This is a genomic window from Parviterribacter multiflagellatus, from assembly GCF_056863265.1.
In genome coordinates this window covers 108,512-325,417 of the sequence record NZ_JBXPIZ010000009.1, presented here as the reverse complement: position 1 = coordinate 325,417, position 216,906 = coordinate 108,512, and the positions used below count along the sequence as shown (strand labels likewise).

The following is a 216,906-nucleotide window of genomic DNA, read 5'->3' as shown; positions in this document are numbered from 1 at the left end:
CGCTCAAGCGCAGAACGCACCGCAGCCCTTGACGGATGGCTCTGGCACTACAACCATCGCCGCCAACACAGCGCCCTCAGCCGCCAAACCCCGGCCCAGCGACTGAACAACCTGCTCGGGACTTACATCTAGACCGCGCGGCTCAGACCTGCGACGGCAAGGACGCCGTCCGCAGCCAGAAGTCGCGGATCGCGCTTGCGGCCTCGATCAGCCGATCCATCCCGAGCGGCTTGCGCACGTACGCGTTCGCGCCGCGGTCGTAGGCCAGCTCGATGTCGGCGGGCGCGCTCGACGTCGTGAGGATGATGACCGGGATGGTGCGCAGGCCCGGGTCGCCCTTGACCTCCGCGAGCACCTCGCGCCCGTCCTTGCGCGGCAGGTTGAGGTCGAGCAGCATCAGGCCGGGCGGCGTGCCGCCGCCCCGCAGGTGCGCGATCGCCGCCTCGCCGTCGGTCTCGACGTGCACGGGCTGGTCGATCCCGGCCTCGCGCATCGCCTCCTGGATCAGGTAGGCGTCGGCGTCGTTGTCCTCGACGAGCAGGATGCGGCTCACGCCGGGATCTTCTCAGGCCGGGCGGCGTCCGGGACCGGCGCGCGGTCGGGGAGCGTGAACACGAAGGCGCTGCCGGTGCCCTCCGGCGGGTCCTCGACCCACACGTGCCCGCCGTGCCGCTCGACGATCCGCCGCACGAGCGCCAGCCCGATCCCCGTGCCCTTGTAGTCGCCGTCGCGGTGCAGCCGGCCGAACATCTTGAAGATCGCCTCACGCTGCTCCGGCGGGACGCCGATGCCGTTGTCGCGCACCTCGATCCGCCACGCGCCGCGCTCGCGCGCCGCCGCGATGCGCACCTCGGGCGTGACGCCCGGCGCCGTGAACTTCACCGCGTTGGCGATCAGGTTCTGCAGCACCTGCCGCAGCTGGCCCGGCTCGGCCTGCACGGTCGGCAGCTCCTCGCTCGTCACCCGCGCGCCGCGCTCGCGCAGGCGCACGTCGATGCTCTGCAGCACCTCGCCGAGCACGTCGTCGAGGTCGACCGTCTCCAGCCGCAGCGGCGCCCGCCCGAGCCGCGAGTACGTGAGCAGGTCGTCGATCAGCGCCTGCATCCGCTCGACGCCGGTCGCCATGTGCTGGATGTAGAGGTCGGCGTTGGCGTCCAGCCGGCCCTGGTAGCGCTTCTGCAGGAGCGTGCTGAACCCGGCGACCGTGCGCAGCGGCTCGGAGAGGTCGTGCGACGCGACGTAGGCGAACTGCTCCAGGTCGGCGTTGGAGCGGGCCAGCTCGGCGTTCGCCGTGCGCAGCGCGCTCGTCGCGTGCAGCACGCGCCGCAGCAGGAGCGCGATCCCCACCATCGCGAGGACGAGCAGGGCCAGGATGCCCCACGGCGCCCATCGCGACCAGCCGCCGACCGGCTCGTACAGCGCCTCCTCGCTCACCGTGAGCACGAGCCGCCACCGGCTGCCCGCGACCGGCTGCGAGGCGAAGAACCGGTCCTCACCGGCGGTCGTCGTCAGGTTCCCGCTCGTCGACGCACGCAGCGCGTTGATGAGCGTGGGCGTCTGGGGCGGCAGCGTGCTGTCGGGCGCGTAGGCGACGATCCGCTGCCCCTCGCCGTCGAGGATGTACGAGCGCGACGTCCGCACGCCCGGCAGCGCCGTGATGATGCCGGAGAGGATGACCTCGATCGACTCGGCCGGCGCCGACGTGACGAGCACCCGCCGCTCCCCGCCGGTGCGCACCGGGAAGCCGACCGCGGTCTCGATCAGGCCGTCGTGCACGTCGCCGAGGCCGAACCCGAGCGAGCTGGCCGCCGACCGCGCGTACGGGGCGGCGGCGAGGCGCCCCGCGTCCGCCGGCGCACCCCCCGAGCGCGCGACGACCCCGCCGTTCGCGTCGAGCACCACGGCCCATCGCGCGCCCGCCTGCCGGACGTGCGCGTCGATCGCCGCGCGGCTGACGCGCGCCCCGCCCAGCTCGTCCGTCAGCCCGCCGGTCTGGCCGCGCGTGGCGACGAGGAAGAGCGAGTCCAGGAGGTTCCGCGCGATCACGGTCCGGTCGGCGTACCGCTTCCGCAGCGCGTCGCGTTGCTCCTCCTGGGTGTCGGCGAGGAAGAACGCCGCGACGCCGAGCCCGAAGGCGACGAGCACGAAGAACCCCACTGCCAGCGACGTCGCGGTGCCGGACCGACGCACCGCCAGATCGTATCTTCCCGGCCTCGTGCCGAGCCCCGGATACCCCGACCACCTGCGCCACCTTGTCGAGGACTACCTCGACGGCGTCCGCTTCTCCGACGACGGCGTCACCGCCGGCCTGGAGGAGGCCATGCGCTACTCCCTCCTCGCGGGCGGCAAGCGCATCCGCCCCGTTCTCGCGCTCGCGACCGCGCGCGCGGCCGGCCGCGACGCGGAGGACGTGCTCCCGCTCGCCGCGGCGATCGAGCTGATCCACACGTACTCGCTCATCCACGACGACCTGCCGGCGATGGACGACGACGACCTGCGCCGCGGACGGCCCACGTCGCACAAGGTGTATGGAGAACCTGTGGCGATCCTGGCGGGGGATGCGCTGTACGCGGAGGCGTTCCGCCACGTCCTGCGGCACCAGCAGGCCGACCCGCGGCATCTCCTCGCGGCGGTCACCGAGCTGGCCGCCGCGACCGGCGTCAACGGCATGGTCGGGGGCCAATGGCTGGACGTCCTGGGGCGCACGGACGACCTGCGCACGCTGCACGGACTCAAGACGGGGCGCCTGATCGCGGCGTCCGTGGAGTGCGTCCTGCTCACGTTCGGGCTGCCGTCACAGGCCTTCCGCGCGTTCGCCGACGAGCTCGGCGTGCTGTTCCAGATCGTCGACGACATCCTCGACGTGACGGGCACCGACGACGCGCTCGGCAAGCCGCAGGGGAGCGACGAGCGGCAGGGCAAGCGGACGTACGTGTCGGAGTTCGGTCTGGAGCAGGCGCGTACACTCGCTGGTCTGTCCCACGCTCGTGCCCGCGAGGCCCTCAGCGTGGCCGCCCCTGCCGGGGCCGCCGAGCTCGAGCAGATCACGGACTTCATCCACACCAGGACCTCATGAGCCGACTCCTCGACCGCATCGACCGCCCCCAGGACCTGCACTCGCTCTCGGAGGAGGAGCTGGCCCAGGTCGCGCAGGAGGTCCGGGAGCACATCATCGACACCGTCGGGGAGATCGGCGGCCACTTCGGCGCCAACCTCGGCACCTGCGAGCTGGCCGTCGCGCTGCACTCCGTGCTCGACTCCCCGAAGGACAAGATCCTGTGGGACGTCGGCCACCAGGCCTACCCGCACAAGGTCCTCACGGGCCGGCGCGACCAGCTCCCGACGATCCGCCAGTACGAGGGCCTCGCGCCCTTCTGCGCGATCCACGAGTCCGAGCACGACATCATGGGCGCGGGCCACGCGTCGACGTCGATCGGCTACGGCGTCGGGCTCAAGGAGGGCATGCGGCTGAAGGGCGTGCCGGAGGCCGAGCAGGGCCGCGTGGTCGCCGTCATCGGCGACGGCGCGATGACCGGCGGCGTGGCGTTCGAGGCGATCCACCAGGCGGGCGGGCTCGGGACGCCGCTGGTCGTGGTGCTGAACGACAACGGCATGTCGATCTCGCCGAACGTCGGCGCGCTCTCGCGGTACTTCAACCGCGTCCGGCTCAACCCGAAGCTGTGGCACGCGCGCGAGGGCGTCGAGGCGAAGCTCACCGACCTGCCGGCCGGCATCGGCGCGGCGTTCGAGAAGCTCGGCCCGCAGCTCAAGGAGTCGATCAAGTCGTTCTGGGCGCCCGGCCTCATGTGGGAGGAGCTCGACTGGGCGTACATGGGCGTCATCGACGGCCACGACACGCGCTCGCTGCGCGCCGCGCTGAGCAAGGCGCTGGACGCCCAGCGGCCGGTCGTCGTGCACGTCGCGACGGTGAAGGGCAAGGGCTTCGCGCCCGCCGAGGACGGCGGCCTGGAGGGCATGGAGAAGTGGCATGCCGCCAAGCCGAAGTCGATCGCCAACCGCGTGCCCGCCCCGAAGGTCGTCCCCGCGGGCAAGGACGCCAACCCCGCGCCGGCGCAGTGGACGAAGGTGTTCGGCGAGGGCCTGGTCGCCGAGGCGCGGCGCGACCCGCGCGTCGTCGGCATCACCGCCGCGATGAACACCGGCACCGGCCTGGATCACCTGCAGAAGGCGCTGCCGGAGCGGTACTTCGACGTCGGCATCGCCGAGCAGCAGGCGATCCTCTTTGCCTCCGGCCTGGCGCTGGAGGGCATCAAGCCGGTCGCCGCGATCTACTCGACGTTCCTCCAGCGGGCGTACGACCAGATCATCCACGACGTCTGCCTGCAGAAGCTCGACGTCACGTTCGTGATGGACCGCGCGGGCCTGGTCGGCGACGACGGCCCGACGCACCACGGCGTGTTCGACATCGCCTACCTGCGGCCGCTGCCGAACATCGTGCTGATGGCCCCGCGCGACGAGGCGATGCTGCTGCACATGCTGCGCACGTCGCTGACGTTCGACGACGGGCCGACGGCGATCCGCTACCCGCGCGGCGCCGCGCTCGGCGTCGAGCTGCCGGCGCCTGACGCGATCCGCGCGATCCCGGTCGGCGTCGGCGAGGTCCTGCGCGAGGGCGGCTCGAAGGTCGCGCTCCTCGGCTACGGCAGCGGCGTCGAGAAGTCGCTGGAGGCCGCGGACGTGCTGGCCGAGGCGGGCATCGACGCGACGGTCGCCGACGCGCGGTTCGCCAAGCCGCTCGACGAGGCGCTGATCGCGCAGCTCGCCGCCGAGCACGAGCTGCTGGTGACGGTCGAGGAGGGCGTGGTGACGGGCGGCTTCGGCACCGGCGTCCTGGAGTACCTGAGCGACAGCGGCCGGCTGGGCTCCTGCCGCGTGCTGCGCATCGGGCTGCCGGACCGGTTCGTCACGCACGGCAAGCCGGCGCTGCTGCACCGCGAGGTCGGCTTCACCGGCAAGCAGATCGCCGAGCGGATCACCGCGGCGGTCGGCGCCGGCTCGGGCTCGGCGTCGCTGTCGCGCGCGTGAGCGACGCGGCGGCGGAGCTCGATCCGCAGGTCGCCCGGCTCCTGGAGGGCGAGCAGGACGCGCCCGTCCCGCAGTCGGTGGAGGAGGTGCGGACGGGCTACGACCGCACCTCGCTGCTGTGGGTGGGGGAGGCCGAGGACGTCGCGTCGATCCGCGAGGAGTCCGTGGGCGAGTGCTGCGTCCGGGTCTACGAGCCGGCGGGGGAGGTCCGCGGCGCGGTCCTGTGGAGCCACGGCGGCGGCTGGATCATGGGCAACCTCACGTCGTACGACGCGCTCTGCCGCGCGCTGGCCAACCGGGTCGGCGCCGTGGTGGCGTCGGTCGACTACCGGCTCGCGCCCGAGTCGCAGTTCCCCGGCCCGGTCGAGGACTGCGAGGCGGCGCTGCGCTGGCTGGCCGCGACCTACCCCGGGGAGCCGCTGGCCGTCGCGGGGGACAGCGCGGGCGCCAACCTCGCGACGGTGGTCGCGCGGCGCGCGCGGGACGCCGACGGCCCGTCGCTCGCGTTCCAGCTGCTCTTCTACCCGCCGACCGACGCGGCCTGCGCGACGACGTCGTACCAGACCTACGGCCGCTCCGACTCGGGGTTCGGCCTGTCGCGGGAGCAGATGCTCGTCTGCTGGGCGGCCTACGCGAGCGGCAACAGCGCGCGGTCGCCCGACGTCTCGCCGCTGCGCGCCGCCGACCTGTCGCGGATGCCGGCGGCGTACATCGGGCTCGCGTCCCACGACCCGCTCGTCGACGAGGCCGAGGACTACGCCGACCGCCTGCGGGCGGCGGGCGTGGAGGTCGAGGTGAAGGTGTGGCCGGGGACCGTCCACGGCTTCATCCGCTGGCGCGGGGCGGTCGACGCGGCGCGGGATGCGCTGGACGAGGGGGCCGCGCGCCTCCGCGCCGCCCTCGCCGCCTAGCGCAACGTCCCAGTCGTCGCTCCCGCCGCGAGGCGCCCGCGAGAACGCAGAAAGAGAAACGGCCCGCTCTAGGAGCGGGCCGCTTCGGGGAGGAGAGATACTGCTGTGGGTCTTGGTTATGGATCACTGAGGTAAGTCTTGTGAGGACCGTGTCCGCTGGGGTGTCGGTCGCTGCGAGAACAAGAATGCACCCCTTGGGCCCGATCCACTGTGCTTTGGGACACAGTGCCCCGGTTTGGCGGTTCCCGTAGCCTTTCCGCCCTCTGATGGCCCGGGTCCGGCTTGACACGCTGCTCGCTGAGCGCGGGCTGTTCCCATCGCGGTCGCGCGCCGCCGCGTCGGTGATGGCGGGCGAGGTGCTCGTCGGCGAGGCCCGCAAGCGGATCGACAAGCCGGGGGAGATGGTCGACGCCGACGTTCTCATCGACGTCGCGGAGGCCGATCGGTTCGTCTCGCGGGGCGGGACCAAGCTCTCCAACGCCCTCGACGCGTTCGGCCTGGACGTGGCGGGGCGCCGTGCGATCGACGTCGGCGCCTCCACCGGTGGGTTCACGGACGTGCTGCTGCAGCGCGGCGCCTCGCACGTCGTTGCGGTGGACGTCGCGTACGGCGAGCTGGCGTGGAAGATCCGCGAGGACGAGCGCGTGACGGTGATGGAGCGGACGAACGCGCGTCGGCTGGAGCCCGCGCAGCTGCCCTACGCGCCCGACCTGCTCGTCGCGGACGTGTCGTTCATCTCGCTCACGAAGATCCTCCCGGCGGTGCTGGCCTGCCTGGCCGAGCGCTGGGACGGCCTCGTGATGGTCAAGCCGCAGTTCGAGGTGGGGCGGGAGCGCGTGGGCAAGGGCGTCGTGCGCGACCCGGCCGATCGCCGCGACGCGCTCGTGACCGTCGCCGCGTGCGCCGTCGAGCTGGGCGCGTCCGTCCTGGGCTTCGCGTCGTCCGGGCTGCCGGGCCCGAAGGGCAACCGCGAGACGTTCCTGCGGCTGGCCGAAGGCGGCCGCGAGGGTGCGGTCGAGGATCTGGTCGCGGCGGCCGCGGAGGTCGAGCCGCTGTGAGCCGTCCGCGGCGCGCGCTGGTGCAGACGCACCGGCGCCCGGAGGAGACGCGCTCGGCGTTCGAGCCGCTGTTCGCCGCCGCCGCGAAGGCCGGGTGGGAGCTGTGGTTCGACGAGGCCGAGACGTCCCGCCACGGCATCGAGGCGCGCCCCGGCGTCATCGTGGACGCCGATCCGTGCACCGACGTCGACGTGTGCATCGTGCTCGGCGGCGACGGGACGATCCTCAGCGCGCTGCGCCGGTTCGCCCGCACCCGCGTGCCGGTCTTCGCGGTCAACTTCGGCGCGGTCGGGTTCCTGGCGACGATCGAGCGGTCGGAGATGGAGCAGGACTTCATCCGCGCGTTCCAGGGCGAGTTCGAGGTGCTGCCGCTCCCGTCGGTCGCCGTCGCGGGGCCGCAGGGGCGGCTCGAGGCGATCAACGACGTCTCGATCCACCGCAAGGTCGGCGAGCGCGTCGCCGTCCTCGCGTACCTGATCGAGGGCCAGGAGGTCGGGAGCGTGCGCTGTGACGGCGTCGTCGTCGCGACCCCCGCCGGCTCGACGGGCTACAACCTCGCCAACGGCGGCCCGGTCCTGGCCTGGGGCGTGGAGGGCTTCGTCGTCTCCTTCATCGCGCCGCACTCGCTCACGGCCCGCGCGCTGGTCGTGGCGCCCCAGGACACGCTGACGATCGAGAACCGCTCGACCGACCCGGTCGACGTCATCATCGACGGCCGCCCGGTGTGGGAGCTCGCGGCCGGCGACTCGATCGCGGCGACCTTCCACCCGGACGTCGCGGCGCTCGCGCAGGTCCCCGGCTCGACGTTCTACCGCCGCCTCCAGGAGAAGTTCGGGCGGCTCTCCAGCTGACGAAAGGCGCACGAACACCCGTTCGATTGCGCCAACTTCGTGACAGAAGTGCTGCAGGGCCCCGAATCCGTCTTGGCGCCCTGGCATGGTGCGGCGCGTGCTGAGCGAGCTGCGTGTCGAGAACCTGCTGCTGATCGAGCGGGCCGAGCTGCGCCTGACCGAGGGCCTCAACGTCCTCACGGGCGAGACCGGCGCGGGCAAGACCATGCTCGCGCACGCCCTCGACCTGCTGCTGGGCGGCAAGGCGCGGCAGGGCATCGTCCGTCCGGGCGCGAGCGAGGCGTACGTGGAGGGCGTGTTCGAGCTGCCCGACGCGTTGCGCGGCGAGCTGGGGGAGCGGCTGCCCGAGGACGCCGAGGAGGTCGTGCTGGCGCGGCGCGTGAGCGCGTCAGGTCGCACACGCGCGCTGCTCTGCGGGCGCACCGTGACGGTCGACGACCTGCGCGAGGTCGCCGCCACGCTGATCGGCTTCTACGGCCAGCACGAGTCCCGTAAGCTCGTCGTGGCCTCCGCGCAGCTCGACCTGCTCGACGGCTTCTGCGGGCCGGCGCATCTCGCGGCGCGGGCGGAGGTCGCGCGCGTCCATGGCGAGGCACGGCGCCTGGAAGGGCGGCTGGTGGAGCTGCGGGAGCGGGCCGGCGCGCGGGATCGCGAGCTGGACCTGCTCGAGTTCGAGATCGCGGAGATCGAGGCGGCCGACCCGTCCGAGGTCGAGGAGGCCGAGCTGCTCGCCGAACGCGGGCGGCTGCGCCACGTCGAGGCGCTGCGCGGGGCGGCCCTGGCGGGCGCGGAGGCGATCGACGGCGAGTCGGGCGGCGCGGACGGCGACGGGCTGGCGGTCGGCGGGCTGCTGGCGCTGGCCGAGCGCGAGCTGGACGGCGTCGAGGGCGTCGATCCGGTGCTCGATCCGCTGAGCGGCCGCTTCCGTGCGCTCGTCGTCGAAGCGACCGACCTGGCCGCCGAGCTGCGCCGCTACGCCGAAGGGCTCGACGCCGAGCCCGGGCGGCTGGAGACCGTCGAGGAGCGGCTGGGCGTGTTCGACCGGCTCACCCGCAAGCACGGCGGGTCGATCACGGCGGTCCTCGAGCACGCGCGGGTCTGCCGCGAGCGGCGCGACGAGCTCGCCGGCGCCGAGGTGGCGCTGGAGGAGACGACGGCGCAGCTCGAGCGCGTCCGGGGCGACCTGGCCAAGCGCTGCGTGGCACTGCACAAGGCGCGCGCCAAGGCGGCACCGAAGCTCGCGGCCGGCGTGCGGGAGCGGCTCGCGGAGCTGGCGATGGACGGAGCGTCGTTCGAGATCGCGCTGACCGAGCGCGAGCCGGGGCCGACCGGCGCCGACACCGCCGAGTTCCTCATCGCGCCGAACCCGGGCGTGCCGGCCGCGCCGCTGCGCGACATCGCCTCGGGCGGCGAGCTCTCGCGGGTCATGCTCGCGCTGCTCGGCACCGCGAACGACGGCAGCGACGCGACGCTCGTGTTCGACGAGGTCGACGCCGGCATCGGCGGCGTCACCGCCCGAGCGGTCGGCGAGCAGCTGCGGACGCTGGCGGCCGGGCGCCAGGTCATCTGCATCACCCACCTGCCGCAGATCGCGTCGCTCGGGGCGCGCCACTTCTCGATCGCGAAGGACACGTCGGTCGAGCCGGCGCGGACGACGGTCAGCGAGCTGACGGAGAAGCAGGTGGTCGCGGAGCTGGTCCGGATGCTCGGCGCGGACGACAACGACCTGGCCGCGCGACGGCACGCGCAGGAGCTGCGCAAGGCCGCATGAACCTGCCGTTTCCTCGCTCCTTGCGGCGTGCGTCACGGTCCGCGTCCGGATCCGGCGCTACCGTGGCCTCGTACCGGGAAGTCCTAGACCTGAGAGCCGCCCATGCCTGAACGCCAGACCAGATTCATCTTCGTCACGGGCGGCGTCGTCTCCTCGCTCGGGAAGGGCATCGCCGCCGCATCGATCGGCCGGCTGCTGGTCTCGCGTGGTCTGTCGGTCCAGATCCAGAAGTTCGACCCGTACATCAACGTCGATCCCGGCACGATGTCGCCGTACCAGCACGGCGAGGTCTTCGTGACCGAGGACGGGGCGGAGACCGACCTCGATCTCGGCCACTACGAGCGGTACACCGACGCCAACACCGGTCGCGCGTCGAACGTCACCGCCGGCGGCATCTACAACTCGGTGATCCGGCGCGAGCGCCGCGGCGACTACCTGGGCGCGACCGTCCAGGTGATCCCGCACATCACCGACGAGATCAAGAACCGCATCAAGCTCGTCGCGGACTCGACGGACGTCGACGTGGTCATCACCGAGATCGGCGGCACCGTGGGCGACATCGAGTCGCTGCCGTTCCTCGAGGCGATCCGCCAGTTCCCGGTCGAGGTCGGGCGCCGCAACTGCATGTACCTGCACCTCACGCTGGTGCCGTACATCGGCCACGCGGGCGAGCTGAAGACCAAGCCGACGCAGCACTCGGTCAACGAGCTGCGCCGCATCGGCATCCAGCCCGACATGGTCATCTGCCGCTCCGAGAGCCCGCTGGCCGCGGACGTGCGCAAGAAGATCGCGCTGTTCACGTCGGTGCCGCAGGAGTCGGTCGTCTCCGGCTACGACGTCGACAACATCTACAAGGTCCCGGTCGCGTACCAGGACCAGGGCGTGGACGACATCATCCTCGACCACCTCGGGCTCGAGGCGCCGCAGGCCGACCTGGGCAGCTGGCGCGACCTCGTCCGGCGCGTGGACGAGGCCGAGGGCAGCGTGCGGATCGCGCTCGTCGGCAAGTACGTCCAGCTCGAGGACGCGTACCTGTCGGTCTCCGAGTCGCTGCGCCACGCCGGCTTCAACCACGGCGTCAACATCGACATCGACTGGATCGACTCCGAGCAGGTCGAGCGCGGCGACGCGCTGGAGCAGCTGCGAAAGGCCGACGGCATCCTCGTGCCCGGCGGCTTCGGCGGCCGCGGCATCGAGGGCAAGATCGAGGCCGCGCGGGTCGCCCGCGAGGAGAAGATCCCGTACCTCGGCATCTGCCTCGGCATGCAGATCGCGGTCGCGGAGTTCGCGCGCAACGTCGCGGGGATGGACGGCGCGAACTCCACGGAGTTCGACCCCGAGACGCCGTACCCGGTGATCGACCTCCTGCCCGAGCAGAAGGAGGTCGCGGACCTCGGCGGGACGATGCGCCTCGGCGCCGACCCGATCAAGCTGCACGCCGGCACGAAGGCGCGCGAGCTGTACGGCGAGGCCGTCGTCTACGAGCGCCACCGCCACCGCTACGAGGTCAACAACCTCCTGCGCAAGCGGCTGGAGGCCGCGGGCCTGGTCGTGTCGGGCACGTCGCCGGACGAGCGCCTGGTCGAGGTCGTCGAGCTGCACGACCACCCGTTCTTCGTGGCCTCGCAGTTCCACCCCGAGTTCAAGTCCCGCCCCGAGCGCCCGTCGCCGCTGTTCGACGACTTCATCGTCGCGGCGCTGAAGCAGCGCGAGGAGCAGGGCCACCCGCACGAGCGCGAGGCGGATCTGGACGGCGAGGTGTCGGCCAGCGTCGGCTCGCACGCGGCGCGGACGTCGTAGCCGCCCCGCAGCCCGTGCAGCGCGCGACGCCCGACGAGCGGGAGCGCCTCAACGCGCTCTTCGCCGAGCTGTGCGCCATCCCGAGCCCCTCCGGCCATGAGGCCGCGGTCGCCGCGCGCGTCCGCGCCGAGCTGGAGGGCCTCGGGCTCGCGGTCGAGGAGGACGCCGCCGGCAACCTCCTCGCCCGCATCCCGCCGCGCCCCGCCGCCAACGGGGCGTCGCGCACCATCCTCCTCTGCGCGCACATGGACACCGTCCCGCACGGCGACACGCCGATCGAGCCGGTGCTGGTCGACGACGGCTGGGAGAACGCCCACCACGGCATCCTCGGCGCGGACAACAAGGCGGCGGTCGCGGTGATGCTCGCGGCCGCGCGCCGGGCGGTGGGGGCCGGCGGCGCCGCGGTCGGCGTCGAGCTGCTGTTCACCGTCGCCGAGGAGACCGCGCTGCTCGGCGCGAAGGCGTTCGACACCGCGAAGCTCACGGCGGAGTTCGGCTACGTGTACGACCACGCGACGCCGATCGGCGAGATCGTCATGGCCTCGCCGACGTACTACAAGCTCGAGGCCGAGTTCCACGGCCAGGCGGCGCACGCGGGCATCCGGCCGGAGGACGGGCGCAACGCGATCGTCGCCGCCGCGAAGGCCATCGCGACGATCACCAGCGGGCGCATCGACGCCGAGACGACCACGAACGTCGCCGGCATCGAGGGCGGCCGTCCCCACACGAACATCGTCCCCGACCGCGCGCGGTTCTGGGCCGAGGCGCGCTCGCTCGACCCCGCGAAGGCGGAGGCGCAGGTGGCCGCGATGGTCGACCGCATCCAGGACGCCGCGCACGACATGGCCAACGACGTGGACGTGGACGTGGACGTCGAGAAGCTGTTCACCGGCTACCGCCTCGCCGAGGACGCGCCCGAGGTGCTCGCCGCCGAGCGGGCGCTGGCGAAGGCCGGCTACACCCCGCGCCACATCCCCACCGGCGGCGCCTCCGACGTCAACGCGCTGCGGGTCAACGAGTTCCCCTCGGTGTGCCTGGCGAACGGGACCGAACGCAACCACGAACCGACCGAGCGCGTGTCGGTCGCCGCGCTGGAGGGCATGCTCGACGTCACGTTCGCCCTGCTGGAGGAGTGCGCCCGACCGTGAGCAACGACCGCAGCCTGGAGCCCGAGAACGAGCACGTCATCCACGACGGGCCGCGCTTCACCGTGCGGCGCGCCGAGTTCGACGGCGGCGAGCGCACGCGCGAGTGGGTCGAGGCGCCCGACGCCTGCGCGATCGTCGCGTACGACGGCGAGCACGTGCACCTCATCCGCCAGGCGCGCGAGGCGATCGGCCGCGCCGACACGCTCGAGCTGCCCGCCGGGCTGATGGACCAGGACGGCGAGGCGCCGCTCGACACGGCCAAGCGCGAGCTGCGCGAGGAGCTCGGGGTCGAGGCCGCCGAGTGGGTCCACGCCACCTCGTACTTCTCCAGCTCCGGCTTCACCAACGAGCAGGTCCATGTCTTCCTCGCCACCGGCCTCACCCAGGTCGCCGAGCCCGACGCCGAGGGGGAGGAGGGCCTCGAGGTCGTCACGTGGCCGCTCGCGGACCTCGACGGCCTGATCGACGCGGTCGTGGACGCGAAGACGCTCGTCGGGCTGCTGTGGCTGCGGCGCGCGCAGGTGAACGGTGGGGCCGCCGGCCAGGGGACGTAGCGCCGGCCCGCGCCCCGCGCGGTGACAGGCACGTTGCACGACGAGGGGTTCCTTCCGCGCGGCCGAAGCATGGCGCATGGCCACCCTCGCGGCGCAGCTCTCCCATCGTCCCTTCGAGCACCACGTCCTCGACTTTCTCGCGTACCTCGAGTTCGAGCGTGGCCTGTCCCGCAACACGCTGGAGGCGTACCGGTCGGACCTGCTGCAGGTCGGCGCGTACTTCGAGCGTGAGGGCGTCACCGCGCCGGAGGCCCAGCACGAGCACCTCGCGGGCTTCCTCGCGGAGCTGGCCGAGGGCAGCGAGGAACGCGCGCCGGCGAGCCCCGCGACGCTCCAGCGCAAGGCCGCCTGCCTGCGCTCGTTCTACCGCCACCTGCGCCGCGAAGGCCTCCTGGAGCACGACCCGACCGCCGACCTGCGCGCGCCGCGCAAGAGCCAGAAGCTGCCGCAGGTGCTCAACCGCGAGGAGGTCATGAAGCTCCTCGCCGCCCCGAAGGGCATGGACCCGGGGGCGATGCGCGATCGTGCGCTGCTCGAGGTGATGTACGCGTGCGGCCTACGCGCGTCCGAGGCGATCGACCTGACGCTCGCCGACATCGACCTGGAGGCCGGCATCCTCCGCGCGCGCGGCAAGGGCTCCAAGGAGCGGCTCGTGCCGGTCGGCAGCGAGGCGGTCGACGCCGTCGAGATCTGGCTGCGCCGCGGGCGTCCGCAGTTCGTCGGGCTCAAGGACGAGCCGCACCTGTTCGTCAACCACCGCGGCAGCGGCCTCACGCGCCAGGGCCTCTACAAGATCGTCCAGCGCCACGCGAAGGCCGTCGGGCTCGACGGGAAGATGAGCCCGCACACGCTCCGCCACACGTTCGCGACGCACCTGCTCGCCGGCGGCTGCGACCTTCGCAGCGTCCAGGAGATGCTCGGGCACGCGGACGTCGCGACGACGCAGATCTACACGCACGTCAACTCCGGTCGCCTCAAGGACGTGTACTTCGCCGCGCACCCGCGGGCCGCGGCCGGCGGCGACTGAGCCGCACGCTAGCTTCGTCCGGATGGACAGACGGGCGTTCGTCGTCGTCCTCGACGCCGTGGGCGTCGGGGCGCTCCCCGACGCGGCCGAGTACGGCGACGCGGGCACCGACACGGTGGGCCACCTCAGCGAGGCCATCGGCGGCCTCGACCTGCCGACCCTGCAGCGGCTCGGGCTCGGCTCGATCATCCCGGTCGTCGGCGTCCCGCCGGCCGAGCACCCGGTCCTCCACGGCCGGCTCCACCCGCTCGGCCCCGGCAAGGACTCGACCACCGGCCACTGGGAGCTGATGGGCGTCGTCGCGCAGGCCGATCCGCCCACCTATCCGGAGGGCTTCCCTCCAGATCTCGTCACGGAACTGCGCAGCATCGCCGGCCGCGACTTCCTTCTCAACCGCCCGTACAACGGCGTCGCCGCGATCGAGGACTACGGGGAGGAGCACCTGGCGACCGGGAAGCTCATCCTCTACACGAGCGCCGACAGCGTCCTGCAGATCGCCGCGCACCACGACGTGCTGAGCGAGGCCGAGCTCGTCGACCTGTGCGAGCGCATCCGCGCGCACCTGATGGAGCCGCCGCACAACGTCGGGCGCGTGATCGCGCGGCCGTTCGAGGGCGCGCCCGGCCACTTCGAGCGCACGACCGGCCGGCGCGACATCTCGCTCCCGCCGCCCGGCCGCAGCTACCTCAGCGCGCTGCAGGACGCCGGCGTGCCCGTCCACGCGGTCGGCAAGGTGATGGACCTCTTCGCCGGCGTCGGCATCGACGAGGCGCACAAGGGCAAGACGAACGCGCAGTCGCTGGCGGAGACCGAGCGGCTGATCGACACGCTCGACCACGGGCTCGTCTTCACGAACTGCGTCGAGACCGACCAGGTCTACGGCCACCGCCACGACCTGGAGGGCTTCCACGGCGCGCTGCAGCACATCGACGCGGCGGTCGCGCGCTGGCTGCCCAAGCTCCGCGACACCGACCTGCTGATCCTCACCGCCGACCACGGCGTCGACATGACGACGCCCGGCAGCGACCACACCCGCGAGCACGCGCCGCTCCTGGCCCGCGCCACCGGCCCCGGCCTCACCGGCCGCCACGACGGCCCGCTCGCCGACGTCGGCGCGTCGGTCCTCAAGTGGCTCGCGGGGGAGGAGGACGACACGCTCCCCGGGACGCCGTTCGTCTGAGCTTGGTCACCGCGATGTGAAACGCCGCGGCACCACCTATCGTGCCGCGGCGTGAACATGCGACTCCTCCTGCCCGCGCTGGTGCTCCTCGCCGGTCTCGCAGGAGCCTCTCCCGCCGCTGCGCAGCAGCAGATGCCCGACGTCCCGATGGACGACCGGGCCGTCACCGCCACCGCCTCCTCCGGCGCCGTGACCTTCCACTTCTCCAAGAGCAGCGCGTCGGCGCGCACCGCGTACAAGCGGATCGCCGCGAAGAAGGTCTACGTCTACTGCTTCGCGGTCGCCCGCAAGTCGCCGAACCTCCCACCCGTGTTCGGCAAGCAGGACACCTCCGCGGGCGTGCGCGCGTCGGGGCGGCAGGCCGCCGTGCGCGTGCCGCTCGCCGGCGTCGACGAGTACGACATCTGCCACCTGATGCGGTGGAGCGACGAGACGTCGATCGCGGTCGCCTCGGTGACCGCCAACGGCCGCGTCCACCTCGAGGAGTCCGCGCTCGCGGGCGCGATGCTCTACGGGACCTCGAGCGACGACGGGCGCGTGCTGTCGACGACGGAGGTCGTGGTCGCCGGCGACGGGCGCTTCGTCGGGCTGGCCGCGCCCGACGCCACGCCGCCGAAGGGGAAGATCGGCTACTGGACCGACGGCACGAAGTACGCCGTCGTCGCAGTGACGTCCGGCGGGCGCCGCCTCTTCTGGGAGGGCGAGGGCGACGTCGTGCGCACCAACGCGTTCTGGTTCACGGGCTGAGCACGACCGCGCCGGCGTAGCGCTCGCGGAGCACGCGTGCGACCTCCTCGCGGGAGGGGAGGTCGGGCGCGGTGACCACGAGCGCGTTGGCGCGGACGTCGACCTCCGCGGCGCGCACGACGAGGCCGAGCGCGCGCAGCTCCTCGTCCTTGCGCAGCGTGCGCGGGAGCCGTTCGAGCTCCGCGAAGGACCAGCGCGCGGCGAACACGGTCAGCACGTCCGGCGCAGGCAGCAACGCGCGCACAGCCGCCGCGTGCGTCTCCACGTCCGCCGTGAACCCGGCGTGGACGCCGTCGCCGGCCGCCATCGAGTACGCGACGCCGGCGAACACGTCCTGATGCTCGAGGCCGTAGTCCTCGACCGCCTCGACCGCGGCGACCAGCACCGCGCGGCGGACCTCGCGCGCCTCGTGCTCCTCGCGCGTGATCCACCCGTACGGCGAGCGGGCGGCGAGCACCGCGTCGATCGTCGCCGGGTCGGCCGGGTAGCCCTCGCGCTCGCGCAGCTCGATGACGTGCGCGCGGGCGCGGGCCTCGGCGGCGGCGTCGTAGGGCGAGGTCACCGGGCGAGGATAGGTTGAGGTCCATGCCCGAGCTGCCCGAGGTCGAGACCGTCCGCGCCCAGCTCGCGCCGCTCGTGGAGGGGCGCGCGATCACGAAGCTGGTCGTCGACGACCCGCGCTGGTGCGTGCCGCTGAGGCCGGAGGAGCTCGCGGCGGCCGTCGAGGGGCGCCGCACCACGAAGCTCGGCCGCCGCGGCAAGTACCTGATCTGGACGCTGGAGGACGAGGTCCACCTCCTCATCCACCTGCGGATGACCGGCGCGCTGCTCTACGAGCCGGAGGCGGAGCCGCGGTTCCACCGCGTCTGGCTGCACCTCGACGACGGCCACAAGGTGTCGTTCTCAGACCAGCGCCGCTTCGGCACCGGCGAGCTGGCGCTGGGCGACGACGGCCTGGAGGCGTTCCTCGCGCCGCGCGTCGGCGTCGAGCCGCTGAGCGACGCGTTCACCCCCGACGTCCTGCGCGACCTCGCCAAGGGCCGCCGCGCGCCCGCCAAGGCGTTCCTGCTCGACCAGACGAAGATCGCCGGCGTCGGCAACATCTACGCCGACGAGGCGCTCTACCGGGCGAAGATCCACCCGCTCCGCCCGATCGGGACGCTGAACCGCCCGCAGCTCGAGGCGCTCCACGAGGGCGTCGTCGCGGCGCTCGCGCTCGGCCTGCGGAACGGCGGCAGCACGATCGAGAACTTCCAGCACACGGACGGCCAGAAGGGCTCGATGCAGGACGAGTTCCTGGTCCACCTGCGCGCCGGCGAGCCGTGTGGTCGCTGTGGCCGCGAGATCGTCAAGTTCGTCGCCGCGGGCCGCGGCACCTACGTGTGCGAGGGCTGTCAGAAGCGCCCGCGCGGGCTCCGGCGGGCGTAGGCCCTAGCATCGCGTCGGTGCTCGAACTCGACGGCCTGACCCGGCGGTACGGGGACCGCCTGGCGCTCGACCGCCTGAGCTTCTCCGTCCGCCCCGGCCAGCTCTTCGGCTTCGTCGGCCCCAACGGCGCCGGCAAGACCACCGCGATGAGGATCGTCCTCGGCGTGCTCGCCGCGGACGGCGGCACCGTCCGCTTCGACGGCCGCCCGCTCGACGCCGCCACCCGCGCCCGCTTCGGCTACATGCCCGAGGAGCGCGGCCTGTACCCGACGATGCGCGTCGGCGACCAGCTCGCGTACTTCGCGGAGCTGCACGGCACGCCGCGCGCCGAGGCCCGCGCGGCCGCGCGGCGGTGGATGGAGACGGTCAACGTCGCCGACCGCGCGAACGACCGCGTGGAGGAGCTCTCCCTCGGCAACCAGCAGCGCGTCCAGCTCGCCGCGGCGCTCGTCCACGACCCGATCGCGCTCGTGCTCGACGAGCCGTTCAGCGGCCTGGACCCCGTCGGCGTCGACGTGATGGCCGGCGTCCTCCAGGAGCGCGCCGCCGCCGGCGTGCCGGTCGTCTTCTCCAGCCACCAGCTGGAGCTGGTCGAGCGTCTGTGCGACGCCGTGGCGATCATCAAGGACGGCCGCATCGTCGCCACCGGCGCGGTCGGCGAGCTGCGCGCGCGGGGCGGCCGCGGGCTGTGGCGCGTGGAGGTCGACGGCGCGGGCGACGGCTGGCTCGACGGCGTGCCCGGGGCAGAGCGCGAGGGCGGCCTGATCCGGCTCGCCGACGGCACCGACGACCAGGCGCTGCTCGACGCCGCCCGTGCCGCCGGCCGCGTGCGCCGCTTCGAGCCCGCCGAGCCTTCGCTGGCCGACCTCTTCCGCGAGGCGGTGGCGGCGTGACGACCGGCAAGGCCACCTGGCTCGTCGCCCGCCGCGAGATCGTCGAGCGCACCCGCCAGCGCTCGTTCCAGGTCTCGACCGGCGTGACGCTCCTCATCCTCGCCGCGGTGATCCTGCTGCCGAGCGTGCTCGGCATCGGCGGCGACCGGACGGTCCAGGTCGTCACCACCGGCGGCGATCCGGTCGCGATCGCCGAGGCCGCGGCGAAGGCCGCGCCCCAGCTGGACGTGGACCTCGAGATCACGCGCGTGAACACCGAGGCGCAGGTCCTCAGCCGCGTCGAGAGCGGCGACGCGGACGTCGGCCTCGCCGGCGACCCGCCGCGCCTCATCGCCGAGGACGAGGTCGACTCCGACGCGGGCGCGCTGCTCCAGCAGGCCGCCGCGCAGCTCTCGCGCGAGCGCGCCGCGGACGGCCTGGGCGTCGACGAGGCGCTCAGGCAGGAGCTGCTCCAACCGCCGCCGCTGCAGACGCAGGCGCTGGAGCCCGAGGACGGCGACGGCGAGGCCGAGGGCCTGGCGTCGATCGCGGTGATCCTCCTCTACGGCCAGCTGCTCGTCTACGGCTACTGGATCTCGGCCGGCGTGCTGGAGGAGAAGGCGTCGCGGATCGTCGAGGTGCTGCTGAGCACGATCCCCGCGAGCGCGCTCCTGCGCGGCAAGCTGCTCGGCCTCGGTCTGCTCGGCTTCGCGCAGCTGCTCCTGATCGGCGCGGCCGGCGCGGGGCTCGCGATCGCCGCCGACGTGCTCGACGTGCCGTCCGGCGCGTGGAAGGCGTTCGCGTACGTGCTGGCGTTCTTCGTGCTCGGCTACGCGTTCTACGCCGCGTTGTACGCCGTCGCCGGCGCGACCGTCCAGCGGCAGGAGGACCTGCAGAGCTCCACGATGCCGCTGACGGTCGTGATCCTCGTCGCGTTCTTCGTCGGCATCCAGGCGGTCGGCGAGCCGGACGGCGGCCTTGCGCAGGTCGCGACGTTCGTCCCGGCGACGATGCCGATGGTGCTCCCGGTGCGGCTCCTGGCGGGCGACGTCCCGGCGTGGGAGGTGGCGGCCGCGATCGCGATCTGCGTGGCCGGCAGCGCGCTGCTGCTCGCTGCGGCGGTCCGCATCTACCGCAACGCGATCATGAAGACCGGCGGGAAGGTGCGCATCCTCGACGCCTGGCGGGCAGGATGAGCCACATGCACCGACTGCTCCTGCCCGCGCTGGCGGCCGCGCTGCTCGCCGTCGCTCCTTCCAGCGCGCCCGCCGCCGCCCCGCCGGTCACGCCCGCCGACGTCGAGCCGCACCTCCAGGCGCTCGCCGAGATCGCGACCGCCAGCGGCAACACGCGCGCCGCAGGGACGCCGGGCTACACCGCGAGCGCGGAGTACGTGGCCGGGCAGCTGCGCGCGGCCGGATGGCAGGTGCGGCTGCAGCCGGTGCGCTTCCCGTTCTGGCGCACCGCGTCCCCGCCGGTGCTGGGCGAGCTGCGCGAGGGCGACGACTTCGTCATCACGCGGCTGAGCGGCAGGGCGGACGGGACCGGGCGGCTGCGGACGCTGAGCCGCCGCTCGTGCCGGGCGAGCAACGTCCGGCGCGGCGAGATCGCGGTCGTGCGCACGTACGACTGCCACCCCAACGCGCTGGCCAAGCGGGTCCGCGCGCGCGGCGGCCTCGCGCTCGTCTACGCGGTCGGGCGGGACCGCGACCTGATCCCCGGCACGCTGGAGCGCACCGCGGCCGTCCCGATCTTCGAGGCCAAGCCGAGCATCATCCGTCGGCTGACGGCCTCCGGCGCGCGGGTGCGGGTGAAGGTCGACGCGGCGACGGTGCAGGCGACCGCGAACAACGTCATCGCGGACCTGCCCGGTAGCGGCAAGGTCGTCATGGCGGGCGGCCACCTGGACTCGGTGCTCGAGGGGCCGGGCCTCAACGACAACGGCAGCGGCGTGGCGGCGCTCCTGGAGGTCGCCGAGCGGCTGCCGTCCGAGCCGCGCAAGCGCCCGCTCCGGCTCGCGTTCTGGACGGCCGAGGAGTACGGGCTGATCGGGTCGATCGAGTACGGCAGCCGGCTCGGCAAGACGCGGATGCGGCGCGAGATCGGCCACTACGTCAACCTCGACATGGTCGGCTCTCCCAACGGCGTGACCGAGGTCTACGACACCGACGACGCGCTGGAGCGGCGGCTGCGCGCGCTGCTGCCGGGCGACGAGGGGGAGACGTCGATCGACGGGTCGTCGGACCACGCCGTGTTCCAGTTCAACGGCATCCCGTTCACCGGCATCTACACCGGGTCGAGCGAGGAGGGGCCGGGTGGCAAGGCGCGCGACGCGTGCTACCACGCCGCGTGCGACGGCATCGGCAACGTCGACCGCGAGACGACGGCGGCCGCCGCGACGGCGACCGAGGCGCTGATGGCGGAGCTCGCGGCCGGCTAGGCCGCGGCGCTACGCGGCTTCGAGCAGCTGGCGCAGCTTGCCGGACTGGTCGGCGGCGAGGGTCTCCTGGAACCCGCCGACCAGCTCGCCGTTGATGATGACCTGCGGGAAGCTCATCATGCCCGTCTTCGCGACGAGCTCGGCCCGGCCGTCCGCGTCACGTGCCAGATTGATCTCCGTGTACTCGATCCCCCGGGCGTCCAGGAGCTGCTTCGCGCGCGTGCAGAACGAGCACGGGTCGGTGGTGTACACGACGACGTCCTTCGCGGCCATGAGCCGAGGGTAGCGTGGCTGGTTCGATCAAGACCGAAGCAATCGTCCTCAGGACGATGCGCTACGGCGAGGCCGATCGGATCCTCCACCTGTACACGCCCGGGCGCGGGCGCGTCGGGGCGATCGCGAAGGGCGTCCGGCGCGCCAAGAGCCGGTTCGGCGGGCGGATGGAGCCGTTCTTCCGGCTCGACCTCGTGCTCTACCAAGGGCGCAGCGACCTGCTGACGGTGACGAGCGCCGAGACGGTCGCCGCGCACCCGCGGCTGCGGACGGACGCGAAGGGCCTCGACGGCGCGTCGCGCGCGTGCGACGCGGTGAGCCGGCTGTTCGAGACGAGCGACCCCAACCCGGCCGTCTACCACCTGCTCGCCAACGAGCTGGCGCTGGTGGACGGCGATCCGGCGCGGCACGCGACGCGGGCCAACCAGCTCGCGTTCCGCCTCAAGCTCCTGCTCGCCGCCGGCCTCGCGCCGCAGCTCGGCGGGTGCGCCGTGTGCGGCGACCGCGAGCACCTCGCCGGCTTCAGCGGCGCGGCGGGGGGAACGGTCTGCGGCGCGTGCGAGGGCGCGGCGTTCCCGCTCGCCGAGGAGGCCCACGCGTTCATGGTCGACGCGCTCGGCAAGCCCCTCGCCGAGGCGCCGTCCGCGAGCGACCTCGCGCTCCGCCAGGCCGAGCGGGCGATCCTCGACACCGTCGAGCACCACGCCCACCTGCGCCTGCGACCCGCCCTCACCCGGTAGAACTCGCCGCGATGGCGGACGAGACGAAGTGGGTCCTCGACTTCTCCGAGGGCTCGAAGGACCTGCGCGAGCTGCTCGGCGGCAAGGGCGCGAACGTCGCGGAGATGACGCGCATCCTCGGCGCCGACCGCGTCCCGGCGGGGTTCACGATCACCACCGAGGCGTGCGTCGCCTACATGCGCTCAGGCCGCGAGCTCCCCGACGGCCTGGAGGAGCAGGTCGCCGCCGCGCTGAAGCGGCTGGAGGAGCACACGGGCAAGACGCTCGGCGACCCCGACGACCCGCTGCTCGTCTCCGTCCGCTCCGGCGCCCGCGAGTCGATGCCCGGCATGCTCGACACCGTCCTCAACCTCGGGCTCAACGACGAGGCGGTCGAGGGGCTCGCGCGCCGCACCGAGAACGAGCGCTTCGCGTGGGACTCGTACCGCCGGTTCGTGCAGATGTTCGGCAACGTCGTCATGGGCATCGCGGGCGAGCGGTTCGAGGACGAGATCCAGCGGGTGAAGGCCGACCGCGGCGTGAAGCTCGACACCGAGCTGGACGTCGGCGCGCTGCGCGAGTTGACCGCCGCGTTCCAGGCGATGTACGACTTCCCGGCCGACCCGCAGGCCCAGCTCGACGCCGCCATCCGCGCGGTCTTCGACTCCTGGCAGGGCGAGCGCGCCCGCACGTACCGCCGCATCAACCGCATCCCCGACGACTGGGGCACCGCGGTCAACGTCCAGCAGATGGTCTTCGGCAACAAGGGCGACACGTCGGGGAGCGGCGTGGCGTTCAGCCGCGACGAGGTGACCGGCGCGCCCGAGCCGTCCGGGGACTTCCTCGTCAACGCGCAGGGCGAGGACGTCGTCAGCGGCGTCCGCAACACGCTCGAGATCGCGGAGATGCGCGACAAGCTGCCCGAGGCCTACGAGCAGCTGATGGAGATCCTGCGCACGCTCGAGCAGCACTACGGCGACATGCAGGACACGGAGTTCACGGTGGAGGAGGGTCGCCTCTACATGCTCCAGACCCGGGACGCCAAGCGGCCGGCGCAGGCGGCGGTGCGGTTCGCGTGCGACGCGGTCGACGAGGGGCTGCTGGAGCCCGGCGAGGCGCTGGCGACGATCGACGCCGAGAAGCTCGACGCGCTGCTGCACCCGACGTTCGACCCGGACGCGGAGTTCGAGGTCGTCGCGCGGGGCGTGGCGGCGTCGCCGGGCGCGGCCTCCGGCGCGGTCGTGTTCACCGCCGACGACGCGGTCGAACGCGCGGCGGCCGGCGACGACGTCATCCTCGTGCGCCCGTTCACCGAGGCCGACGACGTCGCGGGCTTCCACGCGGCCAAGGGCATCCTCACGTCCGAGGGCGGCAAGGCGTCGCACGCGGCGCTCGTCGCGCGCGGCATGGGCGTTCCGGCGGTGACCGGCGCGTCCGACGTCCACATCGACCTCGCCGCGGGCGAGATCCACGTCGCCGGCAAGGTGCTCCGGGAGGGCGATCGGATCGCGATCGACGGCACCACCGGCGCGATCACCACCGACGAGGTGCCGCTGGTCGACCCCGAGGTCTCCGAGCACTTCGAGCGCGTCCTGGCGTGGGCCGACGAGCTGCGCACGCTCGGCGTCCGCGCCAACGCCGACACACCCGAGGACGCCGCGAAGGCGCGCGAGTTCGGCGCCGAGGGCATCGGCCTGTGCCGCACCGAGCACATGTTCTTCGGGGAGGAGCGGCAGGAGCTGATGGTCGCCGCGATCCTCGCGGAGACCGCCGACGACCGGAAGGCTGCGCTGGACCGGCTGCGGCCGCTCCAGCAGCAGGACTTCACGGGGCTGCTGGAGGCGATGGACGGCCGCCCGGTGACGATCCGGCTGCTCGACCCGCCGCTGCACGAGTTCCTCCCGCACCGCCACGACGTCGAGCAGCGCGTCGAGCGGGCGCGCATCGAACGCACCGAGGATCTGGACGAGCTGGAGCGCACGCTCGACCGCGTCCGCGCGCTGGAGGAGACGAACCCGATGCTGGGCACGCGCGGCATCCGGCTCGGGCTGCTCGCGCCGGACCTGTACGAGATGCAGGTCGAGGCGATCTTCGCGGCCGCCGCGGGCCTCGACCCGCGCCCGTGCGTGGAGATCATGATCCCGCTCGTCGCGTACGAGCGCGAGCTGGAGCTGATGCGCGGGCTCGTCGTCCGCATTGCCGACCGGCACGGCCTGGAGCACGGCGCGGACTACCTCGTCGGCACGATGCTCGAGCTGCCGCGCGCGTGCCTGCAGGCCGACCACATCGCCGCCCAGGCCGACTTCTTCAGCTTCGGGACGAACGACCTGACGCAGACCGCGCTCGGCTTCTCGCGCGACGACATCGAGGGTCGCATCCTCGCCCGCTACATCGAGCTGAAGGTGTTCGACCGCTCGCCGTTCGAGACGATCGATGAGCCTGGCGTCGGGCAGCTCGTGCGGATGGGCGCGTGGCTCGGGCGGTCGGCCAAGGCGGACCTGAAGCTGGGCATCTGCGGGGAGCACGGCGGCGATCCGGACTCGATCGCGTTCTTCCACCACAGCGGGCTGGACTACGTCTCCTGCTCGCCGTTCCGCGTGCCCGTCGCGCGGGTCGCGGCGGCCCAGGCGGCGGTCGCTTCCGAACCCTCCTCGACGAACGGCTGAGGCGGCGCGCCGGCGTCTGGACCGACGGACTGGTTGAACGCCGTTCACATCGCGCGCGCGGCGCCGCGCGCCGACGTAGGCGGTATGTCAACACGTCCGAAGATCCTGGTCGCCGACGACGACCGGGACATCGTCTCGCTCGTCGCGTGGGCGCTCCAGGACGCCGGCTACGCGACGGTCCAGGCCGAGAACGGCCTCGAGGCGCTCCGGATGACCGTCCAGCAGGAACCCGACCTCCTCGTCCTGGACCTCGGCATGCCGGGGCTCGAGGGGGATGCCGTCCTCCGGATCCTCAAGGCGCGCGGCGAGGACACCGCGCCGCCGGTCATCTTCCTCACCGCGCGGGGGTCCGCGAGCGATCGCGCGAACGGCCTCACGATGGGGGCCGCCGACTACATGATCAAGCCGTTCGACGTGGCCGAGCTGGTCGCGCGCGTGGGGAACGCGCTGCGCAGGCAGGGATGAACTGGCCCCGGCTCAGGTCCGAGCCGGCGCTGCCGCCCGACCCGCCGGCGCCGCCGGCGCTCGTCCCGCTCGCGCGGGACTACGAGGTCGACGCGGCCCTCGCCGAGGCCGTCGAGCGTGCGCGCCGCCGCGTGCGCACGCAGCGCGACGAGCTGGCGGCGATCCTCGACTCCTCGTTCGACGCGTTCGTCGCGCTCGACGCGGACCTGCGCGTGGTCCACTGGAACGCGCGCGCCGAGCAGCTGTTCGGGTGGACCGAGACCGAGGCGCTCGGCACGCGCGTGCTCGACCACGTGCTCGGCCCGCTCGGGCCCGCGGACCTGTGGACGCTCGCCCGCGGTACGCAGTCCGACGAGCCGCTCGGGCTGCAGGCCTTCCACCGCACCGGCCGCCGGCTCGCCGTCGAGGTCGCGCTCTCGACGATCGAGGCGACGGAGGAGACCGGCGGGCAGCGGCTGCAGGCGTTCATCCGCGACGTCTCCCGCCGCGAGCGGCAGGAGATGCGCGCCCGCGTCGAGCACGCGGTGACCCGCGCGGTCGCCGAGACACGCTCCACCGAGGAGGCCGCGCGCCGCGTCCTGCGCTCGCTCGGCGAGCTGTTCGGCTGCTGCGCCGGCGCGGTGTGGCTGGTCGACGACGAGGGGCGCGCGCTGCGGCTGCTGGAGACGTGGACGGGCGAGGCGCCCGAGCTGAAGGCGTGGGCCGACGCGTGCGTCGACTGCCGCCTGCCGATGTACGGGACGCTGCCGGGCCGGGCGTGGGAGACCGCGACGCCGGTCGTCCGCACGCGCACCTCGTCCCTGGACGGCGACCCGCGCGTGGGGGTCGTCGAGGCCGCCGGGCTGCGCGCCGCGCTGTGCATGCCGCTCGTGGTCGAGGGCGACCAGGTCGTCGGCGTGATGGAGCTCCTGGACGCGGTCCCGCAGGACATCGAGCCCGACCTGATCGAGCACCTGCGCGGCGCCGAGCAGATCTTCGCCAACTTCCTCGCGCGGCGCCGGGCGGAGGCCGCGGCCGAGATCGCGCAGTCCGAGTTCCTCGCGCTGGTCTCGCACGAGCTGCGCACGCCGCTGACGTCGATCCGCGGCTACGTGCAGATGCTGCGCGGGACGCTGCCGGCCGGGGAGGAGGCCGAGCGCGCGCGGCACTGCGCGGACGTGCTGGAGCGCAACAGCGAGCGGCTGCAGCGGCTCGTCGGCGACCTGCTGTTCGCGGCGGAGGTCGGCCGCGGCGAGATGGGGCTGGAGATCGCGCCGGTGTCGGTGCGGGAGCTGGCGGCGCAGGCGACCGAGGACGCGGGGCCGGCGGCCGAGGCGCGCGGGGTCTCGGTGGCGCTCGGCGAGGACGGCGGCACCGACGTCCCGCTCGTCTCCGGCGACGCGCAGCGGCTCGGGCAGGTGCTCGACAACCTGCTCACCAACGCGATCAAGTTCAGCCACGAGGGCGGGCGCGTGACCGTCTCGGTGGGCGTCGAGGACGGCGAGGTCGTCGTCGCGGTGGCCGACGAGGGCATCGGCGTGCCGGCCGTCGAGCTGGAGCGCCTGACCGACCGCTTCTACCGCGCGTCGTCCGCGCGCGACGCGCAGGTGCAGGGCCTCGGGCTCGGCCTCTCGCTGTCGCTGGCGATCGTCAAGGCGCACGGCGGCACGCTCGGGGTCGAGAGCGTCGAGGGGCAGGGGACGACCGTTCGGATCCGGCTCCCAGCGGGCGATTGAGGGCCCGTCGCGGGGGGATGGTGTAATCGGTGGCGTGGAGACCTCCGTCGCGTCCTCGTTCGCCACGCGCATCCAGGCCTGGGAGGCCGAGCGGCTCTCGCCGCTGGCCGCCCGCTCGTACCCGGCCGTCCGTGCGGTGCCGGAGGACGACTGCGGCCTGCGGACGCCGTTCCAGCGCGACCGCGACCGGATCGTGCACTGCAAGTCGTTCCGGCGGCTGAAGCACAAGACGCAGGTGTTCGTGGCGCCGGAGGGCGACCACTACCGCACGCGGCTCACCCACACGCTCGAGGTCACGGCGATCTCGCGGACGGTGGCGCGCGCGCTGTCGCTGAACGAGGACCTGGTCGAGGCGATCGGGCTGGGCCACGACCTCGGCCACCCGCCGTTCGGGCACATCGGCGAGGCGGCGCTGGACGCCTGCCTGCGCGAGCGGTTCGGGCGCAGGTTCCGCCACTTCGACCACTCGCTGCGGGTCGTCGAGGTGCTGGAGCGGGGCGGGCGCGGGCTCAACCTGACCGCGGACGTGCGCGACGGCATCGCGCACCATTCGGGGCGGGCGTCGCTGCCGCGGACGCTGGAGGGGCGGATCGTGCGGCTCGTCGACCGGATCGCCTACCTCAACCACGACATCGACGATGCGCTGCGCGCCGGCGTGCTGGCCGAGGACTCGCTCCCGGTCGGCGCGATCGAGGTGCTGGGCGCGACCGACAGCGAGCGGATCGACCGGCTCGTGCACGACCTGGTGGACCACTCGCAGGTCGCCGGGGACATCGTGCAGGGCGAGGAGGCCGGCGGGGCGATGCTCGCGCTGCGCGAGTTCATGTTCGACCAGGTCTACCTCGGGCCGGCGGCGCGGCGCGAGGCGGAGAAGGTCGAGCGGCTCGTGCGGCTGCTGTTCGAGCACTACGTCGAGCACCCCGAGCTGCTGCCCGACGGCGGCGGGGTCGCGGGGGCCGACCTGGCCACGCGCGTGACCGACTACATCGCCGGGATGACCGACCGCTTCGCGACGCGCGTGTTCAGCGAGCTGTCGGTGCCGTCGGAGTTCGCCTCGTAATGCCGCGCTACACCGACGAGTCGGTCGAGCGGGTCAAGGACGCCATCGACATGGTGGACCTCGTGTCCGCCAAGACCGAGCTGCGGCGGGCGGGCGCGAACCGGCTCGAAGGGCTGTGCCCGTTCCACGACGAGCGGACGCCGTCGTTCGGCATCGACCCGGTGCAGAAGGTCTACCACTGCTTCGGCTGCGGGGTCGGCGGCGACGCGATCACGTTCGTCAAGGAGACCGAGGGCGTCGACTTCCTGGGTGCGATCGAGCTGCTGGCCGACCGGTACGGCATCCAGCTCGAGGTGGCCGACGAGGACCCGGCCGAGCGGGAGCGGCGGCGGGCGCGGGAGCGGCTGTTCGAGCTGCTCGAGCGGACGGCGACGTACTACACGCGCGTGCTGTGGGAGTCGCGCGAGGCCGCCGCGGCGCGGTCCTACCTGCTGGAGCGAGGGCTGACCGAGGAGTCGCTGCGCAAGTTCCGGCTGGGCTACGCGCCGAACCGGTGGGACACGGTGCTGATGGCGTCGCGGAAGGCCGGGTTCTCGAACCGGGAGCTGTTCGACGCCGGCCTGGCCAAGCGCGGGCGCGACGGCGGGCAGCTGTTCGACATGTTCCGCGCGCGGATCACGTTCCCGCTGACCGACATGCGCGGGCGCGTGATCGGGTTCGGGGCGCGGCAGACGTCGTCCGACCGCGGGCCGAAGTACCTCAACACGCCCGAGGGCGTGCTCTTCCACAAGCGCTTCCAGGTCTACGGGGCCGATCAGGCGCGAGCGGCCGCCGCGAAGGCGGGGTCGGTGATCCTGGCGGAGGGCTACACCGACGTGATCATGCTGCACCAGGCGGGGTTCCAGAACGTCGTCGGGATCATGGGGACGTCGCTGACCGAGGAGCAGGTGACGCTGATCCGGCGGCTCGCGCCCGTGGCCCAGCTCGCGCTCGACGCCGACAATGCGGGGCAGAAGGCGATGCTGCGCGCAGCGGACGTCGCGGGGGCGGCGGACCTCGAGCTGCGCGTCGTGCCGCTGCCCAAGGGGCTGGACCCGGCGGACCTCGTGCTCGAGCGCGGCGCCGAGGCGGTGGCGGAGCTCCTCGACCGCAAGAAGTCGATCCCGTTCCGGAAGTTCCGGGTCGAGCGCGCGATCGAGCGGGGGGACCTCTCGTCGGCCGAGGGCAAGGAGGCGGTGATCGACGAGGTGCGCGTCGACCTCGCGCGTGTGTCCGGGCTCGTGCGCATCGAGCTCGTGCAGCTGCTGTCGGACAAGCTCAACGTGTCGGTCGAGGTGCTCGAGCAGGTGCTCCGCTCGGGCCCCGCGACGCCGCCGCCCGCGCCGGCGCAGCGGCGGGCGCCTGCGCGTCCCGCTCCTGCGCGCCCCGCGCCGTCGGAGTCCTCGTGGTACGAGGACATCGCGCCGCCGCCGGACCCGTACGGCGAGGGCGACGACGACCCGGGCCGGTGGGGTCCGGCGCCAGGCTCGCCCGCCGCGGCCGCCGCGCCGTCGCGCGGGCTGTCCGTGTTCGGGCAGGTCGAGGAGGTCGAGCGGCGCTTCCTCGCGTTCTGCATCGCGCTCCCTGACGAGGGCGCGAAGGCGCTCGCGCAGATCGACCCCGAGCAGCACTTCACGTCCGGCGTCGCCCGCCGCGCCGCCGACCACCTGCGCGCCTACGGCCTCCACGCGCCGGCGGACTCGGCGCCGGCCGACGACCACGAGCTCACCGCGCTGCTGCGCGAGCTCGCCGTCCGCGCCGGCCGCGAGCCCGCTACCGCGGCGACCCTCGAGGCCCAGCGCCTCCAGCTCGACCTCCGCCGCCTCGACCGCCAGCTCCGCGCCGCCGCCGCCGCGGGCGAGGGCGGCGTCGCCGAGCTCGCCCGCCAGAAGATCGCCCTCCAGGCCGAGTTCCACGCGGCCATCGAACGTGCCTCCGCGAACTGACGTTTCCGTCCTGGACACGAACTAGTGTTCGTTTCGTGGACAGGGACGTTCTGGCAGCGATGATCGAGGAAGGGCTCTCGCAGTCCGAGATCGGCCGACGGGTGGGGCTCCACGCGTCGACCGTCGGCTACTGGTGCGGGAAGCACGGCCTCGTTCCCGTCGGGCGCGCGCGGCACCGCGCGCGGGGCTCGATCGACCGCGCGAGGCTGGAGGCGCTCGTCGGTCGCGATCTCACGATCCGTGCGATCGCCTCCGAGGTGGATCGCAGCCCGACGACGGTGCGGTACTGGCTCCGGGAGTACGGGCTCACGACGACCGAGCGCGCGCGCAGCTCGCGCGGCCGCTCCGCTCGGCGCATCGCGGACTGCGCGAAGCACGGTCACGTGCAGTTCGTCGTGCACGCGGACGGCACATCGACCTGCTCGCGCTGCCGGCTCGATGCCGTGACGCACTGGCGGCGGCGCGCGAAGCGGATCCTCGTGGACGAGGCCGGCGGGTCGTGCCGGCTTTGTGGGTACGCGCGGTGCCTCGCCGCGTTGCAGTTCCATCACACCGATCCGAGCACCAAGAGGTTCGCGCTCAGCGGGCGCGGTCTGGCCCGCTCGATCGACGTGCTGCGAGAGGAAGCGAGCAGGTGCGTCCTGCTGTGTTCGAACTGCCACGCGGAGGTCGAAGCAGGAGCCGCTACTCTCCCCTAAGCTTTTCCCCGCGCGGGCCGATGAGAAGGTCAGCGCAGGAATCGGTCGGGGGTAATTCAATCGGCAGAATGCTCGGCTGTTAACCGAGTCGTTGTGGGTTCGAGTCCCACCCCCCGAGCTTCACGACAGGCCGCCCGAGAGGGCGGCCTTCGTCGTTCTTGCGGGACGCCGCCGTCCCGCCGGGGACGCGCCAAGACCGGTGTGACCGGCCGTCAGGGCGGGGACGCCGCTGGCAGGGAAGACGCTCGCGCCGCCCGGGACGTGGTGGCGCGGAGCACCTTCGAATCGACGCGCGTCGTGGGGGCACGGCGCGCACGGACGCCGGCGTGGGCCGGCGACGTCGGCGTGCCCGGACACGAGCCGGGGCGCGAAGGAGGGACCATCGATGGCAGCACGCAGCAGGGCAGGTCGGCACGGAGGGCTCGACGCCCGCGACGACGGGAGGCACACCGGGCGCACGCCCGCGCAGTGGTACTGCCTCCTCGCGGGCGCGGCGCTCCTGCTGGCCGGCATCACCGGCTTCATCGCCGACTCGGCGTTCGACACCGGCGAGAACCTCGACGGGGGCAGCCTGCTCGGGTTCGAGGTGAACGGCTGGCACAACCTCGTGCACGTCGCCTCCGGTGCACTGCTGCTCGCGTCGTTCCGGCGGCGCGGCAGCGCGAAGACCGTCGCGCTGGCCTTCGGGCTGGTCTACGGCCTCGTGACGATCATCGGCATGATCGACGGCAGCGACGTGCTCGGGATCATCCCGATCAACGGGCCCGACAACGTCCTGCACCTCGCGCTCTCGGCCGCCGGCATCTTCGCGGCCCTCACCTCGCCGACCGACGAGCACCGTCACCACGACCGCGGCTCGCACGACCGCGCGGGCCGGTTCGGCCGTGGCGACGTCGACACGCTCAGCGGCCGCCCGCGCGACGACCGCACCATCACCCGCAACCACTAGGGGGACAACCCAATGACGCAGAACGACAGCGCCACGGGCCAGGCCCAGGCGAAGGCCCAGGAGGCCGCGGGCCAGGCCAAGGAGCAGGCTCAGCACATGGCCGGGCAGGCGCGCGAGCAGCTGCGCACGCAGGTCGACCAGCGCTCGACGCAGGCCGGCCAGCAGCTCGGCCAGCAGGCCAGCGACATCCGCACCGTCGGCGAGCAGCTGCGCGAGCAGGGCAAGGACGGGCCGGCGAAGCTCGCCGACCAGGCGGCGGACCGGGCCGAGCGGCTCGGCTCGTACCTCGAGCAGTCCGACGCCGACACGATCCTCGGCGACGTCGAGGACTTCGCGCGCCAGAAGCCGTGGGCGGTCATCGCCGGCGGGGTGGCGCTCGGCTTCGCGGCGTCCCGGTTCCTCAAGGCGAGCCAGGGCGACCGCTACCGGACGCTCGACGAGCGCCGCGCACAGACTCGCACGCCGATGGTCCCGGCGACCGGCGGCGTCGGCACCGGCCTGCCGCCGCAGACGCCCGACCGCGCGCGCACCGGCGACCCGATCCCGCCCAGCACGCCCACGCCGGCCGGCACGACGACGCCGACCGCGCACCCGACGCCAGGGCTGACCGCCCGATGAGCACGCCCGCGCGCACCGACCCGCGCGAGCAGTCCGTGCCGGAGCTGCTCAAGCGGCTCTCGCAGGAGACCTCGACGCTGGTCAAGCAGGAGCTCGACCTCGCGAAGGCCGAGCTCTCGCAGAAGGGCAAGGAGGCGGGCGCCGGCGCCGGGATGCTCGGCGGCGGGGCGCTGTTCGGTCTCGGGGCGTTCGGGGCGCTCACCGCGTGCCTGATCGCGCTGCTGGCGACCGCCCTGAACCACACGTGGCTCGCCGCGCTGATCGTCGCGCTCGTGTACGGCGCGATCGCCGGCGTCCTCGCCCTCCGTGGCAAGGACAAGCTCCAGGAGGCGACGCCTCCGATCCCGCAGACGCAAGAGACCGTGAAGGAGGACGTGGCATGGGCCAAGACCCTGAGGTGATCCGCCGCGAGATCGAGCAGACCCGCGAGCGCATGGGCGAGACCGTCGAGGCGCTCGGCTACAAGGCCGACGTGCCGTCGCGGGCCAAGGACGCCGTGAGCGATCGCGTGACGTCCGTCAAGGAGAAGATCACGGGAGCGACCGACACGATGAACGAGCGCACGCCGTCCACCGGCGACGTCAAGCAGGCTGCGCGCAAGGGCGCCGGCATCGCCCAGGAGAACCCGCTCGGCCTCGCGATCGGCTCGATCGCGATCGGCTTCCTCGCCGGCATGCTCGCCCCGAGCACGCGCGTGGAGGACGAGAAGCTCGGCCCGATGGCCGACCAGGTCAAGGAGCAGGCCATGCAGACCGGGCAGGAGGCGCTCGAGCACGGCAAGCAGGTCGCGCAGGACGTGGCCGGCACCGCGCAGGAGTCGCTCCAGCAGGTCAAGGAGGACGTCAAGTCCAGCGCCCAGGAGTCGGCGCAGGAGCACGGCGAGCGGTTCCAGCGCAGCGCCCAGGAGAGCGCGCAGCAGGTCCGCGACGACGTGCGTTCCTCCTGACGTCGCGTCGCGGCGCTGTCGGTTCGCAACGCGATCGCGTGTGAACGTCAGTCGCTCAGGGAACGATTGCGGACAGGTGAGCTTGCGCTGGCTGACCAGCGTCTGACAAACAGCGCGGTCCGGGCGACTCCTCCTCCCGCCCGGACCGCGTGACGCTCCCGCTCGCCGGGTAGCCGAACCGGCATGGCAGATCTCTCCAAGCGCGCGAAGAAGGCGCGCAAGCAGGCCGGCAAGCGCGCGAAGTCGGCGCGCAAGGCCGCCGGGAAGACCAGCACGCGCACCCGGGCGCAGGCCGCCGCGGGCTTCGCGATGTTCCTCGCCGCCGCGGCTGCGGTGAAGAGGCTCCTCGGCTCGGGGAAGAGCGAGCAGCGCTACACCCCCGAGCCCGACAACCTCCCGAACACGCCGGACCGCCCGGCGGCGACGACCCCGGTGCCCGGCGCCGCCTAGGCCTTCGGGGCGGGGCGGCGCTGGATCCTCAGCAGGCCGGCGACCGCGCCGTTCTCGGCCGCCGCGTACACGTAGCGCTTCGTGTGCGCCACCCGGCGCCACGCACCGAGCGACAGCTGCGAGGGGAGCGGGTACTCGAAGTGGCGTGCGTCGCGCAGGCGCGTGATCCGCGCCTTGCCGCCGGAGAGGACGCTCGCGAAGCCGCCGCCGAGCTGCGGCGCCGGGCAGCGCTCGCGGCACGACGGCGCGACGACGAGGGGCGCCGGCTTGCCGCACTGCCACGCGAGCGAGCGGGAGCCGTCGACGATGCCGAGCCACGTCCCGGCGCGCACCGTTTGGACGGTGTGCGGCTCGCTGCCGAACGTGACCTCGTCGCCGGTCGCGACGGGTCGCTGGAGCGGGGCGCAGAGCGGCTGGAGGACCTGGTCGGTCGTGCTGCTGAGGTCGGCGGCGACCGTCTGGTCGCCGTCGGTCTGCTGGCGGCCGTCGGCGAGCCGCACGAACTCGCGCCACCCGCTGTGGTAGCCGGTCACGAGGAACTCCGCCCAGCGCGAGCCGACGGCGACCAGCTGCGGGCTCGGGTTCGAGTTGCCGATGGACAGCAGGACGGGCGGGACGTCGCGGGTCACGCCGGTCGTCAGGTGGACGAGCCGATAGCGCGGCTGGGAGAGCACGCGCGGCTCGAGGCCCGGGCCCGTGAATGGCGCCTCGGGATGCGCCCCGCACTCGGCCGCGGCGGTGCCACCCCCGACGATGCCCGTGAACCGGCAGCCTGCCGGCAGCGCCAGCCGCCACGCCTTGCCCGTCTGGTCGTCGCGCACGAGCAGCCGGTCCGCCTCCGGCGACGTCACGACCAGTCGCTCGCCGTCCGTGGCGAGCGGCGCGGTCGTCGTGCCCAGCGCCTTCCAGGGGCTGGTGGCGTGAGCGGTGGTGGGTGCGGCGGCGGCGAGCGTGGCCAGCGCCGCGGCGATCACGATCCGTGTCATCGGGCATACGGAACGCCCGTGTTCCGAGAAAGTCGCGCAGTATCCGTCGTGCGGTCGCGCGCCCCGAACGTCTCCACGAGATCCCCCGCCCGCACCGCGCCCGGGTGCTCGCGCGTCCACGCCGCGACCTCCGCGACCCGCGCGCGCACGCGCCGCGAGTCGAGCGCGCGCCGCACCGCGAGGCGCACCCCACGCGGGGTCACGAGCCGCCGCGGCAGCCGCGTCCCGAGCCCCGCCCAGTCCACGCGCGCGGCGTTCTCGTTCATGTCGCCCGCGGCGGGGCAGCAGACGACCGCGCAGCCCGAGGCGAGGGCGCGTACGACCGTGCCGTGCCCCGCGTGGCAGACGACCGCGTCGCAGGCCTCCATCGTCCGCGCGTACGACAGCCAGTCGACCACCACCGCGTTCGGCGGGACGTCCAGCGCCGGGGAGGGCTCGCGCCGGTTCCAGGTCGCGATCACCCGCACCTCCTCGTCGGCCAGTCCGGCGAGCGCCGCGCGCAGCATCCGGTGATCCGGGTCCTGCGACGTCGACGGCGCCACCAGCACGACCGGCCAGTCCTCCGGCAGCCCGGCCGGCGGCGCGACGCCCCGCTCACCGGGCAGCTCCCACAGCAGCGGCCCGACGACGTGCGTGTTGGGCTCCGGCACCGCGCGCGGGTACTCGAGCTGCGGCAGCGTCGCGACCATCGTCAGCGCATGGGAGAGGCCGCCGTGCACGTGGTCGAGCGGCGGCAGCCCGAGCCGCCGGCGGGTCTCGTTGAGCTCGACGCGCCCCTGCTCCAGCCCCTTCGCCACCACGCGGTCCGCGCGCCGCCACAGCGCGCGGCCCACCGGAGAACGCGGCGGCCGCGCGCCCATCGAGAACGGCGGCATCCCCGCGGCCGGCCGCGGGTCGACGTGCGGGACCACGGTCCCGACCGGCACGCCCGCCATCTCGCCCGCCATCGCCGGTGCGAGCGTGAGGATGTCCGCGACGACGCAGTCGGGCGCGGTCGACTCGACCAGCGGCAGCGTCTCACGGGCCGCCTTCACGACCGCCTCGTACGGCTTGAGCGGCCGCTCCCGCGTGGGGAAGACGTGGTACTCCGGGGCGGCGGCGAAGGTCATGCCCGCCGCCTCGACCGCGTCGCGCCACTTCACCCACGTCTGCAGCGTCACGTCGTGCCCGCGCGCGGCGAGCTCCGACCCCAGCGCGATGATGGGGAACGCGTGGCCCGGGTCCCCGAAGGCGCCCAGCAGGATCCGCCGGCGGGCGGCCGCCGCGCTCAAGACGCGTTCACTTCGGCCAGCAGGCGGAGCTGCTCGAGCCGGCCCTCCTTGTCCCACGCGAGCGGCGTCATCCCCAGCGTGTCCACGCCCGCCTCGCGGAAGACCTGCAGCCGCTCGCGCACGTGCTCCTTCGGACCGACGATCGAGACGGTGTCGATCAGCTCGTTCGAGATGCGCGCCATCGCCTCCTCGCGCTTGCCGGCGAGGTAGAGGTCCTGGATGTCGCGCGCCTCCTCCTCGAACCCGTACCGCTGCACGATCTGGTTGTAGAAGTTCTTCTCGCGCGAGCCCATCCCGCCGACGTACAGCGCGATGAACGGCCGCGTCAGGTCCCGCGCGCGCTCGTGGTCCTCGCCGATGAAGACGTTGACGTGCGGCGTGATCTTGAAGTCGTCGAGCGAGCGGCCCACGCGCGCCGCGCCCTCCTCGAGCAGCGGCCGGAAGTCCGCCACGTGCTCGGGGGAGAAGAGCGTGGGGAGCCAGCCGTCCGCGATCTCCCCGGCGAGCTTCGTGTTGTTCGGACCGATCGCGGCGAGGTAGATCGGGATCTGCTCCTGCACGGGCGCGATCGTCAGCTTGAGCGCCTTGCCGGGGCCGTCGGGGAGCGGCAGCTGGAGCGTCTCGCCCTCGAAGACGAGGCGCTCGCGCGCCAGCGCCTTGCGCATCACCGCGACGTACTCGCGGGTGCGCTGGATCTGCTTGGCGAACCGCTGCCCGTGCCACCCCTCAGCGACCTGCGGCCCGCTCGACCCGATGCCCAGCAGCATGCGCCCGTCGGACAGCTGGTCGATCGTCGCGGCGGTCATCGCCGTCATGGCGGGCGACCGCGCCGGCATCTGGAAGACGGCGGCGCCGAGCTTGATCGTCGACGTGAACCCGGCGAGCCAGCCGAGGATCGTCGCCGCGTCGGAGCCGTACGCCTCGGCGGTCCAGATCGAGTCGTAGCCGAGCCGCTCGGCCTCGAGCGCGATCTCCTTCTGATCCTCGCGGGTGAGGCCGAGGCCCCAGTAGCCGATGTGCACGCCGAGCTTCATTCGCTGCAAGACCCCTTTCAGCGGGGAGGAAGTCTGGGTATAGGGTCGGGGAGGCTAATGCGATCGAAGCGTCTGCGCCGTATCGAGGACCTGCGTCGAGCGATCGACTGCCTCCCCGAGCGCACGAAGGTCGCGATGCTGGAGGGCATCGCCGCCAACACGATCATCGTCGGCGCCTACACGGACAGGCGCGGAGGCGTCTGCCCGATGCTCGCGGCGCACCGGCACGGCGGACGGACGGACCTGCTCGCCTTCGCCCACGCGTGGGACCGCTTCTGCGGCGCCAAGCGGCCGCGGGTCGCGACGGAGCGGGAGCTCGGGGTGCTCAGAGCGCACCTGGAGGGCTCGCTCTACGACGCCTCCCGCGCGGATCTCGCCGGGGCGATCACGTCGCACCAGGCGAGCGCGCGCGACCGTCGCGCCCGCGAGGCCGCGGCGGTCGGCACGGCGTGGATGACGGAGCCTGCGCGCGAGGCCGAGGCCCCGCGCGAGCTCAAGCCGGTCTAGAGGGAGACGCCTTCGAGCGGCCCGCCGCCGGGCTGCTCGAACATGATCTCCGGCACGACGCACCCGGGCGACGTGCGCAGCAGGAAGCGCACCGACTCCGCGATGTCCTGCGTCGTGATCATCGTCTCCGCCGGGACGTGGCCCTTGACGAAGTCGGTCATCGGCGTGTCGACGAAGCCCGGCGCGAGCGCGGTCGACTTGATGCCGGCCTGCCCGAGCTCCTTGTTCATCGCCTGCGTGAACCCGATCACCGCGTGCTTCGTGGCGGAGTAGACGCTCAGCCACGCCTCGCCGCGCTTGCCGGAGATCGACGACGTGTTGACCACGAGCGCGTTGCGGTGCTCCTCGCCGGCGGCCTTCAGCATGTCGATCGCCTCGCGGTAGAACAGCGGGATCGAGCGGAAGTTCGTGTTGATCTGGATGTCGAGCTTCTTGGTCGTCAGGTCGCCGATCAGCTCCCCGATCCCGACACCGGCGTTGTTGACGAGCACGTCGCAGCGCCCGTAGGCGTCGCGGTGCGCGTCGACGACCCGCTTGATGTCGTCCTCGGCGCCGAGGTTCCCGGCGACCTGCTGGACGGTGTAGCCCTTCGCGCTGAGCTGCGCGTGGGCGTTCTCGAGCTTCTCGGGACGGCGGGCGGCGACGGTGAGGGCGTACCCCTCGGAGCCCAGCAGGTCCGCGATCGCGAACCCGATGCCGCTGGAGGCTCCCGTGACGATGGCAGCGCGATCTGGCATGGGTGACCGGCGCGGACACTACAGTGGGCGCCGTGTCCAGGGTGCTGCTCGTTCTGTGCGCGGGTCTCGCGCTGCTCGTCGTCGGCTGCGGTGGAGACGACGGTGACTCCGCCGACGCGGGGACCGGCGCGACGCAGGCGACGGAGACCCAGCCGATCCAGGTCGAGTGGCCGCGCGGCGACAACAAGACCATCCGCGCGCTGCGCTCGGACAAGCCGGAGGAGATCGTCTTCGCCCCGTCCGTGCAGACGCTGAGGGTGGGCGAGAACCGGATCGGGTTCGCGCTCTTCGACGTCTCGCGCAAGCAGGTCACGCCCGACGCGGTGGCCGTCTACGTCGCGCGCCCCGACGGCCGCGGGCTGACCGGCCCGTACGTCGCGCGCAAGGAGTCGCTGGCGGTCAAGCCGCAGTTCCAGTCGCGCCAGACGCAGGCCGACCTGGAGGACGTCGACACGTTCTGGGTCGCCGACGCGCGGTTCCCCAAGAAGGGCCGCTACGTCGTCATGGCGCTCGCGTCCGTCGAAGGGAAGATCGTCTCGACGTCGCAGCTGGAGCTGACGGCCGGCGGCGAGGGCGGCCCGCCCGACATCGGCGACCCGGCGATCAAGGTGAGCACCGACGTGCCCGCGGACGTCGGCGGCGACCTGGAGAAGATCGACACGCGCCAGCCGCCGATCCCCGAGCTGCACTCGACCGACTTCGCGACGGTGCTCGGGCGCAAGCCGGTCGTGCTCGCGTTCGCGACCCCGCAGCTGTGCCAGACGCGCGTCTGCGGCCCGATCGTCGACGTGATCGCCGAGGTGCGCAACGAGACGCCGGGCGTCGAGTTCATCGCGCAGGAGATCTACGTCGACAACGACGTCAACAAGGGCTTCCGGCCGCAGGTCGGCGCGTGGCGGCTGCCGACCGAGCCGTGGACGTTCGTGATCGACGCCGACGGCAAGATCGTCGAGCGGTTCGAGGGCGCGGTCAGCGTCCGCGAGGTCACCGAGGCCGTCGAGAAGATCGCGCGTTAGCGCTCCGGGGTAGGGTCGCGCTGGGATGGAGCGCGGGCGCGACGAGACGGCCACGGAGCGGGCGGATCGCAACCTCGCCGAGCTGCTGCAGGAGCTGCGCGTCGCGCTCCCAGGCGTGCAGGTGCTCTTCGCGTTCCTGCTCGCGGTGCCGTTCCAGCCGCGGTTCGAGGAGACCACGGCGTTCCAGCGCAACCTCTACCTGGCGACGCTGCTGCTGAGCGCCGCGGCGAGCGCGCTGCTCATCATGCCGACCGCCTACCACCGGCTGAACTTCCGCCGCCGCGACAAGCACCACATCGTCGACGTGGCGCAGCGGGCGACGATCCTCGGGCTGGCCGCGCTGGCGCTGTCGATGACCGGCGCCGTGGTGCTCGTGACCGACTGGCTGTTCGGCTCGGCGGCGGTCGTGGTCGCGGGTGGCGGGGTGTTCGCGGCGTTCGCGGTCCTGTGGTTCGGGATCCCGCTGCTGCGCCGCCGCCACACTGAGCCTTCGTGACGCTCCGCCTCCCGCTCTCCTTCCGCGGCCCCGTCGCCGCGGGCCTCCGCGCGCTGCGCGACGAGCCGCACCCGTTCGCGCTCGTCGGCGCCTGGGCGGGAGGGGGAGCGGTGCTCGGCGCGGCGCCGGCGCGGGTGGTGACCGGCGCCGGCGCGCTCGCCGTCCTCGACGACCCGCCGGCGCCCGCGCGGGGCGCCGCCGCGCGGTTCGTCGGCGGCGGGTGGTTCGGGTTCCTCGGGTACGGGCTCGCGGAGGCGATCGAGGTGCTTCCGCCGTCGCCGCCGCGCCCGGCCGCGCTCCCGCGCGCGCAGCTCGGGTGGTACGCGTGGGTGCTGCGCCGCGATGCGGAGGGCGCGTGGTGGTTCGAGGCGCTTCAGGACACGCCTGCGGCGCGCGCCCGGGCGGCGGACCTCGAGGTGCGCCTCGCGGGTGTCGCGCCGCCGCGCGCGTGGTCGTTGTCGGCGATGGCGCTCGCCGGCGCCGGCGCGGACGGGCACCGGGCCGCGGTCGCCGAGTGCGTGGAGCGGATCGCCGCGGGCGAGCTGTTCCAGGCCAACGTCTGCCTGCGCCTGGAGGGCCGCTTCACCGGATCGGCCGCGGACGCGTTCGCGGAGGCGGCCGACGCGCTGCAGCCCACGTATGGCGCGTACGTCGGGCTCGACGGTGGGGCGCTGCTCTCGTTCTCGCCCGAGCTGTTCCTCGTCCGCCGCGGCCGGGCGGTGCGGACCGCGCCGATCAAGGGGACCGCGCCGCGCTCGGCCACCGATCCCTCCGCGTCCGATGCGGCGCGCGCGGCGCTCGTCGCGTCGGAGAAGGACGCCGCCGAGCACGTGATGATCGTCGACCTCATGCGCAACGACCTCGGGCGCGTGGCGGTGTTCGGCTCGGTCGAGGCCGCGCCGGAGCCGGAGGTGCAGCCGCACCCGGGGCTCTGGCACCTCGTGACGCGGGTCGGCGCGACGCTCCGGCCTGGCGTCACCGACGGCGAGCTGCTGCGCGCGACGTTCCCGCCGGGCTCGGTCACCGGTGCGCCGAAGGTGCAGGCGCTGAAGGTGATCTCGGAGCTGGAAGGGACCGGCCGCGAGGCGTACACCGGCGCGATCGGCATGGTCTCGCCGCACGCGGGCCTGGAGCTGAACGTCGCGATCCGGACGCTCGAGGTGCGCGGGGAGGACGCCTGGTTCGGCGCGGGCGGCGGCATCGTCGCGGACTCCGACCCCGAGGCGGAGCTGGCCGAGGCGCTCGGAAAGGCGCGGCCGGTGCTCGCGGCGCTCGGCGCCGCCGTGCCCGACCCGCCACGGCCCGCGGCCGCCGGCGCGTGGCTTGCTCATCCCCGACTCCGCCGCCCGGATCCGGCGGCGGGGCTGCTGGAGACGATCGCCGTCCGCGACGGCCACGCCATCGACGCGCCCGCGCACCTCACGCGCCTGGCCGCCTCCGCGCGCAGCCTCTACGACCGCGCGGTCCCGCCCGACCTCGCCGCGCGCGTCACCACGGCCGCCGCCGTCGCCGGGCCGGGCGCGCACCGCCTCCGGATCGTGCTCCCGCCGAGCGGCGCCGCCGACGTCACCGTGCACGCCGCGTCGCTCGACCCGCCGGCGCCGCTGACGCTCACGCCCGTCCTGCTGACGGGTGGCGCGGGAGAGCACAAGTGGGCCGACCGCGCGGCCTTCCCGGATCCCGCCGCCCTGGTCTGCGACGCCGACGGCGCGGTGCTCGAGGTCGCGTCCGCGAACGTGTGGGCGCTCCTCGACGGGGCGCTCGTCACCCCGCCCGCCGACGGCCGCCTCCTGCCCGGCGTCACCCGGGCACGCGCGCTCGCGCTCGGCGCCGTCGCCGGCGTGCCGCTCGGCGAGGCGCCGCTCACGCTCGCCGACCTCGCCCGTGCCGACGCGCTGCTCGTCACGTCGGCGATCCGCCGCGCCGCGCCGGCGGCCTTCGCCGGCTCGTCCGCATCCCGGCGCGCCCGCGACCTCGCCGCCGCGCTGCGGGGCGCGCTCACGCCGCCGCCACCACCTCCAGCTCCACCAGCCACCCCGGCTCCAGCGTCCCCACCACGATCGCGGTCGTAGGCACGGCGCGGCCCTCCAGCGCCGCGACCCGCGCCCGCGCGTTGGGCTCGGCGTACGCGGCGTCGCGCAGGTAGCTCGTGACGCGAACGACGTTCGCGACCGTCATGTCCGCGGCGGCGAGGAGGCGGCGGACGTTCGCCCACACGAGCCGCAGCTGCTCGTCGAGCGTCGCCCCGGGCACGCCGTCGGGATCGAGGCCCATCGTGCCCGAGAGGAGCAGCCAGCGGTCGACGCCGCGCAGCTCGACGGCGTGGGCGTAGTCGGGGCCGGCGGCGTAGACGTCGTCGGTCATCACCGGCGTCCACGCCGCGGTCGACACCGGCGCCGCCGGCCTCGCGCTCGACGCGTTCGTGCTCGCGACCCTGCACGAGCACTCTGCGGGCGCCGACGCCGCGTTCGCCCGCGCGGTCACGAAGAACCCCAACGTCCTGCGCGCGGACACGATCGCCGGCGCCGACGACGTGCTCCTCCACGTCGTCGCGGCCGACGCCGCCGACCTGCCCCGCACGCTCCTCGCCCTCAAGCGCGCCGGCGCGGCCCGCTGCCGCACGATGCTCCGGCTCCAGGCCCTCAAGCCCCCGAGCCCCGTTCCTGTCCGCGCCGCCAATACCCTGCGGCGCGGGCCGGTAGCTCAGTCGGTCAGAGCAGCGGACTCATAATCCGTCAGACCTGGGTTCGAGTCCCAGTCGGCCCACTCGACGACGACGCGGGCGGGTCTCCGAGCGGGATGCGCGCCACGACCAGCGTCCCGCCACCCGGCGGGCTCTCGACGTCCAGCGTGCCGTCGATCGCCGCCACCCGATCCGCGAGACCGACGAGGCCCGAGCCCGCGGCCCGCGCGCCGCCGACGCCGTCGTCCTGGACGCGCACCTCCACGACGTCGCCGTTCACCCCGGCCGAGACCGTCACGCGGGTCGCCCCGGCGTGCTTGGCGACGTTGGTGAGCGCCTCGGCGACCACGAAGTACGCCGTCGCCTCGACCACCGGCTCCAGGCGCCCGACCGCGATGTCCGCCTCGACCGGCACCGGCGCGCGGGTGGCCAGCGCACGGACGCCGGCCGACAGGCCGCCGCGGGTCAGGACCGCCGGGAGGATGCCGCGGGCCAGCTCGCGCAGCTCGACCATCGCGCGCTCGGCGTGCATGAGCGCCTCGCCGACGTGCTCGGACGGGTCGCCGTCCCGCGCGAGCGCCTCGTTCGCGAGCTCAGCGTGATCACCGCGTGCACGAGCCGCTGCTGCGCGCCGTCGTGGAGGTCGCGCACCACGCGGCGGCGCTCCTCGTGCGCGGCGGCGACGACCCGGGCACGCGACGCCGCCAGGTCCGCCGCCAGTCGCCGGGCCTCGTCGCGGCTGGCCTCGGCCGCCTGATGCGCCTCGCGGATGCGGGTCTCCGCACGCCGCCGCTCGGTGATGTCGCGCGCGGCCCCGAACGCGTACCCGCGCTCGGGCATCGTCCGGGTCGTCCACGACACCCAGATGATCGCGCCGTCCGCGCAGACCATCCGGTGCTCGTAGCCGAGCAGGTTCTCCCCGGACGCCAGCCCGGCGAGCGCGTCGACCGAGCCCGGCAGGTCCTCCGGATGGACGAGCTCGAGGAACGGGCGGGTCAGCAGCTCCTCGCGCGGGTAGCCGAGCTTGCGCTCGAACGCCCCGTTGACGCGCTTGAGGAAGCCGTCGAACCCCGCGATGCACAGCAGGTCGGGGGAGAGCTCGAACAGCTCCTCGACCTCGCCGGGCATCCGCTCGCTCCGCTCGTCTGGCGCCATGCGGCGGAAGTCTGGGGCGCGGCCGCCCCAGTCGCATCCGGGTGCACCCTAGTCACGATCACCGGTCGACTGGGGACCCGCGCCCAGGTGCGGGGTGCTCGCGCAGGAGCTTGGGCGGCGCGCGGTTGAGCCACGCCTCGGTGACGACCTCCTCCAACCCGGGGAGGTCGAGCGGGTCGAGCCGCACGAGGACGATCGGGTAGCCGTCGAAGTGCGGGGTGGTGAAGAAGAGCCCCGACGGATCCTCGACGAGCGCCCGCTTGGCGCCCTCGTGCTCGACCCGCGCACCGAGGATCTCGCCGTTCGGCGCGGCGTCGCCAAGGTGCTCGAGGTCGCCCTTGCGCAGCGGCCGCTCCCACACGAACAGCTTCCCGCCGACCCGCCACTGCCGCAGCCCGCGGCTCTCGCGCTCGTCCGTCCCGGGGAGGGCGAGCGCGAGGCGGGCGACGTCGTCCCACGTGGCCACGGGCGCGAGCCTACGCCGCTAGCGGACGCGGCGCACGGCCACGGCGCGGGTGGTGCCGGCCGGGTCGATCGCCGTCACACGCAGCCGGCCGCGGACGGCGGCGACCTTCACGGTCCGGGTCGCCCGGGCGCCCACGGTGACGGTCGTCGCCCGCCGCCGCGCGACCCGCACGCGCACGCGCACCGCGAACGCGTTGCGGTTGGTGAGCCGGACGCGCCGCCCGCTGCGCTGCGCGGTCACGCGGGTCGCGGCGCCGAACGCGCCGGTCGCAGCGGGTTCGCGCCGCCGGCTGCCACCCACAGCGCCGGCGCCGCCCGGCTTCCGGCCCGCAGACGGCGCCGTGCTGCCGCCGCCGGGCGCTCCCGGCCCACCCGGCTGCGGCTCGGCGGGCCCCGGCACGGGCGGCTCGCCGGTCAGCCGCAGGAGCAGGCCGCGCTCGGACCGCCCGACGTCCCGCTGCCCTCCGAGCACCACCGCGCCGTCCGGCTGCACGCCCAGCGCGTAGGCGCTCGCGTCGGCGCCGTAGCGCACCACGGTCGTCCCGCCCTCGCCGAACCGGGCGTCCGGCGTCCCTTCGGGCAGCAGCGCGAACGCGAAGACCTCGTCGTCGTCCTGGACCGATCGGCCGGCGGTCACGATGCGGTTGTCGGGCAGGACGCCGATGGACCAGACCGTCTCGCTGCCGCCCGCGTCCCCGAAGGCGCGGCCGCCGGTGCCGAACGACGGGTCGAGCGCGCCGTTCAGCTCACCCGGGCCGCCGTCCTTCCGCAGCCGCCAGACCACGGCGTCGGTCCCGACCGGGCCGCTGCGCGTCTCGCCGGCGACGAGGATGCGCCCGTCCGGCTGCAGCGCGATGGCCTCGGCGTACGTGTCAGCGCCCACGCTCAACCCCGCCATGCCGTCCTCGTCGAACCCCGGGTCGAGCGCGCCGTTGACGCCGCCAGGTCCGCCTTCGGGCTTGAGCTGGAACACGATGGCGTGCCACCCGGCAGCCCGGGAGCCCGTGGTGCCGGCGACGACGATCGTGCCGTCCGGCCGCAGCGCGATCGCGTTCGCGGTCTCCGCGCCCTGGGTGTCGACGACGGCCCTGCCGTCGTCGTCGAAGGACGGGTCGAGGCCCTCGTTCAGCCCTCCCGGGCCGCCGTCGGCGCGGAAGCGGTAGACCGTGGCGTCCTGGGTGCTCCCGGTGCCGCCGACCGCCGTCACGGCGACGAGGATGCGCCCGTCGGGCAGGAGGGCGGCCGCGTTGGCGTAGTCGCTGCCGCTCGTGCCGGCGCCGGCGGCCCCGTCGCCGTCGAACGACGGGTCGAGCGCGCCGTTGACCTCGCCGCTGCCGCCGTCGGCGTTGAGCCGGAAGACGACGACGTCCGCGTCGCCGATGCCGTTCGACGTCGTTCCCGCGATGACGATCTTGCCGTCGGGCCGCACGGCGACCGCGGTGGCCGTGTCGTCGCGGAGGGTGTCGATGACCGCGACGCCGTCGCCGTCGAAGCTCGGGTCCAGCGAGCCGTCGGGCAGGAGGCGGCGGACGACGATGTCCGCGCTCGTGCCACCGGGCACGGTGCCGTTGGAGACGGCGATGATCCGGCCGTCGGAGCGGACGGCGATCGCGCGGACCTCGGCCTGGCCGGGAAGGGTGCCGAGCGCGAGGGTCGCGCGCTCGGTGAACGGGACGTCGACCTGCCCGGAGGCCGCGTCGGCGGCGGGCGCGGCGGCGACGGCGAGGGTCGCGGACGCGGCGGCGGCGAGCGCGTAGGTGACGGTTCTGGAGGTGCGGTGGGGGAGCATGGCGCGACGCTACGGACGCGTTCCCGCCCGGTCGTGAGGCAGGTGCCTCAACTCGCAGCGGCCGGTCAGTCGACGAGCCCGTGCCGCATCGCGTAGAGCGACGCCTCGGCCCGCGACGAGACGCCGAGCTTCGCGTAGATGCGCTGGATGTGGTTGCGCGCGGTCTTGCCGGTGATGACGAGCTGGTGGGCGACGTCGCGGCTCGTCGCGCCGCGGGCCACGAGCAGCAGCACCTCGAGCTCACGGGCGGTGAGGCCGGCGGGCCGGGCGGTGTCGCGCGTGCGCTCCCGGGCGTGGCCGGCCGCCGCGAGCACGTCGCGGACGGCGCCCGCGTCGAGCCGGCCGGCGCGGACCTCGTCCCGGAGCACTCCCGCGGCCTGCTCGGGCTCCCGCGCGGGCCGGTGCGGGCGCGGCTCGGTCAGCGCGTGGTAGACGTCGGCGGCCGCGAGCAGCCGGGCGGCGGGGGAGAGCGCTGCGCCGGGCAACGCGCGGTGGTAGCCCGACCCGTCGAGCCGCTCGTGATGGCACGCGGCGATCGCGGCCAGCTCGGCGAGGGCCGCGGGCCGGGCGAGCATGCGCTCCGCGTAGTAGGGGTGGAGGCGGATCCGCTCCTGCTCGGCGTGCGTCAGCGGGCCGGGCTTGTCCCACACGGTGTTGGGGACGCCCGCGCGGCCGAGGTCGTGGACGAGCGCCGCGCGGCGCACCGCGGTCGCGGTCTCGTCCGGCAGGCCCGACTCGCGGGCCGCGCCCTCCGCCAGCCGGGCGACGCCGCGCGAGTGGCCGGTGAACCACGGCGACTTGAGGTCGCCGAAGTCCGCCACCGCCTCCAGCGCGGCGTCGAGCCGCTGCCCCGCCAGCGCCTTGACCAGGCCCGGCTCGGCGGCGATCACCTCGTCCCAGGACGACGCGCCGTCGAGGTCGGCGAGCAGCTCGCCCGCGCACTCCGCGAACGCCGTGGCGACGCGGGGGTCGAACTGGCCGCCCGCGCGGTGCCGCGCGACGTCGATCGCCGCCTGCACGCCGCCGCCGCGGTGGTAGACCTCGCACACGTCGGCGACCTGCACGATCCGCGTCGGGAGCGGGACCGCCTCGCCGCGCGGCGTCCCCGGCACGCCGATCCCGTCCCAGCGGCTGAACATGTGCAGCAGCGGCTCCTCGACCTGCGGCCCCAGCTCCAGCCGCGCTGCCATGCTCGACGCGACCTGGCAGTGCGCGGACATCGCGTCCACCGCGACCCGTGCCCGGACCGGCGTGGGCCACCCGCCCGGCGACCGCCGCAGCAGGTAGCCGACCATCGGCAGCCCGGTCCGGTCGACGCCGTAGCTGCCGGCGCGCAGCGCGAGATCGTCGCCGAACGCGGCGGACAGCTCGTGCCCGTCCGCCGTGCACCCGACCCACGCCAGCAGCGCCACGTGGTAGACCGCCGCGCGCTCGTCCGGCCCGAGCCCCAGCCGCTCGGCCAGCCCGAGGGCGATGCGCGTCTGCCGCAGGACGTGCTCCTGCGGCAGGCCGAGCCCGAGGTCGGTCGCCAGCGACAGCGCGGCGATCAACTCGGCGAGGCGCACGCGCATGGCGTGACGCTATCCGGCGCGTTGCCGCGCGATCAACGCCAGGCACTCGCCCGCGGCGCGCCCGCCAGTCTCGCCGTCGCTCAGGCGATCAGCCCAAGGCGCACCGCGCGGGCCGCCGCCTCCGCTCGGTTGGCGCTGTCGAGCTTCGCGTAGAGGTTACGCAGGTGCGTCTTCACCGTCGTCGGGCTCATGTGCAGGGTGCTCGCGATCGTCTCCGTCGAGGCGCCGGCGGTCATCAGCTCGAGCACGTCGATCTCCCGCGCCGTCAACGGTCTGCTGAGCGCCGCCGGCCGCTCAGGCGCGATCGCCGCCTCCGTAAGCCGCTCGCGCATCGCGGCGCAGAGCACGCGCTCACCGCGGCGGACGTCCTCGGCTGCCTGGAGGAGGTCAGCGACCGGAAGACCCTTGTCCACGACGCCGCCCGCGCCGGCGCGCATCAGCGCCTGCACCTCCTCGCCCGCGAGGGCACCACCGAGCACGAGCGTCGGAACCCGTGGTAATGGGGACGTGTCCGGGGCGCCCGCGGCGAGCGCGGGCACCGCGATCGATCCGTCGAGAACTAGCAGGTCGGCGCGCGCCTCCCGGACGATGCGCAGCGCGGAGATCATCGACGTGGCGCACGCCAGGAGCGTGTAGTGGTGCTTCTCGAGGAGCGAACCGAGTCCCGCGGCGACGGCCGGGAGCGGATCGGCGACAACGGCGTTCGGCATCTGACGGCTGGGCAGCCTAAGTGGGACACGTGTGCTTTTGCAAACGGTCTGGCCCAATCGCGAAACACCAATGTCCGTTCCTCCTTTCGGTCGGTCGGGTCTCCTCCGTTCGGTGTCCGAGGACGGTCCACTCGAACGATTGCCCGGCGCACGAGCCGACGTCAAGCTGCCCCGCCAGCGACTGGCAGGGAACGGGACAGGGAGCGCTACGCATGGCACGGGTCGAGAAGGCAGGGGCGCCGCAGCTGCGGGGTGGACGACGGACACGTCGCCTCCGCGTGCTCGCGGTGGTGCTCGTGGCGCTCAGCACGGTCGGTGGCGGCGCCGTCGCCGCCTCGGGCGCAGACAAGAAGCCCGAGGCGAACGTGAACGTGCCGACGGCCAAGGAGCAGGCCGCCGTCGAGCGGCAGATGCGTGAGATGGCCGCGGCAGCGAAGGTCCAGGAGGACCGCCGTGTGCAGGAGCGCCGCACGCCCGAGGCCCGCGCCGCGCGCGAGCGTTCGCGGACGGCGTTTCGCGGACTCGGCGGTGCGGACGCCCGGGCGCTGGCGAAGCAGACCTTCCCGATGGTCTACGCCACGGCGGCGTGGAAGGCACCCGGCCCGGCCGAAGGCGAGCGGATCGAGCGGTACCTCGGTGACCACGGCGCGATCCTCGAGAACGATCGCAAGGGCAAGCACGTGCTGCAGAGCATGTTCCCGCTCCGCGCGCCCGGGGACGACGGGAAGCTTGCGCCCACGGACGCCACGCTCGTGAACACGGCGCAGGGGTTCGAGCCGGAAACCGGCCTCGTCGACCTGACCGTCGCCGACGACGTCACAGCGGGCGTGGCGTTCCCGGCCGCCGGGGTGACCCTGCGCCCGGTCGGCGTCGACGCTGCGACAGCCGCCGCAGGGGAGAAGCTCGGCAAGAGCGTCACCTGGACCGACATCGCCACGGACACCGACTACTCCGTAACGACCACGCCGGACGGCGTCGAGACGTTCCACGTCTTGCGTTCGGCAAGCAGCCCGGAGCGGCTGGCGTTTTCGGTCGACCGGCCCGAAGGGACCGACATCGTGCCCTCGCAGGAGGGCAACGGCGCGACCCTGAAGCGGGGCGATCAGGTGATCGCGACCATCACGCCGCCCGTCGCACGCGGTGCCGACGGCGAGGCCTTCCCGGTCGGGCTGGAGATCACGCCCGAGGGTGTCGCCCTCACCGTCGATCACCAGGACGCGGACATCGCGTACCCGCTGCTGGTCGATCCGGCGGTGATCATCGACCAGCGCTACTGGACGCACAACGCGGGCCTCAACTTCAAAGGCTGGGGCTACACGCAGGTCGGCGCGGCGTTCCACTACGGCGTCGTGAGCGGCTACGGCCGCGGCCTGCAGACGTGGAACATCGCGAACAACTTCTACCCCCAGTTCAGCTGGGGGCAGTGGTACTTCCAGGCGCCGGGGCAGACGCGCATCGATCGCGGCGAGTTCGGAAACATCTACTGGCGCAACGGTGGCGGCGGGCCGCGCATGTGCTTTCAGCAGGGCTTCCAGGACGCGAACTGGAACTGGCTGGGCAGCGTCTTCGACGCCGGCGTCCAGGACCCCACCGACTACCCCGGGCCGTGGACCCACTGCGGCTTCGACTTCGACGACCAGTACCGCGTCCACCAGGTCTCGCCGGCCCCAGCGCCGGCGGGCAACCTGTTCGTGGCGCGGTTCTTCGCCGGAGCGGCGAGCCAGAGCGACGCAACCGCGCTGCTGCGCATCAACGGCGCGGCGGTCGTGATCACCGACTCCGACAACCCAGTCGCGCACGCGCCCGGCGGGATGCCGGGGCCGGCGTGGGGGTCGCATCCGCAGACGCAGTCGGTGTCCATCGTCGCGACCGACGCCGGCCTCGGGATGTCGGACGTGCGCCTGGACGGCCCAGGCGGGGTGCACGGCACCGCGTCAACCGGCTGCAACGCGAACGTGATCGCCGACGCCGTCAACCAGACGGCGATCTCCTGCCCGTACCAGGCGAGCACGACGTTCAACCTCCAGCACCGTGAGGGCGAGCAGATCTACGCGGTGCGCGGCACCGATGCGGTGGGCCTGACCACGGTTCCGCACTACACCACCGTCCGCACGGACTGGTCCGGTCCGGCGACGCCGACGATCAGCGGCGCCATCACGCAGAACCCGAACCTCGCGAAGGGCGATCCGATCCCGCTCACGTTCTCGGCGCACGACGCGTACTCCGGCGTGGCCCGGATCCGCGTCGCCGTCGACGGCGGCCAGCAGCACGATCTCCCCGGCAACGCGTGCGGCAACGCGTACGGCGGCTGCAACCAGTCGCTCTCGAACGCAGCCCACACGTTCAGCACCACCTCCCTGAGTCCGGGCGTCCACGAGATCACGGCGCAGGCGTTCGACGCGGTCGGCCACGCCAGCACCGTTGCCCGGGTCTCGTTCACGATCATCGATCCGACCGCGCCGACGCTGACGGTGTCCGGGGGGGTCAGGAGCAGCCCGCTGGTACCCAACACCAGGCTGGCTGTTACAGCCTCGGATGCGGAGACATCGGTCGCATCGGTGAAGTGGTGGGTCGCCCCGGCGGCGAGCACGGCAGAGACCCCAGATGGGGTCGTCCCGACCGGAGCGCCGCGGTCCCAGCAGTTCTGCTCGTCAGGATGCCCGACGCTTTCGCTGAACTCCGGGTTGCCGACGGCCGCGCCGGGTCGCTACCAGGTCACCGTCGAGGCGCGCAACCAGCAGGGCTCGGCGACGAGGGAGCAGTGGATCATCCACGTCGCGGCGGTCCGCCCGGGGAATCGGGCCAAGCTCGGACTGGAGGAGTGGTTCGACCTCGACGAGACCGACGTCGGCGGAGAGCAGACCGTCTTCGTCAACGGCGAGACCGGGAACGCGGTCTGGCAGAGCGTTCCGACGGTCAACCGCGGCCGGGGACTGAGCGCTCCGGTCACGCTCACGTACAACAGCCAGGAGCGCGGTGGGGTGATCGGTGGCACGCTTGGACGGGTTCCCGTGCTCGGTTCCTCGACGGAGGACAACGCGGCGTTCACCGACGACATGACGGGCCTTGCGCACGACGACGCCGGGCAGGGCTTCTCGCTCTCGGTCGGCGGCGCGACGCGCGTGAACGAGCCGCTCGGCGGCGTCGCCACCGCTGCGGCGATCGAACTGATGATCGGCCCGAACGCCCCTTGGCCCCACTACGCCTACGCCAACACCTTCCTCGGCTACCTCCGGCCTGGATCGACGCTCCCGGGCGACTCTCTGGTGCGCGTCACGCTCACGGATGCAGACGGAACGCGACACACGTTCACCCGAGTGACGGGCCAGACGGCGTGGCAGTCCCCGGCGGGGGTCAACATGCGCCTGCGGTACATCGGCCCGCGCGGAACGAACGCCACCTTCCTTCCGAACGTCGGGACCGCAGCGCAGCTGGCCGATCCTGCCAACTTCAACTGGGAGCTCCTCCGTCCGGATGGCGTACGTCACCAGTTCGACGCTCGCGGCTACCTCCGGCGCACGATCGACCGCAACGGCAACACGACGACCTACGTGTACGCCGCCATCGACGCCGCCACCGGCGATGCTTGTGACCCCACCACGAGCATCGGACGGGTCACCTCTCCGGCCCTCCGCGCGTGCTATCTGCGCCTCGTGGAGGTCCGGCAGCCGACCTGGGCGCCACAGGACGACCCGGCGACGGCTGGCGACGAGCGCGCTCGCCGCGTCACGCTCGACTACGTCATCGACGGCGAGCCGATCTCCAACCTGGTCAGCGGGCGCTTCGGCCTCCGGGCGACGACGCTGGTCGAGTCGACGTCCACGCTCGCACCTCCCGCGCGGGTCCGGCAGATCACCGACGCCGCCGGGCGGGCGTACCGCCTTGCCTACAACGCGGCCGGCCAGCTCACCGAGTTCCGCGAAGCGCACGAGAGCGACTCGGTCGCCGGGCGTGTCACGCGGTTCTCGTACGGTGAGCCGGCAGGCGCGACGGCGGACCCGTGCGGAAGCGGTGTCGCGCCGGCGTCACCGGGCCCTGGCGACGTCAATCAGCTCACGCGCATCGTCCCGGTCGTCGACGGCCAGGAGCAAGCGTCCACCTGCCTGGCCTACGAACCACGAGCCGGCGGCGCGACGCCCGCGCCACGCCGTGTCGCCAGGATCGTCAAGCGTGGCGGTGCGCAGAAGGTGATGCGGTACTCCGCCGCCGGTGCGGTGCCCACGCGCTTCACCGTTCACGAGCAGACGACGGGAACCCGTCACCTCACGCGCGAGAGCGACCTCGACACGAGCGGTCGGCCGACGGTCGTCCGCGAGCGCACGAGCGAGATCGACGGCACGGGCAACGCGACGCCGGTCCCGGGGCAAGGCGCGAGCGAGACCCGGCTCACCTGGAGCGCGGACCACAAGGTCGCGAGCGTCACCGAGGAGAACGGCGCCCTCGACCGCGTGACGACGATGACGTACGCACCCGTCACGGGGGTCCTGGAGGATCGCACCGTCACCGTGGGAACCGCGGGTCAGCCCGGCTTCCAGCGTCGCGCATGGGACTTCGGCTACGACGCGCCCGGCGGGACGATCCCGGACGACGCGCTCGTCGCCGACCTGGACAAGATCGAGCTGCCGGGCGGCCGCCGGTGGGACTTCACCATCGACGAGCAGACCGGCAACGTCACGAAGACGAAGACGCCGGCCGGGGCCACGATGGACACGACCTACGGGACCGGCGGCGTCGTCACCGGCGAGCAGGACGAGATGGGCCGCTGGACGACGTACACGGACTTCGACTCGGGGGGCCTGCCCGGTGTCGTGACCGAGCCGGGCAACCGCGTCTCGGCCTACCGGTACGACGCCCAGGGCAACACCACCCACATCGTCGACCCGCGGGGGCAGATCGCCGACGTCGCCGGCAACGGCGACGCGCCGTACAAGACGCGGCTGACGTACGACGCGTTCGATCGGCTGGTGAGCGAGCGCATCCCGCAGCTCTCCGCGCCGGAGTCGCCAGACGACAACCCGGTGTACATCACGCGGACGCGCAGGTTCGACCGCAATGGCAACCCCACGCAGATCGTTGACGGCGAGGACGAGACGACGACGATCACGTACGACGCCGACGGCGCGCGCACGGCGATCGATCGGCCTGGCTCGAGCGGACGGGAGGTCACGCGGTTCGTGCACGACGGTGCGCAGCGCGTGATCGTGAAGGCCGAGCCGAAGGCCACGTGGAGCGCAAGCGCGGCGGCCAACCTCGCGATGAGCGTCCCGCTCATGTGCGAAAGCCCAGACGTGGTGGGCGCGCGAAGCCACGTGACCGCGTACTGCCTCGACCACCGCGGGCTCCCTCAGGCGGAGGTCCAGTTCTCGAACCGCGCCGGCGACGTCGTGAACCGCGTCAGGTCCTACGCACACGACGCGTTCGGCAACGTGACGGGCGTCGCGGATCCGAATCGCAACTCGCGGACGCACAACGCCGGCATGCCGACCGAGTACCAGGAGCCGGTCGCGGTCCCGGAGGCGCTGGCCAACGCCGCCGACCCGGTCGACCGCCGCTACGGGTTCGAGTACGACCTGCTCGACCGTCGCGTTCGTGCGGTCGAGCACGCGAAGGGCGCTTCCACCGCGAACGACCGCGAGCAGCGGTGGACCTACAACGACACCGACGACCTCGCCTCCGTGACGGTCGAGAACGGGGCAGAGGACCGGCTCACGGCGTTCACCTACGACGACCTCGGACGCCGGCTCACCGAGACGGACCCGCTCGGCCGCATCACGTGCTGGCGGCGCCAGGCCGACGGGCTCGTCACCTCGATCACCACCCCGCGTGGCATGGCGGGCAAGTCGGCGGCCTCCTGCAAGGACGAGCCGCTCGCGGACGGCGCGCTCTTCACGACGACGATGACGTACGACGCGGCCGGGTTCCTCGAGACACGCACGGTTCCGTGGGACGGCGAGGAGTACGGCGGCCGGCCGGACAAGCCGTGGCAGGTGACCTACACCCGCGACGAGGTCGGCGATCCGCTCCAGATCCAGGACGCACGCGGCTTCACGTTCGACAACGAGTTCTTCGACACGGGCGAGCTGCGCGAGACCGAGCGGCCGTCGTGGTGGGCGCTCGACTGGGGCGCCGGCCAGCGCAACCCGCAGCCCGGAGGGCGCTACGGTGGCGGCGAGGTCGCCGACACCGAGGTCGTCCCGGGCGGCCCCGCGCTCGTCGAACGCGGCGGACGCAGCGCGAACGCGCTCCAGTCGGGGCTGCTCCCGAGCAAGCCCGACAGCCTCGGCAAGGGCGACCTCGGCACCGTCGATCGCGCGCCCGCGCCGTACTGGCTCCCGCCCGCCGGCACGACCCGGTTCGAGTACGACGGTGAGCAGCGACTCACGCGGATCGTGGACCCGCTCCTCACGGCCGGCGATCAGCGCCCGGACCGCGCGATCGAGTACGACCCCGCGGGGCGCGTGGCGCTCAAGAAGTGGATGGTCGGCAGCGGCTCCGAGTACATCGAGCACGACTTCTCGTACGACGCCAACGGCAACCTCACGGAGGTCGGCGAGGACTGGAAGCCGGCGGCCGGGAGCGCCAGCGCGATCGACGTCGACACGCAGTTCACGTACGACGGCTACGACCGACGCATCACCCAGACGACGGAGGGCGCGGATCCCAGCGATCCCGACTCGCCCGGACTCAGCGAGGTCACCGAGTTCGCGTACGACGTCAACGACAACTTGCGCCGGTGGCAGACGCCGCGCGGCGAGGACCACGCGTTCACCTACACGCACGACTCGCTCGACCAGCTCGTGACGGAGACCAACCCGATCGCGCTGACGCGCACGTACGGCTACAACCGCGTCGGCGAGCGGACGACGGAGGTCCGCCCCCACGACGTCGCGAACGAGGTGGCCTCGCTCTACACGACGACCTCGACGTACGACTTGGCCGGGCAGCTGAAGACGGTCGCCCGCAAGGTCGACGTGCCGGACGAGGCCGCGCACGACCTGCTGTGGGAGTACGAGCACGACGCCGACGGCAACCTCCAGCGCACGGAGACACCCGGACCGAGCGTCGAGCAGGGCGGGAAGCGCCAGGTCACCGAGGTGATCCACGACGCGCGCGGCCTGCCGTGGAAGACGACGATCAAGGGCGCCGGCGACCAGGCCGGCGTCAAGCGGACGACGGTCACCGAGTACGACGCCAACGGCAACCTGCGGCGCTCCGTGCGACCGGCGGGGCTCGACGGCGACGGGATGCCGGAGTCGCAGGACGATGGCACGAACCTCAGCGCCAACATGACCGCGGCGTCCGAGGAAGCGCACGCGTACGCGTACGACGAGAACGACCTGCTCGTCTTCGAGCGCGTGCCGTGGCGCGGCGGCGAGGACCCCGCGGAGCGGCGTTGGGTCCGGGAGGACGAGCGGGGCTTCGTCACGGAGATCCTGCGTCCGCGGACGGTCGGCGAGAGCCCGGCCGGGCGCACCCTCTTCACGTACGACGCGGCGGGCTGGATCACGTCCAGCACTGACGACCTGCAGGGCCTGCGGCCAAACGAGGAGACGAAGGTCACCTACGCCTACGACGAGCAGGGTCAGCAGACGCGGTGGAGCGCCAAGCCTCGTAGCGACGAAACGGCGCACCGCAACATCCGCTGGACGTACTGGCCGAACGGCGAGGTGAAGCGCCGCACCGGCAGCGTGGATCAGAGCCCGGACGACGAGGGCGGCACGACCAGCCTTCGGTACGACTACTTCTACAACCGCAACCGCTCCCTCGTGCGGGTGGTCGACCAGGACGTCGACCGCGACACGAGCGGCAACCAGTCGCGCATCACGCTCTACGGGCGCGACGCGGCAGAGCGCCAGACGGAGGTCGACGAGACCGACGCCACCGGCGACTCGCAGCGCAACGACGTCGAGTTCCTGTACGACCAGTTCACCGGGGACCTCGAGCGTCGCCGGACCGACGGGCACTTCGAGCCGGTCGTGGACGAGAGCGGCGATCCCGTCACGAACCCGGACGGCTCCCCGCAGAAGCAGTACACGGGAGACGTCCGGCGCTCCACCTCCTTCGTCCACGACTCGCTCGGACGCGAGATCTCGATGCGTGTCGATCCGACGGCGGCGAACGGCGACGACACGGGCGACGACGAGCCGGACCGCACGACCAGCACGCGCTGGTTCGACGGCGGGCAGCTCCGCCTGCGGGTGCGGCCGACCGGGACCCGGGAGACGTGGGAGTGGAACGTCCGCGGCGAGAAGACCGAGCGGTCCCGCGACCCCGAGACGGGGGACACCGAGACGCAGGAGTACACCTACGACGCGAACGGCAACCGGACGCTCGACGAACGCGGCGCGCGGACGGCCCCCGACGACCCGGCCGACGCGTACCTGCGCTACAACGCGCGGGACCAGCTCGTGTACTGGCGGCGGCCGTCCGACCGCGGTCGCGAGAGCCGCCGTGGGTGGGTGACGCGGTACACGCTCGACGAGACGGGCGCTGTCACCCGCAAGCGCGAGATCAGCCCCGACGACGCGGACGCGCAGGACGATCCGGACACGCCGGACATCGACGAGAGCGTCACCGTCGACACGCGGATGAGCCTCCCGGGCGGCCGCATCGACACGATCCGCGTCAACGACCGCGACCAGGTCGCGGGGACCACCGTCCGCCTCCGTCAGAGCTACCGGTACGACGACACGGGTAACGTTCAGCGCGTCTACCACGATGCGTCCTCGACGGATCCCGGCCAGCCGGTGACGCTCGGGGAGCCTCCGCGCGAGAGCAAGACGCCGCAGCAATGTCGCGACGACGACGCCGCGAACCTGCCGGCCGGACGCAAGCGCGTCACCCGGTACTGCTTCGACGAGTTCAACCGGCAGATCTTCGCCTCGGGCTACGGCGAGGACGATCCCACGGCGGTCTACTACGACGGGCTCGACCGGCGGGACCGAACCAAGGTCATGACGACCGGTGGGGCCGACCGCGATCTGACCTACCTGGGCACGACTGAGCTCCTCGCCCGTGAGTCGCCGCGGGGCACGCCCGTCGGTGAGACCCGGTTCGCGTACGACTACACGAGCACCGGCGAGCGGATCGGGCAGCAGTCCTCGCGCGGCGGGAACCGGTTCTACGCATACGACAAGGACGCCAACGGCTCCGTCATCGGTCTCGAGCAGGACGGCGACGGCGCCGAGGCGGCGGGCACGATCCGGTCCTCCGACCGCTACCAGTACGACCCGTACGGCTCGCTGGACGGGGACGAGAACGAGAGCGGCCAGACTGACCAGACGCGGTTCGGCCTCTCCACGCAGGCGAGCGACAACCCGTTCCGCTTCCAGGGCTTCTACGCCGACAGCGGGACCGACTCCTACGACATGCACGCCCGCGGCTACCGCCCGGGTGGGGCGCAGTTCCTCTCGCGCGACCTCTACGCGTCGGCGGCGGGCGACTTCGCGCTCACGGCGGACCTGCTCACACAGAACCGCTACGCCTTCGCGGGCGGCAACCCCGTGACCAACGTCGAGTTCGACGGCCACAGCTACGGCATCGACGGCGGCGGAAGCGTCGGCGGGCCGCGCGACACTAAGAGCCGTCCGACCACGACCGACAGGGCGGTTCCCGCCTCGCAGCAGACGCATTCGGTACTGCCGCAGAACCACCCCAAGCTGACGGCAGCGCGGGAGGCCGTGGCGGTCGCGCTGGACGAGCAAGCCCGCGGTGTCCCGATGCCCAATGAAGTGGGATCGGCGAAGCCGGTGAAGATCGAGAACCCCAACCGGTCGTTGCTCGATCAGATCAAGGGCTCGCGAAAGTGGGTTTCACCCCAGCAGCTCGCCTGCGGCTGTGACGACCCCGACCATCGGCCGGGTGGCTTCGAGCTGGCCATGGAGATGTTCCAGCACTTCGGTCCGATCGCGGGGGTCAAGGCGCCGTCGACGCGGCTTGCTCCTGCGCGTAATGGGCGTGTCGGCCTCCCGGCGCATGAGGCGGGGATGAGCGACGCGAGCGGGCATCTGATGGCCAAGCACGTCGGCAAGAGCGACGGGTACCTTCGGAGTCGGCTGGTGAACGAGCCGAAGAAGAAGATGGTCTCGACCTTCACGAACCGCGGCACGGCTGAGTCGGCGACGAGCGCCTATCTGATGGCCAAGGACTCTGAGATCCAGCTCTGGCTCGCGAAGTCCAAGCCTGGCAGCACGAAGCCCTTCGGCCCACATGCGTTCGAGAACGAGATCGGTACGGTGCTTCGTCGAGATGCGGCAGTCGCCCAGCCCGCGAAGGAGCTTGAGCTGGTCCTGCGCCGTGACACGTCCGACCTCGGCTACCACATCTACACAGGGATGTTGAAGTGAGGACCGTGCTCGGTGACGGACTGCGGCACCTGCTGGGCGGCTACTTCCACGAGGACTTCGATCTCGTCGGCACGGACGTCGGCGAGCTCCTCGCCGCGTTCGTGGCGAACGAGAGCACGGACGTCGTCATCCGGGCGGCCAACGATGCGGCCGCGCTCCTGGCTCGCGGCTTGGGGGAGCAGCGTCTCGCTGCGCTGCTCGACATGTCCTACGACCTCGCCGTCGAAGGCATGACCCACGAAGGACTGCTTCGCGAGGTCGCTGCGTTGCGACCGCGATGAGGAAACGCGCCTCGCGCCGTCACACGTGCGACAACCCTCTCGAGGAGGCACGATGGTGGACATGGGCGAGGCGACGGTGGAGCGGGCGGAGTTCGAGGCGGCGGCCGGGAGGCACCGGCGGGAGCTGCACGTGCACTGCTACCGGATGCTCGGGTCGCTGGAGGACGCCGAGGACGCCGTGCAGGAGACGTTCCTGCGCGCGTGGCGGCGGCGCGAGACGTACGCCGGCCGCGCGTCGCTGCGCGCGTGGCTGTACAAGATCGCGACGAACGCGTGCCTCGACGCGCTCGAGAAGCGGCCGCGACAGCCGACGCCGGTCGAGGTGGTCGGCACGGGCGAGATGGCGACCGAGGTGCTGTGGATCGAGCCGTACCCGGATCGGCTGCTCGAGCCCGAGGCCGTGACCGTCGCGCGGGAGACGATCGAGCTCGCGTTCATGGTCGCGCTCCAGCACCTGACCCCGCAGGCACGCGCGGTCCTGATCCTCCGCGACGTGCTCGGCTGGTCGGCGAAGGAGAGCGCGGCGCTGCTCGAGACCACGCCGCAGGCGGTCAACAGCGCGCTCCAGCGGGCGCGCGCCGGGCTCCAGCAGCACCTGCCCGCGGAGCGCGCGGACTGGAGCGCCGCCGACGGCGCGGGCGCGGACGACCCGCTGCTGCGGCGGTACATGCAGGCCACCGAGGAGGCCGACGTCGAGGGCCTGAGGGCGCTCTTCCACGACGACCTGCGGTTCTCGATGCCACCGCAGACCGGCACCTACCACGGCCGCGACACGGTGGTCGACGGCTGGGTCGAGGGTGGGTTCGGCTCGCCGGAGATCGGCAAGTTCGTGTGCACGCTCACGTTCGCGAACCGCCAGCCCGCGGTCGTCAACTACGTGCTCAAGCCAGGCGCCGAGCGGCCGGAGCTGTTCGCCATCGACGTCCTGAGCATCGACCACGGCCTGATCCGGGAGGTCGTCGCGTTCAGCGGCAAGGCGATGGACGCGTTCGGGCTCCCGCGGACGCTGTGACCGCGTTCGAGCGCCGCACCGCGACGCTCGACCCGCACGCCACGCGCGCCTTCCACGACGCCGAGTGGCGCGACGCGCTCGTGTGGGTGGAGCGCGGCGCGGTGGAGCTGGAGGGCGTCAGCGGCGCGCGGGAGCGGTTCGGCACCGGCGCGCTGCTGTGGCTCGCCGGCGTGCCGCTCCGCGCGCTCCACAACCCGGGGGAGGAGCCGGCCGTGATCGTGGCGATCTCGCGCTACTCTCCGATGGAGTAGTTGTCTGTGCAACCTCCCCGGAGTTGAGTGTCGTCGTGAACGTCGAGATCTGGTCTGACATCGCGTGCCCGTGGTGCTACGTCGGCAAGCGCCGGTTCGAGGCCGCGCTCGCGCAGTACGAGCACGCCGACGAGGTCACCGTCACGTGGCGCTCGTTCGAGCTCGACCCGGGCGCGCCGGCCAGGTACGACGACGACGTCGCGACGCGGCTGGCCCGCAAGTACGGCACCTCGCGGGAGCAGATGGTCGCGTCGCAGGCCCAGCTCGCGGCGACCGCCGCCGGCGACGGGCTCGAGATGAACTTCGAGCAGTCGCAGGGCGGCAACACGTTCGACGGCCACCGCGTGGTGCACCTCGCCGAGCAGCACGGCAAGCAGGACGCGATGAAGGAGCGCCTCTTCCGCGCGTACTTCACCGAGGGCGAGCTCGTCTCCGACCACGAGACGCTCACCCGGCTCGCGCTCGAGGTCGGTCTCCCGGAGGACGAGGTCCGCGAGACGCTCCTCACCGAGCGCTACGCCGAGGAGGTCCGCGACGACGAGCGCACCGCGTCCCAGCTCGGCATCACCGGCGTCCCGTTCTTCGTCGTCGACCGCAAGATCGCCGCGTCCGGCGCTCAGGCCCCGGAGATCCTCCTCGAGCTCCTCCGCCAGGGCCGCCCGGAGCCGCAGATCCCCGTCGTCACCGGCGGAGAGGCCTGCGGCCCGGACGGGAACTGCTAGCGCCTACGCGGCGGCGGCCGGGGTCCGCGGACGCAGCAGCGCGAGCGCCGCGTCGAGGGCCTCGACCTCCGCAGGCTTGAGCGGGCCGCGCGGCGGGCGGGACGGTCCGCCGCGGCCCGTGCCCAGCGCGTCCATCCCGGCCTTGAAGTACTGCACGAGCTTCGGGGTCATGTCGAAGCGCGCGAGGGGGAGCTGGCGCAGGTAGGCCTCGCGCGCCGCGACGAGGTCGCCCGCGCGCACCAGCTCCACGAGGCGCACGCACTCCTCGGGCACGACGACCGCGACGCCGCTCACCCAGCCCGTCGCCCCCGCGGCGAGGCCTTCGAGCGCCCAGTCGTCGCCGCCGACGAGCACGTCCACGCGCTCCCCGACCGCGGCCACCAGCGCCGCGATGCGCCGCGCGTCGCCGGAGCACTCCTTGACCGCGCCGATCGCCGGCACCCGGGCGATGATCTCGACGAACTCGTCCGCCGAGAGGTCCGTGCCCGACGCCGGCGGGTTGTTGTAGGCCATGACGGGGAGCCCGGCGGCGGCGTCCGCGACCGCGCCGAGGAAGTCCGCGATCTCGTCGAGGTCGCCCGCGTAGAGCAGCGGCGGCAGCGACATCACCGCGTCGGCGCCCAGCTCCCGCGCGTCGGCGGCGTAGGCGGTGGCGAGCGCCGTGGAGCCCGCGGACACGCCGACGGTCACCGGGATGCGGCCGGCGCACCGCTCCACCACGGTCGCGACCGTCCGCCGGCGTTCGTCGCGGTCGAGCGAGCCGCCCTCGCCCATCGTGCCGTTGACGACGATGCCCTCGATGCCCGCGGCGAGCAGCACGTCGACGTTGGCGGCGAGCGCCGGCTCGTCGATCCGGAGGTCGTCGGTGAACGGGGTGGTGACGGCGGGGATGATGCCGGTGAAGCGCATGTCGGCTCCTGGTCCTGGTCAGTCGAGGGTCATGTAGCGGCGCACCCGCTTGAGGTGCTCCGCGGCGTACAGGCGGGCGGCGCCCTCGTCCCCGGCGGCGATCGCCTCGAGGATCATGCGGTGCTCGGCCATGTGGATGCGCGTCCTGCCGGGGACGGCGATGGAGTCGTCGCGCAGCTGCTGCCACAGCGGCTCGTCCATCATCTCGGCGACGTGGGCGGCCATGTGGAACAGGACGGAGTTGCCGGAGAGGTGGGCGATCGCGCGGTGGAAGGCACGGTCGGCCTCGTTCCAGCGGGCGCGCTGGTCGGGGTCGGTCGGGTCGCCGGCGGCCTCCATCGCGTCCACGTACGGCATGAGCGCCGCGGCGGCGTCCGCGCCGCCGACGCGCGCGGCGATCGCGGCCGTCTCGGGCTCGACGATGAGGCGCGCGTCGAGCAGCTCGGACGGGCTCGTCGTGTCCGACGGCTCCTCGGGCTGGTGGAGGAGCGCGTCGAGCGCGTCCGCCCGGACGAAGGAGCCGGCGCCCTGCCGCGTCTCGACGACCCCTTCGACCTGCAGCAGCGCGAGTGCCTCCCGCACCGCGTTGCGGCCGACCCCCATCCGCTGGGCCAGCTCGCGCTCGGAGGGCAGGCGCTCGCCCGCGGCGATGCGGCCCGTGGCGACGGCGTGCCGGAGGTGTTCGGCGACCTGCTCGTGGCGCTGGCTGACACGCACGGGGAGGACGTCGAGGCGGGGGACGGTGCGGGGTGGTTCTGTCATCGGACCGGACTGGTACCGTAGCGGAACCAATGCCTGCCGACCACCCCACCATCGCGTCCGTCGACCCGCGCACGGCCACGATCCTCGACCAGCTGCCCGCCGACGGAGCGGAGAAGCTCGACGCGCTCGTCGCCCGCGCGGCGGCCCTGCACGACGACGGCGTTCTGCGCCCGCTCCCGGCCCGCGCGGCGCTCCTGCGCGCGTGCGCCGACGCCCTCGAGGCCGACCGCGCGCGGATCGTCGCCACGTGCGACGCCGAGACCGGGCTGGGCGAGGTCCGGCTCAACGGCGAGCTCGCGCGGACGACCGGGCAGCTTCGCGCGTTCGCCGGCGTCGCGGAGAACGGCGAGGTCCTCGACGCGATGCTCGACGCGCCGGTGCCCGACGCGACACCGCCGCGGCCCGACGTGCGGCGGATGGAGGTCCCGGTCGGGCCGGTCGCGGTGTTCGGGGCGAGCAACTTCCCGCTGGCGTTCGGCGCGGCCGGCGGCGACACGGCGTCGGCGCTCGCGGCAGGCTGCCCGGTCGTGGTGAAGGCGCACCCGGCGCACCCCGCGACGGGCCTGCTGGTGGCGGAGGCGCTGCGGCGGGGCGCGGTGGCCGCGGGGCTCCCGGACGACGTGGTCAGCCACCTGCTGACCGACGACGTGGAGCTGGCCGGCCGGCTGGTCGACGCCGAGCCGATCGCGGCGATCGGGTTCACGGGCTCGCTCGCGGCGGGCGCGGCGATCACCCGGCGGGCGGCGGCGCGGCCGGTGCCGATCCCGGTCTACGCGGAGATGGGGAGCGTCAACCCGGTCGTCGTGACGCCCGGAGCGGCGCGCGTGCGCGCGGGGGAGATCGCCTCAGCGCTGGCGGTGAGCCTGGCCGGCAACGCGGGGCAGCTGTGCACGAAGCCGAACCTCGTGCTCGTCCCCGACGACGCGGACGGTCGTGCGCTGGTCGACGAGCTGGCGGCGCGGCTCGGCGAGGTCGGGCCGCAGCCGATGCTCAACCGCCGCCTGTGCGCGGCCGTGGGGGAGGACCTCGGGCGGCTCGACGCCGTCGAAGGGCTGGAGCGCGCGGCGCCGGCCGGCGACCCGGCGCCGGGCTACCAGCGGGTGTTCGCGCTCTACACCGGTCGCGCGTCGGAGCTGCTGGACGAGCAGGAGGTCTGGCACGAGCACTTCGGCCCGGTCGCGATCGCGCTGACGTACACCGGCGAGGGCGAGCTGCTGCGCGTGCTCGAGCGCGCGGGCGGGCAGCTCACGGCGACGCTCCACGCGGAGGAGGAGGACGGGGAGCTGGCCGCGCTGCTGTCACGGCGGCTGGCGTCGATCGCGGGCCGCGTGGTGTTCGACGGCGTGCCGACCGGCGTCGCGGTGACGCGCGCGATGGTCCACGGCGGCCCGTGGCCGGCGACGTCCGCGCCGGCGACCACGTCCGTCGGCCTGACGGCGCACCGCCGGTTCACGCGCCCGGTGGCGTGGCAGAACGCGCCGGCCTGGGCGCTGCCGGCCGAGCTGCAGGACGGCAACCCGCTCGGCATCGTCCGCCGCGAGGCCGAGTAGCGGCGATGCGCTCGCGGACGCTCCTCACCGTCGTCGACACCCACACGGAGGGGATGCCGACGCGCGTGCTCACCGCGGGCGTGCCGCCGCTGCAGGGCGCGACGATGCGCGAGCGCCAGGCGGACTTCGCGGCCCGCCACGACGCGGCGCGCATGCTGCTCATGCGCGAGCCGCGCGGGCACCGCTCGATGGCCGGCGCGGTGCTGACCTCGCCGTGCGACCCGGCCGCGCACTTCGGCCTGCTCTTCCTCGAGGTGTGGGGCTTCCTGCCGATGTGCGGCCACGCCACGATCGGGGCGGCGACCGCGGTGGTGGAGACCGGGCTCGTGCCGGCGACCGAGCCCGAGACGGAGGTCGTCTTCGACACCCCCGCCGGGCTCGTGCGCACGACGGTCACGGTGCGCGACGGGCGCGCGGTGAGCGTCCGGCTGCGCAACGTGCCGTCGTTCGTCCTGGAGGCCGGGACGACGCTCGCGGTCGACGGGCTCGGCGAGGTGACCTACGACCTCGCGTACGGCGGCAACTGGTACGTGATCCTCGACGCCGCCGACGTCGGCCTGGCCATCACGCCCGAGCACGCGCCGCGGCTGCTGCGCACGGGCATGGCGATCATGCGCGCGGTGCAGGCGCTCGGTCACCCGGCCCACCCGGTGCTGGGCGACGTGGGGCCGGTCGCGCACGTGGAGCTGGTGGAGCGGACGCCCGAGGGCGGCCGCAACGCCGTCGCCATCGACCCCGGCTGGCTGGACCGCTCGCCCTGCGGCACCGGCACGAGCGCGCGCGTCGCGCAGCTCGCCGCGCGCGGGGAGCTGGCCGTCGGCGACACGTTCGTCCAGCGCTCGCTCCTCGACCGCACCTTCACGGCCACGATCGTCGCCGCCGCCGACGAGGGCGGCGTTCCCGCGGTCATCCCCGAGGTCGAAGGCAGCGCGTGGATCAGCGCGTTCGGCCAGCACGTCCTCGACCCGACGGACCCCTTCCCCGACGGCTTCCTGCTGGACGAGGGGTAGCGCCGCGCCGGCCGTCGGCGGTACGCCGCGACGACACGGCCGTTCGTGCGGCTCGCCACACCTCTTCCCACCGGTCGAAGCGCCCCGCGGGAATCTCCGACGGGCGGTCGATTGGGAGAGCCCCGACGCCTCCGTACCTTGAATGACGCGGCCGGGCCTGACCCACCCGGACGAGACATGCGAGCGACGGACGGGGCCGGGGACGGGACAGCGCCGGCCCCGTCCGGAGCCGCACTTCGGAGGAGGAGCGGGCGTCGCGCCGTCGCGGGCTACGCGGCGGCGCGAAGCACCGCACGCTGCCGCAGGCGACGCCGCGCGGCGAAGACCGACTGGCGCGCGGCGAGCGGGGTGACGTCCATCCGGGCGGCGACGTCCGGGTAGTCGCGCCCAGCGATCTCCCGCTCCACCAGCGCACGCTGCTGCTTGGGCGGCAGCGCACGGACGTCAGCGACGACCGCCCGCCACGCCTCCCGCCGGAGCACCACGTCGGCGACCGACGGCGCGACGAGGCGCGGGTGGTCGGCCAGCTCCGAGAGCGGTGCGTGCTCGCGGCGGCGGCGCACGACGTCGATCGCGGTGTTGCGCACGATCCGGAACAGCCACGGCTCGACCGCGCCCGCGGGCCCCAGCCCGCCACCCGACCCGCCGCGCAGCGCCGACAGCGCGCGGAGCATCGCGGTCTGCACCACGTCCTGCGCCTCGTGCTCGTCGCGCACGACCGACCGCGCGTACGCCCGCAGCCGCGGCGCGAAGCGGCGGTAGAGGTCGGTGAACGCGCCGTCGTCGCCAGCGGTGAGCCGGCGCGCGAGGGTCTCGGAGGAGGGGAGCACGGAGCGAGCATCGGCCCGCACGCTGAGGCCGGCGTGTGGTGAACCTGGGAGGAACCTGAGAGCGCGCCGCCGCTCAGCGAGCTCCCAGCCGCGGCGCACGGCGCGCCCAGCCGGCCCGCCGATCCTCGAACCCATGAAGAACCGCAAGCGCAAGCTCCTCGCCGTGCTCGGTGCCACCGCCCTCGTGGCGACCGGATGCGGCGCGGCCTCCTCGTCCGACGACGCCGCGCAGACCGCGAGCGCCTCGTCGGCGCAGACGTCCACCACCCAGCAGCAGCCGAGCACGAGCGATCAAGCGCCGCAGGGCGGCGGCCCGGACGTCAGCGCGCTCGCAGAGACGCTCGGCGTCAGCGAGTCGGAGCTGCAGACCGCGATGCAGGAGCTCCGCCCCGACCAGTCCGGCAGCGGCACGACCGGCCAGCCGCCCGACCAGTCCGGCATGGCGGCGAAGCTCGCCGAGGCGCTCGATCTCGACGAGGACACGGTCGCCGACGCGCTGGCCGACAGCATGCCGGCGCCGCCGAACGGCGCGCAGGGCGGCCAGCCCCCGGCGCAGGACGGTGCCACCACGACACCGAGCGACGCCACCCAGTCTTAGGCGGCTCAGCGCTTGGGCGGGACCTTCACGCGCACGCGCACGGTCGTGCTCGAGCCTGACGGCGAGGTCGGGTGGACCACGAGCACGACCGTCCGCAGCCGCGCCCGCCGCGCCCGCGCGATCAGCTTCTTCGACACCCGCAGCCGCGCGGTGAACGTCGCGTGCGCGGCCGTCGTCCGGTAGGTCCGCGACCCGAGCGCCTTCGCGAGCACGCGCGACGTCCCGCGGTCCTGCGTCCGCAGTGACGCCCGCACCGTCCCGCGGCACCGCCGGTCCGCCGCGCGGCACCGCGCGCGCACGACCAGCGTCCGCGCGCCCTTCTTCGCGCTCCACACGGCCGTCCACCGCAGCGAGGCCGCCGTCTTCGCTGCCGCGACCGGCCCGCGCAGCTGCTCGACCAGCGCGGCGTAGCTCGGCCGCAGCGAGCCGTCGGGTCGCACGAGCCCTGCGTCGAACCGGTCCCGTGCGCCCGCGCGCCAATGGTAGACGTACAGCCGCCCGATCCGCGGGCGCCCGCGCGCGATGGTGAACGCCTGCCGCACCGCCGCAGCCGCCCGGGTCTCGTTCGTGGTCAGCGTGACGGCGCCCGAGAGCCCGCGCAGGGTCACGATCCCGCCCGTCTCCTCGAGCCACAGCTCGCCCGGCACCGTCCGCAGCACCGCGTCGGTCGAGGTCGTCCGCTGGTAGGTCGCGTCGCCGTAGTTGTGCAGGCCCCACAGCTGAGGGTCGGCGCTCGTGGCCGCGCGGAACCGTTCCAGCCACGCGACGTACGCGCCGGAGTCGAGCACGGCCCCCGCGACGACCGCGCAGCCCGCGCACGCCGCGCGCAGCTCCTCGTAGTACCCCGCGACGAGCTCCGGCCGCCCGCTCACCGGCTGCGACTGGTGGTTGGCCTCGTTCCAGGTCGTGTACGTCCGCACCGCGGGGAACCGGGCGATGAACGCGCGCACCGCCGCCGCGTACTGCGCCCGGCTCGGCGCGCTGCACGGCGCGGCGGGGCAGCGCGTCGCGCGCGGGTGCTCGAACGCGACGTGCGGCTCGGCTCCCGCCGCGCGCACGACTTCGAGCCAGTGCTGCACCCGCGCGGGCTCGGTCGTCGCCGCGTCGTAGGGCACCACGAGCCGCGCGTAGCGGAGCCCGAGCGCGGTCGCGCGGCCATCCTGCCAGGTCGCGGCGTTCTGGTCGGCGAGCCCGACGACGTACGCGCCGGCGGCGGCGGGGGAGCGGGCGAGCAGGAGGCCGGCGAGCGTCAGCGCGGCGAGGAGGAGCGGGGCGAGGCGGAGCATCGGACGGACGACGCGCGAGCGCCCGCGGACGTTAGGCGCCGCGGGACGTCCGGTCGAGCCGCGGGCGCGCCGGCGGTCTCAGGTGGCTCCCAGCCTCCTCTCACAGCGACCTCGCGGACCGCCCCGATGCTCGCTCCCATGAGCGACTACGTCTCCGCCCTGCGGCCCAGTGCGCCTGCGCCTCCGCGCGATCGCGCCGCGCGCCGCCCGGGCCAACCCGACGGCCTGCGCGGCCGCCTCGGCCGCGCTGCGACGCCGCCCGGCCAGCCCCGCTGGGTCAGGCCCGGCCTGGTCGCCGTGCTGCTGCTCGCCGCGGTCCTGTGCCTGTGGGACCTGACGATCAACGGCACGTCGAACACGTACTACGCCGCGGCGGTGCGGTCGGCGAGCGAGAGCTGGAAGGCGTGGTTCTTCGGCGCGCTCGACCCCGGCAGCTTCATCACGGTCGACAAGCCGCCGCTCTCGATCTGGCTCATGGGGCTGAGCGCCCGCATCTTCGGGTTCGGGAGCTTCTCGATGCTGCTGCCGCAGGCGCTGTGCGGGATCGGCGCGGTGGCGTTGCTGTTCGCGACGGTCCGGCGGGTCTTCGGCGACGCGGCCGGCCTCGCCGCGGCGGCGCTGCTGGCGGTGACGCCGATCTCGGTCGCGGTCGCGCGCGTCAACAACCCCGACGCGCTGCTGATCCTGCTCATGGTCGCCGCCGCGTACTTCGTCGTGCGCGCGCTCGAGTCGGAGCGGACGCTGCACCTCGTCTTCGCCGGCGCGCTCGTCGGCCTCGCGTTCATGACGAAGATGCTCCAGGGCTGGATGATCGTGCCGGCGCTCGGCGCGGTCTACCTGCTCGCGGGGCGCCCTGCGCTCCTCACGCGCGTCAAGCAGCTCGCGCTGGCGGGCGTGTCGATGGTCGCGGTGAGCGCCGCGTGGCCGCTCGTGGTGACGCTGTGGCCGGGCTCCAAGCCGTACATCGGCGGCAGCGAGGACGGCTCGGTGTGGAACCTGATCCTCGGCTACAACGGCTTCGGCCGCCTGACCGGCGGCGAGGGCATGGGCGGCGGTGGCGGGCAGGGCGCGTCGTTCGGCGGCGTGCCGAGCTGGCTGCGGCTCTTCAACGAGAACGTCGGCGCGCAGATCGCGTGGCTGCTGCCCCTGGCGGGCCTGTCGCTCGTCGCGGGCCTGTGGCTCACCCGCCGCGCCGCGCGGACCGACCTCGCACGCGCCGGCTGGATCCTGTTCGGCGTCTGGGCGCTGGTCCACGTCGTGATCTTCAGCAAGGCGCAGGGCACGTTCCACCCGTACTACGTGAGCGCGATGGCTCCGGCCGTCGCGGCGCTGGCCGGCGGCGGCGTCGTGGCGCTGGCGCGCGCGGCCCGGCGGTCGTGGCCGGCCTACGGCGCGCTCGCGGCCGGCGTCGGCGGGACCGCGTGGATGGCGGTCGAGCTGCTCAGCCGCACGCCGGACTTCGCGCCGTGGCTGCGGGTGGCGATCCCGGTCGCGGCGGGCGTCGCGATCCTCGCGGGCGTCGCGCTGCGGTTCCCGCACGGCCGCGCCCGCGCCGCCCTCGCGCTCGCGCTGGTCGCCGGCACGTTCGCGATCGCCGCCGGCCCGGCCTCGTACTCCGTGGCCTCCGTCGACCGCTCGCTCAACGGCAACAACGTCCTCGCCGGGCCGGCGTCCGTCGGCCAGGGCGGGATGCGCGGCGGCCCGGGCGGTGGCGGCGGCTTCGACGGTCGCGCGATGCGCGGCGCCCCGCCTCAGGGCGCTACCACGGGCGGCCCGCCGAGCGGCGGCGGCATGGGCGGCGGCTCGGTCTCCGACGAGCTCATCACCTACCTGCAGGAGCACCGCGACGGCGCGAAGTACCTGCTGGCCGCCAGCGGCTCCCAGACCACGGCGCCGATCATCATCGAGACCGGCGAGGCGGTCGTGACGATCGGCGGGTTCACGGGCAGCGACCCGGTGCCGACGGCCGACCAGCTCGCGCAGATGGTCGCCGACGGGGAGCTCAAGTACGTGCTGCTGTCAGGCGACGGCGGCGGGCGCGGCGGGCCGGGCTCGACGTCCACCGCGCTCCAGGAGTGGATCCAGGAGCACGGGACGGTCGTCGAGGACGTCGAGACCGGCTCGGGGACGCTCTACCTGGTCTCGGCCAGCTGAACGTCCTCGTCGGACCGCGGCGCGGGCGCCCCCTCGGGGGTGTCCGCGCCGTCGCCGTGCCCGGCCGCCCGCGGCCGCGCCAGCGACGCCCCGACCGCCACGGCGAGCGTCAGCACGATCACCACGAAGGACAGCCACGACGGCATGTGCCACACGTCGGTCAGGAGCATCTTCACGCCGACGAACCCGAGGATCACGGCCAGGCCGATGTTCAGGTAGTGGAACCGGTCCATCATGCCCTTGAGCAGGAAGTACAGGCTCGTCATGCCGAGCAGCGAGAACGCGTTCGCGGCGAAGACCACGTAGGTGTCGCGGGAGATCGCGAAGATCGCCGGGACCGAGTCGACGGCGAAGAGGACGTCGAACGCGGCGACCATCACGAGGCAGGCGAGCAGCGGGGTCGCGATGCGCTTGCCGGTGTCCTTCGCGGTGGAGAAGAACTTGGAGCCGTCGTAGTCGCCGACCGCGATCACGCGCCGGAGCGTCCGCATCGCGAACGTGTTGTCGACGTCCACGTCGTGGTCGTCGCCCTGCATCGCCAGGCGGATCGCGGTGATGACGAGGAACGCGCCGAAGATGTAGATCGTCGCGTGGAAGGCGTCCAGCGCGGCGGCGCCGAGGAGGATGAAGATCGTGCGCAGGACGATCGCGCCGGCGATGCCCCAGATCAGCACGCGGCGCTGCGACGCGACCGGCACGCTGAAGTAGGCCAGCAGGACCGCGAAGACGAAGAGGTTGTCGAGCGACAGCGACTTCTCGATCAGGAAGCCCTGCAGGTACTCGCCTGCAGCGGCGTCACGATCGGAGATCGCGGCGATGACGCCGGTGAACGCGAGGCCGAGCGCGGTCCAGCCCGCCGACCACCAGGCGGCGGCCTTCAGCGTCGGCTGCGCGCCCTCGTGGCGGTGGCCCTTCAGGTCGAAGAGCAGCAGCGCGACGATGCCGACGGCGAGCAGGATCCAGGCGAGTGCGGGCATGGGTGTGGACGAGCCTCCAGAACGAGCTGCCTGGGCAGGCAGGCGGGTTTGGAGGTTTCTCCCGTCCGGGGCCTCGCACGGAGGAGCTCGGACCGACGCGCCGGGCCCAGATCGCTGGACCGTGCTGACGAACGCGCCGTTCGCAGGGGTACTTCCCTTCGGCGGACAGGGTAGCGGGACGTCAGTGCGCGGGGAGGTCCACGACGAACCGGGCGCCGGCGGGCCTGCCGTCGTGGCCGGGCACGTTGGACGCGCGCACGGTCCCGCCGTGCGCGGTGACGATGCCGTGGACGATCGCGAGGCCGAGCCCCGCGCCCGCCGGGCCGCGCCCGCGCGCGACGTTGTCGGCGCGCCAGAAGCGCTCGAACAGCGCGTCGCCGTTCGCGGGCGGCAGGCCCGGCCCCTCGTCGCGCACCTCGAGCCGCACGCGCCCGCCGTGGCGCGCCACCGCGACCGTCACCGGCGTCCCCGGCGGCGTGTGCACCAGCGCGTTGCGGGTGAGGTTGAGCAGGACCTGGCGGAGCTGGTCGGCGTCGCCGAGCACGACCGTGTCCTCCTCGGCTGCCTGCAGCACGACCGGCCGGTCGGGCGCCGCCGCGCGCGCGTCGTCGGCCGCGTCGCGGGCCAGCTCGGCCACGTCGACCGGCTCGCGGACCGCGTCGCGCACCTCGTCCAGCCGGGCGAGCAGGAGCAGGTCCTCGACGAGCACGCCCATCCGCGCCGCCTCCTGCTCGATCCGGCTCATCGCCTTCTCCGCGCCGTCGGGGTCGCGCGCCGCGCCCATCCGGTACAGCTCCGCGTAGCCGCGGATCGACGACAGCGGCGTGCGCAGCTCGTGCGACGCGTCCGCGAGGAACGTCCGCAGGCGGTCCTCGCTCTCCTGCCGCTCCTCGAACGCCTCCTCGATCTGGTGGAGCATCGCGTTGAGCGAGACGCCGAGCCGGCCGACCTCCGTGCGGTCGTCGGCGGGGGAGACCCGCTGCGACAGGTCGCCCGCGGCGATGCGGCCGGCGGTCTCGCCGATCCGGTCGAGGGGCCGCAGCGAGATGCGCACGACGTAGAAGCCGACGCCGCCCATCAGCAGCAGCACGACCCCGATCACGACGCCCTCGGTCAGCAGCAGCCGGTCGAGCTGCGCGTCGACCTCCGACAGCGGGAACGCGACGACGGTCGTCCCGCCGCTCGGCGCCGGGAACGCGGTCACGCGGTAGTCGAGCGAGCCGTCCTCGGACGGGACCGTGACGAGGTCGCCGACCCGCACGTCCGCCGGCAGGTCCGGCGGGGAGGGCTCCGTCTCGTCGAACGTCAGCACGACGGGGCTCCCGACGGGGTCCCCGGCCGCGTTGCGCGACTCGCCGTAGACGCCCGGGGTGAGGGAGAACCCGGGCTCGCGTCCGCCGCCCGGCCCGCCGCCTCCGCCCTTGTCGAACGGCGGCAGCGCGGTTCCGTTCTGCTCGGCCAGCGCGCGCGACACGGCCCGCTCCGCGGTCTGGATCTGCTCGTCGACGCGGTCGTTGAGGAAGCTGCGCTGCTGGGTGTAGACGACCGCGCCCAGGACGAGGAACCCGACGGTCGCCAGCGCGATCACCCCGGCGAGCAGCCGGGCACGCAGCGACGCGAGCCGGATCATCGCGGCAGGCGCAGCGCGTAGCCGATGCCGCGCGCCGTGTGGATGAGCGGCGGCCCGTGCTTGTCGAGCTTCTTGCGCAGGTAGCTCACGTACGTCTCGAGCACGCGCCCGTCGCCGCCGAAGTCGTACTCCCACACGTTGTCGAGCAGCTGGGCACGGCTGAGAACCCGCCGCGGATTGAGGAGGAAGTAGCGCAGAAGGCGGTACTCCGTCGCGGTGAGCTCGATCGGCTCGCCCGCGCGGGTGACCTCGCGCGTCTCCTCGTCCATGACGAGGTCCTCGAAGACGAGCTCGTGCGACTCCTCCTCGACGGCGCCCGTGCGCCGCAGGATCGTGCGGATGCGGGCGACGAGCTCCTCGAGGCTGAACGGCTTGGTGACGTAGTCGTCGCCGCCGGTCGTCAGGCCGCGGATCTTGTCGGGCGTCGCGTCGCGCGCGGTGAGGAAGACGATCGGCACGTCGGCGCGGGAGGCGCGCAGCTTCTCGGCGACGTCGAAGCCCTCCATGTCGGGAAGCATCACGTCGAGGACCATCAGGTGCGGCTTGAACGCGGCGACCTGGTCGATCGCGCCCTGGCCGGTGCCTGCGGACTCCACCTCGAAGCCCTGGTAGCGGAGCGCCATCGAGACGACGTCGACGATGTTGGGCTCGTCGTCGACGACCAGGATGCGGTGGGGGTCGGGCGCGGTGGAGGTCATGCCTTGCGGACGTCGAGGGAGATCGCGCCGAGCACCTCGGTCTCGGTCTGCTCGGCGAGGGAGAGGATCATGCGCTGGTCGAAGATGCCGTCCGCGTCGTTGCGCATGTCGCGCGCGCCGCGGTCGGTGTAGGGCGCCTTCGCGTGGACGCGGTCGGTGACCTCGTCGTCGAAGTAGAGCTGCGTGGTGAGGACGGTCTGCCGGTCGAGGTGGACCTTCGCGTGGATGTGGACCGTCCGGCCCTGGTACCAGCCGGGGTAGATCGTCCGGAACTCGGCGATGCCGTCGGCGTTCGTCGCCTGGGCGCCGCGGAGGAACCGCTCGCCCTCGGTGGAGCCGCCCTGCTCGAACCCGGAGTACGCGCCGCCGGCGTCGCAGTGCCAGAGGTCGACGACGGCGGACTCGATCGGCTCGCACGATTCGGCGTCGCGGACGCGGATCGCGAGGCGCAGGAGCGTGCCGTCGCGGTCCTCGCGGATGTCGGAGCGGATCGCGTCGGCGTCGAAGTAGTACGGGCCCTCGGTCTGCTCGGCGGTCAGCGAGCAGGACGCCGCGCCCTCGCGGTCGAGCAGCTGCGCCGCATCGGTGGCGGTGGCGGTCTTCGGCTGGACGGTCGTGGTGCCGCCGGTAGTCGTCTCGACGGTGGCGGTGGTCGCGTCCGCGTTCGGCGCCGGCTCGTCCTTCCCGCACGCGGCGAGCAGCGAGCCGAGCGTCACGCTCCCGAGCCCGGCGAGCGCGCGGCGGCGGGTGATCCGGCTGGAGGTCATGGCGGTGATGTTCCCCCGCGCGGGTGTGGCGGAGCTGTGTGGAACCTGAGAGGAAGCTGAGAACGTGCGGTCTCAGCGAGCTCTCAGGGTCGTCTGGGGCGGCTCTCGCAGGGCGGGTCGATCGTGCTGCCATGACCTCAGCAGCGACCCTCTTCCGGCCACCAAGGGCCGAGCTCGCGCGGCGGCGGCCGGAGCCGGCCGCGCGGGTGGACATCGTCGTGCCGGTGTACAACGAGCAGGGCGCGCTGCCGCCCTCGATCCGGCGCCTGCACGAGTACCTCAGCGAGGAGCTCCCGTACCGCTGGCGGATCGTCATCGCCGACAACGCTTCGACCGATCAGACCGCCCGGGTGGCCCGCGCGCTGGCCGACGACCTCGACGGCGTCGCGGCGCTCCGGCTCGACCAGAAGGGCCGCGGGCGGGCGCTGCGCGCGGCGTGGGGCGGGAGCGACGCCGACGTCCTCGTGTACATGGACGTCGATCTGTCGACCGACCTGCGCGCCTTGCTGCCGCTGATCGCCCCGCTGGTGAGCGGGCACAGCGACGTCGCGATCGGGACGCGGTTGGCGGCGGGCTCGCGCGTGGTGCGGGGGCCGAAGCGCGAGTTGATCTCGCGCGCCTACAACTCGATCCTGCACGCGACGCTCGGCGCGCGGTTCAGCGACGCGCAGTGCGGCTTCAAGGCGATCCGCGCGGACGTCGCGCGCGAGCTGCTGCCGCAGGTGCGCGACGACGCCTGGTTCTTCGACACCGAGCTGCTCGTGCTCGCGCAACGCGACGGCCGGCGGATCCACGAGGTGCCGGTCGACTGGACCGACGACCCGGACTCGCGCGTGGACATCGTCCGCACCGCGATGGACGACCTGCGGGGGATCGTGCGGCTGCTCGCGGGCGCACGGCTGACGCGGTTCCTCGCGGTCGGCGTCGTGTCGACGCTCGCCTACGCGCTGCTCTACCTGCTGCTGCGCGGTGGGCTCGGCGCCGGGGGTGCGAACGCGGTGGCGCTCGCGGTCACCGCGGTGGGGAACACGCAGGCGAACCGGAGGCTGACCTTCCGCTTGCGTGGGCGCGAAGGGCTGCTGCGCCAGCACGCGATGGGCGCGGTCGTGTTCGTCCTGACGCTCGGGTTGACGAGCGGGGCGCTCGGCGTCCTGCACGCGATCGACGTCGCGCCGGCGCGCGCGGTGGAGCTCGCCGTGCTGATCGCGGCGAGCGTGTGCGCGACCGTGACGCGGTTCGTCGCGCTGCGCAGCTGGGTGTTCGCGCGGCGCGGGCGGCAGGTCCGCGCGGTGGCCGCCGCGTCGGCGGAGGCGGGCGCATGAGCACCCCGGCGATCTTCGGGCCGCGCGCGGGTGAGCCGCGCGACGAGGCCGTCGCGGCGGCGAGCGCCGCCGCGCCTGCGGGCACGGCTGCGGGTGTCTCCGCCGGCGCACGGGCCACCACCACCTCACGCCCCATCGCCGCGCGGCTGCGGGCGGCGGCGCGGGGCGCGTGGGCGCGGCCCGAGCTGCTCGCGCTCCTCGCCGTCGCGGCCGTCCTGAACCTGTGGGCGCTCGACCTCAACGGGTACGCGAACTCGTACTACGCCGCCGGCGTCAAGTCGATGACGGAGAGCTGGCACGCGTTCCTCTACGGCTCGTTCGACGCGGCCGGCGTGATGACGGTCGACAAGCCGCCGCTGTCCTCGTGGATCCAGGCGCTGTCGGCCCGCGCGTTCGGGTTCGGCTCGTGGTCGCTGCTCGTGCCGCAGGCGCTGATGGGCGTCGCGACGGCGGGGTTCGTCTGGGCGATCGTCGCGCGGCGGTTCGGGCGGGCGGCCGGCCTCGCCGCGGGCCTCGCGTTCGCGCTCACGCCGATCACCGTCGCGGTCTCCCGCCACAACAACCCCGACGCGCTGCTCGTCCTGTGCTCGGTCGCCGCGCTGTGGGCGCTGGTGCGCGGGCTCGAGGACGGTAGGACGAAGTGGCTCGTGTGGGCGGGCGTGTTCGTCGGGCTCGGCTTCGAGGCGAAGATGGCCGCGGCGCTGATGGTCGTGCCGGGCATCGTCGCGGCGTGGCTGTGGGTCGCGCCGCGCGCCGCCGCGCGTGACGGGTTCGTCCTCCGGGACCATCTCGACGCGGCCAAGCAGCTGCTGATCGGCGGCGCGGCGATGCTCGCCGTCGGGCTCGCGTGGCCGGTGCTGGTGTGGCTGACGCCCGCCGCAGACCGGCCGTGGGTGTCGGGCACGAGCGACAACTCGATCTGGTCGCTGATCCTCGGCTACAACGGGCTCGGGCGGCTGTTCGGGCAGGACGGCGGGCCGGGCGGGAACGCCGGCGGTGGCCCGGGCGGCGGCGCGGGCGGTGTGTTCGGTGGCGACACCGGGCCGCTGCGCCTGCTCAACGAGGCGCTCGGCGGGCAGGCCGGCTGGCTGCTCGGGTTCGCGCTCGTCGCGGGCGCCGGCGTGCTCGTCCTCACGCGCCTGCGCCGGACCGACGCGCGGACCGGCTGGCTGATCGCCGTCGGCGGCGCGTGGCTCGTGAGCGCTGTCGCGTTCAGCAAGGCGCAGGGGATCTTCCACCCGTACTACGTCTCGCTCCTCGCGCCCTTCACCGCGGCGCTGGTCGGCGCCGGGGTCGGCGTGATGGCGCGCGACGGCGCGGCGCTGCGCGGCAACGGCGCCGACGCGGTCTCGCGCTGGGCGGTCCGCCTGCTCGGCCCGCTCGCCATCGCGGGCGGCGTCATCACGACGCTCGTCGTGCTCGACGACCAGCCCGAGTCGCTGTCGTGGCTGCCGCCGGTGCTCGTCGTCGGCGCGGTGGCCGCGGGGGCGGCGCTCGCGCTCGACCGCTTCGGTGGCGTCCCGAAGCTGCGCGCGGCGGTCGTCGCGGCGGTGATGGGGCTGCTGCTCGTCGCGCCGGGCACGTGGGCGGTGCAGACCCTGGACCACGCCACCAGCGGCACCTTCCCGGCCGGCGGCCCGACCTCGGCGTCCACGATGGGCGGCCCGGGCGGCGGTGGCGGCCGCGGCGGCCGCGGCGGCTTCGGCGGCGGCGCCCCGCCGCAGGGCCTGCAGGGCGGCGGCGCGCCCCCGGCGATGCCCGGCAACGGAACTGGTGGGACCAGTGGCGGAACTGGTGGGACCAGCGGCGCGCCGAGCTTCGGCGGGGGCGGCGGGTTCGGCGGCGGCGGCGGGGGAGGCATGTTCGGCGGCGGCAGCCAGTCGCTCTCCACCGCGGTCGCGTACGTCCAGGCCAACGGCGGCGGCACGATCGCCGTGTCGAGCCAGTCCGGCGCCGCGCAGCAGGTGATCGCGGGCGGTGACGTGCAGGTCGCGGCGATCGGCGGGTTCTCCGGGCGGGAGAGCCAGGTCACGATCGACTGGCTGGCCGACCGCGTCGCGTCCGGCGAGCTGCGCTGGTTCGTCACCGACGGCCAGGGCGGCGGCGGGATGCAGGACGGTCGCGTCGGCGCCAGCGACGTCCTCACGACCGTCGCCGGCACCTGCACGCCGGTCGACACGAGCACGACTGGTTCGACCAGTGACGCGACTGGTTCGACCAGCTCCACGAGCAGCAGCCTGTACGACTGCTCCGGCAAGGCCGACGCGCTCCGCGCCGCAGGCTGACCCGGCAGACGACGCCGCCAGGGACAGGCGGTTCCCGGGCCCGGCCCCGCGCCCTGCGACGCGCGGCGCCGGGCTCGTCGTCGTTCCGGCATGCTCCACGCGACATGGCGACCGAGCTGCGCAGCGTCCGACTCCTCGACGGCACCGAGATCCACGTGCGCCCGATCGCGCCCGACGACCAGGACGCCCTGCGCGAGGGCATGGAGCGGCTCGGGCCCGAATCGCGCTACAAGCGGTTCCTCGCGCCGGTCGGGCGGCTCACGAGCGCGCAGCTGCGGTACCTGACCGAGGTCGACCACCACGACCACGAGGCGCTCGTCGGGATCGATGCGGCGACCGGCGACGGGATCGGCGTCGCGCGCTACGTCCGCTTCGCCGACGACCCGCAGGCCGCCGAGTTCGCCGTCACCGTCGCCGACGACTGGCAGGGGCGCGGCGTCGGGACGGTCCTCCTCAACCTCCTCTCGGACCGCGCGCGCGAGGAGGGCGTGGAGCGGTTCCGCGGCACGATGCTCGCGACGAACCGGCCGATCCAGGAGCTGGTCGGGCTGCTGGGGGAGCCGCACGTCGTCGACCGCCAGCCCGGCACGATCGACGTCGAGGTCACGCTCCCGCCCGCCGGCGCCGGCGAGCGCCTGCACACCATGCTCCGCGCCGCCGCCCGCGGCGACGCCGCGCTGGAGCCCCGCAAGACCGCCGCGTAGAGAGCCTCCGAAGGCTCCAAGAGAAAACCCCACCGGCGCGTCCGCCGCGCGTAGAGTCGCGCGTGCAATGGACTTCCGCGTGCTCGGCCCTCTGGAGGTGGCCTCCGACGCCGAGACCGCCAGCCGGATCTCGGGGCGCAAGGAGCGCGCGGTGCTGGCAGCGCTGCTGGTCCATCACGGGCAGCCGCGCAGCGCCGAGGAGCTGGTCGCCGCGGTCTGGGGCGACGACGCGCCGCCGACCGCCGAGAAGTCGCTCCAGGTCCGCCTCTCCCACCTGCGCAGCGCGCTCGCCGACGGCAAGCGCGTGCTCGTCCGCGACGGCACCGGCTACCGGCTCGACGTGCCCGCGGACGCCATCGACGCCCACCGCTTCGCGCGCACGATCGACGCCGCCGCGAGCCTTCCGGCTGCCGAGGCGCTCGTCCGCTATGAGCAGGCGCTGGGCCTCGTCCGCGGCCGCCCGTACGCGGACGTCGAGGAGTTCGACGGCCTCGCGTCCGAGATCCGCCGCCTCGACGCGCTGCGCCTCCGCGCGGTCGACGGCCGTCTCCGCGCGCTGCTCGACCTCGGACGCCACGCCGAGGCGCTCCCCGAACTGGAGCGCGTCGTCCGCGACGAGCCGCACCACGAGGGCCTCGCGGCGCTGCTGATGCTCGCGCTCTACCGCGCGGGCCGGCAGGTCGAGGCGCTCGAGGTCTACCGCGCGACCGCCGACCGCCTGCTCGACCTCGGCCTCGAACCCTCGGAGGACCTCCGCCGGCTGGAGGGCGACATCCTCAGCCACCAGGTCGCCGCCGTCGCGCAGCCGGCCGGAACCGCGGCGGGCGCCAACGCCCCGCCCGCCCGCCGCACGAACCTGCCCGCCCGCGTCACGAGCTTCGTCGGCCGCCGCGCCGAGGTCGTCGACGTCCAGGACCAGCTCCGCCTCCAGCGCCTCGTCACCGCAACCGGGCCCGGCGGCGTCGGCAAGTCGAGCATCGCGATCGAGGCCGCGCGCGAGCTCGTCGACGAGCTCACCGACGGTGCCTGGCTGGTCGACCTGGCGGCCCTCGAATCGCCCGACCAGATCCCGTCCGCGATGCTCGACGCGCTGCCGTTCGGCGCGACCGGCGCGAACCTCCAGGACGAGGGGCGCGAGGCGATCGACACGCTGTGCGAGCGGCTCGCCGGCCGCGAGACGCTCCTCGTCCTCAACGACTGCGAGCACCTCGCCGCGGGCGTCGCGCGGGTCGTCGAGCGCGTCCTGGCCGAGGCCGACGGCGTCCGCGTCCTCGCCACCAGCAGGCAGGCGCTCGGCGCGCTGGGCGAGGCCATCCTCGACATCCGCCCGTTCGACCCCGAGGGCACCGAGGCGCCCCGGCTCTTCGTCGAGCGCGCCCAGGCCGTCCAGCCCGCGTTCCGCCTCGACGACGCGACCCGCGACGCGGTCAGCGCGATCTGCGCGCGCCTCGACGGGCTCCCGCTCGCCCTCGAGCTGGCCGCCGCCCGCGTCCGCGCGCTGGGGGTCGACGAGGTCGCGTCGCGGCTCGACGACCGCTTCGGCCTCCTCGGCGAGGCCACGGACGACGGCAGCCAGGGCGCGCGGGGCCGCCGGACGCTCGGCGAGGTGGTCGCGTGGAGCTTCGGCCTGCTCCCCGCCGCCGAGCAGGAGCTGTTCTGCCGCCTGTGCGTCTTCCGCGCGCCGTTCACGATCGAGGCCGCCGAGCGCGTCGCGGGCGGCGGGGCGGTGGACCGCGACCGCATCCCGGAGCTGCTCGTCTCGCTCGTCGACCGCTCGATGGTCGCGGCCGAGGACGGCGGCTACCGCATGCTGGAGACGCTGCGGGAGTTCGGGCTCCGGCGGTTGGAGGAGCGGGGCGCGCTGGAGTCCACGTTCCACCGCCACGCGAGCTGGGCCGCGGCGGTCGCCGACACCCACGGCCGCCGCCTGTACGCCGAGGGGGTCGACGCCGTCCGGCGCGCGCTCGCGCCCCATCGGCCCGACCTCGACGCCGCGATCGACCTCGCGCTCGACGAGGGCGACGCCGACCTCGGCCTCCCGCTCGCCAGCGCGCTCGGCGTGCTCGACTTCGGCCTCGGCGACAGCACCCGCGCACGCACACGCCTGGCCCGCGTCCTGCGGCTTCCCGTCGGCCAGCCCCAGGCGCGCGTCCCCGCGCTCACGCTCCAGGCGGGGCTCCTCACGCTGCACGGCCTGGTCGAGCAGGGTGCGACCGCCGCGACCGACGCGCTCGACGCCGCCACCGACGACCGCTGGCGCGACCGCGCCCGCGCCTACCGGGCGACGGCGAGGCTGCTCGGCGGCGACGTCGCGGGCGCGCTGGAGGACTTCGAGGGGCTGGAGGACCGGTTCACCGTCCGCGGCGAGCTGTGGATCCGCGGGATGACGAGCGGCTGGCAGGCGTTCGTGCGGCTCGTGCTCGGGGAGCTGGTCGAGGCCGAGCGCCTCTCGCGCCGTGCCGTGCAGGCGTTCGAGCGCTGCAACGACGTGTGGGGCCTGATGATCGCGAGCGTCAACCTCGCGCGCGTGGGCGTCGCGCTCGGCGCCTACGACGACGCCGCAGGCGCGCTGGAGCGGGCGCGCGAGGTGGGGGAGGCGACCGTGCCGCAGCGGCTCGGCCCGATCCTCCACGACCTCGGCCTCGTCGAGCTGCGCCGCGAGCGGTTCGAGCACGCCGCCTGGCTGTGGCGGCGCTGCACCGAGCTGACCGCGCCCGCCAACGCCGGCGGCTGGGTGCTCCTCACCGGCCCCGCCGAGCGCTGGTACGCGGTCATGTCCGCCGGCCACCTGGCGCGGATGGACGGCGACGCGCGCGTGGCGGCGACCCGGTACCGCGAGGCGCGGATGGTGCTGGAGGCGGTCGAGCGCGAGGAGCGCGACACGATCGGCGTGAACGCAGCGATCGCCACCGCGCTGCTGTTCGAGGGCGGCGTGACCGACCCGCAGGACGCGGCCGAGCTCCTCAAGCTCGCGCTCGCGCGCGCGATCGACTCCGGCGACCGGCGCCTCGTCGCGCGGGTGCTCGACGCGCTCGCCGCGCAGATCGAGGACGCGCGGACCGGGGCCGAGCTGCAGGGCGCCGCCGACGCCGTCCGCGCCGCGGCGGGCGGGCCGCTGCCGCCGATCGAGCGGCGTGCGGTCGAGGGCGTCGCGCTCGCGCTGCGCACCGAGCTGGGCGACGACGCGTACGAGGAGGCCGTGGCGCGCGGGCGCGACGACCCGCTCGCGATCGCACAGGCGATGGGCGCCGTGAGCACGCCGTGACCGGGGACGAGGCGCCTGGGGATGGCGCAGATCTCCCGCCGCACGCCCCGCACATGCAGGAGCGGCGCCCGGGGTAGTCGCACGTCACGATCGGCACGAACGCCTAGGAGGTCGGGGGATGCTCAAGCTGCGCCAGCCGCACCGCACGCGCGGGAACTACGTGCTCGCCGGTCCGCTCCGCTGGGTCGAGCCGGACGGCCGGAGCGCGGTGCTCCGGGTCGACGCCGCGGCGGGGCCGACGGGGCCCGCGGAGCGCTTCTGCGGGCGGACCGTGACGCTCGACCTCGGGCACGCGCGCGTGAGCGGGTTCGAACCCGACGGCGCGCAGCTGCGGGCGGGCGACATGGTCACCGTCCAGGCGCGGCTCCCGCGGGAGCTCGACGACCTGCCGTCCGTGATGGTCCCGCGCGCCGTCCTGAAGCTCGGCCCGCGCCTGTAGGGCTTGGCGCGAAAGGCGGCATGATCCGCCGTTTGCCGCGCGATCGGCGGCGGGTACGGCCTGAAGTACACACAGACCTCGAGGGTCCGGACTCGGCGCACATATCCCCCCGGCCCCGGCCCTCGACGTGGTGAGCCCAAGGGCGGAATCCGACGGCTCACCCAGCGACGCCCCCGCCTGTCCGGAGACAGGCGGGGGCGTCGTGCGTTTGAGCGGGTCTCGCGGCGATGTCCCGCCGCGCCAGCCACCCGCGATGACTCACTCAAACGTGTGGTGCGTTGAAGGGATGGCCGTGACCCACGTCGAAGATCGGTCCGCCCATGAAGCGCACCGTCACGACGACCGCCACCATGCCCATCGACGCCGGCCCGCAGGCCCTGTCGGAGTACATCCAGGCCCGATTCGACGAGTTCTCCCGTTCGCAGAAGGACGTGGCCCAGTACATCGTCGACCACCTCGACGAGGTCGCGTTCCAGACGGCCGAGGAGCTGGCGCGGCGCGCCAACACGTCGAGCTCGACGGTGGTGCGCTTCTCGCAGGCCCTCGGGTTCGAGGGGTACCCCGAGCTGCAGGGCGCCGCGCGGGACGAGTACCGCCGCCGCGTCGGCACGCCCGGCGGCGCCGAGACCGCGCCGCTGTTCGCGCTCGACATGTCGCCGTTCGAGACCGCGCTCGCGGCCGACCACAGCAACGTCGAGGAGACCGCGCGCAAGGCGTCGCGCTCGCAGGTCGAGGCGGCCATCGAGGCGATCGCGACCGCCGATCGTGTGCTCCTCGTCGGCACCGACCAGATGGCGTTCTTCGCGTCGTACATGCGCCACCTGCTGATGCTGCTCGACCTCCGCGCCGAGGTCGCCGCGTCGCCGTCGCAGGAGGCGCTCGGCCGCCTCTCCCGCATCGACGAGCGCACGCTCGTCATCGGCCTGTCCGCCGGTCGTCCGCACCCGCTCGTCACCCGCGCGATGAAGCTCGCCCGCCACCGCAAGGCGCCCACGGTGGCGATCACCGACGCCACGCTCTCCGAGGTGGCCAAGCTTGCGCAGATCCGCCTGTACTACTCGTCCAACTCGCCGGCCTACGCGCGCTCGCACACCGCGCTGCTGAGCCTCATCCAGGCCCTTGCCTTCGGGGTCTACGCGCGCGACGAGGGGCAGTACGAGGAGCGGATCAAGGCGTTCCGCCTGAAGTAGCCGCGTTCTAGACTGGTCGCGGTATGCGCGACGAGTCCACGTTCCGAGTCAAGACCGGCCTGGCCGAGATGCTGAAGGGCGGCGTCATCATGGACGTCGTCACGCCGGCCGAGGCGGAGATCGCCGAGAAGGCGGGCGCCGCCGCCGTCATGGCGCTGGAGCGTGTCCCGTCGGACATCCGCCGCGACGGTGGCGTCGCGCGGATGTCGGATCCGCAGATGATCAAGGGCATCCAGGAGGCCGTGACCATCCCGGTCATGGCCAAGGCCCGCATCGGCCACTTCGTCGAGGCGCAGGTCCTCGAGGCGCTCGAGGTCGACTACATCGACGAGTCCGAGGTCCTCACGCCCGCGGACGAGGCGCACCACATCGACAAGTGGCAGTTCAAGGTGCCGTTCGTCTGCGGCGCCACGAACCTCGGCGAGGCCCTGCGCCGCATCGGCGAGGGCGCGGCGATGATCCGCTCCAAGGGCGAAGCCGGCACCGGCGACATCGTCGAGGCCGTGCGCCACATGCGCTCGATCAAGGGCGAGATCCGCCGCCTCACGATGCTCGACGAGGCCGAGCTCTTCGTCGCCGCGAAGGAGCTGCAGGCGCCGCTCGACATCGTCCGCGGCGTCGCCGAGGCCGGCAAGCTGCCGGTCCCGCTGTTCTCCGCCGGCGGCATCGCCACGCCGGCCGACGCCGCGCTGATGATGCAGCTCGGCGCCGAGTCCGTCTTCGTCGGCTCGGGCATCTTCAAGTCCGAGGACCCGGAGGCGCGCGCCCGCGCGATCGTCGAGGCCACGACGCACTTCGAGGATCCGGCCCGCATCGCCGCGGCGTCCGAGGGCCTCGGCAAGACGATGGAGTCGCTCGAGGCGCGCAAGCTCGAGAGCGACCAGGTCTTCGCCGGCCGCGGTTGGTAGCCGTCACGCCCGCGCCCCTCATCGGCGTTCTCGCGCTGCAGGGCGGTTTCGCCCTGCACGCACGGATGCTGCATGAGCTCGGTGCGGAGGTCCGTGAGGTGCGGACCGTCGCCGACCTCGACGGGCTCGACGGCCTGGTGATGCCGGGCGGCGAGTCGACGACGATGACGCTCGGGATCGAGCGCGAGGGGCTGGCCGAACCGCTGCGCGAGTTCGCGCGCTCGGGGGCGCCCGTGTTCGGGACGTGCGCCGGGCTCATCATGCTCGACCGCACGCACCTCGGCCTGCTCGACGTGGACGCGCGCCGCAACGCGTTCGGCCGGCAGATCCACTCCTTCGAGACCGACCTGGAGATCGAGGGCGAGCGCGTCCACGCGATCTTCATCCGCGCGCCGTGGATCGCGTCGTGGAGCGACGACGTCGAGGTGCTCGCGGAGGTCGACGGCCACCCGGTCGCGGTCCGCCAGCGCAACCTGCTCGCGATCTCGTTCCACCCGGAGCTGTGCGACGAGAACGCGCTCCACGCGAAGTTCCTCGCGTCGGTGCGCGAGCGGCTCGCGGCCGGCTGAGAGGCGCCGGACGGGCGAGACCGGCCGGGGGCTTGGCCGGCCTCGCTGGCGCCCAGCGGTTCGTACGATCAGGAGGACAGCTCCGATCTGCTGCGAGGATGCCCAATGCAGCGACTTCCGGTGCGTCAAGTGTCGGTTTGCATCGCTTCTGGCGCGTGAACCTCTCGCCAGGTTGCCGCACGACGCCGTGCGAGGCGCGTGAAGGACTAGCCGCCGGTGGTGGCGGCGCCGCCGGTCGTGGCGGTGCCCTCGTCGTCCGGCGTGGTGACCTCGGGCGTGCTGGTGCCAAGGTCTGGGCTCTCCGTGCCCTCGCCGGCGGGGACGATCCCGGCCGCGCGCTGGTCGGCGAGGCGCTTGCGGCGGGCCTCGGCGGACGCGGCGCGGAGGTCGTCGACGACCGACGCGGCCTCGCCCTCCGGCACGGCCTGCTGCGCGCGCTCGGGCACGATGCCGGTGTCGAGCGGCGGCGAGGGGTCGTTGCCGCCGAACACGCCAGAGGCGACCATCGCGCCGACCGCGGCGATGGCCACGACCGCGAGCGCGGGGAGGAGGGTCGCGCGGCCGGGGAGGGAGCGGCGGTGCTCGTGCGGCGGCGCGGGCGGGTGGGCGTGCGCGTGCGGCTGGGCGGCGGCGAGCGGCGGTGGCGGCTCGGGCGCGGGAGCGGAGTCGTCCTTGTCCTCGTCCTCCTCGCGCACGTCCTCGTCCGCGGCGTCGTCGTCGCCTTCCGGCGCGACGGCGACCGCCTCGGGCTCGGCGTCCGTCTCCGTATCGGCCTCCACGTCGAGGTCCGCCGGCTCGGCCTCCGGCTCGTCGTCCTCCGGCTCCACGTCCTCGACCGGGTCGGCGAGGTCGACCGGCTCCTCCTCCGCGGCCGCCTCCTCGTCCTCCGGGTCCGCGGCGAGCGCGTCCATCTCCACCGTCTGCTCGACGGCGCCGGAGGCCGACTGGACGTGCTCGGCCTCCTCCTCGGGCGGGTCGGTCGCGCGCGCGACCTCGGCCTCCGCGGCGAGCTGCTCGTCGGCGCTCTCGTCCGGGACCTGCCACTCCATCGTCGGGCCGGGCGCCTCGACCTCCGGCTCCGGCTCCTCGACGGCGGGCGGATCGAGCGGCGTGAACGACGGCCCGGCCTCCTCCGCAGTCTCCCCCTGCTCCTGCTTCTTCTTCCGCCGCAGGCGCCGCGGGAAGAAGCCCGAGCCCTCCTCGGGCTCCACCGCACGGGCGAACCGCGGCGTCTCGGCGGCGGGCGACGTGGGAGGGGGAGCCGGCGCGGGCTCGGCCGCGTCCGGCGCGACCGCGTCGATCTCCACCGTCGGGTCCTCGAACACCGGCGGCCGCGAGACCGGGATCGGCCCGTCGGCCTCGGCCATCGTGCGGACGATCTGCTCGGCCAGCGCGGGCGGGAGCGCGTCGCGCGGCGCGGTCCGGTACGCGTCCTCGGCGTCGGAGAAGCGCTCCTCCAGCGCCCGTGCGACCGGCGACGCGTCGAGCAGGTCCTCGAGCACGGCCTCCTCGGCGTCGGACAGCCGCCCGTCGGCGCGGCGAAGCAGCAGCTCGGGCACGATCTCCAGGCTCGCCGTCGAGGCGAGCAGACGGCCCAGCCCGGCGCTCGGATCGGGCACCGGCGGCGCGGGCGGGCGCGGCGAGCGCGCGGCGGCAGCGAGCCGGGTGGCGGAGAGGAGTGCGACCTCCGGATGCAGGTCGCCGGGGCGCTCGGCGGCGATCACCGCGGCGCGGAAGCGCGCGAACGCGTCCGACACGGCCTCCAGCACGAGCGACGGCGAGCAGGCGCGCTCGCAGTACGCGAGCACGGCGGCGCCGCGCCGGTCGACCAGCGCGCGCAAGACGGCAGGATCGCCGTCCTTGATGCCCGTCGCGGTGACCTGCGGCGTCACTCCGGGGAGCGTACCCGGACGTCCGGTCGGCTGGCGCCCGGGCCTCCGGCGTCGTCGCCGAGGTGACCGCTCCTCGCTCGTGTAACCCCAGGGTTGCACGACAGCGCGAGACGTGTCACCATGCGGTTACACTGAACTCCGTTGCCGCCAAGGAGGCACCCATGGTCCCCGACCAGATCACCCGCGAGATCACCATCGACGCCCCGGTCGAGCGCGTCTGGGCGCTCATCACCGAGCCCGACCACCTCGGCGCCTGGTTCGCCGACGCCGGCGCGGACATCGACCTGCGGCCCGGCGGCCGCCTCGCGCTCCGCTGGAGCGAGTACGGCGAGCACGAGGCCCGCGTCGAGGCGGTCGAGCCGCCGCACCGGTTCGCGTTCCGCTGGCGCGCGAACCACCTCTCGGACGCGCCCGAGCTGACGCCGGAGACGTCGACGCTCGTCGAGTTCACGCTCGCCGCCGCCGGCGCGGGCACGCGCGTGACCGTGCTCGAGTCCGGCTTCAGCTCGCTGGCCGGGCCGGACGCCGGCCGCACCGAGTCCTACGAGGGCAACCAGCGCGGCTGGGTCCAGGAGCTCGGCCACCTCGCCGCGCACGCGGAGCGCCAGCTCGCGTGAGCACCGCGGAGCCTGCCGGCCCGGTCTTCGCCGCGCTCGCGGACCCGACGCGGTTCCGCGTCCTCACCCTGCTCGCCGAGCGGGGTGAGGCGACGGCGACCGGCCTGGCCGGCGAGCTCCCGGTCAGCCGCCCCGCGGTCATCAAGCACCTCGGCGTGCTGGACCGCGCCGGCCTCGTCGAGGCGCGGCGGCAGGGCAAGGAGGTCCGCTACACGGTGCGGACCGAGCCGCTCCAGCGCACGGCGGCGTGGCTCGACGGGCTCGCGACCGACTGGGACGCGCGGCTCGAGCGCCTCAAGCGGCTCGCGGAGGGCGGCGCCACGTAGGATCAGATCCGCATGCGGATCGCCGTCTCCAGCGACGAGCGCACGGGCGTCGCCGACGCGGTCGTCGAGCAGCTCCGCGCGCGTGGCCACGAGGTCACGCCGCACGGCGCGCTCGCGGACGGCGAGCGACCCGACTGGGCGTGGGCGAGCGAGGCCGCCGCACGCGCGGTGGCCGACGGCGACGCCGACCAGGCGGTCGTCTGCTGCTGGACCGGCACCGGCGCGTCGATCGCCGCCAACAAGGTGCCGGGCGTCCGCGCGGCGCTGTGCGGCGACGCGGCGACGGCCGCCGGCGCGCGGCAGTGGAACGACGCGAACGTGCTCGCGCTGTCGCTGCGGACGACCTCCGCGGCGCTGCTGGAGGAGATCCTCGACGCCTGGCTGAGCGGCACCCCGTCCCCCGACGAGGACGACCGCGCGAACATCGGCCACCTGGCCGACATCGAGCGGCGTTGACCGACTGGTACCAGTCGATCGAGCTGCCGGACGGCGAGGTCACGCCCGGCTGGTTCGACACCCGCGCGGCCGCCGCGCGCGTGCCGCTGCCCGAGCGGCTCGACGGCTTGCGCTGCCTCGACGTCGGGACGCGCGACGGGTTCTGGGCCTTCGAGATGGAGCGTCGCGGCGCGGCCGAGGTCGTCGCGATCGACGGCGACGAGGGGCAGGGGAGCGCCGAGGGCTTCCGCTCAGCGGCGGCGGCGCTCGGCTCCTGCGTGGAGCGGCGCGAGGAGTCGGTCTACGCGCTCGACCCCGCGAGGACCGGCCACTTCGACGTCGTGTTCGTCGGCTCGTTGCTGCACCTGCGCCACCCGGTGCTCGCGCTGGAGCGCGTCCGCGGCGTGTGCGCCGGCAGCGTCGTCGTCGCCGAGGCGGTCGAGCTCCGCGCATCGCTGCGGTGGCCGCGCCGGCCGGTCGTGCGCCAGGAGGGCGCCGACGAACCGGCACGGTGGCAGCCCAACCGTGCCGGGCTGCTGGGGATGGTCACGTCCGCCGGCCTGGTCGTCGAGCGGGCGACCGGCATCTACGTCGTCCCGACCGGGACCGGCCACCCGCGGCCGCGGCGACGGTCGATCCCGCGCCTGGCCCTCAGCGCCCGCGGGCGCGAGCAGCTCGTGGTCATGGCGTGGGGCGTCCCGCACGTCGCGGTGCGCGCGCGGCGGCCCGGGTGAGCCGCCGCCCCCGGCGCGGGCCCTAGCGCACCGCCGCGTACCGCAGCATCTCCCGCCCGCCACCGAACGTGCGGGTGTCGCGCAGCTCGAGCTGGACGGGCGCGTCGAGCGGCGGGAAGAACGGCGTGCCGCCTCCGAGGACGACCGGGTTGACGAACAGCTCGATCTCGTCGAGCAGCCCGGCCGCCAGGCACGCGCCTGCCAGGCCCGCGCCCCCGACCCCGATGTCGCCGTCTCCGACCTCGGCCTGCAGCGCGGCGACCTCCTCGGCGAGGTCCCGCGTGGCCAGCCGCATGTTCGTGCCGGTGACGTCGTCGAGCGTCCGGGAGAACACGACCTTCGGCAGCGCGTTCCAGATCCCGGCGAACTCGAGCGTCACCTCGTTCGCGTCCGGGTCCTCGTGCGCGGTCTCCCAGTAGAGCATCGTCTCGTGCAGGCGGCGCCCCATGATCTGCGCCCCCTGGCGGCGCACCCGTTCGTTGTGGAAGCGGTGCAGCTCCTCGTCGGGCGCGCCCCAGTCGAGCGAGCCGTGGCGGTCGTTGATGAACCCGTCGAGGGAGACGCTCATCGATGCGATCAGCTTGGCCATGTGGGGTGAGACTCTCGCGCATGCTGGGACTCATCGCATCGGCGTGTCATCCGCGCGGCGGCCGGGGAAGCCGACCGGTGCACAACGACCGCGGAGGTGGGGACCGAGATGGCGACGGCGACGCAGGTGGGGCAGGCGGGGCTGCAGGGCTGGCGGGAGAAGGTGGCGGACGGCGTGGCCGAGCCGGTCGCCAAGCGCTCGCCGCTCAGCGAGGAGCAGGTCCGCGCGCTGATCGGCGGCACGTTCTTCGTCCTGTCGGTGATCTACATCGTGCAGGCGGTCAAGGCCGCCGCGCAACGGACCTAGCGCGCCTGGCGTGGCGGAGGTAGGCTCCGCCGCGCCATGGCCCGGAACCTCGCCGCCGCGGCGCTCGCCGCGCTCGCCGCCTTGCTCGTCAGCGCCGTGCCCGGCGCCACCGCCGCGCCCGCCGCCGCCCAGGCCGGCCCCGCCAACTGGCAGACGCCGTCGGGCAACATCGCCTGCCTCGGCGGCCGCGACACGCTGCGGTGCGACATCGTCAAGCTCGGCACCCGCGCGCCCAAGCGCCCGCGCAGCTGCCAGGGCGCCTACGGGCACGCGTTCGAGATCCACGCGAACGGCAGCAGGGGCCGGCGCGTCTGCGCCAGCGACACGGTCGGCGGGGAGTCGCTGCCGGTCGTCCGCTACGGCCGCACGTGGCGGCGCAGCGGGTTCACCTGCACGGTCCGCGAGTCCGGCGTGCGCTGCACGAACCAGCGCGGCCACGGGTTCGCGCTGCGCATCGGCCGCCAGCGCGTCTTCTGAGCCGCCCTAGCCCTGCCAGGTCTCGGGCGGCCAGCGCTCGAGGTCGCGCAGCCACACGTCCGCGTGCGAGTCCGACGGCGCGCGCCAGTCGCCGCGGGGAGAGAGCGAGCCGCCGTGCGAGACCTTCGGGCCGTTCGGCAGCGCCGAGCGCTTGAACTGCGCGAAGCCGAAGAAGCGCTTGAGGAAGACCACGAGCCACTTGTGGATCTCCTCCAACCCGTACTCGCCACGCTTCTCCTCGGGGAAGCCGGGCGGCCACGCGCCGGCCGCGACGTCGCGCCACGCGTGCCAGGCCAGGAACGCGATCTTCGACGGCCGCAGCCCGTAGCGCAGCACGTGGAAGAGGGTGAAGTCCTGCAGCGCGTACGGGCCGACCTTGGACTCGGTCGACTGCAGCTCCTCGCCTGGGACGAGCTCGGGCGAGATCTCCGTGTCGAGGATCGCGCGCAGCGTCTCGCTCACCTCCCGCTCGAACTCGCCGGTGTCCGCGACCCAGCGGATGAGGTGCTGGATGAGCGTCTTCGGGACGCCGGCGTTGACGTTGTAGTGCGACATCTGGTCGCCGACGCCGTACGTCGCCCAGCCGAGCGCCAGCTCCGACAGGTCGCCGGTGCCGAGCACGATGCCGCCGCGCTGGTTGGCGATGCGGAACAGGTAGTCGGTCCGCAGGCCGGCCTGGACGTTCTCGAACGTGACGTCGTAGACCTTCTCGCCCCGGGAGTACGGGTGCTCCATGTTGCGGAGCATCAGCTCGGCCGTCTCGGTGATGTCGATCTCCGCCGCGGTGATGCCGAGCGCGCTCATCAGCCGGTGCGCGTTCGTCTTCGTGCCGGCGCTGGTCGCGAAGCCTGGGAGCGTGAAGCCGAGGATGTCGCTGCGCGGCCGGCCCGCGCGGTCCATCGCCCGCGCGGCGACGATCAGCGCGTGGGTGGAGTCGAGCCCGCCGCTGACGCCGATGACGACCTTCGGGGAGCCGATCGCGTTGAGCCGCGTCTGCAGGCCCGAGACCTGGATGTTGTACGCCTCGTAGCAGTCCTGCTCGAGCCGGGCGGCGTCAGACGGGACGAACGGGTAGCGCTCCAGCGGCCGCTTGAGGCCGAGGTCGGTCTCGCGCGGCGGGTCGAGCGTGAAGGGGATCGTACGGTAGCCGGCGGTCCGCTCCGCGTGCGTGCGGCGGTTGTCGTCGAACGTCCCCATCCGCAGCCGCTCCTGGCGCAGGAGGTCGAGGTCGACGTCCGCGACGCTGCGGCGGTCCCCGAGCGGGAACCGGTCCGTGCAGGCCAGCAGGTTCCCGTTCTCGTAGATCATCGTCTGGCCGTCCCACGACAGGTCGGTCGTGGACTCGCCCTGGCCGGCGGCGGAGTAGACGTAGGCGGCCAGGCAGCGCGACGACGCGGACTGGCACATGAGCTTGCGGTCCTCCGCGCGGCCGACCGTGATCGGGCTGCCGGAGAGGTTGAGGAGCACGGTCGCGCCCGCCAGCGCGGCCTCGGCGCTGGGCGGGATCGGGATCCACATGTCCTCGCAGATCTCCGCGTGGACGACGAGCCCCGGGACGTCGGCGGCCTCGAACAGGAGGTTCGTGCCGAGCGGGTGCTGCGCGCCGTTGAGGGTGATCGTCCCGTCCCGCTCGTCGTCGCCGGGCGCGAGCTGCCGCCGCTCGTAGAACTCGCGGTAGTTCGGCGGGTACGACTTGGGCACCACGCCGAGGATCTGCCCGCGGTGGATGACGACGGCGCAGTTGTAGATGCGGTTGCGGTGCCGCAGCGGCGCGCCGACGACGAGCAGGGGGAGGAGGTCGGCGGAGCCGGCGCGGATGGTCTCGACGGCGGCCTCGACCTCGTCGAGCACCGGGTCCTGGAGGAGCAGGTCCTCGATCGAGTACCCGGTCAGCCCGAGCTCAGGGAAGACGGCGACGGCGACGCCCTCGTCCGCGCACTCCCGCGCCTGCCGCAGGGTCGCCTCGGCGTTCTTCGGCGGGTCGGCGATCGCGGCGTGCCCCGTGCACGCGGCCACGCGGGCGAACCCGTGCTGGTAGATCGAGCGGAAGTTCATGCGGGGACGACTTCTACCACCGTCGCTTCCCGCTCAATCCGCGGGCGCGGCTATCGTCGCCGCCTCCATGACCGCTCGCGCCGTCGCCCTGCTCATCGCGCTCACCGCGCTCCTCGCCGCTGCAGGACCCGCGAGCGCGGCCGTCCCCGGCGTCGCCGCGGACGCCCGCGCGGCCGGGCTCGGGCGGATCGCCGGCGTCCTGGAGGAGAGCGCGCTGCCCGCGCTGCGCCTCGATCGGCAGGTCCTGCGCACGGAGCCCGCGGCGCTGGGCACGACGCGCCTGGGCGGGGCGCCGGACCTGCCGTCCGGGCGGCGCTGGCCGCGCTGCGACGGCAAGCTCATGACCTTCGTCGCGCAGGTGCGGCTGGCGGATCTCCCACCGAGCGAGCTGCCGGCCACCGGCCTGCTGTCGATCTTCGCCCACGTCGAGACCGAGCCGGGCGTCACCGACTACGGGCTCTACGCCGGGCCGTGCGCGCGCGTCCTGCACACCGCCGACGGCGTCCCGCTCGCTCGCCGCGCGGTCTCCCGCAAGCGGGTCCGCCTGCGGCCGGCGACGTTCGTCACCCGCACCGAGACCAGCCTCCTGACGGCGCCGTACGGGGACCTCGTGACCGCCCGCGGCACGGTGCGGCTGACGAGCGCCGAGGACGAGCGGCTCAGGAAGCTCGTCGAGCGGTACGAGCCGGTGACCCTCGACCGCGCGGCGGGGCAGTGGGGCCCGCACCACAAGCTCCTCGGCCATGCGAGCTGGTCGCAGGCCGAGCCGCGTGCGACGTGCGCCGAGCGCCGGATCGGTGCGGGGACGCGGCTCCTCGACTGGCGGCACCTGCTCCAGCTGGACTACGACATGGCGCTGGGCTTCGAGGTCGCGGATGCCGGCCGGCTGAACGTGATGGTGCCCGCGGGCGACCTCGCCCGCGGGGCGTCGATGCGCGCCTGCGCGGCCTTCGAGAGCTCCTGAGCGTCCGCGCCCGGGCGGGTGGGCACACTGGGAGGATGAGCGTCTCCACCCGCCCGCTCCTCGCCTTCGCGCCCGACCAGACCTACGTCCGCGACCTCGCCGGGCTGTACACGCCGTGGCAGGCCGTGGAGCGCGCCGCGCCGCAGCTGCTCGTGCTCAACGAGGACCTCGCGCGGGAGCTCGGCGCGGACCCCGAGGCGCTCGCGACGCCCGAGGGGGTCGCGCTGCTGACCGGCGTGGGCGTGGAGGGGACGGTCGCGCAGGCGTACGCGGGGCACCAGTTCGGCGGGTTCTCGCCGCGGCTGGGGGACGGGCGCGCGCTGCTGCTCGGGGAGGTGCTCGACGTCGAGGGCCGGCGGCGCGACGTGCACCTCAAGGGCTCCGGGCGCACGACGTACTCGCGCGGTGGCGACGGGAACGCGGTCGTCGGGCCGATGCTGCGCGAGCACGTGATCGGCGAGGCGATGCACGCGCTCGGCATCCCGACCACGCGCGCGCTCGCGGTCGTGGCGACGGGGGAGGCGGTCGTGCGCGAGGCCGGTCCGCTGCCCGGCGCGATCCTCGCCCGCGTGGCCGCGTCGCACCTGCGCGTCGGGACGTTCGAGTACGCGGCGACCGCGCTCGGGCCCGAGCACGTGAAGCGGCTCGCGGACTACGCGATCGCGCGCCACCATCCGGAGGCCGCCGACGCCGACGAGCCGTACCTGGCGCTGCTCGAGCGGGTGGTCGACCAGCAGGCGCGGCTGGTCGCCCAGTGGATGCTGGTCGGGTTCATCCATGGCGTGATGAACACCGACAACATGGCGATCTCGGGCGAGACGATCGACTACGGCCCGTGCGCGTTCATGGACGCGTTCCACCCCGAGACGGTGTTCAGCTCGATCGACCAGTTCGGCCGCTACGCGTACGGCAACCAGCCGAAGATCGCGCAGTGGAACCTCTCCCGGTTCGCGGAGTCGCTGCTCGGCCTGCTCGGGCCGACGCGCGAGGCGGGCATCGAGGCGGCCAACGCGGTCCTGCGCTCGTTCCCCCAGCGCTTCCACGCGGCGTGGAGCGGCGGGATGGCGCTGAAGCTCGGGCTCGGCGACCGCTACGAGGACGAGCTCGTCGACGACCTCTTCACGCTGCTGGCCGCCCATCGGGTCGACTACACGTCGTTCTTCCGCAACCTCTCCGCCGTCGCGCGGGGCGACGACACGTCGGCGGTGCGCGTCCTCTTCGCGCAGGAGCCCGAGGCGTTCGACGCGTGGGCCGCGCGGTGGCTCGCGTTCGGCCCCGACGCGGACGCGATGGACGCCGTCAACCCGGTGTACGTCCCGCGCAACCACAAGGTCGAGGAGGCGCTCGCGGCCGCGACCGACGGCGACCTCGGCCCGTACCGGCGACTGGTGGACGTGGTGACGCGCCCGTACGAGGAGCGCGACGGCCTGGAGGCGTACGCCGAGCCCGCGCCCGCCTCGCTCGGCGCGTACCGGACGTTCTGCGGCACGTAGCGCGTCAGGCCACCGTCAGGTCCTCGATCGTCAGCCGCAGCGGCCCGAGCACGATCGTCAGGACCGCGCCCCGCAGCGTCGCCCGCGTGAACCGCCGCTCGGCGATCGTGATCGTCGCGCCCGTGTCGAGCGAGCAGATGAACGTGTCGTCGCCGTCCGCGCGGCGGCGCGTGATCTCCGCCTGGCCCGCGATCGCGCCCTGCAGCCGGCCCACCGCCTGCAGCGCCCGGCTCCGCCCGTCGGCGGTTCCCGCGGCGACGAGCACGTCGTGCCCGAGCATCCCCACCAGCGCGCTCAGCACGCCCTCGTAGTCCAGCGCCCGCTCGTCGCCGCCGATCCCCGGCGAGACCCCCATGCGGACATGATGGCCCCGGACGCGTCAGCTGCCCAGGGTCGCCGCCACGACGTTCGCCGCACCGCCCTGCCACGCGAGCGCGGTGCGCCCGCCGCCGGTCGCGAGCACCGGCGGTCCTGCCTGGTCGCCCGTGTCGGGGCCGGGGAGCACGCGCGGCCGCGGCCCCGCGATCAGCGCCGTCCTCCAGCCGCTGCGGGTGGCGGCCACCACGAGCACGCCGTCCGGCCGCCCGGCCAGCAGGATCGCGCCGGCGCCGCGCGCGACGACCGTCCGCCGATCGCCCGTGAGCACGAGCGCGTCACCCGCCGCTGTCTCGGCCTCGGCGCCGGGGTCAGGGTGCGTGTCCTCGACCCACGCGACCACGCGCCGCCCGCGCGCGTCGTACGCCACGGACGGATCGAAGGCCCACGGCCGGCGCGGGCCGCCTTCGAGCGTATCCGGGCGCCGCGCGACCCGCGGGCGGCGCACCGGCCCGAACCGCTTCGTCCCGGGCCGCCATTCGGACACCGCGACGGCGCCGTAGGCCGTCGCCTCGCCGTGTTCGGCGTCGACGATCGCGACGGCGCTGATCCGCCCGTCGGGCGCGACCGCGACGTTCGTCCCGGACTGGCGGCGCGGGAACGGCGTGCGCAGCCGGTCCCACCGCCCGTCGGGCCGGCGGACCACGACGTCCCGGCCGAGCGGGAACGCGAGCGTGCCGTCGGCGCCGCGGGCCACGCCGCCCGGTGCCCCGCCGACGTACGCGACGCCCGCCTGCCCGAAGCCGCCGAGGCCCACGTCACGCGGCGCGCCCGGCGTCCCGTCGGGCGCGACCTCACGCACCATCGTCTCCGCGTCCGGCCCACGGCTCGTCATCGCGAGGACGCCCTGGTGGGTGGGGAAGAGGCCGGTGACCATCTCGCCTGAAGCGGTGAACGGCCGGGGCGGGCCGAACGTCCCGTCGACGTGACCTGCCAGCACGACCGTGCCCGGGTCGTCGCCGTCGGGGCGGACGGCCAGCAGCCCGGCCGTCGGAGAGGACCACGAGGTCCGGCGCGTCCAGGCCGGTTCCGACGAGGCGCGGCGGGCCGAACGGCCGGCCCGCGGGCGCCGCCGCGGCGTGCACCTCGGTGAGCGCCTCGGGCCCGCGCGTCTGGACGACCGTCCACACCGCGAGCGCGTTCCCACGGCCGTCGACGCCAACGACGGGCGCGAACTCGGTGAACGGCGCGGAGGCGCCGGGAGCGGGCGTGACCGCCGGGGTGAGGGTCTGGGCGGTCGACCACGTAGGCGGGATCGCGGTCGGCGGGGCGGCAGGCGCGCCGGTGACGACCAGCGCTGCGAGCAGCGAGGCTCCGAGGAGGCTCATGGTCCGGCAACGGCGCCCCGCGCCGAACGTTGCGCGGCCCGGCCCGGCGTAGGGTGATCTGCCGTGCCCGTCTCCCACCGCGCCCACGTCGAAGCGCTGCTCGCCCAGGCCGCCGCGGCGCACGCCAGCGTGCTCGCGCAGCTGCCTCCGGCGCTCGCGGCGTCGGTGCCGGTCGACGCGCAGGGGTGACAGAGGCGATCGACCACCTCGCGGTCGCCGCCGGGCTGAGCGCGGAGGAGCGCCACGCGCTGATCCGGCCGCACGCGGTCAACCCCGCGGTGATGCACGCGCGGGTCTTCGGCCGCGAGCCGCTCTCGCGCGAGACCGTCATCGGCGCGTTCGTGGAGGGCGCGCGCGTGCGGGCCGAGGCGCTCGGCGCGCTCGCGGACGCGGTCGGTGGGGAGGCGCTGGGCGCCGAGGTCCGCGCGCTGCTGGTCGACCATCCGCTGCCCGCACGCGCGCTTGGCCCCGACGTCGTCGACGAGCTGCGCGACGCGTACGCCGCGCAGGAGCGGGCGGCGATCGTGATCGCCGATCGCCTCGACGGCCTCGCGTCGGCGTAGCGCCGGACGGATCCCGTGCGCGACACGGTGACGCGCCGTCGGCACATCCGTCCGGAGGGGTTCCGGGACGCCGGTGGCCCGTGTAGCCTCGCGCGCCGTGCTCCGGAGAACCGTCCTCGCCGCGACGCTCGCGGCGCTCACGCTCGTCTGCGCGCCCTCGCTCGCGGGTGCCGCCACGTACACCGTCGACAACCTCGCCGACACGCCCGCCGGCAACCCCTGCGCGGGCGTGACCGGGTGCACGCTGCGCGGGGCGGTGGAGGCCGCGAACGCGAGCCCTGGCGCGGACGTCCTGGAGCTCGCCGGCGGCACCCACGCGCTCATGCACGGGACGCTCGCCGTCACCGAGCAGCTGACGATCCGCGCCGCGTCTGCCAGCGGGCCGCGACCGGTGATCGACGCGATGAGCGCGTTCCGCGTGCTGAACGTCAGCGCGGTGCTGGTCGTGGAGGGCGTCGACGTCGTGCGGGGCATGCACACGGCTCCCACCGCGCAGGGCGGCGCGATCCTCACGTCGAGCGCGCTGACGCTGAGCGACGTGACCGTCGCCGACAGCGGGACGGCGGGCACGGCGTCCGGGGCCGAGGGCGGCGCCGTCGCCGCGCTCGGCGGCACGCTCACCGTCACCGGCTCGCGGTTCCTGCGCAACTCCGTCGCGGCCGCCGCCGGTGACGCGATGGGCGGCGCGCTGTACGTCGGCGCCGGCGCCACGGCGACCGTCACCGACTCGCAGTTCGTGGACAACGGAGCGGCGGCCAACCCGGCCGCGAACGCTGCGGCGGCCGGCGGCGCGGTGCGGAGCGCGGGCGCCTCGCTGGCCGTGGTCCGCTCCCAGTTCGTGGAGAACCGCGCGGAGTCGGGCATCTTCAGCGAGGCGGTCGGGGGCGCGGTGAGCGCGACGGGCGCGACGCTGTCGGTGAGCGAGACCGTCGTGCGCGACAACGAGGCGGTCGGGACGCTGAACGGCCGCGGCGGCGGGATCGCCTGGATCCCGGCCGGTGCGGGGACGTTCGCGATGGGCGACTCGCACGTCGCCGGGAACGACGCCGAGGGCGGAGCCGCGACCGGCGGCGGCGTGTACGCGCAGGGCACGACGTCGGTCGCGGGGTCGACGTTCGCCGCCAACCGGGCGCTGACGACCGCCACGCCCGGCAACGCGCAGGGCGGCGGGCTCTACGTCGGCGCCGGCGCGCTCGACCTGCGCGCGAGCACCGTGCACGGCAACGTCGCGCGCGGCACGCTGCCTTCGACGGTCGGGAGCGGCGGCGGGCTGTGGGTGAGCAGCGCGGCGACGGTGACCGCCAGCACGATCACGGCCAACACGAGCGAGGGCGTCCAGGCCGCGCTGGGCGGCGGCCTGGGCGGGATGGCGGCCGCCACCGTGACGCTCGGGCGCTCGATCCTCGCCGGCAACGCCCAGGGCGACCCGGCCGCCGACTGCGCGACCGTGCAGCTGACCTCGGCCGGGGGCAACGTCGTCAACCAGAGCGCGTCCGCGCCCACGTGCCCGCTGACGCCGGCGGCGGGCGACGTCGTGGCGGCCGATCCGCAGCTCGGGCCGCTGGGCGACCACGGCGGCCCGGCGCCCACCGTGATGCCGCTGGCCGGCAGCCCCGCCGTCGACCGCACGAGCGCGTCCTGCGGCGGCTCCGACCAGCGCGGCGTCGCACGGCCACAGGGCGCCGCGTGCGACGCGGGCGCCGTGGAGGCACGGCCGGCGGCCTTCAGCGCCGCGCCCGGCGCGCTGGCGTTCGACCCGCTGCTCCAGGGGACGACGAGCGCCGCCAAGACGCTGACGCTCACGAACGACGGGGAGCTGGCGGCCGTGCCCGCGGTGACGGTCACCGGCGGCGGCGCGGCGAGCTTCGTCCTCGACGCGGCGGCGTGCGCGAGCTCGGTCGCCCCGGGCGGGTCGTGCGCGCTGGGCGTGCGGTTCGCGCCCGCGGCGGCCGGCGCGCTCGCCGCGACGCTCGCGGGCCTGACGGCGCCGGTCGACCTGTCCGGCAGCGGGCTCGCTCCGGTGGAGCCGGACCCGGACCCGGAGCCCCAGCCGCGGCCGGAGACGCCTGCGCCGGCGCCTGCGCCTGCGCCCGCGCCGGTGGTCACGCGCGCCACGCCGCCGGCCCCGCCCGCGGCCTGCCGCTCGCGCCGCAACTTCACCCTCCGGCTGGAGCTCTCGCGCCGCATCCGCACCGCCCGCGTCACGGTCGACGGGCGCGCGGCGCGCCTGACGCGGATCGGCGGACGGCTCATCGCGGCGATCGACCTCCGCGGCCGGCCGCGCGCGACCGTGCAGGTGCGCATCGTGGCCCGCACGAAGGGCGGGAAGGTCGTGCGCGAGACGCGGTCGTACCGCACGTGCCTGCCGCCGAGCGCCTCGGGCGGGCGCTGACGCGGCGCGCAGCTATCAGTGATCATGGGGTTCGTGCTGCGGTGACGTCCCTGCCCTACCTGAGCGCCGCGGACGTCGCCGCTCGCCTCACCCCGCTCGCGGCGGTCGACGCGCTGGAGGCCGCGCTGCGCGGCGGTCTCGACGTGGACGCCGACCCGCCGCGGGCCAACGTGGCGATCCCGGGCGGCGGGCTGCTCGTGATGCCGTCCGCGGCGGCGGGCAGCGCGACGGTCAAGCTCGTGACGGTCGGTGGGGAGCCGCGCATCCAGGGCGTGTGCGTGGTCTTCGACCGCGAGACGCTCGCGCCCGCCGCGCTGATCGACGCGATCGCGCTGACGAACCTGCGGACCGCCGCGGTGAGCGCGCTCGCGGTCCGCCACCTCGCCGTCCCCGAGCCCGTCCGCGCGGTGATCTTCGGCCGCGGCCCGCAGGCGCACGCGCACGCCGACGCCCTCCGCGCGGTCCGCCCGTCGCTCGCCGACGTGACGCTCCTCGGCCGCGACGCCGACCCCGAGCGCGCCGCCGCGCTCGTGCGCGCCGCCGACGTCGTGTGCTGCTGCACCACGGCTCGTGCTCCGCTGTTCGACGGCAGTCTCGTCGCAGACCACGCCACGGTCATCGCCATCGGCTCCCACGAGCCGGACGCCCGGGAGGTGGACACCGGGCTCGCGCGGCGTGCGACGGTCGTGGTCGAGTCGCGGGAGGCCGCGCTGCGCGAGGCGGGCGACGTGATCCTCGCGGGCCTCGGCCCCGATGACCTGACGCCCCTCGCGGACGTCGTGCGTGGCGCGACGCAGGTCGACCCGCGGCGCCCGCGCCTGTTTAAATCGGTCGGGATGGCGTGGCAGGACGCGGTCGTCGCGGCCGCGCTCACCGCCCGCGGTCAGTGACCGCCGCCGCCCCCGTAGATCCCGATGCCGCTCTCGTAGAACGAGCTCTCGCCCCGGCCCTGCGGCAGGAGCGCGTCGGCGAACGCCTGGCCGTCGCCCGGCGCCACCTTGAGCCGCTCGCGCACGTCGACCACCGCCGGCGGCGGCTCCTTCAGCCGCGCGATCTCCGCGAGCCGGGTCCGCGCGCGCAGGTGGTCCTTGTCGCCCGCCAGCGGCAGCGCCTTCGCCGCCGCGAGCAGCACGATCAGCTCCGCGTCGGCGCCCTCGGGCGGCGCCGGCCGGCGGATGAGCGCGCGCACCCGCTCCCGCCGCGCGTGCGCCTCGGGGTCCTCCCGCCGCCTGTCCGCGATCACCCGCGCCTCGTCCTCCGGCGCCAGCAGCGGCTCGACGGGCGGAGGGGGCGGCGGCACGTCCGCCATGAAGCCCTGCAGATCCCCGGCGTTGATGCGCATGCCGTCAGAACCCGTCCCGGAACTCGTCGCGCCGCTTGGTCTCCCAGAAGTCCTCGTAGTTGTTGTCGCGCGGGTTGCGCAGCGCGAGCAGCAGGAAGATCAGCAGCAGGACGACCGTGAAGATGAGGGCCCAGAGCACGCGAGGAACCCTACGCGTGCCGTCAAGCCCGCACGATCGCCCCGGCCGCTCAGCCCCGCCGTGCGGCCTTCCGCAGCGTGAACCCGACCGTGCTCGCGCTTCCACCGGACGGCGCGACCTGCGCGACCGTGGCGAGCTTGCCCTTGCGCCTGACGTACGTGCGCAGCGCCGGCTTGAGCGACACGGTGACCGTGCGCGAGCCACCCGCGGCGATCGTGTACCGCGCGGAGCCGAGCGTGGCGACCGCGCGCCGGCCGCCGACCGCGATCTTCTTCGCGGAGCGGAGCGTCAGCGTGCCGGTGCACTGCCCACCGCCGGCCGGGCAGACGAGCTTCACCCGCGCCCGCCCGCGCGCGTCGAGGCGCAGGCCGCCCTTGGGCAGCGCCAGGCGCGGTCGTGCGACGCCCCGCGGCGTGGATCCACCGGGGTCGACGCGCGGCACCGTCGTCGGCGGGGTCCCGCCACCACCGCCGCCGCCGGCGCCCGCGCCCGGATCGGTCGGCGGCGGCCCGGGCTGCGGCGCCGGCGGGACGTGCTCGAACGCCCCGATGTCGCTCCGCGCGACCCCGTCCGCGTTCCCGTCGAGCACCCGCGCGGTGCCGAGCAGGTCGACCGTGGCCGCCAGCGGATCCGCGACGAGACGGGGCTCGCCCGCGTCGATGAGCCGAGAGCCGCGGCCCGGCACCGGATCGCCACTCTCCGGCAACCCGAGGTCGAACGGGGTGATGATCCCGTCGCCGCGGACCACCACCGCGTTCTCCGGGTCGGTGCCGTTCTTGGTGATGGCGTCCACGTCGAGCGCCGAGTACGCGACGTCGAGGTTCGCCGCACCGCCGTTGGCGACCATGCGCACCGGGGCCTGCCCGCCGCGCACGACGACGTCGCGCGCCCGCACCGTGCCGACGCCCGCCGGGCCGCCCAGGCCACCGATCGCGATCCCGGCGATCCCCACCGGGGGAAGCTGGAGCGTCGCGTGCCGGAGGCTCACGTCGGCGGCCCCGCCGTTGGCGTTGACCGCGATGCCGACCCCTGGCGTTCCGGCCGGCGGCGTCACGAGGAGCCCGTCCACGTCGGTGGTCGTGTCGGGTCCGGCGCCGAGGCCCGTGACGCCGGTTGCGAGCCGCGCGTTGCGCACGCGCGTGACGCCCGTCCCGGCATCGCCTACCGCGATGCCGAAGTCCGCGGCGATGCTCAGCCGCTCGAGCACCGCGTCGCCGTCGTCCTGGACCTCGACGCCGTACGTCGCGGTCGCCGGGTCGAGCGGGCCCGGCGTCACGGGCATGGCGATACCGACGTCCCGGACGGTCGCCCCGCCGGAGAGCGTCACCAGCGGCCCGCCGGTGGATCCGTCGGCCACGACGTCGACGCTGGCGAGGGTCGCGCCCGACAACGCGACACCACCGGTCGAGCCCGTGTACTCGATGCGCAGGTCCGACAGGAGCACGTCGCCGCCGGCGTAGATGGGCGCGTGGGTGTCGGTGATCCGGACGACCGTCTGGCCGCGGCCCGCGCCGACGACCTCGAGCCGGCCGGCGTCGCCGTCGGCCAGCACCGAGCCGTCGAGGTCGAAGGCCCCGGCGCGCAGCTCGATCCGGTCGGCTGCCGGGTCGCTGTTGGCGGCGTCGAGTGCGTCGGCGAGGCCGGTGAACTGGCAGCCGCTCGGCGCGACGCAGACGGTCGCGGCTTGCGCGGCGGCGGGGGGAAGGGCTACGGCTGCGCCGGCGAGCGCGGCGGCGAGGAGGAGGGAGCGGCGCGGCATGGAGCGGCGGACCGTACTCATGCGCACGGACGGCCTCAACCGGGGCCGCATCGGCCCGCTTGAGGGCTGGCCGGATGTGCGACCTGTGGACGACCGCCCGGCTCAGACCGCGCGGTAGCGCAGCACTGACCCGTCGTCCTCCTCCGCCACCTGCCCGCGATCGGCGAGCAGGTCGAGGTGGCCGAGGACCTCCGAGAGCGTCAGGTACGCCTGCGTCAGCGCGACGTTGCCCCACAGCGCGTGGGCGATGTCGTGGGCCGAGAGCGGCGCGCCCTCCTGCAGCAGCGTCAGGATCTTCGCCGCGCGCCGCTCGTGGCCGCGGAAGCGCTGGTCGATCAGCTCGACGTGGTTCGTCACCGGGTCGCCGTGGCCGGCGTAGACGACGTCGACGTCGTCCATCGCGCGGGTGGCCTGCAGTGACTCGAGGTACGTCATCAGCGCGCGCGGGCGCTCGCTCCCGCCGTCCAGCGGCCTGGTGATCAGCGGGTTGGACGAGATGTGGCCGATGAGGTGGTCGCCGCCGATGAGCTCGCGGCGCTCGGCGTCGTGGAGGACCGTGTCGGAGGGCGAGTGGCCGGGGCGGTGGAGGACGCGCAGCGTCCGGTCACGGAGCCGCAGCTCCGACCCGGGCGCCAGCGGGCGCGTCACCGCGACCGACGAGCCCCACCCGCGGAACGCGCTCGACACCGCGCGCAGCGCGTACGTCACGTCCGACGGCACGCCGTGGCGCACCATCAGCTCCTCCGCGAACCGGTCGTCGGCCTCCATCCGCTTCGCGTACTCGCCCAGCCACGGCGCGAGCGCGTCGAGCGCCGCGACCTCCGCGCCGCTGCGGCGCGCGAGCACCGCAGCGAGCCCGATGTGGTCGATGTGCTGGTGCGTGAGGACGATCAGGCCGAGCTCCTCGACCCGGTGCCCGAGCGCCGCCAGCGCCTGCTCGAGCTCGTCGAACGCCTTGCCGCTGTTCGGCCCGGTGTCGACCAGGGTGAGCGGGTCGTCCTCGATGAGGTACGTGTTGACCCGCCCCACCTGGAAGGGCGTCGGCAGCGACAGCGTGTGGATCACGAGCGGATGAGGGCGAGCACCTCGTCGCGCTTGGCCTCCATGTCCTCGCGCGAGACGAGCGACTCGAGGTTCAGCCGCAGGAGGGGCTCGGTGTTCGACGCGCGCACGTTGAAGTGCCAGTCGTCGTAGTCGACGCTGATGCCGTCGAGCTTGGTGATCTTCCCGTCGCCGTACTTCGCCTCGATCGCGGCGAGCTTCGCGTCGGAGTCGTCGACCGTCGAGTTGATCTCACCGCTGATGAAGTACTTGGCGCGGTAGTCGCCGACCAGCTCGCTGAGCTTGCGCCCCTCGACCGACAGCTTCTCCAGCACGAGCAGCGCCGGGATCGTGCCCGCGTCCGCGTTGTAGAAGCCGTGGAAGTAGTAGTGGCCGCTGACCTCGCCGCCGAAGATCGCGCCCTCGTCGCGCATGCGCGTCTTGAAGAACGCGTGTCCGACGCGGTTGACGAACGCCTTGCCGCCCGCGCGCTCCACGGTGTCGTTCACCGCGCGCGAGGCGCGGACGTCGTAGAGGATCGACGCGCCGGGCTTCTCCTCCTTGGCGAGGAGGTGCTCGGCGAGGATCGCGGTGAGGAAGTCGCCGTCGACGAACTCGCCGGTGTCGTCGATGAAGAAGCACCGGTCCGCGTCGCCGTCCCACGCGATGCCGAGGTCCGCGCCGGTCTCGCGGACCTTGGCGATGATGAACTCGCGGTTCTCGGGGAGGAGCGGGTTGGGCTCGTGGTCGGGGAAGTTGCCGTCGGGCGTCCAGTACGTCTCGACGAGGTCGAGGCCGAGCTGCGTGAGCAGCGGCCCGACCATCGGCCCCGCCATGCCGTTGCCGCCGTCGACGACGACCTTGAGCGGCTTGACGTTCGCCGGGTCGATGAACTTCATCGCCGCGGCGTGGAACTCGTCGTAGAGGTCGACCTCCTCCACGGTGCCCCGCACGCCCTTGTCGGCCTCGGGCAGCCCGGCCTCGAGGAGCCTGCGGATGTCCTGGATGCCGCTGTCGCCGCTGAGCGCGATCGCGCCCTTGCGGACGAGCTTGGCCCCGGTGTACTGCTTCGGGTTGTGCGACGCCGTGCACATCAGCCCGCCGTCGAGCCCGCGCGAACCCACCAGGAAGTAGAGCATCTCGGTGCCGACCTGCCCGGCGTCCAGCACGTGGGCGCCCTCGGCGACCATCCCCTCGCGGTACATCGCGGCGAGCTCCGGCGCGGTGAGGCGCATGTCGCGACCGAGGCCGACGTTGAGGCTGGTCGCGGGCTTGTGGCTGAGGTCGGCCAGCACGCGGACGAACGCGCGCCCGATGTCGAAGGCGACCTCGTCGTCGATCTGGTCGCCGTAGACGCCGCGGACGTCGTAGGCCTTGAAGATCGAGGGATCGAGCGTCTGCACGGGCGGTGACTCTAGTCGGGACGCCATACTCCCCGGCCGATGACGCCACCGGTGGTGATCCTGTGCGGGGGCCGCGGCACCCGCCTGCAGGCCGACGTTCCCGACCTCCCCAAGCCCCTCGTCGAGGTCGGCGGCAAGCCGATCCTCTGGCACGTGATCCAGATCTACGCCTCGCAGGGGCTGCGGCGGTTCGTGCTGGCGACCGGGTTCAAGGCGGACCTGATCGAGCGGTTCGCATCCAACACCGCGTGGCCGGACGGCGTCACGGTCGAGTGCGTGGAGACCGGGCTCGACACCCCGACCGGCGGCCGCATCCACCGCGTGGGGGAACGGGTCGCCGGCGACGGCACGTTCCTCGCGACCTACGCCGACGGGGTCGCGGACATCGATCTCACGCGGCTGCGGGCGTTCCACGAGCGGCACGGCCGGCTCGCCTCGATGACCGTCGTGCGGCCGCACCTGCAGTTCGGCGTCGCGAACATCAACGGCAGCGACGAGATCGTCGGGTTCGAGGAGAAGCCGCGCTCGGACCACTGGATCAACGGCGGGTTCTTCGCGTTCGAGCCGGGCGCGCTCGACTACCTGACCGACAGCTCCACGCTGGAGCGCGAGCCGCTGGAGGGCCTGGCCGAGGACCGCCAGCTGCGCGCGTTCCGCCACACCGGCTTCTGGGACTGCATGGACACCTACAAGGACGCGGTGCTGCTCAACGACCTGTGGGAGCAGGGCCGCGCGCCGTGGAAGGTCTGGGAGGGCTGATCCCGTGACGCCGCGCGTGGCGGTCAGCGGGGCGAGCGGGCTGCTGGGCCGCGCGCTGGTCGAGCGGCTCGTCGCGCGCGGGGACGAGGTGCTCCCGCTCCCGCGCGGCGCGCAGGTCCCGCCGGGCTGCGACGTCGTGTTCCACCTCGCCGCGCAGGTGACCGTGCCCGCCGCGCGCGAGGACCCGATCGGCACGTACGAGTCGAACGTCGCGCTCGCGTGGCGCACGCTCGTGGGCGCACCGCGCGCGGTGTTCGCGTCGTCCGACCAGGTGTACGGCCCGCGCGCGCCGGTGCCCACGCCCGAGGACGCGCCGCTCGACCCCGACGGGCCGTACGCCGCCTCGAAGGCCGCGGCGGACCTGCTCGCCCGCCAGCTTCCGGGGGTCGTCGTCGCGCGCCTGGCGAACCTCTACGGGCCGGGCGACGGGCACGAGTCGCGGCTCGTGCCGGGGACGATCGCGGCGGTGCGCGCAGGGCGCGCGCCGGTCATCCGCGGCGACGGGAGCGCGGCGCGGGACATGCTCTTCGTCGGCGACGCGGCGGACGCGCTGCTGGCGCTGGCCGAGCACGGGGTCGCGGGGGAGGCGTACAACGTCGGCACGGGGCGCGCCTCGAGCGTCCTCGAGGTGGTTCGAGCCGTCTTGAGGTCGGCCGGCAGCGACCTCGAGCCGGAGATCCTCGGCGGGGCGCCGGCGGGGGAGGGCGGGCGGCGCGCGCTCGACGTGTCGAAGATCCGCTCCGCGGTCGGGTGGGAGCCCACGACGACGCTGGCAGAGGGCCTGCGAATCACCTGGAACGGCCACTAGACTGGATCGTCATGGCCGGTCACTCCAAATGGGCAGGGATCAAGCACAAGAAGGCGATCGTCGACGCGCGCCGGGGCAAGCTCTGGACGAAGCTCGCCCGCGCGATCACGGTCGCGGCGAAGGAGGGCGGCGGCGACGTCAAGGGCAACCCCGCGCTCGCGCTCGCGGTGCAGAAGGCCAAGGACGCCTCGATGCCCAAGGACAACATCCAGCGGGCGATCGACAAGGGGACCGGCGCGGGCGCCGACGCCGAGTCGTACGAGGCGGTGCTGTACGAGGGCTACGGGCCCGGCGGCGTCGCGCTGCTGATCGAGGCGCTGACCGACAACCGCAACCGCACCGGCTCCGAGGTGCGCCACCTGCTGACCAAGCACGGCGGGTCGCTCGGCGAGCCCGGCTCGGTCGCCTACCTCTTCGACAAGAAGGGCGTCGCGGTGGTCAACGGCGAGAAGTACACCGAGGACGACCTCATGCCCGCCATCGAGGCCGGCGCCGAGGACATCGGCCAGGACGAGGACTTCTTCGAGATCGTCACCGAGCCGTCGGACCTCACCGACGTCCGCACCGCGCTCGACGACGCGGGCATCGAGATCGAGTCGTTCGAGGTGCGCTGGCAGCCCAAGACGACCGTCCCGCTCGACGAGGACGGCGCCACGAAGCTGCTCAAGCTCATCGACGCGCTCGAGGACAACGACGACGTGGACACGGTCAACGCGAACTTCGACGCGCCGGCCGAGGTCCTCGAGAAGGTCGCCGGCTAGGCGAGGGCCATGCGGCTGGAGGTGACGGTCCGCGGCGACCGCGGACCAGTCGTCCCGAAGCCGGTCCCCGACGTCTGGCGGATCCCGGCGGTGCTGCCGTTCGGGATCGGGACGTGGGTCACCTTCGCCTACATCGGCGTCCGCGCGCGCCGGCGCGACTGGCTCGCCGCGAGCGCCGGCTACCTCGGCGCGTTCGTCGCCGGCAGCGCGATCGCGAGCGTCGGCGGGCCGAGCCTCACGCGTGCCGCGCTCGGGTTCGCGGTGTGGACGGCCACGTGGCTCGGCGGGCTCGCGCACCTGCAGCGCCTCCGTCCCGAGGTGCGCGCGCTGCTCGGGACCGCGCGCGACGCGGACCTCGCGCACGAGCAGATCGAGCGGCGGCGCCGCGCGATGGAGCTCGCGCAGCGCGAGCCGGAGACCGCGCGCGAGCTGGGCATCGGCTCCGCGCTCGACGAGCACGGCTACGGCCTCCTCGACGTCAACGCGGCCGCGGCGGACGAGCTGGCCGGCCTGCCGGGGGTCGACCGGAAGGCCGCGCGGCGGATCGTCCGCGTGCGCGACGGCCTTGGCGGCTTCAGCTCGCTCGCGGAGCTGGGCCACGAGGCCGACCTGCCTGCCGCGACGGTCGATGCGCTCGTCGATCGCGTGGTCTTCCTCCCGCCGCAACCTTGACGCGCCGCGGCGCGTTCTCGGGGCATGAAGGTCTGGAGAACCACCCTCGCCGCGGTCGGCGCCGCGGCCGCGATCTGCGTCCTGCCGGCCGCCGCGCACGCCGAGACGATCGCCCAGCCCGGCGCCGCGACGCAGGTGCGCGAGCACGCCGGCTACGTCGTCTTCAGCCGCTTCGACAAGAGCGTGGAGGCGTACCGGCTCGTCGTGCGCGCGCCCGGCCAGGCGCCGCAGGACGTGCCGGTCGCGACGAGCCAGGCCGAGTTCCAGGCCGACGTCGGCCCGGACCGCGCGGGCACCCCGGCGCTGATCTACCGCCGCAGCCAGGGCACCGGCACCTCCGACCTCTTCACCTACAGCCTCACGTCCGGCGTCGAGCGGCCGGTCGCCAACGCCAACGACCCGAGCGCCGACGACACCACGCCGACGCTGTGGAGGGGCCGCATCGCGTGGACGCGGATCTACCACCCGGGCAACCGCGACAGGCAGAACCCCGTCGTCTACACGAAGATCGTCACCGCGCCCCGGTCGCGGCCGTCGACCCGCCTGTCCGGTGTCCCGCAGCGCCGCTGCGGCGACTTCGAGCCGGAGAAGTGCGGCGCGACGCAGGCCCGCTACGTCGCCGAGCTCGAGCTGCACGGCCGGAACCTCGCCGAGACGGTCGGCTACTCCTGCGCGGGCTGCGCCGGCATCGGGCAGAACGAGCTGCGCCTCGTCGACGTCGACGCCCGCACCTCCCAGCAGGTCCAGCGCCAGGTCGTCGGCCTCTCGGGCCAGCAGTACGTCGGGCCGTCGTTCTTCGGCGGGACGCTCGCGTGGACGAAGGCCTGCCTCGGCGACCCGAGCGGCTGCAACGGCACCGCCCGCGGCGCGTTCCGCTACGACCGCACCGAGCGCACGCTCACCCAGGCCACCGGCACGCCGGTCGTGGTGACCGGCGCCGCGGACACCGGCACGACGCTCTACCGCGCCTCCAGCTGCTCGTCCGAGACCGGCGGCGACTGGAACGCCGGCTGCGTGGTCGAGCAGGTCCCGGCCCCGCCGTTCGCGCCCGCGGACCGGCGCTGATCGGCCGAACCGCCGGAGCCTTGAACCTGGCGGTCCGCCGCCTGGCCAGATGTCCGGGGCCCCTCAACGGCCCCGGGCACCGCGCCGAGAACCGGAGTGTTCCCCCGCCGAGTCCCCCGCGGCGACACCGTGTTCCCCAGCACTCACACAGCGCCAGCTCCGAGCCGCACCCTGCGCGTCCTGCTCGTCGACGACGACCCGACGTACGCCGCGCTCGTCGAGGCCGTCCTCACCCACGAGGACAACCCGCCGCAGCTGCGCCACGCCGAGTCCGCCGCCGCGGCCGAGGTGGAGCTGGCCGGCGCGACGTTCGACTGCGTGCTGGTCGACCTGTCGCTGCACGACGCGCCCGGCCTGGAGGTCGTCGACCGGCTGATCGTCCACACGGACGCGCCGATCCTCGTCCTCACCGGCCGCCGCGACCCCGAGCTCGCGCTCGGCGCCCGCCGCCGCGGCGCGCACGACTTCGTCCCCAAGGGCCAGGAGCTCGACGGCCGGCTGTGGGGCGCGATCAACCGCGCGGTGCAGGAGGACCGGCTCCTCGCCGCGGCCATCGCCGAAGCGGCCGCGACCACCGAGGCGGAGCCGGACGCCGCTCCCGTCTCCGCGCCGACGGCGCCCACCACGCCCCGCGCGGCCACCCCCGCACCGGCGCCCAGGACCACGCCCGCGACCCCCGCCGGCGCCTCGGCCAAGCGCCGCCGCACCCCGCGCCCGCTCGACGGCGACGGCGCGCTGCGCCGCGGCTTCCCGTTCGTCTTCGCCGCGCTGCTCGGCGCCACGATCCTCCCGCTCGCCGCGGGCACGCCGGTGCTCGACCTGTGGCACCAGTGGCTCGTCCTCGCGGTCGTGCTCGCCGGCGGCGCCGTGCTGCCGTTCGAGCGCCTGCCCGCCTGGGTCCAGGCCACGCCCGCGCTGCTGTGGCTCGCGTTCGTCCTCGTCCTGGGGGAGCTGGGCGACGAGCCCGAGCTGCTGATCCCGCTCGTCCTGCTGACACCGCTGTGGTTCGCGCTCCACGGCAGCCGCGCGCAGCTCATCACCGCTCTCGTCGTGCTCGCCGCCGTCATGACGGTCCCGATGGCCTGGAACGACGCGCCGCTCCACACCGCGATGCGGGCGACGCTCATGGTCGGCATCGCGGCCGCGATGGGCCTCACGATCCAGCACCTCGTCCTCGACGTGCGCCGCGTCGCCGAGCAGGCCCGCGTGATGTCGGTCCGCAGCCGCGCCGCGTTCGACCAGGCGCTGGTCGGCATGTGCATCACCTCGCCCGAGGGCCACCTGCTCGAGGTCAACGACGCGTTCTGCGCGATCCTCCGCCGCCCGCGCGCGGAGCTCGAGGGCCAGCTGTTCAACACGATGACCCATCCGGACGACGTCGAGGAGTCGCGCCTGCGGATGGCCGAGGTCCTGAGCGGCGTGCGCGACGGCTTCACGGTCGAGAAGCGCTACGTCACCGGCGACGGCGACACGGTGTGGGTGACGCTGTCGACCGCGCTCGTCCGCGACCGCGACGGGACGCCCTCGTTCTTCTCCACGCAGGTGCTCGACATCACCGAGCGCCGGGTCGCCGCCGAGCGCCTCGCCGACAGCGAGCGCAAGTCCCGCACGATGCTCTCGTCGCTGGCCGAGGGCGTGGCGCTGGTCGACGCCACCGGGCGGATCATCGACGTCAACGAGGCCGGCGCGAAGCTCTTCGAGGGCCCGCCGGTCGGCATCGACGAGTACGGCCGCGAGCTCGAGCGCCACGAGCAGGCCGCCGGGCGCGTGCTGCTGAGCGGCAAGCCCGAGGACGGCTACCTGCAGCGCCTGCGTTACCCCGACGGCCGGGTGCGCGTCTGCTCGGTCAACATGCGCCCGCTCACGCGGCCGGGCGAAGCGCGCCCGTCGGCGGTCGTGTGCTCGTTCGAGGACGTCACCGAGCGGCTCGCCGCCGAGCGCCGCATCGCCGACAGCGAGGAGCGCTTCCGCTCGCTCGCCCAGACGATCCCGGTCGGAATCTTCCGCTCCACCGTCGAGGGCCGGCTGCTCTACGCCAACGACGTGTGGAAGGAGCTCCACGGCCTCAGCGACGAGGAGGCGATCGGCGCCGAGCTCGGGCCGACGCTGCACCCGGAGGACATGGCGCGGGTCGAGGACGGCCTCCAGCGCGCCGCCGCCCGCCGCGAGGCCTACAAGACCGAGGCGCGGATCGTGCGGCCGGGTGGCGAGACGCTGTGGGTCGAGCTCAACGTGACCGGCGCCGTCGACCAGGACGGCCTGCTCACCGGCTACATCGGCACGCTCACCGACGTCAGCGCGCGCGTGCAGGCCGAGCGCAAGCTGCGCGAGAGCGAGGAGTACCACCGCACGGTCCTGCGCAACCTCCCAGGCGCGATGGTCGCGGTCTACGACCACGAGCTGCGGCTGCTGGTCATGGAGGGCGGCGGCGTCCCGCAGGGCGCCGAGCAGCTCGTCGGCAAGCGCCTCGAGGAGTTCATCCAGGGCGACGATCTCGAGCAGCTCGCGACGCCGATGCGCGCCGCGCTGCAGGGCCAGAGCGGCCGCCTCGACGGGTTCGTCGCGAGCGAGAGCGGGCGCCGGCTCGTCGTCGAGATCGCCCCGTACCGCGACGACGAGGGCGAGACCGTCGGCGTCATCAACATCTCCCGCGACGTCACCGCCGAGCGCGAGGCCGAGCGCGCCCGCCACGCGGCCGTCCAGCAGTTCGAGCAGGCGTTCGACGCCGCGCCGATCGGCATGTGCCTGATCGACCTCGACGGCCGCTTCCTGCGCGTCAACGAGGCGATGGCCCGCATCACGGGGCGCTCCCGCGCCGGGCTGGAGGGCGTCCCGGTCCTCGCGATCACCGCCAGCGAGGATCGCTCCTCCGAGACCGAGGCGTTCGCCGCGCTGCTCGCCGGCGAGCGGCCCGGGATGGAGGTCGAGAAGCGCTACATCGACGCGACCGGCCACCCGGTGTGGGTCTCCGCGAGCGCGACGCTCCTGCGCGACGCCGACGGCAGCCCGCTCCACGTGCTCGCCCAGGTCCAGGACATCACCGAGCGGCGCCGGCACGAGGAGGGCCTGCGCCACCTCGCCAACCACGACCCGCTGACCGGCCTGCTGAACCGCCGCGGGCTGGAGGCGGCGCTCGAGCAGCACGTCGCGCAGACCCGCCGCTACGGCGCCCAGGGCGCCCTGATGGTGCTCGACCTCGACGGCTTCAAGACCGTCAACGACCGCCTCGGCCACCAGGCCGGCGACGAGCTGATCGTCGCCACCGCCCGGGCGCTCCGCGAGCGGGTCCGCGACACCGACCTCGTCGCGCGGCTCGGCGGCGACGAGTTCGCCGTGCTGATCCCGCGCGAGGGCCGCGAGGGCGCCGAGGCGCTGGCCGCCGACCTCGTCCGGGCGGTCCGCGAGGCCGCGGCCGGGCTGGGGGCGCGCGCGGTCACCCGCGTCACGGCCTCGCTCGGTGTCGCCGTCTTCGACGACACCGGGCTGAGCGCCGAGAAGATGCTCGTCCACGCCGACCTCGCGATGTACGACGCCAAGGGCGCCGGCAAGGACCGCTACGCGCTGTACGCGGACGCCGCGGCCGGCTTGGCGCGGCGCGCGGCCTGACCGTCGCGGGCCGGCGCGGGCCGCCGTGCGCGCGTCGCGCGCTGCGCCCACGCGAGGACCGGCCGCTCGACCAGCACCCAGCTCGCCGCCGCCGCGGGGAGCGTGAACGCGAGCACGTAGAGCAGCGCCTCGCCGTAGTCCTCGGGCCAGCGGCCCGGCTCGCCGCGCAGCCAGTAGATCGCGAGGAAGTGCAGCAGGTAGACGCCGTACGAGAGCGTCCCGAGCAGCCGCAGCGGCGCGCTCGTCAGCACCCGCATCCGCAGCGTCGTCGTCACCAGCGCGCCGACGACGAGCGCGAACCCGATCAGCGCCGGCCCGTCGCCGAGCGCCTGCCGCCACTCCAGCGAGCCCATGCCGCGCGAGTGCCAGACGCCGTCCCCGACGATGAGCACGACCCCCGCCGCGATCATCCCGAGCGCGACGGCGTGCGACGAGCGGCGGTTGTGCGCGAGCACCGCGACGAGCATGCCGGCCGCGAACTCGTGGACGTGCACGAGGAGCGAGTTCGTCACCACCGGCTCCCACGCGGCGACCATCGACCAGCCCGCGATCGCGGCGCCGACGAGGGTGAGCCCGCCGCACAGCACGGCCTGCTTGGCCCGGCTGCGGGCGAGCTTGACGCCGAGGATGCCGATCACCGGCAGCAGCGCGTAGAACGTGACCTCGACGCACAGCGTCCACATGGGAGGATCGAGGTGCTTGAGCGTCTCCGGGACGTAGTTCTGGAGGAAGAGGACGAAGAGCGGCAGCTGCCCGGTCGTCGCCTGCGCCGGGTGGTCGAGGTACCGCAGCAGGAAGAACGCGACCACCAGCGCGAGCCAGTACGCCGGCAGGATGCGCGCGGCGCGGCGGATGGCGTAGCGGCTCAGCGGCGTCGGCTCGCGCTCGCCCAGCGCGGCCGCGACGAACGGCCGGTAGAGCAGGAAGCCGGAGAGCAGGAAGAAGAGCGGGACCCCGAGGCGCAGCTCGCCCGCAGCCAGGTCCCAGAAGCCCTTCTCGGGCTTGCCGGAGTCGCCGTAGTCGAACATCCAGACGTGCAGCACGACGATCCCCAGCGCGGCGAGTCCGCGCAGGGCGTCGAGCGATTCGAGACGGGCAGGGGGGACCGGTCGCACACGACCCATGTCTAGCGGCCCCACCTTTCCCGCGCCTTATCGCGCCAAACGTCGGGCGGTCCGTCAGGCGCGTTCGCCGTGGGCGTCAGAACAGCGGGAGCGGGGTCGTCGCGTCGGCCCAGAGCGCGCGGTGGAGGCGGACGGTCGTGTCGGTGTGGGCGGGCTGCAGGCGCAGCTGGTCGCCGGGGCGCAGGTGGCCGACGTCCCCGCTGACGCGGCCGTGCTCGTCGCCCGCCGGCGCCCACGTCGCGTCGAGGTCGAGCACGCGCGCCGGGCCGTGGTCGATGGACAGCGCCTTGAGCCCGGCGTCGACGAGCACCTCGCCGTCGCCGGGGGCGGAGATGACGGTCGTCAGGACGTGCGCGGCGGCGGCGAACGGGGCGCCGGCGCCGGCGTACTTGGCGTCCATCAGGGCGTACGTGCCGGGCTGCACCTCGGTGACGAGCGGCGACGGGGCCGCGAGCGTGAACGTGCCGGTGCCGGCGGACGTGACGAGCGGGACGGCGTGGCCGCTCGCGCGGAGCGCGTCGAGCATGTCGCGCAGGACGTCCATCGCCGCGCCGTGGCCGGCGGCGCGCTCGGCGTCGGGGAGCATCTGCAGGTGGCCCTCGTAGGCCTGGACGCCGGAGAACGCGATGCCCGGCCCCGCGTCCCGGACGGCGTCGGCGATGGCGAGCGCCGCGGCCGGGGTGCGGGCGGCGCCGCGGCGCTGGCCGACGTCGAGGTCGGCGAGCACGCGCAGCTCGACGCCGTGGGCGCGGGCGGCCGCGGCGAGCGGCGCCGCGAGATCGGGCGCGTCGAGGACGACGGCGACGTCGCCGGCGTGGCGGAGCGCGACCAGGTCGTCGATCCGGCGCGGCGACAGGACGCTCGTGAGCAGGACGTCCTGGCCGTGCCCGGCGGTGAGCAGGCCGGCGACCTCGTCGAGCGTCGCGGCGGCCAGCCCGGCGGCGCCGTGCGCGAGCTGGCGCCCGGCGACCCACGCCGACTTGTGGCCCTTGACGTGGGGGCGCAGCCGCACGCCGGCGGCGTCGCAGCGGCCCTGCATGGCGGCGAGGTTCGCGTCGAGCGCGGCGACGTCGACGATCAGCGCGGGGGTAGGCGGGAGCACCGCGCGGACCCTACCCTTGGGGCATGGCCGCGGACGACCACACGCCCGTCGAACGGCTCCTCCGGCGCAAGCGCGAGCACGACGAGACGTACGCGCAGAAGATCAGCGACCGCGCGGCCCAGTCGCAGCGCTCGCTGGAGGCCTACCTCAAGGCCGGCAACCGGCCCCGTTGGATGGAGCGGCTGGGGGAGATCGAGGCCGCGACGCTGCAGGCGCGGCGGCGGCTCGAGCGCGCCTACCGCGCGCTGCAGTCCGAGTACGACGGCGATCCGGCCGGGTTCGCGGCGCGCTGGCACGACATCGCGACGCAGTGGCGGTTCGACGAGCTGAACCTGCTCATCGAGCAGCACAACGAGTGGTTCCCGATCGAGCGCCAGCTCCCGATGAACCCGCGCACCCGCGACTACGTGCTGGTCAACGGCAAGTCGTACCGGCGCGAGCCGCTGACGCCGGACTGGATCCTGCACCACTTCCCGCCGCGCCTGCCGTAGCGGCGCGGCGGGTCGTGCGGGCGCGCCGGCTAGGCGGCGGCGAACTCGCGCGCCTCGTCGGCGGCGAGGTCGAGCGACGCGGCGCGAACGAGCTCGACGTGCTGGCGCTGGACGCCGAGCGCCCAGTCGGCCAGCTCCCGCGCGTCCCCGTCGCCCAGCGTGTCGGCGATCTTGTGGACGATCTCCCAGTGGCAGAGCTCGCCGGCTTCCGCCATCGCGAGGAACTCGAACCCGTCGAGCGCCTCCTCCTCGTCGGCGAGGTAGGTCCTCATCATCTCGACGGCCTCGGACTTCGTCTCGCGGGCCATGTCGCGGATCGCGGTCTTGCGGCCGTCGATGGTGTCGACGAGCGCGTCGGTGCGGCGCTCGGTCTCGGCGGCCTCCTCGCGCATGCGGTCGAGCTGCTGCGCGAAGTCGTCGGCGCCCTCCATCTTCGCGACCTGCTGCGTCGCGTCCTGCGCGGCCTGCGCGAGGCCCAGCACCTCTGCGAGCTTCTCGTCGAGCGGAGTCAGTTCAGCCATGTCGCCGGCACTTCCCAGCGCACGGGAACTTGACACCGCAGCGTTCCCGCTCCACTCCGTCTCAGGAGCGGGCGGGGAGCTGGGTCTCGTGGACTTAGCGGATGGTCAGCCAGGCCGTGTCGGGCGCGAGCTCCGCACCCTCGGCCTGGGACACGGCCGCGCGGGAGTCGGAGCCGACCGCGGCGACGACCGTGAGGTCCTCGGGCGCGAGGGCGCTGACCTGCGCGGTGGCCTCCGGCGCGCCGCCGACACGGCGGATCTCCACGGCGGAGGTGGCGATGCCGGCGCGGGCGCCGGCGGTCTCGACGGCGCGCGTGAGCGCGCTCGACGGCGACCCGAGGTCCACGAGCACGGCTGCTGCCGGCCGCGGAGCCCGATCGGGATCGGTCCCGGTCGCCGCCCAGGCCGCGGTGACGATCCCGGCGGAGGCCGCGAGGCCGGCCAGGACCGTGAGCGGTCGCTTGAGGGAGCTGTAGGACGTCATACGTATCACCGTAGTACGTATAACGGCAGAAGTCCAGCGAACTTGAGGACGACCTCCAGCCGGCTCGACGTCCCGCCGGTGCGAACCTCGCACTACAGTGCCGCCATCGCCGGCCGCGCCCGCAGCACCCAGAAGGTCACGAGCATCGACGTCGCCCGCAAGGCCGGCGTGTCGCAGGCGACCGTGTCGCTCGTGCTCTCCGGCAAGTCGGCCGGCCGCATCTCGGAGACCACCGCCGAGCAGGTGCGTCGCTGCGCGAAGGAGCTGGGCTACCGCCCGAACGCCGCCGCGCGCGCCCTGCGCTCGGGCACCGCGGCCGCCGTCGGGCTCGTCGTCTCCGACGTCACGCACCCGTTCTTCGGCCGCACGCTGCGCGGCGCCCAGCGTGCCGCGTGGGAGGCCGGCCACGTGGTCGTCCTCATCGACGACGCGTACGGCGCGGCGTGGGGCGACGGCTCGGTCGAGGCGCTCCGCGCGGGCTCGATCGACGGCTTCCTGTTCTTCGCCGCCGACCCGCCCGAGTCGCTCGAGCGCCCCGGCTCGCCGCCGGTCGTCGTGGTCGAGGCGACGCCGGAGCGGTTCCCGCACGTCGTGCTCGACGTCGAGGCCGGGACCGACGCGATCCTCCAGCACCTCCACGAGCTCGGCCACCGCAGGATCGGCTACTTCAGCTCGGCGATCTCCGGGCAGACGTTCGAGCGGCGGCTGGAGCGGTGGCGCGCGCACCTGCGGGCCAATGGCGTCGACCCGGCGACGGTCGCCACCGGGGCCGGCCGCTTCCACGCCGAGGGCGCGATCGCTGCCGCGCACGAGCTGCTGCGCGCGCTCGGCGACACGACCGCGGTCGTCTGCGACGACGACGTCCTCGCCTCCGGCCTCGTCACCGCCGCGCGCCAGGCGGGGGTCGACGTCCCCGGGCGGCTGTCGGTGGCCGGGTTCGACGACCTCGACCTCGCGCTCTACTCCGCGCCGCCGCTGACGACCGTCCGCGCCGATCCCGAGGGGCTGGGCGCCGCCGCCTTCGAGATCCTCCACGCCCGTCTCACATCCCCGCCCTCCCGCCGCCCGCGCAGCCGTGTCCTGCCGGTCGAGCTGGTGGTGCGCGAGTCGACCGGCCCTGCGCCCGCGTAACCGGCGCGGCCCGGCCGAGTAGGGATCGCCGATGCCCGAGAAGTTCTCCTTCGCCTACCGCGCCGTGATGGCCGTCTCGAACCCGATCGTCCGCCGCTGGGGCCGCCTGGAGGTCTCGGGGACCGAGCACCTGCCGCTCGAGGGCCCGGTCCTGCTGGCGGGCAACCACGACTCGTACTGGGACCCGATCGCCATCGGGGTCGCCGGGCGCTCGCGGCGTCAGATCAAGGCGCTCGCGAAGTCGTCGCTGTGGAAGATCGGCGTCGTCGGCAAGGTGCTCGACGGGATGGGCCAGATCCCGATCGACCGCGGGAAGGGCGACGCGGGCGCGCTCGCGCGCGCGATCGAGGAGCTGCGCGCCGGCGCCTGCATCGGCGTCTTCCCGGAGGGCACGCGCTCCCAGGGCCGCGTGCTGCGCGCGCGCAGCGGGTTCGGCCGGCTCGCCGAGGCGGTCCCCGGCGTGCAGGTCGTCTGCTGCACGGTCGAGGGCACCGTCGACATCCCGCGGTTCCCCAAGCGCCCGCACGTGAAGGTCCGCTTCTTCCCGCCCGAGGGCGGTGGTCTGCAGCCGGGCGAGAGCGCGGCGGAGCTGTCGGCGCGGCTGCTGGCGGAGATCCGCGCGCAGGCGCCGATCGCGGCGTGCGGGCGCAAGCCGCGCCCGGTCGAGCAGCCCCCGGCGACGACCGAACCGGTCGCCGCCGACACGCAGGCCTAACGCACCCTCAACGAACGTTGCACTGACCTGCCGCCGGTGGGGTAGGTAACGTCTTGTCATGGTCAACGCGCAGGTCCGGACACTGCACGAGCCCGACGGGACGCCGGTCACGAACCTGGCGTTCGACCTCTCCCACGCGCAGCTCGAGTCGGCGTCGCACGCCTGCGGCGAGATGCTCCTCGAGCGGCACCGCGGGCAGGCCATGGACACCGACGACGTCCTCGCGCTGCGTCAGCTCACCGCGGTCAGCGACGAGCTGCACCGGCTGGGGGAGGCGAAGGCGAACGCCCACGTCGTCCTTCCGCTCGCGCGGTTCATCGTGCTGCACGAGACGCTCGACGAGTGGGTCCACACGCGCACCGAGCGCGACTGGCTGCGCAAGGCCGACGAGGACGCCATGCCGCTCCTGCAGGCCATGCTCTCGCCGATGGACCACCTGCGCGCCGAGGCCGTGGAAGCGGCCCTGGCCAGCGAGCACGCGTCGCACTAGAACCCGGCGCTTCGAGGGCGTAGAAAATACCCACGCGGCGGGTGCCGCCGGGGTAGGGTCGCCGTGCGGTGTTCGGCTGGCGACGCAGGCGGAAGGCGGCGAGGCAGCAACGCTCCACCCGGAGCGACCCCGACGACTGGCTCGGGGTCTCCGTCGTGGTGCTCGAGGAGGGCGAGGCCGAACGGCTCGCGGCCGAGCGTGCGGCGGCGCGGGCGACGCTCCAGCGGGTCGTCGCGGAGGCCGTGATCTGGCAGGACGAGGCCGAGGCGCTGCTGGCGGCGATCCGCCTCCGCGAACCGCTGGCGGACCTCGCGCCGCGCGGCGGCAAGCTCGCCTCCCGGTTCGTCGCGCTCCGCAACGAGCTGCCCGACGTGCGCGACGTGCAGCTGCGGCGGCAGATCGTCACGGTGCGGTCGGTGCTCGACCACCACGCGATGCTGCTCTCCACCGCGCTCGACCTGCTCTCCGTCGACTGGCGCTCGGACCGCGTCGCGCAGCAGATCGAGGGGCTGCGCGGGCTGGGGGAGCCGGCGGCCTGGCTCGACGCGATCCGCGAGGAGCTGACGGCGGACGAGCGCGCGGTCGGCTAGTCGGCGTGGAACGCGGCGAGCCGCTCGGCCTCGGCGTCCACCGCGCGGCGGTCGGCGGCGTCGAGGTCGACGTACGGCGTGACGCTGACGCGGCCGTCCTCGTACCGCCACTCGCCCGCGACCTGGCCGTCGACGAGGAACGTCGGGGTGCCGTGCGGCTTCCTGACGCTGAAGACCTTCGGCCGGTGCTCCTCGGGCAGGATCTGCGTGCGCCGCGCGTGGACGAGCAGCGTCGCGTCCCACACCGGCAGGAAGCGCGGCGGCGCGGGCGTCTCGGGCTCCGGGAGCGGCGCGTCCGGCAGGTCGACGAGCTCCCCGCCGTCCGGCCCGCGGTAGGTCACCGTGTCGAGGCGGGCGAGCGCGCGGCCGACCTCCGCGACGCTCAGCCCGGTGAAGCTCGCGGCGTCCTTGCGCGAGGCGGGGCCGAAGCCGCGCAGGTAGCTGCGGACGAGGTGGACCGCCCCGGCCGCCGGGGTGGGGCGCGGCTCCGGGGGCGGCGACCAGACGTTGGCGAGGCCGTAGAGGTCGGCGCGCCGCTGCTCCCACGTGCCCAGCGGCGGCACGCGGACGAGGTCGAGCCACAGGCCGACGCCGCGCGCGCGGTCCTTGCCCAGCAGCGCCTCGATGTCGCGCCGGTGCATCGGGCCCTGCTCCTCCATCGCGGTGCGCAGCTTGCGCGCGGCCGCGGCCATCTGCCGGACGGTGGCGACGTCGCCGAACGTGCGCTGGTGCAGCACGCGGCGCGACGCGCGGACGGCCTCGGTGATCGGCCAGTAGTCGCGCGGGGTGACGAGGTGGATCGTCGCGCGCATCAGCGTCGCCTGGAGCGCGGTGCGGTCGACCAGCGCCGCGGTCACCGCGCCGCGCTGAAGCCCCGCCATCCGCGACCACAGGCCGACGTACATGGCGGGCGCGTACTGCGCCTGGATGCCGCCGATCTGCTCCAGGGCGGCGGGGATGTCGGGCTCGGTCCGGTCGAGGAGGAGCTGGCGGGCGAGCAGCGCGCGGTTGAGCTGGCGGGTCGAGAGCGTGGCGATCACGGGCGAGATGCAGTACAGCTTGTCGGGTGAATCGGGCAGGGATCGTCATGGTGCTGGTCGCCGTCGCGCTGCTCGGCGCGGCGTGCGGGAGCGAGGACGTCGAGCGCCGGGTGGACGAGGCGCGGACGCAGGTCGACGAGCTGCGCAAGGACGTCGAGCGCCAGGTCGACGCCGCGCGCGAGGAGTTCGAGCGCCGCCGCGAGCGGTACGGCGACCAGATCGAGGACGTCATCGCGGACCTCGAGAAGGTGTTCGAGCGGCCCGAGCGGACCCGGCCCGAGGTGCGCTCGGACGGGCGCAACCAGCCGCAGACGATCGACGCGTTCATGACCGATGTGCTCCAGGACGTCGACCGCTTCTGGACGCGGACGTTCGCCACCAGCGACCTGCCGGAGCCGCGTGTGGCGTTCACGTGGGTCCCGCCCGGGCAGCAGGTCCAGACCGCGTGCGGGACGCCGGCCAACGACGACGCCGCGTTCTACTGCCCGGCCGACGACACGATCTACGTGGCGCAGTCGTTCGCCGCGCGCCTGTACGAGGGCGTGCTCGACCTCCCGGGGACGGGCCGGGCCGCGGGCGACTTCGCGGTCGCGTACGTCCTCGCGCACGAGTACGCGCACAACCTCCAGACCGAGCTGGGCATCTTCTCGTCGCTGCGGAGCGAGACCGCCAAGCCGTTCGAGCTGCAGGCCGACTGCCTCGCCGGCGTCTGGGCGTACTCCGCGTTCGCCGAGGGCTCCATCACCCAGGAGGACATCGAGGAGGCCGCGCAGGCCGCGCTGGCGGTCGGCGACTTCGACGTCACCAACGAGCAGCATCACGGGACGCCCGAGGAGCGGCGGGCGGCGTTCCTCAGCGGCTTCGAGACGGGGTCGCCGTCGTCGTGCGACCGCTTCCTGACCTGATCGCGACGCGGCCCCTGCGTACCCCGTGCCAGGCGAGCAGGCGGCGGGCCTCCTCCCGTATCGCCCGCTTGTCGTCGGGCGTCGTGGGGCCGAACGTCGTGACGTCGAGCTCCCCGTCGCGCAGCGTCCAGATCCCGCACACGTAGCCGTCGAGCAGCACGGCGCGCTGCCCGGCGACGACGAGGTGGCGCTCCTCGTGGGGGAGGATGCGGGCCCGGTCGGCGTGGCCGAGGAGCGCGTTGTCGAACTCGGGCAGGAGCCGGACGGGCGCGGGCGCGTCCGCGGCCGGGACCGGGAGGCCGGGGAGGTCGTAGAGCGTGCGCCCCTGCTCGTCGGCGTACGTGACCAGCTCGTCCTGGTGGGCGTCGAACAGGGCCTTCGCGCCCGGCAGGCCGGACCACGCGGTGAAGTCCGCGGGCGTGGCGGGGCCGAAGGCAGTGAGGTAGCGGCGCAGGAGGTCGGGGGCGGTGAGCGGGCGGGCAGGGCGGCCGTCGAGCCAGCGCTCCAGGAGGGTGAGCTTCGCGCGGCCGGTGCGATGCCACAGGCCACGCGGGGTGGTGTGGACGACGGCGACGACGCTGGCGGCGGCGATGCCGAGCGCGGTCGGGTCGGCGCCGGGGAACTGCGGTGCGATCGTGGTGCCGACCTCCTTCATCCCGACCTCACCGGCCGCGAAGACCGGCGTCGCGGCCGCGGCGACCGCGTCGAGGCCGGCGCCCGCGAGGTCCCGCCCGACCGCGCCGTTCATCCGCCCGCGGATCATGTCCGCGTGGAGCGCGCGGAGGGCGGCGGCCTCGTCGGCGTTGACGAGGTGGAGCGTGTGGCGCATGACGTTGATGCGGACGGCGTCGCGGGCTTCCAGCAGCTCCTCCAGCGCCGCCGGGTCGAAGCCGGCCAGGCGCGCGTGGAGGCCGACGTAGGGCGCCTTGGGCTCCTGCGCCTGGAGCCCGCCGAGGTGGCGAATCGCGTCAGAAGTGCTGCGCTCTGCGTCGTGTTCGAGGAGCAGCTGTCGCGCGAGGAGCGCGCGGTTGAGCTCGCGTTCGGTCAGGACCCGCGTCATGCGCCTGACCGTACGGGCGATTGCGGCCAGATCGTGGCCGTTGAGGCGGGTGCAACGTCCGTCCCAGGCCGACCGACCCGCCTGCTTGACTGCCGCCGCTCATGTCTCAGGTCGACAAGCTCCAGGAAGCCGAGGAACACGTCGCGCAGATGCGCGAGGAGAACGAGCGCCGCGAGCGGGAGGCCCTCGAGGCCGACCTGCGGCGCGCGCCGATCGCCGACACCGCCGGGAAGGGGCGCCGCACCGTGACGGTGCCGCTCGCGCAGGTGGCGACGATGGACAACATGCGCGTCGGGCCGCTGCCCGAGCTGCACGAGCTGGCCGTCTCGATCAAGGAGACCGGCCTGCTCCAGTCGCCGCTCGTCCGCGAGACCGGCGATCCCGACAAGCCGTACGAGCTGCTCGCCGGCCGGCGGCGGTTCGGCGCGATGCAGCTCATCGACGAGGCCGAGGGGCCGTCGGAGTGGCGGCTGACGGTCGTCGAGGGCATCTCGCGGCGCGAGGCGCTGACGATGCAGTTCGCGGAGAACTTCCACCAGAACAAGCCCGAGCCCGTGCAGTTCGCGCGCGCGGCCCACGCGATCATGCGCGAGGACCCGTCGCTGACCGCGGCCGACGTGTCGCGGCTGGTCGGCGCGCCGCCGGCGTGGACGCGCAAGGCGCTCAAGCTGCTCGACCTCCCGGCGAACGTGATCGCGCGCGTCGAGGAGGGCGACCTGGCGTTCACGATCGCCGACCTCGTGCGGCGGCAGATCGCCAAGGGCGAGGTGGGCGCCGAGGAGGCGGCCGACCTCGTCGAGCAGCACGCCGCGGGCGAGATCACTGCGAAGGAGCTCAAGCACGGCGTCGGCTACGTGCCGCCCAAGCCCGACAACTACGACGAGCTGTCGCGCAAGCTCGACGAGGCGCGGTGGGAGCAGAACCGGCCCGACCGCATCGACGAGCACCGCGGCTCGTCGGGCGCCGACGCCGAGCAGCGCGACTGGGACGCCTCCGAGGTCGCCGACGGCGAGCTGGGGACGATCCAGGTGCGCCGGCGCGAGGACGGCGGCGGCGAGGCGGCCGGCGGCGTGAAGGCCGAGGACCTCGACGCGTACGTGCTGGCGATCCTGCTCGAGCACGCGTCGGAGGAGCGGCGGTCGGCGCTCGGCATCACCGACGTCGCGAGCGCGCACCGGTACGCGCTGGCGCTGCGGCCGTCGCAGCGGCTCGGGGTGCTGCGCGTGTTCGCGGCGGAGATCATGGCCGCCGACCCCGACGCGCCCCAGGCGGTGCGCGCCGCCTAGCCTCGGGCCTGTGACCCGCCACACCGAGCGCTCCACCACCGCCGCGTGCGTCGCGACGGTGATCGGCGTCCCCGCCGTCGAGGTCCCGCTGGATCCCGAGGAGCGCCGGGCGTGGCTGGCCGGCCGCGGGCTGGGGCTCGTGCCGGTGGCGGATGCCGCGGCGTTCGCGTGGGCCGGGCCGTGGATCGCGCGGCGGCCCGCGGCCGACGGGTCCGGGCCGCGGGCGGTCGTGATGTTCGGCGTGCCGTCCGGTCCGATCTGGGATCCGGCCGGCACGACCGACGAGGTGCTCGACGGGTTCGTCGTCGCCGCGCTGGACGTGTCGGTGTGGGAGCCGCCCGCCGCGCGCGACCCGGGCGTGGGCGTCGTGGAGGAGATCGTCGTCGCGCCCGACGCGGCGGCGCCGGTCGTGTCGGTGGCGGAGGCCGAGGCCATCCCGGGCGTCGGCCTGCGCGGCGACCGCTACGAGGTCGACCGCGGGACGTTCCGCTCGTTCCGCCCCGGGACGGCGCTCACGCTCATCTCCGCCGAGGCGCTGGAGGAGCTGGCCGCCCAGCGCGGCGCGCCGGTCGATCACCGCCGCAACCTCGTCGTGCGCGGGATGGACCTCAACGCGCTCGTCGGCCGCCGCTTCAGCGTCGGCGGCGTGCTGTGCGAGGGGCGGCGGCTGTGCGAGCCGTGCGTCCACCTGGAGAAGCTCAACGACGGCGGCGTGCTGCGCCCGCTCGTGCACCGGGGCGGGCTGCGCGCGGACATCCTCGAGGCGGGGATGTTGCGCGTGGGCGCCGAGGTCGTGCCGCTGGCGTGACATCCGCGGCGGCGCGGGTACCAACGGGCCATGGCGATCGCCACGCCCCACCGCCGGGCGACGCCGCGCGCGGAGGTCGCGTGCGCGGTGACGCTCACCCGCCGTCGCCGCCACGGCTCGCGCGAGCCCGCGCCGGTCAGCGGCGAGACGCAGGACCTCGGGCCCGGCGGCATGCGCATCACGTGCGCGCGGCCGCTGAAGATGGACGAGCAGCTCGACTTCGACGTCACGCTGCGCGACGGCACGCACGTCTCCGGCTGCGCCCACGTCGTCCGGATCGCGCCGCGGCAGGTGTACGCGCTGTGCATCGACACGCTGCCCGACGCGGACGGGCAGCGGCTGTGGGAGCTCGCCGCCGGCTGAGCTCGCGCGCCGGCGCCGGTGCGAGACTGGCGCGCTGATGGCCGATCTGCAGGAGCTCGTCGACGACCTCGCGCTGGCGATCGGCCGCCCGATCGCGATCGACGACCGCCGCTGGCGGCTGCTCGCGTCGAGCGCGCACGCGGACGAGCCGGACGCGGTCCGCCGCACGTCGCTGCTCGCGCGGTCGGTGGCGCCGGAGGTCGGCGCGTGGCTGGAGTCGCTCGGGCTGCTGCGGGCGCGCGAGCCGGTGGTCACGCCCCGCAACGACGAGCTCGACATGGCCGAACGGTGGTGCGTGCCGCTCCGCCACGGCGACCGGCTCCTCGGCTTCCTGTGGGTGATCGTCGGGGACCGGCCGCTGGACGCCGCCGAGGGTGAGCGCGTGGGGGAGGCCGCGAGCGCGGCGCGCGACGAGCTGTGGCGGCGCTGGTCGGAGGCCGACGCGCGCCTGGCTCGCATCCGCACCGCGGTCGCGGACGGCGCGACCGATGCGCTCGCGGCCGCGCTCGGCTGGCCGGCCGGCGCGCGCTTCGCGGTCGCGGTGGCCGACGGCGACGACGCCCTGCCCGACCGCCTGCGCCGGCGGTGGCCGGTCGGCGAGGCGCTCTGGCTCCCCGACCGCACCCTCGTCCACCTCCGCGACACCCCGCCCGCCACCCTCGCCACCGCGCTCGCGGAGGCGGGCGCCGCGCGCGTCGGCGTGAGCGGCGCGCACACCGACCTCACCGCGCTCGCCACCGCCACCCGCCAGGCCGACCTCGCCCGCCTCGCCGCGGCCGCGCGCGCCTCCGCAGCCCCCTCCGCGCCCGCCGCCACCGCGCTCCCCTCCGGCGCGCCGGCGTGGGACGCCCTCGGCGCGTGGGCGGAGGTGGCGTGGCTGTGGGACGCCTCGGGGCGGCCCGAACCGCCGGAGCCGGTGCGGGCGCTCACCGGCCACCGTCACGCGGCGGATCTCGTGGCTGCGGCGGAGGCGGTGCTCGACGCGGCGGGGGACGTGACCGCGGCGGCCGCGCGCCTCCACGTGCACCGCGCGACGCTGTACCGGCGGCTCGACCGCGTCGAGGAGGTCACGGGCCTCGACCTCGCGCGCGGTGACGATCGCCTCCAGCTCCACCTCGGCCTGCGCGTCTGGCGCCTCGCCGCCGCCGCCGACCGGTGAGGTTTCCCGTGCACTTTGCGAGAATCCATGCGCAAGGACAGAAACGTGCTTGCGTTCGGAACGCCATCCCGACTAGCGTCGCCGCATGCAAGCCCGCCGCGCGCTCAGCAGGTGGGGAACGGCACAGGCGCTCCTGCTGACGGCGGCCCTCGCGGTCACCGCAGCGCCGGGCGCGGCCGCTCCCCTCGACCAGGAAGGCCTCTCCGGGCTCGCGGCGCCGCCCGCGACCGCGGCGTCCTTCAACCTCCCGCCGATCCCGCTCACCGGCCCGGTCGTGATGAACGAGGACGCGGGCCCGCGCGCGATCACGCTCGTCGCGATCGACCCCAACGGCGACCCGCTCACCTACACGATCACCGACCCGCCCGACCACGGGACGCTCGCCGGTGCGGGCGCCGGCCGGTCGTACACGCCCGACGCGGACTTCAGCGGCGGCGACAACTTCACCTACCGCGTCAGCGACGGCCGCGGCGGCACGGCCCAGCAGCGCGTCGACATCACCGTGCTGCCCGTCCGCGACGCGCCGTCGATCGCCCCGAGCCCGTCCAGCTGGCCGTACACGATCGGCGGCCCGCCCGTGGCGGTCGACCCGAACCTCGCGGTGTACGACCCGGACTCGCCGCTCTTCCTCGCCGCGACCGTCCGCATCGACGCCGGCCGCCAGCCCGGCGACGTCCTCGCGGTGGCGCCCACGCCCGGCCTGATCACCTGGTACGACGCGGCGACCGGGACGCTCTCGCTCTTCGGCGTGGCGCCGCAGAGCACGTACGTCAGCGCGCTGCGCAGCGTGACGTTCTCGACGACGGCCCCGAACCCCGGCACCGCGCGGACGATCCGCTACACGGTCGACGACCTCACCGGCCTGCGCGGTCAGGCGAGCCGGACGCTGACGATCGTCGGGCCCAACCAGCCCCCGGTCAACACCGTGCCGGCCTCTCTGAGCACGGACGAGGACACGCCGGTCGCGCTCGACGCGTTCGGCGTCGCCGATCCCGACGCGGGCGCCGACGACGTCGAGCTGACGCTGACGGCCGACCACGGCACGTTCGTCGTCGACCCGTCCGCCACCGCGGACGTCACCGGCAGCGGCACCAGCACCACCGTGATCACCGGCACCGTGGCGGAGGTCGACGCCGCGCTCGACGCCGCCACGTATGAGCCGGACGCCGACTACTTCGGCAGCGACACGATCACCGTCACGACCGACGACCTCGGCCACAACGGCGCCGGCGGCCCGCAGACCGACACCGACACGGTCCCGGTGACGATCGCGCCCGTGGACGACGGGCCGCAGCTCGAGCAGCCCGACACCGCGCCGCTCACCTACACCGAGGACGATCCGGCCGAGGACCACGCGGCGGTGATCGTCCCCAACCTGGCGATCACCTACGACGACGGCACCACGCTGACCGGCGCGACCGTGCGGCTGGTCGGCCACGCGCCCGGCGACGAGCTGGTCTTCGCCGACCAGTCCGGCATCACCGGCAGCTACGACGGCGCGACGGGGACGCTGGAGCTGACCGGCACCGCCACCGTCGCGGACTACCAGGCAGCGCTGCGCTCGGTCGCGTTCCGGACGACCTCCGAGGACCCGGCCGCCGGCCCGCGGACGGCGGAGGTCGAGGTCGCCGACGGCGCCGCCGCAAGCGACGTGGTGAGCCGGACGATCGAGGTCGTGCCGGCAAACGACGCGCCGACCGCAGACGACGAGGCCCTGAGCGGGACGAGTCGGGCGGTCGGCAACACGTCGCTCGTGGTCGACGACCCGAGCGACGGCGCGCCCGACCCGGCCGGCCCGCAGAAGACGGTCACCGGCAGCGTGCTCGACGGCGACACCGACCCCGACGACGGCGCGCTCACCGTCGTGCCCGGCACGTTCCCCACCACCGGCGGCGGCAGCGTGACGATCGAGGCCGACGGCGACTTCACGTACCTCCCCGAGCAGGGCTGCGGCGACACGACCGACACGTTCGAGTACACGGTCACCGACGGCGACGCGACCGACACCGGCACCGTGGAGCTGACGATCGCGGGGTGCGTCTGGTACGCCGACGCCGCTGCGCCCGCGCCGCCGCCCGGCACGGCCGGCACGTCGCAGACGCCGCTGAACGACCTCGGCCCCATCGCCGGCGCCGGCGGCAGCGGCGACGAGGACACCGCCGCCGACCGGATCTTCCTCCACGACGGGACGTACGGCGGCGGGCTGCCGCTGGAGACCGGCCAGCAGGTGCTCTCCGAGCGCCACGGGCTGGCCGTCCCCGACGGCGGCTCCGGCACGGCGACGCTCCACCCGGCCGACCCGGGCGCCGCGCCGTCGCGCATCGACGGCGGCGTGACGGCCGCGAGCGGCAACACGCTCCAGGGCGTCGACCTCGGAGCGAACGCGGGCGGGTTCGCGCTCTCCGGCACCTCGGTCGGCACGCTCACGGTCAACACCCAGACGAGCGGTCGCATCGACAACCCCGCCGGCGGCGCCGTGAGCATCGCCGGGAGCGGGAACGCGCTGGCCGTCGAGCTGTCCGAGCTGTCCTCCGGCGGCGGGACGAACGGGCTGGCGCTGACCAACGCGTCCGGCACGTTCACCGCGGCGGGCGGGACGCTCACCGGCGCGAGCGGCCCGGTCGTCGCGCTCACCGGCGGGACGGTCGGCCTGACGCTCGGCGCCTCGGTCGCCGACGACGCCGGGACGCTGGTGAGCATCGCCGGCGCGACCGGCGGCACGAAGCGGTTCGACGGCCTCGTGACCGATGCGCCGGCCGACGGCGACGGCGGTGGCGTGCGGCTGACCGGCAACGCCGGGGCGACCGTGCGGTTCGACGGCGGCCTGAACCTGTCGACGGGCGCGACCGACGGGTTCGTCGCGACCGGCGGCGGCGCGGTGGCGGTCACCGATCCCGTGGGCGCGGCCAGCGCGACGCTCGACACCATCACCGGCACGCCGCTGCGCGTCACCGGCACCGCGATCCACGCGAGCGACCTGACGTTCGAGCGGATCGCGTCCAGCGGCGCGGCCAGCGGCGTCGTGCTCGACGGCACCGGCGCCGCAGGCGGGCTCACCGTCACCGGCGCCGGCGGCCCGTGCACTGCGGCCACGCCGACGTGCACCGGCGGCACGATCCAGGGCTCCACCGGGGCGGGCGTCGCGCTGACGAACGTGGGCGGGGGCGTCGACCTCACCGGCGTCCGCGTCCGCAACGGCGCGGACGACGGGGTGCGCGCGACCGCGGTGGCCGGGCTCCGGCTGACCGGCGCGCTCGTGGTCGGCAACGGCAACGCGGCGCAGGAGCGCGGGCTCGACCTGACCGACGTGACCGGCGCGGCGGGGCTGAGCGGCACGACCGTCAGCGGGAGCTTCGCGGACAACGTGCGGCTCGCCAACGCGGCCGGGAGCGTCGAGCTGGACGTCAGCTCGTCCACCATCGCGGCGGCCGGGCAGGGCGACGGCCTGCAGGTGTCGGGCGCCGGGAACGCGACCGTGAAGACGGACGTCACGTCGAGCACGCTGCAGGGCAACTTCGACGACGCGCTGCACCTGCTCACGGCGGGCGCGAACACGGCGACGATGCACCTCAACGTCGCCGGCAGCACGATCAGCGCGAACGCGTCGCAGGTCGCGGCGGGCGCGCTCGTCACGATCAACCCGTCGGGCGGCTCGCAGACGCGGGTCGCGGTGGGGACGAGCACGCTGTCCACGTCGAAGGGCAACGCGCTGATCCTGTCGCCGTCGGGCAGCGCGCAGTTCGACGCGACGGTGACCGGCAACGACGTGCTCGACGCAGGCGGGAACGGCATCCGCGCGCGGGCGGCGCAGAGCGCGTCGAGCCGGGTGCGGCTGACGGGCAACACGATCGCGGGATACCGCTCCAACGGCGCGTACCTGAGCCACGGCGAGGGCGGCGGCACGGCTTCGTACCTGGTGCACGGGAACACGATCGGCGCGCCGAACCCCGCCGCGTTCGAGGGCCTGTTCGTGGAGGCGGGCGCGCTGACGACCGACACGTCGGTGGTCTGCGCCGACATCGGCGGCGCCGGGGCGCTGGCCAACGACCTCGGCGACGCCGGCGCGAACGGCGCCGACGACGTCGCGTTCTCCCGGTACGAGAACGCGCAGCTGCGGCTCCCCGGGCTGGGCGGCGCGGACCTCACGACGTACATCCAGAGCCGCAACACCGGGAGCCCGACCGCGGCGTCGTACGGGCCGCTCGATCCGACCGACGGGCCGGCGTGCGCCGCGCCGGCCCTGCCGCCGGCGCCCTGAGCCGCGGCTAGCGATGCGCGTTGCGCGGCGCCTCGGGCATCCGTCCGAGGCGCTCGCGCAGCGCCGCGAGGTAGTCGTGCAGCTCGGCCGGCTCGTGGACCTCGACGGCGGCCTCGAGCAGCGCGACGGTCGCGCCGAGCCACGCCATCGACTCGGCGGTCATCGTCAGCCGGCAGCGGTCGTCGCCGAGCGGCTCGACCTTGCCGCCGAACCAGCGGGCGCGCTCCTCGACGTGGGCCGCGGGCGCGTGGACGGTCATGACGGCGTGGAGCTGCGCGCTCATCGCGCCGATGCCGTCCTGCACGAACGTGGCGGCGTCCTCGGCGGGCAGCTCGCGCGGGTGGAAGCGCGCGCCGGACACGCGCGGGTCGCTCATCCGGTCGATGCGGAAGCTGCGCCACGCGTCGCGGTGGGTGTCGAACGCGACGAGGTACCAGCGCTGACCGATCGAGACGAGCCGGTGGGGCTCGACCGAGCGGGTGGCCGACTCGCCGTCCCGGCGCTGGTACTCGAACTGGAGGCGCTCGTTGTCGCGGCAGGCCTGCGCGATGAGCGTCAGCGCCTCGGGGTCGAGCACGAAGCGGCGCGGGTACGCGAACGGGACGGTGAACGCGGACAGCGCGTGGACGCGCCGGCGCAGCCGCTGGGGGAGGACCTGCTCGAGCTTGGCGAGTGCGCGCACCGAGGTCTCCTCGATGCCGTCCACGCTGCCTGTGGCCGCGGTGCGCAGGCCGACGGCGATCGCGACCGCCTCGTCGTCGTCGAGCAGCAGCGGCGGAAGCGTCGTGCCCGCCTGGAGCCGGTATCCACCCGCGACGCCGCGCGTCGCGTCGACCGGATAGCCGAGCTCGCGCAGCCGGTCGATGTCCCGGCGCAGCGTCCGCGGGCTCACGCCCAGGCGGTCCGACAGCTCGCCGCCCGGCCAGAACCGGTGGGTCTGCAGGAGCGTCAGGAGGCGGAGCATGCGCGACGTCGGATCGCTCATGCAGAAGAGGATGACCGCGATTGCGGTCAGGTTGCGACCGCTACATGATGCTGGCCATGGAGGTCTGGTGGCGGGCGACCATGCCCGCGGCCCGCGCCTCCTCGGCCGTCTTGTAGCGCTCGTAGCCGACCGCGACCGGCGCCTCGGTGTCGGGGTCGTCGAAGCGCCAGCGGTGGTGGCCGCTCTCCGGATCCGTGAAGCAGGCGACCGACAGGTCGTCCGCGCCCTCGGCCAGCCGCTCGGCGGCGCGGTGGGCGGCGTAGCGGGAGGCGAAGCCCGTCGGCGGCGCGGCCGCGATGTGCCCGTCGGAGGCCCACAGACGCCACGCGTACGTCCCGTCGGCGGTGTGATGGATGTCGAAGCTCCACATGCGCGGTGTCGGCCATGCCCAACCTGGGCCGGGCCTATCCGCACGCGGGCGAACGGTGGAAGTGCGACAGCTGTCGCGAGCTTCGTGCCGTCGTTGCGACGGGTGTGCACTGGCATCGCGCAGGAGCGGGGAGGACCCTTCACACCATGGCCGCGCTGACGCACCCGCCCGCCGATCTCGAGCCGCAGATCCTCGCGCTCGGCACCGACCTGGCCGCGCGGCTCCCCGCGCCGGGCCGCCTCTCGCCGGCGCGCGCGGAGCGCCGCATGACCGAGCTGCTCACCGCCGATCCGGCGCTGAAGGCCGCGCTGTTCCGCTTCGTCGACGTGCGCCCGGCCTGCACGACCCCGGCCGACGTCGCCCGCCACCTGCAGGAGCTGCTCGACGAGGCCGAGTCGTCGCGGGTGGCGCAGCGCGTGGGCCGCGTGGTCGGCACGCGCGTGGCGGCCCGCCCGGTGGCCGCCGCGGCCGCGCGCGCGGTCAACCACATGGCGCAGCGCTTCATCGTCGGGGAGGACGCCGCGGGCGCGCTCCCGGTGATCGAGCGGCTGTGGCACGAGGGCGCGACGGCGACGGTCGACCTGCTCGGCGAGGCGACGGTGACCGAGGCGGAGGCCGACCGCTACGCCGCTCGCTGCGAGGAGGCGTTGCGCGTCCTCACCGCCGCGGCGCCGAAGTGGTCCAGCCAGGCGCTCGACCGCGACTCGCACGGGCCGCTGCCGCGGGTGAACCTGTCGGTCAAGGTGAGCGCGCTGACGCCGCTGCTGCGGGCGCACGCGCCGGAGCGCGGCGTGGAGGGCGCGCGCGAGCGGCTCCGGCACCTGCTGCGGGTCGCGCGCGACACCGGCGCGCACCTGCACGTCGACATGGAGTCGCTCGACACGCGTGAGGCGATCACGCGGCTCACGCTGGAGCTGCTGTCCGAGCCGGAGTTCGCCGAGGGCCCGTCGGCGGGGATCGTGCTCCAGGCGTACCTGACCGACTCGCCCGAGCAGCTCGACGAGCTGCTGGCGTGGCAGCGCGCGACCCCGCGGGCGCACCCGCTCACGATCCGCCTCGTCAAGGGCGCGTACTGGGACCACGAGGTGGTCGAGGCCGCACAGCACGGGTGGCAGGCGCCGGTCTTCACCGACCGCCGCGCGTGCGACCGCAACTTCGAGGCGCTCACCCGCCGCCTGCTCGACGCCGTCCCGGACGTCCGCGTGGCGATCGCGTCGCACAACCTGCGCTCGATCGCGCACGCGTGCGCGTACGCCGACGCCATCGGCCTGGCCCGCGGCGACCTCGAGCTGCAGGTCCTCCGCGGCCTCGGCGACGACACGCAGGCGGCGATCGTCGCCACCGGCCGCCGCGTCCGGACGTACTGCCCGGTCGGCGACCTCGTGGCCGGCATGGCCTACCTCGTGCGCCGGCTGCTGGAGAACACCGCCAACGACTCGTTCCTCGCCGCCACCGCGGCCGGCGTCGACCCGACCAGCCTGCTGGAGGCGCCATGACGATCCCACCGTTCGCCAACGAGCCGCTGCTCGAGCTGCGCCGCGCCGCCGTCCGGGAGGACGCGCTCCGGGCGCTCGCGGCGCTCGACGCCCAGCTCCCGCTGGACGTGCCGATGCTCGTCGGCGAGGAGGTCGTCCGCGGCGGCGAGACGTTCGACTCGGTCGACCCCGGCGACCCGGCGCGGGTCGTCGCGCGGGTCGCGTCCGCGCGCGCCGAGCACGTCGACGCGGCGGTCGCGCGGGCGGTCGAGGGCCACCGGGCGTGGTCGCGGCGCTCCGCGGAGGACCGCGCGGCCGCGCTGCTGCGCGCCGCCGAGCTCCTGCGCGGGCGGCGGCTCGAGCTGGCGGCGCTCGCGGTGCGCGAGTGCGGCAAGCCGTGGGCGGAGGCCGACGCAGACGTGTGCGAGGCGATCGACTTCCTCGAGTACTACGCCCGCGGCGCGGTCGCGCTTGGGGCGCGGGGTGCGGAGTCACTGCTCCAACTTCCCGGAGAGCGCAACGCGATGCGCTACGTCGGGCGCGGCGTCACGGCCGTCATCGCGCCGTGGAACTTCCCGCTGGCGATCGCGTGCGGGATGGTCTCCGCGGCGCTGGCGACCGGCAACGCGGTCGTGCTCAAGCCGGCCGAGCAGGCGCCGGCGTGCGCGAAGGCGATCGTCGACGCGCTGCACGCGGGCGGCGTCCCGCACGACGCGCTCTCGCTCCTGCCCGGGGGCGACGAGCCCGGCAAGGCGCTCGTCGCCGACCCGCGCGTCCACACGATCGCGTTCACCGGCTCGTGCGCGGCGGGGCTGTCGATCGTGGAGGCCGCCGCGCGGATCGTGCCGGGACAGCGGCATCTCAAGCGCGTGATCGCGGAGATGGGCGGCAAGAACTGCGTGATCGTCGACGCGGACGCGGACCTCGACGACGTCGTGCCCGCGCTGCTCAAGAGCGCGTTCGCGTTCGCCGGCCAGAAGTGCTCGGCGGCGTCGCGGGCGCTCGTCCACGAGGCCGTCGCCGAGGAGCTCGCCGCACGGCTGGCGGGCGCGGTCGAGACGCTGCGCGTCGGGCCGGCGAGCGACTTCGCGACCGACGTGCCGCCGGTGATCGACGCCGAGGCGCAGGCGCGCGTGCGCCGGTACGTGGCGCTCGGCGCGGAGGCCGCGGGAGCCGGCGCGGTGACGTCGGCGCCGCTGAGCGCGGAGGCCGCGGGCAGCGGCGGCTACTACGTCGCGCCGACGATCCTCACCGGGCTGCCGGCCGACTCGCCGGTCGTGCGCGAGGAGATCTTCGGGCCGGTGCTGTCGGTCGAGACGGTGCGGTCGGTCGAGCATGCGTGCGATGTCGTCGACGGGTCGCCGTTCGCGCTCACCGGCGGGCTGTTCTCGCGCTCGCCGCGCACGGTCGAGCTGGTGACCGAGCGGACCCCGGTCGGGAACCTCTACGTCAACCGCGAGATCACCGGCGCGATGGTGGGCCGTCAGCCGTTCGGCGGCGGGCGGCTGTCGGGGACGGGCCCGAAAGCCGGCGGGCCGGACTACCTGCTGCAGTTCGTCGAGGCGCGTTCGGTGACGGAGAACACGGTCCGCCACGGCCTCGTCGTGTGAGCGCCGCCCGCGGGCGGCGCGTCATCCTCTCGGGGTGACGTCTCCCGAAGCGATCCGGCTCACCGTGCGCGAGCCGGCCGAGGCCCTGCTCGACGACCCCTTCCGTGTGGAGGCGTCCACGCCCGACGGCGCGGCGCTGCGCTGGCGCGCGCGGGTGCGCGACGACGACGGCCGCGTGTGGCGCGCGTGGGCGGCGACGCCCGACGCGCTCGCCGCTGCGTGGGGGCCCGCGAAGGAGGGCACCGGGCCGGTCGCGGCGCTCGCCTCGCTGCGGCCGGTGCAGGTCGACGTCCGCGTCGAGGCGGAGGACGGACGCGCCGCGGCCCGCACGCTCACCCGCCGCCTCGTCGGCCCGGGGGTCAAGGCGCGCCGTTGGCGCGGGCCGGTCGCCGCCCACCTCTTCCGCCCGGAGCGCGACGCGACCGCCACGGTGCTCCTCGACGCGACCGCCGGGGAGGACGCGACCCGCACGGCCGAGCTCGCCGCTCCCCTCCTGGCGTCCCGCGGCGTCCTCGCCCTCGTCGTCCCGCCGCCGCGCAAAGGCCCGGGGGAGGAGGCGGTCGCCGCGGCGACCGAGCTGCTCGCCGCCGTCCCTGGCGTCGACGGCATCCGGACGCTGGCGGCGGCCCCGGCGGGCGGCGGCGGCTCCGGCGCCGTCCCGCTCCCACCCAACATCCCCGCCCGCGGGAAGGACGCCGCCGAGCGCGCGGCGGCGTGGGACGCGCTGCTCGCCGACCTCGGCGCGCGGCCCCGCGGTTAGTACTCGGCGGCGATCGCGAACAGCTCGTCGACCGTGAACGCGACGGCGCTGCGGGGCACCTCGAGCACATCCGCCCCGGTCAGCACACGGCACCGCCCGTACTCGCGGCCGGACGGCTGCTCGTAGACGAGCACGCGCCGCTTGGGCTCGTGGACGATCCAGCAGACCTCGTGACCCGCGGCGGCGTAGATCGGGAGCTTGCGCTGGGCCTCGTACCACGCGCTCACCACCACCTCGACGACGAGGCGGCACCGTTCCGGAGCTCGCCCTCGGTCGCGGTGCGCGGGAAGCGCGAGGTCGGGCTCGGGCATCGACGTCGTGCCGGCACGGACGGGCGCCTGGATGCGAAGGTCTGCGAGGGCTGGGGCAAGGAGCCGCGTCAGCGCCTGGATCACGTAGACGTGCTCCTCCCCTTGCGGGGCCATCGAGACCACCTGGCCGTCGAGGAGCTCGACTTTGGCTTCCGCGAGCACGCCGCGGTCGCAGAGCGCCTCGTACTCCGCCAGCGAGAGCTCGTGCTGGACGGCCGGTGCGCGTGCCATGCGAGGAACCTTACCCTTTCGATCGACATGCAAGGCAGGAGCGCGGCGGCCGGCCCGTCTCGCCCCGTGTCGTCCGTACGGGAACCACTCCCCGAACCGGCGCACCACGGCCCCGGTCGCAGCCGGTAGGGTCGGCGGACACCCACCGCGCCGGCACACCGGAGGGCGGCGCGATCCCCCCATCCCCATGACACGGATCGTCGCCCCCGCGCTCGCGCTGCTGCTCTGCGCGCTCGCCGTGCTGCCCGCCCGGGCCGCGGCCGCGCCGAGCGTCCGCGTGAGCGGCCACACCAAGCACGTGGCCGCCGGCGGCGAGGTGCACGTCGACCTCGCCCTCGCCGGCCTGCGCCGCTGCGTCGTCCGGGCGGCCGGGGCGACCGGCACGCTCGACGTGCGCGGGGTCGCGGCGGCGCGCATCACGTTCCGCGCGTACCAGCGCGCCCGCACCGGCCGGTACACCATCCGCGTCGCCTGTCAGCCGCGCGCGCAGGTCGCGGCCGCGGTCCGCGTCAAGGGCACCCGCGCCGGGCCGAAGCGGCTGCTCGCCAGCGCGGCGCTCGTCCAGCTCACGCCGGCGGACGCGACAGGGCAGGAGCGCCTGGTCCCGGTGACCGCCGCCCCGCCGCCGGACCTGACCACCAGCCGCGCGCAGACCCCGCAGGTCCCGCCGCGGCCGAGCCCGGCCAGCGCCGTCCAGGCGCTCGAGGCCGCGGCGTACGCCCAGGCGCGCTGGGCCCTGCACGGCGCCGCGTTCGAGGCGATCTTCCGCACCGGCGCGTGCACCGACCTCGCGCAGCGCCGCCGGCCCGACATCGTCCGGCAGGCGACGCTCGCGATCTGGCACGACGAGTACCTGGGCGGCACCTTCGACGGCGGCGGCTGGGTCGCGCACGCGTGGGACGACAACGCGCGCTATGCCGGCCTGCCCACCGGGACCGTCCCGCGCGCGGGCGCGATCGCGGTGTTCGAGCCGGGCGTGCACGGGACGGGCGCGGTGACCGGCCACGTCGCGGTGGTGGAGGAGGTGCTGGCCGACGGTCGCTTCCGCACGACCGACATGAACGTCGGCGGCCCCTACCTCACCGCGTCGGTCACCCGCGCGCCCGAGCCCGGCATCAGCTTCGTGTACTGACCGCGGCGAGCGCGAGCGCCGCCGCGACGAGGCCGCCGGCCACCGCGAACGCGAGCTGGTAGCCGCCGTTCAGCGCGGTCAGCGCCGCGTCGCCGGCTGCCGCGAGGTCGTCGGTCCGCGCGCTCGCGACGCTCGTCAGGACCGCCACGCCGAGCGCGCCGCCGATCTGCTGCGTCGTGTTCGCCAGACCCGACACGAGCCCCGCGTCGTCCGGCGTCGCGGCGGCCATCGTCAGGGTCATCAGCGCGGGGAGCGCGAGCCCGCCGCCGAGGCCCATCAGGACCAGCCACGGCAGGAGCGCGACCGCGTACGCGCCCTCCTCGGGGACGAACGCGAGCCCGCCGAGGCTGACGGCGACCAGCGCCATCCCGGGCAGCAGCGTCCGCCGTGCGCCGAGCCGCGCGATGAGCTTCGCCGACAGGCCGAGCGAGACGACCGCGATGGTGAGCGCGATCGGCAGCACGCCGAGCCCGACCTCGACCGGGCCGTACCCGAGCACCCGCTGCAGGTACAGCGCGAGGAAGAACTGCTGGGCGAAGATGCCGGAGAGCATCACGAGCTGCACCGCGTTGGCGGCCGCGAGGCCGGGACGGCGGAACACGCGCAGCGGCACGAGCGGGGCGGCGGCACGCGCCTCCCAGGCGACGAAGGCGGCCAGCAGGAGCGCGGCGCCCACGCCGGCGACCGGTGCCGTCTCGGCCACCGCGTACACCGCGAGCATCAGCGCCGCGACGATCAGCACCGCGCCGGGGACGTCTGCGCCGCGGTGCAGCCCGAGGCCCGGGTCGCGCTCGATCAGCCGCAGGCCGCCGGCGAACGTGAGCAGGCCGATCGGCACGTTGACGAAGAAGATCGCGTGCCAGTCGAGCGCCTCGATCAGCACCCCGCCGGCGACGAGGCCGAGCGACGCGCCCGCCGCGCCGACGAACGCGTAGGCCGCCATCGCGCGGGCCTGCTCGTCGCGCTCGGGGAAGAGCGCGACGATCATCCCGAGGATCGGCGCGGTCGCGAACGCCCCGCCGGCGCCCTGGACGAAGCGGGCGACGATCAGCGCCGCGGCGCTCTCGGCCAGACCGCACGCGACCGACGCGAGCGTGAAGACGACGATGCCGCCGAGGAAGACCTGACGACGCCCGACGAGGTCGCCGAGCCGGCCGGCGAGGAGGAGCAGCCCGCCGAACGCGACGAGGTAGGCGGTGACGATCCACGCGAGGCTCGCGGGGCTCGCGCCGAGGTCGGCCTGGATGGTCGGGAGCGCGACGCTGACGATGGTCGTGTCGAGGATGACCATCAGGGCAGTCGCGCAGAGCACGAGCAGCGCGACGCCGCGGCGCGCGGGCGCGGCGGTGGGAGCGGGAGTGGGGACGGCGTCAACGGTGAGCACGGTCCGGACCGTATCAGATGATCCGATCTCGGATCATCTACGTCGGACCGGCGCGGGTCTCGCCTGCCGCCTAGGCCGCGAGCCTCCCGCCGACCAGGTGGCGCAGGGCGTCCATGAAGCGGTCGCGCTCGCCGGCCGGCAGCGACGCGAGCACGTCCTCCCGGATGCGGTCGGTGATCGCGTCGGCCTCCTCGGCCTTGCGGCGGCCCTCGGTCGTCACGTGGATGACGCGGGCGCGGCGGTCGGTCGGCGACGGGCGGCGCTCCGCCAGGCCCAGGCGCTCCAGCTCGTCGATGGTCGCGACCATCGTCGTCTTGTCGAGGCCGACCATCCGCGCGAGCTCGATCTGCGTGTGCTCGCCGGTCATCGCGGCGAGCAGCACGGGATGCGTGCGCGGCGTCAGGCCGACCTCGCCGATCGCGTCCATCAGCTCGCCGGTGAGCGACTGCGCGGCGCGGCCGAGCAGCCAGCACAGGTGGTTGGTCAGCTCGGGTGGAGCGGACGCGGGGGTGATCGTCGTCTGCGCGGTGCCCATGCAGACGATCCTACCGTGGATCGTCTAGACCGCAGACGATCTACCGCCCGGCCGCCCGCGCCTCGGCGCGCCAGTCGCTCGGCACGCCGGGGATCTCGCCGTTGCGGAACGCGTCGACGAAGCGCCGGTGGTCGTCGCGCGCGAGGTCCCCGTACTCGGCGCCGAACGCCGCGAGGTCGGCGACGAACTCGTCCTCGCGCCCGTCCACGACCGCGAGGATCGCCTCCTCGGTCTGGAACGGCACGAGCGTCTGGTCCGAGCCCGCGTCGCTCACGCAGTGGATCTTCGCCGTCGCCCGGCCCAGCTCGCACAGCAGCGGCAGCACCTCGTCCGGCTCGGTCAGCCCGTCCCAGTCGAGGTCGGCCTCGTACGGCGACAGCTCCTTGACGACCTGCCCGACGCCGCGCAGCTCCGTCCACCCGAGCCACGGGTCCGCGTGCGCCTGCAGCGCCCGCTGAGACACCGCCGTCCGGTGGCCCTGGTGCTCGAAGTACGACTGCACCTCGGGGTCGGTGACCACGCGCGACGGCGCCGCGACGTTGCCCTGCTTCATCGAGAGCACGACGTCGTTCTCCAGGGCCTGCGTGCGCCCCTCGATCAGCAGGTTGTACGCGGGCAGGCCGGCGCTGCCGATGCCGAACCCGCTGCGCCCGACGATGTCCTTCACCGCGTACGAGACCGAGTGCAGGCGCTTGACGGCCGGGATCGTCTCCAGGTAGCTCTGGTAGGCCGCCTCGACCTCCGCGCGCTCGTCGTCCTCGAGCATCCGCACGCCAGGTCCGGGCACGAACCGGCGGTCGGCGCCGGAGATCGTCGTCAGCCGGTCGAGCAGCTGCACCCGCGTGGCCTGGCGGGCGGTGAGCAGCACCTCGTGGACGATCCCGGTCGTCGAGTCGAGCGTGAGGCGGAACTCCTCGTCCTTCGTGCCCGTGACGAACGCGCGCACCTGCTCGAGGTACGAGCGGCCGTACGCCTCGATCAGCTCGCGGATCGTCCCGTCCGACAGCGCCTTGGAGAACCCGAGCAGCGCGACCGATGCCGCCATCCGCCGCAGGTCCCACGTGAACGCGCCGACGTACGCCTCGTCGAAGTCGTTGACGTCGAAGACGAGCACGCCCTCGGCGTCCATGTACGTCCCGTAGTTCTCGGCGTGCAGGTCGCCCTGGATCCACACGCGGCTCGTGCGCTCGTCCGCCCACGGATCCTCCAGGAGCGCCATGTCCGCGTAGTAGAGCGGCGCGCTGCCGCGGTAGAACGCGAACGGGTTCGCCGCCATCTTGCGGAACTTCGCGCGGAACGCGCGCGGGTCGGCCTCGATCAGGGGCGCGAACGCGTCGGCCAGGACGGAGACGATCTCGGCGCGGCGGGCGTCGCCGTCGGCGGCGAGCGAACGGACGTCGGAGGCGGGCATGCGCGCAGCCTACGCGCCCACCGCCGGATGCGACCGACGGGCTACGTGGCGGGAGCAGGGGACGGCATGCGCCGCACGAGCAGCCACGTCAGCCAGATGCCGAGCGCGAAGAGCGGCACGCCCATCGCCGTCCGCGCGACGCCCAGCGCGACGACGGCCGACGCCAGGTAGAGCGGGAGCTGGACCGCGAGCCGCAGCCCGAACAGCCCGGCCCACAGCCACGACGCGCGCGCGAACGCGCGGTACCGGCGCGGGTCGTCACGCCAGCCCTGGTGCTCGCCGTCGAGCTGCCCGACGATCACGCCGACCAGCGGCCAGCGGACGGCGATCGAGATGAGGAACGCCGAGCCGTACGCGACGTTGAGCAGGAGGCCGGGGAGGAAGAAGTTCTCCGCCTTGCCGCTGCGGGCCGCGATGAACGCCGCGAACGCGACGCCGACCAGGCCGGACAGCGCGTGGCGCGGCGACTCGTGCTTGGCCAGCCGGACGACGGCCAGCACGAGCGCGAGGCCGACGGCGACGCCCGCGGCGACGTTCGTCTCCTGCCCGGACGCGGTGTAGGCGACGACGTACGCGACCGCGGGCAGCGCGGTCTCGGCCATGCCCCACGGCCCGCCGACGACCTCGGCGAGGTTCGGGGGCTCCTGGGCGTTCTCCAGGTCGATGTCAGGTCGGCGTGCGATGGACCTCATGATGGCGAACCGGACGCTGCTGCTGTCCGTCCAAGGTCACACCGCCGCCGCCTGAGCGCGTACCGTCGGCGCGGATGACCACGATCGTGCGTGCCGACGCCGCCCGCCTCGACGACCTGCGCCCGCTGTGGCTCGCCCTGCGCGAGCACCACGGCGCGGTGACCACGCACTGGGGGCCGCTGCGGCCGGAGGACGAGTCGTGGGAGCGGCGCCGCGCGACCTGGGGCGCGATCCTCGAAGAGGGCGGAACGCTGTTCGTCGCCGAGGAGCCGGGCGGCCGGCCCGTCGGGCTCGCGATCTGCGAACGGGAGGAGGGCGGCTCGCCGACCTGGCAGTGGCCGCAGGACTTCCTGGCGCTCGTCGACCTCATCGTCCTGCCGGACGCGCGCGGCGGCGGGGTGGGGGAGGCGCTGCTGCGCGCGGTGGAGGACGAGGCGCGCGAGCGGGGCGTGGCGGCGGTCGACATCAACATGGCCGCGCCGAACGACCTCGCCCGCCGCTTCTACGAGAAGCACGGCTACCGCGTCGACCTCGTGACGTACCGCAAGCCCCTGGACGCCACCACCTGATTCGCGCCGGAGGTCCCGGGTAGGGCCGTCCGCGATGACGACCTTGCGCGGCACCGACCCCCTCTGGCTCGCCGACGACCGCGGCCCGGCCCGCGCCGCGGCACCGTCCCGGCTCACCGCGGACCTCACCGTCGACGTCGCGGTGATCGGCGGCGGGCTCGCGGGCGCGACCGTCGCGTACGTCCTCGCGCGGGAGGGGCGGAGCGTCGCGGTGCTCGAGCGCGGCACGGTCGCGGGCGGCGCGACCGGCTACACGACGGCGAAGGCCAGCGCGCTCCAGCAGACCAAGCTCGTCGACGTCCGCAAGCAGCACGGCGACCAGGGCGTCGCGGCGTACGCGGCCGCGAGCACCGGCGCGGTGGTCTGGATCGAGGCGCGCGTGCGCGAGCACGACATCGACTGCGCGTTCGAGCGCGTCGCCGACCACACGTACGCGGCCACCGGCGAGCAGGTCTCCAAGGTCGAGGACGCGCACGCCGCCGCGCTCGCGGCCGGGCTCCCGGCGGTCCTCACCACCGACACGCCGCTGCCGTTCGCGGTCGCGCAGGCCGTCCGCCTGGAGGGCCAGGCGCAGTTCCAGCCGGTCTCCTACACGCGCGCGCTGCTCGCGGCGGCCGGCGCGCAGGTCTACGAGCACACCGCGGTGACGGGCGTGAGCGAGGGCGACCCGTGCGCGGTCGAGACCGAGGACGGCCACACCGTCACGGCCCAGGAGGTCGTGGTCTGCACGAACTACCCGCTGCTCGACCGCGGGCTGTTCTTCGCGCGCACCGAGGCGACGCGGTCCTACCTCGTCGCCGCGCCCCTGCGCGACGGCGCCACGGTGCGGGAGGGGATGGCGATCAGCGCGGGCACGCCGACGCGCTCGGTCCGCACCTACACCGGCCCGGACGGCACGCGCTGGCTGCTCGTCGGCGGCGAGGGCCACCTGACCGGCGCGCGGAAGGCCGAGCCCGAGCGCTACGAGCAGCTCGTCGCGTTCGCGCAAGAGCACTACGACGTCGGCGACGTCGTGCACCGGTGGTCGACGCAGGACGGGATGCCGGCCGACAAGCTCCCGTACGCGGGGCGCTACACGCCGACCTCCAAGCACCTGTGGGTCGTCGGCGGCGGGCAGAAGTGGGGGATGACGAACGCGACCGCGGGCGCGCTCGTCGTGGCGGACCGCATCCTCGGCCGCCAGAACCCCTACGCGGACCTGCTCGACCCGAACCGGCTGACGATCCGCAGCGCGCCGGAGGTCGCCAAGGCGCAGCTGTGGGTCGGCGCGCACTTCGTCGGCGACCGGCTCAAGCCCGTGCTGGCGAGCGATCCGTCCGAGGTGCCGCCCGGCGAGGCGCGCGTGCTGCGCCACCGCGCGCTCGGGAAGGTCGGCGTCTTCCGCGACGACGACGGCGGGCTGCACGCGGTCTCGCTGCGCTGCACGCACCTCGGCTGCCTGACGGTGTTCAACGACGCCGAGCGGTCGTGGGACTGCCCGTGCCACGGCTCACGGTTCGACGTGGACGGCAACGTGCTGTCCGGGCCGGCGACGAAGCCGCTGGAGCGGCGCGAGGTCTAGCGCTCTGCGGCGCCGGGTCCGAGCACGTCGCTCGCGAGCTCGCCCGTCTGCACCGCCCACAGCGCCGCGTACCGCCCGCCGAGCGCGACGAGCTCGTCGTGCGTGCCCGCCTCCGCGACCGCGCCCGCGTGGACGACGTGGATGCGGTCGGCGTGGCGGATGGTGGAGAGGCGGTGCGCGATGACGATCGTCGTCCGCTCGTGCGAGACCTTCAGCAGCGCGTGCTGGATCGCGGCCTCGGTCTCGTTGTCGACCGCGGACGTCGCCTCGTCGAGCACGAGGATCGCCGGGTCGCGGACGAGCGCACGGGCGATGGTGAGGCGCTGGCGCTGGCCGCCGCTGAGCCGCACGCCGCGCTCGCCGACCGCCGTGTCGTAGCCCTGCGGGAGCGCGGTGACGAACTCGTGCGCCTCGGCCAGCTCGGCGGCCGCGCGCAGCTCCTCGTCGGTCGCGTCCGGGTTGCCGTAGCGGAGGTTCTCGGCGACCGTCCCGTCGAACAGGAACGTGTCCTGGCCGACGTAGCCGATCGCGCCGCGCAGGCTCTGGAAGCTCAGCTCCTCCACCGGCACGCCGTCGAGGGTCAGCGCGCCGCCGTCGCGGTCGTAGAGCCGCAGCAGGAGCTTGACGACGGTCGACTTGCCCGCGCCGGTCGCGCCGACGATCGCGTGCGTCTCGCCGGCGGCGATGTCGAGATCGAGCCCGCGCAGCACCTGCGCCCGCGGCTCACCGTCCTCGCCGCCCGCGTAGGAGAACGTCACGCCGTCGAACCGCACGGCGCCAGCGACCGGCTGCGGCAGCTCGCGGCCGCCGGGCTTGACGCCGATCGGCGCGTCGAGCAGGTCGAGGATGCGCGAGATCGAGGCGAGGCCGCGCTGGTAGAGGTCGAGCGTCTGGCCCAGCTCGGTCAGCGGCCACAGCAGCCGCTGGGTCATGAAGACGAGGACCGAGTAGAGCCCGACCTCGAGGTCGCCGTTGAGCGCCGCGTTGCCGCCGAGCACGAGCGTGACCGTGAAGCCGACGAGGATCGCCATCCGGATCAGCGGGACGAACGCCGAGCTGAGCGTGATCGCCTTGCGGTTGGCGTCCGCGTAGTCGCGCGAGACCTCCGCGAGCCGCCTGGCCTCGCGCTCCTCCGCGCCGAACGCCTTGATCGTCGCGATGCCGCCGAGGTTGCCGCCCATCAGCCCCCCGAGCCGGCCGGCCTCCTCGCGGACCTGCGCGTACCGCGGCCCGAGCCGCTTCTGGAAGAGCAGCGAGCCGGCGATGATGACCGGGATCGGCAGGAACGCCAGGACCGCCAGCAGCGGCGAGATCGCGAAGAAGACGATGCCGACCGCCACGACGTTCGTGGCGGTGAGGATGATCTGCGCGGCCCCGATGTCGAGGAACCGCTCGAGCTGGTTGACGTCGTCGTTGAGGATCGTCAGCAGCCGCCCGGACGCGCGGTCCTCGAACCACGCCAGCTCCAGGTCCTGCACGTGCCGGTACGCGTCGGTCCGCAGGTCGTGCTGGAGGTCCTGCGAGAGGTTGCGCCACAGCTGCTGGGAGAGGAAGTCCGTCAGCGACTCCAGCGCCCACACCACCGCCGTCGCCGCGCCGAGGATCAGCAGCTGGTCGGAGCGGTCGTCGACCCCGAACCACTGCGCCACGAAGCTCTCGTCGTCGCGCACCACGATGTCGATCGCGACGCCGATCAGCAGCTCGGGCGCGATGTCGAACAGCTTGTTGAGGACCGTCAGGATCGTCGCGCGGACGACCCGGGGCCGGTACTTCGGCGCGCGCCGCCAGAGGCGGACGAGCGGATGGGTCTCCGGGACGTCGGGCACCGGACCAGAGTAGGGCGGCCTAACCTGAGGACATCGGCCCAGCGGGCGGCGTTGCGCGGTGGGGCGGTCCTACGCTGTCAGCGCCCATGCCGCCCTCCCGCCGCCTCTTGCTCACGCTCGCCGCAGGCCTTCTCGCCGTGCCGACCGCCGCGTCCGCCGAGCCGGTCGTCGTCGCAGGGCCGCCGCTGCCGTCCGCCGGTTCGAACGCCGAGGCGCCGCCGCAGCCGCGGCTGCTCGCGGAGGTGCGCGAGGGGAGGCTGTGCCTCTCCAGCGCGTCCGGGACCGAGCTCGGCCCGGACGGGGAGGCGACGCGGGACGCGTATGTCGAGGCGGCCGTCGAGCGCTCCGCCTGCGAGGTCGTGCCCGCCGAGGACCTGTTCAGCCCGCTCCACCTCGAGACGCCGTCCTACCAGGCGGACGTGGTGGGCGGCGCCGTGCGCGCCGACGTCGCCGTCGTCGAGCTGCGCGCGGCCGGCGGCGCGCTGACGCGGATGCCGACCGTGCCGGCGCCGCCCGCTTTCGCGGGGACCGTGGCGGCGGGCCTGCGGTTCTACGTCGGGACGCGGCCGGAGCGCGTCCTGACCGAGCGGCTGCTGGCCGCGGACGGCAGCGTCGTCCACGAGGAGGACGAGGACCGCGACGGGCTCCTCGTGCGCGGGCCGCGCCGCGTGGCCGCGGGCGCCGGCTGGTCGGCGGCGGTCGAGGTGCGCCACCAGCTCGCGCCAGCGCGCGGCGACGCCGGCCGCCGTGTGCGCGCCACGTGCCTGGTCGTCCGGCGCGCGCCCGACGACCCGAGCATGGGCGGGCGCACCTGCTTGGACCCGGGCGCCGGGGTCAGCGCCGCGTACTTCCCGGACGTGGGCTGCGGCCCCCGCGGCCGGCACCTCGTGGCCGGCTTCGCCCGGGCGGGCGCCACACCCAGCACGATCGTGACCACCAGCGGGCGCCGGCACGCGATCCGCTCGCTTCCGGTCCCGGCCGGCTTCGGCGAGCCGTCGCTGCGCGTGGTGCTCGGCGCGGCCGGTCCCGGCGACGGGATCCGGTGGGTCGAGGGCGGTCCGATCGACCACGCGCACGCCCTCCCGCCCACGCGGCTGCTGTCCTGCTCTTCCCGGACCTCCAGCAGCTGGTTGGTCGTGAACGACGGCGGTCCGGCACTCGGCGGCGAGACCGTGCTCCACCCGGCGGGCGCCGGCGGACCGCGGCTGTACGTGCGCGATCGCGGCGCCGAGCTGTGCACCGCGGTCAAGCGGGGCGTGCGCGCAGGCGACTGCGCGGTGCCGAAGCCGGGCCTGCTGTTCTCCTGGGTGGGGTCAGCGCGCCGGTACACGGTGATCGCCGGCGTCGTCGACGCGCGCGTGCGCGCGGTGCGGGTGCGGCTCGCCTCGGGCAGGCAGGTGACCGTCCCGGCCGCGCCCGATCCCGCCTACACTGGCCGGTACGCGCGGACGGTCGCGTTCTTCGCCTACGCCGCGCCGCCCGGCGATCGCGTCGTGGGGACGCAGTCGGTCCTGCCGGGCGGCACCCGGTCCCCGTTCGAGGAGCCGGTCGCGCCGCCCACGCTGACCACCGACGCCGTCCATCAGGCGACGGTGCGGATCGGCGGCCGCCGCCGCACGATCGTCACCGCGCCGACGACGAGGCCCGGGGTGCCGTGCCTCGTGGTGACGGCCGGGACGCCGCTGCGCAAGGGCGACCGGTGCCCGTTCGAGCGGTCGCTCGACCTCGGCCTGCAGGCCAAGGCCGGCTGCCGCACCGGCCTGACGGTGGCGGGCCTGATCGCGGGGGGCGCGCGCACGGTGGTCGCGGTCCTGCGGAGCGGCCGCCGGATCGTGCGGCCCGTCGTGCGGCTGCGTGACGGCGAGCACGGCTTCGCGTCCGTGCCGGTCCCGCGGCGGGCGGCGGTCGCGCGGGTCGAGCTGCGCGGTCCCGACGGCGCGCTGCTGCACCGGTACCGGCTGCCCGCTCCGCCGGCTTCCGCGCACTGCGGCTACGCGACGTACGTCGACGACGAGGTCACCGTCCGGTCGTAGCGTCCCGCTCGCGGGCCCCCGTCGTCGCGAGCACCGTGCCCGTGACCAGCTCCGGGTCGTCCCACATCGGGATGTGCCCGCAGCCGGGCAGCAGGACCGTCCGCGCGTCGGGGAGCGCGGTGCGGGTCGGGCGGATGAGGCGGTCGCGCTCGCCGAACGCGAGCGTCACCGGGACGTCGACCTCGGCGGGGTCGCGGAAGTGGTCCTGGCGCATCGCGGTGCTCGTCGCGACGTAGGCCGTCGCGCGGGCGTAGGAGCTGATCATCCGCCAGGCAGCGTGGTACGGAACGCGGTCCGGGCGGGCGACGAACGGGGCGAGGATCGCGCGGCGCGCGGGCGGCGGGACGAGCAGCAGCGGCAGCAGCGGGCGCAGGCGGCGGGCGAGCTCGTAGCCGCGGCTGCGCGACGTCTCGCCCGCCCGGAGCACCGGCGCGCCCCAGAGGCCCGCCGGGCACAGGCCGGTCACGGTGACCGCGCGGCCCAGGCGCGCCAGCTCCAGCGCCACCCAGCCGCCGAGCGAGTTGCCGGCGACGTGCGCGCGCTCGATCTCCAGCTCGTCCAGCAGCGCTTCGACCGCGCCGGCCAGCGCCCGCGGCGTCGGGGTCGCGCCGTCGGGCAGCGGAGCGGACCGGCCGAAGCCCGGCAGGTCGACCGCGAGCACGTCGTGGTGGGCGGCGAGCGCGTCGAGCACGGGCTCCCACACGCACAGCTCGCCGCCCAGGCCGTGCAGGAGGACGAGCGGCTCGCCGGCGCCGGTGCGGCGGTGGTTCAGGGAGGAGGACACCATCCAAGGAGATACGACGATCACTCCAGGGTCGGATGACGGGGGATTCCCCGATGTCCGGATCAGGGCCGCCCGGGATGGTGCTCATCACACCCACGCACCCGTCTTCCGAGGAACCGAACCCCGATGCACCCCCGCAAGCTCACGCGCCTCGCGCTCGTCCTCGCCGGCCTCGCCGCCGGCGCCACCGCCTGCGCCGACGACAGCCCGAGCCGCGCCGACTTCACCAAGCAGGCCAACGAGCTGTGCCGCGCCGCCAACGCCAAGATCGCCGCGATCCCCGAGCCGTCCGACGTGGCCGGGCTGGGCAGCTACATCCGGCAGCTCAAGAGCGTCACCGCGGGCGCGGTCGACGACTTCGCCGAGCTGAAGACGCCCGCCGAGCTGCGCAACGACGCCGAGGCGTACGTCGCCAACGGCCGTCGTGTGGTCGCGCTCGCCGACCGCCTCGCCGCCGCGACGACGTCCGGCGACGAGGAGGCGATGAAGGAGCTGCAGGCCGAGGGCGACCGGCTCGACGCGGACTCCGACGAGCGCGCCGCGGCCATGGGCCTGAGCGAGTGCGCCAACGACGCGTAGCCCGCTAGCAGCGCGCGAGCGGCAGGGCGGCGGTGACCTGGCAGGCGACCGCCGTCTTGCGCACCGCCGCGCCGTCGAGCGCGACGAACCGCACCGTGAACGCCCCGGCGGCCGCGGCATCGGCGATGCGGGTCAGCGCGCGCACGCCGGCGCTGTCCACGAAGGTGAGCCCGTCGAGGTCGAGCACGAGCTCCATGCCGGGGTCGACGAGGGCTTCCACGGCGGTGGTGAGGTCCGGCGCGCTTGCGATGTCCAGCTCTCCGCCGAGGATGAGCCGCAGCGAGGAGCCCTCGCACCAGCCGGAGAGCTCCAGACCTGATGAGTGAGCGTCGTTCAGCACGCTCCCAGAGTCGGCCATGCCCCGCCGGCGTTGAGTGCGGTGGGAGGTTCGTGGCGCGCCTAGACTGACCTCATGTCGCTGCATCGCGGGATCGACGGCTCCGAGCCGCTCCGGCCCGACTCCGTGACCGGCGGGGCGGGGCCCCGGGTGATCCGCCGCACGACGCGGACGAACGTCCTGGCCGAGGGGACGCTCGCGTGCCCGCGGTGCGATGCGCCGGTGGCGCCCGACGCCGGGCCGCTCGACGTCACCGCCCACCTGGGCTGCCCGTACTGCGGCCACGCCGGCGCGGTCCGCGACTTCCTGTCGCTCGCCGCGCCGACCCGACCCGCACGCGTGGTCGTGCGGGTCGTGGACCGCGGGATCCGGCTGCGCCGGGCCTAGCGGCTCAGCCGGTCCGGCCGAGCTTGCCCGGCCGCTTCGTGACGGTCTTGCCGTTCTTGTCGATCACCCGCAGCTTGAGCGTGACGCGGCTCGTGATCGGGCCTGGGCGCACGGCGCGGTAGGCGATCACGATCTGCCGGGTCGTCAGGTCCATCGGGAGGATCAGCGTGAGCTTGCCGTCCTTGCGCGTCTTCAGGCCGGTCTTGGTCAGCTGCTTGAGCTTCCCCTTCGACCCGTTGCGGTGGTAGACGTCGAGCCGCGCGCCCTGGATCGACTTGCCCTTCTCGTTGACCAGCCGGCCGCGGATGACGACGCGGCGGCCGTAGCGGGCGGTGATCGAGAGCTTGCGGTTGCGGTCGAACCAGCCGCGCAGCTTGCCCTTGACCGACGCGTTGATGCCGTTCGGGCGGCCGGAGCTGGCGGTCCTGACCGGGGCGTTCGCGACCGTGATGGGCTTCGCGGCGACGACGGTGGAGCGGTTGCCCGACGCGTCCTCGACCAGCACGCTGACGGTGTGCGCGCCGTTGGCGAGCGTCGTGGTGTCGACCGCGGCGCTCATCCCGGTCTGCTCGAGCGGGCACGGGACGGGGGTGAGGAACTCGTAGGCGTCGAGGTTCGCCGGGTCCGCGTCGGCGCAGCCCGCGGCCGGGACCGGGTTGACCGCGGTCGTCTTGCCGTCGACCTCGACGATCGAGCGGTACAGGCCGCCGCCGACGTCGGTCGCGTTCCAGGTCGCGGTGATCGTGCCGGACACCGGGCCGGCGGCGCCGGGCAGCGTGCCGCCGACGCTCGACAGCACCGGGGCGGACTGGTCGCGCAGCGTGATCGACGCGCGCGGGACCTCGACGCGCACCGCCGGCGCGCTGCAGGTCGACGTCTGGATCGTCGCGCAGCCGGCGCGGAACCCGACGACACCCGCGTCGAGGTTCGGGAAGTCGGCCGGGCCGTCGAGGTCGGTCGTGCACTTCGACGCGCCGCCGGCCTCGCAGGACTCGAGCTCCTTGGCGTCCGCGTAGAGCGTGTACGCCCACCGCTCGGGGTTGCCGGCGAAGCCCGCGGTGCGGCGGTGCAGGCGGGTGCGCGTGATCCGCGACCCGGCCGGCGCGACGAACCGGTGCTCGGCGCCCTGGCCGCCCTGCCACGGGCCGCTGCCGCGGAGCTGGAGCGACAGCACGCCGCCGGTGGCGCACTCGTTCGAGGCGACGGCATCGCCGCCGACGAGCGGCTCCCAGCCGCTGATCGGCGCGGGCGCGCCCGTCGGGCCCTGGCAGGCGTAGACGGTGTAGTCGGCGCTCGCCGCAGCGGGCGCCGCGAGACTGGCCGCGGCGGCGACGGCCGCGGCGAGACGGATCGGCTTCAAAGGGGTCCTTACTCCGGGGAACGAGAGCGCGGCGAGGCAACGCCGCGCGGGCGATCATGACCGTCTCGACCGCCACACGCGGAGCTTGCAACGAGTCTTGCCCGCCGCACCGGAATCCGGGCCTATGTCGTGGCGGTCGCCGGACGGCGCATCCGGCTCCCGTCACGGAGGCCGGTGAGCGTGAGCGCGAGCCCCGCCACCGCCGCTCCGAGCGGCACCAGCAGCGCCGCCTTGATGCCGTCGAGCTGCTCGCGCGGCGCGGCGTCCTCGCCGGCCGTGCCGACGAGCACCGCGGTCACGCCGGCGAGGCCGAGCGCGGCGCCGAACTGGAAGGACGTGTTGAGCAGGCCGCTGGCGAGCCCCTGCTCGTCCTCCCGCACGCCGTCGGTCGCGGCGATGGTCAGCGGCCCGTAGGTGAGCGCGAACGTGAACCCGACGAGGACCATCGTCGGCAGCATGCCCGTCACGTAGCCGGACTCCAGGCCGACGGGCACGAAGAGCGCGAACGCCGCGACGCCCGACGCCAGCCCGGCCGCGATGACCTTCGTCGTCCCGAACCGCGCGACCAGGCGCGGCGTGAGCGTGGGGGCGAGGATCGCGTCGATGCCCGCGGGCAGGAGCGCGACGCCGGCCTCCAGCGCCGACCAGCCGCGCACCTGCTGGAGGTAGAGCGCGACGAGGAACTGGAAGCCGAAGAACGCGCCGGCGAGGACGATCGCGCCCGCGTTGGCACGGAGCAGCGGCGCCGAGCGCAGGAGGCCGAGGCGCAGGAGCGGCGCGGGCGTGCGACGCTCGATCGCGATGAACGCCGCGAGCAGCGTGCCGGCGCCCAGGCCCGTCGCGGCGGTGGCGGCGAGCGCGATGTCGGGCGCGCGGACGACGGTGTAGACGAGCAGCAGCATCGCGCCGGTGACGGTGAGGGCGCCGGGGAGGTCGAAGGACCGGGGCGCCGCGGGGGTGGCGCCGGCGGGCGCCGGACCGGGGGCGGGGGCGGGGTCGTGGGGGAGCAGCCGGAGCGCGGCAGGCAGCAGGAGCGCGGTGAGGATCACGGGCGCGAAGAACACCCAGCGCCAGCCGAGCTCGGTCAGCAGGCCGCCGACCACGAGCCCGAGCGTGAACCCGGCTGCGGCGGTGCCCGCGTAGATCAGCAGCGCCTGGTTGCGCGCGCGGCCTTCGGCGAACGAGGTCGTGATGATCGACAGGCCGGCCGGCGTCATGAACGCGGCGGCGACGCCGGTGACGAAGCGGGCGACGATCAGCACCCAGCCCTCGGGCGCGAGCCCGCCGAGGCCGGAGAAGACGAGGAAGACCGTGAGCGCGGCGAGGAAGACGCGTCGGCGCCCGAGGAGGTCCGCTGCCCGGCCACCGAGGAGCATGAAGCCGCCGTAGCCGAGGACGTAGGCGCTGACGACCCACTGGAGCGCGCCGGTCGACATGCCGAGGTCGGCGCGGATCGAGGGCAGCGCGACGCCCATCATCGACACGTCGATCCCCTCCAGGAAGATCGCGGCGCAGAGGACGAGGAGGACGGCGATGGCGTGGCGGTCGAGGCGGTCGTGGTGCTCGGGCAAGGCAGGTGACCCTCCGGGTTGGGTGGTTCCGTTTGAGAACTGACCCCACTATGCGGCACCATTGGGGGCGATGGAAGACGGCACTTCGAAGTCACCTGGTGACTTCTGCGATACCGCCCCGAGCGCCGATCACGACTGGGACCCGTACCAGTGGGACCGCCGCAGCGACTGCGAGGTGCGGCAGATCCTCGACCGCATCGCCGACAAGTGGTCGCTGCTCGTGATCGCGCTGCTCGAGTCGCGGCGGATGCGCTTCAGCGAGCTGCGGCGCTCGATCGACGGGGTCAGCCAGCGGATGCTCACCGTCACGCTGCGCCAGCTCGAGCGCGACGGGCTGGTCGAGCGGACGGTCTACCCGGAGGTCCCGCCACGGGTCGAGTACGCGCTGACGCCGCTCGGCTCGACGCTCCACGCCACGATCCAGTCGCTGGTGACGTGGACCGAGACCCACCAGGCGGAGATCGCCGCGGCGCGGTACGACTACGACGCGCGCGAGGCGGCGGCTGCAGCCGCAGCGGCGGCGCCGCCCGGGCCGGAGGCCGCCAAGCGGTAGGCCTGCGGGCTCAGCCCGTGGTGGCGCTTGAACGCGGTGGAGAGCGCGAACGGGCTGCCGTAGCCGACCTGCGCGGCGACGCTGCCGATCGTCGCGTCCGGCTCGCGCAGCAGGTCGGCCGCGAGCGTCAGGCGCCAGTCGGTGAGGAACGTCATCGGCGGCTCGCCGACCAGCTCGGTGAAGCGCCGCGCGAGCGCCGCGCGCGACACGCCGACCTCGTGAGCCAGCGACGCCACCGTCCACGGGTGCGCGGGCTGGTGGTGCAGGAGCTTGAGCGCCGGGCCGACGACCGGGTCGCCCTGCGCGCGGTACCAGCGCGGCGCACCGCCGTCGGGGCGGGCGAACCACGCGCGCAGCGTGGCGATGAGGAGCAGGTCGAGGAGCCGGTCGAGCACCGCCTCCTGACCCGGCTCGTCCTTGACGACCTCGCTTCCCATGAGCGTGACGACCGGGCTGTGCTCGGCCGCGTCGGGGAGCACGACGAGCGGTGGGAGCGCCTCCAGCAGTCGTCGGCCGACCTCGCTGTGCAGCGCGTACGTCCCGACGAGGAACACCGACGCGCCGTCCGCCGCGTTGCCCCACGTGCGCACGCCGAGGCCCATCGGCTGGCGCAGCGGCGTCCCGTCGGGCGCGCGGCACTCCTGACCGGGGTGGATCACGACCTGCACCGGTGTGCCGGGGTTGTCGGCGAACGTGTAGGGCTCGGGACCGCGGACGATCGCGACCGCGCCCTCGGGGACGGTGACCGGCTCCATCCCGTCGAACCACACGTACGACGCGCCGCGGACCATCGCGACGAGCGTGAGCGGCGCCTCGTCCTGCACGCGGATCGCCCACGGCGGGTCCATCAGCGAGCGGAGGATGAACGCCTCGCGGGCGCGAGGTCCGTCGAGGAGGCCAGCGAGCGCGTCCATGGAGCGATCGTAGACGATCGCGCATGGATCGGAGCGGATGAGCTATGGACCGTCTCATCAAACGCGGGTGGAATCTCCGCCATGACCTCCACCGCACCCACCCTGATCATCGGCGGCACCGGCAAGACCGGCGCCCGCGTCGCTGCGCTCCTGCGGGACCGCCGCCTCCCGGTCCGCACCGCCGCCCGCTCCCGCGCCGACGTCGTGTTCGACTGGCACGACGCTGCCACGTGGCCCGCAGCGCTCGACGGCGTGCGCGCCGCGTACATCACGTTCGCGCCCGACCTCGCCGTGCCGGGCTCCGTCGGGCTCGTCCGCGCGTTCGCGTCCGCCGCCGTCGACCGCGGCATCCGCCGCCTCGTGCTCCTGTCGGGGCGCGGGGAGGAGGAGGCGCAGCGGGCCGAGCAGGCGCTGCTCGAGGTCGCGCCCACGAGCACGATCGTCCGGGCCAGCTGGTTCATGCAGAACTTCGACGAGAGCTACCTGCTCGAGCCGGTCCTGGAGGGCGTCGTCGCGCTGCCGGCCGGGCAGGTCCCCGAGCCCTTCGTCGACGCCCGCGACATCGCGGAGGTCGCGGCCGCCGCGCTGACCGGGGACGGCCACGCCGGTGAGGTGTACGAGGTGACGGGTCCGCGGGCGCTGACGTTCGCCGAGGCGGTCGACGAGATCGCGCGCGCGTCCGGCCGCCGCCTCGCCTACGTGCCGGTCACGCTGGACGAGTACACCGCGGCGGCGACGGAGGCCGGCGTCCCCGAGGACATCGTCGCGCTCCTGCGCTACCTCTTCGAGGAGGTGCTGGGCGGTGACAACGGCCGGCTCGCGGACGGCGTCCAGCGTGCGCTCGGACGCGCGCCGCGCGACTTCGCCGACTACGCGCGCGACGTCGCCGCGACCGGGGTATGGAGCTCCACGGCGGCGGGGGCCTGAGCACGCCATGTCGACCTCGCTCTCCGCGCTCGCGGTCGTCACCGCCGTGGCCTGCGCCCTGACGGGCGGCGTCCTGTTCGCGTTCTCGAGCTTCGTCATGCCGGCCCTGCGCGCGCTCCCGCCCGCGCAGGGCCTCGCGGCGATGCAGTCGATCAACGTCAAGGCGATCACGCCCGCCTTCATGCTGCTGTTCAACGGGAGCGCGCTGCTGGCGCTCGCGTGCGTCGTCGCCGGCGTGGTCGCGTTCGGCGACGCCCACGGCCCCTGGCTCGTGGCGGGCGGCGCGCTGTACCTCGTCGGCGGGTTCGGCCTGACCGCCGGATACCACGTGCCGCGCAACGACGCGCTGGCGCGGCTCGACCCCGCCGCGCCGAACTCGGCCGGCGCGTGGCGCCGGTACGACCGCGAGTGGACCCGCATGAACCACGTCCGCACCGCCGCCTGCGCCGCCGCGAGCGCGGCGCTGATCGTCGCGCTCCTCGCGTGAGGCGTTCCCGCGGGAACGCCGCCGTGTCCGTTCCGTCCGAGCATGACGCGAACATATGTTCGTGTTCGGACGGAACCACGACACGGGACGGAAGCGATGAGGACGATCGACGAGCTGGCCGACGAGATCTCCCTGCTGGCGGGGCACATCAACGCCGCGATGGCGCGATGGCTCGAGCTGGTCGCGGAGTTCGACGAACGCGAGGGGTGGGCCGAGTGGGGCTGTCGCTCGTGCGCGCAGTGGGTGTCGTGGCGCTGCTCGATCGCCCCGGGTCCGGCGCGCGAGCACGTGCGCGTCGCGCGGCGGCTGCGCGAGCTGCCCGCGATCCGCGACGCGTTCGCGGCCGGCGAGCTGAGCTACTCGAAGGTCCGTGCGCTCACGCGCGTCGACGGCGTCGAGGCGGAGGAGCCGTTGCTCGCGCTCGCGCGGACGTCGACTGCCGCCCAGCTCGAGCGGGTCGTGCAGGCGCATCGCGGGGTCACGCGCGAGTCGGCCGCGCGCATCCACGAGGAGCGCCACCTGACCTGGTTCCACGACGACGACGGTGCGCTGGTCCTCAAGGCGCGGCTGTCACCGGACGAAGGTGCGGTCCTCCGGAAGGCGCTGGAGGTGATGGCCGCGCGGGAGGGGCCGCAGCCGCGGCCTCAGGACGTTCCCGCGGGAACGCCGGCGCCACCGGATCCGGTGACGCGCGACCGCGAGCTCGACGCGCTCGTGCTCATGGCCGAGCAGACCTTGGCCGCCGAGCAGGAGCCTGCGGGGAGGAGCGGCGGCGACCGCTTCCAGGTCCTCGTCCATGTCGACGCCGACGATGGGCCCGCGGCCGGCGGCGGGGCGCACCTCGACGACGGCCCCGCGCTCGCACGGGAGACGGTGCGACGGCTGTGCTGCGATGCGAGCCTCGTCGGGATCCGGGAGCGGGATGGCGCGCCGCTGGACGTCGGACGCAAGACGCGCTCCATCCCGCCGGCGCTGCGGCGGGCGCTCCGGGCGCGCGACCGCGGCTGCCGGTTCCCGGGGTGCACACAGCACCGATGGGTCGATGCGCACCACGTCGAGCACTGGGCCGACGGCGGTCGCACGGCGGTCGGGAACCTCGTGCAGCTGTGTCGTCACCACCACAGGCTCGTGCACGAAGGCGGCTTCCGGGTGGAGCGCGACGACGCCGGCGGATTCCTCTTCCGGCGGCCGGACGGGCGCGCGCTCGACGTGGTGGTTCCGCCGCGAGACGCGCCCGCTCCGCTGGGGCCGGCCGCGGTGGTGGAGGAGAACGAGCGGCGCGGGCTGGCGATCACTGCGATGTCCACGGTGCCCGACTGGTACGGCGATCGGCTCGACCTCGACCTCGCGGTGGAGTCGCTCCTCATCGCCGAGCGCGCGGTGTAGCGTCCGCGGCATGAGCACGCAGACCGCATCCGAGAGCACGACGCCACTGGTCACCGGCACGGACTTCATCGCGATCCCGACCCGCGACTACGAGGCCGCCGCGAAGTTCTACGGCGAGATCCTCGGCCTCCCGTTCGCCAAGCGGTGGGGGCAGATGCCGGCCGGCGAGTTCGAGACCGGCAACCTGACGATCGCGCTGATGCAGATGGAGGCGTTCGGCCAGGAGTTCGCGCCGCACGTGGGTCCTGTCGCGCTGCAGGTCGACGACGTGCACGCGGCGCGGGAGCGGCTCGAGGCGGCTGGCGTCACGTTCGTCCCGGACACGATCGACAGCGGCGTCTGCCACATGGCGATCTTCAAGGACCCGGACGGGAACTCGCTGATGCTCCACCACCGCTACGCGCCGAAGGACGCCAAGCCGACGATCGCCTAGCTGCGGGTTTCCACGGACGAGGTCTGCACGTCGCCGCGGAGGGCGCGGCGGCGAGGCGGACCGATCATCAGGCCATGAAGCTCGCTGATCGCTCTCCCGCCACCGTCCTCATCCTCGCCCACGTCGTCGTCTTCGGCGTCGTCCTCGTCGAGATCGCCATGTGGTCCGCCGCCAACGCCGTCTTCATGGGCGCGACGCTGGTCCTCGCCGCCGCCGTCGCCATCGGCGTGCTGCGCTGGTTCTTCCACCTCCTTGATGAGGAAGAGCCGGGGGTCGTCGCCAAGCCCGCCGCCGCGCCCGTCGCCGAGCCGACCGCCGTCGAGGCGCCGCGCTCCAAGGCGCCCGCCGCGCCCGCCCCGCGCCACGCCGCGCTCACCCACTAGCTCGCTTCCCGCGGTTCACGGCCGGTAGTGGCTGACCGTGAACCGCGCACCGTGCGGGTCAGCGAGCCCCGCCACGCGGGTCGGACCGGCGTCGAACGGCGGCTGCACGACGGTGCCGCCGTTCGACGCCGCCGCCCGAGCTGCCGCATCCGCGTCGTCGACCGAGAACGTCACGTGCCAGTGCGGCCGTTCGCCGTCCTGGAGCGGGAGGAGCCAGCCGACCGCGTCCGAGAAGCCCTTCGGCACGCCGGGCGCCGCGTGCCGCTCACGCAGCGACGGATCGCGCCGCGCCAGGTGGTCGCCGTAGCCGGGCCGGCGCAGCATCCGCGCGTCGCCGCCGCCCCCGAAGTCGACGGGCTGCGCCTCCCACCCGAGCCGCTCGCCGTAGAACCGCGCGGCGGCGTCGAGGTCGGTGGTGTGCAGGTCGCTCCAGTTCCACGTCCCCGGCGCGTTGACCCGCTCGGCCGTCAGGTCGGGCGTGAGGAGGAGCGTCGCGCCCTGCCCGTCGGTGAGCGCGCCGGCCTCCTGCGCGCGGACGTACGTGCGCCACTGGCCGGCCGCGTCCGCCGAGACCAGCCCCGCGACGCGCTCGCCCTCCAGCCGGGCAACGCCGTCCGGCCCGACCTCCCACTCGAAGACCGCGCCGTAGAACCGCGCGGACGCGTCGAGGTCGGGCGTGGGGAGGTCGATCCAGCAGGGGACGCCGTCCAGGTACCGCTCGTGCTCGTTCATGCGGCCGACGGTACGGCCGCTTGTGGCCGGATCCTGACCGCTATCGGCTCACCGGGCTCGGCACGGCGTAGGCGCTGAGCGAGGCAGTGTGGCTGGCGGAGTCGTTTGTGACCTCCGCGCAGCGGACGGCGATGTTGTAGGTGCCCGCGGGCTTGTCGATCCACCCCGCCAGGGGGATCGCGACGTGGTAGTTGTTCGTCGCCGGTGTGTCGCCGAACGCGTTCGGGCTGAACGCCGTGAGCCCGTTCGCCGGCCCGGTGCCGTCGCTGATGAAGAGGTTGCAGCGCGTGCGGGTCACGAGCGCGGGGCCGCTCGTCGCGTTGACGACGTCCGCGAACCCGTTCGCGAAGATGCGGCCGGACCACGGCAGCACGATCTGCCCGGTCGTCGTCGCTCCTGTGGCGAGGTCCACGAGCACGGTGGTCGTGCCGATCGGGCCGATCGTGCCGCTGTCGCTCTTCGCCGCCGCGGTGACGGTCGGGCCAGCGCGCGAGGAACGCGAGGACCAGGGCGGGGGAGGGGCGGCGAGGAGACATGGCCCGACCCTCTTAGGTTCGTGGCAGTCATTGCAAGCCCGCCCTGGTCCGGGCGTGGCGCTAGCGGGTGAAGCGCGGCTCCTCCGGCGCCGCGAGCGGGTTGGGGAGCGTGCCGCGCAGCTGGAGCGAGCCGGCCGGGTCCTGCAAATCGACCATCTGCCTGGAGTTGGCGAGCTGCAGGCGGTTGAGGCACGACAGCGCGAACCGCTCGCACAGCAGCTGCTCGGCGGCCGCGTCGCCGTGCTCGCGGACGCACGCGCGCACCAGCGCCCAGAACTCGTGCTCGGGCAGTGCGCCCGCGTCGTCGAGGATCGGAGCGAGGAAGCGCAAGAAGCAGTCGACGACGTCGGTCAGGATCGACAGCGGCTTGAGCTCGTCCGGCACCCGCGCGCGGATGCGCTCGACCTCCGGCGGCAGCTCGCGGTCGGGGTCCATCAGCACGATCTCCTCGGCGATGTCCTTCATGAAGACCCGCACCGGCACGTCGTCCTCGAGCACGAGGATGAGGTTCTCGCCGTGCGGCATGAAGACCAGGTCGTAGGCGAAGAAGCAGTGCAGGAGCGGGCGCAGGTAGGCGTTCAGGTACGCGCGGACCCACTCGTGTGCGGGCAGGCCCGAGCGCTCGATGAGCGCCGCCGCGAGCGAGCGCCCGTCGCGGTCGACGTGCAGCAGCGACGCCATCGTCGCCACCCGCTCGCCCTCCGCGAGCCGCCCGCTCGGCGACTCGCGCCACAGCGCCGCGAGCATCTTCGGGTAGGGCGCGTTCGGGTCGTCGACGTCCGTGTACGACGGCGGCCGGTAGCCGACCGACGCGCGCTCGCGCAGGATCTCGAAGCGGCACGCGCGGAGCGTCTCGTCGCCGGCGACCAGGTCCGCGAGCCAGTCGTTGATCGCCGGCGTGCCGTCCATGTACTTCGCGCTCAGCCCGCGCACGAAGCCCATGTTCACCACGCTCAGCGCGGTCTTGACGTAGTGCTTGCGCGGGTCGGACGCGTTGTGGAACGTGCGGATCGACTGCTGCGCGAGGTACTCGTCCTCGCCGGCGCCGAGGAACACCAGCCGGCGCTCGGCGACGTCGGCGGCGAACGTCACCGCCAGCCGCTGCGCCCACTGCCACGGGTGGACGGGCATGAGCAGGTAGTCGCCGGGGTCGAGCCCGAGGTCGGTGAGGGTCGTCCTGAACCGCGCGAGCGTCTCGGCCCCGAGCTCGCCGGCGAGCAGGTCGTCGTACGTGAGGCCGTCGCCGGCGGAGAACGACGCGTGCTCCCGGGATGCCGCGACCCACACGAGGCGCACGGGCCGGGCGGCCTCGGGCGCGTAGCGGGCGTAGTCGTCGGCGCTGAACCCGAGCCGGCCGCTGTTGGCGACGAAGCACGGATGGCCCTCGGTCAGCCGCGTCTCGATCGTCTGGAAGTCGGCCGCCGCCAGCTCGTCGGCGGGAAGCGCGCGGGCGAGCTTGTACGCGAGCGCGCTCGTCGTCGACGCGATCTCCTCCAGGTAGATCCCGAGCCGCTCGCCGTCGAGGCCGAGCGTGCGCGCGAGGTCCAGCACGAGGCCCAGCGCGTCGAGCGGCAGCTCCTCGCCGTCGCGGCGCTCGCGGGTGACGGACGCGGGGTTGATCTGCCAGTGCTCGAGCGCGCGCAGGCGGGCCGTGAACCGGTAGAGCGTCTCGCCGTCGTCGGAGGCGACCGCGTAGCGCCCGTCGCGCTCGCGGCGCGGCTCGAGCACGCGCTCGTGGGCGAGCTCGGACAGCGCCTTGGTGACGATCGCGCGGGTGGCCTCCGCCCACAGCTCCGGCGTGAGATGCGCGGCGGCCGCGGGCCCCGCGCCGGCCGCGGCGGTGGTCGGGGTGTCGGGGATCACGGTGCTCATCGGGTCGCCTCCTCGAACTGCGCGCGCGTGCAGGTGCTCAGCAGCGCCTCCTTGCCGTCGGGCAGGGTCACCGGCCCGACGACCTCGAAGCCCACGTGCGCGTTGAGCGCGTGGACGGCGGTGTTGCGGACGTCGGGCTCGACGACCACCCGCTCCGTGCCGGGCCGCGCGAACGCCAGCTCCATCACGGCCGTGATGACCGCGCGCGTGAAGCCATGGATCGGCGGCGTGCCCGGCTCCGGCGGCGCGGTGAGGAAGTGCATGCCGAGATCGCCCGGCCGGACGTCGTAGACCGCGCCGACCTGGTCGTGCGCCGGGTCGTACAGCTCGGCCAGCAGCGCCGGCCGCCCGTCGTGCAGCCCGACGAACGCGTCGTGGGTGGGGGAGGCGGCGATGCGGCCGTACTCCTCCCGCACGGCGGCCACGTCCGCGTCCTGCATCAGCCAGAACGCGGCCTTCTCGTGCGTGACCCAGCGGTGGAGCAGCTCGGCGTCCGCCGCAGGCTCCACCTCACGGAAGGTGAAGGTGCCGGTCGCGACGCTCACGAGGTCACCTCCGCCGGCCGCAGCGCGCCCGGCGCCCCGAACTCCTGCATCGCGATCGCCCGCTCGACGGGGTACGCCTCGCGGCCGAGCAGCGACCGGATGATGCACGAGTTGCGGTAGGCCGCCATGCCCAGGTCGGGCGCAGTGAAGCCGTGCGTGTGCAGCTCGCCGTTCTGCACGAAGACCCGCCCGCGCTCGTGGTCGATCGTGTAGTCGCGGGCCACGTCGTAGCGGCCCTGCTCGTCCCACGCGATCCGGTCGGCGATCGGCTCCAGGAAGGCCGGGACCTCGTGGCGGTAGCCGGTGGCGAGGATCAGGCCCTCGGCCTGCAGCCCGAACCGCAAGTCGGCTTCGACGTGGCGAAGCTCCAGCTCGAGTGCGGTTGAGGTCGTCGCGCGCGCGGCGAGCAGCTCGGTGTTGGTGAGCAGCCGGGCAAGCGGCCGCCCGCGCCGGTGCTTGCGGTACAGCGCGTGGAAGATCTCGTCGATCAGGTCGGCGTCGATCCCCTTGTAGAGCTGCTTCTGCTCGGCGCCGAGCCGGTCCCGGACGTCGGGCGGCAGGTCGTGGAAGTAGTCCACGTACTCGGGCGACGTCATCTCCAGCGTCAGCTTCGTGTAGTCGAGCGGGAAGAAGCGCGGCGAGCGCGTGATCCACGTCAGCGCGTAGCCGTGCTCGTCGATCCTCTCCAGCAGGTCGAGGAAGATCTCGCCTGCGCTCTGGCCGCTGCCGACCACCGCCAGCGAGCGCTTGCGCTGCAGCTCCGCGCGGTGGAACAGGTACTGGCCGGAGTGGATCGCGTCGGCGGTGCCGAGGTCGCGCGCGCCCGGCGGGACGTAGGGCGGCGTGCCGGTGCCGAGCACGAGGTGCCGCGCGCGGTACCGCTCGACGCGCGACGCCCGTCCGCCGCTGCCCGCCGCGACGCGGGCGTGGACGACGTACACGTCCTCCCGGGTGTCGTACGTCACGCCCTCGACCTCGCGGCCGAACCGCAGCGACGGCAGCTGGTCGGCCACCCACTGGCAGTAGGCGTTGTACTCGCTCCGCAGCGGCTGGAACGTCTCGCGGATGTAGAACGAGTACAGGTGCCCGCTGAGCTTCGCGTAGTTGAGGAACGAGAAGCGCGAAGTCGGGTCGGCGAGCGTCACCAGGTCGGCCATGAACGGCGTCTGGAGCGTGCTCGTCTCCAGCATCATCCCCGGGTGCCAGTCGAACGACGGGCTCCGGTCCAGGAAGACGCCGTCGAGCTCGTCGAGCGGGTCGGTCAGCGCGGCGAGACCGAGGTTGAACGGCCCGATGCCGACGGCGACGAAGTCGTAGGTGCGGTCGTCGGTGGCGGTGCTCATGCGGCCTGCACCTCCGCGGCGCCGGCGTGGTCGGCGATCAGGTCCAGCACGACCGCGATGTCGTCGAGCGTCGTCGCCGGGTTGAGCAGCGTGAACTTCAGGTGCTGGACGCCGTCGACCCTCGTCGCGGCGACCACCGCCTCGCCGCTCGCCATCAGCGCCTCGCGGGCGCGGCGCTGGTCGCGGTCGTCGCCGTCGGCGAACCGGAAGACGACGGTCGAGAGCGCCGGCGCGACCGGTGTCACGAAGCGCGGGTCGGCGTCGAGCAGCACCCACGCGCCGTGGGCGAGGTCGCAGACCTGGTCGAACAGCTCGCCGATCCGCTCGGCGCCCATCATCCGCAGCGTCAGCCACAGCTTCAGCGCGTCGAACCGCCGCGTCGTCTGCAGCGACTTGTCGACCTGGTTCGGCGTGAGGCTCGTCTGCGGGTTCAGGTAGTCCGCGTGGTGGGTGACGTGGCGGAGCGTCGCGCCACGCCGCACGAGCACCGCGCTGGAGCTGATCGGCTGGAAGAACGACTTGTGGAAGTCGACCGTGATGCTGTCGGCCTGCTCGATCCCGGCGAGCAGGTGCCGCCGGCGCGTGCTGGCCAGCAGCCCGCACCCGTACGCGGCGTCGACGTGCAGCCACGCGCCGTGCTCGCGCGCGATCGCGGCGACCTTGGGCAGCGGGTCGATCGAGCCGAAGTCGGTCGTCCCGGCGGTGGCGACGATCGCCATCGCGCGCCGGCCCTGCGCGGCGCTCTCCCGCACCGCCTCGCCCAGGGCCTCCACGCACATGCGCCGCGCGCCGTCCACCGGCACCGTCACGACGGCGTCCGGCGCGAGCCCGAGCAGCCGCGCGGCCTTCTCGACGCTGAAGTGGCCGGCCTCCGACACGAACACCCGCAGCTCGTCGTGCGGACCGCCTGCCTCGTCCCGCGCGACGTGCAGCGCCTGCAGGTTCGACTGCGTCCCGCCGCTCGTGAAGATGCCGTCCGCCGTGGCGGCCGGCAGCCCGAGCCGCTCCGCCGTCCACGCGATCAGCCGCCGCTCGATCAGCGTCGCCCCGCCCGACTGGTCGAACGTGTCGAGCGACGAGTTGACCGGCGCGAGGATCGTCTCGGCCAGCAGCCCCGGGATCGCGACCGGGCAGTTGAGGTGCGCGAGGTAGCGCGGGTGGTGGAAGTACACCGCGTCGTCGAGGTACAGCCGCTGCACCTCGTCGAGCGCGGCGTCCAGCGAGCGCAGCGGCCGGTCGAGGTCGATCGCGCCGACCGCCGCCTCCAGCTGCTCGGGCTGCGCACCGCTGAACGGCGCATCGACCGCGTCCAGGTGGGCGGCGACCCGGTCGGCGCCGCGCGTCACCGCGCGGCGGTACTCCTCGATGGTGTCGCCGCCGAGCAACGGCGCGGCTGCTCGGCGGAAGCGTGTTCCGAGATCGGGATGAGACATCGGAGACGGGCGCTGCCCGGTGTTAGGGAACCCTAATCTCGATTTGTTCGGGTGCCCTAACAGTGACAGGGTGAAACGGTCTGGCACGCTGCGGCCAAGAGCGGGCATGAGAGCAACGGGGCCGGGACCGCCCGGCAGCACCAGCGGGGACGTGCGCGCGATCGCGACCGACCCGGACGCCTTCGAGGCGTTCTACCGCCAGCACGTGGAGGCGGTGCAGCGCTTCGTCGCGCGTCGCGTCGACGATCGCGAGCGCGTCGCGGACCTGACCGCGGACGTGTTCGTCGCGGCGATCGAGTCGGCGGCGAGCTACCGGGCCGGGCGCGGGAACGCGGGCGCATGGCTGTACGGGGTGGCGCGCAACGTCGTCGCCTCGGACCGGCGCCGCCAGGGGCGCGAGCGGAGGGCGACGGCGCAGGTCGTCGGGCGGCGGCTGCTCGACGACGACGACGTCGCGCGGCTGGACGCGCGGCTGGACGACGCCGCGCGGGCGCGGGCGCTCTACGCGGCGATGGACGGGCTGCCGGACCGCTCACGCGCGGTGCTGGAGCTGGTCGCGCTTGACGAGCTGTCCGTGGCGGACGCCGCGGCGGCGCTGGGCATCCGGCCGGCGGCGGCGCGGGTGCGACTGCACCGGGCGCGGCGGGCGCTGCGCGCGGTGCTGGATGAGGACGCGCCGGCGGCGGCGCGGGACGGACGAGCGCTGGAGGTGGCGTCATGACGGTGCAGGACGAGCGGTTCGAGGATCGCCTGCTGCGGGAGCTGCGGGCGCACGTGGAGGCGCGGCGCGACGCCGCTGAGGCGCCTGCGGGGCGCCCGGGACGGGTCGCGGGCGACGGCGGCGACGGCGGCGGGGCGCGGCGGCGCGTGCCCCGGCTGGCGCTGGCCGGCGGCGGGCTGACCGTCGCGGCGGTCGCGCTCGCGCTGGCGACCGGCGGCAGCGGGACGCCGGACGCGTTCGCGGTCGAGCCGCAGGACGACGGCAGCGTGACGGTGGAGATCCGGTCGCTCACCGACGCGGACGGGCTCGAGCGCGCGCTGCGGGCGGAGGGCGTCAACGCCGAGGTCGAGTACCTGCCCGAGGGCAAGGCGTGCAAGCCCGGCCGCTACAGCGAGCCGGCCACGCCTGCCGCGTCCGTGATGGGCCAGTCGTCGCAGGTCCAGCGCGGCGGCGAAGCCACGCGGTTCACCGTGCGGCCCGTCGCGGAGGGCCAGACGCTCGTCATCACGACGAGCACCGGGCCGGCCGGCGCGAACTCCGTCGGCCTGGCGGTGGCGCAGGGCGCGGTCGGCCCGTGCGAGACGGTCCCGGCGACGACGCCCGCGCGTCCGCCCAGCGGCGCAGCGGCGGGCGAGGCGCAGCGCGCCCCGGTGCCCGCGCAGGCGCCGGGTGAGGCCCCGAGCGACACCGGGCCGTCGCTCGTGGAGCGCGACGGCTGAGCGCGCTCAGCCCGCGGCGGTGGTGCCGCGGAGCGCGTCGACGCGGCGCTGGACCGGGCGCGGGAGGCTCCTGAGCACGGTCCGCGCCGCGCCGCGGGTGGTGCGGCGGGCGGTCGCGGCGGCGATCGCCCGCCGGCCGGTCAGCCCGCCGCGCAGCCACGGGACGACCTCCTCGCGCGGCACCGGGATCGGCGCGTCGTCCGCGAACAGCACGCGTGGCACGAGGCGGTGGTAGACGTCCGCGCGCGCCTGCTCGCGGCCCTCGGGCAGCCACGGCTTGGGCCGCCACGAGAGGTGGATCAGCGTGATCGGGCGGCCACGGTACGAGCAGGCGAGCGTCCGCGCGTCGTCGACCCGCGCGGACTCCAGGTGGGAGCGGAAGGCCATCTCCGCCTCGCCCAGCGCGGCCGCGACGCCGGCGGGGATCTCGCTCATCAGCAGCGCGTTGAACGCGTCCTGGTCCTGTGCCCACAGCGGCGACACGTGCGGCTCGCCGGTGAAGAGCGTGCCGGGCGGAATGCGCTGCCCGGTCTCCCACCACCGGTCGAGCAGCTGCGGCCACCGGTAGGTGTCGAACGCGATGAGGCCGTTGCACAGGTAGGTCTCGCCGCGGCGGACGGGCGCTTGGAGCCCGAGCAGCTGCTCCCACTCGGGGAAGACCCGCCGCGCCTCATCCTCGTGCTCGACCCGCGCGCTGACCACGCGCCCGGCACGCGCCTGCTCGATCACCGGCCGCAGCGACCGCGTGACCAGGACGTCGGAGTCGATCCACACGAAGATCCCCTCGCGGCCGGCGACACGGCTGTACGGCTTGGCGAGCGGGCCCGCGTCGCGGACCTCGGGCGGGACCGGGACGATCGTCGCCTGGGCGGCGATCCGCTCCCGCTGCACGTCGTTGAGCCCGGCGTCCAGGACGACGACCTCGCCGGTGTGCCCGGTCAGCCGCAGCGACGCGATCATCGCCGTGGTGCCGAGCGCGAACCGCTCGTCAGCGAGCGTGTAGTACGTCACGTCGCCCATCCGGTGGGCGAGCCTCTCAGACCGGCGCGCGCCGATGCAAGCGACCTGCGCCGCCTGGCCGACGGGCGCCCGCGGCCCGGCGCGGCCGGCCGGTCGACGCGCGTCGCGGGCTAGGGCCTGCGGAGCGCTTCGGCGACCACCTCGGCCTGCGTCCGGCGCTCCTGCGCCTCCTCCGCGGCGAGCTGGCGGAGCATCTCCTGCTCGCGCTCGCGCTGGTACTGCTCGGCGGCGGCGTCGACCTTGCGGAGCGCCGCGTCGCGGGCCGCCTGCTCGGCGGCGCTGGCCGCGTCGGCCTGCGCGGCTCGGGCCTCCTCCTCGCGGCGGGCGGCGTCCTCGCGCAACTTGGCCATCGCGGCCGCGGCGTCCTCGATCGACGTCGGATCGACCGTGCGGACGATGCGGCGCTCCAGCGCGGCGAAGTGCGCGGGCTCCAGCCGCTCGCTCGTCGGGGCGCACCGCAGGAGCTGGAGCTCGACCAGGTCGCCCTTGGGCTCCGCCCACGCGGCGTAGCGGTCGTACGGGGCGGGGCCGAGCGCGTCGGGCCGCACCTCCTGCCACTGCGCGAGGAGCGTCGGCTCCAGGTGCGGCGGCCGGGCCCCCGCGGGAGCCGCCGGCGCCGGAGTGGACGGGGACGGCGGGGCGGCGCGCAGGGCGCGACGCTGCCAGACCGCCGCGCCGACGAACGCGAGGGCGACGACGAGCATGAGGATGCCGCCCGCGAGGCGGTCGTCCGGGTTCGGGTTCGACTCCTCGTCGGTGAAGACGAGGATGCTCAGCAGCACCGAGCCGATCGCGCACCCGATGAAGACCTTGAAGCGGTCCTTGCGCGCACGTCGCCCGGGCGCCATCTCACACCACCCGGCCGGCCTCGGCCCAGGCGGCAGCGCGCGAGCGCGGGCGGCCGATCATCGCGTGCGTGCCGTCGTCGAGGATCGGGCGCTGGAGGAGCTTGGGGTGCTCGGTGAGGATCGCGACGACCTCGTCGATCCCGAGCCCGTCGGCCTGCAGCCCGAGCGCCTTGTACTGCGCGTCGCGGCGGATCAGGGCGTCCGGCGGATCGCCCTGCAGGCGCTCGGCCAGCGAGCGCAGCTCGGCCGCGTTCAGCCGCTCCGCGACGAGCAGGTACTTGCGCACCGTGACCTCGTGCCCGGCGGCCTCGAGCGCGTCGAGGGCGTGGACGGACGTGGAGCAGTGCGGGTTGTGCAGCAGCGTGAGCGTGGGGGAGTCGGGCATCGGCGCGGATGGTAGGCGTTGCGCCGGACTTCGCGTGTACCACGGGTCCTGACCGGGAAGCGAACCTTGCATGGGGGCACATCCATGGAGCCCGGCACGTGACCGGGCAGAGAGCGAAGGCCGGTGGGAGCGGAGCATCGACGCGCTCGGCGCGGCGTGGCGGCTGATGTCGCGGACACCGGCGATGAAGGCCACGGGCGCCGCGGCGTTCGCGGCGTGGGTGGTCGCGTTCGTGGTCCTGTTCGGGCCCGTGATGGCGTGGTGGGTCTCGACCGGCGACCGCATCGTCCTCGTGGCGGGCAGCGCCGTGGTCGCGTTCCCGTTCCTCTTCGTGACGATCTACTTCTCCGTCGCGATGCTGGCCGCTGCGAACGCGTGCATCGACGGCCAGCGCCTGACCGTGCGGGAGAGCTTCGCGGTCGCGAACCGACGGCTGCCGCAGATCGCCGGCTGGTCGCTGCTGGCCGCGGGCGTCGGCGCGGCGCTGGACGCGCTGTCGGAGTGGATCCCGGGCGTGGGGACGATCGCGTCGTGGGTGCTCGGGGCGGCGTGGTCGCTGGCGACGCTGTTCGCGATCCCGATCATCGTCATCGAGGGGGCCGGCCCGAAGGCCGCGGCGGTGCGCTCGGCGCGCGCGTTCCGCGACGCGTGGGGCGAGTCGGCGATCGGCTACCTGTCGATCACGTTCTTCACCATCGTCCTGACGGTCCCGGCCGCGGTCGCGCTGTGCTTCGGGCTCGCGACAGGCGCATCGAGCATCGGGCTGCTCTGCGTGGCGATCGGCGCGACGCTGCTCGCGGTGTCGACCTTCCTCGCGATCACCGTCGAGCGGCTGTTCGCGCTCGTGCTCTACCGCTACCTGCGCGAGGGCGAGGTGCACGGCGGCTACACCGAGCGGGAGCTGCGCGCCGGGCTGTTCTTCAAGTAGCGGACGGCGCGCGCCGGTTCGGGGGAGTCCCCGATGTACGCCGGCGGGTCTGCGCCGAGACTCGCCGGCATGAGATCGATCCCGCCCCTCGTGCTCGCCGCGCTGCTCGCCGTGGCGCTGCTGATCGCGCCGGGCGCCGCGCACGCGGCCGGCACGAAGAAGACCACGACCTGCAAGGCCGGCCAGGTCGCCGTGCGTGTGCCGGTGAAGGCCAAGAAGACGAGCGGCAAGCGGGTCGCGAAGAAGGCGAAGACGACGACGCGGTGCCGCACGCTGCCCGGCGTCGGACGCAAGCCGGCGGCGACCACGACCGCCGTGCGCAAGCTCCTTCCGACTCCCGCCGAGCTGCGCGCGAAGCTGCCCAAGCGGCTGCGCTCCAGGTTCCCCCTCGCCACGCTGAAGAAGCTCGACCGCGCGGTCGTCGCGAAGACGCGCGGCGTCAAGGCGCGGGCCGCGCAGGCGGCGGGCGGCGCGTGCGCGCCGGGCGGCAGCAACTTCGAGACCTCCGCGTCCGAGAACGGCGGGAGGGTCGATGTCGCCGAGACCGAGTGCCTGACGTGGGAGACCTGCCCGCGCGCCGACGGCACCGTAAGGGGCACGTGGAAGTGGACCTTCAAGTACGTCATGACCGCGACGAAGGGCGACCTGTCCGCGAGCATCCGCAGCGAGGTCTCGTCCGAGCTCGAGCTGACCGCCCACGTCGGCGGCGACGCGCGCGTGACGACGTACGACGCCAAGGGCACCGGCACCGGGCTCGTGCGCTCCGAGGCACGCCAGGGCGGCAAGCTCGTCGGCTACTACCCGGGCGCGACGATCCGCGTCACGACCGCGCAGGCCGGGCTCGATCCGCGCCGCGGCGGCGCGGCGCCGGCCAAGCCGACGCTCGGGGCGTGGGGCATCAACGGCACCACGGACGCCGTCTTCAACGCGCAGGTCGAGCTGGCCGGGTTCGTCGCCGCGCGCCAGACGCACACCGCAGGCAAGGCGGCCGCCGACGCGCTGCTCGAGGCCGAGAAGGTCTGGTACGACCAGGCCGCGTGCCTCACCGTCGACCTCTCCCCGCAGGGCAAGGAGATCGCGGGCGGCGAGAAGCTCCCGGTCCGTGTCGCCGTGAAGGCCAAGGACGGCGCGGAGGTCGCGGCCTCGTACGACCTGACGCCCGTCGACGGCGCGGTCGGCCCGCCGACCGGCACCACCACGGCGACGGTGACCTACACCGCGCCGAACCAGGTGCCCGAGAAGGCGTTCGAGACGTTCAAGGTCGTCGCGCTCTCCAAGCGCGGCCGGGCGCTCGGCACGCACACCGCCAAGGGCACGGCCGCCAAGCGGTGGTTCAAGGTGACGTTCGCCGGCGCGGCCCACTACCAGCGCTACGAGCCGCGCGGCCTGCCGTACCCGCAGCTGTGGAGCGACATGGAGCTGCAGTTCACCACCGTCATGCAGCCCGCGCGGTTCCCCGGCTACGTCGGTACCGAGCAGCTCGGCTACTGGGGGAGCGAGAGCGTCGCGCTCACCGGCACCCTGAACGGCCGGCGGCTCGACGGCGGCGGCAACCAGACGTGCTCCGGCACGCCCGACCCGGCGAACCAGATCGGCCGGCTGGAGGTGCGCCAGCGCGGTGACGGCTACGACGTCGCGGTGGTCCCGTTCTTCCTCGTCCAGGACGTCAACGACGGCGCCCAATGCGGGACGTTCGACGACACGCTCGTGTGGAACGACGGGGTGGCCGACGCGATGACCGCCGACGTGCGCGTGTCCGCCGCCGACCTCGCCTCGCGCGACGTCATCGAGCTGCCGGTGAAGCCGACGCGGCCGATCAAGCCGTGCCACGGCGGCGCGGTGAACGGCGACTTCGACTGCACGCACGCGGTCGACTGGTCGGGCACCGTGCGGTTCGAGCGGACCGCGGCCCCGCCGGACGCGCTCGCGGACTAGTCACCCTCCCCACGCGGCGCGTCCTAGGATGCGCCGCGTGCGGGTGACGACAGGGGTGGTGGTCGCCGCGGCGGTGGCCGTGCTGGCGGCCGGCTGCGGCGGCGATGGAGGCGGCGAGGAGCTGTCGGCGACGGCGTTCCGCGAGCGGGCGAACGCGATCTGCCGCGACCTGGCGGCGAAGAACGAGCGGGCGCTCGACGGCGTGGACCGCGACGACCCCGTCGCCATGGGTCGCGCGACGTCGGAGGCCGCGAAGGAGGTCGAGCGGGCGCTCGACGAGCTCGGGGACCTCGACGGCCCTGAGGCGTCGGAGGCGCAGCTCGACCGGTTCCTCGACCGCAGCGACCAGGTGCGCGAGGCGCTGACGCGGTACGGCGACGCGCTGCGCGACGGCGACACCGCGGCCGCCGAGCGCGCGTCGGCCGAGGGCGAGCGGCTCACGAAGGAGCTGGACGAGGCCGCCAAGGCGGCTGGCCTGGACGCGTGCGACGGCTGACGGCGCGCCGGTTTCCGGAGCCTCCCGCGAAGCTGCCGCGGTAAGCGGACGGTAGTCCCAGGCCTGTCGGGTCGGCCCGGTGAAACCGCAACCAGGAGGCAGCCTCGTGGCCACCACCGCCGCTGATCAGGAGCTCAAGACCCGCCACCGCAAGATGTGGGCGTCGGGCGACTACCCGTCGATGGTCGAGACGTTCCTGCTGCCGCTCGGGCCGCGGCTCGTCGCCGCCGCCGGGATCGTGCCCGGCATGCGTGTGCTCGACGTGGGCGCCGGGACCGGCAACGCCTCGCTCCCCGCCGCCGCGGCCGGTGCGGACGTCGTCGCGAGCGACCTCACGCCCGAGCTGCTCGACGTCGGCCGCCGCCGCGCGGAGGAGGCCGGGCTCGCGCTGGAGTGGGTCGAGGGCGACGCCGAGCGGCTCCCGTTCGCCGACGGCGAGTTCGACGTCGTGATGTCGTCGATCGGCGCGATGTTCGCCCCGCACCACCAGGAGGTCGCCGACGAGCTCGTCCGCGTGTGCCGGCCGGGCGGCCGGATCGCGATGCTGAACTGGACGCCCGAGGGGATGATCGGCGGGCTCTTCCGCCTCATGGGCCCGTACATGCCGGCGCCGCCGCCCGGCGCCACGCCGCCGCCGCGCTGGGGCTCTGCGGCCCATGTCGCCGAGCTCTTCGGCGACCGCGTCGCGCCCGTCTCGCAGGAGCGCGACGTGCTCGAGGTGACCGCGTTCGCGCACCCGCACGACTACGCGACGCACTTCAAGGACCGCTACGGCCCGACGATCGCCGCCCGCGCGAACGCCGAGCGCAACGGCGTGGTCGACGAGCTCGACCGTGGCCTGAACGCGTTCACCGAGGAGTGGAACCGCGGCACGCCGGACGCGGCGCGGTTCGAGATGGAGTACCTGGTGTGGGTCGGGACGCGGCGCTGAGTCAGCGCGCCTCGACGTAGACCAGCAGCCGGTCGACGAGCTCGCGGGCGTGTGCGGCGTCCGCGGGCCGTCCGAACAGGAGGCCGTGGAAGTACAGCGGCGCCGTGACGCCTTCGAGCAGCTCGACCAGCGTCGGCGTCTTCTCGCCGCGGGCCGCGGCGCGGTCGAGCATCGCCTGGAGCTGCTCGGAGCGGGTCTGGATCGCGACCGGCGCGCCGTCCTCCGACGGCTCGGCGAGCGCCGCCGCACGCAGGAAGACCTGGCCGAGCGGGCCGGCGATCGCCTCTGCGAACCGCTCCGCCGCCACCTCCAGGTCCCCGCGCAGCGTCCCCGTGTCGGGGATCGGCGCGAGCTCGCCCAGCCGCGCCGTCACGACGTCGTCGGCCAGCGCGGCGACGGTGCCCCAGCGGCGGTAGATCGTCGCCTGGTGCACGCCTGAGCGCTCGGCGACGAGCGGGATCGTGACCTCGTCCCACCGCTGCTCGGTCAGCAGCGCCACGACCGCGTCGTGGACCTGTGCGCGCACGCGCGCCGAGCGGCCTCCTGGACGGCGGCGGGGCTCCTGGTCGGTCGCCATTCTCCCAACCTTAACGCGAGGGCTTGCGCGTTAGCAACGAGAGGAGTACGGTCGCGTCTAAAGCGAACATCATCGCGTTAGGAGCAGCCGCCATGTCATCCTCCTCCGAGATCACCAGCACCGTCACCCGCCGCCGCAGCGCCTCCGGGTGGGGGACCTTCGCCCGCCACTACGCCGAGATGGTCGTCGTCATGCTCGTCGGCATGGTGCTGCTGCACCCGCCGCTCACCGCGGCCCTGGAGCTGGCCGGCGCGACGCCCGGCACCTGGGACGACCGCGCGCCCGAGCTCGTGATGCTCATGATGGGCGTGACCATGACCGCCCCGATGGCCGCGTGGATGCGCGTGCGCCGCCACGGCTGGCGGGTGACGGGCGAGATGTCCGCGGCGATGCTCGTGCCGACCATGGTCGCGATGGCCGTCCTGATCGCGGGCGTCAGCGACGACCTGCACGGCGTCATGGTGCTCGAGCACGTCGCGATGTTCGCGGCGATGTTCGGCGTGATGCTGTGGCGCAAGGACGAGTACACCGGCCACCGCCACTGAGCCGCGTACGCGTCTGGGTGCGCGCTGTCCCACTTGCGTGTTAGGGTGCCCTAAGTCGACGGCTCCGTCCCACGCCGCCGGCTCCTCGAACCCACCCTGACGCCGCCGTCGCCTCGCGCGACGCGCCGGCCCCTGCACGCAAGGAGAGCTTCATGGCGCAGCACCGGTCCCTGGCCGCGTTCGTGACCGCGATCGCCCTCGCCGTCGTCGCGCTGATGAGCGCCGGCGCCGCGAGCGCGGTCGCGGACGACGTCGTCCAGCCCGCCGACGTGACCGTCCGGCCCGGCGAGACCGCGACCTTCACGACCAGCGCGCCCGGCGCGTTCATGTACGAGTGGTACCGGGTCGCGTCCCCGGCGGACGTGCGCGTCAAGTCCTGGAACCCCGACGGCACCTACAGCCTCGTCGCGACCGAGGCGGACGACGGCGCGCAGTTCTACGCGACGTACCTCGCCGGCGGGAAGATCCTCAGGACGCGCACCGCGATGCTCGTCGTCGGCGACGGGAGCGCGCGGATAGTGACCGCGCCGCAGGACGCCAGCGTGCTCGCGGGCCGCCCGGCGCGGTTCGAGGTCACCGCGCGCGGCCAGGGGACGCTCACCTACCAGTGGGAGCGCAGCGACGACGACGGCGCGACCTGGGACGGCATCCCGGGCGCCACCGCGGCGCGGCTCGACCTGCGCCCGGCCGTCGCCGACGACGGTGCGCGCTTCCGCGTCGTCGTGCGGAGCACCGTCGGCGAGCCGGCCACCTCGGCCGCCGCGACGCTGACGGTCCGGCCCCTCACCGGGACCGCCGAGCCCGTCGCGCACGCCAGCCTGGAGTGGGGGATCAACGCGATCTACCAGGGCGGCAACCCCGCCGGCAACGGGTGCAACTTCTTCTCGGCCGGCAAGACCACCGGCTTCGACGGCGCGGAGGGCGACGTCCGCATCGTCCACCGCACCGCGACCGGGCTCGTGTCGGTCTCCGAGGGCACGAAGTGCGCGAACGACGGCGGCGCCAACACGCTCGGCCAGCGCGTCCTCTTCACCGAGGGCACCGGCACCGCCAATCCGGCGACCGGGGAGGCGACGATCAGCTGGGACGGCGCGTTCACGGCGAACGGCTACAGCGGGCTCGTGCCGTGGTACCTGGAGGACCCGGAGCTGACCGTCGCGGCCGACGGCACCGGCACGCTGAAGGCGACGGCGGGCGGCAAGGGCGCCGACCGCACCGACCCGACGAACCCGTTCGACGTCCCGCCGCGCGAGGTCGTCGTCGCCACCTTCCCCGACGTCGAGGTGACGGCCGACGGCGTCGTCGTGCGCCCGGACTTCGCCGGCGTCGACTACTTCCCGCTCGTCGACGGCGTGCGGTCGAGCACGTCGGCGATCGCGGACGTGGTCAAGGCCGGCAACGCGAGCTGGGGCTCCTGGCCGCAGTCGTTCGTCGACTTCCACTACGAGACCGAGCTGTCGAGCTACTGGCACACCAGCGGGCTGTCCGCCGACCCGGACAAGCCGCCGTACCCGTTCACCGCGCAGTACGCGGCGGCGCCCGCCATCGCGGAGGTCCCGGACGTCCTCGCCGGTCCGGACACGACGACGGCGCCGCCGTTCGTCGAGGGCCGCGACGTCACCGTGACGACCGACGTCGAGGGCGCGACGAGCCTGCAGTGGGAGCGGGCGTCCAGCCCGACCGGGACGTGGACGGCGATCCAGGACGACGCGGCCTCCGGCGTGGCGGGCGCGACGACCGAGACGCTGACGCTCAGCGCGATCACCGCGGGGTGGAACGGCGCGTACGTGCGCGTCCGCGCCACCAACGCCGACGGCACGGTCACCAGCAGCGCGCTGCGCCTGACCACGAAGCCGTACCAGGCGCTCGCGTTCACCGTCCAGCCGCAGGACGCGATCACGATCGCCGGCAGCCGCATCGAGCTGCACGGCCGCGCCACCGGGCACCCCGCGCCGGTGCAGGCCGACTACGGCGTGCAGGTCAGCACCGACGATGGGCGCACGTGGACGGCGCTGAGCGGCGTCGACTGGTCGTCCTCCGGCACGGCCGCCGGCGACGACTTCACCGTCGCGTCCGTGCCGGCGTCGCTCGACGGCGCGCTGTACCGGCTCGTCGCGCGCAACGCCGACGGCGACACGGTGACGTCGAGCACCGCGCGGCTGACGGTCGTCCCGGCGACCGGCGAGCCGCAGCTCGCGGTCGCTCCGGCCGCGCCGATCGACCCGGCGAAGGCCACGACGCTCACCGTCGTCGGCGCGGGCTTCACCATCCCGGACTCCCCGGCGGGGACCGGCGGGTACGCGCTCGACCTCGGCGTGTTCACCACCGAGGGCTGGCAGCCGGGGCAGACCGCGCACCGCGACTGGCTCGCGACGTCCAGCGACTCGCGCTTCGGCCAGCTCTACCAGGGCCGTCTGGAGGACTCGGGCGGCTGGTTCTCGGTGGCGTTGACGATCCCGGCCGGCACGCTGCAGCCAGGCGACGTCCACGGCGTCGGCGCGTTCCTGCGCCTCGCCGGCACCGGTGGCGCCGCGGACAAGTTCGACGACCGCAGCGGCGACGCGTGGACGCCGCTGGTCCTGACCGGCCAGGCGCCCGCCGCCATCGCGACGCCGCCGAGCGACGTCCGCGTCCTGCCGGATGAGCGGGTCGAGCTGACCGCCGCGGCGACCGGGACGCCCGCGCCGTCGGTGCGGTGGCAGCGCCGCGCGGCGGGGGAGGGCGCCTGGGCCGACGTGCCGGGCGCGACCGGCGACGCGCTGGCGTTCACCGCGCGCGACGAGGACGACGGGAGCGCGTACCGCCTCGTCGCCGACAACCGGCTCGGGCCGGCGGCCGTGTCCGCGCCCGCGGTCGTGCGCGTCGGGGCCGAGGTGGAGCCGAAGCCCGAGACGCCGCGGCCGCAGCCGCAGCCCGCGCCGCCCGCGGCCCAGCCGACGCCGGCCCCGGGGGTCGCGGTGCCCTCCCAGCAGCCGCGCGCGAGCGCGCCGTCGCTCGTCCGCCCGTCGACGACGCTCCGCCTCGGCGCGTCACGGACCGCGACGGTGGGGACGGTCGTCTGCCCGGCCGGCGGCGCGGCCTGCCGCATCACCGCGCCGAAGCAGGTCCGCGTCACGATCGGCGGCCGCCGGTTCACCGTCGCGGTGCGGACGGCCCGCTCGATCCGCGCCGGCGGCCGCGCCGCCGTCCGCATCCGGGTCCCGAGCGCGGCCGCGCGCCGCCTGCGGGGCCGAGGCACGACGGTCACGTTCACCGTCAGGGTCGCCACCGGCGGCCGGACGACGGCGGTGCGTGTCCGCGCGAAGGTGGCGGCGCCCACCGGCTGACGCCGCGCGGGGCGTCACACTCTCCCGGCGATGCACGAGACCGATCTGCACCTCGAGCCCAACGAGGCGTCCGACCTGTGCCAGGTCCTCGACGCCGAGACCCTGCGTGCCCGGGGGTGGGACGAGGCGCTGATCACGGTGCTCGACGAGGCGCCGGCCGAGGAGGCGCTCGCGCTGATCGTCCACGAGGCGGGCGCGGACCACGGCGAAGGGTGGTCCGCGCTCCGCGTCCCCGCCGACGCGGGCGACGCGAACGGCCGCACGGACGACTCGGAGGCCTGCGCGCGGCGCGACGGGTTCGTCTACGTGATGGGCTCGCAGTTCGGCAAGAAGCGCGGGCCGCTCGCGGCCCGCCGCTCGTGGATCGCGCGTGTGCGTGAGGACGCGCTGCTGGCCGCGGTCGACGGCGGGTCGCCCGCGCCGCTGGAGGTGGCGCGGACCCGATTCGCCATCCACCGCGCCGTCAACGACGCGCTCGCCGCGGCCGGCGTCGAGGTGCTCGAGCTGGGCGAGCAGTCGCGCGCCGCGTACATCGACGCGACGATCGCGATCGGGACCGAGAAGGGCAAGCGCTGGGCGGGCCGGATCGTCCCCGAGGACCACCCGATCAACGTCGAGGGCATCGAGTTCCGCGCGGGCGGCTCGCTGCTCGTCGGCCTCCGCTACCCGGTCACCGCGAGCGGCGCGCCGATCCTCGTCGAGCTCGACGACCCGGGCGCGCTGTTCGCCGACCCCGACACGCCGCCGGCCTGCACCGCCGTGTGGGTGCTGGAGGGGTGCGGGACGGCGACGGAGCCTGCGGGCATCCGCGCGCTCCACACCCACGGCGACGACGTCTTCGACGCGATCGTGGGCGACCTCGATGCGCAGAACAAGGGCGCGACGGTGCTCGCGGACCACCCGCACGGCGGGCACGCGACGTCGCGGCACGTGCGCTTCACGCTCCCGCCGGCCGCGGGCGGGCGTGGCGGCTCGGTGCCCACCGAGCTCGTGCACGACTTCGGCGACGTCCGCCGCGTCGAGGGCATCGTCGTCGGCCAGGACGGGACGGCGCACTACGTCCTCGACGAGGAGGGCCACGTGGCGCTCCGCACGCTCGTGCTCGCCGAGCTGGGCTGACGCCCCGGGAACCCCGGGGGGCGTACCAGCAGTCCCCCCGATGCGCCGGGGTCCCCGGCGCGCCGAGGATCGCCGCATGTCCAGAACCCTCCTCGCCGCGGCCGCGGCCCTGACCTCCGTCGCCCTCCTGCCCGCCGCCGCCCACGCCAAGCCGGGGCTGGTGACCTACGCCGTGAAGCTCGACGCGCACCGCACGATCACCTGGGATCACCCGCGGACCGAGAACGGCGGCGACTGCAACGGCAAGAGCTACATCGAGGGCCGCGGCTCCGACGACTTCAAGCTATGGAGCGGCACCACCGGCCGGCTCGTCCTGGAAGGGAGCGCCAAGCGCCTGACGTCGTCGTCGTTCGGCACGGAGGGCAAGGGGCGGACGCTGGTCAGCGACCCGCCTGAGGCCAAGAGCGTCATCACCCGCACGCGGCGCATGGTCACCGGCCGCACGGGCGGCTGGTGCGGCGGCGCCGTGCAGGACCCGATCGAGAACGGCGACTGCGGCACGAAGCTCGTCCCGTTCACCTACCGCGTGACGGTCGACGGCGGCGAGATCGGGTTCACCGAGACGCGGGGCTCGTCCGAGCGCGAGAAGTACCACTTCTACGACTGCCCGCTGACGGTGCCCGGGGGGATGTACCGGGACACGTTCCCCAAGCTCAAGCAGAAGCTCCCGCTGGCGCGGCTGTTCGGCAAGAAGGGCAAGCCGATCACGATCGAGGCCAAGCAGGAGTACGGGCCGACGCTGTTCCCGCTGGGCGCCGGCGTGAACATGACCGCGAGCGGCGGCGTCACGTGGACGCTGACGCTCACCCGGGTGGGCGACCTGAAGCCGCGCAGCGAGAACGGGTAGGGGTCGGCCGGGGTCCCCGGCGCGCCCGTCCGGGATGGCCTTCGGCGGAACCCCGATGCCGTGGCGCCGCGATCCGCCGAGGATCGCGGCATGCCTGCTCCCAAGACCACCGCCGCCCTGCTCGGCTCCCTCGCGGCCCTGACCGCCGCGCTCGCGCCCGCCTCCGCCGACGCGGCGCGGGCCACGTTCTCCGTCGAGATCGAGGCGCACCGGACCGTCTCCTGGAACCACCCGCGGGTGGAGTTCGGCGGCGACTGCAACGGCAAGAGCTTCGTCCAGGGGCGCGGCGGCGAGGACTTCAAGCTCAAGAGCAAGTCGGAGGGGCGGCTGCTCGTCGAGGGGAGCGGGAACCGCCTGACGACGGTCGAGTTCGGCATCGAGGGCTCGCGCAAGCGCCTGCTCCAGAGCGAGTACCCGTCGGCGAAGGGCGTCATCACGCGCTCGCGCCACTGGGTGACCGGCACCACCGGCGGCTGGTGTGGCGGCCCGCGGCAGGACCCGATCAAGAAGGGTGACTGCGGCACCCGGCTCGTCCCGTTCACCTACGACCTCGAGCTCGGCGCGCGCGCCGTGACGTTCAGCGAGATGCGCGGGCACGCGCCGAACGAGAAGTACGGCTTCTACGACTGCCGGCTCGACACCCCCGAGGGGGTCCCGTCCGACTCGTTCCCCAAGCTGGAGGGCAGGTTGCCGGTGCCGGTCGCGAAGCTGTTCGACAAGCGCCAAGGGACGATCGTCATCAACGCCGACAAGGCGTACGGCCCGACGGTGCGCGCGCTCGGCAACGGCGCCAACCACACCGCCAGCGCGAACTTCACGTACAAGGTCACGCTCAAGCGGGTCGCCAACCTCAAGCCGCGGGCCGAGAACGGCTAGCCGCTCGTGACATGTGCCACGCGGTCTGGTGGGATCGCGCGATCAGCTCACGCCGGCCGTGGCCCTCGCGGGCTCCCACGTGAAGCCGTCGGGATCCGTGAACGGGCCGGCGTCAGTGGCGAAGGCGACGCGGTGCGAGCCCGACCCCGCGGGGTCGACGCCCGCGTCCTTGGCCAGCGCGCGCCGCTTGTAGAGGCCGAGCTTGACCGGGCCCTCGCCGGCCGCGAACTCGACGTAGGTCTTCGGGAAGCTCTTCGCGACCTCGAAGCCGCGGTCGACGTAGAAGCGCTTGCTGGCCGACACGTCGTCGGCGCCGAGGAGGATCACGACGTGCTGGAACTCGCGCCGCGCGGGGCCGCTGTCCTTCTTCTTCTGGGTCGCGACCTTCCAGATCGTCCCGTCCGGCGCCTGCACGACACCGCCGTAGCCCCACATGGACTTGGCCGCCGGCTTGAGGACCGTCGCGCCCGCCTCGATCGCGGTGGTGAGGAACGCCTCGGCGTCGGCGGGCTGCGCGACGATGAGCGACACGGTGAAGGCGCGGAAGCCGTCGGTCGGCTCGCCGGCGGCGCGGACCTGCACGGGGAGCTGCTCGCCGAAGGCCGCGCGGTAGAACTCGCGGGCGCCCGCCGGGTCGTCGGCCTCGATGGTGATGGTGTCGATGGAGGTCATGGCGGCGAAGCTACGCCCGCTCGCCCGACCTCGCTTCTCGATTCCTGACGGGTCTCAGCGGCGGGCGATCCGCACCGTGCGCTGCACCCAGGCCGAGGCGTTGCCCGCACGGTCCACGGCCCGGACGCGGACGATCCACGTGCCCGGACGGAGCGTGGGGAGGCCGGCCGTCCAGGCCGTCCCGCGCACCGACGCGCGCCCGACCGAGCGGAGCGCCGCGGCACGACTCGCGCGGCGCACGAGCTTGCCGCCAGCGACCGCGTACCAGCGCGAGCCGACCTTTCCGGCCACCGCGACCTCGATCCGCGCGATGCCGGACGGGTCGCTCGCCGTCCCGCGCAGCGTCCGGTAGGCCGCGGCGGTGCGGCGGAACGCCCGGCACTTCGCGGCGGACAGCCGGCGCGCGCAGGCGGGCTGCGCGAGCGTGAGCCGCGGCGCGGCGCGGTCGGCCGCCGGCGGCGTCGTGACCGGGCCGCGCGGGGCGGCGGGCGGGGTGGGGGACGGCGGCGCGCCGGGACCGCCGGGCGGGGTGCCGTCGCCGCCAGGCGGGGGACCGCCCCCGTCGTCCCCGCCACCCTTCCCGGGCGGCGGGAGCGGCGGAAGGTCGGGCTCGGCGGGATCGGCCGGTGCCACGCCCTCGCTGTCGGGCGTGGGCACGAACGCCGGCACGGCGAACCCGAGCGCGCCGCCGTCCGCGTCGCCCCACGCGTACACCTGGCCGTCGGCGCCCAGCGCGAGCGAGTGCCGCGCGCCCGCCGACACGCCGGTCGCGTCGACCGCCAGCGCGACGGGCGTCGCCCGCTCCCACCCGAAGACGCCGTGCCCGATCTGCCGCTGCTCGTTCGACCCCCACGCGAGCACGTCCCCGGTGGCGGTGATCCCCAGCGAGTGTCCGGGCCCGGAGGACAGGCGGGTCACCCCGCGCCCGTCGAGGTCGGTCACGCGCACCGGCGCGTAGAGCGTCGTGCCCACCGGGCCGGCGCCCACCTGCAGGTGGTGGTTCAGGCCCCAGCCCCAGACGCTTTGACCGGCACCGGCGACGAGCACGTGGTCGCCGCCGGCCGCCACCGACTGCGCAGGCGCGAGCCCGGCCGGAGCGGTGAGCGCTGCCGGGACCGACGCGGTCACGCTCGAGGAGCCGCCGAGCTGCCCGCGCGCGTTGCTGCCCCAGACGTACACCGCGCCCGCGGCCGTCCGCGCCACGGAGTTGTCGATGCCCGCGCCGACCTCGGCGACGGGCGGCAGGCCGGCGACCTTCCGCGGCGCGTGCACTGGCGCACCGGTCCCCGCTGCCTGCAGGTCGGTGTCGTCGCCCCAGGCGTACACGTCGCCGGCGTCGGTGAGCGCGAGCGAATGCGCACCGCCGGCCGCGACCGCGACCACCTTGCCGGGCACCTCGACCCAGACCGGCCGCCGCCGGTCGGTGGTCGTCCCGTCACCGACCTGACCGAGCCCGTTGCGGCCCCACGCCCAGACCTCGCCGGCGCCGTCCACGGCGAGGACGTGGTGGATGCCCGCGCCGGCCGGGTCGCCCGTCCTCGCCTGCCCGGTCGCGACGTCGACGATGCCGCTCAGCCCTGCGACGGGGCGCGCCGCGGCGCGCGAGGCGGTCATGTCGTTGCCCAGGACGCCGGCCGCGTTGGCGCCCCACGCGAGCAGGGTCCCGCCGGCCGTGCGTGCCAGCGAGTACCCGGCGCCTGCGACGACCTCGGCGACGCCGGTCGCACCGGGCACCGGCTCGGGCGTCGGGACGAACCGGATCTTCCCGTTGCCGACCTGGCCCTCCTCGACGCTGCCCCAGCCGCGCAGGTTGCCGGCGGCGTCGAGCGCGAGGGCGTGCGCGCGACCGGCCGCGAGCTGCGCCGAGCCCGCCAGCGCCGGGAGCGCCACGCCACCCAGCCGCGCGTCGGTGACCCCGTCACCGAGCTGACCAGAGGCGCTGCGGCCCCAGCCCCGGACGGCGCCGCCGGTCAGGCGGGCGAAGGCGAACTGCGCCCCGGCGACGACCTCCACGACGTGCTCGGCGCTCGTGGTGGGGACGAGCGTGGGGGAGGCCTGCACGTCAAACGCCGCGCCGAGCCCGAGCGCGCCGTGGGCGCCCGACCCCCACGCGTACACGCGACCGCCGCTGGTCACCGCGTACGACGTGCTCTCGCCCGCCTGCACCTGCGCGATCGTCGCGCCGCCGAGGCCGGGGAAGCCGAGCGCGACCGGGTCGGTGGTGCGGACGTCCGCACCCCAGCTGCCCGTGCCGATCTGCCCGAGCCAGCCGTCGCCCATCCCGTAGACGACTCCGGCCTCCGTGCGGACGAGCGCGTGGGTCGCGCCGGCAGCGACCTCGGCCGCGCCGGACACGACGCTCATCCTCACGGGCCGCTCGCGGTACTCGGCCGAGGCCGTCGTGGCGCCGTTGAAGCCGATCCCGAGCTGGCCGTCGGTGTTCAGGCCCCAGCTGTACACGTCGCCGCTCTGGGCGATCGCGTACGACGCGCCGTGCGCCTCGACGTCGCGGATCGGCGGGAGCGCGGGCCCGAGGGCACGGGTCGCGCCCGGCAGGAACGTGGTGGTCACCTGCGTCGGCACGTGCCGCTCGTCGAACGAGCCGTCGCCGAGCTGCCCGTCGTCGTTGGTGCCCCACGCGTAGACCGCGCCCGTGGCGGTGACGGCCAGCGAGTGGTCCTTGCCGGCCGCGACGTCCACGACGTTCGGCGGGAGGCCGGTGACCGCGACCGGGCGCGAGCGGTCGACGGTGGTGCCGTCGCCCAGCTGGCCGCGCTCGTTCGCGCCCCAGGCCAGCACCCGCCCGTCCGTCGTGCGCGCCAGCGTGTGGTCGTGGCTCGCGTCGACCTGGACGATGCCGGTCGCGACGGAGGCAGCGCCGGCCGGGGAGGCGGCGGCCAGAGTGAGGAGGGCGACGAGCACCGCGACGGCGATCCGGGACATGGCCGACACGGATATCGCATCTCGGCCCGCCGAGGTGGGGAACGAGATCCTCTTCGCGCCGCGGTGGGCGGGCGCGCGTCACTGCGAGGCGCGGGTCGCGACCCGCGCCGGCAGGCTTCAGGCGTTGGTCTCCACAGGCACGACGCGGCCGTTCTCGTCGACGTACACGTCCGCGGTCAGGTCGGTGTGCGCGTGCGGCACGCCGATCGAGTCGTCGGCGTCGCCGGCCTCCGACCGCCGGGCGTCCTTGCGCATCTCCTTCGTCGCCCGCTTCTCGCGCAGCTTGTTCTCGCGGTTGAGCTTCGCGAAGGTCGTCTTCTTCTTCGCGGCCATGCTCAGAGCTTCACCACGTTGGCAGCCGCGGGCCCCTTCTGGCCCTGCTCGGCGTCGAAGCTGACCTTCGCGCCCTCGTCCAGCGACTTGAAGCCGCCGCCCTGGATCGCGCTGTGATGGACGAAGAGGTCAGACCCCTGGTCGTCCGGGGTGATGAAGCCGAAGCCCTTGTCGTCGTTGAACCACTTGACGGTTCCGGTGGCCATGAGGCACGTCCCTCCGTTGTGTGCAGGCGAAATGCGGAGGGTGCTTCGAAGCAACAACTGCGAGAACGCTGGCACTGCGGCGGTCGAGCGGGGCGCCCGACCCGTCCTGAGAACCCTAGCGTGCCGGTGGCCGGTGGAGGTACTCGGCAGCGATCCCGCCCCAGTCGGCCTCCGCGCGCAGCTGGCTGAGGACCGTGGCGACGAGGCCGTGCATGCGGCGGATGAGGATCGACGCGGGCGGCACCGTGAACTGCTCGGCCTGGTGCTTGGCCTCCGCGCGCTGCTCCTCGGTCAGCTCGCTGCGGCGGGCGTGGGGAGGACGGCCCGCCCCGCCGCCGCGGAACCGGTGGACGCCCGGGATCGCGTACCACCGCAGCGCCGGGCGCATGATCGCCAGCGCCCAGTCGGCGTCGACCTCGCCCGCCTTCTCCGCCGGCAGGTACCCCGCGCGGACCAGCGCGGCCTTCAGCGCCGGCGCGTCGTCGTCGCGGACGGCCGCCGCGAGCGCGCGCTCGGCGTCCAGGTGCGCGGCGGGCACGTCGCGCAGCAGCCCGAAGTCGAGGAAGCACACGCGGCCGTCGTCGCACAGCAGGTAGTTGCCGGGGTGCGGGTCGCCCAGCGCGATGCCGTGGCGGTACAGGACGCAGAAGAAGAAGCGGAAGACCCGCTCGGCGTACGCGTCGCGGGCCGGCTCGTCGAGCTTGCGGACGGCCTCGAACCGCTGGCCGGACACGTACTCGGAGACGAGCACGCGGCGCGTCGACAGGTCGGTGTGCACGTGCGGGACGCGCGCGAACGCGGCCATCTCGCGCCGCACGAGCCGTTCGATCCGCCGCTGATGCTGGGCCTCGAGCTCGTAGTCGAGCTCCTCGCCGATCCGCTCGCGCAGCTCCGCCAGCATCGCCTTGCCGTCGAGGCCGGGTGCGAGCCGCCCGATCAGCGGCAGCAGGAGCCCGGCGTTGCGCAGGTCGGTCTCGACCGCCTCCGCCACGCCGGGGTACTGGACCTTCACCACGACGTCGTCGCCGTCCCGCGTGACCGCGCGGTGCACCTGGCCGATCGACGCGGCCGCGAACGCGCGCTCGTCGAACTCGGCGAACGTGCGCGACAGCGGCCCGCCCAGCTCGTCGCGCAGCAGCTTCTCGAGCTTGGGGAACGGGACCGGCGGCACGTCGTCGCGCAGCGAGGCCAGGCGCTGCTGGAGCGCGTCGCGCTCCTCCTCGGGCAGCCCGTCGAAGTCGACGAGCGACAGCATCTGGCCGACCTTCATCGCCGCGCCGCGCATCTGCCCGAGCTGGTCGACGAGCTGCTCCACGAGCGCCGCCGTCCGCCGGTTCGAGGCCGCCTCGGCGCGCTCGGGCGAGCGCATCCGGTTCGCCGCGCGCGTGCCCGCGAAGCGCAGCGACTGCCCGGCCACGAGCCCACCGACCCGCGCCGTCCGTGCCAGCCGGCCGGCGGGAAGCCGGTCGGCCTCCGGGCCGGCGGCGTCGTCCGTCTCGCTCGCCATCGCCTTCGAGCGTACGCGGCGCCGTCAGCGGCGCTGGAGCGCGACGGGCAGCCCGTCGCCGGGGAACGGGCCCGTGCCGTAGTCGATCGGCGGCGCGTACCCGGCCGGCACCGTCCACCGGTGGCTGCGCAGGAGCTGGTAGAGGATCGCCTTGACCTCCATCGAGCCGAAGTGCAGGCCGATGCACTTGTGCACGCCGCCGCCGAACGGCGTCCACTTGTACTTGTGCTCGGCGTCCTCGGCGCGCTCGGGCGTGAACCGCTCGGGGTCGAACGTGTCGGGGTCGCGCCACCACGGCTCCATCCGCTGGCTGCCGTAGATGCCGAGCGTGATCTTCGTCCCCGCCGGGATGAAGCAGCCGTCGATCTCGGTGTCGCGGATCGCCTCGCGCGCGAGCATCCCGACCGGCGCGTTCATCCGCAGCGTCTCCTTGAACACGAGGTCCATGAGCGGGAGCGCGTCGAGGTCCTCGTAGCCGATCGCCGGTTTGCCGAGCGCCTCGGCCTCCTCGCGCAGCCGCTCCTGCCACTCGGGATGGCGCGCGAGGTAGTAGGCCATCATCGACAGCGTGATGGTCGACGTGTCGTGCGCGGCCATCATCGTGAAGATCATGTGGTTGACGACGTCGGCGTCGCTGAAGCGCTCGCCGTCCTCGCTCTCGGCGTGGCACAGGACGCTGAACAGGTCGGCCGACGCGCTCGCGCGCTTGGCCGGGATCTGCGCGCGGAAGTAGTCCTCCAGCACCCGCCGGCTCTGCAGCCCGCGGTGCCACTTGCCGCCCGGCACGTCGGCACGGACGATCGCCTGGCCGCCGACGACGCAGTCGATGAACGCGCGGTTGAGGCGGTCGGCCTCCGCGCCGAGCTGCTCGCCCATGAACACCTCGGTCGCGATGTCGAGCGTGAGCTGCTTGGTCGCGTCGTAGAGCTTGAAGTCCGGCCCGCTCCGCCACGCGCCGATGCCGCGCTCGATCGCCGGGTTCATCGCGTCCAGGTACGAGACGAGCCGCTCGCGCTTGAACGCCTGCTGCATGATGCGGCGGTGGTGGCGGTGCTCCTCGAAGTCCATGAGCATCACGCCGCGGTCGAAGAACGGCCCGATGAAGGCCTCCCAGCCCGCCTTGTTGGAGAACGCCTTGTCGCGGTTGGCGAGCACGGTCTCCAGGCCGGTCGGCCCGATCACCGCGACCATCGTGATGCCGAACGCCGCGCCCCAGTAGACCGTCCCGAACCGGTCGTACGCCTTGCGCGTCATCCCGATCGGGTCGTGGAGGAACCCGAGCGTGCTGCCGATGACCGGCAGCCCGGGATCGCCCATCACCGGCCTGAGCCCGCTGCCCGCGGGCGGCTCCGCGAGGGGCTTCGCAGCCCGCTCGGGGAGCCGGTCGATCAGCACGGCCGCCGCGTCACGACCCCTGCGCGCGAAGGTGGAGGTCATCTGGCGACACATGGTGCCTGATCGGCGGGCGCTCGTGAACGTCAGCGTTCGAGCAGCAGCCGGGCCGCCTCCGCGGTCCCGTCGAGCCGCACCATCCCGCCCACCGCCGTCGCCCGCGCGCGGGTGTCGGCCGCGAGCGCGACGGAGAGCGCGTCGGCCAGCGACGTGCTCGTCGGCGCGGGGCCGTCGTGCGCGACGCCGACCCCGAGCTCCGCGACTCGCGCGGCCCAGTACGGCTGGTCGGCCGCCTGGGGCACCACGACCTGCGGCGTGCCGGCGCGCGTGGCCGCGGTCGTCGTCCCGGCGCCGCCGTGGTGGACGACCGCGGCGACGCGCGGGAAGAGCGCCTGCTGGTTGACCTCCGGGAGGACGAAGCAGTCGTCGGCGGCCTCGGCGACGGCGAGGTCGGCCCACCCGCGCATCAGGACCGCGCGGCGGCCGTGTGCGCGGATCGCCGCCAGCGCCTCCTCCGCCGGCTCGGTGGCGCCGTGCATCGGCATGCTCCCGAAGCCGACGTACACCGGCGGCGTGCCCGCGTCGAGGAACGCCATCAGCGCGGGGGCGAGCGGCCGCGGATCGGGCTGGATCCACGCGCCCGTCTGCACGACCTCGTAGCCGTCCGCCCCGGTCCACGGGTCGAGCACCGGGTCGCTCGCCAGCCACGGCGTGTCCGTGACCACGTAGTCGCGGACGCCGTCGACGGGAGCGAGGCCGTTCGCCGTCCGATTCGCGTTGAGCGCCTCGCCGAACACGACCTCGACGCTCTCGCGGTCGTACTCCCACAGCGCGTCGGGATCCGTGACGTCCGCCGGCAGCGGGCGGCCAGGGTAGGCGAGCGGCCGCCGGGCGGGGGAGGGCAACGTCAGCTGCTGGAAGGTGACCGAGACCGCGGGGACGCCCGCCTGCTCGGCCACCGACAGCGCGCCCGCCGCGGCCGGCAGCGCGCCCGTGGCGACGACGACGTCGCAGTCCGCGACCGCCGCCGGCATCAGCTCGAACTGCCCCGCGATGATCGCCTTCGCGACGTCGGGGATCGACGCCGTGCCCGGCCTGGCCGTCGCCGTCAGCCGCGCCGACGGCCCCACCGGCACCAGCTCCACGCCGACGTCGGCCAGCCGCCGCTCGAAGTCCTCGTCCGGCGGCGCGCACACCCGCACGTCCGCCTCCCGCGCCCGCAGCTGCGCCGCGAGACCCACCATCGGCTCGACGTCTCCGCGCCCGCCCCACGTCGACAACAACACCCGCATGTGCTCGGCTCCCACCGGTCGGTTCCAGCTTGCGGCGAGGCATTGTGCGGCACACCAGGGGGCTTGAAACAAGCCCCCTATGCAGGTATAAAGTGAGACAGGGCGGGGAGGGATCCCGCCCTTCGCGTGTATATCGCGGGCGTATCGAGAAGCCGATACGCGCTGGCAACGGCCCGCCGCCTTGACTGCGCGGCATGATCCGCAGAACACGACGGCCGCTCGCCGCGCTGATCCTCGTCTCCCTGGTCGCCGTCGGGTGCTCCAACGACTCGGAGCCGAAGGCGAGCAACGACAGCACCGCCGCCGGCACCGCCACGACCAGCGACCGCGTCAAGGCGGTCCGCTTCTCCCAGTGCATGCGCGACGAGGGCGTGACCGGGTTCCCCGACCCCGACGCGTCCGGCGAGCTGACGGCGGACGGCGTCGCCAACGGCACGGGGCTCGACACCGACAGCCCGGCGTGGGACGCCGCGCTGGAGGCGTGCAAGGAGCTGCAGCCGGCCGGCTTCACGGGGCGCGAGCGGAGCGCCGACGAGCAGGACAGCGCGCTGCTGTTCGCCCAGTGCATGCGCGAGAACGGCGTCGAGGACTTCCCCGACCCCGAGAAGAACGGGCCGCTCATCGACACTCGCCGTATCCCGTCCGCGCAGGGCCGCGGCGCGCGCGACATCCCCGGCTTCGACGCCGCCGCGCAGAAGTGCCGCGACGTCTACACCGGCGATCTGGGAGACCGGTGAGCCGCGCGCGATGGGCGCTGGCCGGTGCCGCCGTGGTGGTCGCGGGCGCCAGCGCGGCGGCCGTCACCGCCGCGACGTCGAGCGGCGAGCCCGCCGCCCAGGCCGAGGAGCAGCCGGGCGCGACCATGGCGACGGTGGAGCGCGGGCCACTCGCGTCGATGGTCTCGGAGGACGGGACGCTCACCTACCGGGCGAGCCCCGACGGCACGCCGTACGTGGCGATCAACCAGGCGAGCGGCACCTACACCGACCTGCCGCGCCCCGGCGAGGAGGTCGGCTGCGGCGACGTGCTCTACCGCGTCGACGATGAGCCGGTCCTCCTGCTGTGCGGCACCGTGCCCGCCTACCGCGCCCTCGAGCAGGGCGACCGGGGCCGCGACGTCCGGCAGCTCAACCGCACGCTCGACGCGCTCGGCTACGACGTCGACCGGCGCGACGACGACTTCACGTGGCAGACGCGCGAGGCGCTCACGCGGCTCCAGGACGACCGCGGCTTCGACGACGACGATGCCGGCACGCTCGACCGCGGCGACGTCGTCGTCCTGCCGCGTGCGGTGCGGGTCGCGAAGGTCGGCGGCAGGCTCGGCGGCCCCGCGCACGCGGGCGCTCCGGTCCTGCAGGCCACGACGACCACGCTCCAGGTCCAGGTCGCGCTCAGCCCCTCGCAGCAGGACCAGGTCCGCAAGGGCGACCGCGCGCGCATCACCCTGCCCGGCAGCCGGCCGGCCACCGGACGGGTAGAGCGGCTAGGCAGCGCCGTGCGGACCGACGAGGACGACCCCGCCGCCACGCAGGCGACCATCCCGGCGTACGTCCGGCTCGACCGGCCCCGGCAGGCACGCGGGCTCGACGCCGCGCCGGTGCAGGTCGAGATCACGACCGAGGGCGTCAAGGACGCGCTCAGCGTGCCGGTCACCGCGCTCGTCGGCAAGGCCGGCGGCGGCTACGCGGTGGAGGTCGTGCGCGCGGGCGGGCGGCGGGAGCTGGTCGCGGTCGACCTCGGCCTCTTCGACACCGCGGCCGGCCGCGTCCAGGTCGAGGGCCAGGTCGCCGAGGGCGACCGCGTCGTGGTGCCGACGCCGTGAGCGCCGAACCGGTCCTCGAGCTGGCCGACGTGACCAAGGTCTACGGCGAGCAGCCGCCCGTGCCCGCGCTCCGCGGGGTCTCCTTCACCGTCCGCAGCGGCGAGCTCGTCGCGATCGTCGGCCCGTCCGGCTCGGGCAAGTCGACGCTCCTGCACGTCATGGGGACGCTGGAGCGGCCGAGCAGCGGCGTCGTCCGCGTCGACGGCGTCGACGTCGCGCGGCTCAGCGACCGCGAGCTGTCGCGGCTGCGCGCCCGGGAGATCGGGTTCGTCTTCCAGCAGTTCTTCCTGGCCGAGCACGCGACCGTGCGCGAGAACGTCGCCGACGGGCTGCTCTACGCGGGCGTCCCCGCGGCCGAGCGCTTCCGGCTCGCCGACGAGGCGCTGGAGCGGGTCGGCCTCGCCGCCCGCGCGACGTTCCGGCCGACCAAGCTGTCGGGCGGCGAGCGGCAGCGGGTCGCCATCGCTCGCGCGCTCGTCGGGCGCCCGGCGATCGTGCTCGCCGACGAGCCGACCGGCAACCTCGACAGCGCCACCGGCGCGTCGATCGTGGCGCTCATCCGGGAGCTGCACGCGGAGGGCGCGACGATCGTGATGATCACGCACGACGCGGCGCTCGCCGACCGGCTCCCGCGCCAGATCCGCGTCCTGGACGGGAAGGTGGTGGCGGGATGCGGCTGAGCGACGCGCTGCGCGTGGTGAGCGTCGGCCTGCGCGCCCGGCCGCTGCGGGCGGCGCTGTCGGCGCTCGGCATCGCGATCGGGACGGCCGCGATCGTGGCCGTGCTCGGGCTCTCCGCGTCGTCGCAGGCCGGCCTCCTCGCGGAGATCGATCGGCTGGGCACGAACCTGCTGACCGTCGAGCCCGGGCAGCGCCTCACCGGCGACAAGGCCCAGCTGCCCGACGAGGCGCCCGCGCGCATCACCCACCTGGCCGACGTCGAGCTGCTCGCGCACACCGGCCTGCTGGAGGACGCGCACGTCTACCGCAGCGCGATGGTCCCGGCGGAGAGCAGCGGCGGGCTGGAGGTGCGGGCGACGAGCCTCAACCTGCCGTCCGTGCTCACGACTGGCGTCGCGCGCGGCGCGTGGCTCAACCCCGCCACGGCCCGCGAACCGGTGGCCGTGCTCGGCGCGCGCGCCGCCCAGCGGCTGGGCATCGGCCTCGTCCATCCCGGCCAGCGCATCTGGCTGGGCGGCCGGTGGTTCACGGTCGCGGGCATCCTGCAGCCCTCGCCGCTCGTGCCGGACGTCGACGACAGCGCGCTGATCGGCTACGCGGCCGCCGAGCGCTACCTCGGCTACGCGGGCGTCGTCGGCGGCGCCCGCCGGACCGGGCCGCCGACCTCCGTCTACGTCCGCACGGCGACCGGCCACGAGGCCGCGGTGCAGGCGCTGCTGGCACGGACGGCCAACCCGGAGGCGCCCAACGAGGTCGCCGTCAGCCAGCCGTCCGACGTGCTCACGGCACGCGCCGCGGCGGCGGGCGCGTTCGACAGCCTCTTCCTCGGCCTCGGGGTCGTCGCGTTGATCGTCGGCGCGGTCGGCGTCGCGAACATCATGGTCATCTCGGTGCTGGAGCGGCGGTCGGAGATCGGCCTGCGCCGCGCGCTCGGCGCGACGGCCGGGCAGATCCGCGCGCAGTTCCTCGGCGAGTCGATCCTCCTGGCGGTCATCGGCGGCGTGGTCGGCGTCCTGGCCGGGGGCGTGGCGACCGCCGTGTACGCCGCCGCGAAGGGCTGGCAGGTCGTGATCCCGGCCGAGGCGTGGGTGGGCGGCATCGCGTCGGCGCTGCTGATCGGCGCCGTCGCCGGGCTCGCGCCGGCCGTCCGCGCGTCGCGGATGCCGCCTACCGTGGCGCTGCGGACGGCGTGACCGCGGCCGGCAGCCGGACGGTGACGCTGAGCCCGCCGCCGGGGCGCGGGACGAGCGTCAGGCTCCCGTCGTGCGCCTCGGTGATGCTCTTGACGATCGCCAGCCCGAGCCCGACCCCGGTGTGGTCGCTGCGCAGCCGCTCGGCCCCACGCACGAACGGCTCGCTCAGCGTCGAGACGAGCTGCGGGCTCAGCGCGTCGCCGGTGTTCTCGACGGTGAGCGCGACGCTGCCGTCTTTGGCGCCGGTCGTGACCCACACCGTGCCGTCAGCCGGCAGGTTGTGGACGATCGCGTTGTGCACGAGGTTCGTGCTCGCCTGAAGGAGCAGCGCGTGCGAGCCGAGCGTGGGCGACACGTCGCCGGCGGTCTCGATCGTGACGCCGCGCTGCTCGGCGAGGGGGAGGAGGGTCTCGGTCGCCTCCTCGGCCAGCAGCGAGAGGTCGACGTGCTCGCGCGAGAACGAGCGCCGGTCGGCGCGGCTGAGCAGCAGCAGCGCCTCGGTGAGGTCGATCGCGCGGGCGTTGACGGTGTGCAGGCGCTCGACGAGCTCGCCGTTGTCGCGGCCCGGATCGCGGCGAGCGACGTCGAGCAGCGTCTGGGTGACCGCGAGCGGCGTGCGCAGCTCGTGGGAGGCGTTGGCGGCGAAGCGCTGCTGCTCGGCGACCTGCGCCTCCAGCCGCGCGAGCATCATGTCGAACGCGTCGGCGAGCTCGCGGAACTCGTCGTGGCGGTCGTGCAGCTCGATCCGGTGGGAGAGCGAGCCGGCCGCCGCGGCGCGCGTGGCGTCGGTGATCCGCGTCAGCGGCGAGAGCATCCGGCCCGCGAGGATCCACCCGCCGGCGAGCCCGAGAACGAGCAACAGGGCGAGCACGATCGCGAACGGGACGCTGAAGCCGTTGAGCGGGTCGGAGCGGATCGGCGGGATGCCGGGCAGCCCGAAGATGACGTGGTCGGGGATGTAGCGCAGGAGCGAGACCCACACCACGGCGAGGACCAGGACGCCGGCGACCATGAGGAAGCCGACGTAGCTGAGCGTCAGCTTCAGGCGGGCGCTCACGGCGTGTCGATGCGGTAGCCGACACCGGGCACGGTGGCGATGATCTGCGGCTCGCCGAGCCGCTTGCGCAGGCCGGACACCGTGATGCGCACCGCGTTGGTGAACGGGTCCGCGTTCTCGTCCCACGCGCGCTCCAGCAGCTCCTCGGCGCTGACGACGCCGCCCTCCGCCGCGACGAGGACCTCCAGGACCGCGAACTGCTTGCGGGTCAGCGCGACGTAGCGGCCGTCGCGGTAGACCTCGCGGCGGAACGGGTCGACGCGCAGGCCGGCGAGCTCGCGCACGGGCGGACGGCTGTGCGCGCGCCGGCGGTCCAGCGCCCGGAGGCGGAGCACGAGCTCCTGCAGCGCGAACGGCTTGGTGAGGTAGTCGTCGGCGCCCAGCTCGAAGCCCGAGGCCTTGTCGTCGAGCCGGTCTGCCGCCGTGAGCATGAGGATCGGCATGCCGCTGCCGGACGCGACGATGCGCCGGGCGATCTCGTCGCCGGACGGGCCGGGGATGTCGCGGTCCAGCACCGCGATGTCGTACGCGTTGACGCTGAGCAGCTCGAGCGCGGTGTCGCCGTCGCCCGCGATGTCGGCGGCGATCGCCTCCAGGCGCAGGCCGTCGCGGATCGCGTCGGCCATGTAGGGCTCGTCCTCAACGAGCAGCACGCGCATGCCCCGTGATGCTAGGGGCGGCGCATATCGCGGGCGTATCGAAAGCCGCATACGCGCTGGCAACGCTGCGCGGTCTTGACTGCGCGGCGTGACCTCCCGCCGCCGCTTCCGAACGATCCTCCTCGCCATGCTGGTCGCCGCCAACGCGGCGCTGCTCGGCACGCTCCTGCGCGAGTCGCCGACGCCCTCGTTCTCCTCCGTGCCCCGGACGGAGACCACGCCCGCCGAGGCGCCGACGGAGACGCCGACGGAGACGCCCGCACCCGACGCGCCGTCCGCGCCGCCGTCGATCGCGAACCTGGACCCCGACCTGCGCGACGCGCTGCGGCAGGCCATGGAAGCGGCCGCGGCGGACGGGGTGGAGCTCGTCGTCAACAGCGGCTGGCGCTCCCCCGAGCACCAGCAACGGCTGCTCGACGAGGCGGTCGTCAAGTACGGGTCGGCCGCCGAGGCCGCCCGCTGGGTCGCGACGCCGGACACGTCGCCGCACGTGTCGGGGGACGCGGTCGACATCGGCCCGACCGCGGGCGCGGCGTGGGTGGCCGCGCACGGCGCGGCCTACGGGCTGTGCCAGATCTACGCCAACGAGCCGTGGCACTTCGAGCTGCGCACCGGCGGCTGCCCGCCGCTCTACGCCGACCCGACGCACGACCCGCGGATGCAGCGCTGACGCCCGCTCAGGCCGGCGTGGCGGGGTTCCCGCGTGCCCAGGCGGCGATCTCCTCGGAGCCGTCGACGACCGTCCCGTCGTCGAGCACGAGCGTCGGGACGAACACGTTCCCGGTCAGCCGCTCGACCTCCTTGCGGGTCGGGTTGAGGCGCGAGCCGAGCACCCCGAGCCCGTACGTCCTCGTCACCTCCGGCGTGTGCCCGGCCTCGCGCAGCGCGTGGTACGCGGTGCCGCAGAAGTGCGTGCCGCCCGGGCCCATCCCCGGCCGCTTCCAGGTTCCCCAGCAGACGTAGAGCTTCATCGCGCGCCGGAGCATCGCAGCTGTCGCCTGTCCTCCGCACCGCCGCCTCTCGCGCGCGCCGGTGAGCGCCCCTTATGCTGCGGCGCCATGGCGCTGCGGATGGACAACGTGCTCATCAACGTCGAGGACCTCGACGCCGCCAAGGCCTTCTTCGCCGAGCTGGGGATGGAGCTGGTCGGCGAGACGCAGGTCGAGGGGACGTGGGCGGACCAGTGCGTCGGCCTCGACGGCGTGCGCGCCGACATCGCGATGATGCGCACCCCGGACGGCAGCGGGCAGGTCGAGCTGTCGCGGTTCGTCACGCCGTCCGCGATCCGCGCCGAGCCGCAGGACACGCCGTCGAACGCGCTCGGCATCCGCCGCATCATGTTCGGCGTGGACGACGTCGACGACGTGGTCGAGCGGCTGCGCAGCCGCCACGGCGCCGAGCTCGTCGGCGAGATGGCGCAGTACGAGGACCTCTACCGGATGTGCTTCGTGCGGGCGCCCGAGGGGTTCATCGTCGGCCTCGCCCAGCAGCTGAGCTGAGGCCGCGCATGGGTCTGCTCGATCGGCTGCTCGCCAAGGGACGGTTCCCCGCGGACCTGCGGGAGGAGCTGCAGCGCGAGCGGGTGGTGCTCCTCGCCGAGCCCGTCCAGGCCTCGGTGAGCGGCGAGAACCTGCGCGCCGCCGGCGTGCCGAAGGGCCGCGCGCTGGCGGCGTTCGCGCTGACGCAGCAGCGCCTCGTCCTGCACGTGATGCGCGAGCCGCTCGTCGACGTGACGTGGGACAGCGGCGACGCCCGCTCGCTCGACCTCGCGGCCAGGGAGAACGGGCTGGAGATCGCGTTCGACCACGAGAGCTCCCGCGTCGTCGTCCTCCTGCGCCTCCCCGACCCGCCGGCGATCGTCGCCGCGATCGAGCAGCGCCGCCGCCCGCTCGACCCCAAGCGCCACCTGCGCAACCGCTCCGAGGACTAGCGGCACGGTGAGCATGTTCGGTCGCATCTTCGGCCGCCGGCGCTACGAGCGGCCTGAGCCCGGGCCGGAGGACATCGCGCGGGTCGACATCACGCGGATGATCGCGACGGCCCGCGAGCGGGGGGACGACCGCAGCGAGCCGGAGATCGTCGCCGCGCTCATGCTCGGCGCCGGCCTCACGGCCGATCGCCACCACGACGCCGACATGCGCCTGCGCGGGGCCGCGGCGTTCGAGGCGCTGCGCCGCTGGCTCGTCGGCCACGCCGGGGAGGAGGGCGCCGCCCGGCTCCTCAGCGAGTCGCGCGGGCCGATCGACGAGCAGGGCCGGATGCGCCGCCCGCCGTCGTAGCCTCGGTCGCGGATGACCGCCGTCGCGACGCCCGCAGCTCCGCTGTCGCGCTGGCGCGCGTCGCCGCGGCGGCTGGCGACGCTGCTCGTGGGGTTGTGGGTGTTCGGCGCCGGCGAGGCGCTGCTCGTCGCGTCGGGCCTCGGGAACTCGCCGTGGACCGTGTTCGCCGAGGGCGTCTCCCGTCAGACGCCACTCTCGGTCGGCGCCGCGACCGTCGTGACCAGCGCCGTCGTGCTGCTGCTGTGGATCCCGCTCCGGCAGCGCCCGGGGCTGGGGACCGTCGCCAACGCGCTCGTCGTGGGGGTCGCGATCGACGTGACGCTGCTCGTCCTCCCGAGCGCGGACGCGACGCCGACGGCCGTGCGCTGGGCCGAGGTCGCGGTGGGCATCGCGATCGTCGCGCTCGGCAGCGCGGTGTACCTGAAGATGGCGCTGGGCCCGGGCCCGCGCGATGGGCTGATGACCGGCCTGCACCGGCGCACGGGCCGTCCCGTCGCGGCCGTCCGGGGCGCGATCGAGATCTCGGCGCTGGTCGTCGGCGTCGTGCTCGGCGGCACGTTCGGCGCCGGCACCGTCGCGTTCGCGCTGCTGATCGGCCCCGCGGTGGCCCGCGCGCTGCGGCTCGCGGGCGTCCAGCGCACCAGCGACCTCTAGCCGGCCGCCCGCGTGGGCTCCGCGGCCGGCCGCGCCACCGCTGCTGCGGGCGGGTCCGGCTGCGGCGCAGGGCCGGCCGGCTCCCCGAGCTTGACGAGCACGACGCCCGCGACGATCAGCACGCCGCCCGCGAGCTGCAGGGCGCCCGGGAGCTGGTCGAGCAGCAGCCACGCGAAGAGCACCGCCGCGACGACCTCGAGCAGCGCCACGAACGAGGCCAGCCGCGAGCCCAGCCGCCGGCTCGCGGCGATCCCCGTCGAGTACGCGACGGCGGCCGTGACCACGCCGAGCCCGACGAACGGCAGCCACCACGGGACGGCGTGGCCGGCGTAGACCGGGGAGCCGGTCGTCGCGCGCAGCGAGAGCACGTCGAGGAGCCCGAGCAGCCCGAGGCCGAGCGCGCCGAACGCGAGCCCGCCGCCGGCCAGGGCGAGCGGCGGCAGCCCGGTGCTCGTGTCGGCCGACAGGACGAAGTAGACCGCGGCGCCGGCCATCGCGGCGAGCGCCCACAGGACGCCCTCGAGCGCCAGGTCGGCGCCTGAGACGAGGTCGAGGACGAGCACGAGCCCCAGCGCGGCGACGCCCGCGCCGGCCAGCGTCAACGGGCTCGGCCGCTCGCCGTGGCGCAGCCACAGCCAGACGACGATCGCGGCCGGCGCGGTGTACTCGATGAGGAGCGCGGGCCCGACGTCCATCGCCGCGACCGCGGAGAAGTAGGCGAACTGCGTCCCGGCTACGGGCACCGCGCCGTAGACCGCGATGAAGCGCAGGTTGCGCCGGAGCAGTTCGGCGCGTCCGCGCAGCGCCCGCGCCGCGAAGGGCGCGAGGACGAGCGCGGCGATCGCGACGCGTGCGAGCACGACGGCGCCCGGGCTCCAGCCCTGGTCGATCAGGCCGCGCGCGAGCGAGCCGGAGAGCGCGAACGAGGTGGCCGAGACGAGCGCGAGCGGCAGCCCGGCGCGCACGTCGATGTCATGGGTCACGGCGGCGATGGCCAATGACACTAGGCGGCGTTCTGTAATCTGTCAACGTGCTGTTCACCGATGACACCGGGGCGTCGCTGCGGGCCGCCGTCGAGCTGGTGAACAGCGCGGAGGAGCCCGACACGCTGATGACGGTCGCGCAGGTCGACGCCTGGTACGCGCGCAACGGCTACACGGGGCGGCGCGACGGCGACCGGGCGGAGCTCGACGCGCTGCGCGCGCTGCGCCCGGTGCTACGCGAGCTGCTCACCGCCGACCGCGACCGCGCGGCCGCGCTCGTCAACGCGATCCTCGCCGAGGCGCAGGCACTCCCGCAGCTCACCCGCCACGACGACCTCGACTGGCACATCCACGCGGTGCCGCCGGACGCGCCGCTCGACCGGCGGGTCGCCGTCGAGACCGCGATGGCGATGGTCGACGTGATCCGCGCGGACGAGCTCTCGCGCCTGTCGATCTGCGCGGACGACGGCTGCGTGGGGCTTGTGCTCGACCTCTCGCGCAACCGCTCGCGCCGCTTCTGCAGCACCGCGTGCGCGAACCGCAACGCGGTCGCGGCCTACCGCTCGCGTCAGCGCGGCACGGCGGGCTGACGCGGAGCCCGGCTCAGCGCGCGTGGGCGGCGCGCGAGGCGAGGACGCCGCCGACGACGCCTCCCGCAACCGCGATCAGCCTGAGCGGCCTGGGACCGCGGCGCCGACGGCGCACGCCGACCGGACACGCGGCAGCACGGGCAGGCGCCGGGCCGGGCATGAGGGCGAGCGCAGGCGCGGGACCGGGCATGAGGGCCGGCCGGGGCGCCGGACCTGGCATGAGGGCGAGGGCGGGCGCCGGGCCGGGCATGAGCGCGAGCGCAGGCCGGGGGAACGGGACCGGCGACGGCGCGGGCGGCCGCGCGGGCGCGGGTGCCACCGGCGCGGACGCGGGTGCCACGGGCGTGGGCTGCTGCGGCGGGGTCGTGCGGACGGTCACCGGCGGGCGCGCCGCACGTGAGGCGCGCGCGCCGCGCAGCAGGCCGCGCGCGGCACCGACCAGACCGCCCGACGCGCGGCGGCGGCGAGGACCCACCGGCGGCAGCGGCAGCGGGGCCGGGCCGTGGGCCTCGTCGCGTGCGGGAGCGGGAGCAGGAGCGGGCGCGGACGCCGGGAGCGGCAGCCGCGCGCGCGCCTCGGCCAGGTCCAGGGCGCCGCACACCGCGGCCAGGACCGGTTCGGGTGTGGCCGCCACCGGGGGCGCGACCGCGGCGACCGGCCGCACGGCGACCACGGGCAGCAGCGGCGACGTCGGCAGCGTGGCGACCGCGACCACGGGCGGCACGACCGGGGCGACCGCCACCGGCGCCACCGGCGGCCACATCGCCACGACCGGCCCACCGCCGCGCACCACGACCGTCGCGCTCCCCCGACGCCGTCGCCGCGGCACCCGCACGCCGTCGACCGACACGAACACCATGAGCGCGGCGAGCGCCGCGATGGACGTGGGCGACGACAGGCGCATCATCACCTTCCCGGCGCCGGGGACGGCCGCGAACTTCAGGCCCTCGATCTCGCTCGGGCGCGGGCGCCAGCTGTCGTTCGTCCGCCGGTTGTCGCCGCGCGTGAGGAACCCCTCGCGCGCCGAGCCGCCGACCACGCGGTGGATCACGCGCGTGCCGGCGCCCAGCTCGCCCTTGGGGATCTGGTAGACGACCACGTCGCCGACGTCGTAGGACTCGCGGCGGTACGCGAGCACCAGCTCGCCCGGCGTGAGGTCCGGGAGCATGCTGTTGCCCGACACCACGACGACGCTCAGCGGGCCGCCGAGGGTCGCGGGCCGCAGGGTGAACATCCAGCCGACGACCAGCAGGGCGACGATGACGAGCCGCGCGATGCGCCCCTTCATCAGTCGAACCACCGGATCGAGAGCGACGGGCGCGCCGCGGCCGTTGCGGCCTCGCGGGACGCCAGGGCGCCGCCGTCCCGCAGCGGTAGGGCCTCGTCCGTGTCCGCGATCCGCCACCCGCGGTCGATCGCGCTGCCGGCGACGACCAGGGCGACGTCCGCGAGGACGTTCCACTCGAGCGTGCCGGCGGCGGACGCCGGCGCGGTGTCCGTGGCGGCCGGAGCGACGGTCGGAGCGGTCGCCCAGGTGGCGTCGGCCTCGTGCCAGACGCTCGTGACGCGCTGCGCCCGCCACGTGCGGGCCTGCGCGGGCGGGTCGGTGAGCGCCATCCGCAGCCGGGCGGACAGCAGCTCGGCGCCCGCGGGGATGCCGCACGAGCCGATGTCGAACCGCACCAGCGCCCGCCGGTCCGCGGGGCCCGACGCGACCGCGAGGAACGGCTCGGCGCCGAACACGGTCTCGGGCCACTCCTCGTCGACGTAGGTGTCCGCGACCGGCGCGATCGCGCAGCTGCGCTCGGGCACGGCGCCCGGGACGCGGACGAGCGTCAGGTCGTCGGCGGCGACCGGGAACCCGGCGCCCACCACGACGCCCGTGCTCGCGACGGTCACGAGGAGGAGCGCGGCGAGGACGGTGCGGATCACCGGTCGTCCTCGATCAGCACGTCGGCGCGGTCGACCTGCGTCGCGCGCGCCCCGGCGGTGACGTTCACCGTGACCTCGTCGTCGTCCGCGTCGGCGTCCGACGGGACCGTCACCGGCCCGCCGTGGGCGACCGCGGCGCTCGCGGCGGTGAGCGTCACCGACAGCCGCTCTCCCGAGCACGCGGGGTCCGCGATCCCTCCGACGGTGACGGCCGTGATCTGCCCGCCGTCGGTGGTGTAGCGGACCGTCTGCGCGTCGTCGCACTCCTGGACGCCGACCTGCCCGACCGCGAGCAGGCGCCCGCTGTCCCCGCCGAGCATGGTGGCGGCGGCGGGGACGACGAGGGCGGTGGTGCCCAGGGCGAGCGCGATGGGAGTGCGGCGGAGCATCGGGTGCGGCAGCCGGTCGCGCGGGCGGGGTGGAGGCCCCGCGCGCGGGACGGCTAGGCGATCGTCACGTGGACGTTCGTGACCGCCTCGGTCGAGACGCCGGCGGCGAGCGCGACCGGGTGGTCGACCGTGGCGTTGGTCGGGATGAGGAGCGTGCCCTCGCTGAGCGACGCGCCGGTGTTGTCGGTGACGGTGACCTTCACGGTCAGGCCGTCGCAGGTGTCGGCGATCCCGTTGACGTTGACGGTGGACACCTCGTACCGCTCGTCGGTCGCATCCCAGTTGGAGGTGTAGGAGGTCGCGACGCCGTCGGCGTCGCACGCGACGACCGGCGCGTTCTGCGCGCCGAGCGTGTCCGGCGTCAGGCCGCCGAGGGTGGTCGCCATCGCCATGACGGCGCCGAAGGCGGTGAGCCCGCCGAGGGTCTTGATCGTGAGCTTGCGCATCGTCTCTTCCTTGAGTTCCCGGGTCGTGGTCGATTCCGTTCGACAGCCGGTCGATGCACTGGTTGTCGGCATAATCCCGCAAGTAGCGCAGGTCACGAACCGCACTCGGCGCGCTCACGCTCCGGACGTGGCGCCCCGGCGTCAGGGGGTCGGCTTCTCCCCGCCGTCGACCACGAGGTCCGCACCGGTGATCCACCGCGCCCGGTCGGACGCGAGGAACGCCACGGCCTCGGCGATGTCGATCGGGGCACCCACGCCGAGCGGGACGTGCGCCGTCAGGTCGTCCGGCGACACGCCGAACGCCGCGGCGATGCCGTCCCGCACGGCGTTGGCGCCGGGCGTCGTCACGCCGCCAGGGGTGACCGTGTTCACCCGGACGCCCTGCCGCGCGAGCTCGGTGGCGAGCCCCTTGGAGTAGGCGGTGAGCGCGGCCTTGGCGGCCGCGTAGTGGAGCGTCGGCGCGGGCGTCAGGTACGCCGCGCTGGAGGAGATGTGCACGATGACGCCGGAGCCGCGCTCGAGCATCTGCGGGAGCAGCGCCGCGTTGAGGCGCACGGCGGCGAGGAGGTTCACGTCGAGGACGTGCTGCCAGTCGGCCGGCGTGAGCTCCAGCGATCCGCCCGGGGAGGTCCCCGTCGCCCCGGCGTTGTTGACGAGGACGTCGACGCCGCCGAGGTGCTCGAGCGCCGCGTCCGCGATCGCCTGGACGCCGTCGAGCGTGGAGACGTCGCCCTCGACGAACGCGACGCCGTCGGGCGTCGACGGCGGGGCGGTGCGGGCGGTGGCGAAGACCTGCGCGCCGCTTGCCGCCAGGCGCTCCGCGATCGCCGCCCCGATGCCGCGCGAGCCGCCGGTGACGAGGACGCGACGGCCGGTGAAGTCGTTGTTCTTGACCATACGGTCCACAATAGCGACGTTCTGGACCGCGGGGTACAGAACGTGGATATGCTGTGCGGCATGGCGCGTCCACGCGAGTTCGACGAGGCAGCCGTGCTCGACGCGGCGCAGCGGACGTTCCGCACCCACGGCTACGCCGGCACGTCGCTGCAGGACCTGATGGAGGCGACCGGCCTCGGCAAGGGGAGCCTGTACGCGGCGTTCGGGGACAAGCACGGGCTGTACCTGCGGGCGCTGGACGACTACGCGCGGCGCCGCGTCGACGGCGTGGGGGAGGCGCTCCACCGCCCGCGGGCGATCGACGCGCTGCGCCAGCATCTACTCGCGGGCGTGCGCTCCCCGGCCGCCGGCCCGAGCTGCCTGCTCGCGAGCTCGACCGCCGAGCTCGCGGGCGTCGACGCGGAGGTGGGGGAGCGCGTCGAGGATGCGTTCCGCTCGCTGGCGCAGCTCTACGCGGCGGCCGTCGCGCGGGCGCAGGAGCAGGGGGACGTCGACCCGGCGGCGGACCCCGAGGCGCTCGGCGGGATGCTGCTCGCCGTGGCGCGCGGCTTGGAGTCGCTCGGCCACGGAGGGATGCCCGAGGCGGCGCTCGTGCGGGCGGCCGACGCGGCGATCGACGGACTGCCGCGCCCGTCGTGAGCCCCATGGTGCCGATGCGCGGCCGGTGCCCGTGCGGCTCCGGGGAGCCCTACGCGGGGTGCTGCGAGCCGCTCCACCGCGGTCGTGCGACCGGGCTGGTCACCCCGCCCACCGCCGAGCGGCTGATGCGCTCGCGCTACAGCGCGTTCGCCGTCGGCGACGCCGCGTACCTCCTGCTGACGTGGCATCCGTCGACGCGCCCGACCACGCTCGATCTCGATCACGACCTGACGTGGACGAGCCTCGAGATCCTCGCGACCACCGCCGGACGGGAGGACGACCGGACGGGGACGGTCGAGTTCGTCGCGCACTACGTCGAGACAACGAGCGGCCGGATCGGAAGCCAGCACGAGAACAGCGTCTTCCTCCGCGAGGGCGGGCAGTGGTCCTACGTCGCCGCGGCCTAGGCTGGGCGCCGTGCCCGAGCGCTTCGAGATCATCACCACGACCGCGAACGACCTGCCCGGCATGGTCGTGCGCGAGAACCTCGGGCTCTGCTTCGGCCTCGTGGTGCGCAGCGTCGGCTTCGCGAAGGGCGTCACCGGTGGGCTGCGGTCGCTCCGCCAGGGTGAGGTGCCCGAGTACACCGAGGTGCTCGAGGACGCGCGCCGCCACGCGGTCGACCGGATGATCGCCAACGCGCAGCTCCTCGGGGCGAACGCGCTGATCGCGTGCCGGTTCGACTCGTCCGAGGTCGGCTCGGGCCTCACCGAGGTCCTCGCCTACGGCACGGCCGTCGTCGTCGATGCCGCCGACTGACGCCGACCGCGAGCGGCTGGCGGAGGAGCTCGGCCGCCACTACGTCGCCGGCCACCTCGACGCGGCCGAGCTCGAGGCGCGGGTGGCGGCGGTGTACGACGCGGACGCGGACCCGGGGGAGGCGGTCGACGGCTTGCCGCCGCTCCCGGGCAGGGAGCTCGGCGGCGCGCCGCCGAAGCGCCGACGGCTCCTGCGCCGTCGGGGCCACGGCGAGCGGGAGGAGGCAAAGCCCGGCTGGCGGCCGACGCCCGAGCGCTTCCTCGACCCGACGACGAGCCGCGTGATCCGGGTGTGGATCGACCCCGCCGACGGCACGCGGCACTACGTGGCCGAGGGCTAGCGACCGGGCGGCAGCGCCGCGGCGACTGCCGCGCCGAACGCGAGGTGGTCGGCGACCTGTGGCGCCAGCGGCAGCGCCCGGATCGGCGGGATCCGCCGCCCGATCAGCCCGAGGTCGAGCGCGGCGATCGCGGCGCCGGCCGCCATCCCGGCCGCGAGCCGCACACCGCGTGACCGCCCCGCCGGCACGACCCGCGCGATCACGGCCGTCCACCCGAACGACAACGCCAGATGGACCGGCGCCGCGGCCGCGATCTGCACGGAACGCCTCGCGCGCGGCGCGACCATCGCGCCGGCCGCCTGCGTCGCTTCGAGCAGGTCGCGCCCGGTCACCAGCGCGTACGCGGTCGACGGCGCGCCGGACACGACGCTCGCGACGAGCGCTGCCCGGGTGATCGGCCTGCGGGACATGCTCATGCCTAGGCCACCAGCTCACGCCGGCCCGCGACGCCCGTAGGCCCGCACCCGGCGATGATCACGTCGAACACGTTCGAAGCCTGACACGGCAGCACGGGGAGGGAGGACGCCCCCCGACGGACGGGCAGAGACCTCCCAACGATGAAGGCCAAGCTGCTCACGCTCCTCGGCGGCGCGATGCCCGCCGCGCTGCTCGTCCTCGCCGCCGACGCCCCGGCGGCGACCGTGGCCGTCTCCGACCCGGTGGGCGACGCGCCGCGCAAGACCCTCGACATCACGTCCGCGCGGGCGACGCGGACCGACGACGAGGTCCGGTTCACCATCGTCCTCGCCGCCAGGCCGCGCGAGAGCAGGATGCCGGTGATCGACCTCGACTCCGACAACGACAAGAACGCCGACTGGTACCTCGGGTTCTCCGGGGGCAACACGTTCGCGGCGGTCTTCGACTACGACGACCCGAAGCGGCAGATCACGCGCGCGACCGCGACGGTCGACGGCTCGACGGTGCGCTTCACGCTGAAGGTCCGCCGCATCCGCACAGCGCACTGGCGCGCGGCCACGTACGGCCGCGGCGTCGCTCCCGGCAGCACCGACCAGGCCCCGAACGTCAACTACCTCAAGATGCCGCGCTGACCGGCGGGCGAGGCGCGACTGTCGCGCCGCGGCCTCCCGGCGGGCGCCGTCAGCCGCGGACGCGCACGTGGATGCGCCGGGACCGGCCGGACGAGTACGGGTACGCGGCCTGCGCGGCGACCGTCACGCGCAGCGTGTAGCGCTGGAGGCCGTGGGTCCCGGAGAACCGGTAGCGGATCCGGAAGCGACCGTCGCTGCCGCGGGCGCGGGCCTTCCCGAACGCCTGCCAGCGGGTCCCGCGCCACGCCTCGGCGTGGACGATGACTCCGCGCGCGGGGATCGGCCCGCCCGACACCGAGCCGCGCAGCGTGAGCAGCTGGCCGTTGCGCAGCCGCCACCGGGACGGCCGCAGCGTCACCTTCGGCCGCACGCGCAGGAGCACCCGATCGGCGATCGCGTTGTCGCCGGCGCGGTGGATCGCCCACAGCTCGCGCGACGGGCCGTGGGGGACCGCCGCGGCGAACCGGCCGTCGGCGTCGGTGGTCAGGCGCGCGAGCGGCAGCGCGGCGCTCTCCGAGCCGAGCGTGCGGCCGACGACGCACACGGGCGCCCCGGCGACCGGCGCGCCGCCCGGCGCCATGAGACGGCCGGTGAGGCTGACCGCGCGCCGGGTCCCGTAGCCCAGCGTCGCCTTCTTGACCGAGAGCGGGCTCGTCCGGCTCCGCTTGCGCGCAGGCGCGATCGACAGCCGCGCCGTCATCGCCAGCGGGCCGGTGCCCACGAACGGCACCTCGCAGCTGCGGTCCGGCGGCGCGTTGTGCGTGGTGACGGGGCGCGGGGCCGCCGCGGTCGTGTTGCCCGCGACGTCGTCGAGCAGGATCCGCACCTGGTGCGGGCCGTCGGGCACCTTCGTGGTGTCGACGAGGAACGTGTGCGCGGCGCGCAGCGGGCACGGGACGCGCGCGGTGTACGGCTCGGTGCAGGGGGAGGAGCCGAGCGGCTGGCTGGCGACCTCGACGCCGTCGATCTCCACGCGCGCGCGCGGCGCAGGCCGCCGCCGCGGTCCGACGCCTGGATCGACACGGGCACCGCGCCCTCGAGCGGCGCCGTGGAGTCGACGAGGGCGCCGGTCGGGGGCGTGTCGAACGTGGGCGGGACGTCGTCCGCGAGCGTGATCTCGGCCCCGTGGATCCACGCTTCCGCGGCCGGGCTCGCGGCCGGGCAGCCGGTCGCGCTGCCGTCGCTCAGGCCGCACGAGATGTACAGGTCGACGCCGGCGATCGGCGGCGCGGGCGAGGCCTCCCACTTGTTGACGTCCGCGCGGCCCTTCGCCGGGTCGCCGATCCGCGAGCAGCCGTCGCGGCCCTTGCAGCCCGGGCCCGCGTAGTTCCAGGTGCCGGCGGTCTTCACGCGGCCGCTGAACCAGTAGTCGCCGCTCGCACCCGCCTGCACCACGGCGCTCCGCCAGATCCGGTAGTGAACGATCTGCGTCGCGGACGGGGCCTCGAACATGATGCGCGTCCACGCGTCCGCGCGGTGGGCCACGCCGGAGCGCAGCAGCATGCGCATCCCGCCGCGCGGACAGGTGTCCTCGTACCCGCCGGTGGACCACATCGTGTGGAACTCCCACGCGTCGGTCGACAGCAGCGCGCCGTCGGCGTCGCCGCAGCTGCGGACGACGTAGGGCCCGGCCTGCGCCGGCGCGGCGCACGTCGCGGCGAGCGCGACGAGGACGATCGTGAGGATCGACGTCCGGCACATCCGTGGCATGCGCGGGATCATCCGCCCGCGCGCCGCGATCGGCAATCGCAGTTCGTGAAGCGGATGACGCCTCGCTGCGATCCGCGGCGCTGGCCCGGTTGCCCTGCCCGGCGGGCGGCCGTAGCGTTCGCGCCCAGGCGCGAGCCCGAGCACCAAGGCGGCCCGAGGCCGAAGCCCGGGCGCTGGCCGGGGAGGGAGGGGCGAGCTTCCGCGCCCGCACCCCTTGTGTGGAGATGGACGCCCAAGAAGGACTCCGCCGCTGGCCGTACGACCCGACCGAGGCGCTCGCCTACGAGATGCTGCGGTGCTACGTCGCCGTGGACGGCATGCTCCGTGACGACCTCGGGGGACGCGACTGGAGCCCGACCCAGATCGCCGACGAGCTGCTTCGCCGGTTGCATACGCGCGCTCGTCACATCGCCGAGGACTTCGACGCGAACGACGTGACGATCACGCTGAACTTGCTCGTCGAGACGGTCAACCGCCTGCTTCCTCGGTCGTTCGACCCGGCCGCCTGTGCGGCTTTCCGGCCGCGCGAACGGGGCGAGACGTGAGTGCTACCGTGTCGCACATGGAGATCGGGGTCCGAGAGCTGCGAAACCGGACCAGCCAGGTGATCGACGCCGTCGAGGCGGGGGAGCGAGTCGTGCTGACCGTTCGCGGTGAGCCGGTCGCCGACATCGTTCCTCACGGCCGCCGTTCGCGGTGGCTCGCTGGGAACCGGCTGCGCGAGCGACTCGCCGACGCTGCGGCCGACCCGGCACTCGCTGGGGAGCTCGATGATCTCGCCGGCGCGACGCTTTCCGAGCTGTGACGGCGCCGGTCGGGCTGCTCGACACGTCGATCTTCATCGCGCACGAGAGCGGGCGGCCGCTCGGCGATCTGCCGGAGCGCGTCGCCGTCTCGGTGGTGACGCTCGGCGAGCTGCAGCTCGGCGTTCTGCACGCCGGCGATGACGCGGTGCGGGCACGCCGCGCCGAGACCCTCGCGCTGGCCAGATCCGCGGACCCGCTTCCGATCAGCGAGGCGGTCATGGTCACGTGGGCGCGGCTCGTCGCTGACTGTCGCGCGGCGGGCGTGCACCGGACAGTCAAGCTGACCGACGCGCTCATCGCAGCGACCGCGATCGAACACGGTCTGCCGGTCGTCACCCAGGACGACGACTACGCCCAGATGGCGCGCGCACACGATGCGCTGCGCGTCATCGCCGTCTGACGTCGGCGTTCTCGTCCAGTCGCGCCTTCGTGACGGGAGCGTCGCGGATGGGTGACGGCCGACAACAACGCGTTCCCGCGGGAACGCCCGCTGCTGCTTCAACGCTCGATAACGTGCGTTATGTCAACTCGAAACGAAGCGACACCCCGAGGCGGAGGTCGTAACTGTCCGTTATGAGCTGACTGTGCGCGCGGTTCTCGGCGGGCGTTCGTCAAGGGCCAGAGCGGCGCGCCCATCGTCCGGCGACGCTGGCGACGCAACGGATCGTGGTGGCGACCGCGCCGGTCGCAATGTCGACCAGCCCTCCAGCTGTTCCGGGCGCCGAGCGGCCCGGAAGGGTCTTCACGCGGGTGAGCGCTGACCCGTCGAGCTTTTGCAGGAGCACGACGTGAACGCGGTCGATGTCGAAGCGGAAGCGGGCCGCTGACAAGTCCACGCGCCAGACGTCAGTGGCGGGGATCGCCTCGTCGTCGTCGTAGATCCCGGCGTGCCGCTCGGCGACCTCCTCCCAGTCGTCGTCGCGCGTGCTGAGCCACGTCTCGCGGCCGAGCCCTTCGGCCCGCAGCCCGCGACGGTGGTTGACGTCGGCGAAGTAGTAGGCGAACGCCGGTGCGTTGACCGGGTTCGGCGGAGGCTCGAGCGGGTCAGCTCGGCCGGGATCCAGCGGCGCCGGCGGCCGCGCGCGGCGGATCCGTTCTGCGGTGTAGTCGGCCGAGCTCCGTCGACCAGCTCTTCGTCGATGACCGAGAAGACGTCCCACGGCGTCGCCTCAGGCGCCTGCTCGGCCGCGTGGCGCGGTGACGAGCATGGGCCGACCGCGGTCCAGGCTGCGGCTGGGTCACCGTGCGGGTCCCAGGCGTCCCACAGCATGTCGGGCTCGATGTCCTGCGGCGGCTCGGGCGCGAACAGCGCCCACCACGCCCCACGGAAGGGGACGATCTCGACCAGAACCGGTACGTCGGTCACGTCGGAACACGCTAGCCCGACGGGTCGGTTGAGGCCGTTACGGCCAGAACCGCGCGCACAGTCAGCTCATAACGGACAGTAACCGTCGTTCGCGTTTTGGTGGTGCAGACGCGGGTAGGCCAGCACCATGGGGATGCTGACGATCGAGAAACCGCGTCATCGCAGCGCCACCGTGGACGGGCTCGAGGTCTTCTACCGCGAGGCCGGTGCGCCGGACCGCCCGGCCGTTCTGCTGCTGCACGGCTTCCCGAGCTCCTCGCACGGGTTCCGCGACGTCATCGCGCCGCTGGCGGAGGTGAGCCGGGTGATCGCGCCCGACCTCCCGGGCTTCGGGTTCTCGGCGGCTCCGACCGTCGACGCGTTCGAGTACACGTTCGCGAACCTCGCCGACACCATCGAGGGCTTCCTCGAGCAGGTCGGCGTCGAGGAGACGTTCGTCTACCTCCACGACTTCGGCGCACCGGTCGGCTACCACCTCGCCACGCGCCGGCCGGAGCGCGTGCTCGGGCTCATCGTGCAGAACGGCAACGCCCACGAGGACGGCCTGGGCTCGCAGTGGGACGCCGCGAAGGCGTTCTGGGCCGATCCCTCCGACGCCAACCGCGCGGCGCTGCCGGAGTGGCTGAACTTCGAGGGCACCCGCTACCAGTACCTCGGCGGCCTCCCCGAGCACGTGCGGCCGCTCCAGCCGCCCGAGTCCTGGCACCTCGACTGGGAGCGCATGTCGCGCCCGGGCAACGTCGACGCCCAGTTCCGCCTGTTCTGCAACTACGCCGCGCACGTCGCGCGGTTCGACGAGCTCGCCGCGTACCACCGCGAGCACCAGCCACCGTGCCTCGTGCTCTGGGGTCGCCACGACCCGTTCTTCGAGCTCGACGAGATCATGGCCTACGCGCGGGTCCTCGACCGGCTCGAGATGCACGTCTTCGACGGCGGTCACCTCCTCCTCGAGACACACGCGCCGGAGTGCGCCGCGGCCATGCGCGCCTTCGTCGCGGACGTCGCGGCCCGGCGGTCGCCGCCGGGACTCATCGGGCGCCGAGGAACCCCCGCCTGCTGATCACGCCCACCGGCGCGCTTGTCCCGGTCATCGCTCCAGGCCCTGCCTCTCCTGTCGTGGACCCTCCAGGCTCGCGAGCTGCTCGGCGAGCATCCGCTTCGCCACCCGCCGCATCCGCGCCGGCGACTCGACGCCCGCGACCAGGCCGGTGCCGGCGATCAGCGTCACCAGGCGCTGCGCCTCGAACGGCACGTCGAGCGTCGCCGGCAGCTGCCCGTCGCCGACCGCCTGCTCGAGCATCTCCGCGAACATCCGCTCGACGTACTGGCGCCCGCCGCGCAGCTCGTCGGTGAGGTGCTCGGCCGCGGCGGTCGGCCGCCACGCCGCGATCCACACCTGCCAGGTCCGTGCGCGGTCGTCGTCGATCGGCAGCAGCGCCTCGACCGCGTTCTCCAGCGCGACGAGCCCGCGCCGCTCCCCCACCGCGGCCAGCACCCGGTCCCGCGCCCGCAGGTTGTTGTGCCGCAGCACCTCGCGCAGCAGCTCCCGCTTGTCGGCGAAGTAGTGGGTGACGAACCCCGTCGTGACGCCGGCCTCCGCGGCGATCGTCCGCATCGTCGCCCCCTCCACCCCATGCGACGCGACCACCCGCCATGCGGCTTCGATGACGCGCGCGGGCGCCTGCTCGTCTCGGATGCGCCGTGCCATCTCCCCTGCCTGTCAACGCTCGTAACGGCTGTTACGAAACCGGCGTTACGAGAAAGTAGAGCATCGTGGCGCCGCCGTCAACTGCGAGCCTCGCATCGGGCGGCGGCCGGACGCGTGCGTACCGTGTGGGCCGCCGTGCTCGACCAGGAACCAGTCCCGCCCCACATCGGCGAGCTCCGCGAGGGGCCGCTGCACGCCGCGCTGAAGGAGCTGCTGGCCGGGCCCGGCGACCGGACGGAGGTGCGGGTCGGGCGGTTCGTGATCGACCTCGTGCGCGCCGACGGTGAGCTGGTCGAGGTGCAGACGGGCGGGTTCGGCGGGCTGGTGAAGAAGCTCGACGCCCTGCTCGACGACCACCGCATCCGGGTCGTGCATCCGGTGGCGGCCGAGCGGCGGATCGTCCGTGTGGACGCTCACGGCGGGGTGCTCGGCGCGCGCCGGTCGCCCAAGCGCGAGAGCGCGGTCGCGGTGTTCGACAAGCTCGTCACGTTCCCCGCGCTGCTCACCCACCCGAACCTGACGCTCGAGGTGCTGCTCCTGCGCGAGGACCACATCCGCGGGCCGGAGCCGGTCAAGCGCCGGCGACGCACGCGCGACCCGGGCGAGCGGCGGTTCGTCGAGCTGCTCGACCGCGTCACGCTCTCCTCCCCCGCCGACGTCCTGGCGGCGCTGCCCCCGCTCCCCCGCGAGCCGTTCACGACGCGCGAGCTGGCCGCGGCGCTGGGCTGCGGGACCGTGCTGGCGCAGCGGACGCTGTACTGCCTGCGCGCGATCGACCTCGTCGCGCCGGCGGGCAAGCGCGGCCGCGCGCCGCTGCACGCGCTCGTCTGAAGAAGGCGCGGCGCGAGCACGTCTTCGTGGCCTGCCGGGCCGGCCAGGACGCCCCGGTGGCTGCGGCGCGACTCACGCGTCGGTGTGACGCGCGAGGCGGACGAGAGCGCGCGCGAGGCCGTAGACGGCGAGCGCGGTGACCCCGAGCGCGACCCACTTCGACGTGCCATGGTCGGAGACGACGCCCGCGTCCTCCGTGTAGCCGTCGAAGATGAACAGGAGGATCGTGTAGAGCGTGCCGACCGCGACGACGCAGAAGTACCCGATGGCGGCGAGCGTGTCCTGTGTGCGCGGCGACATCCAGCCCGGCAGCCTAGGCGCGCGGCGGCTCGGGCTCCACCGGAGCGGACGATGAGCCGAGCGCGACGACGGTGGCCGCGAGCGCGAGGCGGTGGTCCTTCGTCCAGGGCGGGCCGAGCGCGGCGCGGGGGCCGTGGAGGACGCGCTCGGCGCGCCCCGGGCCGAGCACGGCGGTGGCGAGGTCCACGACGTCCTTCGCGTCGTAGCGGCACACGTCCCACCCGCGCGCGGCGGCCTGCGCGGCGAGGACCTGGCGGTACATGATCGCGTCGGCGCGCGCCTCCCACGGCGCGCGGCGCTGGACCTCCACGCCGGCCGGGAAGTCGTCGGGCCAGTCGCGCAGCGAGAGCGACTCGACCGGCGCGGGCAGCGCGGCCGCCAGCGCGTCGAGCGCCGTCGCGGTGGCCCGTTCCACCGACGCCCGCACCGCGACGACCAGCGCCTCCGCCTCCGCGACGGACAGCCGCGCGCTCTCGTAGTGGATCGGCGCGGGCGTCACGCCCGGCTCCACCAGGGTCAGCCGCCGCCGGTCCACGACACCGTGGCCCGCGTTCGCCGTCACCGCGACGGCCCAGCCGAGATGGTCGGCGATGCCCACGCGCACGGGCGCATTCTCCACCGCGCGCAGCGGTGTTACCACCTGGTGTTATGAGAACAGCTCCAACCGTGATAAGCGTTAAGACCGTCACATCCACACGGGGTTTGGAGAGCGTACGTGGGCGAGGATCGGCAGGGTCTCGAGCGGCTGCACGCGGTCAGGACGACGCGGCGGCGGTTCCTGACGGTGACGGGCGCGGCAGCCGCGGCCGCGTTGACGACGGGGCTGCCCGAGCGCGGCGTCGCGACCGCGCGGCACGTGCGCGAGTACCCGTTCACGCTGGGCGTCGCGTCGGGCGATCCGCTGCCCGACGGCGTCGTGCTGTGGACGCGCATCGCGCCCGCGCCCCTCGAGCCGTTCGGCGGCATGGACTACGCGCAGGTGCCGGTCGGCTGGCAGGTCGCGACCGACGAGCGCTTCCGCCGGGTCGTCCGCGCGGGCACGGCGGCCGCGCGGCCCGAGCTCGCGCACAGCGTCCACGTCGACGTCCGCGGGCTCCAGCCGGGCCGCGAGTACTTCTACCGCTTCCGCGCCGGGCAGCACGTCAGCCCGATCGGCCGCACGAAGACCGCGCCCCACCCCCAGGCGCGGCTCGCCCAGCTGACGTTCGCGTTCGCCTCCTGCCAGGCCTGGTGGGACGGCCACTTCACCGCCTACCGCGACATGGCCGCGCAAGACCACGACGTCGTGCTCCACCTCGGCGACTACCTGTACGAGTACGGCATCCCGGCTGACGGCGGCGCGCGCCAGACGCCGGTCGACGTCCGGTTCCAGCGCGAGACGGTGACGCTCGACGAGTACCGCGAGCGGTACGCGCTCTACAAGACCGACCCGGACCTGCAGGCCGCGCACGCCGCGGCGCCGTGGATCGTCACGCTCGACGACCACGAGGTCGAGAACAACTGGGCGGACGAGATCCCCGAGACGCCGGTGCCGCGCGACGAGTTCCTGGTCCGCCGCGCGAACGCGTTCCGCGCCTTCTGGGAGCACATGCCGCTGCGCGCGCTCGCCCAGCCGCAGGGGTGGGACATGCAGATGTACCGGCGCTTCGCGTACGGCGACCTCGCCGAGCTGAGCCTGCTCGACACCCGGCAGTACCGCTCCGACCAGGCCGCCGGCGACGGCGCCAAGCCGCCGAACCCCGAGGCGTCCGACCCCGCGCGGACGATGCTCGGCGCCGAGCAGGAGCAGTGGACGCTCGACGGGCTCGGCGCCTCGACGCGGCGGTGGAACGTCCTCGCGCAGCAGGTCCCGATGCTCCGCGTCGACCTGACGGCCGGGCCGAACGTCGGCCTGCCGATGGACGCATGGGACGGCTACACCGCCTCGCGCGACCGGCTCCTGCACGGCATCGTCGAACGCGACGTCGACAACGTCGTGGTGCTCACCGGGGACTTCCACCGCAGCGTCGCATCTGGCCTGCGGCTCGACTACGACGACCCCGACTCCCCCACCGTCGCGACCGAGTTCATCGGCACGTCGATCTCGTCCGGCCGGGACGGGGAGCCCGTCGACGAGGTCGGGCGCACGATCGTCGGCGACAACCCGTGGGTCGACTACTACAACTCGCAGCGCGGCTACGTGCGCTGCACCGTCACGCCCGACCAGTGGCGCAGCGACTACCGCGTCGCGCCGTACATCTCGCGCCCCGGCGCGGCCCTGACCACGGACGCGAGCCTCGTCGTGCAGGCGGGCGTCCCCGGCATCGAGAGGGCGTGACCATGCGCCGAGCCGCCATCACCGCCGCCTCCGCGGTCCTGCTCTCCGCCGGCGCGGCCGCGCTGCTGCTCGAGGGCGGCGCCGCGACCGCCGACGACAGCGCCGCGCGGCCCGGCGGGCCCGTCCCACGGCCGGTCGTGACGCTCGCCGCGACGCCGGAGCGGGCCGACGTCTACCCGCTCCCGTGCTTCTCGGCGTCCGTCGACCTCGCGCTGGGGAACCCGGGCGCCGAGGCGGTCTACGCGGACGCGTCCGTGACCACGAGCGGACCGCTGGAGCTGAGCCGCGGCGCGCTGTCGAGCTACCTGCCGCCCGGCTTCACGCTGAAGGCGCCGCTGCGGATGACCGCGCCGCGCACCGCGACGCCCGGGGACTACGCGGTGCAGGTCGACGCGGGCTCCGCGCAGCTGTCGGTCCCGGTGACGGTCACCGCGCCGCCGCCGAAGGGCCCGGGCGACAACCTGGCGTTCGGCGAGCGTGCGAGCGCCTCCTCCACGCACGGCAACTTCGACGTCTGCGGCGCGGTCGACGGCAACCGCGACTCGGCCGACTGGGACACGAAGACCGGGTGGAACGACGGCACGCGCGCGGTGTTCCCCGACACGTACGAGGTGCGGCTGGCCGAGCCGGCGAGCATCGACACCATCGAGCTCGACACGCTCGACTCGACCCGCTACCCGGCGCGCTCGTACGGCGTCAAGGACTACGACGCCCAGGCGCTCGTGGGCGGCGAGTGGCGGACGGTCGCCGAGGTGCGCGGGAACACGGCCGGCCGCGTGACCTCCACGTTCGACCCGGTGACCGCCGAGGCGGTGCGGATCGTCGTGCAGGCCACGAACGACCGGACGTACTCGCGCATCGTCGAGCTGGAGGTGCGAGGCGGCTGATCGCGGCTAGGCGAAGGCGCCGGCGTGCGCGCGGGCCCACTCCATGAAGGTCCGCGGCTCCCGTCCCGTCACCTCGCGCACCGTGGGCAGCACCTGCGACTCGTCGAGGGTGCCGTCCACGTAGAAGCTGAAGAACGCGTCGACGTACTCGACCGGCATCTGCGCCTCCATGTCGCGCCGCGCCTCGGCGTCGGTGAGCGGCACGGCGCGCAGCGGCCGGTCGAGGACCTCAGCGAGCACGGCGACCTGGTCGGCGGGGAGCAGCGACTGCGGGCCGGTGACCTCGTGGACGCGCTCCGCGTGCCCGTCCTCGAGGAGCGCCGCGGCGGCCACCGCCGCGATGTCGTACGGGTCGACCGCCGCCGCGCGCACGCCGGCGAACGGCACCCGGACGACCTCGCCGGCCTCCAGCTGCGGCCGCCAGCGCAGTGCGTTCGACATGAACGCGCGCGGCCGCACGAACGTCCACGCCAGGCCCGACGCGCGGACCGCCCGCTCGGACAGGATCATGTAGCGCGCCACGGCGTTGTCCAGGTCGCCGCTCGCCGCCGAGCCGCCCGAGAGCAGCACGACGCGCTCCACGCCGTGCTCCCGCGCGCGGGCGAGGAGCCCTTCGATGCCCGCGTACCCGGGCAGGAGGAACAGCCCCTCGACGCCGGAGAGCGCACCGTCGAGGCCGACGGGGTCGTTGAGATCACCGACGACGTGCTCGACCCCCGGCGTGGCCGTGGCCGGCGGGCGGCGGACGAGCGCGCGCACCGGGCGGCCCGCCGCGACGAGTGCGTCGACGACCTCCGCCCCGACGTTGCCCGTCGCACCGGTGACGAGGAGCGTTCCCTGTCCCATCAGACCTCCCTGTTCGCGCCGGGCGGGGTGCGCGGCGGTTGCCGAGTCCTGTACTCCTACCAGGCGCGCGGCGCCAGGAAGTCGTCCAGCGTCACGCGCCCGGTGAGGTTGTCGACGACGCCGACGAGGCCCGCGAAGGTGCACTCGGCGACGACCTCGAGCACCTCCTCGGCGCTGAGGCCCGCGTCGCGCGCGGCGGTCGAGTCCGACTTGCCCCGCGCGAGGACGACGTCGCGCGCGAACGCGTAGACCGCGGCCTGGCGCGGCTCGGACGGCGCCCGGCCGGCGCGCATCGCGTCGAGGTCGCCGTCGGGCACGCCGAGGCCGGAGAGGACGGTCGAGTGGAACGCGACGCCGTAGCGGTTGTCGACCGCGACGCCGACCGCGAGGCCCGCGATCTCGCGGAGCACCGGGTCGAGCGTCCCGCCGCCGACCGCGCGGCGCAGGCCGTCGAACGCGGCGAGCAGCGTCGGCGACTCCGCGATCGTCGCGGCCATGTTCGGGACGAGCCCGAGGTCGGCCTCGATGCCGTCGAGGAGCGGGCGCGACGCGGCAGGCGCCGAGGCGGTGGAGTGCATGGTGAGGTTCATGCCGGCAGCCTCCACCGCCGGCCGCGCCGCCGCGATTCCCCGCGAGGGAAGCGACGCGCGGCGCGCACGGACGTAGGCTGCGCCCATGGCGGTCCAGCCCGCGCCGGCCGAGACGGTCGGCGACCTGCTCAGGACGTGGCGCCGGGTGCGGCGCAAGAGCCAGCTCGAGCTGGCGCTCGACGCGTCCACCACACCGCGGTACGTGAGCTTCGTCGAGACCGGCCGCGCGCAGCCGAGCCGCCGGATGGTCGTGCGGCTGGCCCGCGCGCTGGACGTGCCGCTGCGCGACCGCAACGCGCTCCTGCACGCCGCCGGGTTCGCGCCGCTGTACGCCGCGGAGCCGCTCGGGAGCCCGCAGCTCGAGCGCGTCGACGCGGCCCTCACCGCGATGCTCGACGGGCACGAGCCGTTCCCCGCCATCGTGATGGACCGCGGGTGGTCGGTGTTGCGTGCCAACCGCGGTGCCGAGCGCCTGTTCGGCGCGCTGCTCGCCCCCGAGCCGCTCCCTGCGCCGGCCAACGTGCTGCGGCTGATGCTGGAGCCCGGGCCGGTGCGCGACCGCGTCCGCAACTGGGAGGCGGTCGCCGCGGCGCTCGCCGACCGCGTGCGGCGCGAGGCGGTGGGCGGCGTGCCCGACCCGGACGCGCTGGCGCTGGTGGAGCGGTTCACCGGGGCGGGCGCTGCGGCCGACCTCGGCCCGCCGGCGGCGCCCGTGGTCGACGTCAGCTTCGACGTCGCGGGCCGGCGACTCGACTTCTTTTCGGTCGTCGCCACGATCGGGACGCCGATCGACGTCACGGCGCAAGAGCTGCGGTACGAGGCGTTCTTCCCGTCCGGCGAGGCCACCCGCCGCAGCTTCCTCACCGTGTGAGCGCGGCGGGGCGCTCCAGTCGGCCGAGCTTCTCCGGGTTGCGCATCGAGTAGAGCCGCGTGATCCGGCCGTGCTCCACGACGAAGCTCAGCGCGGCGCCCAGCTCGCCGTTGAGGTCGACCCGACCGGCGGGAGCGCCGTTGAGCCACACGGTCGTCACGTCGACGGTGTGCCCGAGCAGCGCGATGCGGGCGAGCATGGTCGCGACCCGGTGGGCGCCGCGGATCGGCACGTGGAACGCGGGCACGACGCCCCCGCCGTCGGCGACCAGCACCACGTCCGGCGCGAGCAGGTCGAGCAGCTCTCGCACCCGGCCGTCGCGCACCGCGGCCAGGAACCGCTCGACCACCTCCTCCTGCTCCGTCCGGCTGACCTGCGTCCGGGGGCGGCGTGCCGCGACGTGCTCGCGGGCACGCCGCGCGATCTGCCGCGCCGCCGCCGTCGACTTGCCGATCGCCTGCGCGACCTCCTCGTGCGGCACGTCGAACACCTCGCGAAGGACGAACACCGCCCGCTCGGTCGGCCTGAGCGTCTCCAGCACGGTCAGCATCGCGATCGAGACGCTCTCGGCCAGCTCGACGTCCTCGGCCACGTCGGGCGCCGTGAGGAGCGGCTCGGGCAGCCACTCCCCCACGTACTCCTCGCGCCGCCGCGACAGCGTGCGCAGACGGTTGAGCGCCTGGCGGGTCACGATCCGCACCAGGTACGCGCGTGCGTCGCGCACGTCCGCGTGCTCGACCTCCGCCCACCGCAGCCAGGCCTCCTGCAGCACGTCCTCCGCGTCGGCCGCGGAGCCGAGCATCTCGTAGGCGACCGTGAAGAGCAGGCTGCGGTGGGTGACGAACGGGTCGTCGCTCATGCAGCCTGCGGCACCGCCACACGGGCCTGCGGGAGCGCGCACGTCTCCGAGAAGCCCTGGCCCTCGATCCCGAGCGCGACGTTGCTGCGCGCCGTGAGGTTGTTGAACGCGATCGCCGTGGTCAGCTCGAGCAGGCCGGCCGGGCCTAGCCGGTCGAGCAGCCGCGCGGACAGCTCGTCGGTGACGGCGGGCGGGGTGACCGTCATGGCCTCGGCGTACTCGAGCACGTCGCGCTCCAGCGGCGTGAAGACATCGCCGTCGCGCCAGCCCGGCACCTGGCGGGCCTTCTCGACGTCGAGGCCCTCGTTCTCGGCGAGGAAGTAACCGAGGTCGAGGCAGAAGCTGCACCCGACCTGCGCGGCGACGGCGATGTGCGCGTACGTCTTCAGGTTCGCGTCGACGGCGTCCCACTTCTGCACCTTGCCGCCGAGCTTCATCGTGCTCTTGAGCACGCCCTGGTGGTGCCAGAGCACGCCGAGCGACTCCGGCACCTCGCCGAACATGCGGCGGCTGAAGTGCTTGATCAGGGCGCCGGTGAGGCCGGTGATCTCGGTCGGGGGCACGCGTGTGGCCATGTGGTCCTCCATCGGGAGTCGGGGTTCGGCATGGAGACACCGGCCGCGGCCGGGATGTGACACGGGTCGTCTCGACCGCGGGACCCGTGGGTAATCTCCCGCGCCGTGACCACCCGGAGCACGACCTGATGGCCGGCGGGCTCGCCGCGCTGCTCGATGACGTCGCGGTGCTGGCGC

The 216,906-nt window shown here is 74.5% G+C and carries 219 protein-coding genes and 2 tRNA genes (1 of these 221 running past the window's edge); 133 read left to right on the top strand and 88 right to left on the bottom strand.

The window, feature by feature from the left end; translation table 11 throughout:
* Window positions 1-132 (top strand): integrase core domain-containing protein (locus AC1UE5_RS20600; RefSeq protein WP_482927057.1); only part of this gene is annotated, 132 nt, incomplete at its 5' end.
* 10 nt (window positions 133-142) lie between these two features.
* Here AC1UE5_RS20600 and AC1UE5_RS20595 read toward each other — a convergent pair.
* Together AC1UE5_RS20595 and AC1UE5_RS20590 are read right to left on the bottom strand one after the other, a co-directional pair.
* The gene (locus tag AC1UE5_RS20595; protein ID WP_482927039.1) at window positions 143-553 is read right to left on the bottom strand and encodes a response regulator; all 411 of its coding nucleotides are present in this window, start codon (window positions 551-553) and stop codon (window positions 143-145) included.
* Entirely contained in the window at window positions 550-2,190 is a 1,641-nt protein-coding gene (locus tag AC1UE5_RS20590) for a sensor histidine kinase (RefSeq protein WP_482927037.1), read from the bottom strand. Before AC1UE5_RS20590 ends, AC1UE5_RS20595 begins: the two co-directional genes overlap by 4 nt.
* Window positions 2,191-2,215: 25 nt before the next feature.
* Between AC1UE5_RS20590 and AC1UE5_RS20585 the strand changes: the two genes are divergently transcribed.
* From AC1UE5_RS20585 to AC1UE5_RS20530, 12 genes are all read left to right on the top strand, one after another.
* Window positions 2,216-3,076: a polyprenyl synthetase family protein gene (locus AC1UE5_RS20585; RefSeq protein WP_482927034.1), complete on the top strand. Its 861-nt coding sequence runs from the start codon at window positions 2,216-2,218 to the stop codon at window positions 3,074-3,076.
* Complete coding sequence (gene dxs / locus AC1UE5_RS20580) at window positions 3,073-5,046, top strand: 1-deoxy-D-xylulose-5-phosphate synthase (RefSeq protein ID WP_482927032.1); 1,974 nt, start codon at window positions 3,073-3,075, stop codon at window positions 5,044-5,046. The genes AC1UE5_RS20585 and dxs overlap by 4 nt, the downstream gene beginning before the upstream one ends.
* Window positions 5,043-5,957 (top strand): alpha/beta hydrolase, encoded by a 915-nt coding sequence (locus AC1UE5_RS20575; protein ID WP_482927030.1) that lies wholly within the window; start codon window positions 5,043-5,045, stop codon window positions 5,955-5,957. The genes dxs and AC1UE5_RS20575 overlap by 4 nt, the downstream gene beginning before the upstream one ends.
* Window positions 5,958-6,223: 266 nt before the next feature.
* Window positions 6,224-7,015 (top strand): TlyA family RNA methyltransferase, encoded by a 792-nt coding sequence (locus AC1UE5_RS20570; RefSeq protein ID WP_482927028.1) that lies wholly within the window; start codon window positions 6,224-6,226, stop codon window positions 7,013-7,015.
* Window positions 7,012-7,866 (top strand): NAD(+)/NADH kinase, encoded by an 855-nt coding sequence (locus AC1UE5_RS20565; protein ID WP_482927026.1) that lies wholly within the window; start codon window positions 7,012-7,014, stop codon window positions 7,864-7,866. Before AC1UE5_RS20570 ends, AC1UE5_RS20565 begins: the two co-directional genes overlap by 4 nt.
* 97 nt (window positions 7,867-7,963) lie before the next feature.
* The gene (recN, locus tag AC1UE5_RS20560; RefSeq protein WP_482927024.1) at window positions 7,964-9,637 is read left to right on the top strand and encodes a DNA repair protein RecN; all 1,674 of its coding nucleotides are present in this window, start codon (window positions 7,964-7,966) and stop codon (window positions 9,635-9,637) included.
* Window positions 9,638-9,739: 102 nt separating this feature from the next.
* A complete protein-coding gene (gene pyrG / locus AC1UE5_RS20555) occupies window positions 9,740-11,437 on the top strand; it encodes a CTP synthase (protein ID WP_482927022.1) in 1,698 nt (565 codons plus the stop codon).
* Between the two features lie 14 nt (window positions 11,438-11,451).
* Window positions 11,452-12,585, top strand: a complete 1,134-nt coding sequence (locus tag AC1UE5_RS20550) for a M20/M25/M40 family metallo-hydrolase (RefSeq protein ID WP_482927020.1) — start codon at window positions 11,452-11,454, stop codon at window positions 12,583-12,585.
* Entirely contained in the window at window positions 12,582-13,139 is a 558-nt protein-coding gene (locus tag AC1UE5_RS20545) for an NUDIX hydrolase (RefSeq protein WP_482927018.1), read from the top strand. The genes AC1UE5_RS20550 and AC1UE5_RS20545 overlap by 4 nt, the downstream gene beginning before the upstream one ends.
* 76 nt (window positions 13,140-13,215) lie before the next feature.
* Window positions 13,216-14,166, top strand: a complete 951-nt coding sequence (gene xerD / locus AC1UE5_RS20540; RefSeq protein WP_482927016.1) for a site-specific tyrosine recombinase XerD — start codon at window positions 13,216-13,218, stop codon at window positions 14,164-14,166.
* Window positions 14,167-14,188: 22 nt separating this feature from the next.
* Window positions 14,189-15,346 carry a phosphopentomutase gene (locus tag AC1UE5_RS20535; protein ID WP_482927014.1) on the top strand — a complete coding sequence of 386 codons (1,158 nt, stop codon included), beginning with the start codon at window positions 14,189-14,191 and terminating at the stop codon, window positions 15,344-15,346.
* Between the two features lie 51 nt (window positions 15,347-15,397).
* The gene (locus AC1UE5_RS20530; RefSeq protein ID WP_482927012.1) at window positions 15,398-16,093 is read left to right on the top strand and encodes a hypothetical protein; all 696 of its coding nucleotides are present in this window, start codon (window positions 15,398-15,400) and stop codon (window positions 16,091-16,093) included.
* Here the strand turns inward: AC1UE5_RS20530 and AC1UE5_RS20525 are convergent.
* Window positions 16,083-16,655, bottom strand: coding sequence for a hypothetical protein (locus tag AC1UE5_RS20525; RefSeq protein WP_482927010.1), 573 nt, complete (start codon window positions 16,653-16,655; stop codon window positions 16,083-16,085). The two genes, AC1UE5_RS20530 and AC1UE5_RS20525, sit on opposite strands and share 11 nt — an antisense overlap.
* Before the next feature lie 23 nt (window positions 16,656-16,678).
* Here AC1UE5_RS20525 and mutM point away from each other — a divergent pair, with 23 nt between their 5' ends.
* The 4 genes from mutM to AC1UE5_RS20505 are packed head-to-tail and all read left to right on the top strand — an operon-like array spanning window position 16,679 to window position 20,833.
* Complete coding sequence (gene mutM, locus AC1UE5_RS20520) at window positions 16,679-17,521, top strand: bifunctional DNA-formamidopyrimidine glycosylase/DNA-(apurinic or apyrimidinic site) lyase (RefSeq protein WP_482927008.1); 843 nt, start codon at window positions 16,679-16,681, stop codon at window positions 17,519-17,521.
* A gap of 17 nt (window positions 17,522-17,538) precedes the next feature.
* Complete coding sequence (locus AC1UE5_RS20515) at window positions 17,539-18,414, top strand: ABC transporter ATP-binding protein (RefSeq protein ID WP_482927006.1); 876 nt, start codon at window positions 17,539-17,541, stop codon at window positions 18,412-18,414.
* Window positions 18,411-19,589, top strand: coding sequence for an ABC transporter permease (locus AC1UE5_RS20510; RefSeq protein WP_482927004.1), 1,179 nt, complete (start codon window positions 18,411-18,413; stop codon window positions 19,587-19,589). Before AC1UE5_RS20515 ends, AC1UE5_RS20510 begins: the two co-directional genes overlap by 4 nt.
* A gap of 5 nt (window positions 19,590-19,594) precedes the next feature.
* A complete protein-coding gene (locus tag AC1UE5_RS20505) occupies window positions 19,595-20,833 on the top strand; it encodes a M28 family peptidase (RefSeq protein WP_482927002.1) in 1,239 nt (412 codons plus the stop codon).
* 9 nt (window positions 20,834-20,842) lie between these two features.
* Here AC1UE5_RS20505 and AC1UE5_RS20500 read toward each other — a convergent pair whose 3' ends face one another.
* Complete coding sequence (locus AC1UE5_RS20500; protein ID WP_482927000.1) at window positions 20,843-21,106, bottom strand: glutaredoxin family protein; 264 nt, start codon at window positions 21,104-21,106, stop codon at window positions 20,843-20,845.
* A gap of 14 nt (window positions 21,107-21,120) precedes the next feature.
* Between AC1UE5_RS20500 and recO the strand changes: the two genes are divergently transcribed.
* From recO to AC1UE5_RS20435, 13 genes are all read left to right on the top strand, one after another.
* Window positions 21,121-21,846, top strand: coding sequence for a DNA repair protein RecO (gene recO, locus AC1UE5_RS20495; RefSeq protein ID WP_482926998.1), 726 nt, complete (start codon window positions 21,121-21,123; stop codon window positions 21,844-21,846).
* Between the two features lie 11 nt (window positions 21,847-21,857).
* Window positions 21,858-24,491: a pyruvate, phosphate dikinase gene (ppdK, locus tag AC1UE5_RS20490; RefSeq protein WP_482926996.1), complete on the top strand. Its 2,634-nt coding sequence runs from the start codon at window positions 21,858-21,860 to the stop codon at window positions 24,489-24,491.
* A gap of 84 nt (window positions 24,492-24,575) precedes the next feature.
* Complete coding sequence (locus AC1UE5_RS20485) at window positions 24,576-24,956, top strand: response regulator transcription factor (RefSeq protein WP_482926994.1); 381 nt, start codon at window positions 24,576-24,578, stop codon at window positions 24,954-24,956.
* On the top strand, window positions 24,953-26,671 hold the full coding sequence (locus AC1UE5_RS20480) for a sensor histidine kinase (protein WP_482926992.1): 1,719 nt from the start codon (window positions 24,953-24,955) through the stop codon (window positions 26,669-26,671). Before AC1UE5_RS20485 ends, AC1UE5_RS20480 begins: the two co-directional genes overlap by 4 nt.
* 34 nt (window positions 26,672-26,705) lie before the next feature.
* On the top strand, window positions 26,706-27,731 hold the full coding sequence (locus AC1UE5_RS20475) for a deoxyguanosinetriphosphate triphosphohydrolase (RefSeq protein WP_482926991.1): 1,026 nt from the start codon (window positions 26,706-26,708) through the stop codon (window positions 27,729-27,731).
* Window positions 27,731-29,656, top strand: coding sequence for a DNA primase (dnaG, locus tag AC1UE5_RS20470; protein WP_482926989.1), 1,926 nt, complete (start codon window positions 27,731-27,733; stop codon window positions 29,654-29,656). Before AC1UE5_RS20475 ends, dnaG begins: the two co-directional genes overlap by 1 nt.
* 35 nt (window positions 29,657-29,691) lie before the next feature.
* A complete protein-coding gene (locus tag AC1UE5_RS20465; RefSeq protein WP_482926987.1) occupies window positions 29,692-30,354 on the top strand; it encodes a COG3415 family protein in 663 nt (220 codons plus the stop codon).
* A gap of 45 nt (window positions 30,355-30,399) precedes the next feature.
* Window positions 30,400-30,472: transfer RNA gene (locus tag AC1UE5_RS20460), tRNA-Asn, on the top strand.
* Window positions 30,473-30,739: 267 nt separating this feature from the next.
* On the top strand, window positions 30,740-31,303 hold the full coding sequence (locus tag AC1UE5_RS20455; protein ID WP_482926985.1) for a DUF4383 domain-containing protein: 564 nt from the start codon (window positions 30,740-30,742) through the stop codon (window positions 31,301-31,303).
* A 12-nt stretch (window positions 31,304-31,315) separates the two neighbouring features.
* Window positions 31,316-31,921, top strand: a complete 606-nt coding sequence (locus AC1UE5_RS20450) for a hypothetical protein (protein ID WP_482926983.1) — start codon at window positions 31,316-31,318, stop codon at window positions 31,919-31,921.
* Window positions 31,918-32,322 carry a phage holin family protein gene (locus AC1UE5_RS20445; protein ID WP_482926981.1) on the top strand — a complete coding sequence of 135 codons (405 nt, stop codon included), beginning with the start codon at window positions 31,918-31,920 and terminating at the stop codon, window positions 32,320-32,322. Before AC1UE5_RS20450 ends, AC1UE5_RS20445 begins: the two co-directional genes overlap by 4 nt.
* Entirely contained in the window at window positions 32,301-32,867 is a 567-nt protein-coding gene (locus AC1UE5_RS20440; RefSeq protein ID WP_482926979.1) for a DUF3618 domain-containing protein, read from the top strand. The genes AC1UE5_RS20445 and AC1UE5_RS20440 overlap by 22 nt, the downstream gene beginning before the upstream one ends.
* A 183-nt stretch (window positions 32,868-33,050) precedes the next feature.
* Window positions 33,051-33,317, top strand: a complete 267-nt coding sequence (locus tag AC1UE5_RS20435) for a hypothetical protein (protein WP_482926977.1) — start codon at window positions 33,051-33,053, stop codon at window positions 33,315-33,317.
* Here the strand turns inward: AC1UE5_RS20435 and AC1UE5_RS20430 are convergent.
* Genes AC1UE5_RS20430 through AC1UE5_RS20420 form a run of 3 tightly spaced genes read right to left on the bottom strand, consistent with a single transcriptional unit; the run spans window position 33,314 to window position 36,608 of the window.
* Entirely contained in the window at window positions 33,314-34,303 is a 990-nt protein-coding gene (locus AC1UE5_RS20430) for a hypothetical protein (RefSeq protein WP_482926975.1), read from the bottom strand. The genes AC1UE5_RS20435 and AC1UE5_RS20430 overlap by 4 nt on opposite strands.
* On the bottom strand, window positions 34,300-35,574 hold the full coding sequence (locus tag AC1UE5_RS20425; protein ID WP_482926973.1) for a glycosyltransferase: 1,275 nt from the start codon (window positions 35,572-35,574) through the stop codon (window positions 34,300-34,302). Before AC1UE5_RS20425 ends, AC1UE5_RS20430 begins: the two co-directional genes overlap by 4 nt.
* A complete protein-coding gene (locus tag AC1UE5_RS20420; RefSeq protein WP_482926971.1) occupies window positions 35,571-36,608 on the bottom strand; it encodes an LLM class F420-dependent oxidoreductase in 1,038 nt (345 codons plus the stop codon). The genes AC1UE5_RS20425 and AC1UE5_RS20420 overlap by 4 nt, the downstream gene beginning before the upstream one ends.
* Window positions 36,609-36,665: 57 nt before the next feature.
* Here AC1UE5_RS20420 and AC1UE5_RS20415 point away from each other — a divergent pair, with 57 nt between their 5' ends.
* Window positions 36,666-37,115, top strand: coding sequence for a hypothetical protein (locus AC1UE5_RS20415; protein WP_482926969.1), 450 nt, complete (start codon window positions 36,666-36,668; stop codon window positions 37,113-37,115).
* Here AC1UE5_RS20415 and AC1UE5_RS20410 read toward each other — a convergent pair.
* Window positions 37,112-37,852 (bottom strand): SDR family NAD(P)-dependent oxidoreductase, encoded by a 741-nt coding sequence (locus AC1UE5_RS20410; RefSeq protein ID WP_482926967.1) that lies wholly within the window; start codon window positions 37,850-37,852, stop codon window positions 37,112-37,114. The two genes, AC1UE5_RS20415 and AC1UE5_RS20410, sit on opposite strands and share 4 nt — an antisense overlap.
* A 32-nt stretch (window positions 37,853-37,884) precedes the next feature.
* Between AC1UE5_RS20410 and AC1UE5_RS20405 the strand changes: the two genes are divergently transcribed.
* Genes AC1UE5_RS20405 through AC1UE5_RS20395 form a run of 3 tightly spaced genes read left to right on the top strand, consistent with a single transcriptional unit; the run spans window position 37,885 to window position 41,436 of the window.
* Window positions 37,885-38,868 carry a peroxiredoxin family protein gene (locus AC1UE5_RS20405; protein WP_482926965.1) on the top strand — a complete coding sequence of 328 codons (984 nt, stop codon included), beginning with the start codon at window positions 37,885-37,887 and terminating at the stop codon, window positions 38,866-38,868.
* Between the two features lie 25 nt (window positions 38,869-38,893).
* Entirely contained in the window at window positions 38,894-39,364 is a 471-nt protein-coding gene (locus AC1UE5_RS20400) for a DUF6328 family protein (RefSeq protein WP_482926963.1), read from the top strand.
* Window positions 39,361-41,436: an aminodeoxychorismate synthase component I gene (locus AC1UE5_RS20395; protein WP_482926961.1), complete on the top strand. Its 2,076-nt coding sequence runs from the start codon at window positions 39,361-39,363 to the stop codon at window positions 41,434-41,436. Before AC1UE5_RS20400 ends, AC1UE5_RS20395 begins: the two co-directional genes overlap by 4 nt.
* On the opposite strand, the gene AC1UE5_RS20390 is transcribed toward AC1UE5_RS20395, so the two are convergent.
* Window positions 41,363-41,728: a RidA family protein gene (locus AC1UE5_RS20390; RefSeq protein WP_482927055.1), complete on the bottom strand. Its 366-nt coding sequence runs from the start codon at window positions 41,726-41,728 to the stop codon at window positions 41,363-41,365. The genes AC1UE5_RS20395 and AC1UE5_RS20390 overlap by 74 nt on opposite strands.
* A 58-nt stretch (window positions 41,729-41,786) precedes the next feature.
* On the opposite strand from AC1UE5_RS20390, the gene AC1UE5_RS20385 reads away from it, so the two are divergent.
* Together AC1UE5_RS20385 and AC1UE5_RS20380 are read left to right on the top strand one after the other, a co-directional pair.
* Window positions 41,787-42,095 carry an Lrp/AsnC ligand binding domain-containing protein gene (locus AC1UE5_RS20385; RefSeq protein WP_482927053.1) on the top strand — a complete coding sequence of 103 codons (309 nt, stop codon included), beginning with the start codon at window positions 41,787-41,789 and terminating at the stop codon, window positions 42,093-42,095.
* Window positions 42,057-42,130: transfer RNA gene (locus AC1UE5_RS20380), tRNA-Ile, on the top strand. Before AC1UE5_RS20385 ends, AC1UE5_RS20380 begins: the two co-directional genes overlap by 39 nt.
* Here the strand turns inward: AC1UE5_RS20380 and AC1UE5_RS20375 are convergent.
* From AC1UE5_RS20375 to AC1UE5_RS20350, 6 genes are all read right to left on the bottom strand, one after another.
* Window positions 42,100-42,579 (bottom strand): sensor histidine kinase, encoded by a 480-nt coding sequence (locus tag AC1UE5_RS20375; protein WP_482926959.1) that lies wholly within the window; start codon window positions 42,577-42,579, stop codon window positions 42,100-42,102. The genes AC1UE5_RS20380 and AC1UE5_RS20375 overlap by 31 nt on opposite strands.
* A complete protein-coding gene (locus tag AC1UE5_RS20370) occupies window positions 42,513-43,202 on the bottom strand; it encodes a PAS domain-containing protein (RefSeq protein WP_482926957.1) in 690 nt (229 codons plus the stop codon). Before AC1UE5_RS20370 ends, AC1UE5_RS20375 begins: the two co-directional genes overlap by 67 nt.
* 58 nt (window positions 43,203-43,260) lie before the next feature.
* Window positions 43,261-43,668: an MmcQ/YjbR family DNA-binding protein gene (locus tag AC1UE5_RS20365; RefSeq protein WP_482926955.1), complete on the bottom strand. Its 408-nt coding sequence runs from the start codon at window positions 43,666-43,668 to the stop codon at window positions 43,261-43,263.
* A gap of 18 nt (window positions 43,669-43,686) precedes the next feature.
* Entirely contained in the window at window positions 43,687-45,456 is a 1,770-nt protein-coding gene (locus tag AC1UE5_RS20360; RefSeq protein WP_482926953.1) for an NHL repeat-containing protein, read from the bottom strand.
* Window positions 45,457-45,521: 65 nt separating this feature from the next.
* Window positions 45,522-47,027, bottom strand: coding sequence for an HD domain-containing phosphohydrolase (locus tag AC1UE5_RS20355; protein ID WP_482926951.1), 1,506 nt, complete (start codon window positions 47,025-47,027; stop codon window positions 45,522-45,524).
* A gap of 80 nt (window positions 47,028-47,107) precedes the next feature.
* A complete protein-coding gene (locus tag AC1UE5_RS20350) occupies window positions 47,108-47,737 on the bottom strand; it encodes a response regulator transcription factor (protein ID WP_482926949.1) in 630 nt (209 codons plus the stop codon).
* 212 nt (window positions 47,738-47,949) lie between these two features.
* On the opposite strand from AC1UE5_RS20350, the gene AC1UE5_RS20345 reads away from it, so the two are divergent.
* From AC1UE5_RS20345 to AC1UE5_RS20325, 5 genes are all read left to right on the top strand, one after another.
* Entirely contained in the window at window positions 47,950-58,083 is a 10,134-nt protein-coding gene (locus tag AC1UE5_RS20345) for an RNase A-like domain-containing protein (protein WP_482926947.1), read from the top strand.
* A complete protein-coding gene (locus AC1UE5_RS20340; protein WP_482926945.1) occupies window positions 58,080-58,364 on the top strand; it encodes a contact-dependent growth inhibition system immunity protein in 285 nt (94 codons plus the stop codon). The genes AC1UE5_RS20345 and AC1UE5_RS20340 overlap by 4 nt, the downstream gene beginning before the upstream one ends.
* A gap of 61 nt (window positions 58,365-58,425) precedes the next feature.
* Window positions 58,426-59,376 (top strand): RNA polymerase subunit sigma-70, encoded by a 951-nt coding sequence (locus AC1UE5_RS20335; protein WP_482926943.1) that lies wholly within the window; start codon window positions 58,426-58,428, stop codon window positions 59,374-59,376.
* Window positions 59,373-59,627 (top strand): hypothetical protein, encoded by a 255-nt coding sequence (locus AC1UE5_RS20330; RefSeq protein WP_482926941.1) that lies wholly within the window; start codon window positions 59,373-59,375, stop codon window positions 59,625-59,627. Before AC1UE5_RS20335 ends, AC1UE5_RS20330 begins: the two co-directional genes overlap by 4 nt.
* 35 nt (window positions 59,628-59,662) lie before the next feature.
* On the top strand, window positions 59,663-60,349 hold the full coding sequence (locus tag AC1UE5_RS20325; protein WP_482926939.1) for a DsbA family oxidoreductase: 687 nt from the start codon (window positions 59,663-59,665) through the stop codon (window positions 60,347-60,349).
* A 3-nt stretch (window positions 60,350-60,352) separates the two neighbouring features.
* On the opposite strand, the gene AC1UE5_RS20320 is transcribed toward AC1UE5_RS20325, so the two are convergent.
* Together AC1UE5_RS20320 and AC1UE5_RS20315 are read right to left on the bottom strand one after the other, a co-directional pair.
* Window positions 60,353-61,258, bottom strand: coding sequence for a dihydrodipicolinate synthase family protein (locus AC1UE5_RS20320; protein WP_482926937.1), 906 nt, complete (start codon window positions 61,256-61,258; stop codon window positions 60,353-60,355).
* Window positions 61,259-61,276: 18 nt separating this feature from the next.
* Entirely contained in the window at window positions 61,277-62,020 is a 744-nt protein-coding gene (locus tag AC1UE5_RS20315) for a FadR/GntR family transcriptional regulator (RefSeq protein WP_482926935.1), read from the bottom strand.
* A gap of 29 nt (window positions 62,021-62,049) precedes the next feature.
* Here AC1UE5_RS20315 and AC1UE5_RS20310 point away from each other — a divergent pair, with 29 nt between their 5' ends.
* Together AC1UE5_RS20310 and AC1UE5_RS20305 are read left to right on the top strand one after the other, a co-directional pair.
* Window positions 62,050-63,570 (top strand): aldehyde dehydrogenase family protein, encoded by a 1,521-nt coding sequence (locus AC1UE5_RS20310; RefSeq protein ID WP_482926933.1) that lies wholly within the window; start codon window positions 62,050-62,052, stop codon window positions 63,568-63,570.
* A 5-nt stretch (window positions 63,571-63,575) separates the two neighbouring features.
* Complete coding sequence (locus AC1UE5_RS20305; protein ID WP_482926931.1) at window positions 63,576-64,580, top strand: proline racemase family protein; 1,005 nt, start codon at window positions 63,576-63,578, stop codon at window positions 64,578-64,580.
* Window positions 64,581-64,849: 269 nt separating this feature from the next.
* Here AC1UE5_RS20305 and AC1UE5_RS20300 read toward each other — a convergent pair whose 3' ends face one another.
* Window positions 64,850-65,410, bottom strand: coding sequence for an RNA polymerase sigma factor (locus AC1UE5_RS20300; RefSeq protein ID WP_482926929.1), 561 nt, complete (start codon window positions 65,408-65,410; stop codon window positions 64,850-64,852).
* A 133-nt stretch (window positions 65,411-65,543) separates the two neighbouring features.
* Here AC1UE5_RS20300 and AC1UE5_RS20295 point away from each other — a divergent pair, with 133 nt between their 5' ends.
* Window positions 65,544-66,008 carry a hypothetical protein gene (locus tag AC1UE5_RS20295; RefSeq protein ID WP_482926928.1) on the top strand — a complete coding sequence of 155 codons (465 nt, stop codon included), beginning with the start codon at window positions 65,544-65,546 and terminating at the stop codon, window positions 66,006-66,008.
* 5 nt (window positions 66,009-66,013) lie between these two features.
* Here the strand turns inward: AC1UE5_RS20295 and AC1UE5_RS20290 are convergent, their stop codons facing one another.
* Window positions 66,014-67,294: a hypothetical protein gene (locus tag AC1UE5_RS20290; RefSeq protein ID WP_482926926.1), complete on the bottom strand. Its 1,281-nt coding sequence runs from the start codon at window positions 67,292-67,294 to the stop codon at window positions 66,014-66,016.
* A gap of 138 nt (window positions 67,295-67,432) precedes the next feature.
* Here AC1UE5_RS20290 and AC1UE5_RS20285 point away from each other — a divergent pair, with 138 nt between their 5' ends.
* Complete coding sequence (locus tag AC1UE5_RS20285) at window positions 67,433-69,448, top strand: glycosyltransferase family 39 protein (protein WP_482926924.1); 2,016 nt, start codon at window positions 67,433-67,435, stop codon at window positions 69,446-69,448.
* Here AC1UE5_RS20285 and AC1UE5_RS20280 read toward each other — a convergent pair.
* The 4 genes from AC1UE5_RS20280 to AC1UE5_RS20265 form a co-directional block, all read right to left on the bottom strand.
* The gene (locus tag AC1UE5_RS20280; protein ID WP_482926922.1) at window positions 69,427-70,425 is read right to left on the bottom strand and encodes a TerC/Alx family metal homeostasis membrane protein; all 999 of its coding nucleotides are present in this window, start codon (window positions 70,423-70,425) and stop codon (window positions 69,427-69,429) included. The two genes, AC1UE5_RS20285 and AC1UE5_RS20280, sit on opposite strands and share 22 nt — an antisense overlap.
* Window positions 70,426-70,606: 181 nt before the next feature.
* Window positions 70,607-72,055, bottom strand: coding sequence for a sensor histidine kinase (locus AC1UE5_RS20275; protein WP_482926920.1), 1,449 nt, complete (start codon window positions 72,053-72,055; stop codon window positions 70,607-70,609).
* Entirely contained in the window at window positions 72,052-72,753 is a 702-nt protein-coding gene (locus AC1UE5_RS20270) for a response regulator transcription factor (RefSeq protein WP_482926918.1), read from the bottom strand. The genes AC1UE5_RS20275 and AC1UE5_RS20270 overlap by 4 nt, the downstream gene beginning before the upstream one ends.
* On the bottom strand, window positions 72,750-73,520 hold the full coding sequence (locus tag AC1UE5_RS20265) for an intradiol ring-cleavage dioxygenase (RefSeq protein ID WP_482926916.1): 771 nt from the start codon (window positions 73,518-73,520) through the stop codon (window positions 72,750-72,752). The genes AC1UE5_RS20270 and AC1UE5_RS20265 overlap by 4 nt, the downstream gene beginning before the upstream one ends.
* A gap of 131 nt (window positions 73,521-73,651) precedes the next feature.
* On the opposite strand from AC1UE5_RS20265, the gene AC1UE5_RS20260 reads away from it, so the two are divergent.
* The 8 genes from AC1UE5_RS20260 to pdxT all read left to right on the top strand — a co-directional run bounded on the left by AC1UE5_RS20260 (window position 73,652) and on the right by pdxT (window position 84,202).
* Entirely contained in the window at window positions 73,652-74,842 is a 1,191-nt protein-coding gene (locus tag AC1UE5_RS20260; RefSeq protein ID WP_482926914.1) for a bifunctional glycosyltransferase family 2/GtrA family protein, read from the top strand.
* Window positions 74,839-77,127, top strand: a complete 2,289-nt coding sequence (locus tag AC1UE5_RS20255) for a glycosyltransferase family 39 protein (RefSeq protein ID WP_482926912.1) — start codon at window positions 74,839-74,841, stop codon at window positions 77,125-77,127. The genes AC1UE5_RS20260 and AC1UE5_RS20255 overlap by 4 nt, the downstream gene beginning before the upstream one ends.
* Before the next feature lie 104 nt (window positions 77,128-77,231).
* On the top strand, window positions 77,232-77,831 hold the full coding sequence (locus AC1UE5_RS20250) for a GNAT family N-acetyltransferase (RefSeq protein ID WP_482926910.1): 600 nt from the start codon (window positions 77,232-77,234) through the stop codon (window positions 77,829-77,831).
* 67 nt (window positions 77,832-77,898) lie between these two features.
* Window positions 77,899-81,096, top strand: a complete 3,198-nt coding sequence (locus AC1UE5_RS20245) for an AfsR/SARP family transcriptional regulator (protein WP_482926908.1) — start codon at window positions 77,899-77,901, stop codon at window positions 81,094-81,096.
* Between the two features lie 118 nt (window positions 81,097-81,214).
* Window positions 81,215-81,535: a hypothetical protein gene (locus AC1UE5_RS20240; protein ID WP_482926906.1), complete on the top strand. Its 321-nt coding sequence runs from the start codon at window positions 81,215-81,217 to the stop codon at window positions 81,533-81,535.
* A gap of 320 nt (window positions 81,536-81,855) precedes the next feature.
* On the top strand, window positions 81,856-82,725 hold the full coding sequence (locus AC1UE5_RS20235; protein WP_482926904.1) for a MurR/RpiR family transcriptional regulator: 870 nt from the start codon (window positions 81,856-81,858) through the stop codon (window positions 82,723-82,725).
* A 23-nt stretch (window positions 82,726-82,748) separates the two neighbouring features.
* The gene (gene pdxS / locus AC1UE5_RS20230) at window positions 82,749-83,633 is read left to right on the top strand and encodes a pyridoxal 5'-phosphate synthase lyase subunit PdxS (RefSeq protein ID WP_482926902.1); all 885 of its coding nucleotides are present in this window, start codon (window positions 82,749-82,751) and stop codon (window positions 83,631-83,633) included.
* The gene (gene pdxT / locus AC1UE5_RS20225; RefSeq protein WP_482926900.1) at window positions 83,627-84,202 is read left to right on the top strand and encodes a pyridoxal 5'-phosphate synthase glutaminase subunit PdxT; all 576 of its coding nucleotides are present in this window, start codon (window positions 83,627-83,629) and stop codon (window positions 84,200-84,202) included. Before pdxS ends, pdxT begins: the two co-directional genes overlap by 7 nt.
* 206 nt (window positions 84,203-84,408) lie before the next feature.
* Here the strand turns inward: pdxT and AC1UE5_RS20220 are convergent, their stop codons facing one another.
* Window positions 84,409-86,094 carry a hypothetical protein gene (locus AC1UE5_RS20220; RefSeq protein WP_482926898.1) on the bottom strand — a complete coding sequence of 562 codons (1,686 nt, stop codon included), beginning with the start codon at window positions 86,092-86,094 and terminating at the stop codon, window positions 84,409-84,411.
* Window positions 86,095-86,255: 161 nt separating this feature from the next.
* Between AC1UE5_RS20220 and AC1UE5_RS20215 the strand changes: the two genes are divergently transcribed.
* From AC1UE5_RS20215 to AC1UE5_RS20200, 4 genes are read left to right on the top strand one after another with little or no spacing between them, the layout of a single operon-like run.
* On the top strand, window positions 86,256-86,711 hold the full coding sequence (locus tag AC1UE5_RS20215) for an SRPBCC family protein (protein WP_482926896.1): 456 nt from the start codon (window positions 86,256-86,258) through the stop codon (window positions 86,709-86,711).
* Window positions 86,708-87,037, top strand: a complete 330-nt coding sequence (locus tag AC1UE5_RS20210) for an ArsR/SmtB family transcription factor (RefSeq protein ID WP_482926894.1) — start codon at window positions 86,708-86,710, stop codon at window positions 87,035-87,037. Before AC1UE5_RS20215 ends, AC1UE5_RS20210 begins: the two co-directional genes overlap by 4 nt.
* A gap of 12 nt (window positions 87,038-87,049) precedes the next feature.
* Window positions 87,050-87,493, top strand: a complete 444-nt coding sequence (locus tag AC1UE5_RS20205; RefSeq protein WP_482926892.1) for an RpiB/LacA/LacB family sugar-phosphate isomerase — start codon at window positions 87,050-87,052, stop codon at window positions 87,491-87,493.
* On the top strand, window positions 87,490-88,206 hold the full coding sequence (locus AC1UE5_RS20200; RefSeq protein WP_482926890.1) for a class I SAM-dependent methyltransferase: 717 nt from the start codon (window positions 87,490-87,492) through the stop codon (window positions 88,204-88,206). The genes AC1UE5_RS20205 and AC1UE5_RS20200 overlap by 4 nt, the downstream gene beginning before the upstream one ends.
* Before the next feature lie 22 nt (window positions 88,207-88,228).
* On the opposite strand, the gene AC1UE5_RS20195 is transcribed toward AC1UE5_RS20200, so the two are convergent.
* Complete coding sequence (locus AC1UE5_RS20195) at window positions 88,229-88,795, bottom strand: dihydrofolate reductase family protein (RefSeq protein WP_482926888.1); 567 nt, start codon at window positions 88,793-88,795, stop codon at window positions 88,229-88,231.
* Between the two features lie 108 nt (window positions 88,796-88,903).
* Between AC1UE5_RS20195 and AC1UE5_RS20190 the strand changes: the two genes are divergently transcribed.
* Window positions 88,904-89,101, top strand: coding sequence for a hypothetical protein (locus tag AC1UE5_RS20190; protein WP_482926886.1), 198 nt, complete (start codon window positions 88,904-88,906; stop codon window positions 89,099-89,101).
* Window positions 89,102-89,137: 36 nt separating this feature from the next.
* Window positions 89,138-89,578 carry a DUF6636 domain-containing protein gene (locus AC1UE5_RS20185; protein WP_482926884.1) on the top strand — a complete coding sequence of 147 codons (441 nt, stop codon included), beginning with the start codon at window positions 89,138-89,140 and terminating at the stop codon, window positions 89,576-89,578.
* Between the two features lie 6 nt (window positions 89,579-89,584).
* On the opposite strand, the gene AC1UE5_RS20180 is transcribed toward AC1UE5_RS20185, so the two are convergent.
* Window positions 89,585-91,633, bottom strand: a complete 2,049-nt coding sequence (locus AC1UE5_RS20180) for an NAD(+) synthase (RefSeq protein ID WP_482926882.1) — start codon at window positions 91,631-91,633, stop codon at window positions 89,585-89,587.
* Between the two features lie 67 nt (window positions 91,634-91,700).
* On the opposite strand from AC1UE5_RS20180, the gene AC1UE5_RS20175 reads away from it, so the two are divergent.
* Complete coding sequence (locus tag AC1UE5_RS20175) at window positions 91,701-92,597, top strand: DUF1963 domain-containing protein (protein WP_482926880.1); 897 nt, start codon at window positions 91,701-91,703, stop codon at window positions 92,595-92,597.
* A gap of 35 nt (window positions 92,598-92,632) precedes the next feature.
* Window positions 92,633-94,090 carry a protein adenylyltransferase SelO gene (locus AC1UE5_RS20170; RefSeq protein WP_482926878.1) on the top strand — a complete coding sequence of 486 codons (1,458 nt, stop codon included), beginning with the start codon at window positions 92,633-92,635 and terminating at the stop codon, window positions 94,088-94,090.
* A 4-nt stretch (window positions 94,091-94,094) separates the two neighbouring features.
* Here the strand turns inward: AC1UE5_RS20170 and AC1UE5_RS20165 are convergent, their stop codons facing one another.
* Both AC1UE5_RS20165 and AC1UE5_RS20160 read right to left on the bottom strand, forming a co-directional pair.
* The gene (locus AC1UE5_RS20165; protein ID WP_482926876.1) at window positions 94,095-94,445 is read right to left on the bottom strand and encodes a hypothetical protein; all 351 of its coding nucleotides are present in this window, start codon (window positions 94,443-94,445) and stop codon (window positions 94,095-94,097) included.
* A gap of 24 nt (window positions 94,446-94,469) precedes the next feature.
* On the bottom strand, window positions 94,470-95,405 hold the full coding sequence (locus tag AC1UE5_RS20160) for a hypothetical protein (RefSeq protein WP_482926874.1): 936 nt from the start codon (window positions 95,403-95,405) through the stop codon (window positions 94,470-94,472).
* A gap of 451 nt (window positions 95,406-95,856) precedes the next feature.
* Here AC1UE5_RS20160 and AC1UE5_RS20155 point away from each other — a divergent pair, with 451 nt between their 5' ends.
* The 4 genes from AC1UE5_RS20155 to AC1UE5_RS20140 all read left to right on the top strand — a co-directional run bounded on the left by AC1UE5_RS20155 (window position 95,857) and on the right by AC1UE5_RS20140 (window position 99,638).
* Window positions 95,857-95,982: a hypothetical protein gene (locus AC1UE5_RS20155; protein ID WP_482926872.1), complete on the top strand. Its 126-nt coding sequence runs from the start codon at window positions 95,857-95,859 to the stop codon at window positions 95,980-95,982.
* The gene (locus AC1UE5_RS20150) at window positions 95,979-96,356 is read left to right on the top strand and encodes a hypothetical protein (RefSeq protein ID WP_482926870.1); all 378 of its coding nucleotides are present in this window, start codon (window positions 95,979-95,981) and stop codon (window positions 96,354-96,356) included. Before AC1UE5_RS20155 ends, AC1UE5_RS20150 begins: the two co-directional genes overlap by 4 nt.
* Before the next feature lie 97 nt (window positions 96,357-96,453).
* Window positions 96,454-98,748 (top strand): choice-of-anchor Q domain-containing protein, encoded by a 2,295-nt coding sequence (locus tag AC1UE5_RS20145; RefSeq protein ID WP_482926869.1) that lies wholly within the window; start codon window positions 96,454-96,456, stop codon window positions 98,746-98,748.
* A gap of 41 nt (window positions 98,749-98,789) precedes the next feature.
* On the top strand, window positions 98,790-99,638 hold the full coding sequence (locus AC1UE5_RS20140) for an ornithine cyclodeaminase family protein (protein ID WP_482926867.1): 849 nt from the start codon (window positions 98,790-98,792) through the stop codon (window positions 99,636-99,638).
* Here the strand turns inward: AC1UE5_RS20140 and AC1UE5_RS20135 are convergent.
* The 5 genes from AC1UE5_RS20135 to AC1UE5_RS20115 form a co-directional block, all read right to left on the bottom strand.
* Window positions 99,632-100,090: a hypothetical protein gene (locus tag AC1UE5_RS20135; RefSeq protein WP_482926865.1), complete on the bottom strand. Its 459-nt coding sequence runs from the start codon at window positions 100,088-100,090 to the stop codon at window positions 99,632-99,634. The two genes, AC1UE5_RS20140 and AC1UE5_RS20135, sit on opposite strands and share 7 nt — an antisense overlap.
* A 4-nt stretch (window positions 100,091-100,094) precedes the next feature.
* Window positions 100,095-100,229, bottom strand: coding sequence for a hypothetical protein (locus tag AC1UE5_RS20130; protein ID WP_482926863.1), 135 nt, complete (start codon window positions 100,227-100,229; stop codon window positions 100,095-100,097).
* Window positions 100,230-100,278: 49 nt separating this feature from the next.
* Window positions 100,279-101,988, bottom strand: a complete 1,710-nt coding sequence (locus AC1UE5_RS20125; protein ID WP_482926861.1) for a hypothetical protein — start codon at window positions 101,986-101,988, stop codon at window positions 100,279-100,281.
* A 102-nt stretch (window positions 101,989-102,090) separates the two neighbouring features.
* Window positions 102,091-103,053 (bottom strand): MBL fold metallo-hydrolase, encoded by a 963-nt coding sequence (locus AC1UE5_RS20120; protein WP_482926859.1) that lies wholly within the window; start codon window positions 103,051-103,053, stop codon window positions 102,091-102,093.
* Window positions 103,050-104,432 (bottom strand): phosphomannomutase/phosphoglucomutase, encoded by a 1,383-nt coding sequence (locus AC1UE5_RS20115; RefSeq protein ID WP_482926857.1) that lies wholly within the window; start codon window positions 104,430-104,432, stop codon window positions 103,050-103,052. The genes AC1UE5_RS20120 and AC1UE5_RS20115 overlap by 4 nt, the downstream gene beginning before the upstream one ends.
* Before the next feature lie 39 nt (window positions 104,433-104,471).
* Here AC1UE5_RS20115 and AC1UE5_RS20110 point away from each other — a divergent pair, with 39 nt between their 5' ends.
* From AC1UE5_RS20110 to AC1UE5_RS20085, 6 genes are all read left to right on the top strand, one after another.
* Window positions 104,472-105,191 (top strand): sugar phosphate nucleotidyltransferase, encoded by a 720-nt coding sequence (locus AC1UE5_RS20110; protein WP_482926855.1) that lies wholly within the window; start codon window positions 104,472-104,474, stop codon window positions 105,189-105,191.
* Between the two features lie 4 nt (window positions 105,192-105,195).
* Complete coding sequence (locus AC1UE5_RS20105) at window positions 105,196-105,999, top strand: NAD-dependent epimerase/dehydratase family protein (RefSeq protein WP_482926853.1); 804 nt, start codon at window positions 105,196-105,198, stop codon at window positions 105,997-105,999.
* 11 nt (window positions 106,000-106,010) lie between these two features.
* Entirely contained in the window at window positions 106,011-106,760 is a 750-nt protein-coding gene (locus tag AC1UE5_RS20100; protein WP_482926851.1) for a YebC/PmpR family DNA-binding transcriptional regulator, read from the top strand.
* 9 nt (window positions 106,761-106,769) lie between these two features.
* On the top strand, window positions 106,770-107,432 hold the full coding sequence (locus AC1UE5_RS20095) for a ComEA family DNA-binding protein (RefSeq protein ID WP_482926849.1): 663 nt from the start codon (window positions 106,770-106,772) through the stop codon (window positions 107,430-107,432).
* A 24-nt stretch (window positions 107,433-107,456) separates the two neighbouring features.
* Window positions 107,457-108,497, top strand: coding sequence for a hypothetical protein (locus tag AC1UE5_RS20090; protein WP_482926847.1), 1,041 nt, complete (start codon window positions 107,457-107,459; stop codon window positions 108,495-108,497).
* A 129-nt stretch (window positions 108,498-108,626) separates the two neighbouring features.
* A complete protein-coding gene (locus AC1UE5_RS20085; RefSeq protein ID WP_482926845.1) occupies window positions 108,627-112,103 on the top strand; it encodes a PAS domain S-box protein in 3,477 nt (1,158 codons plus the stop codon).
* Here the strand turns inward: AC1UE5_RS20085 and AC1UE5_RS20080 are convergent.
* Together AC1UE5_RS20080 and AC1UE5_RS20075 are read right to left on the bottom strand one after the other, a co-directional pair.
* A complete protein-coding gene (locus AC1UE5_RS20080; RefSeq protein WP_482926843.1) occupies window positions 112,052-113,218 on the bottom strand; it encodes an acyltransferase family protein in 1,167 nt (388 codons plus the stop codon). The two genes, AC1UE5_RS20085 and AC1UE5_RS20080, sit on opposite strands and share 52 nt — an antisense overlap.
* A gap of 85 nt (window positions 113,219-113,303) precedes the next feature.
* A complete protein-coding gene (locus tag AC1UE5_RS20075; protein WP_482926841.1) occupies window positions 113,304-114,329 on the bottom strand; it encodes an alanine racemase in 1,026 nt (341 codons plus the stop codon).
* A 23-nt stretch (window positions 114,330-114,352) separates the two neighbouring features.
* Between AC1UE5_RS20075 and AC1UE5_RS20070 the strand changes: the two genes are divergently transcribed.
* Window positions 114,353-114,820: a hypothetical protein gene (locus AC1UE5_RS20070; RefSeq protein ID WP_482926839.1), complete on the top strand. Its 468-nt coding sequence runs from the start codon at window positions 114,353-114,355 to the stop codon at window positions 114,818-114,820.
* A gap of 29 nt (window positions 114,821-114,849) precedes the next feature.
* On the opposite strand, the gene AC1UE5_RS20065 is transcribed toward AC1UE5_RS20070, so the two are convergent.
* Both AC1UE5_RS20065 and AC1UE5_RS20060 read right to left on the bottom strand, forming a co-directional pair.
* Entirely contained in the window at window positions 114,850-115,341 is a 492-nt protein-coding gene (locus tag AC1UE5_RS20065; RefSeq protein ID WP_482926837.1) for a hypothetical protein, read from the bottom strand.
* A 94-nt stretch (window positions 115,342-115,435) separates the two neighbouring features.
* A complete protein-coding gene (locus AC1UE5_RS20060; RefSeq protein ID WP_482926835.1) occupies window positions 115,436-115,825 on the bottom strand; it encodes a hypothetical protein in 390 nt (129 codons plus the stop codon).
* A 42-nt stretch (window positions 115,826-115,867) separates the two neighbouring features.
* Here AC1UE5_RS20060 and AC1UE5_RS20055 point away from each other — a divergent pair, with 42 nt between their 5' ends.
* The 4 genes from AC1UE5_RS20055 (at window position 115,868) to AC1UE5_RS20040 (ending at window position 118,751) form a co-directional block, all read left to right on the top strand.
* Window positions 115,868-116,956, top strand: coding sequence for a LacI family DNA-binding transcriptional regulator (locus AC1UE5_RS20055; protein ID WP_482926833.1), 1,089 nt, complete (start codon window positions 115,868-115,870; stop codon window positions 116,954-116,956).
* Window positions 116,957-116,987: 31 nt separating this feature from the next.
* Complete coding sequence (locus AC1UE5_RS20050; RefSeq protein ID WP_482926831.1) at window positions 116,988-117,671, top strand: lysophospholipid acyltransferase family protein; 684 nt, start codon at window positions 116,988-116,990, stop codon at window positions 117,669-117,671.
* A 58-nt stretch (window positions 117,672-117,729) separates the two neighbouring features.
* Window positions 117,730-118,161 carry a hypothetical protein gene (locus AC1UE5_RS20045; RefSeq protein ID WP_482926829.1) on the top strand — a complete coding sequence of 144 codons (432 nt, stop codon included), beginning with the start codon at window positions 117,730-117,732 and terminating at the stop codon, window positions 118,159-118,161.
* A 68-nt stretch (window positions 118,162-118,229) separates the two neighbouring features.
* Entirely contained in the window at window positions 118,230-118,751 is a 522-nt protein-coding gene (locus AC1UE5_RS20040) for a hypothetical protein (protein WP_482926827.1), read from the top strand.
* Here the strand turns inward: AC1UE5_RS20040 and AC1UE5_RS20035 are convergent.
* Window positions 118,748-119,791 (bottom strand): winged helix DNA-binding domain-containing protein, encoded by a 1,044-nt coding sequence (locus AC1UE5_RS20035; RefSeq protein ID WP_482926825.1) that lies wholly within the window; start codon window positions 119,789-119,791, stop codon window positions 118,748-118,750. The two genes, AC1UE5_RS20040 and AC1UE5_RS20035, sit on opposite strands and share 4 nt — an antisense overlap.
* 26 nt (window positions 119,792-119,817) lie before the next feature.
* On the opposite strand from AC1UE5_RS20035, the gene AC1UE5_RS20030 reads away from it, so the two are divergent.
* A complete protein-coding gene (locus AC1UE5_RS20030) occupies window positions 119,818-120,696 on the top strand; it encodes a neutral zinc metallopeptidase (RefSeq protein WP_482926823.1) in 879 nt (292 codons plus the stop codon).
* Here the strand turns inward: AC1UE5_RS20030 and AC1UE5_RS20025 are convergent.
* Complete coding sequence (locus AC1UE5_RS20025; RefSeq protein ID WP_482926821.1) at window positions 120,644-121,756, bottom strand: winged helix DNA-binding domain-containing protein; 1,113 nt, start codon at window positions 121,754-121,756, stop codon at window positions 120,644-120,646. The genes AC1UE5_RS20030 and AC1UE5_RS20025 overlap by 53 nt on opposite strands.
* Before the next feature lie 101 nt (window positions 121,757-121,857).
* On the opposite strand from AC1UE5_RS20025, the gene AC1UE5_RS20020 reads away from it, so the two are divergent.
* The 5 genes from AC1UE5_RS20020 to AC1UE5_RS20000 all read left to right on the top strand — a co-directional run bounded on the left by AC1UE5_RS20020 (window position 121,858) and on the right by AC1UE5_RS20000 (window position 129,630).
* The gene (locus AC1UE5_RS20020; protein WP_482926819.1) at window positions 121,858-123,042 is read left to right on the top strand and encodes a ParB/RepB/Spo0J family partition protein; all 1,185 of its coding nucleotides are present in this window, start codon (window positions 121,858-121,860) and stop codon (window positions 123,040-123,042) included.
* 10 nt (window positions 123,043-123,052) lie between these two features.
* Window positions 123,053-123,850: an MOSC domain-containing protein gene (locus AC1UE5_RS20015; RefSeq protein WP_482926817.1), complete on the top strand. Its 798-nt coding sequence runs from the start codon at window positions 123,053-123,055 to the stop codon at window positions 123,848-123,850.
* A gap of 30 nt (window positions 123,851-123,880) precedes the next feature.
* On the top strand, window positions 123,881-124,213 hold the full coding sequence (locus AC1UE5_RS20010) for a PilZ domain-containing protein (protein WP_482926815.1): 333 nt from the start codon (window positions 123,881-123,883) through the stop codon (window positions 124,211-124,213).
* Window positions 124,214-124,250: 37 nt separating this feature from the next.
* Window positions 124,251-125,372, top strand: a complete 1,122-nt coding sequence (locus AC1UE5_RS20005; RefSeq protein ID WP_482926813.1) for a helix-turn-helix domain-containing protein — start codon at window positions 124,251-124,253, stop codon at window positions 125,370-125,372.
* 85 nt (window positions 125,373-125,457) lie between these two features.
* Complete coding sequence (locus AC1UE5_RS20000) at window positions 125,458-129,630, top strand: tandem-95 repeat protein (protein WP_482926811.1); 4,173 nt, start codon at window positions 125,458-125,460, stop codon at window positions 129,628-129,630.
* Between the two features lie 7 nt (window positions 129,631-129,637).
* Here AC1UE5_RS20000 and AC1UE5_RS19995 read toward each other — a convergent pair whose 3' ends face one another.
* Together AC1UE5_RS19995 and AC1UE5_RS19990 are read right to left on the bottom strand one after the other, a co-directional pair.
* Entirely contained in the window at window positions 129,638-130,615 is a 978-nt protein-coding gene (locus tag AC1UE5_RS19995) for a helix-turn-helix transcriptional regulator (protein WP_482926809.1), read from the bottom strand.
* A gap of 40 nt (window positions 130,616-130,655) precedes the next feature.
* Window positions 130,656-130,985 carry a hypothetical protein gene (locus AC1UE5_RS19990; protein ID WP_482926808.1) on the bottom strand — a complete coding sequence of 110 codons (330 nt, stop codon included), beginning with the start codon at window positions 130,983-130,985 and terminating at the stop codon, window positions 130,656-130,658.
* A 146-nt stretch (window positions 130,986-131,131) separates the two neighbouring features.
* Between AC1UE5_RS19990 and AC1UE5_RS19985 the strand changes: the two genes are divergently transcribed.
* Genes AC1UE5_RS19985 through AC1UE5_RS19975 form a run of 3 tightly spaced genes read left to right on the top strand, consistent with a single transcriptional unit; the run spans window position 131,132 to window position 134,830 of the window.
* Entirely contained in the window at window positions 131,132-132,481 is a 1,350-nt protein-coding gene (locus tag AC1UE5_RS19985; RefSeq protein ID WP_482926806.1) for a proline dehydrogenase family protein, read from the top strand.
* Complete coding sequence (locus tag AC1UE5_RS19980) at window positions 132,478-134,070, top strand: aldehyde dehydrogenase family protein (protein ID WP_482926804.1); 1,593 nt, start codon at window positions 132,478-132,480, stop codon at window positions 134,068-134,070. The genes AC1UE5_RS19985 and AC1UE5_RS19980 overlap by 4 nt, the downstream gene beginning before the upstream one ends.
* A gap of 34 nt (window positions 134,071-134,104) precedes the next feature.
* Window positions 134,105-134,830, top strand: a complete 726-nt coding sequence (locus tag AC1UE5_RS19975; RefSeq protein WP_482926802.1) for a hypothetical protein — start codon at window positions 134,105-134,107, stop codon at window positions 134,828-134,830.
* Here the strand turns inward: AC1UE5_RS19975 and AC1UE5_RS19970 are convergent.
* Window positions 134,827-135,372 (bottom strand): Uma2 family endonuclease, encoded by a 546-nt coding sequence (locus tag AC1UE5_RS19970; RefSeq protein ID WP_482926800.1) that lies wholly within the window; start codon window positions 135,370-135,372, stop codon window positions 134,827-134,829. The genes AC1UE5_RS19975 and AC1UE5_RS19970 overlap by 4 nt on opposite strands.
* 187 nt (window positions 135,373-135,559) lie before the next feature.
* Between AC1UE5_RS19970 and AC1UE5_RS19965 the strand changes: the two genes are divergently transcribed.
* On the top strand, window positions 135,560-136,504 hold the full coding sequence (locus tag AC1UE5_RS19965) for a CHAP domain-containing protein (protein WP_482926798.1): 945 nt from the start codon (window positions 135,560-135,562) through the stop codon (window positions 136,502-136,504).
* On the opposite strand, the gene AC1UE5_RS19960 is transcribed toward AC1UE5_RS19965, so the two are convergent.
* From AC1UE5_RS19960 to AC1UE5_RS19945, 4 genes are all read right to left on the bottom strand, one after another.
* Window positions 136,488-137,888 (bottom strand): MFS transporter, encoded by a 1,401-nt coding sequence (locus AC1UE5_RS19960; RefSeq protein ID WP_482926796.1) that lies wholly within the window; start codon window positions 137,886-137,888, stop codon window positions 136,488-136,490. The genes AC1UE5_RS19965 and AC1UE5_RS19960 overlap by 17 nt on opposite strands.
* A 70-nt stretch (window positions 137,889-137,958) precedes the next feature.
* Window positions 137,959-138,423, bottom strand: a complete 465-nt coding sequence (locus AC1UE5_RS19955) for a MarR family winged helix-turn-helix transcriptional regulator (RefSeq protein WP_482926794.1) — start codon at window positions 138,421-138,423, stop codon at window positions 137,959-137,961.
* Between the two features lie 40 nt (window positions 138,424-138,463).
* Window positions 138,464-139,834, bottom strand: coding sequence for a DUF2252 domain-containing protein (locus tag AC1UE5_RS19950; RefSeq protein WP_482926792.1), 1,371 nt, complete (start codon window positions 139,832-139,834; stop codon window positions 138,464-138,466).
* Window positions 139,835-139,875: 41 nt separating this feature from the next.
* Window positions 139,876-140,526: a DUF3159 domain-containing protein gene (locus AC1UE5_RS19945; protein WP_482926791.1), complete on the bottom strand. Its 651-nt coding sequence runs from the start codon at window positions 140,524-140,526 to the stop codon at window positions 139,876-139,878.
* Between the two features lie 74 nt (window positions 140,527-140,600).
* On the opposite strand from AC1UE5_RS19945, the gene AC1UE5_RS19940 reads away from it, so the two are divergent.
* A complete protein-coding gene (locus AC1UE5_RS19940; protein WP_482926789.1) occupies window positions 140,601-141,095 on the top strand; it encodes a GNAT family N-acetyltransferase in 495 nt (164 codons plus the stop codon).
* 34 nt (window positions 141,096-141,129) lie between these two features.
* Window positions 141,130-142,656, top strand: coding sequence for an FAD-dependent oxidoreductase (locus AC1UE5_RS19935; RefSeq protein ID WP_482926787.1), 1,527 nt, complete (start codon window positions 141,130-141,132; stop codon window positions 142,654-142,656).
* On the opposite strand, the gene AC1UE5_RS19930 is transcribed toward AC1UE5_RS19935, so the two are convergent.
* Window positions 142,653-144,482: an ABC transporter ATP-binding protein gene (locus AC1UE5_RS19930; protein ID WP_482926785.1), complete on the bottom strand. Its 1,830-nt coding sequence runs from the start codon at window positions 144,480-144,482 to the stop codon at window positions 142,653-142,655. The genes AC1UE5_RS19935 and AC1UE5_RS19930 overlap by 4 nt on opposite strands.
* Before the next feature lie 86 nt (window positions 144,483-144,568).
* On the opposite strand from AC1UE5_RS19930, the gene AC1UE5_RS19925 reads away from it, so the two are divergent.
* The gene (locus AC1UE5_RS19925; RefSeq protein WP_482926783.1) at window positions 144,569-146,515 is read left to right on the top strand and encodes a hypothetical protein; all 1,947 of its coding nucleotides are present in this window, start codon (window positions 144,569-144,571) and stop codon (window positions 146,513-146,515) included.
* Here the strand turns inward: AC1UE5_RS19925 and AC1UE5_RS19920 are convergent.
* A complete protein-coding gene (locus AC1UE5_RS19920) occupies window positions 146,499-147,299 on the bottom strand; it encodes an alpha/beta fold hydrolase (protein WP_482926781.1) in 801 nt (266 codons plus the stop codon). The genes AC1UE5_RS19925 and AC1UE5_RS19920 overlap by 17 nt on opposite strands.
* 126 nt (window positions 147,300-147,425) lie before the next feature.
* Between AC1UE5_RS19920 and AC1UE5_RS19915 the strand changes: the two genes are divergently transcribed.
* The gene (locus tag AC1UE5_RS19915) at window positions 147,426-147,878 is read left to right on the top strand and encodes a hypothetical protein (RefSeq protein ID WP_482926779.1); all 453 of its coding nucleotides are present in this window, start codon (window positions 147,426-147,428) and stop codon (window positions 147,876-147,878) included.
* 4 nt (window positions 147,879-147,882) lie between these two features.
* Here the strand turns inward: AC1UE5_RS19915 and AC1UE5_RS19910 are convergent, their stop codons facing one another.
* A complete protein-coding gene (locus AC1UE5_RS19910) occupies window positions 147,883-148,218 on the bottom strand; it encodes an STAS domain-containing protein (protein ID WP_482926777.1) in 336 nt (111 codons plus the stop codon).
* 72 nt (window positions 148,219-148,290) lie between these two features.
* Here AC1UE5_RS19910 and AC1UE5_RS19905 point away from each other — a divergent pair, with 72 nt between their 5' ends.
* Window positions 148,291-148,602, top strand: coding sequence for a hypothetical protein (locus tag AC1UE5_RS19905; RefSeq protein ID WP_482926775.1), 312 nt, complete (start codon window positions 148,291-148,293; stop codon window positions 148,600-148,602).
* A 4-nt stretch (window positions 148,603-148,606) separates the two neighbouring features.
* On the opposite strand, the gene AC1UE5_RS19900 is transcribed toward AC1UE5_RS19905, so the two are convergent.
* Together AC1UE5_RS19900 and AC1UE5_RS19895 are read right to left on the bottom strand one after the other, a co-directional pair.
* Window positions 148,607-149,962 carry a hypothetical protein gene (locus AC1UE5_RS19900; RefSeq protein ID WP_482926773.1) on the bottom strand — a complete coding sequence of 452 codons (1,356 nt, stop codon included), beginning with the start codon at window positions 149,960-149,962 and terminating at the stop codon, window positions 148,607-148,609.
* 122 nt (window positions 149,963-150,084) lie between these two features.
* Window positions 150,085-151,533: an MFS transporter gene (locus AC1UE5_RS19895; protein WP_482926771.1), complete on the bottom strand. Its 1,449-nt coding sequence runs from the start codon at window positions 151,531-151,533 to the stop codon at window positions 150,085-150,087.
* 70 nt (window positions 151,534-151,603) lie between these two features.
* Between AC1UE5_RS19895 and AC1UE5_RS19890 the strand changes: the two genes are divergently transcribed.
* On the top strand, window positions 151,604-152,086 hold the full coding sequence (locus AC1UE5_RS19890; RefSeq protein ID WP_482926769.1) for a winged helix-turn-helix transcriptional regulator: 483 nt from the start codon (window positions 151,604-151,606) through the stop codon (window positions 152,084-152,086).
* On the opposite strand, the gene AC1UE5_RS19885 is transcribed toward AC1UE5_RS19890, so the two are convergent.
* Entirely contained in the window at window positions 152,014-153,000 is a 987-nt protein-coding gene (locus AC1UE5_RS19885; RefSeq protein ID WP_482926767.1) for an AraC family transcriptional regulator, read from the bottom strand. The two genes, AC1UE5_RS19890 and AC1UE5_RS19885, sit on opposite strands and share 73 nt — an antisense overlap.
* An 81-nt stretch (window positions 153,001-153,081) precedes the next feature.
* Here AC1UE5_RS19885 and AC1UE5_RS19880 point away from each other — a divergent pair, with 81 nt between their 5' ends.
* From AC1UE5_RS19880 to AC1UE5_RS19860, 5 genes are all read left to right on the top strand, one after another.
* Window positions 153,082-153,927, top strand: coding sequence for a Rossmann-fold NAD(P)-binding domain-containing protein (locus tag AC1UE5_RS19880; protein WP_482926765.1), 846 nt, complete (start codon window positions 153,082-153,084; stop codon window positions 153,925-153,927).
* A gap of 7 nt (window positions 153,928-153,934) precedes the next feature.
* Window positions 153,935-154,414: an anthrone oxygenase family protein gene (locus tag AC1UE5_RS19875; protein WP_482926763.1), complete on the top strand. Its 480-nt coding sequence runs from the start codon at window positions 153,935-153,937 to the stop codon at window positions 154,412-154,414.
* Between the two features lie 96 nt (window positions 154,415-154,510).
* Window positions 154,511-155,800, top strand: coding sequence for an HNH endonuclease signature motif containing protein (locus AC1UE5_RS19870; RefSeq protein ID WP_482926761.1), 1,290 nt, complete (start codon window positions 154,511-154,513; stop codon window positions 155,798-155,800).
* A 10-nt stretch (window positions 155,801-155,810) separates the two neighbouring features.
* Complete coding sequence (locus tag AC1UE5_RS19865) at window positions 155,811-156,233, top strand: VOC family protein (RefSeq protein WP_482926759.1); 423 nt, start codon at window positions 155,811-155,813, stop codon at window positions 156,231-156,233.
* Between the two features lie 74 nt (window positions 156,234-156,307).
* Window positions 156,308-156,616: a hypothetical protein gene (locus AC1UE5_RS19860; protein WP_482926757.1), complete on the top strand. Its 309-nt coding sequence runs from the start codon at window positions 156,308-156,310 to the stop codon at window positions 156,614-156,616.
* A 15-nt stretch (window positions 156,617-156,631) separates the two neighbouring features.
* Here AC1UE5_RS19860 and AC1UE5_RS19855 read toward each other — a convergent pair whose 3' ends face one another.
* From AC1UE5_RS19855 to AC1UE5_RS19830, 6 genes are all read right to left on the bottom strand, one after another.
* Window positions 156,632-157,348: a VOC family protein gene (locus AC1UE5_RS19855; RefSeq protein ID WP_482926755.1), complete on the bottom strand. Its 717-nt coding sequence runs from the start codon at window positions 157,346-157,348 to the stop codon at window positions 156,632-156,634.
* A 40-nt stretch (window positions 157,349-157,388) separates the two neighbouring features.
* Complete coding sequence (locus AC1UE5_RS19850; protein WP_482926753.1) at window positions 157,389-157,760, bottom strand: hypothetical protein; 372 nt, start codon at window positions 157,758-157,760, stop codon at window positions 157,389-157,391.
* A gap of 184 nt (window positions 157,761-157,944) precedes the next feature.
* Window positions 157,945-159,756, bottom strand: a complete 1,812-nt coding sequence (locus AC1UE5_RS19845; protein ID WP_482926751.1) for an IucA/IucC family protein — start codon at window positions 159,754-159,756, stop codon at window positions 157,945-157,947.
* Window positions 159,753-160,301 (bottom strand): GNAT family N-acetyltransferase, encoded by a 549-nt coding sequence (locus AC1UE5_RS19840; RefSeq protein ID WP_482926749.1) that lies wholly within the window; start codon window positions 160,299-160,301, stop codon window positions 159,753-159,755. Before AC1UE5_RS19840 ends, AC1UE5_RS19845 begins: the two co-directional genes overlap by 4 nt.
* Complete coding sequence (locus tag AC1UE5_RS19835) at window positions 160,298-161,644, bottom strand: lysine N(6)-hydroxylase/L-ornithine N(5)-oxygenase family protein (protein ID WP_482926747.1); 1,347 nt, start codon at window positions 161,642-161,644, stop codon at window positions 160,298-160,300. The genes AC1UE5_RS19840 and AC1UE5_RS19835 overlap by 4 nt, the downstream gene beginning before the upstream one ends.
* A complete protein-coding gene (locus tag AC1UE5_RS19830) occupies window positions 161,641-163,077 on the bottom strand; it encodes a pyridoxal phosphate-dependent decarboxylase family protein (RefSeq protein WP_482926745.1) in 1,437 nt (478 codons plus the stop codon). The genes AC1UE5_RS19835 and AC1UE5_RS19830 overlap by 4 nt, the downstream gene beginning before the upstream one ends.
* A 106-nt stretch (window positions 163,078-163,183) precedes the next feature.
* Here AC1UE5_RS19830 and AC1UE5_RS19825 point away from each other — a divergent pair, with 106 nt between their 5' ends.
* A complete protein-coding gene (locus AC1UE5_RS19825; RefSeq protein WP_482926743.1) occupies window positions 163,184-163,798 on the top strand; it encodes an RNA polymerase sigma factor in 615 nt (204 codons plus the stop codon).
* Window positions 163,795-164,517, top strand: a complete 723-nt coding sequence (locus tag AC1UE5_RS19820) for a hypothetical protein (protein WP_482926741.1) — start codon at window positions 163,795-163,797, stop codon at window positions 164,515-164,517. The genes AC1UE5_RS19825 and AC1UE5_RS19820 overlap by 4 nt, the downstream gene beginning before the upstream one ends.
* Window positions 164,518-164,523: 6 nt before the next feature.
* On the opposite strand, the gene AC1UE5_RS19815 is transcribed toward AC1UE5_RS19820, so the two are convergent.
* From AC1UE5_RS19815 to AC1UE5_RS19805, 3 genes are all read right to left on the bottom strand, one after another.
* Entirely contained in the window at window positions 164,524-165,537 is a 1,014-nt protein-coding gene (locus AC1UE5_RS19815) for a hypothetical protein (protein WP_482926740.1), read from the bottom strand.
* Between the two features lie 110 nt (window positions 165,538-165,647).
* Complete coding sequence (locus AC1UE5_RS19810) at window positions 165,648-166,385, bottom strand: hypothetical protein (protein WP_482926738.1); 738 nt, start codon at window positions 166,383-166,385, stop codon at window positions 165,648-165,650.
* Window position 166,386: 1 nt separating this feature from the next.
* Window positions 166,387-166,770, bottom strand: coding sequence for an arsenate reductase family protein (locus AC1UE5_RS19805; RefSeq protein WP_482926736.1), 384 nt, complete (start codon window positions 166,768-166,770; stop codon window positions 166,387-166,389).
* A 166-nt stretch (window positions 166,771-166,936) separates the two neighbouring features.
* Here AC1UE5_RS19805 and AC1UE5_RS19800 point away from each other — a divergent pair, with 166 nt between their 5' ends.
* The 4 genes from AC1UE5_RS19800 (at window position 166,937) to AC1UE5_RS19785 (ending at window position 171,060) form a co-directional block, all read left to right on the top strand.
* Window positions 166,937-167,698 (top strand): DUF6159 family protein, encoded by a 762-nt coding sequence (locus tag AC1UE5_RS19800; RefSeq protein ID WP_482926734.1) that lies wholly within the window; start codon window positions 166,937-166,939, stop codon window positions 167,696-167,698.
* Window positions 167,699-167,767: 69 nt separating this feature from the next.
* Entirely contained in the window at window positions 167,768-169,633 is a 1,866-nt protein-coding gene (locus AC1UE5_RS19795) for a hypothetical protein (protein ID WP_482926732.1), read from the top strand.
* Window positions 169,634-169,670: 37 nt separating this feature from the next.
* On the top strand, window positions 169,671-170,129 hold the full coding sequence (locus AC1UE5_RS19790) for a hypothetical protein (RefSeq protein ID WP_482926730.1): 459 nt from the start codon (window positions 169,671-169,673) through the stop codon (window positions 170,127-170,129).
* A 106-nt stretch (window positions 170,130-170,235) separates the two neighbouring features.
* Entirely contained in the window at window positions 170,236-171,060 is an 825-nt protein-coding gene (locus AC1UE5_RS19785; protein ID WP_482926728.1) for a class I SAM-dependent methyltransferase, read from the top strand.
* A 1-nt stretch (window position 171,061) separates the two neighbouring features.
* Here the strand turns inward: AC1UE5_RS19785 and AC1UE5_RS19780 are convergent, their stop codons facing one another.
* The gene (locus tag AC1UE5_RS19780) at window positions 171,062-171,637 is read right to left on the bottom strand and encodes a TetR/AcrR family transcriptional regulator (protein WP_482926726.1); all 576 of its coding nucleotides are present in this window, start codon (window positions 171,635-171,637) and stop codon (window positions 171,062-171,064) included.
* Window positions 171,638-171,729: 92 nt separating this feature from the next.
* On the opposite strand from AC1UE5_RS19780, the gene AC1UE5_RS19775 reads away from it, so the two are divergent.
* The 5 genes from AC1UE5_RS19775 to AC1UE5_RS19755 all read left to right on the top strand — a co-directional run bounded on the left by AC1UE5_RS19775 (window position 171,730) and on the right by AC1UE5_RS19755 (window position 178,350).
* Window positions 171,730-172,182, top strand: a complete 453-nt coding sequence (locus tag AC1UE5_RS19775) for a hypothetical protein (RefSeq protein ID WP_482926724.1) — start codon at window positions 171,730-171,732, stop codon at window positions 172,180-172,182.
* A 152-nt stretch (window positions 172,183-172,334) separates the two neighbouring features.
* On the top strand, window positions 172,335-175,508 hold the full coding sequence (locus AC1UE5_RS19770; RefSeq protein ID WP_482926722.1) for a DUF8696 domain-containing protein: 3,174 nt from the start codon (window positions 172,335-172,337) through the stop codon (window positions 175,506-175,508).
* 30 nt (window positions 175,509-175,538) lie between these two features.
* Window positions 175,539-176,627 (top strand): hypothetical protein, encoded by a 1,089-nt coding sequence (locus AC1UE5_RS19765; protein WP_482926720.1) that lies wholly within the window; start codon window positions 175,539-175,541, stop codon window positions 176,625-176,627.
* 76 nt (window positions 176,628-176,703) lie between these two features.
* Entirely contained in the window at window positions 176,704-177,474 is a 771-nt protein-coding gene (locus AC1UE5_RS19760) for a hypothetical protein (protein WP_482926718.1), read from the top strand.
* A 90-nt stretch (window positions 177,475-177,564) separates the two neighbouring features.
* Window positions 177,565-178,350 (top strand): hypothetical protein, encoded by a 786-nt coding sequence (locus AC1UE5_RS19755; RefSeq protein ID WP_482926716.1) that lies wholly within the window; start codon window positions 177,565-177,567, stop codon window positions 178,348-178,350.
* A gap of 42 nt (window positions 178,351-178,392) precedes the next feature.
* Here the strand turns inward: AC1UE5_RS19755 and AC1UE5_RS19750 are convergent, their stop codons facing one another.
* The 7 genes from AC1UE5_RS19750 to AC1UE5_RS19720 form a co-directional block, all read right to left on the bottom strand.
* Complete coding sequence (locus AC1UE5_RS19750; RefSeq protein ID WP_482926714.1) at window positions 178,393-179,022, bottom strand: glyoxalase; 630 nt, start codon at window positions 179,020-179,022, stop codon at window positions 178,393-178,395.
* 54 nt (window positions 179,023-179,076) lie between these two features.
* On the bottom strand, window positions 179,077-181,965 hold the full coding sequence (locus tag AC1UE5_RS19745; RefSeq protein WP_482926712.1) for an RCC1 domain-containing protein: 2,889 nt from the start codon (window positions 181,963-181,965) through the stop codon (window positions 179,077-179,079).
* A gap of 117 nt (window positions 181,966-182,082) precedes the next feature.
* Complete coding sequence (locus AC1UE5_RS19740) at window positions 182,083-182,298, bottom strand: hypothetical protein (protein ID WP_482926710.1); 216 nt, start codon at window positions 182,296-182,298, stop codon at window positions 182,083-182,085.
* Window positions 182,299-182,300: 2 nt separating this feature from the next.
* Window positions 182,301-182,504, bottom strand: coding sequence for a cold-shock protein (locus AC1UE5_RS19735; RefSeq protein WP_482926708.1), 204 nt, complete (start codon window positions 182,502-182,504; stop codon window positions 182,301-182,303).
* A gap of 115 nt (window positions 182,505-182,619) precedes the next feature.
* Window positions 182,620-184,011, bottom strand: coding sequence for an ABC1 kinase family protein (locus AC1UE5_RS19730; RefSeq protein ID WP_482926706.1), 1,392 nt, complete (start codon window positions 184,009-184,011; stop codon window positions 182,620-182,622).
* Window positions 184,012-184,035: 24 nt separating this feature from the next.
* Window positions 184,036-185,448 carry a cytochrome P450 gene (locus AC1UE5_RS19725; protein ID WP_482926704.1) on the bottom strand — a complete coding sequence of 471 codons (1,413 nt, stop codon included), beginning with the start codon at window positions 185,446-185,448 and terminating at the stop codon, window positions 184,036-184,038.
* 41 nt (window positions 185,449-185,489) lie between these two features.
* On the bottom strand, window positions 185,490-186,695 hold the full coding sequence (locus AC1UE5_RS19720) for a glycosyltransferase (RefSeq protein ID WP_482927051.1): 1,206 nt from the start codon (window positions 186,693-186,695) through the stop codon (window positions 185,490-185,492).
* A 194-nt stretch (window positions 186,696-186,889) separates the two neighbouring features.
* Between AC1UE5_RS19720 and AC1UE5_RS19715 the strand changes: the two genes are divergently transcribed.
* The 4 genes from AC1UE5_RS19715 to AC1UE5_RS19700 are packed head-to-tail and all read left to right on the top strand — an operon-like array spanning window position 186,890 to window position 190,390.
* Window positions 186,890-187,432, top strand: coding sequence for a hypothetical protein (locus AC1UE5_RS19715; protein ID WP_482926702.1), 543 nt, complete (start codon window positions 186,890-186,892; stop codon window positions 187,430-187,432).
* Window positions 187,429-188,517, top strand: a complete 1,089-nt coding sequence (locus AC1UE5_RS19710) for a peptidoglycan-binding protein (protein WP_482926700.1) — start codon at window positions 187,429-187,431, stop codon at window positions 188,515-188,517. Before AC1UE5_RS19715 ends, AC1UE5_RS19710 begins: the two co-directional genes overlap by 4 nt.
* Entirely contained in the window at window positions 188,514-189,197 is a 684-nt protein-coding gene (locus AC1UE5_RS19705) for an ABC transporter ATP-binding protein (protein ID WP_482926698.1), read from the top strand. Before AC1UE5_RS19710 ends, AC1UE5_RS19705 begins: the two co-directional genes overlap by 4 nt.
* Window positions 189,188-190,390 carry an ABC transporter permease gene (locus AC1UE5_RS19700; RefSeq protein WP_482926696.1) on the top strand — a complete coding sequence of 401 codons (1,203 nt, stop codon included), beginning with the start codon at window positions 189,188-189,190 and terminating at the stop codon, window positions 190,388-190,390. Before AC1UE5_RS19705 ends, AC1UE5_RS19700 begins: the two co-directional genes overlap by 10 nt.
* Here AC1UE5_RS19700 and AC1UE5_RS19695 read toward each other — a convergent pair.
* Together AC1UE5_RS19695 and vanR-Sc are read right to left on the bottom strand one after the other, a co-directional pair.
* Window positions 190,365-191,402 (bottom strand): sensor histidine kinase, encoded by a 1,038-nt coding sequence (locus AC1UE5_RS19695; protein ID WP_482927049.1) that lies wholly within the window; start codon window positions 191,400-191,402, stop codon window positions 190,365-190,367. The genes AC1UE5_RS19700 and AC1UE5_RS19695 overlap by 26 nt on opposite strands.
* A 41-nt stretch (window positions 191,403-191,443) precedes the next feature.
* Window positions 191,444-192,106: a VanSc-type vancomycin resistance response regulator transcription factor VanR gene (gene vanR-Sc, locus AC1UE5_RS19690; protein WP_482926694.1), complete on the bottom strand. Its 663-nt coding sequence runs from the start codon at window positions 192,104-192,106 to the stop codon at window positions 191,444-191,446.
* Window positions 192,107-192,194: 88 nt separating this feature from the next.
* Here vanR-Sc and AC1UE5_RS19685 point away from each other — a divergent pair, with 88 nt between their 5' ends.
* A complete protein-coding gene (locus AC1UE5_RS19685; RefSeq protein WP_482926692.1) occupies window positions 192,195-192,776 on the top strand; it encodes a M15 family metallopeptidase in 582 nt (193 codons plus the stop codon).
* Window positions 192,777-192,783: 7 nt separating this feature from the next.
* Here the strand turns inward: AC1UE5_RS19685 and AC1UE5_RS19680 are convergent, their stop codons facing one another.
* A complete protein-coding gene (locus AC1UE5_RS19680) occupies window positions 192,784-193,077 on the bottom strand; it encodes a glutathione S-transferase N-terminal domain-containing protein (RefSeq protein WP_482926690.1) in 294 nt (97 codons plus the stop codon).
* An 87-nt stretch (window positions 193,078-193,164) separates the two neighbouring features.
* Between AC1UE5_RS19680 and AC1UE5_RS19675 the strand changes: the two genes are divergently transcribed.
* From AC1UE5_RS19675 to yczE, 4 genes are read left to right on the top strand one after another with little or no spacing between them, the layout of a single operon-like run.
* Window positions 193,165-193,605 (top strand): VOC family protein, encoded by a 441-nt coding sequence (locus AC1UE5_RS19675; protein ID WP_482926688.1) that lies wholly within the window; start codon window positions 193,165-193,167, stop codon window positions 193,603-193,605.
* A gap of 8 nt (window positions 193,606-193,613) precedes the next feature.
* The gene (locus AC1UE5_RS19670; protein WP_482926686.1) at window positions 193,614-194,036 is read left to right on the top strand and encodes a hypothetical protein; all 423 of its coding nucleotides are present in this window, start codon (window positions 193,614-193,616) and stop codon (window positions 194,034-194,036) included.
* 13 nt (window positions 194,037-194,049) lie between these two features.
* Window positions 194,050-194,385, top strand: coding sequence for a hypothetical protein (locus tag AC1UE5_RS19665; protein WP_482926684.1), 336 nt, complete (start codon window positions 194,050-194,052; stop codon window positions 194,383-194,385).
* A gap of 12 nt (window positions 194,386-194,397) precedes the next feature.
* The gene (gene yczE / locus AC1UE5_RS19660) at window positions 194,398-195,039 is read left to right on the top strand and encodes a membrane protein YczE (protein WP_482926682.1); all 642 of its coding nucleotides are present in this window, start codon (window positions 194,398-194,400) and stop codon (window positions 195,037-195,039) included.
* On the opposite strand, the gene AC1UE5_RS19655 is transcribed toward yczE, so the two are convergent.
* Window positions 195,036-196,022: an EamA family transporter gene (locus AC1UE5_RS19655; RefSeq protein ID WP_482926680.1), complete on the bottom strand. Its 987-nt coding sequence runs from the start codon at window positions 196,020-196,022 to the stop codon at window positions 195,036-195,038. The two genes, yczE and AC1UE5_RS19655, sit on opposite strands and share 4 nt — an antisense overlap.
* 47 nt (window positions 196,023-196,069) lie before the next feature.
* Here AC1UE5_RS19655 and AC1UE5_RS19650 point away from each other — a divergent pair, with 47 nt between their 5' ends.
* Window positions 196,070-196,612: a CGNR zinc finger domain-containing protein gene (locus tag AC1UE5_RS19650; RefSeq protein WP_482926678.1), complete on the top strand. Its 543-nt coding sequence runs from the start codon at window positions 196,070-196,072 to the stop codon at window positions 196,610-196,612.
* Window positions 196,613-196,625: 13 nt separating this feature from the next.
* Here the strand turns inward: AC1UE5_RS19650 and AC1UE5_RS19645 are convergent, their stop codons facing one another.
* The 5 genes from AC1UE5_RS19645 to AC1UE5_RS19625 form a co-directional block, all read right to left on the bottom strand.
* A complete protein-coding gene (locus AC1UE5_RS19645) occupies window positions 196,626-197,900 on the bottom strand; it encodes a signal peptidase I (RefSeq protein WP_482926676.1) in 1,275 nt (424 codons plus the stop codon).
* Window positions 197,900-198,544 carry a DNRLRE domain-containing protein gene (locus AC1UE5_RS19640; RefSeq protein WP_482926675.1) on the bottom strand — a complete coding sequence of 215 codons (645 nt, stop codon included), beginning with the start codon at window positions 198,542-198,544 and terminating at the stop codon, window positions 197,900-197,902. The genes AC1UE5_RS19645 and AC1UE5_RS19640 overlap by 1 nt, the downstream gene beginning before the upstream one ends.
* On the bottom strand, window positions 198,541-198,933 hold the full coding sequence (locus AC1UE5_RS19635) for a hypothetical protein (protein ID WP_482926673.1): 393 nt from the start codon (window positions 198,931-198,933) through the stop codon (window positions 198,541-198,543). Before AC1UE5_RS19635 ends, AC1UE5_RS19640 begins: the two co-directional genes overlap by 4 nt.
* 53 nt (window positions 198,934-198,986) lie before the next feature.
* Complete coding sequence (locus AC1UE5_RS19630) at window positions 198,987-199,379, bottom strand: hypothetical protein (protein ID WP_482926671.1); 393 nt, start codon at window positions 199,377-199,379, stop codon at window positions 198,987-198,989.
* 141 nt (window positions 199,380-199,520) lie between these two features.
* Window positions 199,521-200,276, bottom strand: coding sequence for an oxidoreductase (locus AC1UE5_RS19625; RefSeq protein WP_482926669.1), 756 nt, complete (start codon window positions 200,274-200,276; stop codon window positions 199,521-199,523).
* Window positions 200,277-200,336: 60 nt separating this feature from the next.
* On the opposite strand from AC1UE5_RS19625, the gene AC1UE5_RS19620 reads away from it, so the two are divergent.
* Genes AC1UE5_RS19620 through AC1UE5_RS19605 form a run of 4 tightly spaced genes read left to right on the top strand, consistent with a single transcriptional unit; the run spans window position 200,337 to window position 202,014 of the window.
* Window positions 200,337-200,915 carry a TetR/AcrR family transcriptional regulator gene (locus AC1UE5_RS19620; protein WP_482926667.1) on the top strand — a complete coding sequence of 193 codons (579 nt, stop codon included), beginning with the start codon at window positions 200,337-200,339 and terminating at the stop codon, window positions 200,913-200,915.
* Between the two features lie 5 nt (window positions 200,916-200,920).
* On the top strand, window positions 200,921-201,322 hold the full coding sequence (locus AC1UE5_RS19615) for a YchJ family protein (protein ID WP_482927047.1): 402 nt from the start codon (window positions 200,921-200,923) through the stop codon (window positions 201,320-201,322).
* A gap of 10 nt (window positions 201,323-201,332) precedes the next feature.
* Complete coding sequence (locus AC1UE5_RS19610) at window positions 201,333-201,674, top strand: YbjQ family protein (protein ID WP_482926665.1); 342 nt, start codon at window positions 201,333-201,335, stop codon at window positions 201,672-201,674.
* Complete coding sequence (locus AC1UE5_RS19605; protein WP_482926664.1) at window positions 201,661-202,014, top strand: DUF1707 SHOCT-like domain-containing protein; 354 nt, start codon at window positions 201,661-201,663, stop codon at window positions 202,012-202,014. The genes AC1UE5_RS19610 and AC1UE5_RS19605 overlap by 14 nt, the downstream gene beginning before the upstream one ends.
* Here the strand turns inward: AC1UE5_RS19605 and AC1UE5_RS19600 are convergent.
* On the bottom strand, window positions 202,011-202,430 hold the full coding sequence (locus tag AC1UE5_RS19600) for a hypothetical protein (protein ID WP_482926662.1): 420 nt from the start codon (window positions 202,428-202,430) through the stop codon (window positions 202,011-202,013). The two genes, AC1UE5_RS19605 and AC1UE5_RS19600, sit on opposite strands and share 4 nt — an antisense overlap.
* Before the next feature lie 141 nt (window positions 202,431-202,571).
* Between AC1UE5_RS19600 and AC1UE5_RS19595 the strand changes: the two genes are divergently transcribed.
* Window positions 202,572-203,063 (top strand): hypothetical protein, encoded by a 492-nt coding sequence (locus AC1UE5_RS19595; RefSeq protein ID WP_482926660.1) that lies wholly within the window; start codon window positions 202,572-202,574, stop codon window positions 203,061-203,063.
* A 49-nt stretch (window positions 203,064-203,112) separates the two neighbouring features.
* Here AC1UE5_RS19595 and AC1UE5_RS19590 read toward each other — a convergent pair whose 3' ends face one another.
* Complete coding sequence (locus AC1UE5_RS19590; protein WP_482926658.1) at window positions 203,113-204,036, bottom strand: hypothetical protein; 924 nt, start codon at window positions 204,034-204,036, stop codon at window positions 203,113-203,115.
* Between the two features lie 477 nt (window positions 204,037-204,513).
* Between AC1UE5_RS19590 and AC1UE5_RS19585 the strand changes: the two genes are divergently transcribed.
* From AC1UE5_RS19585 to AC1UE5_RS19570, 4 genes are all read left to right on the top strand, one after another.
* The gene (locus AC1UE5_RS19585; protein ID WP_482926656.1) at window positions 204,514-204,687 is read left to right on the top strand and encodes a hypothetical protein; all 174 of its coding nucleotides are present in this window, start codon (window positions 204,514-204,516) and stop codon (window positions 204,685-204,687) included.
* A gap of 304 nt (window positions 204,688-204,991) precedes the next feature.
* The gene (locus AC1UE5_RS19580; protein WP_482926654.1) at window positions 204,992-205,318 is read left to right on the top strand and encodes a hypothetical protein; all 327 of its coding nucleotides are present in this window, start codon (window positions 204,992-204,994) and stop codon (window positions 205,316-205,318) included.
* A 17-nt stretch (window positions 205,319-205,335) separates the two neighbouring features.
* Window positions 205,336-205,578 carry a type II toxin-antitoxin system Phd/YefM family antitoxin gene (locus AC1UE5_RS19575; RefSeq protein ID WP_482926652.1) on the top strand — a complete coding sequence of 81 codons (243 nt, stop codon included), beginning with the start codon at window positions 205,336-205,338 and terminating at the stop codon, window positions 205,576-205,578.
* Window positions 205,575-205,979, top strand: coding sequence for a PIN domain-containing protein (locus tag AC1UE5_RS19570; protein ID WP_482926650.1), 405 nt, complete (start codon window positions 205,575-205,577; stop codon window positions 205,977-205,979). The genes AC1UE5_RS19575 and AC1UE5_RS19570 overlap by 4 nt, the downstream gene beginning before the upstream one ends.
* 211 nt (window positions 205,980-206,190) lie before the next feature.
* On the opposite strand, the gene AC1UE5_RS19565 is transcribed toward AC1UE5_RS19570, so the two are convergent.
* Window positions 206,191-206,739: a hypothetical protein gene (locus tag AC1UE5_RS19565; protein ID WP_482926648.1), complete on the bottom strand. Its 549-nt coding sequence runs from the start codon at window positions 206,737-206,739 to the stop codon at window positions 206,191-206,193.
* A gap of 339 nt (window positions 206,740-207,078) precedes the next feature.
* Here AC1UE5_RS19565 and AC1UE5_RS19560 point away from each other — a divergent pair, with 339 nt between their 5' ends.
* Window positions 207,079-208,005, top strand: a complete 927-nt coding sequence (locus AC1UE5_RS19560; protein WP_482927045.1) for an alpha/beta fold hydrolase — start codon at window positions 207,079-207,081, stop codon at window positions 208,003-208,005.
* 27 nt (window positions 208,006-208,032) lie between these two features.
* Here the strand turns inward: AC1UE5_RS19560 and AC1UE5_RS19555 are convergent, their stop codons facing one another.
* Entirely contained in the window at window positions 208,033-208,653 is a 621-nt protein-coding gene (locus AC1UE5_RS19555; RefSeq protein WP_482926646.1) for a TetR/AcrR family transcriptional regulator, read from the bottom strand.
* Between the two features lie 135 nt (window positions 208,654-208,788).
* Between AC1UE5_RS19555 and AC1UE5_RS19550 the strand changes: the two genes are divergently transcribed.
* Window positions 208,789-209,484 (top strand): DUF8091 domain-containing protein, encoded by a 696-nt coding sequence (locus AC1UE5_RS19550; RefSeq protein WP_482926644.1) that lies wholly within the window; start codon window positions 208,789-208,791, stop codon window positions 209,482-209,484.
* A gap of 72 nt (window positions 209,485-209,556) precedes the next feature.
* Here AC1UE5_RS19550 and AC1UE5_RS19545 read toward each other — a convergent pair whose 3' ends face one another.
* Together AC1UE5_RS19545 and AC1UE5_RS19540 are read right to left on the bottom strand one after the other, a co-directional pair.
* Entirely contained in the window at window positions 209,557-209,784 is a 228-nt protein-coding gene (locus AC1UE5_RS19545; protein WP_482926642.1) for a hypothetical protein, read from the bottom strand.
* Window positions 209,785-209,797: 13 nt separating this feature from the next.
* On the bottom strand, window positions 209,798-210,388 hold the full coding sequence (locus AC1UE5_RS19540; protein WP_482926640.1) for a hypothetical protein: 591 nt from the start codon (window positions 210,386-210,388) through the stop codon (window positions 209,798-209,800).
* 111 nt (window positions 210,389-210,499) lie between these two features.
* Here AC1UE5_RS19540 and AC1UE5_RS19535 point away from each other — a divergent pair, with 111 nt between their 5' ends.
* Both AC1UE5_RS19535 and AC1UE5_RS19530 read left to right on the top strand, forming a co-directional pair.
* On the top strand, window positions 210,500-212,101 hold the full coding sequence (locus AC1UE5_RS19535; protein ID WP_482926638.1) for an alkaline phosphatase D family protein: 1,602 nt from the start codon (window positions 210,500-210,502) through the stop codon (window positions 212,099-212,101).
* A gap of 2 nt (window positions 212,102-212,103) precedes the next feature.
* On the top strand, window positions 212,104-212,988 hold the full coding sequence (locus AC1UE5_RS19530) for a discoidin domain-containing protein (protein ID WP_482926636.1): 885 nt from the start codon (window positions 212,104-212,106) through the stop codon (window positions 212,986-212,988).
* 6 nt (window positions 212,989-212,994) lie between these two features.
* Here the strand turns inward: AC1UE5_RS19530 and AC1UE5_RS19525 are convergent, their stop codons facing one another.
* Window positions 212,995-213,834, bottom strand: coding sequence for an NAD(P)H-binding protein (locus AC1UE5_RS19525; protein ID WP_482926634.1), 840 nt, complete (start codon window positions 213,832-213,834; stop codon window positions 212,995-212,997).
* A gap of 56 nt (window positions 213,835-213,890) precedes the next feature.
* Complete coding sequence (locus AC1UE5_RS19520; protein WP_482926632.1) at window positions 213,891-214,424, bottom strand: carboxymuconolactone decarboxylase family protein; 534 nt, start codon at window positions 214,422-214,424, stop codon at window positions 213,891-213,893.
* A gap of 85 nt (window positions 214,425-214,509) precedes the next feature.
* Between AC1UE5_RS19520 and AC1UE5_RS19515 the strand changes: the two genes are divergently transcribed.
* Window positions 214,510-215,295: a helix-turn-helix domain-containing protein gene (locus tag AC1UE5_RS19515; RefSeq protein ID WP_482926630.1), complete on the top strand. Its 786-nt coding sequence runs from the start codon at window positions 214,510-214,512 to the stop codon at window positions 215,293-215,295.
* Here the strand turns inward: AC1UE5_RS19515 and AC1UE5_RS19510 are convergent.
* Together AC1UE5_RS19510 and AC1UE5_RS19505 are read right to left on the bottom strand one after the other, a co-directional pair.
* Window positions 215,285-216,154 (bottom strand): RNA polymerase sigma-70 factor, encoded by an 870-nt coding sequence (locus tag AC1UE5_RS19510; RefSeq protein WP_482926628.1) that lies wholly within the window; start codon window positions 216,152-216,154, stop codon window positions 215,285-215,287. The two genes, AC1UE5_RS19515 and AC1UE5_RS19510, sit on opposite strands and share 11 nt — an antisense overlap.
* A complete protein-coding gene (locus tag AC1UE5_RS19505; protein WP_482926626.1) occupies window positions 216,151-216,729 on the bottom strand; it encodes a carboxymuconolactone decarboxylase family protein in 579 nt (192 codons plus the stop codon). Before AC1UE5_RS19505 ends, AC1UE5_RS19510 begins: the two co-directional genes overlap by 4 nt.
* Window positions 216,730-216,857: 128 nt before the next feature.
* Here AC1UE5_RS19505 and AC1UE5_RS19500 point away from each other — a divergent pair, with 128 nt between their 5' ends.
* Window positions 216,858-216,906, top strand: partial view of a DUF808 domain-containing protein gene (locus tag AC1UE5_RS19500; RefSeq protein WP_482927043.1) — the beginning only. The gene runs 890 nt beyond the window's last position; the window shows 49 of its 939 coding nt (coding positions 1-49); it begins with the start codon at window positions 216,858-216,860; its stop codon lies off the right edge, out of view.

What these genes read in the sequence shown, in the direction of transcription:
- AC1UE5_RS19825 (WP_482926743.1), top strand. Translation starts at nt 163,184, where the DNA reads ATGAGAGCAACGGGGCCGGGACCGCCCGGCAGCACCAGCGGGGACGTG.
- AC1UE5_RS19810 (WP_482926738.1), bottom strand. Translation starts at nt 166,385, where the DNA reads ATGGCGCCCGGGCGACGTGCGCGCAAGGACCGCTTCAAGGTCTTCATC.
- AC1UE5_RS20450 (WP_482926983.1), top strand. Translation starts at nt 31,316, where the DNA reads ATGACGCAGAACGACAGCGCCACGGGCCAGGCCCAGGCGAAGGCCCAG.
- AC1UE5_RS19835 (WP_482926747.1), bottom strand. Translation starts at nt 161,644, where the DNA reads ATGAGCACCGCCACCGACGACCGCACCTACGACTTCGTCGCCGTCGGC.
- AC1UE5_RS20455 (WP_482926985.1), top strand. Translation starts at nt 30,740, where the DNA reads ATGGCAGCACGCAGCAGGGCAGGTCGGCACGGAGGGCTCGACGCCCGC.
- AC1UE5_RS19990 (WP_482926808.1), bottom strand. Translation starts at nt 130,985, where the DNA reads ATGTGGAGCTTCGACATCCATCACACCGCCGACGGGACGTACGCGTGG.
- AC1UE5_RS20480 (WP_482926992.1), top strand. Translation starts at nt 24,953, where the DNA reads ATGAACTGGCCCCGGCTCAGGTCCGAGCCGGCGCTGCCGCCCGACCCG.
- AC1UE5_RS20010 (WP_482926815.1), top strand. Translation starts at nt 123,881, where the DNA reads ATGGCGATCGCCACGCCCCACCGCCGGGCGACGCCGCGCGCGGAGGTC.
- xerD (WP_482927016.1), top strand. Translation starts at nt 13,216, where the DNA reads ATGGCCACCCTCGCGGCGCAGCTCTCCCATCGTCCCTTCGAGCACCAC.
- AC1UE5_RS19925 (WP_482926783.1), top strand. Translation starts at nt 144,569, where the DNA reads ATGCCGCCCTCCCGCCGCCTCTTGCTCACGCTCGCCGCAGGCCTTCTC.
- AC1UE5_RS20350 (WP_482926949.1), bottom strand. Translation starts at nt 47,737, where the DNA reads ATGCCGAACGCCGTTGTCGCCGATCCGCTCCCGGCCGTCGCCGCGGGA.
- AC1UE5_RS20180 (WP_482926882.1), bottom strand. Translation starts at nt 91,633, where the DNA reads ATGAACTTCCGCTCGATCTACCAGCACGGGTTCGCCCGCGTGGCCGCG.
- AC1UE5_RS20250 (WP_482926910.1), top strand. Translation starts at nt 77,232, where the DNA reads ATGGCGACCGAGCTGCGCAGCGTCCGACTCCTCGACGGCACCGAGATC.
- AC1UE5_RS19545 (WP_482926642.1), bottom strand. Translation starts at nt 209,784, where the DNA reads ATGTCGCCGCGCACACAGGACACGCTCGCCGCCATCGGGTACTTCTGC.
- AC1UE5_RS19625 (WP_482926669.1), bottom strand. Translation starts at nt 200,276, where the DNA reads ATGGTCAAGAACAACGACTTCACCGGCCGTCGCGTCCTCGTCACCGGC.
- AC1UE5_RS19880 (WP_482926765.1), top strand. Translation starts at nt 153,082, where the DNA reads ATGACCTCCACCGCACCCACCCTGATCATCGGCGGCACCGGCAAGACC.
- yczE (WP_482926682.1), top strand. Translation starts at nt 194,398, where the DNA reads ATGACCGCCGTCGCGACGCCCGCAGCTCCGCTGTCGCGCTGGCGCGCG.
- AC1UE5_RS20280 (WP_482926922.1), bottom strand. Translation starts at nt 70,425, where the DNA reads ATGCCCGCACTCGCCTGGATCCTGCTCGCCGTCGGCATCGTCGCGCTG.
- AC1UE5_RS20430 (WP_482926975.1), bottom strand. Translation starts at nt 34,303, where the DNA reads ATGACACGGATCGTGATCGCCGCGGCGCTGGCCACGCTCGCCGCCGCC.
- AC1UE5_RS19965 (WP_482926798.1), top strand. Translation starts at nt 135,560, where the DNA reads ATGACACGGATCGTCGCCCCCGCGCTCGCGCTGCTGCTCTGCGCGCTC.
- pyrG (WP_482927022.1), top strand. Translation starts at nt 9,740, where the DNA reads ATGCCTGAACGCCAGACCAGATTCATCTTCGTCACGGGCGGCGTCGTC.
- AC1UE5_RS20420 (WP_482926971.1), bottom strand. Translation starts at nt 36,608, where the DNA reads ATGAAGCTCGGCGTGCACATCGGCTACTGGGGCCTCGGCCTCACCCGC.
- AC1UE5_RS19940 (WP_482926789.1), top strand. Translation starts at nt 140,601, where the DNA reads ATGACCACGATCGTGCGTGCCGACGCCGCCCGCCTCGACGACCTGCGC.
- AC1UE5_RS20440 (WP_482926979.1), top strand. Translation starts at nt 32,301, where the DNA reads ATGGGCCAAGACCCTGAGGTGATCCGCCGCGAGATCGAGCAGACCCGC.
- AC1UE5_RS19675 (WP_482926688.1), top strand. Translation starts at nt 193,165, where the DNA reads ATGGCGCTGCGGATGGACAACGTGCTCATCAACGTCGAGGACCTCGAC.
- AC1UE5_RS20310 (WP_482926933.1), top strand. Translation starts at nt 62,050, where the DNA reads ATGCCTGCCGACCACCCCACCATCGCGTCCGTCGACCCGCGCACGGCC.
- AC1UE5_RS20100 (WP_482926851.1), top strand. Translation starts at nt 106,011, where the DNA reads ATGGCCGGTCACTCCAAATGGGCAGGGATCAAGCACAAGAAGGCGATC.
- AC1UE5_RS19865 (WP_482926759.1), top strand. Translation starts at nt 155,811, where the DNA reads ATGAGCACGCAGACCGCATCCGAGAGCACGACGCCACTGGTCACCGGC.
- AC1UE5_RS19605 (WP_482926664.1), top strand. Translation starts at nt 201,661, where the DNA reads ATGCCGCCGACTGACGCCGACCGCGAGCGGCTGGCGGAGGAGCTCGGC.
- AC1UE5_RS20135 (WP_482926865.1), bottom strand. Translation starts at nt 100,090, where the DNA reads ATGCGCATCAACGCCGGGGATCTGCAGGGCTTCATGGCGGACGTGCCG.
- AC1UE5_RS20335 (WP_482926943.1), top strand. Translation starts at nt 58,426, where the DNA reads ATGGGCGAGGCGACGGTGGAGCGGGCGGAGTTCGAGGCGGCGGCCGGG.
- AC1UE5_RS19780 (WP_482926726.1), bottom strand. Translation starts at nt 171,637, where the DNA reads ATGGCGACCGACCAGGAGCCCCGCCGCCGTCCAGGAGGCCGCTCGGCG.
- AC1UE5_RS19950 (WP_482926792.1), bottom strand. Translation starts at nt 139,834, where the DNA reads ATGCCCGCCTCCGACGTCCGTTCGCTCGCCGCCGACGGCGACGCCCGC.
- AC1UE5_RS20485 (WP_482926994.1), top strand. Translation starts at nt 24,576, where the DNA reads ATGTCAACACGTCCGAAGATCCTGGTCGCCGACGACGACCGGGACATC.
- AC1UE5_RS20360 (WP_482926953.1), bottom strand. Translation starts at nt 45,456, where the DNA reads ATGCTCCCCCACCGCACCTCCAGAACCGTCACCTACGCGCTCGCCGCC.
- AC1UE5_RS20260 (WP_482926914.1), top strand. Translation starts at nt 73,652, where the DNA reads ATGACCTCAGCAGCGACCCTCTTCCGGCCACCAAGGGCCGAGCTCGCG.
- AC1UE5_RS20270 (WP_482926918.1), bottom strand. Translation starts at nt 72,753, where the DNA reads ATGACCTCCACCGCGCCCGACCCCCACCGCATCCTGGTCGTCGACGAC.
- AC1UE5_RS20205 (WP_482926892.1), top strand. Translation starts at nt 87,050, where the DNA reads ATGCGGATCGCCGTCTCCAGCGACGAGCGCACGGGCGTCGCCGACGCG.
- AC1UE5_RS19645 (WP_482926676.1), bottom strand. Translation starts at nt 197,900, where the DNA reads ATGAAGGGGCGCATCGCGCGGCTCGTCATCGTCGCCCTGCTGGTCGTC.
- AC1UE5_RS19700 (WP_482926696.1), top strand. Translation starts at nt 189,188, where the DNA reads ATGCGGCTGAGCGACGCGCTGCGCGTGGTGAGCGTCGGCCTGCGCGCC.
- AC1UE5_RS19525 (WP_482926634.1), bottom strand. Translation starts at nt 213,834, where the DNA reads ATGGGACAGGGAACGCTCCTCGTCACCGGTGCGACGGGCAACGTCGGG.
- AC1UE5_RS19695 (WP_482927049.1), bottom strand. Translation starts at nt 191,402, where the DNA reads ATGGTCGCCGGCGTCCTGGTCCTCGCCGTGGTGTGGGTCTCGCTCCTG.
- AC1UE5_RS20165 (WP_482926876.1), bottom strand. Translation starts at nt 94,445, where the DNA reads ATGGGGGTCTCGCCGGGGATCGGCGGCGACGAGCGGGCGCTGGACTAC.
- AC1UE5_RS20215 (WP_482926896.1), top strand. Translation starts at nt 86,256, where the DNA reads ATGGTCCCCGACCAGATCACCCGCGAGATCACCATCGACGCCCCGGTC.
- AC1UE5_RS20255 (WP_482926912.1), top strand. Translation starts at nt 74,839, where the DNA reads ATGAGCACCCCGGCGATCTTCGGGCCGCGCGCGGGTGAGCCGCGCGAC.
- AC1UE5_RS20305 (WP_482926931.1), top strand. Translation starts at nt 63,576, where the DNA reads ATGCGCTCGCGGACGCTCCTCACCGTCGTCGACACCCACACGGAGGGG.
- AC1UE5_RS20265 (WP_482926916.1), bottom strand. Translation starts at nt 73,520, where the DNA reads ATGACCTCCAGCCGGATCACCCGCCGCCGCGCGCTCGCCGGGCTCGGG.
- AC1UE5_RS19760 (WP_482926718.1), top strand. Translation starts at nt 176,704, where the DNA reads ATGTCCAGAACCCTCCTCGCCGCGGCCGCGGCCCTGACCTCCGTCGCC.
- AC1UE5_RS19830 (WP_482926745.1), bottom strand. Translation starts at nt 163,077, where the DNA reads ATGTCTCATCCCGATCTCGGAACACGCTTCCGCCGAGCAGCCGCGCCG.
- AC1UE5_RS20185 (WP_482926884.1), top strand. Translation starts at nt 89,138, where the DNA reads ATGGCCCGGAACCTCGCCGCCGCGGCGCTCGCCGCGCTCGCCGCCTTG.
- AC1UE5_RS19595 (WP_482926660.1), top strand. Translation starts at nt 202,572, where the DNA reads ATGAAGGCCAAGCTGCTCACGCTCCTCGGCGGCGCGATGCCCGCCGCG.
- AC1UE5_RS19860 (WP_482926757.1), top strand. Translation starts at nt 156,308, where the DNA reads ATGAAGCTCGCTGATCGCTCTCCCGCCACCGTCCTCATCCTCGCCCAC.
- AC1UE5_RS20190 (WP_482926886.1), top strand. Translation starts at nt 88,904, where the DNA reads ATGGCGACGGCGACGCAGGTGGGGCAGGCGGGGCTGCAGGGCTGGCGG.
- AC1UE5_RS20240 (WP_482926906.1), top strand. Translation starts at nt 81,215, where the DNA reads ATGCTCAAGCTGCGCCAGCCGCACCGCACGCGCGGGAACTACGTGCTC.
- AC1UE5_RS20570 (WP_482927028.1), top strand. Translation starts at nt 6,224, where the DNA reads ATGGCCCGGGTCCGGCTTGACACGCTGCTCGCTGAGCGCGGGCTGTTC.
- AC1UE5_RS19935 (WP_482926787.1), top strand. Translation starts at nt 141,130, where the DNA reads ATGACGACCTTGCGCGGCACCGACCCCCTCTGGCTCGCCGACGACCGC.
- AC1UE5_RS20445 (WP_482926981.1), top strand. Translation starts at nt 31,918, where the DNA reads ATGAGCACGCCCGCGCGCACCGACCCGCGCGAGCAGTCCGTGCCGGAG.
- AC1UE5_RS20390 (WP_482927055.1), bottom strand. Translation starts at nt 41,728, where the DNA reads ATGACCGACGACGTCTACGCCGCCGGCCCCGACTACGCCCACGCCGTC.
- AC1UE5_RS19995 (WP_482926809.1), bottom strand. Translation starts at nt 130,615, where the DNA reads ATGAGCGATCCGACGTCGCGCATGCTCCGCCTCCTGACGCTCCTGCAG.
- AC1UE5_RS19740 (WP_482926710.1), bottom strand. Translation starts at nt 182,298, where the DNA reads ATGGCCGCGAAGAAGAAGACGACCTTCGCGAAGCTCAACCGCGAGAAC.
- AC1UE5_RS19870 (WP_482926761.1), top strand. Translation starts at nt 154,511, where the DNA reads ATGAGGACGATCGACGAGCTGGCCGACGAGATCTCCCTGCTGGCGGGG.
- AC1UE5_RS19745 (WP_482926712.1), bottom strand. Translation starts at nt 181,965, where the DNA reads ATGTCCCGGATCGCCGTCGCGGTGCTCGTCGCCCTCCTCACTCTGGCC.
- AC1UE5_RS20535 (WP_482927014.1), top strand. Translation starts at nt 14,189, where the DNA reads ATGGACAGACGGGCGTTCGTCGTCGTCCTCGACGCCGTGGGCGTCGGG.
- mutM (WP_482927008.1), top strand. Translation starts at nt 16,679, where the DNA reads ATGCCCGAGCTGCCCGAGGTCGAGACCGTCCGCGCCCAGCTCGCGCCG.
- AC1UE5_RS20500 (WP_482927000.1), bottom strand. Translation starts at nt 21,106, where the DNA reads ATGGCCGCGAAGGACGTCGTCGTGTACACCACCGACCCGTGCTCGTTC.
- AC1UE5_RS20285 (WP_482926924.1), top strand. Translation starts at nt 67,433, where the DNA reads ATGAGCGACTACGTCTCCGCCCTGCGGCCCAGTGCGCCTGCGCCTCCG.
- AC1UE5_RS19795 (WP_482926732.1), top strand. Translation starts at nt 167,768, where the DNA reads ATGAGATCGATCCCGCCCCTCGTGCTCGCCGCGCTGCTCGCCGTGGCG.
- AC1UE5_RS20290 (WP_482926926.1), bottom strand. Translation starts at nt 67,294, where the DNA reads ATGCTCCGCCTCGCCCCGCTCCTCCTCGCCGCGCTGACGCTCGCCGGC.
- AC1UE5_RS19775 (WP_482926724.1), top strand. Translation starts at nt 171,730, where the DNA reads ATGTCATCCTCCTCCGAGATCACCAGCACCGTCACCCGCCGCCGCAGC.
- AC1UE5_RS20245 (WP_482926908.1), top strand. Translation starts at nt 77,899, where the DNA reads ATGGACTTCCGCGTGCTCGGCCCTCTGGAGGTGGCCTCCGACGCCGAG.
- AC1UE5_RS20320 (WP_482926937.1), bottom strand. Translation starts at nt 61,258, where the DNA reads ATGCGCTTCACCGGCATCATCCCCGCCGTCACCACCCCGTTCACCGAC.
- AC1UE5_RS19945 (WP_482926791.1), bottom strand. Translation starts at nt 140,526, where the DNA reads ATGAGGTCCATCGCACGCCGACCTGACATCGACCTGGAGAACGCCCAG.
- AC1UE5_RS19970 (WP_482926800.1), bottom strand. Translation starts at nt 135,372, where the DNA reads ATGGCACGCGCACCGGCCGTCCAGCACGAGCTCTCGCTGGCGGAGTAC.
- AC1UE5_RS19505 (WP_482926626.1), bottom strand. Translation starts at nt 216,729, where the DNA reads ATGGCCACACGCGTGCCCCCGACCGAGATCACCGGCCTCACCGGCGCC.
- AC1UE5_RS19855 (WP_482926755.1), bottom strand. Translation starts at nt 157,348, where the DNA reads ATGAACGAGCACGAGCGGTACCTGGACGGCGTCCCCTGCTGGATCGAC.
- AC1UE5_RS20235 (WP_482926904.1), top strand. Translation starts at nt 81,856, where the DNA reads ATGAAGCGCACCGTCACGACGACCGCCACCATGCCCATCGACGCCGGC.
- AC1UE5_RS19875 (WP_482926763.1), top strand. Translation starts at nt 153,935, where the DNA reads ATGTCGACCTCGCTCTCCGCGCTCGCGGTCGTCACCGCCGTGGCCTGC.
- AC1UE5_RS19845 (WP_482926751.1), bottom strand. Translation starts at nt 159,756, where the DNA reads ATGAGCACCGTGATCCCCGACACCCCGACCACCGCCGCGGCCGGCGCG.
- AC1UE5_RS19720 (WP_482927051.1), bottom strand. Translation starts at nt 186,695, where the DNA reads ATGCGGGTGTTGTTGTCGACGTGGGGCGGGCGCGGAGACGTCGAGCCG.
- AC1UE5_RS19600 (WP_482926662.1), bottom strand. Translation starts at nt 202,430, where the DNA reads ATGAGCATGTCCCGCAGGCCGATCACCCGGGCAGCGCTCGTCGCGAGC.
- AC1UE5_RS19585 (WP_482926656.1), top strand. Translation starts at nt 204,514, where the DNA reads ATGATGCGCGTCCACGCGTCCGCGCGGTGGGCCACGCCGGAGCGCAGC.
- AC1UE5_RS20020 (WP_482926819.1), top strand. Translation starts at nt 121,858, where the DNA reads ATGTCTCAGGTCGACAAGCTCCAGGAAGCCGAGGAACACGTCGCGCAG.
- AC1UE5_RS19510 (WP_482926628.1), bottom strand. Translation starts at nt 216,154, where the DNA reads ATGAGCGACGACCCGTTCGTCACCCACCGCAGCCTGCTCTTCACGGTC.
- AC1UE5_RS19620 (WP_482926667.1), top strand. Translation starts at nt 200,337, where the DNA reads ATGGCGCGTCCACGCGAGTTCGACGAGGCAGCCGTGCTCGACGCGGCG.
- AC1UE5_RS20175 (WP_482926880.1), top strand. Translation starts at nt 91,701, where the DNA reads ATGACCGCTCGCGCCGTCGCCCTGCTCATCGCGCTCACCGCGCTCCTC.
- AC1UE5_RS20060 (WP_482926835.1), bottom strand. Translation starts at nt 115,825, where the DNA reads ATGACGTCCTACAGCTCCCTCAAGCGACCGCTCACGGTCCTGGCCGGC.
- AC1UE5_RS20110 (WP_482926855.1), top strand. Translation starts at nt 104,472, where the DNA reads ATGACGCCACCGGTGGTGATCCTGTGCGGGGGCCGCGGCACCCGCCTG.
- AC1UE5_RS20170 (WP_482926878.1), top strand. Translation starts at nt 92,633, where the DNA reads ATGAGCGTCTCCACCCGCCCGCTCCTCGCCTTCGCGCCCGACCAGACC.
- AC1UE5_RS19980 (WP_482926804.1), top strand. Translation starts at nt 132,478, where the DNA reads ATGACGATCCCACCGTTCGCCAACGAGCCGCTGCTCGAGCTGCGCCGC.
- AC1UE5_RS20050 (WP_482926831.1), top strand. Translation starts at nt 116,988, where the DNA reads ATGCCCGAGAAGTTCTCCTTCGCCTACCGCGCCGTGATGGCCGTCTCG.
- AC1UE5_RS20315 (WP_482926935.1), bottom strand. Translation starts at nt 62,020, where the DNA reads ATGACAGAACCACCCCGCACCGTCCCCCGCCTCGACGTCCTCCCCGTG.
- AC1UE5_RS19615 (WP_482927047.1), top strand. Translation starts at nt 200,921, where the DNA reads ATGGTGCCGATGCGCGGCCGGTGCCCGTGCGGCTCCGGGGAGCCCTAC.
- AC1UE5_RS20000 (WP_482926811.1), top strand. Translation starts at nt 125,458, where the DNA reads ATGCAAGCCCGCCGCGCGCTCAGCAGGTGGGGAACGGCACAGGCGCTC.
- AC1UE5_RS19560 (WP_482927045.1), top strand. Translation starts at nt 207,079, where the DNA reads ATGCTGACGATCGAGAAACCGCGTCATCGCAGCGCCACCGTGGACGGG.
- AC1UE5_RS19680 (WP_482926690.1), bottom strand. Translation starts at nt 193,077, where the DNA reads ATGAAGCTCTACGTCTGCTGGGGAACCTGGAAGCGGCCGGGGATGGGC.
- ppdK (WP_482926996.1), top strand. Translation starts at nt 21,858, where the DNA reads ATGGCGGACGAGACGAAGTGGGTCCTCGACTTCTCCGAGGGCTCGAAG.
- AC1UE5_RS19730 (WP_482926706.1), bottom strand. Translation starts at nt 184,011, where the DNA reads ATGGCGAGCGAGACGGACGACGCCGCCGGCCCGGAGGCCGACCGGCTT.
- AC1UE5_RS20195 (WP_482926888.1), bottom strand. Translation starts at nt 88,795, where the DNA reads ATGGCCAAGCTGATCGCATCGATGAGCGTCTCCCTCGACGGGTTCATC.
- AC1UE5_RS20125 (WP_482926861.1), bottom strand. Translation starts at nt 101,988, where the DNA reads ATGCCGCGCCGCTCCCTCCTCCTCGCCGCCGCGCTCGCCGGCGCAGCC.
- AC1UE5_RS19765 (WP_482926720.1), top strand. Translation starts at nt 175,539, where the DNA reads ATGCACGAGACCGATCTGCACCTCGAGCCCAACGAGGCGTCCGACCTG.
- AC1UE5_RS19735 (WP_482926708.1), bottom strand. Translation starts at nt 182,504, where the DNA reads ATGGCCACCGGAACCGTCAAGTGGTTCAACGACGACAAGGGCTTCGGC.
- AC1UE5_RS20045 (WP_482926829.1), top strand. Translation starts at nt 117,730, where the DNA reads ATGGTCAACGCGCAGGTCCGGACACTGCACGAGCCCGACGGGACGCCG.
- AC1UE5_RS20375 (WP_482926959.1), bottom strand. Translation starts at nt 42,579, where the DNA reads ATGCACGCCGAGCGCGCGATGGTCGAGCTGCGCGAGCTGGCCCGCGGC.
- AC1UE5_RS19915 (WP_482926779.1), top strand. Translation starts at nt 147,426, where the DNA reads ATGCACCCCCGCAAGCTCACGCGCCTCGCGCTCGTCCTCGCCGGCCTC.
- AC1UE5_RS19885 (WP_482926767.1), bottom strand. Translation starts at nt 153,000, where the DNA reads ATGGACGCGCTCGCTGGCCTCCTCGACGGACCTCGCGCCCGCGAGGCG.
- AC1UE5_RS19805 (WP_482926736.1), bottom strand. Translation starts at nt 166,770, where the DNA reads ATGCCCGACTCCCCCACGCTCACGCTGCTGCACAACCCGCACTGCTCC.
- AC1UE5_RS20065 (WP_482926837.1), bottom strand. Translation starts at nt 115,341, where the DNA reads ATGGCTGAACTGACTCCGCTCGACGAGAAGCTCGCAGAGGTGCTGGGC.
- AC1UE5_RS19755 (WP_482926716.1), top strand. Translation starts at nt 177,565, where the DNA reads ATGCCTGCTCCCAAGACCACCGCCGCCCTGCTCGGCTCCCTCGCGGCC.
- AC1UE5_RS19985 (WP_482926806.1), top strand. Translation starts at nt 131,132, where the DNA reads ATGGCCGCGCTGACGCACCCGCCCGCCGATCTCGAGCCGCAGATCCTC.
- AC1UE5_RS19555 (WP_482926646.1), bottom strand. Translation starts at nt 208,653, where the DNA reads ATGGCACGGCGCATCCGAGACGAGCAGGCGCCCGCGCGCGTCATCGAA.
- AC1UE5_RS19815 (WP_482926740.1), bottom strand. Translation starts at nt 165,537, where the DNA reads ATGGGCGACGTGACGTACTACACGCTCGCTGACGAGCGGTTCGCGCTC.
- dnaG (WP_482926989.1), top strand. Translation starts at nt 27,731, where the DNA reads ATGCCGCGCTACACCGACGAGTCGGTCGAGCGGGTCAAGGACGCCATC.
- AC1UE5_RS20345 (WP_482926947.1), top strand. Translation starts at nt 47,950, where the DNA reads ATGGCACGGGTCGAGAAGGCAGGGGCGCCGCAGCTGCGGGGTGGACGA.
- AC1UE5_RS20095 (WP_482926849.1), top strand. Translation starts at nt 106,770, where the DNA reads ATGCGGCTGGAGGTGACGGTCCGCGGCGACCGCGGACCAGTCGTCCCG.
- AC1UE5_RS19665 (WP_482926684.1), top strand. Translation starts at nt 194,050, where the DNA reads ATGTTCGGTCGCATCTTCGGCCGCCGGCGCTACGAGCGGCCTGAGCCC.
- AC1UE5_RS19715 (WP_482926702.1), top strand. Translation starts at nt 186,890, where the DNA reads ATGATCCGCAGAACACGACGGCCGCTCGCCGCGCTGATCCTCGTCTCC.
- pdxS (WP_482926902.1), top strand. Translation starts at nt 82,749, where the DNA reads ATGCGCGACGAGTCCACGTTCCGAGTCAAGACCGGCCTGGCCGAGATG.
- AC1UE5_RS20025 (WP_482926821.1), bottom strand. Translation starts at nt 121,756, where the DNA reads ATGACGCGGGTCCTGACCGAACGCGAGCTCAACCGCGCGCTCCTCGCG.
- AC1UE5_RS19515 (WP_482926630.1), top strand. Translation starts at nt 214,510, where the DNA reads ATGGCGGTCCAGCCCGCGCCGGCCGAGACGGTCGGCGACCTGCTCAGG.
- AC1UE5_RS20295 (WP_482926928.1), top strand. Translation starts at nt 65,544, where the DNA reads ATGAAGAACCGCAAGCGCAAGCTCCTCGCCGTGCTCGGTGCCACCGCC.
- AC1UE5_RS19520 (WP_482926632.1), bottom strand. Translation starts at nt 214,424, where the DNA reads ATGAACCTCACCATGCACTCCACCGCCTCGGCGCCTGCCGCGTCGCGC.
- AC1UE5_RS20400 (WP_482926963.1), top strand. Translation starts at nt 38,894, where the DNA reads ATGGAGCGCGGGCGCGACGAGACGGCCACGGAGCGGGCGGATCGCAAC.
- AC1UE5_RS20370 (WP_482926957.1), bottom strand. Translation starts at nt 43,202, where the DNA reads ATGGCGCCAGACGAGCGGAGCGAGCGGATGCCCGGCGAGGTCGAGGAG.
- AC1UE5_RS19820 (WP_482926741.1), top strand. Translation starts at nt 163,795, where the DNA reads ATGACGGTGCAGGACGAGCGGTTCGAGGATCGCCTGCTGCGGGAGCTG.
- AC1UE5_RS19670 (WP_482926686.1), top strand. Translation starts at nt 193,614, where the DNA reads ATGGGTCTGCTCGATCGGCTGCTCGCCAAGGGACGGTTCCCCGCGGAC.
- AC1UE5_RS19750 (WP_482926714.1), bottom strand. Translation starts at nt 179,022, where the DNA reads ATGACCTCCATCGACACCATCACCATCGAGGCCGACGACCCGGCGGGC.
- AC1UE5_RS19725 (WP_482926704.1), bottom strand. Translation starts at nt 185,448, where the DNA reads ATGACCTCCACCTTCGCGCGCAGGGGTCGTGACGCGGCGGCCGTGCTG.
- AC1UE5_RS20090 (WP_482926847.1), top strand. Translation starts at nt 107,457, where the DNA reads ATGAAGGTCTGGAGAACCACCCTCGCCGCGGTCGGCGCCGCGGCCGCG.
- AC1UE5_RS19890 (WP_482926769.1), top strand. Translation starts at nt 151,604, where the DNA reads ATGGAAGACGGCACTTCGAAGTCACCTGGTGACTTCTGCGATACCGCC.
- AC1UE5_RS19635 (WP_482926673.1), bottom strand. Translation starts at nt 198,933, where the DNA reads ATGCTCCGCCGCACTCCCATCGCGCTCGCCCTGGGCACCACCGCCCTC.
- dxs (WP_482927032.1), top strand. Translation starts at nt 3,073, where the DNA reads ATGAGCCGACTCCTCGACCGCATCGACCGCCCCCAGGACCTGCACTCG.
- AC1UE5_RS20505 (WP_482927002.1), top strand. Translation starts at nt 19,595, where the DNA reads ATGCACCGACTGCTCCTGCCCGCGCTGGCGGCCGCGCTGCTCGCCGTC.
- AC1UE5_RS20435 (WP_482926977.1), top strand. Translation starts at nt 33,051, where the DNA reads ATGGCAGATCTCTCCAAGCGCGCGAAGAAGGCGCGCAAGCAGGCCGGC.
- AC1UE5_RS19955 (WP_482926794.1), bottom strand. Translation starts at nt 138,423, where the DNA reads ATGGGCACCGCGCAGACGACGATCACCCCCGCGTCCGCTCCACCCGAG.
- AC1UE5_RS19800 (WP_482926734.1), top strand. Translation starts at nt 166,937, where the DNA reads ATGTCGCGGACACCGGCGATGAAGGCCACGGGCGCCGCGGCGTTCGCG.
- AC1UE5_RS19630 (WP_482926671.1), bottom strand. Translation starts at nt 199,379, where the DNA reads ATGCGCAAGCTCACGATCAAGACCCTCGGCGGGCTCACCGCCTTCGGC.
- AC1UE5_RS20415 (WP_482926969.1), top strand. Translation starts at nt 36,666, where the DNA reads ATGCGATCGAAGCGTCTGCGCCGTATCGAGGACCTGCGTCGAGCGATC.
- AC1UE5_RS19530 (WP_482926636.1), top strand. Translation starts at nt 212,104, where the DNA reads ATGCGCCGAGCCGCCATCACCGCCGCCTCCGCGGTCCTGCTCTCCGCC.
- AC1UE5_RS20005 (WP_482926813.1), top strand. Translation starts at nt 124,251, where the DNA reads ATGGCCGATCTGCAGGAGCTCGTCGACGACCTCGCGCTGGCGATCGGC.
- vanR-Sc (WP_482926694.1), bottom strand. Translation starts at nt 192,106, where the DNA reads ATGCGCGTGCTGCTCGTTGAGGACGAGCCCTACATGGCCGACGCGATC.
- AC1UE5_RS20410 (WP_482926967.1), bottom strand. Translation starts at nt 37,852, where the DNA reads ATGCCAGATCGCGCTGCCATCGTCACGGGAGCCTCCAGCGGCATCGGG.
- AC1UE5_RS19905 (WP_482926775.1), top strand. Translation starts at nt 148,291, where the DNA reads ATGTCGCTGCATCGCGGGATCGACGGCTCCGAGCCGCTCCGGCCCGAC.
- AC1UE5_RS19575 (WP_482926652.1), top strand. Translation starts at nt 205,336, where the DNA reads ATGGAGATCGGGGTCCGAGAGCTGCGAAACCGGACCAGCCAGGTGATC.
- AC1UE5_RS20070 (WP_482926839.1), top strand. Translation starts at nt 114,353, where the DNA reads ATGGCCGCGGACGACCACACGCCCGTCGAACGGCTCCTCCGGCGCAAG.
- AC1UE5_RS20275 (WP_482926920.1), bottom strand. Translation starts at nt 72,055, where the DNA reads ATGATCCGGCTCGCGTCGCTGCGTGCCCGGCTGCTCGCCGGGGTGATC.
- AC1UE5_RS19770 (WP_482926722.1), top strand. Translation starts at nt 172,335, where the DNA reads ATGGCGCAGCACCGGTCCCTGGCCGCGTTCGTGACCGCGATCGCCCTC.
- AC1UE5_RS20355 (WP_482926951.1), bottom strand. Translation starts at nt 47,027, where the DNA reads ATGCGCGTGCGCCTCGCCGAGTTGATCGCCGCGCTGTCGCTGGCGACC.